This window comes from Pseudomonas sp. TWR1-1-3, from assembly GCF_049896805.1.
In the GTDB taxonomy this organism is placed as follows: Bacteria; Pseudomonadota; Gammaproteobacteria; order Pseudomonadales; family Pseudomonadaceae; genus Aquipseudomonas; species Aquipseudomonas bubulae.
The window spans coordinates 57,672-288,357 of the sequence record NZ_JAFCUZ010000005.1; the positions used below are offsets into that span (position 1 = coordinate 57,672).

Genomic DNA, 230,686 nt, shown 5'->3' on the forward strand with positions numbered 1-230,686 from the left:
ACGGGCTGTGGATAAGTTTCCTGCTGTTTATGGTGCTGCGCAGCCTGACCCTGGGCGTGTACGCATGGCGAATGCAACGCAAGAACCAGTGGTTCGGCGCCTGACACTGAGGCGAAAAAAAACGCCGGCCCGTGCAAAGCACAGGCCGGCGTTTTTCGGTCAGCTCTGAAGCCCGTGGGGATCAGTGGCTCGACAGGTACGACGAGCGGGTCAGGCCCAGGCGCAATGCGTCGAGGTACTGGGTACGCTCCTTGGCACTGATGCTGGCGCTGGCCACTTTGTCGCGGTAGTGGTTCATCAGCTCTTCAGGCGACAAGTGCACGTAGCGCAGCATGTCTTCGATGGTGTCATGGGTCTCGATACCGGCGTGGTACACGCTGCCGTCTTCGTTCTGGTAGATGTTCACCGAGTCGGTGTCACCGAACAGGTTGTGCATGTCACCGAGGATTTCCTGGTAAGCGCCCACCAGGAAGATCCCCAGCAGGTAGTCTTCACCTTCGTTCAGCCCGTGCACCGGCAGGCTGGTTTCGATGCTCTGCTCGTCGACGTATTGCTTGATCTTGCCGTCGGAGTCACAGGTCAGGTCTTGCAGCACGGCGCGACGCAGCGGCTCTTCGTTGAGACGATGCAGCGGCAGGATCGGCAGTACCTGGCCAATCGCCCAGGTGTCCGGCAGACTCTGGAACACCGAGAAGTTGCAGATGTACTTGTCGGCCAGCTTGTCGTTGAGCTCGTCCAGCACCTGACGGTGGGAACGCTGACGCGCTTTCAGCGAGTTGTGCAGGCGACGGCACACCGCGAAGTAGCACTGCTCGGCCAGGGCCTTTTCCGCCAGGGTGATTTTGCCATCAGCGTACTGGGCAGCGATATCGCTCATGTAGTGCGTGGCGCGCCAGTAGGTTTCGGTGACCATCTCAATGTCGGTCGGCCCCAGCAGGTCCACCAGCCATTGCACGGTTTCCGGCAGGCTTTCCTTGTTTTCGATCACCGGCACGTCGTCGTTGTGTTTCTCGACGTCGGTCACCTGCACCACCAGCATGGCGTGGTGCGCGGTCAGGGAACGGCCACTCTCGGAGAAGATGTGCGGGTGCGGCAGGCTCTGCGCATCGCAGAACTCTTTGAGCATACCCACGACCACACCGGCGTAATCGTCCATGTCGTAGTTGATCGAACTGGCGTTGCGCGAGTGGGTACCGTCGTAATCCACACCCAGACCGCCGCCCACGTCGATATGGTCAACCGGCAGGCCGAGGTTGCGCAGTTCGCCGTAATAGCGGATCGCCTCCTTGAAACCGTGCTGGTAGTCCGCCAGGTTGGCGATCTGCGAGCCCATATGGAAGTGCAGCAGGCGGATGCCCTGGTCCAGACCGGCCGCACGGAAGCGCTCAACCACCGACAGCAATTGCGCGGCAGAAAGACCGAATTTGGATTTTTCACCGCCGGTGTCGGCCCACTTGCTCGACGCCAGGGACGACAGGCGCACGCGCAGGCCAACCTGTGGCTTGACCTTGAGCGAGGCCGCTTCTTCGATCACCAGGTCTACTTCGGATTCTTTCTCGATCACGATAAAGACGTTGTGACCCAGCTTCTGGCCCATCAGCGCCAGGCGGATGAACTCACGGTCCTTGTAACCATTGCAGACGATGGTGCCGCCCTTGGGCGCCAGGGCCAGCACGGCCAGCAGCTCGGGCTTGGAGCCGGCTTCAAGACCGATCGACACGTTCTTGGTAGCGATGATGTTTTCGATCACCGCTTCCTGCTGGTTAACCTTGATCGGGTACAGCGCGGTGTATTCGCTCTGGTATTCCAGGCGCGCGATGTTGGCATCGAATGCGCCGGTCAGCTGGCGTACACGGTCTTGCAGGATATCCGGGAAACGCACCAGCAACGGCAAGGACAAACCGCTGGTCTTGCGCAGCTCGTCGACCTGCTCGTACAAATCGATGGGCGAGCTGTTCGGGCCGTTCGGACGGACTTCTACGCGACCGGCTTCATTGATCGCGAAATACCCGGCCCCCCAATGGCGAATCCCGTAAACACTGCGGCTGTCCGCAACTGTCCATTGGCTGCCATCGTCTTTGCGTGTGCGTCGTACGGACATCGAAGTCCCCTATAAATAAGTCAAATAGCCCAGCCTGAAAGCAGGCTGGCGCAGTCTAAAGTGTGAACGTGACGATTAGTCAGACCCTGACAATAGCGCCGAGTTTAGAAACCGGTGATAACAGGCTCTGTGAAAACCATGGCGAGCACGCTCTGACCAGCCTTCGAGGGGCGCCAGAACGGCTGTGCGGTGGCTTTCACAGAGGCTGCTAGCCGCCGGACTTCTTGGCTTTGAAACCGTGCTTGACCAGCTCGGCCAGCAGCAGTTCGACGTGGTCGCCCTGGATCTCGATGATGCCGTCTTTCAACGCGCCACCGGTGCCGCAGCGTTTTTTCAACGTCGTGGCCAGTTCCTTGAGTGCGTCTTCAGCCAACGGCACGCCGGTGATGGTGGTCACCGTCTTGCCGCCGCGGCCTTTGCTTTCGCGGCGCACGCGAGCGATACCGTCACCTTCGGGGATCAGGGTTTGTTTGCAGGTACAGGCGTCCACCGGCTGACGGCAGTCCGGACAGTGACGACCTGCGTCGGTGGAAAATACCAGGCCACCCAGGGCGGCGAAGGATGCGGCTTTTTTGGCCACCGGCAATCCTCATTCGGAGGACAAATAATTGGCCGGTGCCTGGCGCTGTTGCGCCAGGGTGTACCGACCGCGAAGCCCCACTCTGGCAGGGGCAGCGCAACTCAGGAGGGAAAACCGCCTGAGCCTGAAAAAGGTCGCGCAGTGTAACGACAAAATCGCTGCATCCCAATAGCCAATCGGCGGCATTTTTTAAAGCGCCAGCCACGAACTTGTGGGAGCGGGCTTGCTCGCGATGGGATCGCAGCGGTGCAACTGAAAAACCGGGTCGACTGAATCGCGAGCAAGCCCGCTCCCACAGGGGGAATCAACGTCAGCCCTGGGTCATATAACGCTTGAGCGCATCCAGTGAGTCAGGGCAGTAGTCCAGTTGCGTACTCAGGTGCAATGCCTCGGCCACCGGCATAAAGCACGCTTGCTGCACTTCCTCGGGCTGCACCTGCAACGGGCCGTCCCACACCGCTGAAAACACTGCGCACCACAGATGGTTTTGCGGAGCCTCGAAGTAAAAGCGCTCATGGGCCGTCAGCGGCACACCACTCACACCCAGTTCTTCGGCCAACTCACGGGCCGCCGATTCGGCGTAGGTTTCATTCACCCCGACCATGCCGCCCGCTGCCACATCCCAGAACCCCGGGTACAGCGCTTTGCTCAGGGTGCGTTGATGCACGCACAGCTCCCCGGCAGAGTTGAACAGCAAAATGAACGTACCTCGTCCAATCAGGCCGCGCTCGCGCAATTCATGACGGGGCAGACCACCCAGCAGGCGATCATCGCGATCCACCCAGGCAACTTGCTCGACATCAGAGGCCGCACGGTGTGCGGCCTCCAAGGCTGAAATGGCCATTGCTTAGCCTTGCGACAACAATTGACGCAAGTCCATGACCGCCGCGTTGGCGCGGGAAATATAGTTGGCCATGACCAGCGAATGGTTGGCCAGCACGCCATAGCCGCTGCCATTGAGGATCATCGGGCTCCAGACCGGTTCTTGCGCCGCTTCCAGCTCGCGAATGATCTGGCGCACGCTGACCGTGGCGTTCTTTTTCGCCAGCACATCGGCAAAGTCGACCTCAATGGCACGCAGCAAGTGTGACAGCGCCCAGGCCTGACCACGGGCTTCATAGAACACGTTGTCGATCTGCATCCACGGGGTTTCTACCACTTCTTCATCCACCACCGGCACCTGACCCGGTTGCAGGCTTTCGGTTTTCAGCGCGCTGTTGAGCTTGACCCGACCCACGCTGGCCGACAGGCGTTGCGACAACGAGCCCAGACGCGTGCCGACATCACCCAACCAGTTGTTGAGGTTGTCGGCGCGGGCATAGAACAGGGCGTTTTTCTGATTCGGGTCAGACAGGCGTGCCTGATAACGGCTCAGGGAATTGATGCCTTCCTGGTATTCGGATTCGCTGGACGGCAGCATCCAGCTTTTGTTGTCAAAGTTGAAACGCGGCTCGGCCTTGGCCAGATCGGCATCTTCCGCAGACTGCGACTGTGAACGGGCGAAGTCTTTGCGCAGGGCGCGGGTCAGGTCGCGCACCTGCACCAGAACGCCGTATTCCCAGCTAGGGATGTTGTCCAGAAAAATGCCCGGTGGAAAACGGTCATTGGACAGGTAACCGCCCGGCTTGCTCAGCAATGTGCCGGCCACGGTCTTGAGGGTTTCGACGGTGGTGAAGCCAGGCACCATCTGCTTGCCTTCTTTTTCGGCCGCCAATTGCGCGTTTTGCTGCACCGGGAACAGATCCGGCTCCTGGCTCCAGTACCAGCCCAGACCCAGGTTCACCAGCACAAAAATCCCTACCAGCACCGCGATGGAACGGCTCAGCAGGATGCTCTTGAAATAGCCACGCGACTGTATTTTGGGCTCTTTGACCGATTCGCGGGCTGTGCCCTCACGTTTTTTCCAGTCCAGCATGGCTATATCCTTTCATATGCTTGATTCAACGGTTCGACCACAACCCTAACCCATCGTGCCTTGCATGCACGCTTTTTATCTCAGGGGGCCACTACGCCCGGCACTATAGAACAAGCGCACAGGTGATGGGCAATATGGCTGCCCGACAGTTAATTTCAAGGAGAAACTCGTAGATTTGCAATGAGCTGCTAGCATAGAGCCATCATTCGATTTCAGCATGCCTCCCTACCCAGCAGCCAGGTTATGACCGAGCAAGAAGATCCCAGTCGCGAGCGTCTGAAAAACCACTTTGCCCAGCGTGTCACCCACCAGGCCCGCCAGATCCTTGAGATCTGGCAACGTCTGCAGGCCAATGAGTGGTCGCCTGCCGGCCTGGCCGAGCTCGACGACGCCAATTTGCGCCTGCTGCGCTTTGCCGAGCGCTTCGAGCAACCGGAGCATACCGCGCTGGCGCGGGCCATCGGCCTGGCGCTGCAGGACATGGCCGCCAACCAGAGCCGCCTGAGCAGCTCGATCATCACCAAACTCAATCGCCTTATGCAGCGCCTGTCACGCACCGGCCTGCGTCAGGGCGACTTGATGGGAAATATCAACCTGCCACCGCTGCGCAAGCCGGTGTATATCCTGCTGCAAGACCTGTCGCGCGCCGACCGACTAGCCAGGCAGCTGGAGTTTTTCGAGCTCAGCGCCCAGGCGATCAGCAGCCCGGCAGCATTTCGTCAGGCCATGGCCGAGCGTCATCCGGCCGCCATTGTGATGGACGTGGACTTTGCCAGCCCCGGTTTTGGCCTTGAACTGGCCGCCCAGGCCCAAGCCGGTCTTGAGCAAAAATTGCCGCTGCTGTTTTTCAGCCTGCATGAAACCGACACCCCGACCCGCCTTGCAGCGGTGCGCGCAGGCGGGCAGGCGTTTTTGACCGGCACCCTGGAAGCCTCCAGCCTGATGGAGAAAATCGAGGTGCTGACCTGTGTCGCCCAATATGAGCCCTACAAAGTGCTGATCATTGACGACTCCCGGGCCCAGGCGCTGCACACCGAGCGCCTGCTCAACAGCGCAGGCATTGTTACCCGCACCCTGATCGATCCGATCCAGGCGATGGCCGAGCTGGCAGACTTCCAGCCGGACCTGATCATCCTCGACATGTACATGCCCTCCTGTACCGGCACCGAGCTGGCCAAGGTCATCCGCCACAACGACCGCTACGTCAGCGTGCCGATCATTTATCTGTCGGCCGAAGACGATATGGACAAGCAGCTTGATGCCATGAGCGAGGGCGGCGATGACTTCCTGACCAAGCCGATCCAGCCGCGCCATCTGATCACCACCGTACGCAACCGTGCCGTGCGCGCCCGCCATCTCAAGGCGCGAATGGTGCGCGACAGCCTGACCGGGTTGTACAACCACACCCATATCCTGCAACTGCTCGAAGACTGCACCTTTCGCGCCCGCCGCGAGAACCGCCCCTTGAGCTTTGCCATGCTCGACCTCGATCACTTCAAGCACGTCAACGATGGCTACGGCCACCCCATGGGCGACCGGGTGATCAAGAGCCTGGCGCTGTTTCTCAAGCAGCGCCTGCGCAAAAGCGACTTTATTGGCCGCTACGGCGGCGAGGAATTCGCGATTGTGATGCCTGACACCGATCAAGAGTCGGCCTATAAGGTACTCAATCAGATTCGCCAGCGCTTTGCCGAAATCCACTACCCGGCCCAGCCCGCAGACCTGTCGTGCTCCTTCAGCGCAGGCGTGGTGCAGATGCAGGGCGAAGCCGACAGCCTGCAAATGGCCTCCCAGGCCGATGAGGCGCTGTACCGCGCCAAGAACAATGGGCGCAATCAGGTACAACCCTTTCACCAGACAAGGCCAATTGCCACTATTTGCCCCTGATCCCGAGTTTTCGTCACAACGCTGTAACTTAAGTGCAATAACTTTTGCCGCTTCTGACTGTGTAGTAGGCAAAATCCCACATGCGCCTCAAGCTGCTAACCAACCTCAACACGCTATTGCTGGTCGCCGTGTGCCTCGCGCTGGGTGCAACCTTGTGGTGGTCACAACAGGCCCTGGAACGCCCATTTTTGCTGATGGAACGCTACTTGAGCCTTTCGCAGCAGTTCCACAACACAGTGGCACGCAATATCGAGGACTACCTGGCCAGCGGTGACGCCCTGCGCCTGAGTGATGCCAACAGCGCCCTCGACACTCTCAAAAGCGAACTCACTCCTTTGCCGCCCGCACTGGCCGATGCACTGCGCCCCAGCCTGGAAAACCTCAGCACCTACAGCAATTCCGAACTGCTGGCCGCTGGCAAACTGGCCGGCGACCCCCAGGCCTTACTGCTACAGGCCGAACGCGAGCTGAGCGCCGGCCTGGAACAACTCGGCCAATATGCCAGTGACGCCACTTCCAACGAGGCCCGCGCTTATCTGCCCCTGCTATTTACTGCCTCGCAACACCTGGCCAAGCTGTCCCTCGCCCGCGAAAAACTGGTCAGTAGCGGACGCAGTGAACTGGCCGGCGATGTGGAACGTGAGCTAGACAGCATTGAGCTCCAGGCCAGGCAAATCGACGCCCTGCCCCTGCTGGGCGTGAGCAGTAAAAGTGCCTCGGGCACCGATGATTTTGCCGCGATGATGGGCCTTGATCCCACCGAAACAACCCAAGCCGAAGATGCAGGAATTGCTCTCAAGCGCGAACTTAACAGCCTGCTAAGCCGCTACCCCGCAGAACTCAAGCGCACCCGGGACCAGATCGAACAACGCAGCCAGCTCAGCGCCGCCACCCACCTCAAGCTCAACGCCGTACAGCAGGCCATTGCCGGGCTGGAGCCCGTTGTGCGCGCCGAACACGGGCAAATCCAGAATGAAGTGCGGCTGATCCAGGGCCTGATGATTGGCCTTATCCTGTTGATCGCACTCCTGATCGACACCTTGCAGCGCAAACTGGCGCGGGTACTGACCTACCTTGCACCGCTGCTGTCGACCTGGGCCGAAGGTGATTTCAGCCGCGACATTCAATTGGGTAAAACCAACCGGGAATTGCGTGATATCGAGGCGTCACTAAACCGCCTGCGCAGCTATCTGGTGAACCTGGTGGGCACCTTGCGCCTGAATGCCGAGCAAGTGGCCGGCAGCAGCCGGACCCTGGCCGAGCTGAGCTCCGGACTGCACAGCGGCGCTGAGCGCCAGGCCGGCGATAGCGCACAAATCCGCGACGCACTGGGTGAGCTGGAGGCCACCATTTCCCAGGTGGCGGGCGACGCCAGCCAGGCTGCCGATGCCAGCCGCAGTGCCGGCCTTGCGGTGGCCCAGGGGCAACGGGTGATTGGCCAGAGCCTGACCGGGCTGCATGCCCTGGTCGGTGAAGTACAAGGTAACGCGCAAACCATCGAACGCCTGGCCGAAGAGTCGGCCACCATCGGTGGCGTGTTGACGGTGATTCGATCGATTGCCGACCAGACCAACCTGCTGGCCCTGAATGCCGCTATCGAAGCGGCCCGCGCCGGTGAAATGGGCCGCGGCTTTGCCGTGGTCGCGGAAGAAGTGCGCTCGCTGGCACAGCGCACCGCAGGCGCGACCAACGAAATCCAGACCCTGATTGGCGGCCTGCAACTGGCCGCCCGCCAATCGGTTGAGGGCATCCGCGCACAAGTGACCCACGCGCAGGCGACTGCCCAGCAGGCACAGGATGCCGACGGTGCACTGGATGAAATTGTCGACGCGATAGCCACCATCTCCACTACCGCCGTACGCATCGCCGACGTCACCGCCCAGCAAACCGGGGCGGTGAGCGAGATTCGCGACCACAGCGAGCGCATTCACGTGCTGGGGGACGAAAACCTGCAACGCATCGGCATTGCCCGCGACCAGAGCCAGCAGCTACTGACGCTGGGGTCAGAACTCAACACCGCGGTGCAGGCGTTTCGGGTGTAACCCGCCCCCCTTGTGGGAGCGGGCTTGCTCGCGATACCGACGACTCGGTCTACCTGCATGACCACGGTGATGCAATCGCGAGCAAGCCCGCTCCCACACACCCACATACCCATGCACCGCGCTATCATGCCCGCACGTTTGCTTTGCGAGATTCCTATGCGCCGCCTGCTTTTGCTCCTGTGTCTGCTGTTTGCCGTGCCTGCCATGGGCGCGGGCTTGCTGGATAACCGCCCCAGCGCAACCCTGGGCGCCATCAACAACAGCAGCGACTTTCTGCCAGTACGCGAAGCCTTCAAGCTCAACCTCATCAGCAGCACACCCGAGTCGATCAAGCTGCGCTTCGTGCCCACCGAAGGCTATTACCTGTACCGGCACAAGTTCGCCTTCAAGACCGAACCCGCCGATATCGCCCTGGGCACCGCGCAACTGCCTCCCGGCGAAGCCAAACACGATGAGTACTTTGGCGATGTCGAGGTCTATCACGGCATTCTTGACGTCGATATCCCGCGCCCGGCCAAAGACCAGCGCCCCTTCACCCTGGTGGTCACCTACCAGGGCTGTGCCGACAAGGGCCTGTGCTACCCGCCGGAAACCGAGCGCCTGAGCATCGATGGCGGCACAGCCACCAGCACCGGCGAACCGGCAACCGCGTGGAACTGGCGCGAACTGGCGCTGTTTTTCCTGGCCGGCCTGGGCCTGACATTTACTCCCTGCGTACTGCCGATGCTGCCGATTCTGTCGGGCGTGGTGTTGCGCGGCCAGGTGGGCGGGCTGCGCGGTTTCAGCCTGTCGCTGGCCTACGTGCTGCCGATGGCGGCCTGCTTTGCCCTGCTGGGCGCCTTGATGGGCATGTTCGGTGCGCAACTCAATTTGCAGGCACGTTTGCAATCGGTGTGGGTGCTGGTGCCTTTCGCGCTGTTCTTCGCCATTTTCGCCCTCGCCATGTTCGGTGTATTTGAACTGAAACTGCCGCAAGCCATCAGCAATCGCCTCGACCGTGTCGCCAATCGCACCCAGGGTGGCTCGCTGTGGGGCGCGGCGGTGCTTGGCGTGGTCTCCAGCCTGCTGGTTTCTCCTTGTGTATCGGCGCCGCTGGCCGGGGCGCTGCTGTATATCAGTGCCAGTGGCGATGCGCTGGGCGGAGGCTTGAAACTGTTCGCCCTGGGCCTGGGGATGGGCGCACCGTTGCTGTTGGTCGCAACCGGTGGTGCGGCCTGGCTGCCAAAAAGCGGACCGTGGCTGGTCAGTGTGAAAAACGCGATTGGCGTACTGCTGCTCGGCCTGGCAATCGGCCTGCTCAGCCGCGTGCTGCCCGGGCCGGTCACGCTGCTGCTGATCGGCGCGCTGGCGGCGGGTGTCAGTTTGTTTCTTGGCACCCTCGAGTTCACCAGCAAAGCCCCGCGCCAGCGTCTGGCTCAACTGCTGGGCCTGTTTTTACTGATCTATGCCTTGGCCTGCTGGTTTGGCGCCCTGAGCGGTCAGAGCGATCCGCTCAACCCCATCGGCCATTCCCAACCGGTTGCCAGCGCCGCAAATGGTTCTGCAGTACCAGCAGGCCAATGGCTCACTGTCAGCACCCCGGCCGAACTGGACAGCGCACTGGCCCAGGCCAAAGCCGCTGGGCAACCACTGTTGCTGGACTGGTACGCCGACTGGTGCATCAGTTGCAAAGTGATCGAACATGAGGTGCTGAATAACCCCAGGGTGCTGGATCTGCTCAAGGGTTACCGACTGGTGCGTTTCGATATGACTGCCAGCAATGCCGAACAACGCGCCCTGCTCGATCACTACAAATTGTTCGGCCCTCCGGCACTGATGTTCTTCGGCAAGGAGGGAGCCGAAATAAGTGACCAACGGGTCATCGGCGAGATCAATGCCGCGGACTTCGCCGAACGTGTTGCGATCGCGAATGACCAGATCTAGAGCCTCAGTCACAAACTTTTCGCGAACATCGGTCATCGTGCTGGCTATTGCAGTTAACTGGACAGCGAATCCGCTTTTCGGCATAGTCGCCCGGCACTGACAACTGCACACAGATAATAAGGAACAGCAGATGGCGACTTTCCTGGTACTACACGGCCCCAACCTGAACCTGCTCGGCACCCGCGAGCCGGGCGTCTACGGCGCTACCACCCTGGCGCAAATCAATCAGGATCTGGAACAAAGGGCCCGTGATGCCGGCCACCATTTGCTCTACCTGCAAAGCAACGCCGAGTATGAATTGATCGACCGCGTACACGCTGCCCGCAACGAAGGCGTGGATTTTATTCTGATCAACCCGGCGGCTTTTACCCACACCAGCGTGGCATTACGTGACGCGCTGCTGGCGGTGAGCATCCCATTCATCGAAGTGCATTTGTCTAACGTGCACAAACGCGAACCTTTCCGCCATCACTCCTACTTCTCCGACGTTGCGGTAGGTGTGATCTGCGGCCTTGGCGCCAGCGGTTATCGACTGGCCTTGGAGGCCGCCCTGGAACAGCTTGAACTACAAGCTAAACGCCCCTGACCGACCCATTGGGAGTTGACGATTCATGGATATCCGTAAAGTTAAGAAACTGATCGAGCTGCTGGAAGAGTCCGGCATCGACGAGCTGGAAATCAAAGAAGGCGAAGAGTCCGTACGTATCAGCCGTCACAGCAAGACACCTGCCCAGCAGTACTACGCGCCAGCCCCAATGCAAGCGCCTGCTGCAGCGCCAGTGGCTGTTGCCCCGGTTGCCCCGGTTGCCACCGTGACCGAAGCGCCTGCTGCACCGAAACTGAACGGTTTTGTGGTCAAGTCGCCAATGGTCGGTACCTTCTACCGCACCCCGGCGCCTACCTCGCCTGCCTTCGTTGAAGTGGGCCAGACCGTCAAGGTCGGCGACACCATTTGCATCGTGGAAGCGATGAAAATGATGAACCACATCACCGCCGAAAAAGCCGGTGTTATCGAATCCATCCTGGTAGAAAACGGTCAGCCGGTTGAATTCGACCAACCGCTGTTCACCATCGTTTGAACCACGGGGAGCCAACGATGTTGAAGCCTCAGAAGCTGGAAAAAGTCCTGATCGCCAACCGTGGCGAGATTGCTTTGCGCATCCTGCGGGCGTGCAAGGAAATGGGGATCAAGACTGTCGCTGTGTACTCCACTGCCGACAAAGAGCTGATGCACCTGGGCCTGGCAGACGAAACCGTCTGCATCGGTCCGGCACCGGCCAACCTGTCTTACCTGCACATTCCGGCCATCATCGCGGCCGCGGAAGTGACCGGTGCCACGGCGATTCACCCGGGCTACGGCTTTTTGGCTGAAAACGCCGACTTCGCCGAACAGGTCGAGAAATCCGGTTTTGCCTTCATCGGCCCGAAAGCCGACACCATTCGCCTGATGGGCGACAAGGTATCGGCCAAGCACGCCATGATCGCAGCAGGCGTTCCGACCGTTCCAGGTTCTGACGGCCCGCTGCCGGAAGACCCTGAAACCGCATTGCGCATTGGCCGTGAAGTCGGCTATCCGGTAATCATCAAGGCCGCTGGCGGCGGTGGTGGTCGCGGTATGCGCGTTGTGCACCGTGAAGAAGACCTGATCGAAGCTGCCAAACAGACCCGCGAAGAAGCCGGCGCCTGGTTCAGCAACCCGATGGTCTATCTCGAGAAATACCTGACCAATCCGCGTCACGTGGAAGTTCAGGTCATTTCCGACGGCCAGGGCAATGCCATCCACCTGGGCGACCGCGATTGCTCGCTGCAACGTCGTCACCAGAAAGTGCTGGAAGAAGCTCCGGCACCGGGCATCGACGAAACCGCACGCGCCGAAGTTCTGGCACGTTGCGTTCAGGCCTGCGTGGACATCAACTACCGCGGCGCGGGTACTTTCGAGTTCCTGTACGAGAACGGTCGTTTCTACTTCATCGAGATGAACACTCGTGTGCAAGTAGAGCACCCGGTGTCCGAAATGGTCACTGGCATCGACATCCTCAAAGAGATGTTGAGCATCGCAGCCGGCAACAAGCTGTCCTTCACCCAGGCTGACGTGAACATTCACGGTCACTCGCTGGAGTGCCGGATCAACGCGGAAGACCCGGCGACGTTCATGCCGAGCCCTGGCATGGTCAAGCACTTCCACGCTCCGGGCGGCAACGGCGTTCGCGTCGATTCGCACCTGTACAGCGGCTACAAGGTTCCGTCCAACTACGACTCCCTGATCGGCAAGCTGATCACCTGGGGCTCGACCCGTGACGAAGCCATGGCGCGCATGCGCAATGCCCTGGACGAAATCGTGGTCGACGGGATCAAAACCAACATCCCGTTGCACCGTGATCTGGTGAATGACGAAGGCTTCTGCAAAGGCGGCGTCAACATTCACTACCTGGAACACAAACTGGCTAACCAGTAAGTTTGTATTCTGATCAACAAAGCCGCTTTCGAGCGGCTTTGTTGTTTCTGCAAGGCAGGCAACTGCCCTTGTGGAAGCGGGCTTGCTCGCGGTGGCCTCACACGGGCCAACCTGCCAGACCAGGTCGCCTGTATCGCGAGCAAGCCCGCTCCCACCAGGGATCCGTTGCATTCATCGTTTTTTGATTACCCCCCATGCCTACGCTCGCGTAAACTTGCGCGCTTCTCGCGGCCCGACCGGCTGCACACTCCAATTTTTCAAAGGTGCCCGCCATGCCTTGGCTGCAAGTACGCCTCGCCATCAGCCCGGAACAAGCCGAAACCTACGAAGACGCGTTCCTCGAAGTCGGTGCCGTTTCGGTTACGTTCATGGACGCCGAAGACCAACCGATCTTCGAACCTGAGCTCAACACCACCCCGCTGTGGTCGCACACCCATTTGCTGGCACTGTTCGAAGGCGGCACCGAAGCCGAACTCGTACTCTCCCATCTGGAACTGCTGACCGGTTCGCCACTGCCTGAGCATCACGCCGAAGTGATCGAAGACCAGGACTGGGAACGCAGCTGGATGGACAATTTCCACCCGATGCGTTTTGGCCAGCGCCTGTGGATCGTGCCAAGCTGGCACGCGGCTCCCGAGCCGGATGCCGTCAACCTGCTGCTCGATCCGGGCCTGGCTTTCGGCACCGGCACCCACCCGACCACCGCCCTGTGCCTGGAATGGCTGGACGGTCAGGACCTGAAAGACTGCAACGTACTGGACTTCGGCTGCGGCTCGGGCATCCTCGCCATCGCAGCCCTGTTGCTGGGAGCCAAGGAAGCCGTCGGCACCGATATCGACGTGCAGGCGCTGGAAGCCTCACGCGACAACGCCAACCGCAACGGCATCGACCCGGCCCTGTTCCCGCTGTACCTGCCGCAAGACATGCCACAAGTGCAGGCCGATGTCGTGGTCGCCAACATCCTCGCCGGCCCACTGGTTGCTTTGGCCCCGCAACTGTCGAGCCTGGTCAAACCGGGTGGTCGCCTGGCACTGTCGGGCATCCTCGCCGAACAGGGCGAAGAAGTGGCCGCCGCTTACGCCCAGGACTTCGATCTGGACCCGATTGCCAATCGCGATGGCTGGGTGCGCATCAGCGGCCGTCGGCGCTAGAATGAAACCATGCCCAATCCGGATGGCCGCATGAGCGATAGCTTCGTTACCCAGTGCCCACATTGCCAGACCAGTTTTCGCGTCAGCCACGCCCAGTTGGGCATGGCGCGCGGTGTGGTGCGCTGTGGCGCCTGCCTGCAAGTGTTCAATGCCGCGCAGCAGTTGCTGAACCAGAGCACTGAAACAGGGCAGCCGCCCGCCGTGGAGATGCCCGTCGTCGCCGCGCCCGAAGTGATCGAACCTGCCCCTGTCGAAGTACCTGCCCCAACCGTGCCGGTCAACCCGGCACCGTGGCAGACCAGCACGATCGATCTCGACCATCTGGATCTGGACGAAGAACTGGCCAAGCTCGAAGAGCGTGAAATCCAGCCCAGCAAAAGCTTTGGCCAACCGCACAAGCCCAAAACCACGTCGCTAAGCGCTCGTCGCGAAACCTCTGACGCAGAAGAAGGTGAGTGGTCAGACAGCCTGTTCAGCGAATCTGCGGCAGACCGCGCCGAATCCGCCAAGGTTGCCGGGCAAGCCGCCGAGATTGCGCAAACCGGACGCACCGAGCCGTCATTGTCACTGGACCTCGATGAACCCGACGATACCCCGCCGCTTCAGCTTTCCCTGGACGACGACCTCGAACCGCCGCTGACAGGCGAACGACTGTCTGCCACCGAGGACGAGGACGACGCACTCCCTGAGCCTGCGCCCGTCAGCAAGGACAGACGCAAACGCAATGAACCGGCCATGGGCGAAGACCCGCTGATGGATCTGGTGGACGATCCGCTGCAGCTGGACTGGCAAAAACGCCGTACGCCCTGGGGCAAACGCCTGCTCTGGAGCTTGCTGGTACTCCTGGCCGCAGCCGCACTGGCCGGGCAGTACATTGCCAACCACTTCGACGAACTGGCACGCCAGGACCAGTACCGCCCGATCTTCCAGCAGCTGTGCCCGCAGATCGGCTGTACGGTGCCCTCCAAGGTCGATATCGACCGGATCAAGAGCAGCAATCTGGTGGTACGCAGCCATCCGGAATTCGCCGGTGCGCTGGTGGTGGATGCAATCCTCTACAATCGCGCACCGTTCTCTCAGCCCTTCCCGCTGCTGGAACTGCGATTTGCCGATCTCAACGGCAAAATGATCGCCAGTCGTCGGTTTAAACCTGGCGAATACCTCAGCGGTGACTTGGCCAAAGCCGAAATGCCACCGCAAACCCCTATCCACATTGCTCTGGACATCCTCGACCCGGGCCCCAAGGCCGTGAACTACAGCCTGAGTTTTCACTCGCCCGAATGAGCGGGTTTCGCACAAGTTGCTAGCTTTAAGCTGTAACCGACACGTTTAAAGCGCACCGGCTTGCCGCTTGACCCTTGAAACTTGCTGCTTATTGTTCAAAATTCACTCAATTGCAGCTTTAACCAGTCATCGAGAGCGGGTATCATGCCAACCCTTTTTCGAACTCCCAAGATCCGGCCCCACAACAGGGAAGTCCTATGTCGGCGGTACGCATCGGCCCATATACATTGAACAACGGTTTGATTCTCGCCCCCATGGCGGGTGTCACCGACCAGCCCTTTCGTCAGCTTTGCCGACGCATGGGTGCAGGCCTGGTTGTTTCGGAAATGGTCACCAGTGACATGAGTCTCTGGAACAGTCGCAAATCGCGCCTGCGCATGATTCACGACGGTGATCCCGAGCCACGCTCGGTACAGATCGCCGGCGGTGATGCGCAAATGCTGGCAGACGCCGCCAGAGCCAATGTGGAGCTGGGCGCACAGATTATTGATATCAACATGGGTTGCCCGGCAAAGAAGGTCTGCAACAAGGCCGCCGGCTCCGCGTTGCTGAAAGACGAAGCACTGGTAAACGAGATCCTGCAGGCCGTCGTGGCTGCGGTTGATGTGCCGGTTACCCTGAAGATCCGCACCGGCTGGGACCGGGACAACAAGAACGGCATCACGGTGGCAAAGATCGCCGAACAAGCCGGGATCAGCGCACTGGCGGTGCACGGCAGAACCCGTGCCGACCTGTACACCGGTGATGCCGAGTACGACACCATTGCCGCGATCAAGCAGGCCGTGTCGATACCGGTGTTTGCCAACGGCGATATCGATTCACCCCAAAAGGCCCTGCACGTGCTGAGCGCGACCGGGGCTGACGGACTGTTGATTGGCAGGGCGGCCCAGGGGCGGCCCTGGATTTTCCGCGAAGTCGATCACTTTCTGCGTACCGGGCAACTGCTGCCGGCACCGGAGATGATCGAAGTGGAACGTATTCTGCTAGAGCACCTGGCTGCATTGCACACCTTCTATGGGGAGGTGCTGGGCGTACGTATCGCCCGTAAGCATGTCGGGTGGTATCTGGCAACCTTGCCGGGCGCCAAGGAGTTTCGCGCCCACTTCAATCGTTTGGAAGATACGGAAGCACAATGCGCCAACGTTCAGGCGTTTTTCGCCGAACGACACAAGAGCCTGGTGACAGGGGACGAAGGATGGGTGGCCGCATGACGATGATGACCGAGACATTAGTGAGTGGAACAACGCCCGTGAGCGACAACGTCAACTTGAAACAGCACCTCAATACACCGAGCGAAGAAGGCCAGACCCTTCGCGGGAGTGTCGAGAAGGCGCTGCACAATTATTTCGCCCATCTGGAGGGCGCTGAAGTCACGGACGTCTACAACCTGGTACTTTCCGAAGTCGAGGCTCCCCTTCTCGAGTGCGTCATGAACTACGTCAAGGGCAACCAGACCAAGGCCTCCGAGCTGCTGGGCCTCAATCGCGGCACCTTGCGCAAAAAGCTCAAACAGTACGATCTGCTGTAAGCATTCAATCAAACCTGAAAGGCGTCCTGATAAAACAGGCCGCCTTTTTTGCTGACTCCTTTGCTTTTGATGGAAATCGAGATGACCGATCAGACTACCCGCCTGCCGATCCGCCGCGCTCTAATCAGCGTTTCCGACAAAACCGGAATCCTTGATTTCGCCCGTGAACTGGAAGCCCTCGGCGTCGAGATCCTGTCCACTGGCGGTACCTTCAAGCTGCTGCAAGACAACGGTGTGGCCGCTGTTGAAGTCGCGGACTACACCGGCTTTGCAGAAATGATGGACGGTCGGGTGAAAACCCTGCATCCGAAAATCCACGGCGGCATCCTGGGCCGTCGCGGCATCGACGACGACATCATGAACGAGCACGGCATCAAGCCGATCGACCTGGTCGCGGTCAACCTCTACCCGTTCGAAGCCACCATCTCCAAACCAGGTTGCGACCTGCCGACTGCCATCGAGAACATCGATATCGGTGGCCCGACCATGGTTCGCTCGGCAGCGAAAAACCACAAAGACGTGGCCATCGTGGTCAATGCCAGCGACTACGCCAATGTTCTGGAAAACCTCAAGGCCGGCGGCCTGACCTACGCGCAGCGTTTCGACCTGATGCTCAAGGCCTTCGAACACACTGCCGCCTACGACGGCATGATCGCCAACTACCTGGGCACCGTGAACCAGGCCGCTGAAACACTGAGCACCGAAGACCGCGGCCTGTTCCCGCGCACCTTCAACAGCCAGTTCATCAAGGCCCAGGAAATGCGCTACGGCGAGAACCCGCACCAGAAAGCGGCGTTCTACGTTGAAGCCAAGCCGACCGAAGTCAGCATTGCCACTGCAACCCAGCTGCAAGGCAAGGAACTGTCGTTCAACAACGTGGCCGATACCGATGCCGCGCTGGAATGTGTAAAAAGCTTTGTCAAACCGGCATGCGTCATCGTCAAGCACGCCAACCCGTGCGGCGTTGCCGTCAGCCCGGACGCCGAAGGCGGCATTCGCCAGGCCTACGAGCTGGCATACGCCACGGATACCGAGTCGGCTTTCGGCGGCATTATCGCTTTCAACCGTGAGCTGGACGCCGAAACGGCCAAGGCCATTGTCGAGCGTCAGTTCGTTGAAGTGATCATTGCCCCGTCCGTGAGCGAAGAAGCCCGCGCCATCGTGGCCGCCAAAGCCAACGTGCGCCTGCTGGCCTGCGGCCAGTGGAGCGAAGATCGCGCCCCGGCCTGGGACTTCAAACGCGTTAACGGCGGTTTGCTGGTACAGAGCCGCGACATCGAGATGATCGGCAGCGAAGACCTGAAAGTCGTGACCAAGCGCGCCCCGAGCGAGCAAGAGATCAACGACCTGATCTTTGCCTGGAAAGTGGCCAAGTACGTGAAGTCCAACGCCATTGTTTACGCCAAGGGTCGTCAGACCATCGGTGTCGGCGCAGGCCAGATGAGCCGCGTAAACTCGGCCCGTATCGCTGCGATCAAGGCTGAACACGCCGGCCTGCAAGTGCAGGGCGCGGTCATGGCATCGGACGCATTCTTCCCGTTCCGTGACGGCATCGACAACGCAGCCAAAGCCGGTATCACTGCCGTGATCCAGCCAGGCGGCTCGATGCGTGACAACGAAGTGATTGCAGCCGCTGACGAAGCGGGCATTGCCATGGTGTTCACCGGCATGCGCCACTTCCGTCACTAACAGCACGATCCCATGTAGGCACCGGCTTTTGTGGGAGCTGGCTTGCCTGCGACAGCAACACCTCGGTAGTGTCTGAAACACCGAGGTGCCTGTATCGCGGGCAAGCCCGGCTCCCACAAAAGCCCGGCCTTCAGGCACCTCAGCGGTGCTCATCAGAATTCAGCGTCATCCGAGGTTTTTGAAATGAATGTTTTGATCATTGGCAGCGGTGGCCGCGAACACGCACTGGCCTGGAAAGTAGCTCAGGACCCACGTGTCGCCAAAGTATTCGTTGCCCCGGGCAACGCCGGCACCGCCATTGAAGCCAAATGCGAGAACGTCGCCATCGACGTGCTGGCCCTTGAGCAACTGGCAGACTTTGCCGAGAAAAACGTTTCCCTGACCATCGTGGGCCCGGAAGTCCCGCTGGTTGCCGGTGTGGTTGACCTGTTCCGCTCCCGTGGCCTGGACTGCTTCGGCCCGACCGCTGGCGCCGCTCAGCTGGAAGGCTCCAAGGCGTTCACCAAAGACTTCCTGGCGCGTCACAAGATCCCGACCGCCGACTACCAGAACTTCACCGAAATCGAACCGGCTCTGGCTTACCTGCAGAAAGTCGGCGCGCCGATCGTGATCAAGGCTGATGGCCTGGCTGCCGGCAAAGGCGTTATCGTCGCCATGACCCTGGCCGAAGCCGAAGACGCCGTGCGTGACATGCTCGCAGGCAACGCCTTTGGCGAAGCCGGTTCGCGCGTGGTGATCGAAGAGTTCCTCGACGGCGAAGAAGCCAGCTTTATCGTGATGGTCGACGGCAAGAACGTATTGCCGATGGCCACCAGCCAGGACCACAAGCGTGTCGGCGACGGCGACACCGGCCCGAACACCGGAGGCATGGGCGCTTACTCCCCTGCCCCGGTGGTCACCGCTGACGTTCATCAGCGCGTCATGGACCTGGTCATCTGGCCAACCGTGCGTGGCATGGCCGAAGAAGGCAACGTCTACACCGGTTTCCTGTACGCAGGGCTGATGATCGACAAGGCCGGTAACCCGAAAGTGATCGAGTTCAACTGCCGCTTCGGCGATCCGGAAACCCAACCGGTGATGCTGCGCCTGCAATCGAGCCTGGTACTGCTGGTTGAAGCGGCTCTGGCTCAAGCGCTGGACAAGGTTGAAGCGCAATGGGATCCGCGCCCGAGCCTGGGTATCGTGCTGGCCGCCGGCGGCTACCCTGGCGATTACGCAAAAGGTACTGTCATCCAGGGTCTGGACGCAGCCGCCAAGCTGGAAGGCAAAGTGTTCCATGCCGGTACTGCACTCAATCAAGCCGGTGAGGTGGTGACCTCGGGGGGTCGCGTGTTGTGCGCAACCGCCATGGGCGACACCGTAGAAGCGGCACAGCACAAGGCTTACGAGCTGGCCAAGGCCATCGAGTGGGAGGGTTGCTTCTACCGTAACGATATCGGCTACCGTGCCATTGCTCGCGAACGTGGTGAACCTCAGGAGTAAACACTCCATACGGATAGGCGGGGCGTCTGCGCCCTTGCCTAACCGTTCCAGGCCCGCGCATAGTTACCGTCTAGCTTCAATCCATGAAGGGATTTCGCCGTGCGCTGGCTCAGGATCGCCATAGCTTTTACCGCCGCCCTACTGGCCACTGTGCTTGGCATGATGCCTGCGCAAGCCGCTACAGCGACCAGTTGGTCTGTTCTGTCAGACCCGCAGGCCAGCCTGCAACTGAGCGATGTACGCTCCCCTCGCCTGTCCAGCCAGTTCAGCCCTGTCGACCTTGACCGCATTGGTGCTGCTGAACCCGGCGAAGCCTTGTGGCTGCGCGTACGCCTGCAACCCGACAAGCACGAGCAGATCCTGCGGCTGTTTGCCCCTGACCTGGCGCGCCTGGACATGTATGTATTCGATGATCAAAAACTGATCAGCGAAATCAACACCGGCTCGGCATTGCCCACCAACCGCAAACCGGTGCCCAGCAGTGACTACCTGCTGCCCCTGCCGCAAAGCGCCGAACCGCTGGATGTTTACCTGCGCATGGTCTCTGACCACCAGCTGCGCCCCCACATTACTCTCGACACTGCCGTGATGCTGGCCGCCAGCCAGAGCAAGCCCCTGCTCTATGGCCTGTTGCTGGGCTGCATGACGATGCTGTTGCTGCACAACATTGTGCGCTTTGCCTTCAGCCGCTCGCCCAGCAGCCTGTGGCTGGCGATCTGCGAAGCATTGCTCATGGCCAGTTCAGTGTTGTTCCTGAACCTGCTCGACCCCTGGCTGGGGCAGTGGCACAGCCTGCAAACCCCGGGCGCCTACCTGACACTGCTGCTGACCGCCCCGTGCGGGCTGATGTTCACCTATAGTTTTTTCGCGAGTCGCGGTGCCCATCGGCTGCTCAAACTGCTGCTGCTGGACATTCTTATTATCGCCCTCGGTGGCCTGTTGCTGCTGTTTATCGACAACCTGCCGCTGAACCTCATTACCTATGCCCTGGTCGGACTGGCAAGTGTCAGCATTCTGGCCGTATCGGTTTACCACTGGCAAAAGGGCTACAAACCGGCACGCATGTTTGCCATGGCGATGGTGATTTTCAATATCGGCACCCTGGTGATTCTCCCGGCGCTACTGGGCCTGACCCTCATCGCACCGCAGGAGCTGGTGCTGGCGCTGATGTGCGTGGTGTGCATCAGCGGCTTGCTGATGAGCTTCGCCCTGAGCGAACGCAACCGCAGCATCACCCAGGCCCAGTTCAGCATCAGCCGCGAACTGGCGGCCAGCACGGCCGAAGTCAATGCCAAGGCCGAGTTCCTGTCCAAGATCAGCCATGAAATCCGCACCCCCATGAACGGCGTGCTGGGCATGACCGAGCTGCTGCTGGGCACACCGCTTTCGGTCAAGCAGCGCGACTACGTACAGACCATCCACAGCGCCGGTAATGAGCTGCTGACGCTGATCAACGAAATCCTCGACATCTCCAAGCTTGAGTCAGGGCAGATCGAACTGGATGACGTGCAGTTCGACCTCAATGCCCTGATCGAGGATTGCCTGAGCATCTTCCGCACCAAGGCCGAACAGCAGAACGTCGAACTCATCAGCTTTATCCAGCCACAAGTGCCACGGGTGATCAGCGGCGACCCCACACGCTTGCGCCAGACCCTGCTCAGCCTGCTCGAAAGCTCCCTGAAAAAGACCGACGAGGGTGAGATCCTGATCGTCGTGGCCCTTGAGGAGCGCAATGGCCCGCCACGCTTGCGCATTGCCATCCAGGACTCCGGCCAGCCGATGGATGAGCAGGAGCGTGACGCCCTGTTGCACGCCGAACTGCACAGCAAGAACTTCCTTGCCGCCACCCGCCTGGGCGGCCACCTGGGGCTGGTGATCGCCCGCCAGCTGATCATGCTGATGGGCGGCGAATTCGGCATAAAGTCCGGTCAAACCACCGGCAGCAACCTGTGGCTGACCCTGCCCCTGGACCCGCAACACCTGGAACACCCCACCTCGGACCTCGACAGCCCGCTCAAAGGCGCGCGGGTACTGGTGGTGGACGACAACGACACCTGCCGCAAAGTGCTGGTGCAGCAATGCTCCGCCTGGGGCTTGAATGTCAGCGCCGCCGCCTCGGGCAAGGAAGCCCTGGCCTTGCTGCGCACCAAGGCGCACTTGCGTGACTACTTCGACATTGTCCTGCTGGACCAGAACATGCCCGGCATGACCGGCATGCAACTGGCCGCCAAGATCAAGGAAGACCCGAGCCTCAATCACGACATCCTGCTGGTCATGCTCACCGGTATCAGTAATGCCCCTAGCAAGATCATTGCGCGTAACTGCGGGATCAAGCGCATCCTCGCCAAGCCGGTGGCCGGCTACACCCTCAAGACCACCCTGGCGGACGAACTGACCCAGCGCAACAAAGGCCATGCCGCCGCACAAACCACCGCCAATGGCCCCGCTGCCGTTGCGGTCTCCGTGCCCGGCGACTTCCGCATTCTGGTGGCCGAAGACAACAACATCTCGACCAAGGTTATCCGCGGCATGCTGGGCAAGCTCAACCTGAACCCGGACACGGCCTGCAATGGTGCCGAAGCGCTCAAGGCGATGAAGACCCAGCGCTATGACCTGGTGCTGATGGACTGTGAAATGCCGGTACTCGACGGATTTTCCGCCACCGAGCAGTTGCGCGCCTGGGAAGTCAGCCACCAGCGGGTACGAACTCCGGTTGTCGCCCTGACCGCCCACATCCTTACCGAACACAAGGAACGCGCCCGGCAGGCCGGTATGGACGGGCATATGTCCAAACCCGTGGAGCTGTCGCAACTGCGCGAACTGGTGGAGTTTTGGGTCGAACAACGTGAGCTGCGTCAATCCCGTACGCAACTGTCCTAACAGACAGCCAATCCCCCTGATAGACTTTCGGCGCCCCCTATCGATGTGAGCTCAGACCATGCTCCATGTGCTGTTCAGTGTGTACTTGAAGATGCTGGTGCTTTACAGCCCGTTTTTCGTGCTGTCGTGCTTTATCAGCCTGACCCGGGGTTACTCGAACAAGGAACGCCGCCGGCTGGCCTGGAAAGTGGCCCTGGCCACGCTGATCTCCAGCGTATTGCTGTACCTGTTCGGGCGCACGATCTTCAGCGTCTTCGGCATCACCGTCGATGCATTCCGCATCGGTGCCGGCAGCGTGCTGTTTATCTCGGCGCTGGGCATGGCCCAAGGCAAGTCTGCGGTGCAAACAGACAATGTGCAGCAGGACGTGACGATTGTGCCCTTGACCATCCCGCTCACTGTCGGGCCCGGCACGATCGGTGCGTTGCTGGTCATGGGCGTCAGCCAGCCCCACTGGGATGACAAGCTGATGGCGATTGTCAGTATTGCCCTGGCCAGCCTGACGGTGGGCGTGGTGCTTTACCTGTCCAACCGAATCGAACGGATTCTCGGTGAGCAGGGTTTGCAGATCGTCAGCCGCCTGATGGGCCTGTTTGTCTGCGCCCTTGCAGCGCAGATCATCTTTACCGGGATCAGGGGCTATATGGTCCCCTGAAAACACACAGAACTGTGGGAGCGAGCCTGCTCGCGAAAGGCTCTGACAGCCGCTTCGCGAGCAGGCTCGCCCCCACAGGGCTCAGGGTTTTTCGCCATACCAGCGCGGCGTGTACACCCACTGCGTGCCATCGGCCCGGGGAAAGGTGCACGTCGTCGACGAGCCCACCAGCACCATGGTGCGCATATCCACCTGCTCCGGGGTCAACTCGCCCAGGGTCAAGGTGCGCAGGGTCTGGCCCGGACGGCCAATGTCACGACCTAGCACCACCGGTGTTTGCGCCGTGCGATGGCGCCTGACGATATCCAGCGCAACGCCCAATTGCCACGGCCGCGAACGGGAAATCGGGTTATAGAACGCCAACGCCAGATCCGCCTCGCAAGCCAGGTCCAGACGCTTCTCAATAATGCTCCACGGCTTGAGGTTGTCCGACAGCGACATCACACAGAAGTCATGCCCCAGCGGCGCCCCGGCCTGCGCGGCCGTTGCCAGTGAAGCTGACACACCCGGCAGGATCTCCAGATCGACGCTGTGCCACTGCGGGTCCACAGACTCATGCAAGGCTTCGAGCACGGCTGCGGCCATGGCAAAAACCCCAGGATCCCCCGAAGACACCACCACCACCGAACGCCCCTGCGCCGCCAGCTCGAAGGCGTGGCGGGCGCGCTGCATCTCTTCGCGGTTATCGGTGCAATGCATCACCTGATCGTCGCGGAACGGGCCGGCCATACGCACATAGGTTTCATAACCCAGCACATCATTGGCCCGTGCCAGCTCGGCCTTGACCGCAGGCACCATCAGTTCGGCAGCGCCGGGGCCCAGGCCAATTACAGCCAGACGGCCACGGGCCCGGCCAATCGTTTCAGGTTCCAGCGGCGCCGCGGCAACACCCAGCACCACGCCATTGCCCGGTTCACGCCAGGCAACAGGCAGCAACGCTGCATCGCTGCCCACAAACCGCAACGGCACCGCCAGCTCAAGGGCCGTTTCACGCAGCGCTGCACTGGCCATCAAGGTTTCCGGTGCGACGATGCACGCCAGCGACGGACGTGCCAGCCCGGCCTGGTACAACGATTCGAGGATTGACTGTGGCGAAACCTCGGCACACACCTGCGCCAGTATATTGCGCGAATAAATCAGCAACTCGTCTGCCACTGGCAGGCGCTCGGCGCTGCCCACATGGATCGCCAGACGCGCCTGCCCGCTTTCGGGCAGTTGCGCCCGCGCCAGCCACGGCGCATCGCCTTCGATACGCACTGATTCGCCGGCCAGCAGGTCCGAAACAAAGCGTTTGCCCAGCTCCAGATCGGCCAGCACATAGCCCGCAGGCGGATTGAGCAGACAGGTGCCAAAGCGCAGTTCGCCGCTGGTGGTGATCGCCGGAGCAATGCCCAGACCCGCCGCAATGACCCGCGCCAGATCATTCACCCCGCCCAGCCCGCCCAGCAACGGCACCACCGCGCTGGCGTCTTCGGCAACCGCCAGTACCGGTGGCTCGGCGCCTTTTTCCAGCAGCAACGGCGCCAGCGTGCGGATCACAATACCCGCAGCGCATAGCGCAATAATCGGCGTGTCCTGCTGATAAAGCTGACGCAGGGTGTCGCCGAAATCGCTGTAACTGCGATCACCGCCGGCTACCCGCCCTGCAAGCCCGAGGACAGAAGCGCCGGGCAGCAACTGCTGGATACGGCGTGCAGTGTCCAGGCTGCCATTGCCCAGAATGACAATGGCCGGTGCCGGGCGACTCAACCCTGCCACCTTTCGCCTGGGACGATAATCAGCGAGAAATACGGCGAAGACATCGGTTCCACTTCATTGAGCGGCACGATCTTCTGATTGCTCATGGTGGCGCGCTCGACATACAACGCCCGCTCGGCCAGCCCCAGCTCGCCCAGCACTTCGCGCACTTTATGAAAGTTGCGCCCCAGCTTCATGATCACTGCCGCATCGGCAACCGCCAGCCGCGACTTGAGTTCTTCGTGGGGCAGCACACCCGAGAGCACCGACAGGCTCTGGTTGCGATACACCAACGGCACGCCCAATACCGAAGCGCCGCCCAGCATCGAGCACACGCCCGGTACCACTTGTGCTTCAAAACGCTGGGCCAGACGGTCGTGCAGGTACATATAGGAGCCGTAGAAGAACGGATCACCTTCGCAGATCACTGCCACATCACGGCCGGCATCCAGATGCACGGCCACTTCAACCGCGGCCTGATCGTAGAAATCACTGATCACCTGCTCGTAGGACAACGGCTCCGGCAACACCTCGGTGGTCACCGGGTACACCAGCGGCATCTGGGTTTGCGCGTCTTGCAGATGGGCTTCGATGATGCCGAACGCATTGCCCTTCTTGCCCTTGGCCACGAAATACGCCACCACCGGCGATTCGCGCAGCAGGCGCAAGGCTTTAACCGTGATCAGCTCAGGGTCGCCGGGGCCTACGCCCAAACCGATCAAACGTCCTGGTTGCGCCATTATTCGATCTCCGTGGCCAGGGCGTTGACGGCCGCAGCCGCCATCGCACTACCGCCACGGCGGCCTTGCATGATCACAAACGGCACGCCACGGCTGTCTGCCGCAAGCATGGCCTTGGATTCCGCGGCGCCGACAAAGCCCACCGGGAAGCCCAGGATCAGTGCCGGCTTGGGAGCGCCGGCATCGATCATTTCCAGCAGGTAAAACAGCGCGGTGGGCGCGTTTCCGATCACCACCACACTGCCTTCCAGGTACGGGCGCCAATGCTCAAGGGCCACCGCCGAACGGGTGTTGCCCTTCTCCAGCGCCAGCTCAGGTACGCCTTCTTCGCGCAGGGTGCAGATTACCGGGTTGTTGGCCGGCAAACGGGTACGGGTGACGCCTTCGGAAACCATGCGCGCATCGCACAGAATGGCAGCACCTGCCGCCAGCGCATCACGCCCGGCCTTGCCGGCACCCGGCGAAAAACGCAGGTCTTCAATGGCATCGACCATGCCGCAGGCGTGGATCACACGCACGGCCAGTTTTTCGAGATCCGCCGGGATGCTGTCGAGGTTGGCCTCGGCACGAATAATGGCGAACGAATTGCGATAGATCTCTTGACCATCGCGGATGTAATCAATCATCGGTGTTGCTCCATTGGCGGGCCTCAAGCCAGGCGCCCGCCGCTTCAATTGTAAGATTGCGCTCGCGCAGAACACCGAAACCGGCGTGCTCCGGGGTGCGTAAATAGAGGTCGTAATGACCGGGCGCCACGGCCAGTAAAGTGACCGGCGCGACGTGGGCTGCCGCGCAGGAGCGCTGGCAGCCGGTCAGGTGAATATTCAAAGGCTTTGGCAGCAACGCGGCCAACTGACGGGCATCCTGCTTCGTGTCGGCCAGCCCTTTGGCACAGGCACTGGAGCCGGTACAGGCCACCAGATGCGCCAGCGGGTTGCCAGCCTCTACGATCAAGCCGAGCACCATCAACTGGCTCATCACCGCAGCGGCCTGAGCGGCCGCTATGTTGGGCAACAAGACGCTCTGCCATGGCGTGAACCGTAAAGTGCCATCGCCGTAGCGCTCGGCCAGCTCGGCCAACCCCGTGAGCATCGCCGCATCCAGCCGCCCCAGTGCCGGCGCCCCGCCGATATAGACCCGACCAGGCGCTTGCTGTGGCCAAGAGCCAAGGTGCATGGACGCCGAGATGGCCCTGCACTGCCAGTCGCCAGCAGGCAACAGTGCCACGCTGATTCGCTGTGCCAGCTGCCCGACAAATGACTCAGTGGTGACCTCCTCCAGCAGATGACGCATGCGGGTTTGCTCAGGTCGCGCCAGATCCAGAAACTGCATCAGCACGGCCAACACCAGCTCATGCCCGTACTCCACGGGTACGGCTGCCAACGCGCAATCGTGCGCCGGGCACCCGGCCAGGCCAAAAGCCAACAGCGTCTGGCCATTACGCACAAATGCCGACAACCACAGATCATGCGGATGCTCCAGCATGGCCAGGGCCTCGCCGCCATCCAGTTGCACGGCGAACTTGGCCGACAGCTCGGTGAACCTTGGCGTGCTTTGCAGGCTGGCCAGTATCTGCCGGGCCAGCGGCCACGTATCGATATGCATCTGCAGATCAATGCCGGCACTCGGGCTGAGCATCAAGTTGCGCACGTCGTCACTGGCGGCAGTAGCAGGCCCAAGCCCGGCCGCCAGCAAGGGCGCAATCAATGCACTGTGCTGCGGCCCCACACCACGGATTTGCAAATTGCCACGGTTGGTCGCTTCGATCACACCACTGGCATACCGCTGAGCCACATCTGCCACCGTGCGAGCCTGATCGGCGTTAATCGCGCCGCCATCCAGCTTGACCCGACAGATACCGCCATCCATTGCCTGGACGATACGCAGTAACCCCGGGCAAGCCGAAGGGCGCACAGGCGTCGTGACAGAAAGTTCAGGTGGCAAGTTCAAGGAGCTATCCAGAGCAGGCAATACGCTATTGCAGGTCGCGCATTATGCCTGCTTTGGGCGAGTGCATGAAAAGCCTGCCGGACGGAATGACTACTCCCGTGTATTAACCTCGGGCAGTTGTGGATGATCCCGGCCCAGACGGGTGATCAACAACACCACGGAATCGGCATTGGCCAGCATGAGGTCAATGCGTTTACGAGCATCGTGTTTAAAGATCGGCCGCGCTTGCTCAAGGGTCCTGACACCGCTAAGCGCCTTGATTTTGGCCTTGCCCGGGTTAGCGGGTATATCCGCCCAGGTGCGCTCTTCAGGATCAAATTGCTGAAACAGGTGCTCGGTCGAGATATAGGGTGAATGGCAACTCTGGACGATCTGGTTAAACGACTTGATCTGGCTGCCCAGGGGGGTTGATTCATCCAGCAGGTCCTCGTAAGGAAAGCCGGGATTCAGATAGTTGATGTCCTCGGTATCAAGCGCCTGATGGCTGATCTCATGCAGCATAAAGGCCGCCCGATAATGCACGTTGGTCCTGAAAGGTGGCTGGGTGGCTTTCACAAACGCCTGGCTCAAGGCGTAGGGTGTTTCAAATAGAGTGCTGAAAAAATGCTCACTCAAGTACAGGCGCTTGTGCAAATCCCAGCGGTGTATCCAGGCGACGGCCTTGTCGTTGAACCGGGAGCGGCAGACCACGTATTTACTGGAAGTCAGCGGCGACAGATCGGGATGCAAAAACCTCGCAAGCAGGGGCCCGACCGTTTCATTGAGTCGGTCAAGCAACGGCTGATCAACGTGTTCCACATCAAAGAACGTCTGTATCAACGCTCGGTTCCGGGCATTCTGCGTCCCCGGTTCGAGCAAGGTGTGCAGGGCGCTTTGACTGCGCTGCAGGTAGGTGACGGCCTGGGCATGGGCCTCGCGAATGGCCTGTGCCTTGTCAGGAAAACGCCGCTCAATGCTGGCCATGCCGATGGCCTGCATCTCATGGGTCAGGCGGTCGGATATCGAAGCCGTGGTCGACAGCACAGGGCCGCCCCCCAGTAGCGGTTCCTTGAGATCAAGCTCCCAATGCTCACGTTCGTTGATTTTTACCAGCGGCCCTTCGCGGCCTTCTCCGATAAAAATGCGCCAGCGCTCGCGCCAGGCCTGCACCTGAAAAACATGCCCGCCCAGCAGCACATAGTGAAGACCTGTGCCCGGGTGACGGTACAACCGGGTCAGGCTGTCCTGCTTGAGGTCCAGCAATGCCACATCATTGGCCTGAAAAGGTTGCAGGCCGATCTCCTGCTCAGGCGTGAGTTGCACCGCCACTTCGGACTGCGGCTGACGCAAGACTGTCGGAGTCACTGTTTTCAGTTGGCGCAGTGTCAGATAACCACTGCCTATCTGTGCCAGCGACGAGGCAAAATCAGCCACGGCTTCACCCCACTCGCCTTTTTGCGCGGCCTCGAAACCCTGCTGCACAAAACCCGCCGTTTGCCAGACCACCATGGGAATACTCAGCCTGGCAGGCAAAAACATCAACGCAGTCGATGCAATCAACGAAAACAGGTATTTGAATGACTCCCAGTCGGCTTCGGCGGAGGTCTTCGACTGGGCGGCGGCCATGTCCAGCAACAGGTGGTAGTTGTCGACATACAACTGTTCAAACAGATTGCCCGCGATGGGCCTTGGCGCCAGGGTCGGGGGGGCCGGCCTGAGCATGAAACTGCCGAGGGACGCGTCCACATACTGCGGGATATGGGGCTCCACAAAACCGCCATAGTTGTAGGTTTTACGGGCCTCGGGCTCAAGACGCTGGAGCACCAGCGCCTGCAGGTCCGTGTTGATACGCAGGTCGTCGAGCAAGGCGGCTTCGTTGTTGTACGCTTTGAATGTAAAGCGCTCGCTGTAGTTGACCCACAGGATCTGCGGCCCGGCGCCTGACTCCACAGGCCCAATGATGTAGAGCCCCCTGGCCCGATCAGGATCGGCTTCGGGCTCGGCTACCAGCTCAAATGGCCGGACGATGATCGGCATTCTGTCCAACGTCAGGCGGGCCGCTCCATCTGGCATGTTGATGACCTGCTGTATGTACCGATACGCCATCTCCTGGCCAGGGTCGATCAGTTTTTCCCGCAGGGCCTGTTCCATCACCTGCAGCGAGAGCTGCTCGGAGAATTGTTGTTGGCGCAAGGTCACCCCCGGTTTTCCGGGCGCCAGCTTGTCTTGCAACAAAGCACGGTAATGCGCGCCGATTTCCAGTTGTCGGGTCAGTCGTTTTACATACGTCGCATTCAAGGCCGTCGGCAACGCACTGCCATTAGGGGCTCGCAAGGAAATCGCGCCTGCATTGAGCCGGTAAAAACCGTTAAGCGAAAATTGCGTGAGGGTCTGAACAGTGCGCGTCGTCGCCGCTGGCAAAAAAGAGGGCGTGCTACCAACCGGTACCGGGGAAGGCACATAGGTGTCGATCACCACCTCGATCGCATCCGGGTCTGGCGCCTGCCCCGCGAAGTCGAGCTCCAGACGCAGTTTCAGTAACGCGCGGGCGTACTCGGCAAGCGGCGGGATATCATGCAGGTAGTTTTGCTGTTCCTGCCCTGCCCCTGGATAGCGCTGCAACAACCCGGCATAAGCCAACTTGTCTGCCTTCGAGGCGTTTTTCAACCACTGCGGTATTGCCGCCTCAAACGCTTGCAGGCGCGCTATTTCAACCACAGGCTCCAACACCAGCCCTGCCCGACCTTGTACCAGTTCACTGTGGATAAGATTTTCAAAGGCTTGCGCCGACAAGGGGATGGCTTGAGCCGTACGGCAGGCAAAGCCGGCGTCCGCCAGCACCTTGGCAATAGCCCGTAGCTGGGTCTCTCGGACAAAGTCGTGTTCAACACGTTCGAATTGAAGCCCGCCAATTTTCCCGTTCGCGGTGCTGTCCAGCCAGGCCGTAACCTGCGGCTGCGTGCCCGTGCTGACATGGCTCAGCAGTTCCCAGCGCCGTGCCTTGTCCGCCAGGCGGGCTTGCAGTTGGATGGTGCACTCGCCCACCGACGCAAAGCCTTCGAACCCCGAATCCGGGCTCCAGAATATGGCCCGGCCGGCAGTTGCAGGCTGCTGACCACCGCGTTCGGTGAACAACAGACAGTTGACGATATCCAGCCCGGCCTGTGCGCCATTGATTGATAGTGCAATGGCAAACACATCGGGAACAAACCCTGCCAATGCTGGACGCCGGGCGCTCACCGGCTGGCTCAGCACCGCGCCCAGCACCGCCAGGTCCGCCGCTGAAAGCCGGTTGCCCGATTGCATCAGCTGCAATTCGGCCCGTAGCATCGCCAACCTCAGGGTACACAGCCTGTCGATCAACGTATCGGCCCTCGGCGGTGGGGCCGGGGTATAGAAAAACGCACGGAGCTGATTGACATACCCCTGGAAAAACCCCGCTGCGGCCTGATCCATGACGTTGATTAGTTCACTGCCTGAAAGTGGCTTGGGCGGATTGAGATCCGGGGTATCCAGCAAGTGCAGGCCCGCCTCTATTCTTTCGGGATCACGCGGCAGCGGCTGTAGTCCGGTGACCTGTTGCAACAATGCTTCCATCAGCGACACCGGCTCACGCAAGCCAGCGACCCGTAACCGCATACGGTCGAGCTCCAGCACGTCATGCCTCGCGCGGGCCAGCGCTTTCACCAGCCTTGAATACGCATACGAAAACGGTGCAGGCCATGGCCGCAACAATTCATCAACCTGGGAAGCGATGTTCATTAACTGCATCACCAGCCCCTCGGCCTGCCCGCCGTTGCCAGCAGCCATCGGGCGGACATTGAAGGTTTCGTTCGATGCAGAGCCGGAATTAAATGTGGAAGTGATTGCCTTCATGGGTGATCTCTCTTCGCTTGCGGACAATGCACAACACGCTATCGCGCCCCCGGACGACAACGGCACTACATAGATACCCGGGCACTTTCCGGGGGATCAAACGACAGCGACAGTTGCCGGTTTGAAGTACCCGAGCCAGGTAATCAACAACGTCTGAGAGTCGGCATTCATCAGGATCACCCTCTCGCGAAACACCGGGTCACTGAAAAACCGGTCACGCACCTCTTCGATGTTTTTGCTGCGGGTCTTGTGGATCAAGCTGTGTGCCAGCTTGAAAGGGAGGGGCAGGTAACTGCGCCGGTTGCTGTACTTCTCCTTGAAAAGATCTGCCTTGCGAATTTCGGTGGTCAGTTGACGATAACGGTGATCCTGCATCTGCCTTTTAAGCGTACGTATCTGACCATCCCAGTCACGCTCGGGAACCAGCAACTCTTCGAAGGGATGGCTTACACCCAGATAATTGATATCAATGGTGCCCATGACCAGGTGGCTGAATTCATGGAGCAGAATGGTGGCCGTCGAATGCTTGACCCGGTCGAACTCGCGGCCGTCCACCCCCATCACTGACAGGCTGAAAATCTCGTCGGCCGAGGCGAAGTAACCCTGAGAAAAAAGCACGGTCTTGCGTTTGATCACGCTGCCCAGCGAAGAAACCCGCGCCACTTCTCGCGGGTTGGGCGGTGAGTACAAGCCGTAGCGGCTGGAGTGCTGTGGTGAAAACTCGGTGGATTGCAGGGCCGTCAGCAGTTTGTCGACGATGCGTTTGAGCTTGTCGAGCAAGGGGTCGTCGACTTGGCTCACACTGAACACCCTGGCAAGAAAGCGCCGGGTCTGGGCATTCAGCTGGCTGGCGGAGCCGACTGATTGCAGATGCTCCCTGCAATCAGTCAGATAGCGAATAGCCTGTTCGTGCGCCTCCCGAATCACCTGGGCCTTGCGTGGCTGCAGACGTTCGATGGCAGGCATGCCCAGGACCGTAACTGTGTGCTCCCGGCCAAACGAAACGCTCCCCGATGTACCCGACCGCGTGCCCAGTGCCTGACCACCGCCTGGCAACGGTTCCTTGAGATCGAGTACCCAGCGCTGATGGGGGCTGCGTTTGACCAGAGGGCCATCGCGGTCTTCACCAATATGAATACGCCATCGATCCTGCCAGGCTGCGACTTGAAACACCTGCCCGTCCAGAACGATAAAGCGGTGGCCTGACTCGGGGTCAGTAAACAACCCGGAGCCAGTGTCTTCATGCAGATTATCCAACGACACATGATTGGCCGCATAGGGCCGCAAGCTGGCCTGCTGTTCACGGGTCATGGTCTCCAGAGGGGCCTCGAAGGCAGCAACGACGTGAGGTTCCCCGGTTGTGCGCCTCAGTGCGCCATGGCTACCCGCGATCATCAACAACGCCGTGGCAAAATCAAACACGGCCTGCCCCCAGCGATCATCTGCCACGGCCTGAGCAGCTGACTGTGCACTGGTCTGGGCCTGCCAGATCATCAAGGGCACACTCAGCTTGCCCGGCAGAATCAGCAAAGCAGTGTCCGCCAGCAGCGACAGCAGATACACAAGGGAAGCCCAGTCCGCCTGCGCTGCGCTGCGGGCCTGGGTACGAGCCAGGGCCAGCCGCACATTGAGGGTGTCGACGTACAACCTGTTCAGGCAGTTACCGGTCAACTGGCCGGGATCGAGGCTGGCGGGAGGATTGGCCACCTGCGGCGAGCTCAAGGTCGGATCGACATAGCCGATATGCGGCTCGCGAAATCCCCCATATTCATAAATTTTACGAACCCGGGGTTCCAGCCGCTCCAGCACCTCGTCCTGCAAGGCTCCAGAACCGTGCAACCGATGCAGAAAATCGAACTGGCTGCTGTACTCTCGAAGCGCAGGCCCCTTGCCGTAGAGCACATACAACACCTGCGGCCCGCTATCCAGAGCAGCCGGACCAATCAGGTACATGCCCTGCGCCCGGTCGGGATGACGACCGGTTACGGCGCGAAAAGCCAGTGGCCGCACGACCAGCTCGATGCCCTTGAAGCGTTCGCGGGCTTTGGCGTCCGGGCTGTTCAGTACATGCTCAACGAAATCATGGGCCGTCAGGCTCAATGCGCCCTTGATTCGGGCTTGCAGCGCGTCTTCGAGCACCTGCGCAGGCAGCTGCTGACAGAACAAGCCCTGACGCCGTGCAGCCCCCTCATGGCCCGGGGTGAGCTTTTCGACCAGCAGGGCCTGATAGCTTTCGCCAAGATCCAGCGAACGCACCAGCTCACTCACATAGTGGTCATCCAGCCCCGCAGGCAAAGGTTCTTCGCCCAGTGAGCGATAGCTGCGCACGCCAGAGTGCACATTGAAAAAATGACTCAGGGCAAAGTACGTCAGCGATCGCCTCAGCCTGGAGACTGCCGCGCCTCCGGCGATCTCTCCGCCAGCCGGTCCGCTGTATTGCACCACACTGATTTCGACCTTGTCCGGGTCAATTGCCACGCCCGGAAAGTCAGCCCTCAAGCGTGCCAACAACCGCTCGCGGGCATAGTCGAGCAGCTCGGGCACGTCTTGCGAATACCCCTCGCTCCCGGCCTGTTGAATTCGCAGCAGGATCCGACCGTAGGCTTGCTGGTCACTGGCCGCAGCGTGCTTGAGCCAGTCAGGCAAACCCTCACGGAACTGCCATTGGCGGGCGGCGGCGAGCATTGCGTCAACATTGAACTGCGCCTGCTCCGACCAGTAGCAATCCACCTGGTTGACCAGTTCCGATGCCGACACCTGCTGCACCACACCTCGCTCCAGCAGGAAGCCGATATCACTGAGGTGTTTTTCTGTCTCCCGGCGCTGGCAGGCTTCAAGCCAGTCGGTGTCGATCACGCTGGCAGTCCATTTCACATCAACGGCGGCCTGCACCCTTTCGCGCTCACGCAAGCTGATACAGCGCAACAGATGCCATTGTTCAACACGATCCCGCAAGCGGGCCTGCAAGGTCTCAAGGCATGATGCCAGTGAATCGAAACATTCCAGGCTCCAGGCTGCCGTCCACAAGACGGCTTGCCCGGAGTTGACGCTGTCAGTGCCACCGCGCCCGGTCATCACAAGGCAGTTGCGCAGCGTGATGCTTGGGCGTCTGCCGGGTAGGGTTAACGCCAGCTCGCAGACATCGGGAATAAACCCGTTGAGCGCCCGTCGTGCAAGGTAAGTCGAATGCTCCAGCACAGCCCTGACAATGGCACTCCCGTTACTGTCCAGGCGCCCGTCCATCTGCCTGAAGAATGCCTCGTAACGCAGCGCCGAGCCCCGGAACCGGGCCAATCGGCTAATCACGGCCGAACCCGCCAATGCGGCCATCCCCATATAGTAAAACCCGTGCAGTTGCTGCATGAATTGCGCAACGAGGCCCTCAGAAGCGCGGTCGAGCAAGGCCAGGACGGCTGCGCCATCGGGGTAATCGATCGGCTTGATGTCCGGGCTGTTTTTTTGCACGCCAAGACGTATTCGCGCGCCATCGACCGGGAGCGGACTCCAGCCTGTGACCCGATCCAGCAACGCATCGACCAGCGGGATAACCCGCAACGGCTCCAACTGCTTGCGCAAGGTCGCGGTGCCATAAATACGCAGCACCAGATCCCCGGGGATCAAATGGCTCAAACCAGGCGACGCCAGATGCTGCTTGAGCCGTCGGTGGGCAAAGCCCCTGAGCTCGGGCCGGCCCAGCAGCATCAGGGCTACCTGCCCGTTGAGCACCTGCAGTTTGCTTTGGATCAAAGGTAACGTAGCGCTGTCACCTGCCGTAGCCGCAGCTGTCGCCGGGCCATCAAGCGCCAGCCGGGTACTCCAGCGCCCTTGCTGGTTGGGCTCCGTCAAGCGTGGGTCGAGCAGCGCACGCACATCCAGCCCGTGATCCACCACGGCATTCACATTACAGTCCTTGCCACGTATGGCACCGAGCAGAAAGGTAAAATCCCGCGCCTGCTTGTCGATGATGGAGCGCACACGGTTTTCGAACAGATCACCCTCGATGGTCTCGACACTCAGGACCGGGTCAAGCATAAGGCGCAATACCGGCCGCTGATCGCGTGACACATGACCGAGCAGGTTGTCTCTGTCGCGGGGCTCCTTGAGCCGTGCGAGCACCTGGCCCTTGAGCGTCTCGTCATTGTCAAAGCGCTCAAGTGCAGCCTGTTCGCTGAACAAAAACAGCTCGGGAGTGGAGACCGGTACATACACACTGAACAGCCCGGCCAGTTCTACCCTGGCGCCCCCCTGCCCCAGCAATGACAGGCGGGCGGGCCGCCATTGCCCATGGGGATATCGATCATCATTCAGGCGCGAGCGCCCCACAGCCAGCAGTGCATCGAACTGCACGGGATCAATCCGCCCCTCGTGACGAGCCTGTAACAACTCATTGAAAAACCGGTCGCCCATAAACTGAACAGCCAGCACCCTCAGGCTCAACCCTTTTATGTCGAGATACCACCAGGCTTCCAGTTGCTGCTGCATCACGGCCTGAATGCCCCCGACAATTTCCCTGACCAACTGGTACATGCGCACATCCAGCGTGGGTGATCGTGCTTGAGCTGCATCGAAGGCTACGGTCGAGCTCAGATACTCGCGGATGTGATTGCCCGGCCACTCGCCTTTGCCCAGGTACGCCAGTGCCAGATCCAGAAGGCTCATGCTCGACAACGGTGGCTGGCTGCCAGCCGTCGCCATCGCATAGCTGTTGACCTGCAGCGTCTGACCAGACAGGCCCAACCCCTGGAACTCGTGCTCCAGGGCCAGCGTGAGCTGTGCATTGAGCACCCCGCGCAGGGACGGAAGATCGAGCAGGCGCGCCCTCAACAACTCAAGGTTGTGCAAACGCAGATCCTGCAACGAGCGTGTGCGATGCTCAAATACCAGACCTTCAATCAAGCACCGCCTGATCCTCAGGGAGCGCAGTTTTTTCAGGTCTTCACGCACCTCGATCGGCATAAAGCGCAGCAAGGTGTCACGTACCAGCGGGTCGGCCAGACGCCGCTTGAGGGTTGTGCGCAGCGCGGTTGAATTGGCGATGCGCTCCAATCCACCGAGAGGGGAATACAGGAATGCGCCCGGCGGGTTGCTGTCTGCCCGGGTTACGATGAAATGGCCGGCAAGATCGGCGGCCGGGCCGTTGTCCGCGCCAAGCTCAAGGGCATAGACATGCTGCGGTTGCACCGCAATGACCTGCTGCAGACAGATAAACTCTTGCGCCGTGAGTTGCCCCGCGGCATCGAGCCGCTCCAGGTTGTCCAGATACCCTGTTTGCATGGCGGCGAGCCAGTCATCCGGCTCAAGCTGATCATCTGTCACTGGCGACTGCCTCAGAACCCACGGAAGGCAAATCTTGGCCCGAATCTCCGGTACAACGGCACTAACCGGCTACCACCTGTAAAGATGAACTCTGGTGCAGGGCAAGGCGCGTTATCATGCGCACCTGTTTCCGCAGGGCCTTCGCCCGGTAGCGGAGGAACAACCCGGCGTTTATCAAGAGGATCGGCATGTCGCCCTGGCTAACAGTTGTGGGAATCGGTGAGGACGGCTTTGCCGGGCTGGGCAAAAATGCGCGCCGCGCCTTGTTGGGCGCGACCCGCGTAATCGGCAGCCAGCGCCAGCTCGACCTGTTGCCCGCCTGCATTCGCGCCGAGCGCCAGACCTGGCCGAGCCCGTTTTCACTGGCCCCAGTGCTGGCCCTGCGCAACACGCCGACCTGCGTACTGGCCAGCGGCGACCCCATGCTGTTTGGTGTCGGCGCCAGCCTGGCGCGACGGGTAGCGCGGGATGAAATGCAGGTGCTGCCAGCGCCATCGTCCTTTTCCCTGGCCGCAGCACGCATGGGCTGGGCCCTGCAGGACGTAGTCACGCTGTCGGTAGTGGCACGTCCCGTCGTCGCCCTCAATGCCCACCTGCACAGCGGTGTACGTCTGCTGGTACTGAGTAACGATGGCAGCAGCCCGTCCATCATCGCCCGTCTGCTGAGCGCGCAGGGATTTGGTCCCAGCCGCATGACGGTGCTGGAACACCTGGGCGGCCAGGCTGAACGCAGGATCGACACCCGCGCCTGCGACTGGAGTGACCCGCCCGTCGCGGCGCTTAACCTGGTCGCCATCGATTGCCTGGCCGACGCCAGCGCCCGGCCGCTGTCACGTATCGGTGGGCTGCCCGACAGCGCGTTCGAGCATGATGGCCAGTTGACCAAGCGCGATGTGCGCGCCGTAACCCTCGCCCGCCTCGCGCCACTGCCAGGCCAATTGCTGTGGGACGTAGGCGCGGGCAGCGGCTCGATCGGCATCGAGTGGATGCGTACCTGGCCGAGTTGCCGCACCTTGGCGATTGAAGCCGACGAAGGCCGCCAGCAACTGATCGAACGTAACCGCGATACCCTTGGTGTGCCCGGCCTGCAACTGATTCGCGGCAAGGCACCCCAGGCTCTTGACGGTCTGGAGCCCCCGGACGCGATTTTTATCGGTGGCGGCGTAACCCGCGAAGGCGTGCTCGACACGTGCTGGCAGCGACTCAAGCCCGGCGGGCGGCTGGTGGCCAATGCCGTCACCCTGCAAAGCGAAATGCTGCTGATGAGCTGGCGCGAGCGCCACGGCGGCGAACTGACCCGCATCCATATTGCCCAGGCCCAGCCCCTGGGTGAATTCGACACCTGGCGTCAGGCGTTGCCGATTACCCTTCTGGACATGACCAAGCCTCTCGATGCGTGACGAAACTGCCGAACAACCCGCCCCCCTGCGCAGCGGCCTGACCACCGGCAGCTGCGCCACCGCCACCAGCCTGGCCGCTGCCCGCCTGCTGCTGGGCGGCGTGTGTAACGACGCCGTGCAAATCACTTTGCCCAAGGGTAAACAGGTGCAAATGCGCCTGGAGTTCTGCCGTCTGTGGGAAGACGGCGCCGAAGCGGGCACCATCAAGGACGCCGGCGACGATCCCGACGTGACCCACGGCGCACTGCTGTATTCACGGGTGCGCTTGCGACCGGAACCGGGTATTGGCTTTGTTGCCGGGCAAGGTGTCGGCACCGTAACCCGCCCGGGTCTGGTATTGAACGTAGGCGAGCCGGCGATCAACCCGGTGCCACGCAAAATGATCACCGAGCACCTGCAGCAACTGGCAACCGAACTGGGTTACGGCGGTGGCTTTGAAGTGACTGTCAACGTACAGGACGGCGAAGCCCTGGCCCTGAAAACCATGAACCCGCGCCTGGGGATTCTCGGCGGGCTGTCGATCCTGGGCACCAGCGGCATCGTGCGGCCGTTTTCCTGCGCGGCTTATATCGCCTCTATCCACCAGGGCATAGACGTCGCCAAGACCAACGGTTACCTGCATATTGCCGCCTGCACCGGCAATGCCAGCGAAGACACCATGCGCCGGGTCTACAACTTGCCGGAAATCGCCCTGATCGAAATGGGCGACTTTGTCGGCGCAGTGCTCAAGCATCTGCGCAAAGTGCCTGTGGATAAACTGAGCATTTGCGGCGGTTTCGGCAAGATCAGCAAACTGGCCGCCGGGCATATGGACCTGCACAGTCGCCATTCCAGCATCGACCTGCCGCAACTGGCCCAATGGGCAGCGGATATCGGGGCCGACCATCCACTCCAGGAGGCCATCCGCCAGGCCAACACCAGCCAGCAAGCCCTGGCGATGGCCAGTGCGGCCGGTATCGCGTTGGGCGATGCGGTGTGCCAGCACGCTCTGGACTTTGCCCGCAGCGTGGTGCCGGCCCAGGTACAGGTCGAAGTGTTTGCCATCGACCGCCAGGGCGGGATTGTCGGTCACGCCGGAGCCTTTGCATGAAACGTATTTTGTTATTGGGCGGCGTCACCGAGGCGCTGGCCATTGCCCGTACCCTGGGCCCGCAGCATGTCTACAGCCTGGCCGGGGTTGGCCGGGTACCGACGGACCTGACCTGCGAGGTACGGGTGGGCGGATATGGCGGCGCTGAAGGTTTGGCGCAGTACATCCGCGAACAGCGCATCGACATCCTGCTGGACGCCACCCACCCCTACGCGGCGAAAATCAGCCATAACGCGGCCCTCGCTGCTGCTGCCAGTGGCATCCCGTGCTGGGCGCTGCGCCGCCCGGCCTGGGTGGCGCAGACGGGTGATGACTGGCGTGAAGTGGCAGATTGGAGCGAACTGGTCGAAGCGCTCGCCACCTTCCAGCGCCCCTTGTTCACCTTGGGCCGTGAGCCGCTGGAGCACCTGCACGAAATTCCGCCAGAGCAGTTCTGGACCCTGCGCGCCCTCGACGCTTACCCCGGCACTGCACGCTGCGACGTGATCGGCGCACGCGGGCCGTTCCTCATCGATGACGAACGCCTGTTGTTTGCACAACGGCGCATCGACGTATTGATCAGCAAAAACAGCGGCAGCAGCGCCACCGAACCCAAACTGCAAGTTGCCCGCGAGCGCGCAGTGCCGGTGTTGATCCTCAAGCGGCCGACGCTGGCGCAGGTGGATCGGGAGTTTTTGACGGCCAAGGACGTGCTGGATGCGTTGGCGCAGGAACGTTATTTGTTATGAACAGCACCCAACCGGTGGGAGCAGGCTTGCCTGCGATGCAAACGACGCGGTCTGCTTGGTAAAACCAGCAGATGCTATCGCGAGCAAGCCCGCTCCCACAGATTGGCCCGAGGAGGAGCACAAAACCCGCATCCGCTATACTTGCGCGACACTTCGCCACACCCGCACTTTTTACTTACGCCGAGCATTCAGGCTAAATAGCCCCTTGATCGCTCCACTCACGGAATTCGTCATGTCCCGACAACGGTTTGCATTTGCCTGGATCGCCTGCTTTGCAGTGCTGTTCAACATGCTCGCCATGTCGATGGCCGGGGCGACCCAATCCGTTGAGCGAGGGCCCACCGAGCAGTTCATGTGGAGCAGCTTCTGCTCCTCCACCGGCACCAAGATGGTCGCCGTATCGCTGGGCACGTTCGAGCCCGCCGACAACCAGCATGACGATCATTCCACCATGCAGCATTGCTGGTGCTGCTCGGGCGCCGCGCCGGTGGTGGCGCTGCCCGCGCATATTCCCAAGCTCTACTTTGCCGCCATCGAGCGGGGCCACAGCCTGGTCCCGGATCACCTCAAGCGCCCCACCCCGCGCCAGCAATGGCCGAGCCTCAACCCCCGCGCATCGCCCCTGGTCTGATTCTTCCTCGCAACCCCTTTGCGTTTTGAATCATTCCGGAGAATTGCCATGTTGAACCTTTCCCTGTTCAAGCACGTCGTGATTGCGGCGGCTGTGTTGCTGCCTGCCTGTTTTGCCAACGCCCACGAATACAAAAGCGGCGACCTCGAAATCGCCCACCCGTGGTCCCAGGAGCTGCCGCCCAATGCGCCCACCGTGGCCGCGTATTTCATCATTCACAACACCGGCAGCACGGCCGATCGGCTGGTCAGTGTCGACACGCCGATTGCCGATAAGGCCGAACTGCACCAGCACATCATGGAAGGCGACTTGATGAAGATGCTGCCCGTGGCCAGCGTCGAAGTGCCGCCCGGCGGCACCGTCACTTTTGCACCCATGGCGTACCACGTGATGATGTTCGGTCTCAAGGACCGCAGCCTGCTGCAGGACGGCAAGCACTTCCCGCTGACCCTGCATTTTGAAAAAGCCGGCGCCGTGCCGGTTGAGGTCAATGTGCAGAAGCAGGCACCTGAAGACAGCATGGAACACATGCACGCCCACTAACGGCCAAGGTTGCTGACCCCCGTGCGCGAACCTCGCGCCAGGCACTCCATGTCGCATATTCGCGGCAGTTGGCTGAGCCTGTTTGCCATGTTGATGATTTTTATCGGCCCGCTGATTTCCCAGGCGATGCCGATGGATCATCACGCCTCCATGCCCATGTCGATGGATATGAGCATGGACATGTCTGCGCACGCCGAACATGAACAGCCTTCAGCCGACCACCATGCCATCTGGGAAAAGTGCGGCTACTGCACCCTGCTGTTCAGTTGCCCGGCCTTGCCCGGCACCCCGGGCCTGACCCTCTATAACTCACCAGAACCCCGTAGTTACCTGGCCGCCAATCCCCGCCTGGGCCATGCCCGGCAACCGGTCTTCCCCGGCTCCCGATCCCGCGCGCCTCCCGTATTCCTTTAGCTACCGACACCACAACACATCATCTGGCCGACCTGCATGCACTGTTTCAGACAGTCGCAGGTGCGTGGCCGAGTTGTATTCGTCTGACTATTGGAATGTCTATGTCCCGCTTTACTGCTGCCTCCCGTTTGCCCTTTACCCTTAGCACCCTGTGCTGTGCGATTCTGGCAACCACCGCTGTGGCCGACGAACATGCCGGGCACAGCAATGAGCTGAGCCCGCTGGTGATCACCGCCATCGCCCCCAGCTCACCGCTGACCATCGTCACCAACCCCAAGGACCCGCGCCAGCCCGTGCCTGCCAGTGACGGCGGCGACTACCTCAAGACCATCCCCGGCTTCGCCCTGATCCGCAACGGCGGCACCAACGGCGACCCGGTGCTGCGCGGCATGTTCGGCTCGCGCCTGAATATCCTTACCAACGGCGGCATGATGCTCGGCGCCTGTCCCGGGCGCATGGACGCACCCACCTCCTACATCTCGCCGGAAACCTACGACCAGCTCACGGTGATCAAAGGCCCGCAAACCGTGCTCTGGGGCCCGGGCGCCTCGGCGGGCACCATCCTCTTCGAACGCGAGCCCGAGCACTTCGGCGAACTGGGCACACGGGTCAATGCCAGCCTGCTGGCGGGTTCCAACGGGCGCTTCGACAAAACCATCGATGCCGCCGCCGGTGGCCCGCTGGGCTATGTGCGGGTCATCGGCAACACCGCCCATGCCGATGACTACAAGGACGGCAACGGCGACACCGTGCCGTCGCGTTACGACAAATGGAACGGCGACATTGCCCTGGGCTGGACCCCGGACGCCGACACCCTGCTGGAACTCACCGCCGGCAAGGGCGACGGTGAAGCGCGCTCGGCCGGACGCGGCATGGACGGCAGCCAGTACAAGCGCGAAAGCCTGGGACTGCGCTTTGAAAAGTCCAATATCGGCGACGTTCTCGACAAGATCGAAGCCCAGGTCTACTACAACTACGCCGACCATGTGATGGACAACTACACACTGCGTACCCCCTCGGGCACCGGCATGATGGCAGGGCCGATGGCGTCCAACGTCGACCGCCGTACCCTCGGTGCGCGGATCAAGGCCACCTGGCGTTGGGCCGATTACCAGCTAATCAGCGGCATCGATGCGCAGACCAACGAACACCGCAAACGCATGGGCATGGGCATCGATACCTACAAGGACCAGAACTGGAGCAAGGACGCCGATTTCCACAACTACGGCGCCTTTGGCGAGTTGACCTGGTACGCCGCCGAGCGTGACCGGCTGATTACCGGTGCTCGTCTTGACCGCGCATCCGCCAAGGATTACCGCGCCCGACTCGGCTCGGGGATGATGAGCAAGCCCAACCCGACCCTGGACAAGACCCGCGCCGACACCCTGCCCAGCGGTTTTGTGCGTTACGAGCATGACCTGAGCGACAGCCCGACCACCCTGTACGCCGGGCTGGGCCACACTCAGCGCTTCCCCGATTACTGGGAGCTGTTTTCGCCGAGCTCCGGCCCGACCGGTTCGGTGAATGCATTCGACGCCATCAAGCCCGAGAAAACCACGCAGCTCGATGCGGGCCTGCAATACAAGACCGACACCCTGGAGGCCTGGGCCTCGGTGTACGCCGGCGAGATTCGCGACTACATCCTGTTCGACTACACCAAGGGCTCATCCCAAGCGCAAAACATCAACGCCCGGGTCATGGGCGGCGAGCTGGGCGCGGCGTATCAGTTGACGTCAAACTGGAAAGCCGACGCCACCCTGGCCTACGCCTGGGGCAAGAACACCAGCGATGGCAAGGCTCTGCCGCAAATGCCGCCGCTGGACACCCGCCTGGGCCTGACCTACAGCGAGGACGACTGGAGTGCCGGCGCCCTGTGGCGCGTCGTGGCGCGCCAGGACCGCATAGACCGCAACGCGGGCAATGTGGTCGGCAAGGATTTCGGCAAAAGTGCCGGCTTTGGCGTGTTCTCGTTGAACGGTGCATACCGCATCAACAAAAACCTCAAGGTCAGCGCCGGGGTCGACAACCTGCTGGACAAAAACTACAGCGAGCACCTGAACATGGCGGGCAACGCCGGTTACGGCTACCCGGCCAATGACCCGCGCGCCATCAATGAACCGGGCCGCACGCTGTGGACCAAGGTGGATGTGAGTTTCTGACAAACCGCCAGCCCTCACCCCAACCCTCTCCGGAGGGAGAGGGAGCTGATTTGCGCCGTGCTTGAACCCGCAGCGGTCAGTCCCCTCTCCCTCTGGGAGAGGGCTAGGGTGAGGGTCTTTGCTGACGACAACAATTTCAACCTTGCGGAGCCGCTCACATGAGCCGACCAACACCGTCTTTCTACAACCTGGCCTGGCGCTGGCATTTCTACGCCGGGTTGTTTGTCGCCCCGTTTATGATCCTGCTTGCCCTGACCGGGATCATTTACCTGTTCAAACCCCAGCTTGATCCACTGCTGTACGACCATCTGCTCAACGTCACCCCGGCCCATCACAGCCTCAGCGCCGATGAGCAACTCAGCCGTGTGCAGGCCACTTATCCACAGGGCCATATCAGCCAGTACCTGCCGCCGATCAATCCGCAACGCAGCGGCCAGTTCGTGGTTCACAACGACGGGCACGAGCTCAATGTGTTTATCAACCCCTACACCGGCCAGGTGCTGGGCGAGCAGGATGCCAAGCTCAACCTGCAAGCCGTGGCGCGCGCCCTGCACGGCGAATTGATGATCGGCACCCTCGGCGACCGGCTGGTGGAACTGGCCGCTGGCTGGGGCGTGGTGCTGGTGGTGTCCGGCCTGTTCCTGTGGTGGCCGCGGGGGCAATCGGCTGCCGGAATTCTATGGCCGCGCCTGAGCAGGCGCGGGCGCGTGCTATGGCGCGACCTTCACGTTGTCACAGGGTTCTGGGGGGCCGCCTTGCTGCTGTTCATGTTGATCAGCGGCATGACCTGGACCGGCTTCTGGGGCAAGCAATATGCCGACCTGTGGAACCGTTTCCCGGTAGCCATGTGGAACGACGTGCCGAAGTCTGATATCGAGGCCCGCAGCCTCAATACCGCCAATCGCCAGACCGTGCCCTGGGCAATGGAAAACACACCGATGCCGGTCTCCGGCGCCCACGCCGAACATATGGCCCACGCCGCGCACACCTCAGGCCCCGCCGCCCCCGGCATCACCCTGCAAGCGGTGGTCGACACCGCCACGGCCCGCCAGGTCGAGGCCGGCTACAGCATCACCCTGCCGACCACCGCCACCGGCGTATTCACCATTGCCGTATTCGCCGACGACCCGCGTAACGACGCCACCCTGCATGTCGATCAATACACCGGCACGGTACTGGCCGACGTGCGTTGGCAGCATTACAGCAATGTCGCCCGCGCCACCGAAATGGGCGTGATGCTGCACGAAGGCAAGCTGTTCGGCCCGCTCAACCAGATCGTGATGCTGCTGGTGTGCCTGATGATCCTGCTCAGTTCCGTAAGCGGCCTGGTGATCTGGTGGAAGCGCCGCCCGCAAGGCGGTTTGGGGGTTCCGCCGCTGCGTCACGACCTGCCGACCTGGAAGGCCGGCGTTGCCATCATGCTCGCTCTGGCTATCGCATTCCCGCTGGTGGGCGCCTCGTTGATCGCAGTGTGGGGGCTCGACCGGTTATGGCTGATGGTGCGCAAACTACGGCCGGATGAGCGCCTTTCATAACCAGCATGAACCATCCGAGAGGCGCATTGCAGAGCCACCCCTATAATGGCACGCCAATATCATGCGCGAAATAAGTGTTACTGTATAACAAAACCATTTAAGCTCCATCACCCGCCGCCAGGAGGCAGCGGGGACACCCTCTGAAATAAGCGACTCACTGCCCTGATGAACAAGTACTTTTTGTCCAGTCTCTGCCTGCTGGCGCTGAACAGCGCCCAGGCCGATGACGCCGCCCCCTCTCTGATGCTGCCTGCCGCGAGCGTTACCGCGCCTGAAGTCGAGATTGAAAGCATCGACCTCAAGACCGCCACCAGCGCCGGTTCACGCCTGAACCTTACCGGCCTCGAAACGCCTGCCAGCGTTGAAAGCCTGACCGGCGCGCAAATCCGCGCCCGTGGCGACCGCAGCGTGCAGGACGCCGTGACCCGCACCACCGGCATCAGCAACACCGGCACACCGGGCAACGGCGGCTCCGCCTATTCGGCCCGGGGCTTTGTCGGCGAAGGCTCGGTGATGCAGCTCTATGACGGCGTACGCATGTACAGCGGCGCGGGCACCGTGACCTTCCCGGTGGACGACTGGTCGGTGGAACGCATCGACGTGCTGCGCGGCCCGGCCTCGGTGCTGTATGGCGAAGGCGCTACCGGCGCAGTGATTAACGTAATCCCGAAAAAACCCTTCTCCGGTGCCATAGAAAACCATGTCCGTGTGGGCTACGGCTCGTACGATACCCGCCAGCAGGCACTCGACAGCGGCGGCTCGCTGACCGATACCCTGAGCTATCGGTTGAATATCAACCACGTCCAGAGCAATGGCTGGATCGACCACGGCGACTCCGAAAACACCTTTGTCAGCGCCGCTCTGCGCTGGCAGGCCAGCGATGACCTGGCGTTTACCCTGAGCCACGACTATGGCGATCAGGAGCCGCAAAACGATTTCGGCGTACCGCTGATCAATGGCCGGTATCACCAGAGCCTGCGGGACAAGAACTACAACGTGCGCGATGCAAAACTGCATTACAACGACCAGTGGACGCGCCTCAATACTGAATGGCAGATCAACGACGCCCTCAGTGCCAACAACGAGCTGTATTACCTCAAGGCCCAACGCCGCTGGCAGAACGCCGAAAACCACGCCTGGAATGAAAGTCAGCAGACCTTGCTGCGCAGGGGCTACTTCAGCATCAAGCACGAGCAGGAACAAGTCGGCGACCGCCAGACCTTCACCCTCAACCACGACCTGTTCGGCCTTGAAAGCAGAACCCTGGTGGGCGCGGATTACAACCGCATCCACTTCAACCTGCACAGCAACTCGCCGTATAAAGACGTGAATGAAAACGGTCAGCCGATTGACCTGTACCACCCGGATCGTGGCGAATTTGAAAGTGACTCGCCGTACCGCGATCAATACACCACCACCACGCAACAGGTTTCGCTGTTTGCCGAAAACCGCACCGAGTTGACCGATCAACTGTCCCTGGTCACCGGCGTGCGCCGCGATATCGTGCATCTGGACCGCGATGACTTCGCGGTCAATGGCGACGCCACTCGAACTGACCGCAGCCTGTCGGCCAACAGCTGGAAAGTCGGGTTGGTATACGAACTGACACCGGACATGTCGATCTATGCCCAGCAAGCCACCAGCGTTGATGGCGTGGGCGGCTTGATCAGCCTGAGCGAGAAGCAGCAAAACTTCGAACTGGCCCATGCGCGCCAGACCGAAATCGGCTTCAAGCAGATGTTCTGGAATCAGCGCGGCGAATGGACCCTGGCGGCCTATCACATCGTCAAAAAAGACCTGCTGACCTCCGACCCGAATATCCCGGGCAATACGCTGCAAGTGGGCGAGCAGTCCTCCAGCGGCCTGGAAGCCAGCCTTGACCTGCAACTGCCGCAGCGCTGGGCGTTGCAAGCCAACGCCTCGGTGGTGCGCGCGCAGTACGACAAGTTCGACGATGAAGGCGTATCGCGCAAAGGCAACCGCCCCACCGACGTACCCCGTCGCACCGCCAATCTGTGGTTGAGCAAGGCCATCAACGATGATGTAAGTGCCGGTGCCGGCGTGCGCTATGTCGACTCGCGTTATGCCGACATGGCCAACAACGTCGAGCTGCCGAGCTACACCGTGGTAGACGCCAGCGTGAGCTGGAAAGCGATGCCCAAAACCACCCTGGGTTTGCGTTTGAACAATTTGTTCGACCGCCAGTACGCCGTAACCCAATACAATGGCGGCCAGCAATGGATCATGGGCGAACCGCGTTCGTTTTTCGTGACGGCTGATTACACCTTTTAACCGCTGGCCCTCACCCCAACCCTCTCCCGGAGGGAGAGGGCTAGGGTGAGGGGCTTTTGACTTTAAAGAACAACCGGACTTTTATGACCCGCCTCACCCTCACCCAGCTCGCCTGGAGCCCTCTGGGCCACGGCCATTGCCATCACCAGTTCCAGCTGCGTGATGCCAACCTGCATGTCGCGGCGGGTGAGTTTGTGGGGCTGATCGGGCCCAACGGCAGCGGCAAGACCAGCCTGTTGCGCTGCGCCTACCGTTTCAGCAAGCCGCAATCGGGCACTGTCCAGCTCGACCGCCACAATCTCTGGCAGCAATCACCCCGCTGGTGCGCGCAACGCATCGCCGTGGTGTTGCAAGAATTCCCCGACACTTTCGGCCTGACCGTCGATGAAGTGGTCGCCATGGGCCGTACCCCGCACAAAGGCCTGTTCGATGGCGACACCCAAGCTGATCGCCAACTGGCCACAAACGCCCTCGCATCCGTCGGCCTGCAGGGTTTTGAAGACCACGCTTTCGCTACCCTCTCGGGCGGCGAAAAACAACGGGTGATCCTGGCCCGTGCCCTGACCCAGCAACCCGAACTGCTGATCCTCGACGAGCCCACCAATCACCTCGACCCGCGCTATCAGCTGGAGTTGCTGCAACTGGTCAAGCGCCTGAACATCGGCACCCTGGCCAGCATCCACGACCTCAATCTGGCCGCTGCCTTTTGTGACCGGCTGTACGTCATTGACCACGGCAAGATCATCGCCAGCGGCACGCCCCGTGAAGTCTTGACTGTGGAGCTGTTGCGCGACGTGTTTGGCGTGGCGGCCCTGATCGACGACCATCCGCTGTCCGGCTACCCGCGCATAACCTGGATAACCCACGCATGAACCTGATTCGTTTCGCCCTCTGCCTGGGCGCAGTGCTCGCCTCGCCCCTGGCCTTTGCCGAGGCCACGCAGTACCCGCTGACTATCAAGAGTTGCAATCGCGACGTGACCTTCGACCAGGCCCCCAAACACGCGGTCAGCCATGACATCAACATGACCCAGATGATGCTCGCCCTCGGTCTCAAGCCACACATGGCCGGCTACAGCGGGATCAGCGGGTGGAAGGCCGTGACCCCGCAGATGAAAGTGATCCTCGATGGTCTGCCGGAACTGGCGAGCAAATACCCGTCAGTGGAAACCCTGCTCAATGCCAACGTCGATTTCTTCTTCGCCGGCTGGGACTACGGCATGCGCGTGGGCGGCGACCTCACGCCGCAAACCCTGACCCCGCTGGGCATCAATGTGTATGAGCTGACCGAGTCCTGCGCATTTGTGATGAAGCGCCCGCCCGCCAGCATGGAAGACACCTATAACGACCTGCGCAACCTGGGCAGGATCTTCGACGTGCAGGATCGCGCCAGTGCGTTGATCGCCCAGATGCAGGCAAAAATTGCAGACGTCCAAAACACCCTGCCCACCTCGAAGCCCCGGGTTTTCCTGTATGACAGCGGTGAAGACCGGGCCATGACTTCGGGCAAACTGGGTATCCCCCACGCATTGATCGAAGCCGCCGGTGGCAACGATATCCTCAGCGATATCGACGCCAGCTGGACCCGTATCAATTGGGAAACCGTGGTCGAGCGCAACCCCGAAGTCATCGTGATCGTTGATTACAGCGAGGTCACCGCCGAGCAGAAACAACGCTTCCTGGAAACCAACCCGGCGCTGCAATCGGTAGACGCGATCCGTAACAAGCGCTTTATCGTTATCCCTTATGTGCAGGCCACGCCGGGCATCGACAACGTGCTCGCCATCGAAACCCTGGCTAAAGGCTTTCACCCGCAATGATGGCCAGCCGCTACGCCCTGTTGCTGACTGGTCTTGGCGCATTGCTGCTGGTGTCGTGTGTGGTTTCGCTGGGTTTTGGCCCGGCGCGGGTGCCAGTGGACGTGGTGTGGCAGATTCTGCTGCACAAGCTGTTTGGCATCGGCGACGTTAACTGGAGCGCGGGCCAGGAACATATCGTGTGGCTGATCCGCGTGCCGCGCATGTTGCTGGGGGCGCTGGTGGGCGCAGGGCTGGCACTGATCGGCGCGGTGTTGCAGGCCGTGACCCGCAACCCCCTGGCCGACCCGCACCTGCTGGGTGTGACCAGCGGCGCCACGCTGGGTGCGGTGATTGTGGTGCTGCATGTGGGCGAAATCGTCGGGCTGCTGACCCTGCCCATTGCCGCATTTATCGGGGCGCTGTTGAGCATGGCTCTGGTACTGGCCATCGCCAGCCGACACGGCCGGCTCGACAGCGACCGTTTGCTGTTGTGCGGCGTGGCCGTATCCTTTGTGATGATGGCCGTGGCCAATACCCTGCTGTTTCTGGGCGACCACCGGGCCAGTTCCGCGGTGCTGTTCTGGATGCTCGGCGGGCTGGGACTGGCGCGCTGGGAGCTGCTGGCCATCCCCAGCGCTAGCGTGCTGCTGGGGCTGGTGTTGCTGCTGGGTATGGCACGCCCGCTGAATGCCCTGATGGCCGGCGAACAAACCGCCGTGACCCTGGGCTTGAATGCGCGCAATGTGCGCCTGCGGGTATTTTTGATCGCCTCGCTGATGACCGGCGTGCTGGTGGCCATCAGTGGCTCCATTGGTTTTGTCGGGCTGATGATTCCGCATATCGCCCGCCGCCTGGTGGGCGCGGAGCATCGACGTCTGCTGCCGGTATCCGCCTTGCTGGGCAGTGTGTTCCTGGTCTGGGTCGACGTGGCGGCACGCACCCTGATCGCCCCCGAAGACCTGCCCATAGGCGTGGCCACGGCGGCGATTGGCGGGCTGTTTTTTATCGGGTTGATGCGCAAACGCTAACACCGCCTGACAGGGCGGTAGTGAGTCAAACCCGCAAAGCACCAAGGTGAAGCATAACCCCGCACCACGCCTTCCCGGCGGCACCAAACGGGTGCGTCGTCGCGCCCACTCTTCGCGCAAAATACTGTTCCAGAGCCCTTTTCAGGTATAGGCACAGCCTTTGCTAAAGACCTCTCCAGTCATTGAATTCATCACTAAAAATCAGAGACCTGGAGATCGCACCATGAAGCGTCGTAGCTTGATCAAGGCTTTCACCCTGAGCGCCTCCATCGCAGCCATGGGCATGACCTGGACGGTGCAAGCCGCCGAGACCATCAAAGTAGGGATTTTGCATTCGTTGTCCGGAACCATGGCGATCTCCGAAACCTCGCTCAAAGACATGGCGCTGATGACCATTGACGAGATCAACGCCAAGGGCGGTGTCAACGGCAAGATGCTCGAACCCGTAGTGGTCGACCCGGCCTCCAACTGGCCACTGTTTGCCGAAAAGGGCCGTCAGTTGCTGACTCAGGACAAGGTTGCGGTGGTGTTCGGCTGCTGGACATCGGTGTCGCGCAAATCGGTACTGCCGGTGTTTGAAGAACTCAACGGCCTGCTGTTCTACCCGGTGCAATACGAAGGCGAAGAGATGTCGCCCAACGTCTTCTACACCGGCGCGGCGCCGAACCAGCAAGCGATTCCAGCGGTGGAATACCTGATGAGCGAAGACGGCGGCAGCGCCAAACGTTTTGTGCTGCTGGGCACCGACTACGTGTACCCGCGCACCACCAACAAGATCCTGCGCGCATTCCTGCATTCCAAAGGCGTGGCCGACAAGGACATCGAAGAGGTCTACACCCCGTTTGGCCACAGCGACTACCAGACCATCGTGGCCAATATCAAAAAGTTCTCGGCGGGCGGCAAGACAGCGGTGATCTCCACGGTCAACGGTGACTCCAACGTGCCCTTCTATAAAGAGCTGGCCAACCAGGGCCTGAAAGCGACCGACGTGCCGGTGATCGCGTTCTCGGTGGGTGAAGAGGAGCTGCGCGGCATCGACACCAAACCGCTGGTGGGTAACCTGGCGGCGTGGAACTACTTCCAGTCGGTAGAGAACCCGGTCAACGCCAAATTCGTGGCTGACTGGAAAGCCTACGCCAAAAAACACAACCTGCCGGGCGCCGACAAGGCCGTGACCAACGACCCGATGGAAGCCACCTACGTGGGCATTCACATGTGGGCCCAGGCGGCCGAAAAAGCCAAGTCCACCGATGTCGACAAGGTGCGCGAAGCCCTGGCGGGCCAGACCTTTGCCGCGCCTTCGGGCTACACCCTGACCATGGACAAGACCAACCATCACCTGCACAAGCCGGTAATGATCGGCGAGATCCAGCCGGACGGGCAGTTCAGCGTGGTATGGCAGACCGAAGGGCCGATCCGCGCCCAGCCGTGGAGCCCTTACATCCCGGGCAATGACAAGAAGCCGGATTACGCGGTGAAGAGTAACTGAGGCCAGCCTCATCGTTGTGCTTTTGTGGGAGCGGGCTTGCTCGCGATGCAGTCAACACGGTTTGACTGAAAGACCGCGTTGCCTGCATCGCGAGCAAGCCCGCTCCCACAGGTGTGTTGAATTGCTTCTATCTGTGCAAGGCCATAACTATGCCCACTGCCCTTTACCGCGTTATCGTCGCGCTACTGCTGTTGCTGCCCCTGGCCGCCCACGCCGACGACGCCAGCGACTTCGCCGCCGCCACTAACTCACAGCAAGCCACGCTACTCGAAAGCTGGGCGGCACAACCGGCACCCGCCCGTGTAGAGCTGATCAATAGCCTGCAACAAGGCCAGATCAGCGTAGACGGCCAGGTTAAAACCCTGCGCCTGAACAACCGCTTGCGCGGCTTGATCGATACCGCACTGGCCAGCCATCAACTGCTGGCAGCCGACCCCAAGCTGCGCTTGAGCGCAGCGCAACAATTGCAGAAATCCGCCAAACCGGCGCAACTCAATTTCCTCGACCAACAACTGGCCGCTGAAAAGGACAGCGATGTGCACAGCGCATTAAGCCTGGCGCTGGCCAATCTGCAATTGGTCGACCCCAACCCTGCCGTGCGTCTGGCCGCCGTGCGCCTGCTGGGCGAAACTGGCGAACCGCTGGCCCGGACCCGCCTCGAAAACCTGCTGCAACCAGGGGTAGAAACCGATGCCAGCGTGCACACCGCCGCCGAAACCAGCCTGGTGCAAATCAAACGCAAGCTGCTGATCGGCGACCTGCTGGGGCAGGCGTTCAGCGGTTTGTCCCTCGGATCGATCCTGCTGCTGGCTGCACTCGGCCTGGCCATCACCTTTGGCCTGCTGGGGGTGATCAATATGGCCCACGGCGAAATGCTGATGCTCGGCGCCTATTCCACCTACTGCGTGCAGTTGCTGTTCCAGCGCTTTGCTCCCGGCGCCATCGAGTTCTACCCGCTGCTGGCCCTGCCCGTGGCGTTCTTCGTTACCGCAGCCGTGGGCATGCTGCTGGAGCGCACCATCATCCGTCACCTCTACGGCCGCCCGCTGGAGACATTGCTTGCCACCTGGGGCATCAGCCTGATTTTGATCCAGCTGGTACGTGTGCTGTTCGGCGCGCAAAACGTCGAAGTGGCCAACCCGGCCTGGCTGTCGGGCGGGCTGCAAGTGCTGCCCAACCTGGTGTTGCCGTATAACCGTCTGGTGATCATCGTCTTCGCCCTGGCCGTGGTGGTACTGACCTGGCTGCTGCTGAACAAGACCCGTTTGGGCCTCAACGTGCGCGCCGTTACCCAGAACCGCAACATGGCTGCCTGCTGCGGTGTACCCACCGGGCGCGTGGACATGCTCGCCTTCGGCCTGGGCTCGGGGATTGCCGGACTTGGCGGCGTGGCCTTGAGCCAGGTCGGCAACGTGGGCCCGGATCTGGGACAGGGCTACATCATCGACTCGTTTCTGGTGGTGGTGCTGGGCGGCGTCGGCCAATTGGCCGGTACTGTGTATGCGGCCTTTGGCCTGGGTATCGCCAACAAGATCCTCGAACCGCAGATCGGTGCCGTGCTGGGCAAAATCCTGATCCTGGGACTGATCATTCTGTTTATCCAGAAGCGTCCGCAGGGGCTCTTCGCGCTTAAAGGACGGGTGATCGACTGATGAATCAGCCTCTGATGGTCACTGCTGCACAAAAGGCCGGACCTGCGGTCACTACACTGGTGGGCGTTCTGGTCCTGCTGGTATTGCTGGCCCTGCCGCTGCTCTCGCTGTTGCCCGCCGACAGCCCGTTGCAGGTCTCGGCCTACACGCTGACGCTGGTGGGCAAGATTCTCTGCTACGCCATTGTCGCCCTGGCCCTGGATCTGGTCTGGGGCTACGCCGGGCTGCTGTCGCTCGGCCATGGCCTGTTCTTCGCCCTGGGCGGTTACGCAATGGGTATGTACCTGATGCGCCAGGCCTCGGGCGACGAGCTGCCGGCCTTTATGACCTTTTTGTCGTGGACCGAGCTGCCATGGTACTGGGTCGGTACCGAGCATTTCTGGTGGGCAATGTGTCTGGTGGTATTGGCCCCCGGCCTGCTGGCCCTGGTGTTCGGCTTTTTCGCCTTTCGCTCGCGGATCAAGGGCGTGTACTTCTCGATCATGACCCAGGCCCTGACCTTCGCCGGAATGCTGCTGTTTTTCCGCAACGAAACCGGCTTTGGCGGCAACAACGGCTTCACCAATTTTCGCAGTATTCTGGGCTTTGGCATCACCGAGCCGGGCACACGCGCGGCGCTGTTTTTGGCCACCGTGCTGCTGCTGGTGACCAGCCTGTTCCTTGGCTGGCGACTGGCGCGCAGCAAGTTCGGCCGGGTATTGACCGCACTGCGCGACGCGGAAAACCGCCTGATGTTCTGCGGCTACGACCCGCGCGGTTTCAAGCTGTTCGTCTGGGTACTGAGCGCCGTGCTGTGCGGCCTGGCCGGGGCCTTGTATGTGCCCCAGGTGGGCATTATCAACCCGGGTGAAATGTCGCCGACCAACTCCATCGAAGCCGCCGTATGGGTCGCCCTCGGCGGGCGCGGCACCCTGATCGGCCCGCTGCTGGGGGCAGGCGTGGTCAATGGCATGAAAAGCTGGTTTACCGTGGCCTTCCCCGAATACTGGCTGTTCTTTCTCGGGGCGCTGTTTATCGTCGTGACCCTGTACCTGCCAAAAGGCGTGATCGGCCTGCTGAAGAAGAGGGGCGAACAATGAGAATCACACCGACCGCCGAATTCATGCTCGAACCGGTGCTGGACGCTGGCAGCAGTCGCGACGCCATCGGCCTGGGACAAGCCGCCGGGCCGGGCCTGAACACCCGCCACGGCACCCTCCTGACCCTGGAAGACATCAGCGTCAGCTTCGATGGCTTCAAGGCCCTGAACAACCTCAACCTGTATATCGGCGTCGGTGAACTGCGCTGCATCATCGGCCCCAATGGTGCGGGCAAGACCACCATGATGGATGTGATCACCGGCAAGACCCGGCCCAGCGAAGGCCAGGCCTGGTTTGGCGAAACCCTCGACCTGCGCCAGATGAGCGAAGTACAGATCGCCCAGGCCGGGATTGGCCGAAAGTTCCAGAAGCCCACGGTATTCGAGGCCCTGAGCGTGTTCGAGAACCTGGAGCTGGCGCAGAAGACCGACAAGTCGGTGTGGGCCAGCCTGCGCGCGAAACTGACAGGAGAGCAAAAGGACCGTATCGGCGAAGTGCTGCATACCATCCGCCTGACCGGCTCGGCCCTGCGGCCTGCGGGGCTGTTGTCCCACGGGCAGAAACAGTTTCTGGAAATCGGCATGTTGTTGATGCAGGACCCGCAACTGCTGTTGCTCGACGAGCCGGTGGCGGGCATGACCGATGCCGAAACCGAATTCACCGCCGAGCTGTTCAAGAGCCTGGCGGGCAAACATTCGCTGATGGTGGTGGAGCATGACATGGGCTTTGTCGGCTCGATTGCCGACCACGTCACCGTGCTGCACCAGGGCAGCGTATTGGCCGAAGGCTCGCTGGAGCAGGTGCAGGCGGATGAACGGGTGATCGAAGTCTACCTGGGTCGCTGAAAACTGCCCGCTCCCACAGGGGGCATGGAGAGAACTGAACATGCTTAACGTCGAAAAACTGCACCAATACTACGGCGGCAGTCATATCCTTCGCGGCCTGTCCTTCGAGCTCAAAGTCGGTGAAGTCACCTGCCTGCTCGGCCGTAATGGCGTGGGCAAGACCACCCTGCTCAAATGCCTGATGGGCCTGTTGCCGGTCAAGGAAGGCAGCGTGCAGTGGGAGGGCCAGCCCATCACCACGCTCAAGCCTCATCAGCGGGTCCACGCCGGGATCGCCTATGTGCCCCAGGGCCGGGAGATTTTCGGGCGCCTGACGGTGGAAGAAAACCTGCTGATGGGCCTGTCGCGCTTTCCCGGCGCCGAGGCCAGGGAAGTGCCGGCGTTTATCTACGAACTGTTCCCGGTGCTGCTGCAAATGAAACACCGGCGCGGCGGCGATTTGTCCGGTGGCCAGCAGCAACAGCTGGCCATTGGTCGCGCCCTGGCCAGCCGCCCGCGCCTGTTGATCCTCGACGAACCCACCGAAGGCATCCAGCCCTCGGTGATCAAGGAGATCGGCGCAGTGATCAAAATGCTCGCCGCCCGCGGCGATATGGCGATTTTGCTGGTGGAGCAGTTTTATGACTTTGCCGAGGAGCTCGCCGATCAGTATCTGGTGATGTCGCGAGGTGAAATCGTGCAGCAGGGGCGTGGTGAAAATATGCAAACAGAGGGTGTGCGCGGGCTGGTGACGATTTAATCTGCCCCTCTTTCCTGGTGCTTTTCTTACAAAGAAGTCCTACATATGAACCTGCCGGCCAATACCGCATTGTTCACCCCCAGCTGGCTCGCCGAGCTGGAGCTGGGCTATGGCCGTTTTGGCGACAGCACCCGCCCTACCCTGCGGCGCCACCTCGGCCCGTTGCGGGTGCAAAAGCATTTGTACGCCGAAGGCCCCGAGGTGTGCCAGCACATCATCGTCCACCCGCCGGGGGGGATTGCCGGGGGTGACCAACTGAATATCAGCGCCAGCGTCGGCCCCGATGCCTGGGCGCAATTGACCAGCCCCGGCGCGGCCAAGTGGTATCGCGCGGCGGGCCCGGCTTACCAGACAGTCGAATTGAACGTGGCTGCCGGCGCGACCCTGGAATGGCTACCGCAAGAAACCATCGTGTTCAGCGCAGCCCAGGCCGAACTCACCACCCGTATCGAACTTGCAGGCGATGCACGGCTGTTTTACTGGGACATGGTGGCGTTGGGGCGGCTGGCCAGCGGCGAGCGTTTTGAGCACGGGCATTTTCAGTCACGCCTGGATATCCGCCGCGACGGCCAGTTGCTCTGGCATGAACGCCAGCGCATTGCAGGCGGCGACGGGCTGCTGGATTCGCCCATCGGCCTGGATGGCAACCCGGTGTTTGCCACCTTGCTGGTAACGGGTGAAGTCAGTGCCGAGCTGCTGGAACGCTGCCGCGCGCTGGCCAACCCGGTGCGCGGTGATTTGACTCAATTACCGGGTCTACTGGTAGCGCGCTGCCTGGCCAGTGAAGCCTTGCAGGCGCGCAGCTGGCTGATCGATTTATGGCGCTTGCTGCGCCCGGCATTGCTGGGGCGCGAGGCGTTGGCGCCACGCATCTGGAGTACCTGAAGAGCCCCTCTCCCTCTGGGAGAGGGTGAGGGCCAAGGCCCGACTCATTTTTAACTGCCGAACACGGACCCGACCATGGACCTGACTCCACGCGAAAAAGACAAGATGCTGATCTTCACCGCCGGCCTGCTGGCCGAGCGTCGGTTGGCCCGCGGTGTGATTCTCAACTACCCGGAAACCATCGCCTATATCTCCGCAGCCCTGCTCGAAGGTGCCCGCGATGGCCGCACCGTCGCCGAGCTGATGCACTACGGCACCACCCTGCTGACCCGCGACCAGGTGATGGAAGGCATTCCGGAAATGATCCCCGATATCCAGGTCGAAGCCACCTTCCCGGATGGCACCAAGCTGGTCACCGTCCACCAACCCATCGCCTGAGGCCGAGCATGTCTTATGTCATTCGTGATGCAGTCGCGGCGGATCTGCCGGCGATTCGCGACATCTACAACGATGCGGTGCTCAACACCCTGGCCATATGGAACGAAAACACCGTAGACCTGGACAACCGCCAGCGGTGGTTCGACGCACGACAGGCCCAGGGTTACCCGATTCTGGTGATCGTCGACGACACCAATATCGCCCTGGGCTATGCCTCGTTCGGCGACTGGCGGCCGTTCGAGGGCTTTCGCCATACCGTTGAGCACTCGGTGTATATCCACCCCGAGCAGCGCGGCAAAAAACTCGGGCCACAGTTGCTGGCCGAGTTGATCAAGCGCGCCCGTGCCTGCGACAAGCATGTGATGGTCGCCGCCATCGAAGGCGCCAACGCGGCCTCGATCCATGTCCACAGGCAACTGGGCTTTGTCACCAGCGGGCGCATGCCGCAAGTGGGGATCAAGTTCGGCCGCTGGCTAGACCTGACTTTTATGCAACTGATGCTTAACCCCGGCGCCCTGCCGCCCAAGGAGCTCGCACAATGAACGCCGAACAGGTGGTACGCGTGACGGCGCAGAGCTTTGCTCAATACCGCGATGACTTGATTGTGCTGCTGCTCGATGCGGTCGGGCACGGTGCATCGGTGGGTTTCATGAACGACCTGGATCAGCCTCAGGCCAGCCGTTACTTCAACGAAGTTCACGGGCAACTGGAACAAGGCAATCTGCTGCTGTGGGTACTGGTCGAAGACCAGCGCGTGCTGGCCAGCGTGCAACTGGTGCTGTGCCAGAAGGCCAACGGCCTGAACCGTGCCGAGGTGCAAAAACTGCTGGTGCTCAATGAAGTGCGTCGCCGCGGCCTGGGCCAGGTACTGATCCACGCCCTGGAGCAAGGCGCCCGCGAGCAAAAGCGCGGCCTGTTGCACCTGGACACCGAAGCCGGCTCCCCGGCGGAGAACTTCTACAGTGCCCTGGGCTACACCCGCGTGGGCGAGTTGCCCAACTACTGCCAAAGCCCCGACGGCCACTACAGCCCCACGGCCATCTACTTCAAGACCCTGAGTGAGCCGCAATGATCCCGGGCGAATACCGCATTGAGTCGGGCGAGATCGAACTGAACGTCGGCCGCCGCACCCTGGTCCTGAGCGTAGCCAATCGTGGCGACCGCCCGATCCAGGTCGGCTCGCATTATCACTTTTTTGAAACCAACGACGCCCTGATGTTTGACCGTGGCGACAGTCGCGGCATGCGCCTGAACATTCCGGCCGGCACCGCCGTGCGCTTCGAGCCGGGGCAAACCCGTGAAGTGGAACTGGTGGAACTGGCCGGTCTGCGCCGGGTGTTCGGCTTCGCCGGGCGGGTGATGGGCAATCTGGATTGACCCACAGGGTCCGAACCAATTTTTAGGAACTCACCATGAAAATCTCCCGTCAGGCTTACGCCGACATGTTCGGCCCCACCGTCGGCGACAAGATCCGCCTGGCCGACACCGAGTTGTGGATTGAGGTCGAGCACGACTTCACCACCTACGGCGAAGAAGTGAAGTTCGGCGGTGGCAAGGTGATTCGTGACGGCATGGGGCAGAGCCAACTGCTCGCCAGTGAAGTGGTCGACACGCTGATCACCAATGCGCTGATTATCGATCACTGGGGCATCGTCAAAGCCGATGTGGGCCTCAAGAACGGGCGCATCCACGCCATCGGCAAGGCCGGCAACCCGGATATCCAGCCCAACGTCACCATCGCCATCGGCGCCAGCACCGAAGTGATCGCCGGCGAAGGCATGATCCTCACCGCAGGCGGCATCGACACCCATATCCACTTTATCTGCCCGCAACAGATCGAAGAAGCGCTCAACAGCGGCGTGACCACCATGATCGGCGGCGGTACCGGCCCGGCCACCGGCACCAATGCCACCACCTGCACTTCGGGGCCGTGGCACATGGCGCGCATGCTTCAAGCCGCCGATTCGTTCCCGATGAACATGGGCTTTACCGGCAAGGGCAACGCCAGCCTGCCGCAACCGCTGATCGAACAGGTCGAAGCCGGAGCCATCGGCCTCAAGCTGCACGAAGACTGGGGCACCACCCCGGCGTCCATCGACAACTGCCTGACCGTTGCCGACCTCTATGACGTGCAAGTGGCGATCCACAGCGACACCCTGAACGAATCGGGCTTTGTCGAAACCACCCTCGCCGCCTTCAAGGGCCGCACCATCCACACCTATCACACCGAGGGTGCCGGTGGCGGGCATGCGCCGGACATCATCAAGGCCTGCGGCCTGACCAACGTGCTGCCCAGCTCAACCAACCCGACGCGGCCCTTTACCCGCAACACCATCGACGAACACCTCGACATGCTGATGGTCTGCCATCACCTCGACCCGAGCATCGCCGAGGACGTGGCTTTCGCCGAAAGCCGGATCCGCCGCGAGACCATCGCCGCCGAAGACATCCTCCATGACCTGGGCGCGTTCTCGATGATCAGCTCCGACAGCCAGGCCATGGGCCGGGTGGGTGAAGTGATCACGCGCACCTGGCAAACTGCCGACAAGATGAAAAAACAGCGCGGGCCGCTGCCTGAAGATGCACCGGGCAACGATAACTTCCGCGCCAAGCGCTATATCGCCAAATACACCATCAACCCGGCGATCACCCATGGCGTAAGCCATGAAGTGGGCTCGATCGAAGTCGGCAAGTGGGCCGACCTGGTGCTGTGGCGCCCGGCGTTTTTCGGCGTCAAACCGACGTTGATCATCAAGGGCGGGGCCATTGCGGCAAGCCTGATGGGCGATGCCAACGCCTCGATCCCCACGCCGCAACCGGTTCACTATCGCCCGATGTTCGCCAGCTACGGCGGCTCGCGCCACGCCACCTGCCTGACCTTTATCAGCCAGGCCGCGTTTGACGCGGGCGTCCCCGCAGCGCTGGGTTTGCAAAAGCAAATCGCGGTGGTAAAGGGCTGCCGGGATGTGCAGAAAAAGGATCTGATCCACAACGGCTATCTGCCCGCGATCGAAGTCGACCCGCAGACCTATCAGGTCAAGGCCGACGGTGTATTGCTGTGGTGTGAACCGGCCGAGGTCCTGCCGATGGCACAGCGCTACTTCCTGTTCTGACACCCCGTATTTGCAGGGGGATTGGCGGTTGTACTGGAACGCTGCATTTGGCGTTAAGATGCGGCTCCATTTTTTACAACCGCTCTTGCAGCAAGGCGTGTGGCCATGGGCCTATCTGAATTCATCGTGCTCAATGTAGATCGCATCGTCGATGAATGGGAGCAGTTTGCCGAAACCATCACCCCGGCAGCCGAATCCATGAACAGCGTCGCGCTGCGCGACCATGCCAGGGAAATCCTGCTGGCTGCTTCGCGGGACATGAACACCGCGCAAACGGCCAGCGAGCAGCAGGCCAAGGCCGAGGGTGAAGGCCCCGAAACGAGCCCTGCGCTGGATGAAGCAGCTGCCAGCCACGGCGAACTGCGCCATACCGTGGGTTTTGATCTGGTGCAGATGACTTCGGAGTTCCGCCACCTGCGCGCCTGCGTCATCCGCCTGTGGGTCGCCAGCATCCAGGCCCCGGCCCACGAGCACCTGCGCGACATGATCCGCTTCAACGAAGCCATTGACCAGGCCCTGGCCGAGTCCACCGCGGCCTATGCCGAACAGGTCAATCGCTCACGCGACATCTTCCTTGCCATCCTGGGTCATGACCTGCGCGCACCGTTGCAGGCAGTGAGCATGTCCAGTGAAATGCTGGAGCGCAAAACCAGCCTTGACCCTGCGGCGCAGCCTTATCTGCTGGCCATCAGAAACGGCACGCGGCATATGGGCGCGATGGTCAATGACCTGCTGGAGTTTGTGCGCAGCCGTCTAGGCACCAGCCTGCCGATCGAGCCCGAGCCGATGGACCTTGCCCAGGCCTGCCAGGCGGCGCTGGATGAAGCCTGCGCCGGGCAACCGGATTGCGCGCCGGCACTGCAGGTCGAAGGTGATGTGCAAGGGCACTGGGATCCGCGCCGGTTGGGGCAACTGCTGCAAAACCTGATCGGCAATGCCCTGCAGCACGGTGCGCGCCGGGGCAAGGTGACATTGCACCTGAGCGGGGACAGCGAAGCGGTGACCTTGCGCGTGCACAACCTGGGCATGCCCATCGCCGAAGACGCCCTGGGCACCCTGTTCGACCCGCTGGTGCGCAGCCCGAGCGAAGACCTGACCCAGCCGGGTACATCCACCAGCCTGGGCCTGGGGTTGTTTATCATCAAGGAAGTGGTGGACGCCCACCAGGGCAGCATCGACGTGACCTCGACCGAAGCCGAGGGCACGACGTTTACGGTGGTGTTGCCCAAAAACGCCTGAGCCCTGGGCAAACACAATCTGTGGGAGCGGGCTTGCTCGCGATGCAGCGGTCTATCAGGAACACCGCGCCGGGGCCATCGCAGGCAAGCCAGCTCCCACAGAGCCTTTAGGCAGGCTTCATCTATTGCGTCACAAACCGCCCCAACTGCTGCTTCAATCGCTGATTTTCAGCACGCAACTGCTGCACTTCCTCGAGCAGGTCCAGCGCCAGCGCCACACCCTCCCATTCCATCTGCAGATCATCACGCAGCTTGGCCGCGCGTCTGGCGATGACCAGTTCGTAGTCTTCAAAACGCCACACGTCAGGCGTGCGGCCCTGAGGTTCGATAATTCCGTGTTCGACAATCTCTATCACGTAAGTGGCCGGGATATTGGCCTCTTCGCAGAACCTTTCCATGTCCAGCTGAACGATCAGGGTGCTGCTCATGATCAGTTACTCCATTGGGCTCTCGGATCAAATGCTGCTTTGTCGGCAAGTTCTTGCCACAGGGCCTTGGTGGCCTCGTCGCCATGGGTCGGCATGACCACTTTCAGTTGCGCATACAAATCACCACGCTGGCCTTGCTTGTCCACCAGGCCGTGGCCCTTGATGCGCATGCGCTGACCGCTCTGGCTGTCAGGGCGAATGGTCATCATCACCTTGCTGGTCAGGGTCGGTATCGCCACCTTGGTGCCCAGCGCAGCTTCCCACGGCGCCAGAGGAACCGTGATAACCAGGTCATGGCCTTCAACATCGAACTTCGGATGCGGTGCAAAACGGATGATCAGGTACAGATCACCGTTGGCCCCGCCACCCACGCCCGGGCCACCCTGGCCTTTAAGGCGGATGCGCTCACCGTCGGTCACACCGGCCGGGATCTTCACGTTCAGGGTCTTGCTGACCCCGCCTATCTGAAAGCTGATGGGCTTGGACTCACCCGACAGGGTTTCTTCAAGGAAAATCGGCAATTCCATTTCAACATCCTGCCCGCGACGGCCCGCACTGCGGCCTGATTGCCCACCAAAACCGCCACCACGCGAACCGAAGATCGAGCTGAAGAAGTCCGAAAAATCGCCATTGTCTTCGAAACCGCCGCTGGAACGGCCTTGCCAGCCCGGCGGCCCCTGGAACGGCTGGCCATGCTGGCCGTATTTGCGAATTTCGTCGTATTCAGCGCGTTTTTCGGCGCTTTTAAGGGCTTCATACGCCTCGTTGACATCCTTGAACTTGCTCTCGGCGTCCTTTTCCTTGCTCACATCCGGGTGATACTTGCGCGCCAGCTTGCGATAGGCGGTCTTGATCGCCTTATCGTCCGCCGTGGGCTCGACACCCAGGATCTTGTAATAGTCTTTGAAGTCCATGTAAGGATCACCATCCGTTATCAATATCGCGCAGCTCAGGTCACCAGAATGCTCCGGTTGCCCGGCCTGTCATTTGACCGGCCTCAAGAACAGCGCTGCCAATGTTTATCGGCAGCCTAAAGACTGCCACGCCAATGACTGGAAGTTTGGGGATCAAGGATAGTCTTTCAAGTGGATTAAAACCTGCGATTTAACGATTAGTCGTGCTTCGATTCTGCGGCGGTCTGACATACACTGCGCGGCCGTTTTTTGACCGGAACACGAAAGACATGAAAAGCGCCTCTCCAGCACGTGCCTGCGGTATCGACTTCGGCACGTCAAACTCCACCGTCGGCTGGCTGCGTCCAGGCGTGGAAACCCTCATTGCGCTGGAGGACGACAAGATCACCCTGCCCTCGGTGGTGTTCTTCAATATGGAAGAACGCCGCCCGGTGTATGGTCGTCTGGCGCTGCATGAGTACCTGGAAGGCTACGAAGGCCGCCTGATGCGCTCGCTCAAAAGCCTGCTGGGTTCCAAGCTGATCAAGCACGACACCAGCGTTCTGGGCACGGCGATGCCGTTCAAGGACTTGCTGGGGCTGTTTATCGCCCAGCTGAAAAAGCGCGCCGAAGCGACCGCCGGTCGTGAATTCGAAGAAGTGGTACTCGGTCGCCCGGTATTTTTCGTCGACGACGACCCCCTGGCCGACCAGGAAGCCGAAAACACCCTGACCGACGTGGCACGCGCCATCGGCTTCAAGGAAGTGTCCTTCCAGTACGAACCGATCGCCGCGGCATTTGACTACGAGTCCACCATCGCGCGCGAAGAGCTGGTGCTGATTGTCGATATCGGCGGTGGTACGTCCGACTTCTCCCTGGTGCGCCTGTCGCCCGAGCGCCGTGGCCTGGACAACCGCCAGGACGATATTCTGGCCACCGGCGGCGTACACGTGGGCGGTACCGATTTCGACAAACAGCTGAGCCTGCAAGGCGTGATGCCATTGTTCGGCTACGGCAGCCGCATGAAAAGCGGCGCCTACATGCCTACCAGCCATCATATGAACCTGGCGACCTGGCACACCATCAACTCCGTGTACTCGCAAAAATCCCAGCTGTCGCTGGGCAGCATGCGTTACGACATTGAGGATACCGGCGGTATCGACCGTCTGTTCAAACTGATCGAGCAGCGTGCCGGACACTGGCTGGCGATGGAAATCGAGCAGACCAAGATCGAACTGACCCACAACGACAGCCGCCATGTGCCGCTGGACCGGGTTGAAGCGGGGTTGAGCGTGAACCTGAGCCGGGCGATGTTTGAAGAGTCCATCGACAACCAGCTGGAACGCATCCGCAACAGCGTGACGCAATTGCTGGGCAATGCCGGCGTGGGTGTCGAGCAGGTGGATACGGTGTTCTTCACCGGTGGTTCAAGCGGGATTCCGGCCTTGCGCCAGAGCGTCGCGGCCATGTTGCCGAATGCGCAGCATGTTGAAGGCAACATCTTCGGCAGCATCGGCAGCGGTCTGGCGATTGAGGCCAAAAAGCGTTACGGCTAAAACCCTCGCCCCAACCCTCTCCGTCCGGGAGAGGATTGGGGCAAGCCGTTACACCAACCCCACCTGCTTCAACTCACTCTTCAAATACGCATAGTAGATCGGCCCCGCCACCACGCCCGGCAGGCCGAAGGCTGCTTCAAATACCAGCATCGCCAGCAGCAATTCCCACGACTTGGCACTGATTTGCCCGCCGACGATCTTGGCGTTGAGGAAGTATTCCAGCTTGTGGATAACAATCAGATAACCCAGCGCCCCGATCGCCACCCAGATCGATAGCGACAAACCGACGATAGTGATCAGGGTGTTGGAAATCAGGTTGCCAATCACCGGCAGCAAACCCAGCAGGAAGGTCAGCACGATCAGGGTTTTGGTCAGCGGCAGATGCACGCCCAGCAGCGGCAGGACTACAGCCAGAAAGATCCCGGTAAATACCGTGTTGAGCAGCGCGATCTTGATTTGCGCAAAAACGATATTGCGAAAGGCTTGTACCAGCAGGTGCAGACGCTCGAACAGCGCAGCCGACAGCGGCTTGCGGCGGCTGATATCAGGAATGGTCTGCAAGGCCATGATGGCCCCCAGCACCATGCCGATCAGCAGGGTCACGAACATATGCGCGGCGTCTTTGCCCACCAGTTGCAGATCGCTGAGGTGCTTGTTCATCCATTGCCCGATGGCAATCCGGAACTCGGCAGCACTGGCTGGCAGGTAGCTGTCCAGGAACGGCGGCAACTGGCCGCGGGCCCGATCGACTACGGCCATGAATTTATTCAGTGAAGCGCCGGGGTTTTCCGCCTCATGCAACAGAAAACTGATGGCACCGGCAAAGATCAGCGCCAGTACGCTGACAATCACCGTACCCAGCAAAGCCACCGCCAGCCAGCGCGCACGGCGCCCGGCAATCAGACGCTGCAATTGCGGGGTGAGCATATTGACCAGTTCGAACACCAACAAGCCCGCCAGCAGGCTGGGCAACAAACGCAACGGGAAAACCAATAGCAGGCCGCCAGCAATAATGATGTAACTGGCCAAGACGATGTGACGCTGAGAAAACGATGGCATACAGCCTCAAAACTGACAGCGTGAAAGGACAAGCAGTCTGCCAGCCTTCAGCTGCGAGCACTAGAATTTGTGACTGGCGGGAGGGCATACACCCTGTGGGAGCGGGCTTGCTCGCGAATCAGGCGCTGCGGTATGTCAGTTAAACCGCAGTGAGGCCATCGCGAGCAAGCCCGCTCCCACAGTGCCGATCATTTTTTCTTCAGGCAATCACTCATAAAGGCTTTGCGCGCATCGCCCTTGAGGGCCTGGGTGCCGGCGGTGGCATTGCAGGTTTTCATCTTGTCCTGCTGCGTCGCGGGCTTGGCTTTGAGGCAGGTACTCATAAAGGCTTTGCGCTCATCGCCCTTGAGGGCCTTGGCACTGGCGTCAGCGTTACAGGTGGTCATTTTGTTTTGTTGGGCCGTGGCCGCAAAGCCCTGGGAACACAGGAGCAGACCTATCATCAGCAAAGGAACACGCAGCATCTTCATGGAGTTTTCTCCTTGTTGGCGCGCCAACGGGCAGCGCGATTCCTGAAGTGTAGACAAACTCTGTTACAGCACTCGTGCCTGACGTCGATACTGCTCCGGGGTACATCCGGCCTGGCGCTGGAACATTGCGATAAACGCCGACGAGGTGCTGTAACCCAGGTCGAAGCCCACGTCCTGCACGCTGCGCGCAGACTCCAGCGCCTCAATCGCGGCCAGAAACCGCAGACGCTGACGCCACTCGCCAAAGCTCATGCCCAGTTCCCGCACAAACACCCGCGCCAATGTACGTTCGCTGACATGCACCTGCTGCGCCCACTGGCCCAACGGGCGGTTGTCGCCTGGGCTCTGTTGCAGCGCTTCCAACACCAGCAACAGGCCCGGATGGCTGGCATAAGGCAAGAAGCACTGATGCACCGGTGCCTGGCGCAATTGATCGACCAGCACCCGGGCCAGTCTTACATCGGCTTCGCTTTGCGGGATATTGATATCGCGGCGGGCAAAGTCGCTGAGGATGGCCTTGAGAATATCGCTGATAGCCAGGGTGACCGGGGTGGTCGGCAAGTGCTGGCAATGCACGGCATCCAGATACACAGAGCGATAAACAATCGCCTGGGCGTTGTAGGCACTGTGCTCGGTGTTGGGCGGCACCCAGACCGCGTATTGCGGCGGCGACATAAAGCGCCGGCCATCGACTTCAAAGCGCATCACACCGTGGGCCACATAATCCAGTGAGCCCCAGGCATGGGTATGGGGCACGGCATGGCTGTGGGCCTCAATCTCGGCATAGCGAAAGTAAACCGGCGCTGGCAGACCGTCGAACTCGGGGACGTTGATCAGATTCTTGTGCATGCTGTCTGGATACGGGGTGAGGTTGGCTGGATCGCAGTATAGGCTCGCAGACAGACAAGCGGATAATCACCGCTCATTAACCCTGTGGTTGTCACCGATGCAATACGCTTACCCGCTACTGGCCATTTTGATCTGGGCCGGCAATACCGTTATCAACAAGCTTGCGGTGGGAGCGATCTTCCCGTCCGAGATCGGCTTTTATCGCTGGCTGCTGGCTGGCCTGCTGTTTACCCCCTTTATGCTCAAGCCGGTGATGAGCAACTGGCCGATCATCCGCCCCAACCTGGGCAAGATTTTCATCCTCGGCGTGCTCGGCATGGCGGTGTACCAGAGCCTGGCCTACTACGCGGCGGCCCGTACGTCGGCGACCAATATGGGCATTATCCTGTCATTGATGCCGCTGATGGTGCTGAGCATGTCGATTATCAGCCTGGGGCAGCGCCTGACTGCCGGGGCCTTGGTGGGCGCGGTCGTATCGTTTGTCGGGGTACTGGTGGTGGTGTCGAGCGGCAGCCTGGCGGCCTTGCTTGATCATGGCCTCAACCTGGGTGACGCGATGATGCTGGTCGCCACCCTGGCCTATGCGGTTTACAGCACCCTGCTGAAAAAATGGCAACTGCGCCTGCCGCCGCTGCAGATGCTGTATATGCAGGTGCTGGTGGCGATTGTGGTGTTGTTTCCGCTGTATCTGGCCTCACCTAAGGTCGGGCCAACGGTGCATAACATGGGGCTGGTGCTTTACGCCTGCGTGCTGGCGTCGATGATCGCACCGCTGGCCTGGATGAAAGCCGTGGCCAGCCTTGGCCCAAGCCGTACCACGCTGTTCTTCAACCTGCTGCCGTTGATTACCGCGCTGATCGCAGCGGTGGTGCTCAAAGAGCAACTACATGCCTATCACCTGATTGGCGGGGCGCTGACCTTGGGCGGAGTGATTCTGTCGGAGCGCTGGACTACGCCGTTGCGGGCGGCGTGATTTAGCCCTCACCCCAGCCCTCTCCCTGCCCGCTTTCGATGTCCGGCTCAAGCCTTCGCAGAGAGAGGGAGTCAACTGGTGGCGTTGCCCGGATCCACTTTTGCCTTTAGTCCCCTCACCCTCTCCCTCCGGGAGAGGGTGAGGGACTTTTGATCTACTTCACCGTCTTCGGCACCTTGCCCTGCTGCATTTGTTGCAGCAGCGGCGCGCACTGGTTGGGTTCGCCACCGCTTGGGGCGACCAACGCCAGTAATCCCGCCGCCGGCCCTGCAATCACACCCAATGCCACCATGCCCGCACCACGCAACAGCAGCGGCACGGCTTGCACACCCGCTGACGGGTTGGCAAAGGTACCGCGTACATACAGCGGTGAACGCAACGAAAACAGACGCAAACCCTTGGACTCTGGAGTGATCTTCAAGTCCAGCTGCTCGGTAGCAAGGTTGATCGTGCCATCGATATAGATAATCGCGTTCTCGGTATCGAAAACAAACAATCGGGTACTGGCCAGCCCGTTCTTGATCCCCAGGTCCGCTGCCGCGCAGTTGATCTTCACGTCCTCGTCGCCAAAAATCTTGCCCACTACATAGTTCCCTACGTTCAGGCCGGCAATTTCCATAAGGCTGCGACTGATAGCGCCGTCATTGATGATCATCTTCAGATCACCGTTGGCGGTGCCCAACAACTTGGCCACCGAATTGCCGGTACCGGTAATCGTGGCATCACCATTGAGTTCGCCGAAGCTGGTTTTCATCGGCTCAAAGGTGGGAAACAGTTGCTTGAGTTTAAAGTTGCGCGCGGTCAGCCTGGCGCTGCCTTTCAGGGGCGCAGCACGGCCGTTGAGACGAATCTGCGCATCCAGCTTGCCACCTGCCACGCCAAAACGCAGCGGCTCAAGACTCAGTTCGCCATCATTGAGCACCACATGGGTGTAGAGGTCGGTAAACGGCAGCTCGGCGCTTTGCACGATACGTTTGCCGGTGAGTTCTACGTCTGCGTCCATATCGCGCCAGCGCTCGGTGCGAAACTCTTCCACCGGCAGCACCTTGCCCGCAGGCTGCTTGCTCTCGCTGCCCCGGGCTTTTTGCTGGGTGTTGGAGTCGGCACCGATCAACGGCCCCAGGTCAGCCATCAGCAACTGGTTGGACACCAGCTTGCCGGACAGCTTGGGCCGCGGCTGGCTGGCCACGTATTTCAGATCGCCATGGATATCACTGCTGCCGATTTTGCCGTTGAAATTTTCATAGCTGAAGGTCGCGCCATTGGCTTCACGCAGTTTGGCGGTCAAATGGCCGTCGGTGGAGTACGGCGGCGAATCCGGCAAGGTCACGCCGGTCAACGGATAGAGGTTACTCAGGCTGGTACCGGCCAATTTCAGGCGCAGGTCCAGGGCACCCAGATTGAGCGGGTCGGTCAAGGTCCCGGCCAGCTCGACATGGCTGTCGGCAATGCTGACCCGGGCTTGCAACGGGAAAGGCTGAGTCGCGTCCTGCAATGCCAGCAGACCGCCAATTTTACCGCTGCCGTTGAGCTGCTGACCGTGGTACTGGCCTTTGACCTTGAGGGCGAACGCATAGTCCTGCGGTTTGCCGCCCTTCTCCAGGGCCTTTTTCGCGTCTTTTTCGCCGACGATCTCGCTAAACGGGATGGGTTTGCCCAGCGAGTCGATCAGCACGTCCAGTCGGGTTTTCAGGGTCTGGTCATTGAGGGTCACATGCCCCTTGTCGAAGCCGATAGCACCGATGTCCAACGTCCAGGCTGAAGGCTCGGCATCCGGGTCCTTGGGGTCGAAGGTAAAGGTCCAGTTCGCCCGGCCATCAGCCAGGCGCTCAAGACTGGCGCTGGGCTCTGTCAGATTGATGCGCGGGATATCCACGGTTTGGGTCAACAGCGCCAGCGGCGACAGGCGCAGCTCGACTTTCTTCAGGCTGGCCATTTGCGCAGTTTTCGCCCACTCGGGGTTGCCCAGGGTCAGGTCCTGAGCAATCACATGGGGCCACGGCACCCAGGCCCGCCAGCCGCCCTGATCCTCTTCGCGCTGCCAGCGCACAGCCAGGTCACCGTTAATAGCAAACGGGCGGTGGAGGATTTCAGACACTTTGCTGTTGATGGTCGGCTTGATGCGGTTCCAGTCGAAGGTAGCGAGGATCACCACCAGCACGGCCACCAGCAGAACGAAAATACCGCCTGCCCAGGCAAGGGTCTTACGGGTGCGCGTCATGTCACGGCTCCTTGAATTCCACAGAACGTCCCAGTTACGACGCCATAAATGTACGACTGGCAAAGACGCCGGAAGGTTTAACCCCGGTACGGCTTTCGTATAAAAAATTTCAAAAGCCCCGGGCTAGAGCCTCCCAGCCTGAACAATCAATTTTGTCGATTATCACCATTGGCCGTATGAACTTTGATATCCGGCAGCCAAGCGTAGCATTGCCATCACACCTACTTAGTTGCATTGCTACGGAGCACACACCATGAAACGCCCAGTCCTGTTTGGTCTTTCCCTTTCACTGATGGCCTTCAACGCCTTCGCCATGCCTGCCGATGAAGAGCCGACCCCAATGGCCCAACCAGCATCGAGCTCCTTGAGCCAGCCGCTCAACCCGGTTGCCGAAGACGGCGCACAACGTACCCTGGACCAACAAAACAGCTATGCCGAAGATGGCTACGATCGCACTCCGGGCAGCCAGTTTGTCGCCGAAGGTGGCGCCGATCGTCTGGCAGAACGCAACAAGCATGCGAGCTAAGCCTTTCGCAGGTGTGGGAGCGGGCTTGCTCGCCAATGCATCCCTGCCGCTGATCCGCTAGCCCGCGTAACCTGCATCGCGAGCAAGCCCGCCCCCACACTTTGTGCAGTACACCGTTCGACGTCATCAAAGCCGATTTGCTAGAGTGCGCCGCTGTACTTGTCTGGAATACCAGCCCCGATGCTGCCTCGTGCCGAACAGAAGCAACAAACCCGCCTTGCGCTGATGGATGCTGCCCGCCACTTGATGGAGTCGGGTCGCGGCTTTGGCAGCCTGAGCCTGCGCGAAGTCGCAAAGACCGCTGGCATCGTGCCGACCGGTTTTTATCGCCACTTCAGCGACATGGACCAACTGGGCCTGGCCCTGGTCAGTGAAGTCGGCCAGACCTTTCGTGAAACCATTCGTCTGGTGCGTCACAACGAACTGTTTATGGGCGGTGTGATCAACGCCTCGGTACGAATTTTTCTCGACGTGGTAGAAGCCAACCGCTCGCAGTTTCTGTTTCTGGCCCGCGAGCAATACGGCGGCTCGCAACCGGTTCGCCAGGCCATTGGCGCCCTGCGCGAAGACATCACTTCGGATCTGGCGGCCGACCTTGGCTCCAAGCCCAAGTTAGCGCACCTGAATCATGCCGGCCTTACCGTGATCGCCGATCTGGTGGTCAAAAGCGTATTTGCCGCCTTGCCCGACGTGATCGACCCGCCTGCAGATTCACTGCCCGATCACCTGCAGCCCCAGGCCAAGATCAGTCAGCAACTGCGCTTTATTTTTATCGGGCTCAAGCACTGGAAAGGCCTGGGCAGTACCGAATAATCGCAAGCGCACCCCATTGGTGCGCCGATGCGCAGATTGCGCACTTATATAGAACATCTTCATCTTTCTGCACCCTTTTTGGGCCTGCATTTGCAGCCTCCGACCGGGTTGGCAAGCCCCTTGCTGTGGTTGGAGTAATGTCCATTGCAGGAAGCCTTCCGATGCTGGTGATTCATCGCAGAGTCCAGTCCCACCCCGTGTGGAGCGCCGAGTTACACCTGAACTTCGAAGCCCGCAGCAAAAGTCGCCTGCGTTGTTTCAGCAGCAGCGGCGAAGATGTCGGCCTGTTCCTTGACCGTGGCCAGTCACCGCTGGTCGATGGCGAATTTCTGCAGGCTCAGGACGGACGCATCGTGCGCGTCTGTGCCAGCCCCGAAAAGCTCCTGCATGTCACCTGCTGCAATGCTTTTGAACTGACCCGCGCCGCTTATCACCTGGGCAACCGCCACGTCGCCCTGCAAGTGGGTGATGGCTGGTTACGCCTGCTTGACGACTACGTGCTCAAGGCCATGCTGGAGCAACTGGGTGCCCATATCGAGGCCATCGAAGCACCGTTTCAGCCCGAACACGGCGCCTATGGCGGTGGCCATCACCACTCCCGTGCGGGCGAAGAGGACTTCAACTACGCCCCGCGGTTGCATCAGTTTGGTGTGCGCTTGTGAACCCGGCCTGGGCGCTCTTGCGCCTGGCCAGCCCGCAGCTGCCCATTGGCGGCTACAGCTATTCCCAGGGGCTGGAAATGGCCGTTGAAAACGGCCGCGTGGCTGACCCGGCCACGGCAGAGCGCTGGATCCGCGATCAATTGCTGCTCAACCTCGCCCGCTTCGAGGCGCCCTTGTTGCTCGCCCACTGTCAGGCCGCAGCGGATCAAGACTGGAACGCTTTGCAGCGTTTGTGTGACGAGCATCGCGCCAGCCGTGAAACCCGCGAACTGCATCAGGAAAGCCGGCAAATGGGGTATTCCCTGCAACAGTTACTCACCGGCTTACCGGAGCTGGACGAGCCCGCACGCGAATTTCTCGCACAACAGGCCGAGCCCCATCTGGCGCTGGGCTGGGCATTGGCCGCCCGCGCCTGGGGCATCGACCCACAGGACGCACTGGCCGCCTGGCTCTGGAGCTGGCTGGAAAACCAGTTGGCCGTGCTGATGAAAACCCTGCCCCTGGGCCAGCAAGCGGCCCAGCGCATGACCAGCGAACTGTCGGCTGCGTTGCAGCAGGCCCAGCAACACGCCAGTAGCCTCCACTTATCCCACATTGGCAGTGCCGCTTTCGGCCTGTCTTTGGCGAGCATGGCCCACGAGCGCCAGTACAGCCGCCTGTTTCGTTCCTAGGAGAAAGCAATGAACACACAGCCTTTGCGTGTTGGCATCGGTGGCCCGGTAGGCTCCGGCAAAACTGCGCTCACCCTGGCCCTGTGCCTGGCCCTGCGGGAAAAGTACAACCTGGCCGTCGTCACCAACGATATCTACACCCGTGAAGATGCTGACTTTCTGGTGCGCAATGAGGCGCTGGCGCCAGAGCGGATCATCGGTGTAGAAACCGGCGGCTGCCCGCACACAGCGATTCGTGAAGATGCTTCGATCAACCTGGAGGCTGTGGATCAGTTGAACCGACGCTTTCCCGGCCTTGACCTGATTCTGGTGGAATCGGGTGGGGATAACTTGTCGGCCACCTTCAGCCCGGAGCTGTCCGACCTGACCATTTACGTGATCGACGTGTCCGCCGGGGACAAGTTGCCGCGCAAGGGCGGGCCGGGGATCTGCAAATCGGACCTGCTGGTGATCAACAAAATCGACCTTGCGCCGCTGGTGGGCGCATCGCTGGAACTGATGGACAGCGACACCAAGCGCATGCGCGGTGCAAAACCCTTTGTGTTCAGCAACCAGAAGACCGGACATGGCCTGGACACCATCGTGGCGTTTATTGAGCGTCAGGGATTGTTGATCCAATAGCGGTGAAATCATCTGTGGGAGCGAGCCTGCTCGCGATGGCCGCGACGGGGTACATCAGAAAAACGCAGCGATGCCATCGCGAGCAGGCTCGCTCCCACAGAGTTGAGATCATCCGGGGAATCACGGTGTATCATGTCGCGCAATCGCCCCAGCCGTGACGACACCCACCGATGCCTGATGTAGCCAGCTCCGACTTCCCGCTTGAACTGACCGCCCAATTTGCGGCAGTACAGCAGCATTTTCGCCAGGTCATCGTGCCGCTCTGGCAAGGCCCCGGCTGGAATGCCGAACTCGCACTGCCCTTCGAGGCCTTGAGCCCCACGCACCAGCCGCTGCCACCCCAGCGCTACCGGGCCATGGCTTGCGCACGGCAGCTGTACCTGTTCGCCAGCCTGATCGACGACCCGGCGTTCCCCGGTGCCGCCGAACGCGCTGCTGAACTGTTCCGCTCGCTGCACCTGCATTTTCATGACGCCGAGCACGGTGGCTGGTTCTACAGCATCGGCCCCGATGGCGCGCCGCTGGATCAACGCAAAGACCTCTACACCCACGCCTTTATCATCTTTGCTTGTGCCCATTACTGGGCGAAAGTGCGCGAACCACAAGTGGCGTCGGCGTTCAATGGCGCACTGGCAGTGGTGGCTGAACGTTTCAATGACGGCAACGGCCTGTATGAAGCCAGCCTGGAGCGGGATTGGTCGCCACTGGGCAGCGGCCCGCTGCAAAACCCGTTGATGCACCTGGCCGAAGCGTTCCTGGCCACTTTGTCGGTACGTGACGATAAGCCAGTGCAGACGGCCTTGCTGGCCCTGGCCGAGGGTATGCAACAGCGCTTTATCGAGCCTGTGCATAACGTCATGCTGGAAAAGCCGCTCGGAGCTGTGGATAACTGGTTTGAACCGGGGCATCAATTCGAGTGGTTCTTTTTGCTGGAGTCTTCGCCACTGCTGCGCCAGACGCCGTTGCACGGTTCGCTGGAGCGGGCGTTCGGGTTTGCCGAGCAGGTGGGGGTCGATCCGCAGAGCGGCGCGGTGTGCGGCATGCTGGCCCCTGATGGCAGCCTGCGCGATGGTACCCAGCGTATCTGGGCACAGGCCGAGTACCTGCGCGCCCTGACCTTGCGCCCGAACAGCCAGGCACAGGTGCAGCGTCAATTGCTGGCGCTGCAGCAGAAGTTTCTACATGCCGGTGGCTGGTACGAATGCCGCGATGGCGCGGGCAAGGTCAGCCGCGAGGATATGCCGTCGACCACGCCTTATCATCTGGCCACCTGTTACAGCGGTTTGGCGCAATACCTCGGCTAACACCAACAGCTGTGGGAGCGGGCTTGCTCGCGATGGCATCACCGAAATAGTCCTGACAAACCGCGCCGCCTGAATCGCGAGCAAGCCCGCTCCCACCACTCAAGGCTGGCTCAGGCAATCCACTTACGATCACCGGTAAAGCTGATGGTCAGCCAGCGCGCACTGTCCGCGGCACCCAGCAACCCGGAGATCTCTTCGCGCAGTGCATCAAGGGTCTTCACGCTGGTCAGTGGATAACCTGCCGGCAACACGATATGAATCTCTATAAATCGTGCCCGCCCGTGCTTCTGCACATAGGTTTTGTAGCCTTCAAAACCATGCCGCGCCGACATTTCCTCGAGCACATCCCGCACCTTGTCATCCAGCGCATCCGGGACAATCCCGAGCACATCACGCAAGGCCGGCTTGAGGATCTTGAACGCCGGCGCAAGCATGCTCAGCGCCAGCAAAATCAGGATCGCCGGGTCAACATAAGCGGCCCACTGTGCATAACCCTGCTGCTTCAACAGCAACGCCGTGACAAAACTTATCAACAGCCCCACCGACAACATGGCATCCACCAGCCAGCTGACATTATCGAACTGGATCAGGGTTGACTTGAGCTTGCGATTTTTGCGCTTTACCCAGAAGTAGTAGGCAAATTCAACAACGGTGAACACCGCCGCATAGACGATCACCAGCCCCAGCTCGATATCGCGCCCGCCATTGATAATGCCGAACACGCCATTGAGAAAGGCGTAGATCGCAATCAACAACAGGAAGCTGCCTTCAATCAGCAGCACCATGGGCTCAAGGTGCCAAAAACCGAACTGGAAACGCTGGTTGCTTTCCTTGGCGATCAGTTGCGCCGTAATCAGCATCAGCACTTTGATAAAAGTCGCGATCAGAGAGAAAAACCCATCGAACATGATGGATTCGGAACCCGAAATAAAACCCGTCACGATGCCGGCAATGGCCACCGCGAACATTAGAACGGTCGATTGCTTGAGCAGTTTCTGCTCACCACGGTTACTCACACAAACTCCTTTTCAGCCCGATTGAATGCGACCCCCTCAGGAGGTCGCAGGTGGGCTGCCAGGGGTGAGTTTACTCCTTGGCGTGGCGCTCGATGGCAAAACCGCTCCAGGACTGCGTGACGGGCATCAGCTCAAGGCGGTTGATGTTGACGTGGGCCGGAGTATTGAGCACCCAGAAAATGGTCTCGGCGATGTCTTCTGGCTGAATCGGTTCGGCGCCCTGATAGGTCGCGTCGTAGCGAGCCTTGTCGCCGCCAAAGCGCACCATCGAGAACTCGCTCTCGCACAGGCCCGGCTCAACGTTGCTGACCCGCACGCCCGTGCCCTGCAAATCGCAGCGCAGGTTCAGGGAGAACTGTTTTACAAACGCCTTGGTACCGCCATACACATGGCTGCCGGGGTAAGGATAACTACCCGCGATGGAACCCAGGTTAACGATCCCGGCACCACGGCCGTAGGCAATCAGTCGTGGCAACAGCAGGCGGGTGGTATAGAGCAGGCCCTTGATATTGGTGTCGACCATGGTCTCCCAATCGTCGAGGTCGCATTTGGGCGCAGGGTCGGTGCCCAGGGCCAGGCCCGCGTTGTTGATAAGCCCACGCAATGTGCTGAACGAAGGTGGCAAACCGGCAATCGCCGCTTCCATCGCGGCACGGTCGCGCACATCCACCACCAGGCCGTGTACTTCGGTTTGCTTGGATAACTCTTCGCACAATGCTTTCAAACGGTCTTCGCGTCGCCCCGTCAACACCAGTTTCCAGCCTGCCTGTGCAAACTTGCGTGCACATGCTTCACCAAATCCGGAAGTCGCGCCCGTAATAAACAGGGTGGAAGTCATCATGTTCTCCTTGGCTGGCGGGCATCGGCCGCCGTTGAATTGGACGTTGAGCAGAATGCCCCGGCTAGCGTTCAGCGGCAACCTGCGGTGTTTTCGCAACAAGTCTGTACAAAAAACAATCCGCACGCGACAAGCCACGACGAACAAGGGCTGGAGCCAGATGCGCTCACCTTATCCACAGGCCCGTCCACAGTCTTTGGGGGCAACTCCAAAAAGCGCAAAGCCCCGATCCACAAGGGATAGAGAGCATCGGTAAGACTTTTTTACTTGACCCGGGCACACCCCGCATGCAGACGCCCCAAAAAGGTGCAACCGTGGAAAATCCGCCAGATAGCCAGAGGCCAGTAATTACGCTGCCTGGAGCATTCTTTCCAGAGTTTAACCACAGACTTATCCACAGGTTAGTCATTATTTCCAGACACTCTTTACACCCGTACAAACCTGTTGACAAATCGGCGCAACGGCTGCGCAAAAGCCGCTGGTCGAAAAATAACCACCCAGCTGGACACCTTGTAAATAAAGGGCTACAGCCAACTACTCCCACGTTACCCACAGCCACCTCCACAGCAAACGGGGACAAGTCAAAATGATGACAAAACAGGTAATTGCAGCGGCTTTATGTCGCGCTTTCACAGCGTTGTAATATTGTTTTCCACAATTTGCGGCGAGGGCGGGCGGGGTGGAATTGTCTGACAAAAAGACATGTGGGAGCGAGCCTGCTCGCGATGGGATCGACGCGGTGATTCAAACAAACCGCAGTGATGCCATCGCGAGCAGGCTCGCTCCCACACAGAGAGGTGTGAAATGCCTGTTAATGCCCGCCCAAATAAGCGTTACGCACCTCCTCGTTACTCAGCAGTTCCTTGCCGGTGCCGGTCAGACGGATTTCACCGTTGACCATCACATAGGCCCGGTCCGACAACCGCAGGGCATGGTTGGCGTTCTGCTCCACCAGAAAGATGGTCATGCCAGTGCCTGCCAGCTCCCGCAGCGTGGCAAAAATCTGCTTCACCACAATCGGTGCCAACCCCAGGCTGGGCTCATCCAGCAACAGCAGCTTGGGCCGGCTCATCAGCGCTCGGGCAATGGCGAGCATTTGCTGTTCGCCACCCGACATGGTCATGGCCCGCTGATTGCGCCGTTCCAGGAGCCTGGGGAACAACTCGAACATGCGCTGCATGTCTTCGTCGGCATATTTGTCGCCAATGGGGATGGTGCCCATCAGCAGGTTTTCTTCCACCGACATGTCCGGAAACACGCGACGGCCTTCCGGCGACTGGGCGATACCGTTGGAGGCGATGTAGTGCGAGGACTTGTGGGTAATGTCCACACCCTGGTAGATAATTTGCCCGCCGCTGGCCCGGGGCTGGCCAAAAATCGACATCAGCAACGTGGATTTACCCGCGCCGTTGGAGCCGATCAGGCTTACCGTTTCGCCCTCCTCAATATGCATCGAGACTTTTTTCAGGGCCTGGATCGGCCCGTAGTGAACGTCCAGTTCCTTGAGCTCGAGGATCGTGCCCGTCATATCAGCTCCTCTTCGTCTGCGCCAAGGTAGGCCGCAATCACTTTGGGGTCGTTGCGGATGGCCTCAGGCCCGCCTTCGGCAATCACGTTGCCGTGGTCGAGCACCACGATGTGATCGGAAATGCTCATGACCATGCCCATGTCGTGCTCGATCAACACCACCGTCAGGTCGTGTTCGTCGCGCAGCAGGCGGATCATCCCGCTCAACGCTTCGGTTTCCTGCGGGTTGAGGCCTGCCGCCGGTTCGTCCAGGCAGATGATTTGCGGCCGCGTACACATGGCCCGGGCAATCTCCAGGCGTCGCTGCTGGCCATAGGACAACTCACCGGCCAGGCGATTGGCACAGTCCACCAGGTCAACCACCTCCAGCCAGTAGAAGGCATGATCCAGCGCATCGCTTTCAGCCTTGCGATAGCCCTTGGTATTGAGGATGCCGGCGAGCATGTTGCGGTTGACCCACATATGCTGGGCCACCAGCAGGTTTTCCAATACCGACATTTCCTTGAACAGGCGGATATTCTGGAACGTGCGCGCCAGCCCCGAGCGGTTGACCAGATGTGTTCCGCCGAACATTTTGTAATACAGCCGGCTGGCAAACGCCTTGGGCGATACAAAGTCGCTCAGCCTGAACGGCTCCCCCAGTAGCTTGATCACGTTGGTACGAGTACCGCGGGCATTGAGTTCGATCCTGCCGCCGCTGGCTTTGTAAAAGCCGGTCAAGCAGTTGAACACTGTAGTTTTACCGGCACCGTTGGGGCCGATCAGGGCAAAGATCGAGTTGCGTTTGACCTTGAGGCTGACATCGCTCAGGGCCTTGATCCCGCCAAAGTGCATCATCAGTTTGTCGACCGAAAGCACCACGTCGTCTTTTGACAATTCGCTCATGGCGCAACCCCCTTGCGTGGCGCAACTCCGACACGGCTGATGCGGATCAGGCCTCGCGGTCGCCAGATCATCATCAACACCATCAACACACCAAACAGCAGCACCCGGTACTCGGCAAAGCTGCGCAACAGTTCAGGAGCCACCGTCAGCACGAATGCGGCGATCACCACGCCCACTGTCGAGCCCATGCCGCCGAGCACCACAATGGCGAGGATCAGCGCCGACTCGAAGAAGGTGAACGAGGAAGGGTTAACAAAACCCTGGTAGCTGGCAAAGAACACCCCGGCCAGGCCAGCCGTGGAGGCACCAATGGTGAACGCCGACAGCTTGACCAGCACATGGTTGAGGCCCATGGAACGGCAGGCAATTTCGTCTTCGCGCAGCGCTTCCCAGGCGCGGCCGATCGGCATGCGGGTCAGGCGGTGCTTGATGTACAACACCAGCAACACCACCAGAAACAGCACGATATAGATAAACAGGAACTTGATATTGGGGTTGTATTCCAGGCCGAAGAACTCATGAAATGGCACCCCGCCATCTTTCGCGCGCCGGCCGAACTCCAGGCCGAAAAAGGTCGGCGATGGCACCGGCATGCCATTTGGCCCGCCGGTAAACGACAGCCAGTTGTTGAGGATCAGACGGATGATTTCACCAAAGCCCAGGGTCACGATGGCCAGGTAGTCACCGTGCATGCGCAACACCGGAAACCCCAGAATGCATCCCGCCATCGCCGCCGCAATGGCCGCCAGCGGCAGCACCGTCCAGAAACCCAGCCCCAGGTATTGATAGCCCAGCGCCAGACCATAAGCGCCGATGGCATAGAACGCCACATACCCCAGGTCGAGCAACCCCGCCAGGCCAACCACGATATTCAGCCCCAGGCCCAGCAGCACGTAAATCAGCCCAAGGATGACCACGGTCAGAATGTATTTATTGGCGAAAAACGGAAACACGATGGCAATCACGATCAGCAACGGCACGATCCAGCGCAGCCGCGACTTGTAGTCCGGTGCCAGCACATGCACGCCCGAGCCTGTGGACTCAAAGCCCTGCAGGATTTTCAGCCCTTTGGCGGTTTGTAAAAACAGGCTCAGGGCAAAGCGCCCGACCATCACGATAGCCACCAGCCAGCCTACCCGGGCCGGTTGCAGGTTGAAGCTGTAACCGTCGAGCACCACCCCTACGATGGGCCCGAACACAATCAATGAAATCAACCCGGCCAGGATCGAGTCGACTACGCTTTTTTTGATATCAATCGGTTTATTAATGGCTACAGACATACTTACACCTTCGCCACGAGAGGACGACCCAGCAGGCCTTGAGGACGGAAAATCAGAATCAGCACCAGCAGTGAGAAACTGAATACATCCTTGTAATCCGAGTTAATCAACCCGGCAAAAAGCGACTCGGAAATACCCAGGATGATCCCGCCGAGCATGGCCCCCGGCAGTGAACCGATGCCGCCGAGCACCGCTGCGGTGAAGGCCTTGATCCCGATGATGAAACCGGCATAGAAGTCGAACGTGCCGTAGTTCATGGTAATCAGCACACCGGCCAGCGCGGCCATGGCGGCACCGATCACGAACACGTAGGAAATCACCCGGTCGGTATTGATCCCCAGGATCGACGCCATCTTGCGATCCTGCTGGGTGGCGCGGCACATGCGGCCCAGCTTGGTGTACTTGATGATGTAAGTAAGCAGGCCCATGCCCACAAAGGCGGCGAGCAGAATAAAGACTTTGGTGTAGGTCAGCTGTACGAAGCCTGAGCCGATATCGACCCGCCACGCCCCGCTAAGTAACGTCGGTACGCCCTGCTGACGTGAGCCTTGGGCGATTTGCACATAGTTCTGCAGGATAAGGGAGATACCAATGGCGCTAATCAGCGGCGCCAACCGTGTGGAATTGCGCAGCGGCTTGTAGGCCACGCGCTCGATCACCCAGCCATATACGCCCGTGACCACCACCGTGAAAATAAGGGTGCCCAACATCAACAACGGGAAGGATTCGATACCGAAGTATGCCAACAGAGCCAGACTGATCGCCGCGAGGTAAGCAGAGATCATGTACACCTCGCCGTGGGCGAAGTTGATCATGCCGATGATGCCGTAGACCATTGTGTAGCCGATGGCGATCAGACCGTAGACAGACCCGAGGGTCAGGCCGTTCAGCAGTTGCTGTAGGAAAATACCATCCATAACGCAATCTCACGCACTGGAGCCTTTGCGCAGACGCAAGCCATCCACGCCGTCACAGGACAGCTTGGCTGGCAGGGTGTGCGCGACTCCTGGAAAAGAAGACAGGTGGTGCAGATCCATCCCTACCTGATGCCCGCCGAAGCTGGCATCAGGTAGGTGACTCATCTCACTTCTGTTTTTCCAGTTGGTGATATTTACCGTCTTTGTCCCACTGGTACATAACGTAGTCGGAGACTTTAAGGTCACCTTTGCTGTCCCAGGCTTTCTCACCCATCACGGTTTTAACCGGGTTGGCCTTGAGCCACTTGGCAGCATCTTCACCCTTGTTGGATTTGGCGCCGGCAAAGGCGTCAGCCAGGGCCTGGACCGAAGCATAGGCGTACAGGGTGTAGCCCTCTGGTTCGGTGCCAGCCTTACGGAACTCTTCAACCACCACCTTGCTGTCTGGCAACAGGCGCGGGTCGGCACCGAAGGTCATATAAACGCCATCAACGTACTGCGGGCCGCCTGCGGTGGTAACCAGTTCGTCGGTGACCACACCATCATCGGACATGAACTTCACATCCTTGAGGCCTTGCTCACGCAGTTGGCGTACCAGCGGGCCGGCTTCCGGGTGCAGGCCACCGAAATACACGACGTCGGCCCCGTTGGAGCGGATTTTGGTCACCACGGCACTGAAGTCTTTTTCGCCTCGGGTCAGGCCTTCGTACAGCACAGGGGTCACGCCGCGCTTGATCAGTTGCGCCTTGGTAGCGTCCGCCAGACCCTGGCCATAGGTGTCCTTGTCGTGCAGAACGGCCACTTTCTTGCCTTTGAGCACATCAACTATGTAATCCGCCGCCACAATACCCTGCTGGTCATCACGACCACACATGCGGAACATCGCGCTCAGGCCACGCTCGGTCACCGCCGGGTTGGTGGAGCCAGGAGTGATCGCAATCACACCGGCATCGGCGTACACCTCAGACGCCGGAATGGTCGATGAAGAACAGAAGTGCCCTACTACACCGGCCACTTTGTCCTGGTCGACCAAACGGTTGGCGACGGCTACGGCCTGTTTCGGCTCGCAGGCATCGTCCCCGGCCACCAGAACGATCTTCTCGCCGTTGACCCCACCGGCGGCGTTGATCTTGTCTGCCGCTGCCTTGGCACCCTTCATGTACTGCTCGCCAAAAGCTGCGTTGGCGCCAGTCATCGGGCCGGCAACACCAATTTTCAGATCAGCCTGAACAAACGAAGAAACGCCCAATGCAGCTGCTACGGCGAGGGCCAGAAAACCTTTCTTGTAGAACGTCTGCGACATGAGGTGGTGCTCCTGAGGTTTTATTAAATGGCACTTCGACTTCACCTAAAGCGCTGAGCAAGCCGCGTGCCATTGGCTTTTTATTCTTAAAAAAGTCGTTCTATTGTTGTTATATCGACTGTTTCGAGCCCATTTTCATTGGGCGTGCAACCGTCTAAACCGAGGAAGGTAAAACCGCTATGTTTCTACAGGCGCCACCTGCCGCAGCCGGTATTGCAACCAGGTTGCCCCGGGTTGCGCAAACGTCCAGTAACCACTTGCGTCACCGAACTGCACACTCTCGGTGCAGGACTGCTACAGGCCGCACCACTTAAGGCTAGCCGCTGCCAGGCAAAACGTCGGGGCGCCCAGGAAAAAACCGCGTCAGATCACAATTCTTAAACATTGGCCGGCGTGATACAGCGAAAAACCGGCTTCGTATAAACAACTGCGCAACCCCGTGCCAGACAGCGGCCGCATCGGTGCAAAGGGGATTGGCAAGGCCTTGGCATCGCCACTGCACAAATAGTCGGCAAAGGCCTTGCCGACCACGCTGCCTGTGGTTACACCGCGACCGTTATAGCCGGTGACTGCCACCAACCCGGGCGCCGGTTCAAATAAGCGCATCAGATGATCGGGCGTAAATGCGATGCAGCCCGTCCAGGTGCATTCCCATTCCACGCCCTTGAGGTACGGGAAATAATGCTGCTGCACGCGGTCGGCCCAGGCCTTGAGAAACCACGCAGGCTTCTGATTGCCGTTGCCCAGGCTGCCGAGCAGTAAACGGCCATCGGCATCGCGACGGATACTGCTCAATACCTGGCGGGTGTCCCACGACCCTTGGCCGCCTGGCAAGATTCGCGCTGCGCTGGCGTCGGTCAGAGGTTTGGAGGCGACCTGGTAGTAATAACCAGGGAAAAAGTTACGTCGTAAATCAGTCCATTCGCCTTCAGTGTAGGCATTGGACGCCAGCACCACCTGCTCTGCACTTACCGCACCGTGGGCCGTTTGCACTGACCAGCGTGGGCCTTGGCGTTCAAGTCCGGTGACCGGGGAATGATCGAACAGCTGCCCGCCCAGATCACAGGCTGCCTTGGCCAGGCCCGAGGTGTAGGCCATAGGGTTGAGGGTGCCGGCGCGACGGTCGAGCAAGGCGGCGGCGATTTTTGTGGTGCCGGTAGCGGCTTCGCAGGCGGCGCCGGTGAGCAGTTCAACCGGGGCGCCACGGCGCTTCCATTGTTCTTCACGGCTGCGCAAATCGGCTTCGCCACGGGCATTATGGGCCATGTGCAGGGTGCCTTCACGGCGCAACTGGCAGTCGATGCGGTATTTGTCGATCAGGCTGAACACCAGTCCCGGGGCGGCACCGAGCATGCGGTTGAGCTGGCTGCCGACAGCCTCGCCGAAACCGGCTTCGATATCGTCGGGCGGTATCCACATCCCGGCATTAACCAATCCTACGTTGCGGCCTGAGCCGCCATGACCGGTGCGATGAGCTTCGAGCACACAGACACTTTTGCCCTGCTCGAGCAAATGGATGGCGGCGGACAAACCGGTGATGCCGGCACCGATCACACACACATCAACGCTCAACTCGCCCTTGAAGGTTGGCGCTTGGGGGCGTTGGGGGGTAAGGGTTTCCCACAGACATTGTTCTTGTAAAGGCATTGCCAAGCTCCAGAAATGAAACCCAACCAAAATCAAAGCCCCTCACCCTGGCCCTCTCCCGGAGGGAGAGGGGACTAAAGGCAAAAGCAGATCAGCTCCCTCTCCCTCCGGGAGAGGGTTGGGGGTGAGGGCTTGCATCACCTCAATCGAACGTAATCCCTTGCGCCAACGGCAATTCCAGCGAGTAGTTGACGGTATTGGTCTGCCGGCGCATATATCCACGCCATGCATCTGACCCCGACTCGCGACCGCCCCCGGTTTCTTTCTCACCACCAAAGGCACCCCCGATTTCCGCACCGCTGGGCCCGATATTGACGTTGGCAATCCCGCAATCACTGCCAGTGGCCGACATGAATTGCTCGGCCTCGCGCACATCGGTGGTGAAGATGCATGACGACAGCCCCTGAGGGACCGCGTTGTTCAGGCGCAAGGCCTCGGCAAAGTCGCTGTAACCGACCACATACAAAATCGGCGCGAAGGTCTCGCTGCACACCACGTCGCTTTGCTCGGGCATTTCCACAATCGCCGGGGCCACGTAGTAAGCGCCAGGGTACTGGCCTGCCAATTGCCGCTCGCCACCAAATACCCGCCCGCCTTCGCTAAGGGCCTGCTCCAGCGCATCACGCATGTTTTCAAAGCTGCTTTTGTCGATCAGCGGCCCCACCAGATTGCCTTCCAGCGGATGACCGATACGCACTTTGGAATAGGCCGCCTTGAGCCGGGTGACAATTTCTTCCTTAACCGAGTCATGGGCAATCAGCCGGCGCAGGCTGGTGCAGCGCTGCCCGGCAGTACCGACAGCACTGAACAGGATGGCACGCACGGCCATGTCCAGGTCGGCACTCGGCGCCAAAATCATCGCATTGTTGCCGCCCAGCTCCAGAATACTGCGGGCAAAGCGTGCGGCGATTTTAGGCGCCACTTCGCGGCCCATGCGCGTGCTGCCGGTGGCACTGATCAGCGCGACTCGCGGATCGTCAACCAGGGCTTCGCCCGCTTCACGACCACCAATCACCACCTGAGCCAGGTACTTGGGCGCGCCCTCAAACGAGCTCAACACACGATCAAACAAGGCCTGACAGGCCAGCGCCGTCAGCGGGGTTTTTTCCGATGGTTTCCAGATCACCGCGTTGCCGCATACCAGCGCCAACGCGGTATTCCACGCCCACACGGCCACCGGAAAGTTGAATGCGCTGATCACACCCACCACACCCAGCGGGTGCCAGGTTTCACGCATATGGTGGCCTGGTCGCTCCGAGGCGATGGTCAAGCCGTAGAGCTGACGCGACAGGCCAACTGCAAAGTCGCAGATGTCGATCATTTCCTGCACTTCGCCCAACCCTTCCTGGGTGATCTTGCCCGCTTCCCATGACACCAGCTCGCCCAGATCGGCCTTGTACTCACGCAGCAAATCGCCGAACTGGCGCACCAGTTCCCCACGACGCGGGGCAGGCACCTTGCGCCATGCCTCGAATGCGTGTTCGGCGCGGGTCACGTGCTGCTCGGCCTCGGCAGCCCCTTCCCAGTGCACCGCACCGATCTGGCTACCGTCAATCGGCGTATACACCGGCTGATTGCCCTGCTGGTACAGCGCGGGGTTCACACCAAGACGATCCAGTAATGCAGCAACCATTGAAGGCACTCCTTGAGCTTTAAAAAATGATTCACAGGCCTTTAGTTGTAGCTGGCTGGCATGGCAGCAACAAACGACCTTTAAGCGAGATATCATTCCGAAAATTCATGCTGCACTGGTAACGTTGCCTGACAACAACAATCAGAGGCCTTCTATGCTCAACAAGCGCCATCTACCTTCGATCACGGCGTTGCAGTGTTTTGAAGCGGTGACCCGTCATCTGAGTTTCACCCGCGCGGCCGAAGAGCTGAATCTGACCCAGAGCGCGGTCAGCAAACAGGTCGCACAGCTCGAGGAGCTGTTGCAGCACTTGCTGTTTCGCCGGGTGCGCCGCCGTTTGCAACTGACGCCTGCAGGGGATTTGTATCTGGTAGAAGTCCGAAAAATCCTGACCCAGGTAGAGATGTCGACCCACACCCTGCGTTCCTATGGGGGCGAAACAGAAGTGCTACGGGTCTCCACCCCTTCCACTTTTGGCGCCCGCTGGCTGGTGCCGCGCCTCAAAGGTTGGGGCATACGCCATCCGCATATTCATCTGGATCTGTGCAATGAGCAGCAAGGCGACGATTTGCTGCAAGGGCGCAGCGATCTGGCGTTTTACTTCGGCCAGGGCTCACGGCCCGGCACCGAGAGCCTGAAGCTGTTCAGTGAAGAACTGGTCGCCGTATGTTCGCCAGCAAGCTTGCCGGGCACGGCACTGACCGACCCGACCCAACTCACAGGTCTGGTGTTGCTGCAGAACGCTTCGCGGCCACAGGCCTGGCACGAGTGGTTTGAGCATCAGGGGTTTCATACCGATCACAGCTACCATGGGCCGCGCTTCGACACCTTCTACATGTGCATCCGCGCAGCCCAGGTTGGCTGTGGCGTGGCACTGCTACCGAGGTTCCTGGTGGAAGAGGAATTGGCCGACGGCAAACTGGTCATCGCCTGGCAGCACTTGATGCCGAGCCGCGATGCCTACTACCTGGCCTATCCTGAACATACGGCAGGCGTACCCAAGGTAAAGGCATTCGTGAGCTGGTTCATGGAGCAGCTGGATGCGCGATAACACCTGTGGGAGCGGGCAGAAACAGGCTACGACCACAAAAACCGCTGGCAAAACCGCCTGCAGATATGCGCCACTAGCGCCATTCATTGAAAAAGCTGAACGCCGTGGCTATCAGGCACGGGCAGCATGGAGATTGCCGCTATGAGCGAGAGTGTATTTGCCGATCGCATCGTGCAGAACCTGCTCGACACCGACTTCTACAAATTGACCATGATGCAGGCGGTGCTGCACAACTACCCCAACGTCGAAGTCGAATGGGAATTCCGCTGCCGCAACAGTGAGGATCTGCGCCCATACCTCAACGAAATTCGTCACCAGATCGAACGCCTGTGCGAACTGAGCATGACTCAGGACCAGCTGGGGTTTCTGGAACGCATCACCTTTATGAAGCCCGACTTCATCCGCTTTTTGGGGCTGTTTCGCTTCAATATGCGCTATGTACACACCGGCATCGAAAACGGCGAACTGGTTATCCGCCTGCGCGGGCCGTGGCTGCATGTGATCCTGTTTGAAGTGCCGTTACTGGCGATTGTCAGCGAAGTACGCAACCGTTCGCGCTATGCCGATACCGTGCTGTCACAGGCTCGGGAGCAGCTGTATCGCAAGTTTGACTGGCTGCAGGCCAATGCCAGCGCTGAAGAGTTGTCTGAACTGCAAGTCGCCGATTTCGGCACTCGTCGACGGTTTTCGTACCGCGTGCAAGAAGAAGTCGTCAGTGTGCTCAAGCACGACTTCCCCGGGCGCTTTGTCGGCACCAGCAACGTCAACCTGTCCCGCGAGCTGGACATGAAGCCGCTGGGGACCATGGCCCACGAATGGATCATGGCCCACCAGCAACTGGGCCCACGGCTGATCGACAGCCAGAGTGCCGCGCTCGACTGCTGGGTGCGCGAGTACCGCGGCTTGCTGGGCATCGCGCTGACGGACTGCATTACTACCGATGCCTTCCTGAAAGATTTCGATCTGTACTTTGCCAAGCTGTTCGACGGCCTGCGCCACGACTCAGGCGACCCTGTGGTGTGGGCCGAAAAATGCATAGCTCATTACCACAAGCTGGGCATCGACCCCATGAGCAAGACTCTGGTGTTCTCCGACAGCCTGACCCTGCCCCGGGCGCTGGAGATTTTCCGGTCACTGCGCGGCCGGATCAACGTCAGCTTCGGTATCGGGACTAACCTGACCTGCGACATTCCGGGGGTTGAGCCAATGAGCATCGTGCTTAAAATGAACGCCTGCAATGGCTCGCCGGTGGCCAAGATTTCCGATGAACCGGGCAAAACCCATTGCTCCGACCCCAATTTCGCCGCCTATTTACGCCACGTTTTCCAAGTTCCTGAACATTCTCCCAAGGAGTGAATCATGCAGGCCGTACAGCGTCAGATTGCTGCAGACCTCAAGGTCCAGCCGCCGTTCAAAGACACCGCAGCCCTTGAGGCCGAGATTGCCCGGCGTATCACTTTCATTCAGTGCTGCCTGCACAACGCCAGGCTCAAGACCTTGGTACTGGGCATCAGCGGCGGGGTCGACTCCCTGACCGCAGGCCTGATGGCCCAACGTGCGGTGCAGCAATTGCGCGAACAGACCGGTGACCAGGCCTATCGCTTTATTGCCGTGCGCCTGCCTTACGGTGTGCAGCATGACGAAGCAGACGCCACGGCTGCGGTCGACTTTATCAACCCGGACGAGCGCCAGACCGTGAACATCGGCCCTGCGGTCAAGGCCCTGGCGGCTGAAGTGACCGCGTTTGAAGGCAAGCCTGCCGCCACCGTGGACTTTGTACTGGGTAACACCAAGGCGCGTATGCGCATGGTGGCGCAATACACCATTGCCGGGGCGACTGGCGGGCTGGTGATCGGCACCGACCATGCGGCGGAAGCGGTGATGGGCTTCTTCACCAAGTTCGGTGATGGTTCCTGCGACCTGGCACCGCTCAGCGGGCTGGTGAAAAATCAGGTGCGGGCCATTGCTCGGCATTTTGGTGCGCCGGAATCGCTGGTGGAGAAAGTCCCGACTGCCGACCTCGAAGACCTGGAGCCCGGCAAACCGGACGAAGCGTCCCACGGCGTAACCTATGCCGAGATCGATGCCTTCTTGCATGGCGAGCCGGTGAGCGAAGAAGCGTTCAATATCATCTGCAAGACGTACGAAAAGACCCACCACAAGCGTGAGATGCCGTTCGCGCCTTGAGCCCGTGCGTACCTCTCCCGGAGGGAGAGGGAGCAGACCGCACGCGGTTTCAAGAACACCATCAATTCGTCCCCTCTCCCTCCGGGAGAGGGCTATGGTGAGGGGCTTTTTCCTACCCGGAAAAAACGGAATGAACCCCGCAATTTTTTTCGCTTGTGGCCACAACGGCCAAAGGCTTTGATAGACGTCTATTTCGTCGCCAGAGCCCTGCCCCATGCCTGCTTTCGATGGTTTGTTCTCCCTTGTCGATTCCGTGCTCGGCCAACCGGCCACCGCCTGGTTGCGTGAGCATGTCGAAGTGCCTGAAGGGCTGCTGCGCTTCAACTGGCATGAACAGGCACTGCACCGGGTGTGGCTCGCCGAAGCACTGAACCTGTGCCTGCTGCACAAACTGGTGGAAGCCGTGCCTGAAGGCCGACGCTATGTACAGGAACAGGCACAGCATGGCCGCAAGGTAGTGTTCGACCATGGCGCCCTCCGTACGGTGGACTGGCCTGCCAACGGCGAACTGCCCCGCGGCCGCCAGGCATTTGCCCGTTTGCTGGAGCCACTGGGCTTTACCGATGTGCGAACCTACCCGCTGACCAAGCTGAACATGACCGGCTGGGGATACCGACAAATGGATCTGCCCGAAGACATCGCCCAGTTCTTTGTCTCGGAACTGCATCCCGGCCGCTTCAGCGAGGCTTTTCAACAGGCCGTCAGCCGCGTGGTCGGTTCCAGCCTTGACCCGCTGCAGGCCCAACACCACAGCATCCTCAAGACCCTGAGCCTCACCCGCCACTGCAGCCTGAGCCAGGCGCAGGCCCTGTTGCCAGGGCTGTATCAAGCATTCGGCCGGCAGCATGGCGTGGTACAGGAAACGGACTACCACTGCCTGCTCGCTGAAAGCGCCGAGATGGCCTGGATCGCAACCGAGGGCAACAGCTTCAACCATCTGACCGATCGCGTGCCGGACCTCGAAGCCTGTGTGGCGCAACAACGTGACTTGCAACGGCCCATGAAAGACAGCATCGAAGTGTCCGCCTCGGGGCGGGTGATGCAAACCGCCTATCGCGCCAGCACGGTCAGCCGCGGCCTGGTCGATGCTGCCGGGGTGTACAGCGAGCACGCAGTGCCGGGGTCATTTGTGGAGTTCATCCAACGCAAGATCGACCCCGATACCGGCCGCATCGATCTGAACTTCGACAGCAGCAACGCCCAGGGCATTTTCAAGATGACCGACTCCAGGGCCTGAACGCAAACAGCCCTGACGGCGCAGGGCACGTCAGGGCTGTTAAGGGCTTGCGTGGTGTTATTTAAGAACCACAGCGCCTTTCATCATCGAGTTGTGGCCCGGGAAGGTGCAGAAGAATTCATATTCTTCGCCCGCTTTCAGTTTGGCCACATCGAAGGTCACGGAGTCTTTCTCACCGGCGCCAATCACTTTGGTGTGGGCGATGATGCGCTCATCACCGTCCTTGAGATAGTTTTTGTCTAGGCCAGCGGCAATGCCGTCGGTAGAAACTGCCTGCATGTCTGCCTTTTTGCTCAAGACCCAGTTATGACCCATGACGTTTTTCGGCAGATTGCCGGAGTGCGTCAGGTTAACGGTGAAGGTCTTGCAGGATTTGTCGATGACGATCTCTTTGGTGTTGTAAGACATTTGGTCAGTCGAATCGACAGTTACAGCGCACTCAGCCGCCAGCAAATGGCCGCTGGCCAGAGTCAAAAGGGATACCGCAACAACTTTGGCAAACATGGTGTATCTCCAAGGCAGGGTATGGGGAAGCAAAAATCTGTATACAGATTGCCTGAAAATTGTATCGATTCATATGATCTGCGTCATGGTCTATCGCCACAATCGACACAATCCATCCCAGAATGGACTTCAGGCTTATAACCTTAGGCCATCATTTTGAATTTTGGGGGAATAAGTAACTAGATTTAATCCACAACCGGCTTTTGCGTGGGTGTAGAGTCGTATTTTTAGCGCAATGTGCAACCTTGCAAAAACCCAGCTAACGGCTAAGCACTAATACAGGGCAGAATACGCGCCGCTCAACCTCACCTTCGACCCCAAGAGGATCGCCCATGGCCAAACCAAACTATAACTTCGCTAAGCGTCAAAGAGACTTGGCTAAAGAGCAGAAGAAAGAGGAAAAGGCTGCCCGCAAGAAAGCGGCTGCTGAAGGCGGTACTGTTGATACCGAACTGGACCACGAAGTCGACAGCGAAAGTGAAGACGCCGCAGAAGATACCGGCGCGCCAGAAGACAAAGCTCCAACTGCTTGACCCCCTCGGCCCGGTTATCCACAACCCGGCCCACAGGATCTGTGATCAGGATCAGCAGCCCGCCTGCTGATCCTCGCAGTTAGCCTGAACGCCCTCAGACGCTTCCAACCTCATTCCCTTACTTCCGCGACAGCAAACAGCCTACAAACCCGTGGCAGGCCTCTCAGCGCGCAGAAAGCACAACGCCAGCCCTAAGGCTGGCGTTGATTTACTGCAATTTACGCAAAACCGTAGCAGCTGCCGAAGGAACACTGCAACTGTGGGAGCGAGCCTGCTCGCGAAGGTCGTTCGCGAGCAGGCTCGCTCCCACAATAGGGCTTGACCTGCAACAGAGTATCTACAAGGGCAGGCTTAGCGCGGCACTACCGGCTTGCGGGCCGGGCGCTGGCTCTTGCCGCCCTTGGCTGCTTCCTGGCGCTCCTTGGCGGCCTGCTTGTTGCGGGCAAACGCAGCAGCCTTGGCCTGTTCACGCTTGTCCCACGGGTTGCCACCATCACTGGCACGCGGCGGCAGGCCAGTGTGCTGGGTCAGGATCTTGGTGGTCTTCTCACCCGCGACCTTGTGGCTACCGGCAGGCGTCGAGTTTTTGCGACGGGCACTCTGGTAACTGTCGGTCGCCGGCTGATGCAACGGGATCAACTGGTCCTTGCCCGAACCGATCAGGTCGGCACGGCCCATGCGGGTCAGCGCCTCACGCAGCATCGGCCAGCCTTTCGGGTCGTGATAGCGCAGGAACGCCTTGTGCAGGCGGCGCTGCTCCTCGCTCTTGACGATGGTCACCGAGTCGCTCTTGTACGTGACCTTGCGCAGCGGGTTCTTGCCCGAGTGGTACATCGCGGTGGCGGTAGCCATCGGCGACGGGTAGAACGCCTGCACCTGGTCGGCACGGAAACCGTTGGTCTTGAGCCAGATGGCCAGGTTCATCATGTCTTCGTCTTTAGTGCCGGGGTGAGCGGCAATGAAGTACGGGATCAGGTACTGCTCTTTGCCTGCTTCCTTGGTGTACTTCTCGAACATGCGCTTGAACTTGTCATAGCTGCCAATGCCCGGCTTCATCATCTGGTTGAGCGGACCTTCCTCGGTGTGTTCCGGGGCGATCTTCAGGTAACCACCGACGTGGTGGGTGACCAGTTCCTTCACGTATTCCGGCGACTCGACGGCAAGGTCGTAACGCAGACCGGAAGCGATCAGGATTTTCTTCACGCCCGGCAAGGCACGGGCGCTGCGGTAAAGCTGAATCAGCGACGAGTGGTCGGTGTTCAGGTTCGGGCAGATGCCCGGGAAAACGCAGGACGGCTTGCGGCACGCGGATTCGATTTCTGGCGTTTTGCAGGCGATGCGGTACATGTTCGCGGTCGGGCCGCCAAGGTCGGAAATAACCCCGGTAAAGCCTGGCACCTTGTCGCGGATCTCTTCGATCTCGCGAATGATCGATTCTTCGGAACGGTTCTGGATGATGCGCCCTTCGTGCTCGGTGATCGAGCAGAAGGTGCAGCCACCAAAGCAGCCACGCATGATGTTCACCGAGAAGCGGATCATGTCGTAGGCCGGGATTTTTTCCTTGCCGTACGCAGGATGGGGAATACGTGCGTAAGGCATGCCAAACACGTAGTCCATTTCTTCAGTGGTCATCGGGATCGGTGGCGGGTTAAACCATACATCCACTTCGCCGTGCTTTTGCACCAGCGCACGGGCGTTGCCCGGGTTGGTTTCAAGGTGCAGCACGCGGTTGGCGTGGGCATACAGCACCGCATCAGCACGTACTTTCTCGACCGATGGCAGACGGATGACCGTCTTGTCACGGGTCATGCGCGGGCTGGCCAGGATCTGCACGACCTTGGCTTCGTTCGGGTCTTCAACCGGGCCCTTTTCCTGCTCGATGGCGCAGGCCTGGGTGTCCTGGGTGTTGACGTACGGGTTGATGATCTTGTCGATCTTGCCCGGACGGTCAATACGCGTGGAGTCGACTTCATACCAGTCTTTTGGCGTATCGCGACGAATGAATGCGGTGCCGCGCACATCGGTGATATCTTCGACTTTGTGGCCGTAGGACAGACGCTGGGCCACTTCGACGATGGCGCGCTCGGCGTTGCCGTACAACAGGATATCGGCACAGGCGTCGATCAGGATCGAATTGCGTACGCGGTCCTGCCAGTAGTCGTAATGCGCGATACGGCGCAACGAAGCTTCGATACCGCCGAGTACGATCGGTACGTTTTTGTAGGCTTCCTTACAGCGCTGGCTGTACACCAGACTGGCGCGATCCGGACGTTTGCCTGCCATGCCACCGGGGGTGTAGGCGTCATCGGAACGGATCTTTTTGTCAGCGGTGTAGCGGTTGATCATCGAGTCCATGTTGCCGGCGGCAACGCCGAAGAACAGGTTCGGCTCGCCCAGCTTCATAAAGTCGTCTTTGGACTGCCAGTTCGGCTGGGCAATGATGCCCACACGGAAACCCTGGGACTCCAGCAAACGGCCAATGATGGCCATGCCAAATGACGGGTGATCGACATAGGCATCACCCGTCACGATGATGATGTCGCATGAATCCCAGCCAAGCTGATCCATCTCCTCCCTGCTCATGGGCAGGAATGGTGCTGGGCCGAAACATTCGGCCCAGTACTTCGGATAGTCAAATAGAGGCTTGGCTGATTGCATGTCGATGACCGGTGTTGAGTGCAAAAAAGGGGGCGCGGCATTTACTAAGAAATTCGCGGGCGCGGAATATAGCACAAAAAATGACCAATTCCGACGGCAATGGTCGGAATTGATTGGCGCAGGCATATTGTCTGTGGGAGCGAGCTTGCTCGCGATTCAGGCGGCGCGATCTATCTGATTGACCGCGTCGATGCTATCGCTGGCAGGCCAGCTCCCACAGAAGCCGGACAGGTTAATCGTCGTCGAAGTTGTAACTGCCTGGCGCCAGGTTTTCGAAGCGCGTGTATTTGCCGATAAACGCCAGGCGCGTGGTGCCGATCGGACCGTTACGCTGCTTGCCGATGATGATCTCGGCAATGCCCTTGTGCTCGGTCTCAGGGTGGTACACCTCGTCCCGGTACACGAACATGATGACGTCGGCGTCCTGCTCGATGGCTCCGGACTCACGCAAGTCGGAGTTGATCGGGCGCTTGTTGGGCCGCTGCTCCAGGGAACGGTTGAGCTGTGACAGCGCGACTACCGGGCAGTTGAATTCCTTGGCCAGCGCCTTGAGGGAGCGGGAAATCTCGGAGATTTCGTTGGTACGGTTGTCACCGCCGGAACCCGGGATCTGCATCAATTGCAGGTAGTCGATCATGATCAGGCCGATATCGCCGTGCTCACGCACCAGGCGCCGGGTACGGGCGCGCATTTCCGAGGGGCTGATGCCCGCGGTATCGTCGATAAACAGTTTACGGTCATTGAGCAGGTTGACCGCCGAGGTCAGGCGCGGCCAATCGTCGTCTTCGAGGCGACCGGCCCGGACCTTGGTCTGGTCGATGCGACCCAGCGATGACAGCATACGCATGATCAGCGATTCACCTGGCATCTCGAGAGAGTAAACCAGTACCGCTTTCTCGCTGCGCAATACGGCGTTTTCAACCAGGTTCATCGCAAAGGTGGTTTTACCCATCGATGGACGACCGGCGACGATAATCAAGTCCGCAGGCTGCAAGCCGCTGGTCATGCCATCGAGGTCGGTGTAACCGGTGGACAGGCCGGTGATGGCGTTGTCGGTGTTGAACAGCGTGTCGATACGATCGATGGCTTTGGTCAACAGATCATTGACGCTCACCGGGCCACCGGTTTTTGGCCGGGCCTCGGCAATGGCAAAGATCTGGCGCTCGGCCTCATCGAGGATTTCTTCGGCGCTGCGCCCTTCCGGGTTGAATGCACTGTCGGCGATTTCGGTGCTGATACCGATAAGCTGACGCAACGTCGCACGCTGACGCACGATCTGGGCGTAGGCCTTGATGTTGGCGACCGACGGCGTATTTTTTGCCAGTTCACCGAGGTAGCCCAGGCCGCCCACCTGCGAAGTCTGACCTTCCTTGTCCAGTTGCTCGGCAAGGGTCACGACGTCAATCGGGGAGTTCTGGTCTGCCAGCTTGGCAATGGCGCGGAAGATCAGGCGGTGGTCATGTCGATAAAAATCACCGTCCGAAACCTGATCCAGCACGCGTTCCCAGGCGTTGTTGTCCAGCATCAAACCACCGAGCACAGCCTGTTCGGCCTCGATGGAATGCGGAGGCACCTTCAGGGCTGCGGTTTGTAGATCGTATTGCTCAGGAGCGGAGATATCGTTCATGGCCACTTGGAATTAGTTTGAAAATCAGGATCTGCAGAAAGACAAAGGGCACGACCTGTAAACAGGATCGTGCCCGATGTTAACCGTCCGGCACACAAGGTGCCAGTCAGTTAAGACTGCTTAAGCAGCTACCACAACAACGCGTACGGTTGCTTCAACTTCGGCGTGCAGGTGCACAGCCACGTCGAATTCGCCAACGTTGCGGATAGTGCCGTTCGGCAGACGAACTTCGCTTTTTGCAACTTCAACGCCGGAGGCGGTCAGTGCATCAGCGATGTCGTGAGTGCCGATCGAGCCGAACAGCTTGCCTTCGTCGCCAGCGGTGGCAGTGATAGTCACTTCCAGCTCAGCCAGTTGGGCAGCGCGTGTTTCAGCCGAAGCTTTTTTGTCTGCAGCAGCTTGTTCCAGCTCAGCACGACGCTCTTCAAACGCAGCCAGGTTGGCAGCGGTTGCAGCGGTAGCTTTGCCGTACGGCAGCAGGTAGTTACGACCGTAACCGGCCTTAACATTTACTTTGTCGCCCAGGTTGCCCAGGTTCGCGACTTTTTCCAGAAGGATCAGTTGCATGTGAAAATCCTCTTAACTTTTAACCTTCACCGTCCGCAGAGTCTTTATCGGTGCCTTTCGGCGCCAGACGTCCGCGAAAATCAATCAGGCTGTCGACAATGGCCAAGACCACGAGCAACGGATAGATCAGCTGCATAAACAGCAACAGCGTGACGTACAACCCCACCAGCCAGAACTTGGCCAGTCGCTTTTGCGCCACCAGCCCATGAATCAGGGCCAGCCCGGCGAAGAACAACGCTACGCTGCACAACGGCGTAAGCATGGCCATTTCGGGACCGAAGTTCGGCCCTACAAGCATGCACGCCAGCAATACGAGCGCTGGTCCCAGCGGTAGGCGGATGCTGCGAAATTCGCTGGCAAAACCACCCGGGTTATACAACAACGCCTGCCAATAACGCCCAAGTATCAGGCTCAGCACGCTGACGACCTGCATCAAAGCTGCAATCAAACCGGTGAGGACGGGTGCAATCAGTGCTCCAAGGCGCGCTCGCTCTACGTCAGATAACTTGTCGTAGAGACCATTGAGGACCTGCGGCAGAAGTTTTTCCAACTCCTGCGCCATCGCACCAATGGGTTCGCGGAAAACCGTACCCAGGACCACGCCATACACCACACCCAACGCTACGCTGACCAGCAGCACGCGATTCCAGGACTGACCGGCGCGTAACATCAACGCCAGCCCCAGAGTTCCCAGCAGCACCATAAGGGTGCGGGGCTCTCCGATAAACCACCAGACCAAGGCCGGCAGTAACGCCCATGAGAGAATGCTCAAGGCATCTCTCGGACCGCGCCGCAGAAGCACCAGGCTACCTGCAGCAGCACTCAACCAGAACAAGAACGGCAATGCCGCACATCCGGCCACGATTAACGTGGCCTGCACACGGCCTCGCATGATGAACTCAGCTAAGGCGCGCATGCTTTCAATCCTTTACTACTTGTCGACTGCCCGGTCTCAGCGGCCGTGGCTGTCGGTGTAGGCCAGCAGGGCCAGGAAGCGGGCGCGCTTGATAGCGGTGGCCAGCTGACGCTGATAACGAGCTTTAGTACCGGTGATACGGCTTGGAACAATTTTGCCGGTCTCGGATACGTAAGCTTTCAGAGTGTTGAGATCCTTGTAATCGATCTCTTTCACTTCTTCTGCGGTGAAGCGGCAGAATTTACGACGACGGAAGAAACGTGCCATGTAATTGGCTCCTCAAAAGGTCCGTGGATTACTCGTCAGCGTTATCGCTGGCGTCGCTGTTATCGCTGTCATCGCCATCGGCGCTGTCAGAATGCTCAGGACGGTCACGACGCTCACGGCGCTCACTGCGGTTCTCTTCAGCCTTGAGCATCTCGGACTGGCCAGTTACGGCTTCGTCGCGACGGATGACCAGGTTACGGATCACAGCATCGTTGTAACGGAAGTTGTCTTCCAGCTCAGCCAGGGCTTTGCCAGTGCACTCAACGTTCAGCATCACGTAGTGAGCCTTGTGAACATTGTTGATTGCGTAGGCCAGTTGACGACGGCCCCAATCTTCCAGACGGTGGATTTTGCCGCCGTCTTCTTCGATCAGCTTGGTGTAACGCTCTACCATGCCGCCGACTTGTTCGCTTTGATCCGGGTGGACCAAAAAGATGATTTCGTAATGACGCATGAATGCTCCTTACGGGTTGTAGCCTGCCGCTAACTAAAAAGCGGTCAGACAAGGAGTGAATGACACTTGTGTGTCTTGCCTAGAGAGGCACATATGCGCCCGCCATGACGGCAAGGGGCGCAATTGTAGAGAAGGGACAACGGAGGCGCAAGGCAATTGGTGATTATTTGAACAATCTTTACTTGTATACGCCACAAACCAATGTGGGAGCGGGCTGGCTCGCGATGGCATCGCTGCGGTCATCCAGAGACACCGCGTGATACGCATCGCGAGCAAGCCCGCTCCCACATTTAACAGCCAGCCAGCTTACTTCTTCTTCGAAGAAGTCTTGGCCTTGGCGCCGCGCTGACGCTGGGCTTCGAACAGGCAAACACCTGTCGCCACCGAAACGTTCAGGCTGCTGACGCTGCCGGCCATCGGCAGCTTGACCAGGTAATCACAGTGCTCACGGGTCAGGCGACGCATGCCCTTGCCTTCTGCACCCATGATCAGGATGGTCGGGCCGGTCAGGTCCTGGTCATAGATACTGACTTCAGCCTCACCGGCCGTACCGACAACCCACAAGCCGCGCTGCTGGAGCTTCTCCAGAGTACGCGCCAGGTTGGTCACGGCAACCAACGGAATAACTTCCGCTGCACCGCAGGCTACTTTTCGTACCGTCGGCGTCAGCGTTGCAGATTTGTCCTTGGGCACGATAACAGCCAGCGCACCGGCAGCATCCGCCGAACGCAGGCAAGCACCCAGGTTGTGGGGATCGGTCACGCCGTCCAGTACCAGCAACAACGGGGCACCTTCAGTGCGATCGAGCAGCTCGTCGAGCATGGCTTCGCCCCAGACCTGGCTCGGACTCACGTCCGCCACCACACCCTGGTGCACGCCTTCGACCCAGACGTCCATTTCACGACGCTCGGCCTGGCCGACAGCCACACGGTTTTCGTTGGCCAGCTCGATCAGCGTTTGTACACGCGGATCACTGCGACCTTCTGCCAGCCATACCTGCTTGACGCGCTTGGGATGGTGACGCAGCAATGCTTCTACGGCATGCACGCCATAGATTTTTTCCAGACTCATGACTTGGCCTTAGGTTTGCGCGCCCCGCCGCTTTTGGCGGCTGGAGCGGTGCCCGATTTTGGCGGGCCTTTACGATGTTTGCTCGGCTTGGAAGGCTTGCCCGCATCTTTTGCAGGCGCCCCCCTACCCGACTTTCCCGGCTCCGATGTCCGACCGCCGCTTTTCGATTCGGCCAGCAGCGCCTGTTTCAGTTCACGGCTTTTGCGCAGCTCGGCGTTTTTTGCCGCAGCATCGCTTGGGCGATAAGCATCATCCGAGGATTTTTTAGCGGGCTTGGCCGGCGCACTGCGACGTGCAGCCGGGGCTGGCTCAACCGGCTTTTCAGTCGGCTTGGTACCGGCCTTGCCTGCATTCCTGGTTTTAGGCGCATCAGCAGTACGATTTTTACGACCAATCGGCGCACTGAGGGTTTTTTCCGCCATTTCGAAGTCGATCTTGCGCTCGTCGAGATCGACGCGCATGACCCGCACTTCAACGGTATCACCCAAGCGGAAGCTGCGACCGGTGCGCTCGCCCGCCAGGCGGTGATGCACAGGGTCGAAGTGGTAGTAGTCGCCCGGCAAGGCAGTTACGTGAACCAGACCTTCAACATAGATATCGGTCAGTTCCACGAACAGGCCAAAACCGGTCACTGCCGTTACCACGCCAGGGAACGACTCGCCTACGCGATCCTTCATGAACTCGCACTTGAGCCAGTTGGTCACATCGCGGGTGGCTTCGTCGGCACGGCGCTCGCTCATGGAGCACTGCTCGCCGAGCTGCTCCAGGATCGCTTCATCGTACGGATAGATGCGCGCTTTCGGAATGGTCATCGCACCAGCACGGCGAACGTGCGGGGTATCCATCTTGGAATGGATCACGCTGCGGATCGCACGGTGGGTCAACAGGTCAGGGTAGCGACGAATCGGCGAGGTGAAGTGGGTATAGGCTTCATAATTCAGGCCGAAGTGGCCCTGGTTATCGGAGCTGTATACCGCCTGGCTCAACGAACGCAGCATTACGGTCTGGATCAGGTGGAAATCCGGACGGTCCTTGATGCTGGCCAGCAATGCCTGGTAATCCTTCGGCGACGGACCATCTTTACCTTTGTGCAGGCTCAGGCCCAGCTCACCGAGGAACGCACGCAGTTTTTCCAGACGCTCCGGCGGCGGACCATCGTGGACACGATACAGCGCAGGAATCTCGTGCTTCTTGAGGAACTCGGCGGTGGCCACGTTGGCCGCCAGCATGCACTCTTCAATCAGCTTGTGCGCATCGTTACGGGTGGTCGGGCGAATATCGGCAATTTTGCGATCGGAACCGAAGATGATCCGGGTTTCCTGGGTTTCAAAATCAATCGCGCCACGGGTATGACGAGCTGCCAGCAACACCTTGTACAACGAGTACAACTGCTTGAGGTGCGGCACTACATCAGCGTATTCGCTGCGCAGTTGCTTGGCTTCGCTGGTTTTCGGCTGCTCCAGAATAGTGCTGACCTTGTTGTAGGTCAGACGTGCCTGGGAATGGATCACCGCTTCGTAGAACTGATAGTCGGTCATTTCGCCGGTTTTGGAGATGGTCATCTCGCAAACCATGGCCAAACGGTCGACTTTCGGGTTCAGCGAGCACAGGCCGTTGGACAGCTGCTCAGGCAGCATCGGGATCACGCGCTCAGGGAAGTACACCGAGTTGCCGCGAACCTGGGCTTCGGCATCCAGGGCCGAACCGATTTTCACGTAGCTGGAGACGTCGGCAATTGCCACGTACAACTTCCAGCCGCCGGAGAACAGGCGCAGCTTGCCAGGCTTGGCTTCGCAGAATACGGCGTCATCGAAGTCGCGAGCATCTTCGCCGTCAATGGTGACGAACGGCAGATGACGCAGGTCGATGCGCTTCTCTTTGTCTTTCTCTTCGACTTCCGGCTTCAGACGGCTTGCTTCCTTAAGCACAGCTTCCGGCCATACGTGAGGAATGTCGTAAGTACGCAGGGCAATATCGATTTCCATGCCCGGAGCCATGTAGTTGCCTACAACCTCCAGTACATCGCCTTGCGGCTGGAAACGCGGCGTAGGCCAGTGAGTAATCTTCACTTCGACGAACTGACCGATTTTTGCGCCAGCGTTGCGACCCGGGGTTACCAGCACTTCTTGCTGGATCTTCGGGTTGTCGGCCACTACGAAGCCAATACCACCTTCTTCAAAGTAGCGACCCACGATGGTTTCGTGAGCACGGGAAACCACTTCGACGATCACGCCTTCACGACGACCACGACGGTCCAGCCCCGAAACACGGGCCAGCGCACGGTCGCCATCGAACACCAGGCGCATTTGCGCAGGGCTCATGAACAGGTCGTCGCTGCCGTCGTCCGGAACCAGGAAGCCGAAGCCATCGCGGTGGCCACTGATACGGCCGAGAATCAGGTCGAGCTTGTCCACCGGCGCGTAAGTGCCACGGCGGGTGTAAATCAGTTGGGCATCGCGCTCCATCGCACGCAGGCGACGGCGCAAGGCCTCGATTTGGTCTTCTGTGGTCAGACCGAACTCTTCCACCAACTGTTCACGAGCAGCAGGCGAGCCACGCTCGGCCAGGTGCTGAAGGATCAGTTCGCGGCTAGGGATAGGGTTTTCGTATTTTTCCGCTTCACGTGCGGCCTCGGGATCGAGGGTCTGCCAATCGGCCATTAGATAGTTTTCACCTTGTCTATATGCGGGTTAGTTTGGCATACGCGTATTGAAACGGGAAATTTCAGGCACACACTGGGCCTTATTAGTCCTTTCTGACGCGCTTTGCTGCTGTCGACCAACCGTTCGCGAAATATTTTCACTATTTTTAAACACAACGCTTTACAGGTCAAAGGTTCGTCCGTAAGATGCGCGCCATCAACAACGGCAACAGCGTTGAAGATACTGCCCAGATGGTGAAATTGGTAGACACGCCAGCTTCAGGTGCTGGTGATCGCAAGGTCGTGGAAGTTCGAGTCTTCTTCTGGGCACCAATTCGAGATTGCAGAGTAGTACACTCTTCAGCCTCACACAAAAACCCGCGAAAGCGGGTTTTTGCATTCCGGGTCAGCTAAGCCCCTGATTTAATAAAATTAAAACAGGGGTTTACAGATCGAAAAGCTGTCCGTATTATGCGCCACATCAACAGCGGCAACGTTGCTGATACTGCCCAGATGGTGAAATTGGTAGACACGCCAGCTTCAGGTGCTGGTGACCGCAAGGTCGTGGAAGTTCGAGTCTTCTTCTGGGCACCAATTCAGGTTTACAGGTTCACCCTGTGCAACCACTCAAAAAGCCCGCGAAAGCGGGCTTTTTAGTTTCCGGGATTCCTTCCTACCCTCTTCGATACCTTTTATCTGCGGCCTAAAGGTCGTATTTGATAATCTATCTCATCCGCATTAATATCCGGCCAACTTCAGATCCCTGGCTCATCCTCCTGGATACCCGTGCCCGACACCAATGACAGGCTCCAGCTTTACCTGACGCATCGTATCGCCCTGGTCGACTATGCCGCCCCCATCGTGGGCTGCCGGGCCAAGGCAGAAGATGTGGTTCAAGACGCCTGGCTGCGCTTCAGCCAGGGCGCGGACAACCTCGCCCCGCTGACACAACCGGTGGGCTATCTTTACCGTATCGTGCGCAACCTGGCCTTTGACCTCAATCGCCGGGCAACCCTGGAAAACCGCCACACCACCCATAGCGAATCATTGGACGAACACATTTCCAACGCGCCTTCGCCCGAGCAGCAAGCCTTGCATGTGGACGAATTGCGCAAATTGCAACATGCTTTGTCCCGCCTGCCGGAGCGCACGCGCCAGGCATTCGTATTGCATCGCCTGCAAGGCCTGACGTTTCAGCAAATCGGCACGCAACTTGGCATATCCGTGAGCCTGGCCCACCAATTGGTCCGCGACGCCCTGACCTACTGCGCGGAACAACTGAGTGATGACTGAAAAACCGCCCCCGAACCCGATCTGGGAAACCGCACTGGACTGGCTGCTGCTGATCCAGGAGAACCCTCACGACTCCGAACTGACCGAACGCCTGAACCACTGGCGCGCCAGCGCCCCTGAGCACGACGCGGCTTATCGCAAGGCGCTCAAGGTCTGGAGCCTGAGCGGCGAGGCGCTCACCCTGCCGGTGACAACAGCACCGGCCCCGCCGATGGCACGCCCACCCCAGCGCCTGAGCCGGCGCAAACGCGCACTGGTCGGCGCCGCCGTGGCCGCCAGCGCCCTGCTGATGTGGGGCCCCGACTGGCAGGCGATGCAAGCCGACCACCGCAGCCCCACCGGCGAACACCGCACCGTGGCGCTCAGCGATGGCAGCCAGATGCTTCTCGACAGCAATACGCTTGCCGATGTGCAGTTCAACCCCGACCAGCGAGAAGTCACGCTATTGCGTGGCCAGGCCTTTTTCTCGGTGACCCACGATGCCAACCGCGCCTTCTACGTCAACGCCGGTGACGTGCGGGTTCGGGTGACCGGCACCGCGTTCGCGGTCAACCTGGACGACAACGGCGTCGACGTCAGCGTCGAGAGCGGCACGGTTGCGGTACAAACGCCGCAAGCATCGGTTTCGGCCACGCACCTGCTGGGCCATGGTGACCAACTGCACTTCACTGCAAACGGCCAGCGCACGCGCATCGTGCAATTGCCCCAGGAGCAAATCGCGCCCTGGCGTCGCTGGCAGCTGGTGGCGGTCGATCAATCGATCGATGACGTGATCACCCAGTTGCGCCGCTATCAGCCGGGCCTGATTCTGCTGACGGACAAGGCGCTGGGGCAACGACGCATCACCGCAGCCCTGAACCTGCGCGACCCCAAACGCGCACTGCAAACCGCCATTGCCCCATTGGGCGGACGCCTGCAGGACAGCGTGCCCTACACCCTGATCGTCTCGACCAAGCCCTGAGCCTCCCTGCGGGCGCGGGCTTGTGCTAACGAAACTATTTTCACTTATTTCTGGAAATCCTGAAGGCCCGGGAGTCTTTACCTACGAACGTCACTGATAAAGATTCGCATTAGTGACTATGGCGTTTCATTTCGTAGGTCACCTCATGCCTTCTTCGCGTTTGCGTTGTGTCAGTGTTGCTCGCTATCGATCGTTGTCCCTGGCCCTGTTGCTCGGCCTGCCCGCACTGGCCATCGCTGCCAGCCCGGCAGCCGACACGCCAATCAGCCGTCAACAACTGCACTTCCAGATCCCGGCCCAGCCTTTGGCCAGCGCCCTGATTGCGTTTTCCCAGCAGTCAGGCTGGCAGGTCAGCGCGGAAAGCACCGTGCTCAACGGCCTGACCAGCTCGCCAGTCGATGCCAGCACCAGCCCCGAAAAAGCCCTGGCCCACCTGTTGCGCGGCACGGGCATGCAATGGGAAGTGACCTCGTCTGACAGCGCCTCAATCCTGCCGCCCGCCCAAAGCGATGTGCTACAAATCAAAAGCACCCCCATCACGGCGATGGAGCCGGTGTTCCAGGGCGAACAGGTGATCGACCGGCAGATGATCGAGGACCTGCCCTCGGGCAACGGTGATATCACCAGCCTGCTGCGCACCAACCCCAACGTGCAGTTCGACAACAGCCAGTTGAGCAGCAAAAACCCGGGGGAAATCGCCCCCGCCGATATCAGCATCAACGGCGCACGGCCCTGGCAGAACCTGTTTATCGTTGACGGCATGAGCATGAACAACGACCTGGACCCGGGCAACAGCAACGACGACTTCGATGAGATACCGGGGCGCAGCCAGGGCCTGGCGCTGGACACCGACCTGCTGGAAAACATCAAGGTCTACGACAGTAACGTGCCGGTAGAATTTGGCGGCTTCAATGGCGGTGTAGTCGAAGCCAATACCCGCGACCCCCGCAAGGAACTGCACGGCAAGGTGTCGGTACAAATGACCCGCTCCGAGTGGACCCGCTATCACCTGAACAAAGACGACCCGGACCTGGAAAATTTCAAGGCCGGCTTTGGCAACAACTACCAGCCCGACTTCGAAAAAGTCATCACCCGCGCCACCCTCGAAGGCCACCTGACCGACAACTTCGGCTTGCTGGGCACCTTCTCGCGTAAAGAATCCACCATGCCGACCCGCCTGTTTTCCGTGGCCAACCAGACCGAAACGGCAATGGAGACCGAAGAACAATCGCGGCGCATCGACAACTACTTCCTCAAGGCCACCTGGCAGATCAACGAAGACTGGAAGCTCGATACCACCCTGACCCACGCGCCGGAAACCGCCCGCACCTACGGCCCCAACTCGCTGGTGTCCGGCCGCGATATGGATGCCGGTGGCGACAGCATCAGCACGCGCCTGGTGTGGAACGCGCCCCTGGCCCGGGTTGAGCAGAACCTGAGCTGGAGCGAGCTGAATACCTCACGCTATTCCGACCGCGACTACATGATCCTCTGGCGAACTTCGGCCAGTCGCGACTGGAGCACCTCGGCATTCGCCACCGAAGGCGGTTTTGGCGATATCGAAGAAACCCAAAAAACCCTGGCCTACAAACTCAAGGCCGACTGGAACAGCTTCAAATGGCTGGGTGTGGATCATTCGCTGCAAACTGGCCTGGAGCTGTCGCAGAACTCGGCCAGCTATGAGCGCGGCACACCCTACAGCAGCTACGCGGTGGACAAGGCCACGTCATGCACCGGCAATGACCCGCTGTGCTCAATGGCGCCAACAATCAATGGCTGGCCTGGCCAGTATGCGAACAAGATGACCGTTACCCAGGGCAAAATTGCCTTCGACACGCGTTCATGGGCGCTGTATCTGCAAGACGAAATGCACTATAAGCGCCTCACCGTCAGGCCCGGCATCCGGGTGGACGGCGACAACTATATGAATCAGATCACCTTCGCCCCGCGCCTGGCCACCGAGCTGGACGTGTTTGGCGATGGCAAGACCCGCCTCACTGCCGGCGCCAACCGTTACTACGGACGCAACCTTTACGCCTATCGCCTGCGCGACGGTATTGCCTCGATGAGCACCGAATACACCCGCAAGACGCAGACGTCTGACTGGGAGCTGAGCAAGCACATCGCCAATGACAGCAAATTCAACCAGCTCAAAGTGCCTTACGACGACGAACTGACCCTGGGCCTGAGCCACGTGCAGTGGAACACCGAGTTCGCCGTCAAGTACGTCAACCGTAAGGGGCGCGACCAGATCAGCCGCGCCTGGGGCGCGCAAATCGGCGAACCGTCCGAAGACACCTCGACCCTGGCTGCCAACTACTACACCTACTACAACGGCGGCAAAAGCGACGCCGACATCTACACCCTGAGCATCACCCCCCTGCAACCCTTCAATCTGGGCAGCACCCGCACCACTGCGCAGTTTGCGATGGACTGGAGCAAGATCAACAACACCGGGCTGTCCAGCTACAGCGCCAGCATCGGCGCGATTTATGTGGAAGACCCGACGATCCAGTACGACGGCAAGTTCATGAAGTATTCCGATATGCCCGCCAGCAACTACAACCGCCCCTGGACCGCGCGCCTGACCACCGTGACCGAAGTCGAGCCCCTGCACCTGACCTGGACCAACTTCCTGCGTTACCGCGACGGCTACCGGCGCATTGCCTCCACCAACAAAAAGGTCGAGCACGAAGGCAGCAGTGTCTATGTCTGGGAAGAAACTCCGTTCTCCGGGGCACTGACATGGGACACCCGTGTGGCCTGGGAGATGCCCACCGCCAAGGATCAGGCCGTTTTCGTAAATCTCGACGTCAGCAACCTGCTGGACAAGACCATCGTCAGCTCCACCGACACCAACGGCGTACTCAACTATGAAGTCGGCCGCCAGTTCATGCTGGAAGTGGGGTATAAATTTTGAAGACCCTGTTCCTCGGCCTGACCCTCGGCACCCTGACCCTGAACGCAGTCGCCTGCGACGAACAGGCCGCCGACTACAAAACCTGCATCGCCCAACAATACCGCCAGCCCGTCGCCCAATGGCCTTCACCCCAGGTAGATGCCGATGTGCAATGGCAGGAAATGACCGCCCTGCCCGCCCACGCCCCCGCACCGCCGGATAACCCGTTCAGCGAAGCCAAGGCCGAGTTGGGCAAAAAACTGTTCAACGACCCCAAGCTCTCGCGCTCCGGGCAAATCGCCTGCGCTTCGTGCCATGAAGCCGATATGGCCTTTGCCGATGGCCGCCGCGTCTCGTTCGGGCATGACCGCCAGAGCGGCCGACGCAATGCCCCCAGCCTGGTAATGAGCGGCTACAGCCCGGCGCTGTTCTGGGACGGGCGCGGTGGCACTCTGGAACAGCAAGCCATGCACCCCATCGTCGACCCGGTGGAAATGGCCTTTGATATCCCGCAACTGCTGCAACGGCTCAATACCGATAGCGCTTACCGGGAGGAGTTTGCACAAGTTTTCGGGCCAGGCCCGATCACCCCACAGCAAACCGCCCAGGCCCTGGCCACCTTTCAGCGCACGCTGGTCAGCGCCACGCGCAACACCGCCTTCGAGCAACTGCTGCGCGGGCGCCCGCAACGCATGAGCGATGAGCAGCTCTATGGCCTGCATCTGTTTCGCACCAAGGCACGCTGCATGAACTGCCACTTCGGCCCGGCGCTGAGCGACGAGCAGTTTCATAACGTCGGCCTGAGTTACTACGGGCGTAAATACGAAGACCTCGGGCGCTACGAAGTAACGCGCAAACCAGAAGACGTGGGGGCATTTCGTACGCCGTCATTGCGCCTGGTGATGAAAACCGCACCGTGGATGCACAACGGCCTGTTTGTGAACATGGAAGGCACGCTGGCGTTCTACAACATGGGCATGCCCCGCCCGCGCCCCAACGCGCAACAGGTCAACGACCCGTTGTTCCCACGCACCAGCGACCGGCTCAAGGCGCTGAACATGGACAAGGACGAACTGCGGGCCTTGCGCAGCTTTCTCGACACACTGTAGGCAGCGCCTGACTTTGTGGGAGCGGGCTTGCTCGCGATGCAGGCGACACGGTGTACCGGTAAAACGGCAGCATACCCATCGCGGGTAAGCCCGCTCCCACAAAAGCAGAACAGGCCGGCAGCATCACATTTCGTCGCACTGGTGCAATTGGACGCTGGGTCAAGCGCACTTGAGAAACGATATCGTTTATTATTGTTACAAGTTTTGTAGTACCCAAGCGAGGAAACCAGCGAATGATGCTCCGAAATACCCAGCTTGCGACATTTCTACTGCGAAGTTTGTCCATCGCAACACTTGGCCTGACCCTGCTTGCTCCCGCCGCCTACGCTGCCGATCCTGTGACGCTGACCCTGTACAACGGCCAGCACAAAGAGGTCGGCGACAACCTCGCTGCCGCCTTTGAAGCCAAGACCGGCATTCACGTCAATGTGCGCAAAGGCAGCAGCAACCAGCTGGCCAGCCAGATCATGGAAGAAGGCGATCGCTCGCCTGCGGACGTGTTCTACGCCGAAGAGTCGCCGCCTCTGAACAGCCTGGGCGAACAGGGCTTTCTGGCCAAGGCCGATGACAGCACCCTGCAAGCGCTGCCCAAAGAGTACGTGGCCGCCAATGGCACCTGGATCGGCGTGACTGCGCGTACCCGCGTTGTCGCCTTCAACCCGAAAAAGATCAGCGAAGACCAGTTGCCCAAGTCGGTTCTGGATTTCGCTGACCCGCAATGGCAAGGCAAGATCGGCTTTGTACCCACCAGCGGTGCCTTCCAGGAACAGGCCGTAGCAATCATCAAGCTGCACGGGCGCGATGCCGCCGAAGAATGGCTGACCGGTCTGCGTGCGTTCGGCAAGACCTACACCAACAACATGGTGGCACTCAAAGCCGTAGAAAACGGTGAAGTCGCCGCAGTACTGGTCAACAACTACTACTGGTTTGCCCTGCAACGCGAAAAAGGCCAGCTGGATTCCAAACTGCACTACTTCACCGATGGTGATGCGGGCGGTTTGATCACCGTGTCCAGCGCCGGCGTGATCAAGGCCAGCAAACACCCCAAGGAAGCCCAGCAACTGCTGGCTTACATGGCCAGTGAAGAAGGTCAGCGCGTTATCACCAACACCACCGCTGAATACCCGATGCGCAAAGGCATGGTCTCGGAACGCGGCCTCAAACCGTTTGAAGAGCTGCAACCGCCGAAAGTGACGCCTGCCGACCTGGGTAACGCTGAAGAAGCACTGGACCTTGAACGTGATGTAGGCCTGCTCTGATGTTGTCAGCCGCTCAACCTGCACGCTTTACGCCCACTCGCAAAAAGCCTTCGATCTGGCTGTTGTTGCCCGTACTGCTACTGGTGGGCCTGAGCCTGTTGCCGCTGTTGTATGTCGGCACAAAGGCCTGGCAAGCCGGGTGGTCTGAAGCCCTGCACCTGTTGTGGCGGCCTTATGTCTTTGGCCTGATGCGCAACACCTTGCTGCTGATGGTCGGCGTCACACTGACCTGCGCCCTGGTCGGCCTGAGCCTGGCCTGGCTGCTCGAGCGCAGCAACCTGGCGGGGCGGCGCCTGTGGGGCGTGATCCTGTGCCTGCCATTTGCCGTGCCGGCGTTTGTCAGCAGCTTTACCTGGGTATCGCTCAGCGCCAGTTTCGAGGGCCTGGGCGGTGCCATTCTGGTGATGAGCCTGTCCAAGTACCCGCTGATCTTTCTGCCGGTGGCGGCGACCCTGCGCAACCTCGACCCAGCCCTTGAAGAGTCGGCTCGAACCCTGGGGCAGAACCGCTGGGGGGTGTTTTTCAAGATCACCCTGCCACTGCTCTGGCCTTCGCTGCTGGCCGGCTCGTTGCTGATTGCCCTGCATATGCTGGTGGAATTCGGCGCGCTGTCGATCATCGGCCTGCAGACCTTTACCACAGCCATTTATCAGCAGTTCGAACTGGAGTTCAGCAATGCCAATGCGGCGATGCTGTCTGCGGTGCTGCTGGTGATGTGCCTGAGCCTGTTATGGCTGGAACTTAAGGTTCGTGGCAAAGGCCGGCATATTCGTATCGGCCAGGGCGCTGCACGGCATGCGGAACAAGTGAACCTGGGCAAGTGGTCGCTACCGGGGCAACTGTATTGCCTGGCGCTGGCGGTGATTGGCAGCGGCATCCCGCTGGGCATGCTGGCGTACTGGCTGATCAAGGGCAGCTCGGCAGCATTCCCGCTGGCCGAGATTGGCGAGGCTCTGTTCTCGTCGCTGTCACTGGCCCTGGGCGGTGCGGCGCTGTGCCTGGTGCTGGCTGTGCCGGTCGGATTGCTGGTGGTGCGTTACAAAGGCCCGCTGGCCATCTGGGCGGAGCGTTTGCCATATCTGTTACATGCACTGCCCGGGCTGGTGATTGCCTTGGCGCTGGTCTACTTCGCCCTGCATTATGTGCCGGCGCTGTACCAGACTTCGGCATTGCTGCTGATTGCCTATGCGCTGCTGTTTTTGCCACTGGCACAGGCACCCATCCGCACGGCGCTGAACAAGGCGGCTCCGCAACTGGAAGAAGCAGCACGGACCCTGGGCGCCACTTCGTTTACGGCATTTTGCCGGGTGACCCTGCCGATTATCTTCCCCGCGCTGGGGGCGGCCTTTGCCCTGGTGTTTCTGGATGCGATGAAGGAATTGACCGCCACCTTGCTACTGAGTCCGACCGGGCTGAACACCCTGGCAACACAAGTGTGGTCGCATACTTCGAATATCGAGTTTGCGGCAGCGGCGCCTTATGCGGCGTTGTTGATTCTGGTGTCGGGGCTGCCGGTGTACTTGCTCACCACCAGGATGTATTTGAGCCGCTGACCCTCAGGCCTTCCCTTGTGGGATCTGGCTTGCCTGCGATGGCATCGACGGGGGCATGCAGATAAACCGCGCTGCCCGCATCGCGAGCAAGCCCGCTCCCACAGGGGCAGCCCCGCTTCTCTACGCCCGGAACTGCCCAAGACTCGCCTTGAGCTGCGCCGCCAACCCGTCCAGCACCTTGCCGCTGGCCGTGGTCTGGGTCACCGCCTCGGCCGCACGCTCGGCCTGGGCATGGATCACTTCCACCCGCCCACGCACCGCATACGCTCCTTGCGCCTGATGCTCGGCAGCTTTGGTCGCATCACCAATCGCGCTATGCACCTGCTCGACCGATACCTGCATGGTCTTTTGCAACTGCACGCTGCCGCGCAGCACCGCCAGGCCCTCATCGGCCTGACGCCCCGCCAAGCCAATGGCCGCCACGGCTTCCCTGGCTCCCTGCTGCAAGGCCACGATATGCGCCTGAATATCACCGGTAGAGCTTTGGGTTTTGCTGGCCAGAGCCCGCACTTCATCGGCTACCACAGCAAAACCACGCCCAGTCTCCCCCGCCCTCGCGGCTTCAATGGCCGCGTTCAAAGCCAGCAGATTGGTTTGCTCGGCGATGCCGTGAATCACCGTCAGCACCACTTCAATCTGCTCACTTTGCTGCGCCAGACGCTCGATCACCTTGGCTCCCTCGCCCACCTGTCCGGCCAGCGCCTCGATCAGCCCCCCGACCTTGGCCGAGGTGCGAGTGTTTTCATCAGTAGCCTGACGAATATCAACCACCTGCCGGAGCGCCGCCTGCATCGCCTGGCTTTCCGACTGGGCTGCATCTGCCATGGTCGACAGTGCATGCAGGCTCTGAGCTACTTCATCGCGCTGTAACTGCGCGGCAGCATCGGCCCCGGCATTGCGCAAGGTCATCACACCGATCTCCACCCCGGTGCGCTGCGCCACATCACCCGCCTCACGCACGATGGGCTGCAGCTTGTCGACAAAGCGGTTAACCGCCGCCGCCATATCGCCGATTTCATCCTTGCTGTTCAGGCCTACACGCTTGGTCAAATCGCCTTCGCCTGCGGCCAGGTCATCCAGCGCGGCAATCAGCAGCAGCAACTTGTTGACCACCCGCCGCCCCAGCACCACCGCCAGTAACAGCAACACACCAAATCCGACAATCGCCAGCCCCATGCCAATACGCCAGCGCAAGGTGTCCGCCGCCTCGCGCACGGTCTGCGCGGTATTGGCCTGCATCTGCGCCGCCGCTGCCTGCGCCGACTCCAGACGCGCGCCCAGTGCTGCCGAACTGTCGCTGGCAGCACCTTGCAAGCTTTCGCCGACCAGTTGCCCGCTATTGGCTATCAACGTCGAAAAGCGCTGGTCGAGGGCCGCCAGGTCCTGCTCAACCGAGGCGGTGGAAACCCCCATCAGCACTTTGCCGATCTCGACGCCATTGGGGTTGATAGAGGCTTCGAGGTAGTACACCGACGGATCATGGCGGGCCGCATCGAGCACTTTATCCAGCGCCCGCTCGCCATTGCCCTTGGCCAAAAGCGCCTGGTTGATCGGGTTATCACGATTGAGATAGCGGGTCAGATGCTGCCCCGTGGCATCGTCGTACACCACGAATAACACATTAGGATTACGTTGAGCGCGTCGGGCGAAATCGGACAGCGTGGGCACGTCGCTATCCCATATGGCACGCGGCGCTACAGCTGCCAGCAGTTGCGCCATGTCGTTTGCCGAGTCCTGCAGGTTCTTCTCCAGCGATTGCCTGAGCTGCATTTGCTCGTCTTTCAAGCGTGGCTCCAGGCCCGCGGTCAAACGCTGCCGGGTGCTGGCAGACAACGCGTCAAGGCTGCTTTTAACTTCACGCCCGGCCTGCTCCAGTTCCGCGGTGAGCTTTTGGCTGTCTGCCCCCAGACGCGCATCCAGATCAGACTCCAACGCCGTCACCGTGCTCCGTGTCAGTGCAACAGCCACCAAAACCTGCACCAAAAGAGCGATACCTAGGGTAACGAATACAGGCCGCAGCAGACGGCTTTGTAACAGTGAGAGAACGGCAGACACGGAAAACCCTCCACTTAGGTGCCATTATTTTGATAGCACGCTTATTGACGGTTTTCACAGCAAGGGTCGTGCCGCACAACAGGCAGAAACGACAAAAGGCCCCGAAGGGCCTTTTGTTTTACATCAACAGCGACTTAAGCGAACGGGTGACGCAGAACGATGGTCTCGTTGCGGTCCGGGCCAGTCGAAATGATGTCGATCGGAGCGCCGATCAGCTCTTCTACGCGCGTGATGTAAGCGCGAGCGTTGGCTGGCAGCTCTTCCAGGGTTTTGGCACCCACGGTCGATTCAGTCCAGCCCGGCACTTCTTCGTACACAGGCTGCAGGCCTACGTAGCTGTCAGCGTCGGTCGGTGCAACATCAACACCGTTTGCGTCTTTGTAGCCAACGCAAATGTTGATGGTTTCCAGACCGTCGAGTACGTCCAGCTTGGTCAGGCAGATGCCCGAGATGCTGTTCACATCGATAGCGCGACGCAGGATAACGGCGTCGAACCAGCCGCAACGACGGGCACGGCCGGTGGTAGCACCGAACTCGTGACCTTGCTTGGCCAGGTGAGCGCCAACGTCGTCGAACAGCTCAGTCGGGAACGGGCCCGAACCTACGCGAGTGGTGTAAGCCTTGGTGATGCCCAGGATGTAGTCCAGGAACATCGGGCCAACGCCCGAACCGGTCGCAACGCCGCCAGCGGTGGTGTTGGAGCTGGTCACGTACGGGTAGGTACCGTGGTCGATGTCCAGCAACGAACCCTGGGCGCCTTCGAACATGATGTCCTTGCCAGCGCGACGCAGGTCGTGCAGCTCGGCTGTCACGTCCAGCATCAACGGCTTGAGCAGCTCGGCGTATTCCTTGCACTCGGCCAGGGTCTTGTCGAAGTCGATAGCCGGCTCTTTGTAGTAACCAACCAGCATGAAGTTGTGGTAATCCACCAGTTCACGCAGTTTGGCTTCAAAGCGCGGCATGTTCAGCAGGTCGCCAACACGCAGGCCACGACGGGCAACTTTGTCTTCGTAAGCCGGGCCGATACCGCGACCGGTCGTACCGATCTTCAGCTCGCCACGGGCTTTTTCACGGGCCTGGTCCAGCGCCACGTGGAACGACAGGATCAGCGGGCAGGACGGGCTGATACGCAGGCGCTCGCGCACCGGTACGCCTTTCTCTTCCAGCTTGATGATTTCACGCAGCAGGGCGTCGGGAGCAACCACGACACCGTTGCCGATCAGGCATTGCACGCCTTCGCGCAACACGCCCGACGGAATCAGGTGCAATACGGTTTTTTCGCCGTCGATTACCAGCGTGTGGCCAGCGTTGTGGCCACCTTGGTAACGCACTACAGCGGCAGCATGTTCGGTCAGCAGATCAACGATCTTGCCTTTGCCCTCATCACCCCATTGGGTGCCCAGGACTACGACATTCTTACCCATAACACTTGTCCTCATTCGCGCAAACTTGGTGCCGGCAGCCGCCGGCAGGAAAACTCAAGAAACCAGCGGCACTACTTGCCACAGGCCATTCTGCTGAATCAATTGGCGGTCGCAGTCTGCCTCCAGGGCACCAGCCTGCTGTTGCCCAGGCAACGCCTGAACCACACGCTGGCCTTCACTGCGAAGCTGGCAAACCTGCTGCCAGAGTGCCGCATCGGTGCTGTCTGGCATCCAGATACCACCAGACGGCAACTTGACTTCCGCACGCCCCAGGGTCACCAGGGTTTTCAAATCGGTCGAAAAGCCGGTTGCCGGCCGGGCACGCCCGAAAACAGCACCAATGTCGTCATAACGACCGCCTTGGGCGATGGAGTCCCCAACGCCCGGTACAAATACCGCAAACACTACACCTGTGTGGTAGTGATACCCACGCAACTCGCCCAGGTCAAAGTACAACGGCAACTGCGGGAAACGCACAGACAACCCTTCGGCAATCGCCACCAGGTCGTCCAGAGCTGCCAGCACTTGAGCCGGAGCCTTGGCCAGACGCTCGCGCGCAGCAGCCAGAACTTCGTGACCGCCACACAAACCAACCAAGGCCTGCAGCATGCCCGCCAAATCGGCCGGCAAGCCTTGGGTCAAGGCCGTTACTTCGTCGATCGCCTTGCGTTGCAGGGCGTCGAACAATTGTTGTTCCACTTCAACCGACAGGTTGGCCGCACGGGCCAGACCACGGTAAATACCAACATGCCCCAGGTCCATGTGCACATCCGGCACATCGGCCAGTTGCAGCATGGCCAGCATCAGGCTGATCACTTCAACATCGCTGCTCGGGCTTGCATCGCCATACAACTCGGCGCCCAGCTGGATCGGGCTGCGCGAGGATGACAGTGCACGCGGTTGAGCATGCAGCACGCTGCCGGCGTAGCACAGACGGCTCGGGCCTTCACGACGCAGGGTATGCGCATCGATACGCGCCACTTGCGGCGTGATGTCGGCACGAAAACCCATCTGGCGACCCGTTTGCGGGTCAATCACCTTGAAGGTACGCAAGTCGAGGTCCTGGCCAGCCCCTGTCAGCAGGGACTCCAGGTATTCGATATGCGGGGTCACGACGAACTCATAGCCCCAGCTCTGGAACAGATCCAACACCTGACGGCGCGCCACTTCAATGCGGGCAGCTTCAGGTGGAAGTACTTCTTCGATGCCATCTGGCAAAAGCCAGCGGTCTACCGTTGCCATTACGCCATTCCCCTGTGATCCGGGCGGCCAGCCAGCAGGCGAGCCTTGAGTAAAGCAGAACGTGGCTGCGTCTTGAACGCGCACAGCAAAAAAGCCTGAACGACAGGCTCGCACATTCCTCGAAAATTCTGCCGATGCTGTAACAGCCATTCGGACAATCAAACATGCAGACGCAAAAAAGCCGGGAATTTCCCGGCTGCCGCATCATACACCCGTTTTCTAAAAGGATCACCCTGCGAGGCCATTTGACCGCCAAGCGGAGTGAATCAGGGCCTGTGATGAACATGCCAACCCTTCTGAAAACAGTGTGGGAGCGGGCTTGCTCGCGATGGCATCAACTCGATTTAGCAGACAGACCGAGTTGCTTGCATCGCGAGCAAGCCTGCTCCCACAGGCTTGAAGCGCTTTTACTGCTGCGAAGGCTTGGATTTTTCCAGGTAGCGGAAGAAATCGCTGCTTGGGTCCAGAACCAGCACATCGTTCTTGCTCGCGAAGCTTTCGCGGTAAGCGCGCAGGCTGCGATAGAACTTGTAGAACTCCTGATCCTGGCCATAAGCCTTGGAGTAGATCGAAGCTGCCTGGGCATCGCCATCACCGCGTGCTTCTTCGGACTGACGATAAGCTTCAGCCAGCAGAACACGACGTTGACGGTCGGCGTCAGCACGAATGCCTTCTGCCAGTTCGTTACCCTTGGCCCGATGCTCGCGTGCTTCACGCTCACGTTCGGTGCTCATACGTTCGAAAACGCTGCGGTTTACTTCTTTTGGCAGGTCGATGGCCTTGACGCGAACGTCGACCACTTCAATGCCCAGCTCTTTTTCAGCCATTTTGTTCAACGATGCAGTGATGTCAGCCATCAACGCATCACGCTCACCCGACACTACTTCGTGCAGGGTGCGCTTGCCGAACTGGTCACGCAGACCGGATTCCAGACGACGCGACAGACGTTCGTCAGCAATCTGTTTCATGCCCGAAGTTGCGGTGTAGAAGCGCTCGGCATCTTTCACACGCCACTTGGCGAAGGCATCAACCATGACCGCTTTCTTTTCCAGCGTCAGGAAACGCTGAGTCGGCGCGTCCAGCGTCATCAGGCGGGCGTCGAACTTGCGCACCTGGTTGACGTAAGGAATCTTCACATGCAGGCCCGGCTGAACGTCAGCCTGGACCACACGGCCAAAGCGCAGCAGTACAGCACGCTCGGTTTGCGAGACGATGTAGAAGCTGTTCCAGGCAACGATCCCCACGACAACAGCAACAATAAGGGCAACCAGCGATTTATTGCTCATCAGCGGCTCTCCCTGGTGCGCGGTTGTGGCGGCAGATCCGTGCTGACGTGCGAGCCGGAATCAGTATTGCTCGCTGCGGCTGCCGAACCCGTTGCCGGGGCGCTGCCATTACGGCCTTCGATCATTTTGTCCAACGGCAAGTAAAGCAGGTTGCTCTGGCCGTTTTTGTTACCGGTCACGAGTACCTTGCTGGTGTTGCTGAAGACTTCCTGCATGGTGTCCAGATACAGACGGTCGCGGGTCACTTCAGGATTTTTGCGGTACTCGGCAACCAGTTTGGTAAAGCGGTCAGCCTCACCCTTGGCGCGGGAAACCACTTCATCACGGTAGCCGTTGGCATCTTCGATGATGCGCTGGGCCTGACCACGTGCTTCCGGTACAACGCCGTTGGCATAGCTTTCGGCCTGGTTGCGGGCACGCTGCTCGTCTTCTCGGGCACGGATCACGTCATCGAAGGCTTCCTGTACTTCACGCGGTGCGGCTGCGTTCTGTACGTTGACCTGGGTCACGGTGATACCGGTCTTGTAGGTATCGAGGAAACGCTGCAGGCGTTCCTTGATTTCCACGGCCATTTGCTCACGGCCTTCGGTCAGCACCTGATCCATCGACGTGGAACCCACGACGTGACGCAAGGCGCTGTCGGTAGCCTGCTGCAAGCTGACTTCCGGTTGATCAACATTCAGCACGAAGTCGCGCAGGTTGCTGATCTTGTACTGCACGGTCAGCGGCACTTCGACGATGTTTTCGTCTTCAGTCAGCATTTGACCCTGCTTGGTGTACGCACGCTCACGCGTCACGTTCTCCATGTACTTTTTGTCGAACGGCGGGAAGTAGATATTCAGGCCCGGCCCAACGGTGTCGTAGTACTTGCCCAGGCGCAGCACCACGGCTTGCTCCTGCTCATCGACTACATACACGGCGCTGTAAAGCCAGGCAGCCGCCAGCACGACGAGGCCGATGCCGAGCAGACCGTAGCCGGTGCCCTTGCCATTCGAACCACCCTCACTGCCGCTGCCGCCAGTACGTTTTTTCCCACCACCGAACAACCCATTCAGGCTTTCCTGCAGCTTTCGGAAGGCCTCGTCGAGATCTGGTGGCCCCTTGCGGTCGCCATTTTTAGGGCGTTTGCCACCCCAAGGATCTTGATTGTTCGAGTTGCCACCCGGCTCATTCCAAGCCATAGCGCTCTCCATCTGATAAAGCAAAGACGCGCCCACGGCGCGCCGACCAATGCTACAGAATGCCTATCACAGCGGCACGACCGCTTTGCGAGGCTTTTATTGCAAAGTGTGTTCTTCGATGAATTCCAGCGGCTGCATCCCTTCGCGGCTGACCAAGCGATTGAGCTCGGATCGCGGCAGGCGTACGTCCAACAGACTGGAGCCCTCATCGTCATGCTGTTCTTTTTGCACAACCCCCAGTTCGAAGAACTGTGCACGCAGTCGAGCAAAACGTTGCGGCAAGCGCAAGGTGCCCACGAACAAATCATTGCCCAGCAACTCGGCGATGGCCTGCTCAAGCAACTCCAGCCCTTGACCATCACGGGCCGACAACCAGACCCGCTGCGGCTTGCCATCGGCATCACGCTGGATCTGCGGCTCGACACCTTCAAGCAAATCGATTTTGTTGTAGACCTCGAGAATCGGCAAGTCCTGCGCACCGATTTCGCCCAGTACCACCATCACCTGCTCGATCTGCGCCATGCGCTCAGGCTCGTGCGCATCGATCACATGCAGCAGCAGATCGGAATTGCTCGACTCTTCGAGCGTAGACCGGAATGCTTCAACTAGCTTGTGCGGAAGATGACGAATAAAGCCCACGGTGTCGGCCAGCACGATCGGCCCCAGGTCGCCCAGATCAAGGCGGCGCAGGGTCGGGTCTAGCGTGGCGAACAACTGGTCGGCGGCAAAGACGTCAGAGCCGGTGACCTTGTTGAACAGCGTGGATTTACCGGCGTTGGTATAGCCCACCAGCGACACTGTAGGAATATCGGCGCGTTGGCGCCCTCTACGGGACTGCTCGCGTTGACTGCGGACTTTTTTCAGACGGGCTTTGATCTGGCTGATGCGCACACGCAACAGTCGGCGGTCGGTTTCGAGCTGGGTTTCACCCGGCCCGCGCATGCCAATGCCGCCACCTTGACGCTCAAGGTGAGTCCAGCCGCGTACAAGACGCGTGCTCATGTGGTCAAGCTGAGCCAGTTCGACTTGCAGCTTACCCTCATGGGTACGGGCGCGTTGAGCGAAGATATCGAGAATCAGCCCGGTACGGTCAAGCACGCGACACTCGAAAACACGTTCGAGGTTACGTTCCTGACTGGGCGTGAGTACGTGATTGAAAATCACGATGTCGACCTTCTCGGCCTTGACCAGATCGCGCAACTCCTCGACCTTGCCACTGCCAATCAGGTATTTGGCCGATGGCCGATGACGCGGCACGTTAAAAAACGCGACGGTATCGGCGCCAGCCGACACAGCTAACTCCTGGAACTCCTGCGGATCTTCGCGCGCCTCAGGGTCCTGTCCTTCCAAGTGAACGAGGATCGCTCGCTCACCACCACCGTGGCGCTCAAAGAACAAAGGATGCTCCTATTTAGGCATTACCTGGTTCAGCGTCTGCCAGATCCGATTCGGTTGCGCTAGGCAGACGAATTGGACGTACTGGTACGACTGTCGAAATTGCGTGCTTGTAAACCATTTGGCTGACGGTGTTTTTCAGCAGGATCACGAACTGGTCGAAAGACTCGATGGTCCCCTGCAGCTTGATCCCGTTGACCAGATAGATGGAAACGCCAACCTTCTCTTTACGCAAAGTATTCAAGTAAGGGTCTTGTAGCGAATGCCCTTTTGACATATGCCGCACTCCTGTAAGGATAAAAAATAGAAACAAAAATTAGATGACCGCTGTCGCCACATCCATAGGATAGACGGCATTTGCCAAGACTCAGCTCAATATGGAGACCGATTCCAGGTATTTCAAGGCTCGTGGCAGATTGTCGCAGTCCAGACTGTCAAGCCAATGCAAATCATTCCAGCTGCGCAACCAGGTGAACTGGCGCTTGGCCAACTGGCGCGTGGCTATGATGCCGCGCTCCTGCATCTCGGCCGCTGTCAGCTTGCCGTCGAGGTAGTCCCAGACTTGGCGGTAACCCACTGCACGTATAGACGGCAACCCGGCATGCAGGTCACTTCTGTTGCGCAGGTTTATGACCTCGTCAATGAACCCCTGTTCCAGCATCTGCCCGAATCTTAGTGCAATTCGCTCATGCAGCACCTGACGGTTCGCCGGAGCGATGGCCAGATTCGCGACAGTATAGGGCAATTGGCTGTGCCCAGAAGCCGCTGCTTTAGTCGTTTGTTCAGATTGTTTTTGCCGATGGGCCGTCACGCTCATGCCGCTGACCCGATAAACCTCAAGCGCCCGGGTCAGACGCTGCGGATCATTGGGGTGAATTCGCGCGGCAGACTCCGGATCTATGGCTGCCAACTGATCGTGCAGGGCCTGCCAGCCAAGGCGCTGCGCCTCTTCTTCAAGCTGCGCGCGCACCTCGGGGTCCGCCGGAGGCATGTCGGCCAGGCCGTCAATCAGTGCCTTGTAATAGAGCATGGTGCCGCCCACCAGCAGCGGGATATTGCCTCGCGCCGTGATCTCGGCCATGGCCTTGAGCGCATCGCGACGAAAATCGGCCGCCGAATAGCTCTCGGCCGGGTCGAGAATGTCGATCAACTGATGCGGGTGAGCCGCCAGAATTTCTTTCGACGGCTTGGCAGTGCCGATGTCCATGCCGCGATAGACCAGCGCCGAGTCGACACTGATCAGCTCGCACGGCAGCACCTTGCTCAGCTCGATGGCCAGGTCGGTCTTGCCGGCGGCCGTCGGCCCCATCAGGAAAATAGCCGGGGGTAAAGCGTTGGAACCTGTCATCAGCGACCGCGCAAAAAGAGTTTGTCCAAGTCGTCCAGGCCCATTTGGGTCCAGGTGGGACGACCATGATTGCACTGACCGCTGCGCTCGGTGTTTTCCATATCACGCAACAGACCGTTCATTTCCGGGATCGCCAAACGGCGATTGGCGCGGATCGCACCGTGGCAGGCCATGGTGCCGAGCAGCTCGTTGAGGTGCGCCTGGATCCGGTCACTGGTGCCGTATTCCATCAGGTCGGCCAGTACGTCGTGAACCAGTCGCTGGGCCTCGGCCTGCTTGAGCAGGGCCGGAATCTGGCGGATGGCCAGGGTTTCCGGGCCAAGGCGTTGCAACTCGAAGCCCAGGCGCTGGAACCACTCGGCGTGTTCTTCGGCGCAATCGGCTTCCCGCTGGCTGACCGCAATCGATTCCGGCACCAGCAGCGGCTGACCACTCAGGCCTTCACTGGCCATGGCGATTTTCAGACGCTCATACATGATCCGCTCATGGGCCGCGTGCATATCCACCAGCACCAACCCCTGGGCGTTTTCCGCGAGGATATAAATGCCCTTGAGCTGGGCCAGAGCAAAGCCGAGCGGCGGAATATCACCTTGCCCGTCCGGCAGAGGCGCGGCATTGGCCTCAGGCAATGGTGCGAAAAACTCGCGATAGGCATTGCGCGCTTCTTCAACGGGCACCGGGGGCGCGGAGGACTGCGGACGGTATTGGTACTGATAGCCCGCACCAGCGCCCGAACCTGCCACATGCGGTGACGGGGCCGACTGCGGCTGCTCCAGCACATTGGCCGCCAGACGCATTTCACCCTGCGGGCCGAATTCGCCAGCATCCAGCCCCGTCGGGCGCTCGGCCCCGGGCACCGGCGCTGGTGCGGCCAGTTGGTCTTCGGGACGAACGTCACCCAGAGCACGGTGCAAAGTGCCATAGAGGAAATCATGCACCATGCGCCCGTCACGGAAGCGTACTTCGTGCTTGGTCGGGTGTACGTTGACGTCGACCACCGAGGGGTCGACCTCAAAGAACAGCACAAAGGTCGGGTGGCGACCATTGAACAGCACATCGCGATACGCCTGGCGCACCGCATGGGCCACCAGTTTGTCGCGTACTGCGCGGCCATTGACATAGAAGTACTGCAAGTCCGCCTGACTGCGGGAAAAAGTCGGCAAACCGACCCAGCCCCACAGGTGCAAACCATTGCGTTCAACCTCGATGGGCATTGCCTGTTCCAGGAACGCGGAGCCGCACACGGCCGCCACACGCCGGGCGCGGGCAGTATCGTCGCGGGCTTCGTGCAGGTTGAGGATGGACTTGCCGTTGTGGCGCAAATTGAACGCCACATCAAAACGTGCCAGCGCCAGGCGCTTGATCACTTCCTGCAGGTGATCGAATTCGGTCTTTTCGGTTTTGAGAAATTTGCGCCGTGCCGGGGTGTTGAAAAACAGGTCGCGCACTTCAACCGAGGTGCCCACCGGATGCGCAGCCGGCTGAACCCGGGGCGCCATGTCGCGGCCTTCGGTCTCGACCTGCCAGGCCTGATCGGCACCACGGGTGCGCGAGGTCAGGGTCAGGCGCGCCACGGAACTGATGGAAGCCAGCGCCTCACCGCGAAAGCCCAGGCTCATCACCCGCTCAAGGTCTTCCAGATCACGAATCTTGCTGGTGGCGTGACGGGCCAGCGCCAACGGCAAGTCGTCGCTGGAAATACCGCTGCCATCGTCACGTACCCGCAGCAGCTTGATCCCGGCCTGCTCCACGTCCACATCAATGCGCTTGGCACCCGAATCGAGGCTGTTTTCCAGCAGTTCCTTGATCACCGAAGCCGGGCGTTCAACTACTTCGCCCGCAGCGATCTGGTTGGCCAGGCGCGGGCTGAGCAATTCAATCCGCGCGCTGCTGCTCAATGCTTCATCACTCATTACTGTGCCGCCAGGGCAGTTGCCGGAATATTCAGGTTCTGGCCGACCTTCAACTCATCGGTTTTCAGGCTGTTGCTCGAGCGCAATGTCGCCACGCCCACTTGATAGCGTACAGCGATCATCGCCAGGGTTTCGCCGGGACGAACCGTGTGTTCGCGGGCACCCTGGGCGATTTTGCCGGTGTCACGCAGCCAGGCGATATAAGTGCCCGGCGGCGGATTTTGCTGGAAGAACTGGCGTACGCCGCTGCTGATCGAACGGGCCAGCGCTTGCTGGTGACTGCTCGAAGCCAGCTTGGACGCTTCGTTGGAGTTCGAGATAAACCCGGTCTCGACGAGAATCGACGGAATGTCCGGCGACTTCAGCACCATAAACCCGGCCTGCTCCACGCGCTGCTTGTGCAGCGGGGTGACCCGACCTATGTTGCTCAGCACTTTTTGCCCGACGTTGAGGCTGGAGGTCAGCGACGCGGTCATCGACAGGTCAAGCAATACACCCGCCAGCATGCGGTCCTTGTCATCGAGGCTGACGTTGCCTGCGCCACCGATCAGGTCGGAGCGGTTTTCGCTGTCGGCCAGCCAGCGCGCCGTCTCGGAAGTCGCGCCGCGTTCAGACAGGGCAAACACCGAAGCACCAAAGGCAGCTTTGGACGGGGCCGCATCGGCATGGATCGAGACAAACAGGTCGGCGCCTTTCTTGCGGGCGATTTCGGTGCGGCCACGCAGCGGGATAAAGTAGTCGCCGGTACGCGTCAGCTCGGCCCTGAAGCCTTTCATGCCGTTGATCTGGCGCTGCAGTTCTTTGGCAATCGCCAACACCACGTCTTTTTCACGCTGGCCAGCCGAGCCCGAGGCCCCCGGGTCTTCACCGCCGTGGCCGGCATCGATCACCACCACCACGCTGCGTTTACCGCTCGGGATCGGCGGCAATTTAACGTCGGGTTGCGCGGGCGTCACCGGCACCACCGGCACCGTTGCCACGTTGGTGGCCGGCAGGCTTGGCGCCAGATCGGCGCCCTGGTCATACAGGTCGACCACCAGGCGGTTGCCGTACTGGGCATTGGGCGCCAGAACGAAACTTTTCGGGGTCACGGCCTTTTTCAGGTCGATAACCACGCGCAGGTCGGTGGGGGTACGCTGCGCCGAGCGCATGCTGGTGATTGGCGTATTGGCTGTTTGCACATTCAGCGGCCCGCCCAGGGTCGCGCCATTGATGTCGATGACCAGACGATCAGGTGCAGTCAGCGTAAACACACTGTGCTGCACCGGCCCGGTAAGATCAAAAACCAGTCGAGTGTTGTCCGGCGCCCGCCATAGACGCACGCTCTTGACCTGGGTTGCGGCCACAGCATTGAATGCCATGACACTGAGCAACACACCCACCACACTTGCTAACGCGCGAAAGCGCATACCAAACCCCATCATTATTTGTATTCCGGCGCCAATGCGGCACACCAAGACTCGCCACGAGAACCTTGGGGCGTCAGCGTCAGCAAACGCCCGGTGTTATGCGGCCTAATGGTAATGGTCAGGTCAGGCTTTGGCAAAAAGCCTGCACCTTTATCGGGCCACTCGATCAAGCATAGGGCGTCTTCGTCGAAATAATCGCGAATCCCCATATATTCCAGCTCTTCCGGGTCGACCAGCCGATACAGGTCAAAGTGGAAGGCCCGAATATCGCCAATCTCGTAGGGCTCGACCAATGTGAAGGTCGGGCTTTTGACCGAACCCGTGTGACCAAGGCCGCGAATCAGGCCACGTGACAGGGTGGTTTTACCCATACCCAGGTCGCCGTCGAGAAAAATCAGGCCGTGACCTTGAGTGACAGTGGCCAGGCGCGCGCCAAATGCGGTCATGGCCTCTTCGTCGGCCAGTTGTAGTGTTATTTCGTGCACGGTGCGTGTTCCTCCAACAACTGACGAATGACTGGAATCAAATCACTGGCCGCCAGCCCACGGCCCAATTGTCCTTGTTGCTCACCGGCGCGGGCATGCAGCCACACCGCCAGGCATGCGGCGTCATAAGCGCCCAACCCCTGAGCCAGCAGCGCGCCGATCACGCCTGCCAGCACATCCCCAAGACCGGCCGTAGCCATTGCCGGATGGCCGTGACTGCAAATGGCCAATTCACCATTGAGCCCTGCAATCAGACTGCCTGCACCTTTAAGGACGCACACTGCTGAGTATTTTTTAACCAACGCCCTGGCCGCAGCCGGTCGATCGGCCTGTACCTGCCCGGTGCTGATACCCAGCAAGCGTGCGGCTTCACCCGGGTGCGGGGTCATCACCGACCCTGGTGCCAGCGTGATGACTGCGTTGGACAACAAATTAAGCGCATCGGCATCCCACACCTGCGGCATTTTTGCCTGTGCCGCGGCCGACAACAGACTGCGCCCCCAGGGCGCCTGCCCCAAACCCGGTCCCACCACGACCACCGAAGCCTGCGCCAGTACGCCCATCAACTGGTTGGCCGACGATACGCCGAGCACCATCACCTCGGGCACCCGCACCAGCGCAGCAGGCACGTGTTCGGGGCGCGTGGCCAGTGATACCAGGCCAGCGCCACAGCGTAGTGCAGCCTGGGCGCTGAGGGTAATCGAGCCGCCAAATCCGCGATCGCCACCCACCAGCAGCACATGCCCGAACTGGCCTTTATGGGCGCTCGGGGCTCGTCGAGGTAGTGGCGCCAGATTGTCTGCGCTAAGGCCTTGGGGGTCGGCTAACAGGTGTTTGGTCTGCGGCATGCGTGTTTGGCTCCGATGTCTGGCAGAATTATACGCATCTCAGCTCCGGTTTCTCTTGTCCCATGCCTGCTATTACTGCCGACCTCCCCGCTCTCGCCCGGTCCATCAAGGAATGGGGCCGCGAGTTGGGCTTTCAACAAGTCGCCATTGCCGGCCTCGACCTGGGAGAACACGAACACCATCTGCAACGCTGGCTGGAAGCCGGCTACCACGGCGACATGGACTATATGGCCGCCCACGGCAGCAAGCGTTCACACCCGCAAGAGCTGGTGCCCGGCACAGTGCGCGTGATTTCCCTGCGCATGGACTACCTGCCCGGTGACACTCATATGGCGCAGCTGCTGGCCCAACCGGAAAAAGCCTACGTTTCACGTTATGCCCTGGGCCGCGATTATCACAAGCTGATCCGCAAGCGCGTGCAACAACTGGCCGACCGCATCCAGAAGGACATTGGCCCGTTTGGCTTCCGCGCCTTTGTCGACAGCGCCCCGGTACTGGAAAAGGCCATCGCGCAACAGGCGGGTCTGGGCTGGATCGGCAAGAACACCCTGGTGCTCAATCGCAAGGCGGGCAGCTACTTCTTCCTGAGCGAGCTGTTTGTCGATTTGCCGCTACCGGTCGACGCCCCCCACGAAACCGAACACTGCGGGCGCTGCACCGCCTGCCTGGACATCTGCCCCACCAATGCCTTTGTCGGGCCTTATGTGCTGGATGCGCGCAAATGCATTTCGTACCTGACCATCGAGCTGAAAACCGCGATCCCTGAAGAATTGCGCTCGATGATCGGCAACCGGGTATTCGGTTGCGATGACTGCCAGATCGTCTGCCCCTGGAACCGTTTTGCCCGCACCACCGCAGAAGGGGACTTCAAGCCACGGCATAACCTGGACAATGCTGGCTTGGCCGAGCTGTTTATGTGGGATGAAGACAAATTCCTGAGCAGCACCGAAGGCTCGCCGCTGCGCCGGGCCGGGTACGAACGCTGGCTGCGCAACCTGGCGGTAGGCCTGGGCAATGCGCCGTCGACGATCCCGGTGCTGGAAGCCCTGAATGCGCGGCGTGATTACCCGTCGGAGCTGGTGCGCGAGCATGTGGAGTGGGCGCTGACACAACACGCCAAGCGGGCCTGAGCCAAGGGCGCGGCCACAGTTGCTTAATGCTCGTCGTTATAAACGAACTTGGGCATTTCCCAGTTAAAGCGGATCGCCAGCAAACGCAGCAGCAGCCCGCCGAACAAGGTGACGAAAATCGCCTGTTCGTTGGGCATTTCCAGATAAGTACACAACAAGAAACACCACGCCGCAGCAAACGAAACGCTGGCATACAGCTCACGACGGAAGATCAGCGGGATGTCATTGCAGAAGATGTCACGAAGGATGCCGCCGAAGACCCCGGTAATCACTCCGCTCACCGAAGCCACCAGCATGCCCTGACCCATCTCCAACGCGGTCATGCAGCCGATCAGGGTAAACGCTACCAGCCCCAGGGCATCAAGCACCAGAAACAGCGAGCGCAGATGACGCATCAAGGGCGCGATAAAGATCGTCACCAATGCAGCGAACGTGGTCAGTACCAGGTATTCCGGGTGTTTGACCCACGTCAGCGGGTAGTGCCCCAACAGGACGTCACGCACCGAACCGCCCCCTAGCGCGGTGACGCAGGCGATCAGCACCACACCGAACCAGTCCATGCCCCGACGCCCGGCAGACAGCGCGCCGGTCATGGCTTCGGCAGTAATGGCAACTAAATAAAGCATCAGCAACATGGCAGCGATCCTTGCAAGAAGGCGCGCAGTCTACTCTCAGTTGGCATTGGCACCAAAAGCGGGCAACAAATACTGTTCTTTGTGGGAGCGGGCTTGCTCGCGACGGCTTCGCTGCGGTTCGGTAGATGTACCGAGTCGCTTGCATCGCGAGCAAGCCCGCTGCCACAGGGGGATCAACGGCAGCTTAGAATTTGATGAAATGCTTGCGGTAGTGTTGCAGCTCGGCAATCGACTCGCGAATGTCGTCCAGCGCCAGATGCGTACCCTTTTTCACCAGGCTGTCGCGTACTTCCGGCGCCCAGCGTGCAACCAGCTCCTTGAGCGTCGAAACGTCCAGGTTGCGATAGTGGAAGTAGCTTTCCAGCGCTTTCATATGGGTGTACAGGAAGCGGCGGTCCTGGCAGATACTGTTGCCGCAGATCGGCGATTTGCCTTTGGGTACCCACTGCTCAAGAAACGCGATGGTCTGCGCTTCGGCTTCGGCCATAGTAGTGGTGCTGTCCTTGACCCGCTGGGTCAGGCCGCTGCCGCCATGAGTACGGGTATTCCACTCGTCCATGCGCGCCAGCACGGCATCACTATGGTGGATGGCGATGACCGGGCCTTCAGCCAGGGTATTGAGGTTGCTGTCGGTAACGATGGTGGCCATTTCAATAATGACGTCGTTGTCAGGGTCCAGACCGGTCATTTCCAGGTCGATCCAGATCAGGTTCTGCGCGTTTTGCATAATGGCCTCCAGTGCTTAGGTGCGCAGTTTAGCTTAGGCACGCGGCCCTCGTGCTAAACTCCCCGGCGTTTTACCCTTCTTATCGTTTTATCAACACGGAACACCCATGGCCAAACGCCAGCTCAACCGTCGTCAGAATTGGCGCATCGAAAAGATCCAGGGCGAGCGCGCTGCCCGCGCCGCCAAACGCGAATCCAGTGCCGTCGAAGCGCTTGAAGGCGGCGATTTAGGCCCCGAGCAACTTGGCCTGGTGATCGCGCACTTTGGTGTGCAGGTCGAAGTCGAAGCCCAGGAAGGTGAGCTCAAAGGCCAGATGTTCCGTTGCCACCTGCGCGCCAACCTGCCCGCCCTGGTAACCGGTGACACGGTTGTGTGGCGCGCCGGCAATCAGGGCATCGGCGTTATCGTCGCCCAGTTGCCGCGCAAGACCGAGCTATGCCGCCCGGACAGCCGTGGTCAGCTCAAGCCGGTTGCAGCCAACGTCGACATGATCGTGATTGTGTTCGCGCCCATGCCCGAGCCGCACGCCAACCTGATCGACCGCTATCTCGTCGCCGCCGAGCACGCCGGGATTCGCCCGCTGTTGCTGCTCAACAAGGCTGACCTGATCGACGAGCAGAACGCACCGGCGCTGAATGCGTTGCTGGGGGTTTATCGTCAACTGGGTTATCCGGTGCTGGAAGTGTCGGCCCATCACGGCGATGGCATGCAGCAGTTGCAAGCGCAACTGGACGGCCATATCAGTGTGTTTGTGGGTCAGTCGGGCGTTGGCAAGTCGTCCCTGGTCAACAGCCTGCTGCCTGAGGTCAACCTTCGGGTCGGGCCGCTCTCGGAGATTTCCGGCCAGGGTACGCACACCACGACCACGGCGCGCTTGTTCCACTTCCCGGGCGGCGGCGATCTGATCGACTCCCCGGGTATTCGTGAGTTCGGCCTGGGCCACGTCAGCCGTGCCGATGTCGAGGCGGGGTTCATCGAGTTCAACGACCTGATCGGCCGTTGCCGCTTCCGCGACTGCAAGCATGACCGCGAGCCGGGCTGTGCATTGCTGATGGCCCTGGAAGATGGCCGCGTGCAGCAACAGCGCATGAACAGCTATCGCTCGATCATTGCCAGCTTGCCTGAGTCGAGTTACTGATTCAGGCCAGAAGCCCCCTCACCCCAACCCTCTCCCGGAGGGAGAGGGGGCAAATTTTCAGTGTTCTTGAAGCCGCGTGCGCTCAGTCCCCTCTCCCTCTGGGAGAGGGTTAGGGTGAGGGCGGCGGGTCGTCAAACAGATTCAGCTTCTGCCGTTCTTCATGCATCGGCAGTGGCTGTTTGTCGGCGGGCAGCTTGATCGGGTCAACTGGCGCCTTGGGCAGTTCCTGGGGCTTGACTGACTCCGCACCCTGCTCGCCTTCAATCGCCTGCTGGGCCTTTTTGTTCAGCACCACAATGTCGATACGACGGTTGACCGGATTATTGGGGTTAGCCGTGTCGAACAGCACTGACGAGGCATAACCCACCACCCGCGCAATCTGCCCTTCCGGGTAGCTGCCCGCCACCAGTGCACGCCGCGCAGCATTGGCACGGTTGGCCGACAACTCCCAATTGCCGTAATCACCGCCCCCCGCATAAGGCATGGCATCGGTGTGGCCGCTGATGCTGACCTTGTTGGGTACTGCCTTGATGGTGTCGGCCATGGCCAGCAAAATATCTTCGAAGTACGGTTTGAGCCGTGCACTGCCCACGTCAAACATCGGCCGGTTTGCGGCATCCATGATCTGGATACGCAGGCCGTCCGGGGTGATTTCAAACAGCAACTGATCCTTGAACTTGCGCAGCTGCGGGTTTTCTTCGACCTTGTTCTGCAACTCCTGCAACAGCAGTTCGAGGCGCTCTTTCTCGACCTGCTCGGCCATGCTTTCAACCTGCTCGGCATCTACCTTGATCTTGTCGGGCTGGGGCTGCAGTTTTTCTTCAGGGTTGAGGGTGTTGTCCGGCGCCAAGGCCGGAGTGCCGCCCAGGTCGATGACGTAGGGCGTGCCGCTTTCGCTGAATCCGATCGGATCTTTGAAATAACCACCAATGGCGATCTTTTGCTCGGGCGTGGCCGCCGTCATCAGCCACATCACCAGAAAGAACGCCATCATCGCCGTGGCGAAGTCGGCAAAGGCGATTTTCCAGGCGCCACCGTGATGGCCTGCGGCGTAGCGCTTGACGCGCTTGATGATTATGGGCTGGTTGTTTTCCATAAATCAGCGACCACGAACCACTTGTTCCAGCTCGGAAAAACTGGGCCGGTGCTTGGGGTACAGGACCTTGCGACCAAACTCGACCGCCAGCGACGGCGGCATGCCTGAGGCCGAAGCCACCAGCGAGGCCTTGATCGATTCATACACGTTGAGTTCTTCCTTGGCATCGTGAGCCAAAGACGTCGCCAACGGACCGAAGAAACCATAGGCCGCCAAAATACCGAAGAAGGTACCTACCAGCGCGGCGCCAACGTGCATGCCGATGGCCGCCTGATCACCTTCGCCCAGCGAGGCCATGGTCACCACAATACCCAGTACCGCGGCGACGATACCGAAACCCGGCATGCCGTCGGCGATACCGGTAACGGCGTGGGAAGGATGCTCCAGCTCTTCCTTGAGGTTATACAGCTCCATGTCAAACAACCCCTCAAGCTCGTGGGGGGCCATGTTGCCCGAGGACATGATGCGCAGGTAATCGCAGATAAACGCGGTCATGCGCTCATCTTTAAGGACAGTGGGGTATTTGGCGAAGATAGGGCTGGCGGCCGCGTCTTCAATGTCGCTCTCGATGGCCATCATGCCTTCGCGACGACTTTTGTTGAGAATCTCGTAAACCAGGCCCAACACTTCGAGATAAAAAGCGTGGGAGAAACGCGAACCAAACATGCCCAGTGATTTTTTGATCACATGCATGGTCATGTAACCGGGGTTGGCTTGCAGGAACGCACCGAAGGCCGCACCGCCGATGATCAAAACCTCGAACGGCTGGATCAGCGCCCCGATTTTGCCGTGGGAAAGTACGTATCCGCCGAGCACGCTCGCGAACACGACGATGATGCCGATAATTTTAGCCATAGATATAAAAGTACTTCTTGGGTCGGTTCAAGGTCATATTCCAGCGTAGCTAAAACTCTTCTTCTCCTTATCGGCGAATCTGCGCCAGACTATAGCCGGTAGAGCCGAAAAGCCATTCGACCCCCAGATTGGATGATCATCGCGTCCTCATTATGGCCAACGAAACCCGCGCACCGATATCAACACCCACCACCCTGGATGCCTGGGTTGCACACCTGGACGCCGTCGATCTGCCGATCCCGCAAACCAGCCATGCGCGGGTCTTCAAGACCCTCAACGACAGTCGCCGCTCGTTACGCGAAATTGCCGAGGTTATGCAGGACAGCCCGGCGCTGGCCCTCAGACTGATCCGCGAGGCCAACCAGCAAGCCCAAAGCAGCCTGAGCGAGCCGGCCGAGAGCCTTGAAGTGGCGATCAACCGCCTGGGCCTCAAACGCACCCAGATGCTGCTTGAACATGTGCCGGCGCTGGCGATCGAGGATATCCCGCTGGCCTACCGACAAATCCAGCTGATCAGCCAGCACGCCGCACAACAGGCCATTGGCCTGTTCGGCAATCGCCTGGCGCGGCTCTGGCAGGAAATCTACTGGAGCAGCCTGCTGTTTCTGTCACCGCTATGGGCCCTGGCACTGACCCACCCACTGCTGCTCGAAACCTGGGAACGGCGGGTGGTCGGGCACAATGAGTGCGCCAGTAAAGTCGAGCGCCAGCTTTTTGGTGTGCCACTGTTTGATATCTGCCGCAGCCTGGCCGAGCTGTGGCGTCTGCCGGGGTGGGTGATGCAAGGTTATACGGTGATCACCGAAGAGCGCCGCACCCTGGTCAGGGTGCTGCATATCGCCCGCGACACCCATCACCCCCTGCGTCAGCAACAACTGCTGGACGCCGACCCGGCCCTGCGGCGCTGGCTCAACCAGCCTGCCAACAGTGTGTTGCTGGCCAACTGCCTGGCGCTGTCAGCCCAGCAGGGCTGGGACACACCGCACAACCTGCGCTGGCAGTACGTCACCAGCCTTTACCTGCAAATGCCCCTGGACGAAGTTCAGCAGCAGGCACACCAGCAGGCCGCGAGCAGCGCGCGCTATCACTCCAGCCCCGACCTTTGGCATCCGGCCCAGGCATTGCTCTGGCCGTGGGACTCACGCCGCAACGGGGACAATTCGCAGGCAGCCCCGCCTCCCTCGGCCGAGGCACTCGTCGCCTGGCGCAAACATTGCGGGCAGCTGCTGGAGCAACCCAGCGCATTCAGCAACCCGATGCATCTGAGCACCTGTGCCCGCGAAGCCTTGCAGGCGTGCGGCATGCGCCGGGTGATGATACTCACCCCCGACAAGACCTCGACCAGCCTGAGCGTCAACCAGATTGCCGGCCTGGGCAGAACCGCCTTCGACCTGACCGTCAACATCAGTGACAGCACCGCGCTGCAACGCCTGATGATGCAACCTGCACAAGTGCGCCTGACGCCCGAAAACAACGCGGTGATCTCCGCAGTCTTGCCCTACAGCCTGCGCAGCCTGTTCCCCGGCGAGCATCTGCTGCTACGCTCGCTGAGCAATAACGGTCGCGTGGTCATGCTCATACTGGCAGACCAGGGCGGCGGGCCATTTTCCGAAACCAGCGTGCAAGCCTTTGGCAAAACGGCCCAATGCATCGAGAAAGCCTTGAATACCTTTAGTAGTCGCGGGCGCTAGCGCTACAATCCCCCCTTTTTGCTCTGGAGGCTTCCTATGCCTGGCTTCTCTGGCTTGCCATTAGTGATCGAGCCCGGCGACCTGCTCGCCCGGCTCGACGCACCCGAACTGATCCTGGTTGACCTGACCAGTGTTGCACGCTACGAGGCCGGGCATATTCCGGGCGCCCGTTTTGTCGACCCGAAACGCACGCAACTGGGCTTGCCACCGGCACCCGGCCTGCTGCCGTCGCAAGCGTCACTCGAAACCCTGTTCGGCGAGCTGGGGCACAATCCCGACGCGGTCTATGTGGTCTATGACGACGAAGGCGGCGGCTGGGCCGGGCGGTTTATCTGGCTGCTTGATGTAATCGGGCACAAGGCATACCACTATCTGGACGGGGGCATTCACGCCTGGATTGGCGAAGGCTATGCCCTCAGTCAGGACGTGCCTGCCGCCGTCAATGGCCCGGTGGCGCTGACCTTGCACGATGAACCTACTGCCACCCGCGAGTACCTGCAAAGCCGCCTGGGCGCCGCCGACCTGGCGATCTGGGATGCACGCAGTGCCGCCGAATACAGCGGCGAAAAAGTGCTGGCGGCCAAGGGCGGGCATATCCCCGGGGCCAAGCATCTTGAGTGGACCACCGGCATGGATAAAACCCGTAACCTGCGTATCCGCCCGGACATGGCGCAGATCCTCAAGGATCTGGGCATCACGCCAGACAAAGAAGTGATTACCCACTGCCAGACCCACCACCGTTCCGGCTTTACCTATCTCGTCGCCAAGGCGCTCGGTTACCCGCGCGTCAAAGGCTACGCCGGCTCCTGGGGCGAATGGGGCAACCACCCCGACACCCCCGTCGAGCTACCTGTAAAAAATTAAGGACCTTGAATGAAAAAGCGTTTGTTCCTCCTCAGTCAGTACCTGTTGCCGCATCACCTGCTGTCACGCCTGGCCGGCTGTATTGCCGAATGCCGCGTACGCTGGTTCAAGAATGCGTTCACCAGCTGGTTCGCCAAGCGTTATCAGGTAGACATGTCCCAGGCCCTGGTTGAAGACGTGACCGCCTACGAGCACTTCAACGCCTTCTTTACCCGCGCCCTGAAAGACGGCGCCCGCCCGCTGGATCAAACTCCAGGTGCGGTGCTAAGCCCTGCCGATGGCGCGGTCAGCCAGCTGGGCCCGATCGAACACGGCCGCGTGTTCCAGGCCAAGGGCCACAGCTACAGCGTGCTGGAGCTGGTGGGTGGCGATGCTGCAGTAGCAGCCCAGTTTATGGGCGGCGAATTTGCCACCATCTACCTGTCGCCCAAGGACTACCACCGCGTGCACATGCCACTGGCGGGCACCCTGCGTGAAATGATCTACGTGCCGGGGCGCCTGTTCTCGGTCAACCAGACCACCGCCGAAAACGTGCCGGAGCTTTTTGCCCGCAACGAGCGTGCGGTGTGCATTTTTGACACCGAGCGCGGCCCTATGGCCGTGGTATTGGTCGGTGCCATGATCGTGGCATCCATTGAAACCGTGTTTGCCGGTCTGGTTACCCCGCCGAAACGCGAGCTGAAAACCTTCCGTTACGACGAAGCTGCCCGTGCGCCGATCCACCTGGAAAAAGGTGCCGAGCTGGGTCGTTTCAAACTGGGTTCGACGGCGATCGTGCTGTTTGGCGCGGATCAGGTGAAATGGGCCGAAGGCCTGACGGCAGGAACGCCGGTGATGATGGGTCAGAAAATGGGTGCACCGGCGCACGCCGAATAACCCATAACCCTGTGGGAGCGGGCTTGCTCGCGATGCTGGCAACTCGGTGCATCTGATTCACCGAGGTGATGCAATCGCGGGCAAGCTCGCTCCCACAGGTCATTTACAGGGGGGCTCAGCCCTGGCTGTTACGGTCACGCTGACCGAGCAGGTACAGCACGCCATCCAGGCCCAAAGTCGAAATTGCGTGCTTGGCCGATTTCTTGACCAGCGGCTTGGCACGGAATGCCACACCCAGCCCGGCAATCGCCAGCATCGGCAAATCATTGGCGCCATCACCGACCGCAATGGTCTGCTCCAGGCTCAAGCCTTCCTTTTGTGCCAGTTCGCGCAGCAAATCTGCCTTGCGCTGGGCATCAACAATCGGTTCGACCGCAACACCGGTAACCTTGCCGTCCACCACTTCCAGTTCGTTGGCAAAGACATAGTCGATGCCCAGTCTGGCCTGCACTTGTTTGGCAAAGTAGGTGAAACCGCCTGACAGGATCGCAGTTTTGTAACCCAGACGCTTGAGCTCGGCGAACAGCACTTCAGCGCCCTCGGTCAGGCGCAACGAAGCACCGATGGCATCCAGCACGCCCACGTCCAGGCCCTTGAGCAGCGCCATGCGCTCCTTGAAACTGGCCTTGAAATCCAGTTCGCCAGCCATCGCGCGCTCGGTGATGGCCGCCACTTGATCCCCCACGCCTGCCGCCTTGGCCAGCTCGTCGATCACTTCAGCTTCGATCAGCGTCGAGTCCATGTCGAACACCGCCAGGCGGCGATTGCGACGGAACAGGGTGTCTTCCTGCAGGGCGATATCCACGCCCAGCTCCTGGGCCAGGTTGAAGAAATCGGCACGCAGCGCGTCAACATCCACAGGCTCGCCACACACACGCAGCTCGATGCAGCTTTTGCTCGACTCGGTCGACGCATCCAGCGGCACGCGACCGGACAGGCGATCCGTCTGCTCAATGTTCAAACCGTGCTGGCTGATCACCGATGTCACGCGCTGCAGCTCATGGGCGGTCACCTGGCGGCTCATCAGCGTGACCACATGCCGGGTCTGGCTTTGTTCGTGGACCCAGCGCTGGTAATGCTCTTCGCTGATCGGGTCGAAACGCAGCTGCAAACCTTCCTTCGCGATTAAGGGCTGCAGGTCCTTGAGCACTGCCGAAACCAGCTCGGCTTGTGGAATTTCGACCAGAAAACCCAATGACAAAACGCCATGGATGGCGGCCTGACCGATGTCGAGAATATTCACACCATTGCTGGCCAGTACACCGGTAATGGCCGCAGTGAGACCCGGACGGTCCTCACCTGTGATGTTTATCAGGACGATTTCGCGCAAGGCACACCCCCATTCGCTAAAAAAAACGCATTCTACCCACTTTCAGTGACCATCGGGCACCGCCAAGGCTTTGCCGCCCTCAGGCCGCTCGCTATACTGCGCACCAACTTAACGGACTAAGAGCCGCGCTCAGTGAACCGGCCATCGCCTGTCAAAACCGATAACTTCTTCCTGCTGATCTTCCGGGCCCTGCGCGATCGCCGCGTTCCGCTTGCTCTGCGTATCGCCAGCCATAACGTGATCCTGGTCGCCCTGGCACTGGTCATCTATGCCGTGGTCATGGGCCTGCAATTCAAGCAGGCCATGCACGAACAGGCCGACGCCCTGGGGCAAAGCCTGACCACGCAAACCGCCACCTCGGCGACCGAGCTGCTGGTGTCAAACGACATCCTCAGCCTCAACGTGCTGCTCAACAACCTGACCAAAAACCCGCTGGTGGCTCACGCGGCCATTTATAGCGTGGACAACCGTATCCTCGCCGAAGCCGGGCAACGTCCCAAAAATGGCCTGCTGGGCGAAACCGAAGGTGTGTATCAAACCAAGATCACCTTTCAGGATGTGACCGCCGGGCATCTGCGCATCAGCCTGGACATGCACCAGTTCGAGCAGCCGATGACCATCAGCCTGCAAAGCATGGGCATTTTGAGTGCTATCCTGCTGGCCCTTGCCCTGGCCTTAAGCTTGCGTCTGGGCCGTCATATCACCACGCCCCTGCTGCAACTGCGGGTATGGCTGCGCGAACCCGATCCTTACACCCCGGCCATCCAGCGCCAGGATGAGATCGGCGACCTGGCTCGTCAGCTCCACACCCGCCTGGCCCCTCCGGCACCAGAGCCTGAGCCGGAACCAGAAGAAGACGACTACGACGACAGCGACTACGAAGAGGCCGAAGACAACGAGCCGAGCTTTGAAGTGCGCAACCTGAGTGACCCGACGTTCGATGAGACTGCAGCGGCACCTGCGCCCAAGGCTGCACCTCGACAGTTGGTGAGCACTGAAGAAGACGAGAACGACGACGAAGACCCGTTTGCCGACCTGCGCGACACCAGCACGGCGAGTGCCGCGCCGGTTGCCCTGGCCAAACCAAAACCGGTCGCATCTGCGGCGCCGCAACCGAGTGCCGTACTCGCGGTGCAACTGGGGGCACAAGAGCAATTGCGCCGCCTGCCCCGCGCCCGATTGATGGAACTGCTGGAACGCTATCGTGATTGTCTGAACCAGGCAGCCTCGCTGTACCAAAGCGAACTGCATACGCTGAACGATGGCAGCACACTGATGCTGTTCCACAGTGAAGACAGCGGCGACGACTACCTGACCAACGCCATTTGCTGCGGCGAGCTGCTGCGTGCATTGGGTCACGCCCTGCAAATCGAAGTGGCAGACAGCGGCATTACCCTGCAATTGCAGTTGGGCCTGGTGCTGGGTGAAGGCCTGAGCGGCATGAGTCAGATTGACCTGCTGCTGACCGAAACGGCGCAGGATGCACTGGCCTTGTCGCAACACAGCCGCAACCTGTTGCTGGTAGAGCGCAAGATCAGCGATGACCCGCTGATCCGCCAGCGCGCCCGAATCCGCCCGATTGCCAGCCCGGAAGGCGCCTGCTGCGTAGAGCGCCTGATGGAGCCCTACCCTTCGATGCTGGAGCGCCAGCTGGCGCGGATGCATGAGAGTCGCGGGTAGCCAAAGCCAAGAGCACCATCACCCTGGCCCTCTCCCTCCGGGAGAGGCGTGGTGAGGGGCTTTTGACCTGCCATAAAAAATCCCGCACATGTGCGGGATTTTTTTGTTTCTGGCTACAGCCTCAGAAGCGGAAGATTTCCATATCCGTGCGTATCGGTGAGGCCATTGGGATACGAGGTTTATCCGCACCCTGCTTGGGGGCTGCCTTGGACGGCGCCTTGGGCGCTTCCACCAGAGGCGGCTGGTTGGCCAGAGGCTTGAGTGCCACCGCCAATTGCTCGCTCAACTGTTGCAACAACTTGCCCTGAGCCTTGACCTGGTCCGCCGTACTGCCCCCGTGCGGCTGCTCCAGGTGCACGATGCGGTTGTCACGCACTTGCCCGCGACGGTCAATCAAGCGCCATTGTGCGTCCAGCACTGCAGGCAGATCCTTGCCCGAGTCCAGCCGAGTGATCGACAACAACACTTGCACATCCGGGCTGAAGCCCGCAGGTGCCGGGGCCTGGACCACACGCTGGCTGTCCAGGCGCCATGCCAGTTGGCGCACCAGCAGTTGGTCGATATCTGCCGACAGGCTACCCGCCCATCGTCCGTCAGTCGCAGCGCTCAAACTGCCATCAGGCTGGCGTTGCAGCAGGGTTTCACGTTGCAGGTAGTCGGCCACGCTGATCGGGCCAAGTACCACAGCCATGCCGGCGCTTTGCGCGGGCTGGCCGGGGGTGCCGCTGTCCAGTTGGTACAAGGCCGCCGGCTGGTGCGTGCTGCACCCCGCCAGACCCAACACACCGGTCAGCAACGCAATTATAGGAAGGCGTAGAACGTTCATCATTCCATCCAGGTGGCCGCCTCAGGGCGAGCCGCAGTGTAATTCTCGAAAGGCTCGCAAAGCACATTGCCATAAGCCGTGCCGCTAACGCGGCATATCATCCGCGAATATTGGGCATGACTCCAGCGCTGTCGCGCCGATCTGCGCTTAAAAACGCAGGCCGGGCGCACTAAACAGGCTTAATTGGGGGTTTCTACCAACAAGGCATCTACACGCTGGAACCCACGAGGCAGTTTGTTGCCACGACGGCCACGCTCACCTTTGTAGTGTTCCAGGTCATCCGCCTTGAGCGTCAAGGTACGCTTGCCCGCCTGCAATACCAATGCGGCATTGTCTGGAAGTACCGCGATGTCGGTCACGTACTCTTCGCGGCTGGCCACGCGATCGCCGGGGATGCCGATGATCTTGTTGCCCTTGCCCTTGCCCAGCTGCGGCAGGTCGCTGACTTTGAAGATCAACAGGCGCCCTTCAGTGGTTACCGCCGCCAGCCAGTTGTGCTCGCGATCGGACACCGGCCGCGGCTGCATCACCTGCGCGCCTTTGGGCAGGCTGAGCAATGCCTTACCTGCCTTGTTCTTGGCCTGCAGGTCCTCTCCCTTGACCACAAACCCGTAACCGGCGTCGGAAGCAATCACATACAGCGCATCGTCTTCTGGCAACAGCACGCACTCGAATGTCGCCCCCGGCGGCGGCGTCAGACGACCGGTCAGCGGTTCGCCCTGACCACGGGCCGACGGCAAGGTGTGCGCAGCCACTGAGTAGCTGCGCCCCGTGGAGTCGATAAACACCGCAAACTGGTTGGAACGCCCGGCAGCGGCGGTTTTGTAACCATCCCCCGCTTTATAGGACAGGCCGGTAGCGTCCAGGTCGTGGCCTTTACCGCAACGTACCCAGCCTTTCTCCGAGAGCACCACCGTGACCGCTTCAGTCGGCACCAGCTCGTTTTCCGATAGGGCTTTGGCTTCTGCGCGGGCCACGATTGGCGAACGACGATCATCGCCGTAGGTTTTGGCGTCTTCCAGCAGTTCAGTGCGCACCAGCTTTTTCAGCTTGGCTTCGCTGCCCAGCAGGGCTTGCAGCTTGGCTTGCTCTTTACGCAGTGCATCCTGCTCGTCGCGCAGCTTCATCTCTTCCAGACGGGCCAGTTGGCGCAGGCGCGTATCAAGGATGTAATCAGCCTGGGTTTCACTCAGGGCAAAGCGTGCAATCAGCTCGGCCTTGGGGTGTTCCTCGGTGCGAATGATATGGATCACTTCATCGAGGTTCAGGTAAGCGGTGAGCAAACCGTCCAGCAGGTGCAGGCGGCGCTCGACTTTATCGAGACGGAACTGCAGGCGGCGGCGCACGGTGTTGACGCGGAACTCCAGCCATTCAACCAGCAGGGCACGCAGGTTTTTCAGCTGCGGCTTGCCGTCCAGGCCGATGATATTGATGTTGACCCGGAACGTGGACTCAAGCTCGGTGACAGCGAACAAGTGCTGCATCAGCTCGTCGAGATCGACCTTGTTGTTGCGCGGAATGATGACGATACGGCACGGGTTTTCATGGTCGGACTCATCGCGCAGGTCGGTTACCATCGCCAGCTTGGTCGGCTTGGCCTGCATCAGCGCGGCGATCTGCTCCAACACCTTGGCACCCGACACCTGATGCGGCAGTGCAGTGACCACGATGTCGCCGTCTTCGATGTGATACACCGCACGCATGCGCACCGAACCACGGCCGGTCTGATAGATCTTCAGCAGGTCGGCGCGCGGGGTGATGATTTCAGCTTCAGTCGGGTAGTCCGGGCCTTGAATGTGTTCGCACAATTGCTCAACCGTGGCTTTCGGCTCGTCGAGCAAACGCACGCACGCCGCCGCCACTTCACGCAGGTTGTGCGGCGGCACATCGGTGGCCATGCCGACGGCGATGCCGGTGGTGCCATTGAGCAGGATATTGGGCAAACGTGCCGGTAAAACCGCAGGTTCGTCGAGGGTACCGTCAAAGTTCGGTACCCAGTCCGCCGTGCCCTGGCCCAATTCGCTGAGCAGGACCTCGGAGTAACGCGACAGGCGAGCTTCGGTGTAACGCATGGCGGCGAACGACTTGGGATCGTCCGGCGCACCCCAGTTGCCCTGGCCGTCGACCAAGGTGTAGCGATAGCTGAACGGCTGTGCCATCAGCACCATCGCTTCGTAGCAGGCCGAGTCGCCGTGAGGGTGGAATTTACCGAGCACGTCACCGACGGTACGCGCCGATTTTTTGTGCTTGGAGTCAGCGTCCAGGCCCAACTCGCTCATGGCGTAAACAATACGCCGCTGTACGGGCTTGAGGCCGTCGCCGATATGCGGCAAGGCCCGATCCATGATGACGTACATGGAGTAGTTGAGGTAGGCCTGTTCGGTGAAGTCGGCCAGTGACCGGCGTTCTACGCCGTCCAGGCTGAGATCAAGGGAGTCGCTCATGCGGACCTCATTCAGTTCGTTGTCTGGCGCAGCAGCATGGTGCCGCCGCGCTGGGTAAATTCAAGTTTGTTCAGCGCACTCATGCCCAGCAGCACCTGCTCGCCGTCCAGCCCGGGGGCCGCTACAGCTCGCACATCGCGCAGCACAATGGCGCCCAGCTGCAGGCGATCGATGCGGGTCTGGTAGCCCTGGGTGCGGCCATTGGCGGTGCTCAGGGTCACCGGGAGGCCCTTGGGCAGTGCCAGTTGCCTGGCCAGATCCATCGGCACCGCCACATCGGTGGCACCGGTATCGAGTAAAAATTCCACCGGCACGTTGTTGATCCGGCCACTGGCGACGAAATGGCCCTGCACGTTGCCGAGCAGTTTGACTTCGATATAACCCTCGCCTTGCTGCGAGGTCACTTCGGTATTGGGGTTTTGCTGACGCTGTTCCCAGCGCCCGAAAAACTGCGTGGCCAGGTACAGGCCCGCGCACCAGGCCACGATCATGAAGATACGCCCCACGCCTTTGCCCGGTGCTTGCTGGCTCATTGCTTGGCACTCCAGCCACCTTGCGGTGCAGCAAAGCGCCAGACGATGGGGCGTTTTTCGCCATCGGCGCGTCTATGGCTGCCGTTGTCGACCCCGACCCAGGCACCCTTGGCATCCAGGCTCAGGGCCTCGGTGTTGCCATAGCCGGTGTTGTAACGCCGGGCATCGGTCAGGGCATCATTGGCAAACGACCAACAGCGTTCGATCTCGCCCGTATTCGGGGTACGCCGGCAAATGCGATAGGCCATGCGCTCAAGGGTAAACAGCTTGTCCTCGAACAGCGCCAGGTCGGCAAAGTCCTTTGCCTGGGCCTTGGCGTTGAGTTGCGGCGGCGGCTGTTCAAGACCGCCTTCGCTCATCAGCACGCAGCCGTTTTCGCAGTCCCATACACTCTGTTTTTTGCGAATCGTCAGCAAGCCACGGCGCTCACGCTCGGCCGCCAGCCATATCTGATTACCCTGCGAGTTGACGGCAATCCCCTCAAACAGCGCATTGAAATGCAGCAACATGCCGCTGGCACGGGCCTGACGCACCAGCGCCGGGTCGATTTTAAGCCATGAAGGCGCCCCGGCCTGAGGGATTTGCAGTACCGCTGCATGGGACTCACTGACCACGAACCGGTTGCCCGCCTCATCGCAACTGATCCCTTCAAAGTCCAGCTCGCCGCCGCGCAACGGGCTGATGGCCTTGCCCATCATGCGCACGCCCCACGGCAAGCCGCTTTCCGGCGCTGGCGGCACATCGACAGGCAAGGCTTCGGCCTGCCACAGAGACTCGCGGGTATCGAGGCGATAAATCTGATCATCATCACGATCAGACACCGCCCACAGCTCACCCGAACATAATGCCAGCCCGGACAGATTGCCACCGCGCATGCCTTCAACCGGATGCTCTGACTGCAACGCCAGTTCTGGCCAGGTATCGGCCATGACCGGCGCAGCACCCAAACAGAACAAGCCCAGCAAGGCACTGCGCATCAGGCCAGCACCTGCGCCAGGTTGCCTTTGGATTCGAGCCAGGACTTGCGGTCACCGGCGCGTTTCTTGGCCAGCAGCATGTCCATCATTTCTGACGTGGCGGCGAAGTCTTCAAGAGTGAGTTGCACCAGGCGACGGGTGTTCGGATCCATCGTGGTTTCGCGCAGCTGTGGCGGGTTCATCTCACCCAGCCCCTTGAATCGTGTGACTTGCGGCTTGCCGCGTTTTTTCTCGGCGACAAGACGGTCAAGAATGCCGTCGCGCTCGGCTTCGTCCAGGGCGTAGAAGATCTCCTTGCCCAGGTCGATGCGGTACAGCGGCGGCATCGCCACATAGACGTGACCGGCATCCACCAGCGGGCGGAAGTGCTGCACAAACAATGCACAGAGCAAGGTAGCAATGTGCAGGCCGTCGGAGTCGGCGTCGGCAAGGATGCAGATCTTGCCGTAACGCAACTGGCTCATATCGGCCGCGCCCGGATCGACACCGATGGCCACAGCGATATTGTGCACTTCCTGGCTCGCCAGCACTTCGCTGCCGTCGACTTCCCAGGTGTTGAGGATCTTGCCGCGCAACGGCAGGATCGCCTGGAACTCCTTGTCCCGCGCCTGCTTGGCCGAGCCGCCTGCAGAATCACCTTCCACCAGGAACAGCTCGGAGCGCATCGGGTCTTGCCCGGCGCAGTCCGCCAGCTTGCCCGGCAAGGCCGGCCCCTGGGTAATGCGCTTGCGTTCGACCTTTTTACTGGCCTTGAGCCTGCGCCCGGCGTTGTTGATCGCCAGTTCGGCCAGTTGCATGCCCAACTCGGGGTTGGCGTTGAGCCACAGGCTGAAGGAGTCCTTGATCACGCCCGAGACAAATGCCGCCGCCTCACGGGATGACAGACGCTCTTTGGTCTGACCCGAGAACTGGGGTTCCTGCATTTTCATCGACAGCACGAACGCAATGCGCTCCCACACATCTTCAGGCGCCAGCTTGACACCCCGCGGCAGCAGGCTGCGGAACTCGCAGAACTCGCGCATGGCATCGAGCAAGCCCTGGCGCAGGCCGTTGACGTGGGTACCGCCCTGGGCCGTAGGGATCAGGTTGACGTAGCTTTCCTGAACACTGTCGCCGCCCTCGGGCAGCCACAGCAAGGCCCAGTCGATGGCTTCCTTGTTACCGGCCAGGCTGCCGCAGAACGGCTCGTCGGGCAGGCGTTCAAATTCGCTGACTGCATCGACCAGATACGAGCGCAGGCCGTCTTCGTAATGCCACTCGACCTTTTCGTTGGTATTTTTGTCTTCGAACGTAACCAGCAGCCCCGGGCATAGCACGGCCTTGGCCTTGAGCACGTGCTTGAGGCGGCTGACGGAAAACTTGGGTGAATCGAAGTATTTCGGGTCCGGCGCGAAGTACACGCTGGTGCCGGTGTTGCGCTTGCCAACCGTACCGATAATTTCCAGATCGGTGGCTTTATAGCCATCGGCAAAGGTCATCTGGTACTCGTTGCCGTCACGCTTGACCTTGACCCGTACCAGCGTCGACAGCGCGTTGACCACCGAGATGCCCACGCCGTGCAGGCCGCCGGAGAACTGGTAGTTTTTGTTGGAGAACTTGCCGCCGGCGTGGAGCTTGGTGAGGATCAGCTCGACGCCCGGCACACCCTCTTCAGGGTGGATGTCCACCGGCATGCCGCGCCCGTCATCGCTGACTTCCAGCGAATGATCGGCGTGCAGGATGACGTTGACCGACTTGGCGTGACCGGCCAGGGCCTCGTCGACGCTGTTGTCGATGACTTCCTGGGCCAGGTGGTTGGGCCGGCTGGTGTCGGTATACATGCCGGGGCGTTTGCGCACCGGGTCGAGGCCCGAGAGGACTTCGATGGCGTCGGCGTTATAAGAGCTAGCGCTGGGAGTGACCATAGGGTCTCGTCGTTAGTCGTAAGTGAAAAAAAGGGCCATTCGACGGGCGCCTTAAAGGGCCGCGAAGTCGATGGTTTCAAACTGTTCGGCGCCGATCCCTGCAAAGTTCAGCAAGTCGGGCAGCTGCTGGGCAAAGCCCTGATAACTGTGATCACCGCCCGCCTCAATACGCAACGTACATGCCGCGTAGTACTGTTCAGCGTAGCGGTAGTCCAGGGTTTCATCGCCTGTCTGCAACCACACCTGACAACGCTGCGCGTCCTGAGGGGCTGGCACTTCAAGTTCTGCCAGCGCCTGCACGTGATCGAGGGTCAGTTCCCAGGTTTCGCCGCTGTAGTGATTGGTTTGCGTGCCCAGATAGCCGTCGAACATCCGGTGCGGGCTGACGGCCGGATTGATCAGCAAGGCCTTGAGGCCGTATTGGCGGGCCAGCCATGTCGCATAGTAGCCGCCGAGCGAGCTGCCGACCAGCAATGGGCTGCCAAGCTCACTGATTACGCCCTGCAATTGGGCAATGGCCTGGCGCGGATGATGGTGCAGGGCAGGCACCCGCAGTTGCCCGCCAAGGCCCATGCCGTGCATAGCCGACGTCAACTGCATGGCTTTCTTGGACTCGGGGGCACTGTTGAACCCGTGGATATACAAGATGGAACCTGACATGCGATGACCCCCGAAGACCCGTTAAGCTGAACACAGCAACAATAAAGGCGCGCAGTTTAGCCTGACTCAGGGGCAATGACTCGCTTCAAGATAATTCAGTAATTGTTGGCGCTGTAATCCGGCTCAAAGGTGAAATCCGCCAGGCGCGACACGCCGGTTTGCAGAGTGCCGTCCGGTTGCAAGCGCAGCCAGCGATAGCCCGGTGCCTCGCCGCTGACCTTGAAGTCTGGGCTGCCCACCGCGAACTGGATGCAGGTAGAGGGCGTGGCCAGCAATCGAACGTCGTTGCGCTGCTGGTCGAACGCCTGATGAACATGCCCCCACAGTACCGCCCGGGCCTGGGGATAACGGTCCATGACCGACCAGAATTCTTTGGCATTGCGCAGACCGATCGGCTCCAGCCACGGGCAGCCCACCGACACCGGGTGGTGATGCAGGCACACCAGGTGATGGCGATCGGGGGCTTCGCTCAAGGATTGGGCCAGCAATTGCAACTGATCGTCCTCCAGGTAACCGGGGGTGGAGTGGGGAACTGCCGAGTTGAGCAGCGTAATGCGCCAATTGCCAATATCGACCACCGGCTCCAGAAGACGGCTTTGCACGGCCGCTTCACGCATCTGCGCAACTTGATCGTGGTTGCCGGGGATCCAGCGGCCAAAGGGTGCCAACGGCGCGGTCAGTGTGCGAAAGCGTTGATAAGCCTCGACACTGCCGTCCTGGGTCAGATCACCAGTGGCCAGCAGGCCGTCAATATGCGGCTGCTCGGCCTGCACCAGATCAATCACTTGTTGCAGGCTTTGCGCGGTCTTGAGCCCCAGCAGCGAGCCATCCGCTTCTGCAAACAGGTGGCTGTCAGAGAGCTGCACCAGCAGCACCGGGTCTTCGGTGGTCAGCGTGGATACATTCGGCAAGGTGGCTCTCCCGGGGAGGGTCAGTGAATGGCGCGATTATGCCATTGAGTATGGCCATTATGGGAGTAAGCGCCTTGATCCAGAGGCCAGTTTTTTGGTGCGGTTGCCAGGATTTCAGCGCACTTCTGCGTACTCATGGCCACAGGCCAGGCAATGACTTAGCCACTCACCCAAAAACACATTGAGCTGGGCCTTTTCGTCGGGCTGGTGCATGGCGATATTGGGGTAGGGATAAATGCTGCGAAAGCGCCGCGCATGCTCGGCCGCGACCACTTCGGCCATGCGCGCATCGTGATACACCTGCACCTGCAATTGAGGCACCGGCAACCACGGCAAGCTGTGCTCCTGGCTGACACGCAAGGTGCTGGTGTACGGGCAATCGAGGATCACCTCCAGCGTCAGCACGCCCAGCATCTGATCGCCCTGGGTCACGGCAATCTGGCGCGGGCCGGGTTGCTCGCGCATTTCGGGCAACAAACGCATCAGACGCGCATAGTTGGCCTCGCAAGCGGCCTGCAGCCCGATCAGATCGACCCGATAACGATCGCGAACCCCATTTACGACCATAACCCCCTCACTTCAGCGCGATTAAGCGCCAGCCATTGCAGGGCAATAATGCTCGCTGCATTGGAAATACGCCCATCACGTACTGCTTGCAGCGCATCTTCGTACGCCCATACCGTTACACGAATATCTTCTGCCTCTTCCTCCAGACCATGCAAGCCCCCGACGCCCTCAGTGCTGCAACGCCCGAGATAGAGATGAACAAACTCGGTGCTGCCCCCCGGCGACGGGAAGTAGCGAGTGATCGGCCACAACGACGAGAACGTCAGCCCGGCCTCTTCTTCACCTTCACGGTGAGCCACTTCCTCGGGCACTTCAGCCTTGTCGATCAGCCCGGCAACCAGCTCGATCAGCCAGGGCGTGTCAGTCTTGCCCAGGGCGCCGACGCGGAACTGTTCGATCAGTACCACTTCATCACGCTGCGGGTCGTAGGGCAGCACACAGACTGCATCATGTCGTACAAACACCTCACGACTGATCTCGCGACTCATGCCTCCGGCAAAGAGTTCGTGTCGCAGATGCACCCGATCAAGCTTGTAAAAACCCTGATAACCGTTCTCGCGCTTTACGATCTCGACGGTGCTTGGCCTGGCCTTGGTGATGTCAGTCATTACAAACCCCTTGCTGGCGAATTTCACCGTGGGCGGACCCTCGGCATCGCGCATCCTAACGCGCCAGAGACTGCGGATGCAGCCTCTTTTCTAACACGGGGATAGACGGATCGCCTGCAAAACAACTCTAATTGGCTCTACATAAGCTTAGTGGCGAACCGATGCCCATGCTGGCAGTCGAACCACCATCACTCCCCCACTCTTCCGACGATGAAGGACGACCATGTCGCTTTTAAAGTTTGCTTCCATGACTTGCATCGCCCTGACCCTGGGCGCTTGCCAAAGCGTGTTCCAGCCTGCGGTGCAAAAGCCGTTGGCGTTTGCCAATGACGCTTCCGAGCAAGTCAAGGCAGGCTGCACCGGCCAGGAATGCCCGCTGGTGAACATCGATACACTGCATTTTCCCGACGCCCCCAAGCTCGATGCGCTGATCGAAAATCGCCTGTTGCGAATGACCGTCAATTCGCCTGAGGACAAACTGGCGCCCTCGCTCAACGCCTATCGCGAACACTTCCTGCGTACGGCCGACAGCCGTAACAGCACTTATTTGCAGGCCAAGGTACGCGAGCAGCATGACGGTCTGGTGATTGTCGAGCTTTCCAGCTACCTGGATACCGGGGGCGCCCATGGCATGCCGGGCCGCGGCTTTATCAACTACTCGCGCTCACAGCAAAAGGACGTGACCCTGCAGGACATGCTGCTGCCGGGCCAGGAACAGGCTTTCTGGGGTGCCGCCAAAGTGGCTCACAACAACTGGCTGATCAGCAGCCATTACGGCAGCGATCCGGAGTTCGTGAAAAACTGGCCGTTCGAGAAAACCCCGCATGTGGCGCTGCTCAAAGACAACGTAGTGCTCAAGTACGACGTGTACAGCATTGCGCCGTACTCTGAGGGCCATGTTGAGTTGAAGATTCCGTACTCGCGTTTGAACGGGATTTTAAAGCCAGAGTGGTTTCCGGGTCGCGGGTAACGCCAACCGCCCCTGTGGCAGCGGGCTAGCTCGCGATGGGATCGATACGGTTTCACTGGAAAACCGCGTCGCCAGCATCGCGAGCAAGCCCGCTCCCACAGTGTGCTAGGCCGTTTTTGACCCGCGCCCCAACAGCCACTGCAACCCGCCGGCCAGCAACAACGCGGGCAATGTTGCGCCTACATCCGGCAGCACGTTCGCCAGCAGGTGATAAGTCAGCACTCCGCCCAGCCAGGCCAGCAGCGTCGGCCAGCGCCACAACTCAGGCGCAACCCGGGCACTGCGCTGGCGCAGGATAAAGTGATCCACCAGCACCACGCCGAACAATGGCGCGAACACCGAACCAATCAGCAACAGAAAGTTCTGGTACTGCGCCAGCGGCGCAAAGCAGGCGATCAAGGTGCAGACCACGCCGATGGCCAGGGCCAGATGCTCGACTTTCAAACGCAACAGAATCCCGCCTGACACCGCCGCCGAGTGAATATCGGCAAATGCGTTTTCCGACTCATCGAGCAAAATCAGCAGCAGCGGAATCCCCAGCCCGGCCCCTGCCAGCGCCAGCAGCAGCGCATTCACTTCACCACTCGGGGCGAATGCCAGGGTGTAAGCCACGCCCAGGCTCATCAGCCAGAAGTTACCGATAAAGAAGCCCAAGGCCGTGCCGCCGAACACGTTTTGTGCACGCTTGCCGAAGCGTGAGTAATCCGCAATCAGCGGCAACCACGACAGCGGCATGGCAATGGCAATGTCAAAACCCACTGCGAACGGCAGCGAACCATCGCCTTTTTGCGCCCACAGCGCTGGCAGGTCAGCTTTGGCAAACAGGTTCCAGGTCAGCCATAGACAGGCCGCCAGCAGTAACCAGATACCCCATTTGCGCAGAATCTTGCGCACAAAGGTCAATGGCCCGCTCACCGCAAGCAAGGTGGCCAAGGCGCCGAACAGCAGCGTCAGCATCAGGGGGTTGCTCAACAGGCTGCCTTCGCCAAAAGCCTGGGCGCCAAGCAGGCTGGCCGCGTCGCGCATCACGATGATTTCAAACGAGCCCCAGCCGATCAATTGCAACACGTTGAGCATGGCCGGGAGCATGGCACCGCGACTGCCCAGGCTGAGCTTGAGCGCAGCCATGGACGAAAGGCCGGTATCGCTGCCAATCACACCGACCGAAGCCAATAGCGACACGCCTACCAGCGTGCCGAGAAAAATCGCCAGCAATGAACCCGACAGTCCCAGCCCCGGCGCAAGCAACGCGCCGGTCTGCAACACCATCAGGCCAATGCCGAGGGAGAACCACAGGGAGAACAAATCGCGACCACCGAATGCACGCCGGTCCAAAGGAACAGCAAGGTCGGGAGAGTAAGTACCGGGTGTGTTCAAGGAATGAATCCCACAAAGAGAAAACCGCCTAAAAAACCTGTGGGAGCGGGCTTGCTCGCGATGCAATCAACTCGGTGCATCTGAATCACCGAGGTGCTGCAATCGCGAGCAAGCCCGCTCCCACAAGGGGACTGCTTACATCACACTTTTTTGTACAGCTGACTGCCTTCCTGCTTGAAGCGCTCGGCCTGTTCGGCCAGGCCTTTGGCCACATCCACGTCGATGGCATCTATGCGCTGGTTGGCGGCGTAGATACGAACTTCCTGGGTGATTTTCATCGAGCAGAACTTCGGCCCGCACATGGAGCAGAAATGCGCGACCTTGGCCGAATCCTTGGGCAGCGTTTCGTCGTGATAGGAGCGCGCCGTGTCCGGATCCAGGCCCAGGTTGAACTGATCTTCCCAACGGAACTCAAAACGCGCCTTGCTCAGGGCGTTGTCGCGGATCTGAGCGCCTGGATGACCCTTGGCAAGGTCGGCAGCATGGGCCGCGATCTTGTAGGTGATGATCCCGGTCTTCACGTCATCCTTGTTCGGCAGGCCCAAGTGTTCCTTGGGCGTCACGTAGCAAAGCATGGCGCAACCGAACCAGCCGATCATCGCCGCACCAATGCCCGAGGTGATGTGGTCGTAACCCGGCGCAATGTCGGTGGTCAGCGGGCCGAGGGTGTAGAACGGCGCCTCGTCACAGCACTCCAGCTGCTTGTCCATGTTCTCCTTGATCAACTGCATCGGCACGTGGCCAGGGCCTTCGATCATGCACTGCACGTCGTGCTTCCAGGCGATCTTGGTCAGCTCGCCAAGGGTTTCCAGCTCGCCGAACTGCGCCGCGTCATTGGCGTCGGCAATCGATCCCGGACGCAAGCCATCGCCCAGCGAGAAGCTGACGTCGTAGGCTTTCATGATTTCGCAGATTTCGTCGAAGTGGGTGTAAAGGAAGTTTTCTTTGTGGTGCGCCAGGCACCACTTGGCCATGATCGAACCACCACGGGACACAATCCCGGTCACGCGCTTGGCGGTCAGCGGCACATAACGCAGCAGCACACCTGCGTGGATGGTGAAGTAGTCCACGCCCTGCTCGGCCTGCTCGATCAGGGTGTCGCGGAACAGCTCCCAGGTCAGGTCTTCGGCCACGCCGTTGACCTTTTCCAGCGCCTGGTAAATCGGCACCGTACCAATCGGCACCGGCGAGTTGCGGATGATCCACTCACGGGTTTCGTGAATGTGCTTGCCGGTGGACAGGTCCATGACCGTGTCCGATCCCCAGCGAATGCCCCAGGTCAGCTTGGCCACTTCTTCTTCAATAGAAGAGCCCAGCGCACTGTTGCCGATATTGCCGTTGATCTTCACCAGGAAGTTGCGACCGATGATCATCGGTTCCAGCTCAACGTGGTTGATGTTGGCCGGGATGATGGCGCGGCCGCGGGCGATTTCATCACGCACGAATTCGGCGGTGATTTCTTTCGGGATGCTCGCGCCAAAGCTGTGGCCCGGATGCTGCTGGTCAAGCAAACCGGCGGCGCGGGCTTCCTGCAGCTTCATGTTTTCGCGGATGGCGACGTATTCCATCTCGGCGGTGATGATGCCCTGACGCGCATAGTGCATCTGGCTGACGTTGGCACCGGCCTTGGCCCGACGCGGGTTCTTCACGTGGGCGAAGCGCAGTTTGGTCAACTCTGCATCTTCAAGGCGCATCTGCCCAAAGTTGGAGCTCAGGCCCGGCAGGCGCTCGGTGTCGTCACGGTCGTCAATCCACGCCGAGCGCACATCGTCCAGACCTTTGCGCACATCAATTTGCACCGACGGGTCGGTATACGGGCCCGAAGTGTCGTAGATCAATACCGGGGCGTTCACTTCACCGCCAAAATCGGTAGGTGTGACATCCAGGCTGACTTCACGCATCGGCACCAGAATGTCCGGGCGCGAACCCTGTACGTAGACTTTTTGCGAGCGGGTAAACGGCTTGACCGACTGCTCATCGACCTTGGCCGAATCACTGAGATTGATCGCGTTTTTTGGTTTTGTACTCATCACGGCTCTCCAGACTGCATCCAGGCGGATTGTCGGAGGGAGAACCTGAAAAATGTACGGATGCACCCAAGGACTGGGTGCTGAGTGACGGCCTCGAATGATTGATCATTTTTTGACCAATCAATCCCGGACAGCACTCAAGAGGACTCGCCGGGAGACGAGAAATCTTGTTCCCTACGCAGGCGTTAACCTGATCAGGTTCAACGGGATCCGAAATTATTCGATCTCAGCCTCATAGCAAGGCACCCCGACAAGAACGCGCCCAGTCTAGAGAAGAGTGAGGCAGAACGCCAACCCCTCAATCAATGGCGTGATAAAAGGCGCAAGAACGGCATTGTTGCAAGGTGCCACCACTACTACACTCGCTACTTCTTGAAACCGCGAGTCGGACTCGGGCTTTCATTTTTCGCATTCTTGAACTAGGGATCGCTCATGCTGCGCAAACTATCACTGGCTATCGCCGTGTCTTGGGCGTCCAGCGCAATGGCGCTGGAAACCACCGCCCCATTGTCCAGCCAAAACGGCCTGGTCAGCGTTTACCACGAAGCGGTCGACAACAACGCCGACCTGGCGGCGGCCCGCGCCGGTTACGAGGCGCAAAAGGAAGTGGTGCCCCAGGCCCGTGCTGGCTTGCTGCCCAACCTGTCAGGGGGGGCCGAGTCGAGCAACGTGCGCACGGCCATCGACCAGCCATCGTTGACCACCACCCGCAGCGCGATGGTCTACCAGGCCACGCTGGCACAGCCGATTTTCCGGATTGACCGCTGGTTCCAGTTGAAAGCCGCCGAATCGATCAACGAACAGGCTGCACTGCAACTCTCGGCCACCGAGCAAAACCTGATTCTGCAAAGCGCCAATGCCTACTTCTCGGTACTGCGCGCCCAGGACACACTGGCGGCGACCAAGGCCGAAGAGGCCGCGTTCAAGCGCCAGCTGGACCAGTCCCGCGAGCGTTTTGACGTGGGTCTGTCGGACAAGACTGACGTGCTGCAATCCCAGGCCAGCTACGATACGGCGCGGGCCAACCGGATGCTGGCCCAGCGTCAGGTCGAAGACGCTTTTGAATCGCTGATCACCCTGACCAACCGCCAGTACAATGCGATTGAAGGCATGCGTCACACCTTGCCGATCCTGCCGCCGATGCCCAATGACGCCAAGTCATGGGTAGACACCGCCGCGCAGCAGAACCTCAACCTGCTGGCCAGCAATTACGCAGTAAACGCCGCCGAAGAAACGCTCAAGCAGCGCAAGGCTGGCCATGCGCCAACCCTCGATGCCGTGGCACAGTACAAAACCGGCGACAACGACGCTTTCGGTTTGAGCAACCCCAACGCCCTGAACCAGCGTTACGGCGGCGACGTGTCCCAGCGCAGCATCGGCGTGCAGTTGAATATCCCGATCTATAGCGGCGGGCTGACCAGCTCCCAGGTGCGCGAGTCGTACTCGCGCCTGGACCAGACCGAACAACAGCGTGAAGCCTTGCGCCGCCAGGTGGTGGAAAACACCCGCAACCTGCACCGTGCGGTCAATACCGACGTTGAACAGGTGCAGGCACGCAAACAGTCGATCATCTCCAACCAGAGCGCACTGGAAGCCACGGAAATCGGCTACCAGGTGGGCACACGCAATATCGTCGACGTGCTCGACGCCCAGCGCCAGCTGTACAACTCGGTACGTGATTACAACAACAGTCGCTACGACTACATCCTCGACAACCTGCGCCTCAAGCAGGCTGCAGGAACGTTGAACCCGGGGGATCTGGAAGCGCTGTCACATTATTTGAAAGCCGACTACAACCCAGACAAGGACTTTCTGCCACCGGACCTGGCCAAGGCCGCCGAAGCCAATCTGCGCTCGCCGGGCAACTGACTTTCGCGCAATTTGATTGGCTGACATATCCAGCTAACACCGTTCCTTGAACGCTCCAGAAGTTAATACGGCATCGGTCGTATGACCTTCTGGAACGCAACACAGGAACGCTCATGCCTACAGTCCCCTCGCCCTCCCTCGCCCTGCCCGAAAATGCCGTACGGGCACAGTTCGCCAACCCGCCCCCACTCACAACGGTCGCCCGGCAAATGCTCGCAGCGGCCATTGCACAGCGCTATCCCTCACTGCGAATCAGCCTCGAACGCACCCGCCTGGCCGTGCCCAGGCCCGGTGGAGGCTGGTCGCTGGAGCCGTTCATGCCCCGGGTGCTGGATTACCTGGGTAGCGGTGTCACGCTGGATTTAAGCCCCGTCAACACACAACCCTACTACCTGACCGATAACGCCCCCGACTGGCTCAAGCCCGATGACGGTGAGCTGGATATGCAGGTTATCGAAAGCCTGGTCAAGGAGCTCCCCTGGCGCCTGCCCGTCGGACTGCAGAATGCACTGCACCAGTGGTGGACAAAAAAAACCGATACCGGCACCAGCCGCTGGCGGTGGCTCAGCGATGTGATGCGGGACACCCTGACAATTGGTGCAATTCGGCAAACCGGTCTGAACCCGGCCGCCCTTGCTGCCATCAACCAGGTCATCACCACGCCTGACCTCGAAGAGCGTATCCGCCTGTATGGCGAGAACGCTGTGCGCGCCTATTGGCTCGAAGCCACCCTGCTGAATCCTGAGGTGGTTTACTCCGGGCTCAATACAAGGATTGCTCTGGTCACCCGAAACCAGGTGCTGATGTGCAAAGCTGACGGCGACACCCTCACCTTTAAAAGCATGGCCACACTGGGTCAGGCCTGGGCCAGGAAAATCATCAGCTCGTACACCGTAAAAGAAATTCGCATGAAGCAATTTGAGCTGGAGGGTAATTTTTTCGATGCCAGCGCCGCCGCCATTCTGAACCGGCAACTTGAACGCACAGCCACGCTAAAAGTGCCGTCCAGTATCGGCTGGCAGGCACTGCAAAGGGTTTACAGGTCCATCACGGATACCTCGGCATACTTTGCCGACGCGCCCAAAGCCACCTTGCAGAGCCTTACAACGGTCAAAAACCACTTGCCCGAATGGCTGAATAACGCGTCAGCGGCCAGCATCGCACGCTATCGCCATTACAGCCTTGCCCTGTATGCCGCCAAACAGGCCAGCGAAGGCAAGACCTACCTGTATGGCATCAGCGACATCCACACCTATGCCGCCGACGCGTTGCACTGGCAAATGCGCGCCGACCAGCGACAATTCGAGCAAGATATCCCCATGCAAGAGCGCATGGATCAGTTTGCACCCAATGATATCGAGCTGACTTTTCTGTCCGCCACCGGCCTGCCCGGGACCATCGGCATCGTGGAGAGCACCACCATGAGCCTGACCGAGCTGTCCCTGAAAAATCTGATCGGTCGGCCCGAAGGTGCACTCAGCCTGCGCCATCGCCTGGGCGGGCCACTGCCAGGATGGTTGACGCCCGACTACATCACCCGACGCGGCGGGCTGATCGAAAAGGTCGATATCGGCAGGGTGTACCCCAAGTATCTTGAAAACGCACTGTTGAGCAACACACCCGACGCCCTGGTGCGCGAAAGGTTTTTCGCCACTCAAACCAGCGTGCAACTGCCGATGGAAGCGCTGGAACTGAGCCTGAAAAAACAAAATGGCCTGACCCCGCTGGGCGCCCGCCATGTGGCCGCAGTGGTACATACCTGCGCCGCTGAGCAACAGGTCGAAGGACTGGCAGTGGTCATTCGTCATTTGGCCCTGCTACGCCACCCCGAAGCCCTGCCCGACATTGTGGGCAATATGTTTATCATCGAGCCGGCCAACGTCGAGTATGGGCCACATGTGCTGTACCGGCCTTTTTACTCGCCATCACTGCTGGAGTTCAGCACCCGCGACGCACTGCTGGACGCCATTGCCGAGCCCTCGCCTCTGCAAACCAGCGTACTGACCTGGTTGAGTGACATTGCCCGTCCGATCTACGACAACGGCGGCTTCAAGGAGCCACATTACCTGCGCTTCGGTTTGGGCAGTGAGTTCGCTCCGATTGAACGGCCGGGTCCTGCCAGGCTGGCCACCAACGGCAGCGACGAGTTACTGCAATTTCTACAAAACGGCCAGTTGATGCAGTACCTCTTTGGCTGTAATGCCAGGGCGCTGGTGGAGCAGGCGAACACAGATTCGGTGTCCAATACGGAAAGCCGCTGGGGGGTGCTACTGGAAGGTGGCAGCCTGATTTTCAACAGCCTGTTGCTGCTGCCGGGCTTGCCACCCCCCATCATGCTGACCGGCGGTTTGCTGAGTGTCGCGAAACTGGCCAGCCAGGACATCCCCGCTCTTGCCAGCAGTGACGCCGCGACTCGCGAGCTGGCAGCCGCCGATGTATTGCTTAACCTGGGCATGTTGCTGTTCCACCAGTCCCAGACGGCTCTGCAAAAACTCACACCACTTCCAGAAGGGTTAATGGGCAAGGCCTTGCGAGCGCAGGCGCCGGCCCGTATCGCCGAAATCTGGCCGGAGCCGGAGCCGCCCAAAATTGTCACGGGCATCGTGGCCCTGCCCGGCGAGTTGCCTGGTGCCCGCAGCACCGAGCTGGACTTGGGCATCGCCAGCGCCAGCGATCGCCTGACTGCCAGCAGACGCGAGCTGTTGGCCAGTTTCAAGGTGGCGCGACCCGAAACTTTACCGCCTCCGATACCCGACGGCCTGTTCAAGGGGCTTTATTTAATTGATCAGAAGTGGCACGCCTTGCTCGGTGAAGGGCTGTACCCCGTGCACATCGACAGCGAAGATAATGTCGCCATCTCTTCAAGCACCGATATCAATCGCATTGGCCCGAACCTGAGAACGGATGGTAAAGGTAATTGGTTTGTAGACACCCGCCTGCGTTTACAGGCTGGGGGCCTCTCCAGACGCATAGCGTCCCTGCAAGCGCAAAAAGCCCGGCGTAAAAGTGAACTGCAAACACAGCTGACTGATTTTTACCCCCTTGAAGCTCCGCGGCAGAAGGCCGTTGATATCACCCACAGCGCCCTGAGGAGTGCAATGGCAGACCCACGCTTCACTGCCGAGCAGCTCGCCGCTTTACGCGAGAGGCTCAAAACCGCACTGCACGCGGAGTTGAGCGGTTACCAGGCATTGCTGGCCACTGCCGAGGAACGCAGCAAGCTTGATATCCCCTTTCACGAAACGATCGTGATTTCCATGCTGGAGAAGTCCTTCGACAACCGGATCATCTCCCTGGTTGTCTCGGCAAACGAACAAAGAGCCCTGATCAACAAGTGGCCGCAGTTCAATGCAGAGGACGCTAATATCGAGGCCGCGGTACAGGCAGACCCCCAGGGGTATGCACAGTCAAACCGCGAGCAGGTGGCAATCAACGAGATCACGATAGAACGTATCGAGCAAAGAGACGGCTATCTGGAGCAGTTGTACAACTTCGGCGAAGCGGGCATCGCTGCCGCTACCGAACTGGCCCGCTCAATACCTGCGGCCGGACATACCAGCCTGACTCTCAAGGGTTTTCAGCTCGACTGCCTGAAACAGGCCAGCTCCACCCCCTCCGCAAGCAGTCTCACAGAAGAAAGCCTTGATAGCGCCATTGACCCGCTCAATGAGCACACCCACACCCATAACCAGCTCAATACTCTGGAAATCGACGCTGACAAACGCCTGGAGGTACTGGACAGCCTCGCGGAGAACTACGGCCAGGCGCTGGATGCCCTGGAAGGCATTGGCTTGATGTATGCCGATGAACTGGATCCCGAGTACTTCAAAAAGCTTCGTCTGTTGCTGACAGAGCTCTATCAGGATGTCACCCGCCAACTGGCGGCCGAGATCAAGCCGCCCCCGCAGCCCCCTGCACAAAGACCTGGAAAGCGCACTCCACCTACCGCTGGCAGTCGCTCCAAAAAAGTGATTCATGTCCGTGGCAAGGGCAAATTGATCGGCGAACTCCGGCCCGCAGACAACGAATGGCTGAGTGATGTCATTGAAATCCGCTCAGACTATGACGAGCAATTACTGTCGACTTATTTGCAGCACGAGGACGAATGGATCGAGATTAAAACCGTGCGCACTGAATCACCGCGCACACGGGCACTGAATATCATCAAGGGTGATGCGCGCAAACTTTACGCCTTGTCCGAATGGCATCTGCACAAGGCCACAGTGCACAGCATGAGTACCCGCTACCCGCAGGAAGTCGAAGAAGAACTCATTCGCGAAGCCAATAAGCTCGACAAGCTGGCCACTGAACTGCACTTGGCCCTGCAGACCCAAGCCGAGGATTCAAGGTCCCAGGACGATCAGACCCTGATCGACAGCATGCGCAGTGCTGCCCAAAAAATGATCAGGGAAGGCAGGGAGATGCGCATCAAGTTGAGCTTCGAACTGCCGCCGACCCATGGCAACCTGCAGTACCTGATTGATGAGAAACAGGTCCAGATAGCGGGGCTAGGCAAGCGCATCCCGTTAACCGGTGAGCGGCAGGACTATATGCAGGAGTACGCCGTCAACGACCGCCAGGGCAGCCCGCTGTGGTATGCCCATTTTCACTATGACGAGGCCCATACCCCGAAAGCGAACTACACGGCCGCTCACTTGAAGACAAAAGAGCAGCGAAAATTCAGCTACATCGTCCAGCTGGACAAGGCTAAAACTGCCCCTGCCATCGTAAACGTGCATCGCGGCCAGATTGGTAAAGACCTGGCCGAACGCTGGTTTCTGCCACTGGCCGACTAGCGCGACATCAACCGTCCCAGGCCATCGAGCAACCGCTGCAAGGCGCCCTGATTGCGCTGCATGACTTTAAGGCCCGCCTGGCCCATGCGCCGGGCGTCTTGCGGCAACTCGAACAAGCGCTGTACCGCCAGCGCCAGCCCTTGGGCGTCGTCCACTTCTTCCAGTGCTCCGGCGTCGCGCAGCATCGCGCTGATTTCCAGAAAGTTGAACAGATGTGGCCCGCTCAACACCGGTTTGGCCAGCGCCGCCGGTTCCAGCAGGTTGTGCCCGCCATTGGGAACCAGACTGCCCCCCACAAAAGCGGTGTCTGCCAGCGCGTACAAAAACAGCAATTCACCCATGGTATCACCCAGCATGACCTGGGTACTTGCGGTGACCGGCTCGCCACTGGAACGGCGCACCGTGGCAAACCCTTCGCGCTGGCACAGCTCGAATACCTGATTGAAGCGCTCCGGGTGCCGAGGCACCAGCATCAGCAACGCATTGGGGTAATGGCCAAGCAATTGCCGATGGGCCGCGAGCACAATCTCGTCCTCCCCCTCGTGGGTGCTGGCTGCAATCCATACCGGGCGAGCCAGAGCCTGCCACTGCTCACGCAGCTCCCGGGCATCGACCAGCAGCTGGGGGTCGATGGTCAGGTCAAACTTGATCGAGCCGGTGACCTCAACGCACTCAGGTCGTGCACCCAATTGACGAAAGCGCTCGGCTTCGGTTTCGGTCTGCACGGCAATCAGGCTCATTTCTTCCAACATGGGCCGGGTCAGGCGGGCGAAGCGGCCATAGCCCTTGGCCGAGCGTGCCGACAAGCGGGCATTGGCGAGCGCCACCGGTATGCCGCGCTTGGCACACTGATGGATATGATTGGGCCACAACTCGGTTTCCATGATGACCGCGAGTTTGGGTTGCACGCGATTCAAAAAGCGCGCGGCCGCCCACGGCAAGTCGTAAGGCAGGTAGCAATGCTGAATACGCGGCTCATTCGCGAACAGCGCCTGGATCCGCTCGGACCCGGTGGGTGTCATACACGTCACTGTGATTGGCAGCTGTGGGTAACGTTTTAGCAGCTCACGAATCATCGGCGCGGCAGCGATGCTCTCGCCCACCGAGACCGCATGCACCCAGATCCCCCCCGGCTGCAGGGTCGGCAGATTCACGGCGAAACGCTCACCAATACGCCGGGCATAAGCGGGCGCCTTGCGCGCCCGCAGCCACAATCGAATCGCCACCAGTGGCAGCCCCAGATGAAACAGCAAGGTGTAGAGAGTTCTATTCATGGGTGCGGAGTTTACTTGAAAAAGTATTCACGATGATGGCACCGAATACTCCCTACCCTGTCGCAACCAGAACGCACTACACACTTTCACAACTACTAGAATGCCTTGCTGCTAAATTGCCCCGCTCCACACTCAGGACTCCACCATGAACGCCTACTATTACCTGGCCATTGCCATTTGCGCCGAAGTCATCGCCACCGTCTCCATGAAAGCGATCAAGGGTTTCAGTACACCGCTGCCGCTGATCCTGGTGATTGCCGGTTACGCCACGGCATTCTGGATGCTGACCCTGGTGGTGCGCACCATTCCCGTGGGCGTGGCTTACGCGGTGTGGGCGGGTATGGGCATTGTGATGGTGAGTGTCGCAGCGCTGTTTATCTACGGGCAAAAACTCGACATCCCGGCCATGCTCGGCATGGGCCTGATTGTGCTGGGGGTGGTGGTGATTCAACTGTTCTCGAAAACAGCGGGGCATTGAATCCAGCAACGAAAACACCACACCTCGTTCCTTCGGCAGCTGCTACGCAGGTTTACAGGCTCAGGCCAGGTTGTGGATCAGGCTGTATACTTGCGGTCTTTGTCTTTAAACGCCGAGGTCGCCCATGCCATCTGTTATTTCCACCGACGTGCTGATTGTCGGCGCTGGGGTTGCCGGCCTTTGGCTCAATGCCCGCCTGCGTCGCCAGGGCTTCTCCACGATTGTGGTCGAGCGTGAAAGCCTGGGGGGCGGGCAGAGTGTGAAATCTCAAGGCATCATTCATGGCGGCGCCAAATATGCGCTGCACGGTGCCCTGACCGGGGCGTCCGAAGCCATCGCCGATATGCCGCGCCGCTGGCGCGAAGCCCTGGCCGGCGACGGCGAACTCGACCTGAGTGGTGTGCGCCTTCTTTCCGAAGCCCATTACCTGTGGTCGCCGGGCACCCTCGCGGGCAACCTCACCAGCTTTTTTGCCAGCAAGGCCGTGCGTGGCCGGGTCGATCAGGTCAAGGGCGACCAGTTGCCCCCGGCCCTGCAAGATCCACGTTTCAAAGGCAAGGTGTATCGCCTGGCGGAGCTGGTAGTCGACGTCCCGAGCCTGATCGAGCGTCTGGCGGAGTTGGCGGGGGATGGCCTGCTGGCCGGGCAGGTGATTGAACCGCTGTTTGACAACGACGAACTGATTGGCCTGCGGGTCGACGGTCTCGAGATTCACGCCCAGCGTATTGTGTTCAGTGCAGGTGGCGGCAATGCCGAGCTGCTGGCCAGTGTCGGCATCAGCGTTCCGGCCCAACAACTGCGCCCGCTGCATATGGTGCTGGTCAAGGGGCCCAGCCTCAAGCCGCTGTACGCCCACTGCCTGGGCGGTGGGCCCAAGCCACGCATTACGGTAACCACTCACCCCGCGGCCAATGGCGAGTGGGTGTGGTATCTGGGCGGTGATATCGCCGAAGCCGATGGCGTGGCTCGCGAACCTGCCGAGCAAATCGCCGTGGCGAAAAAAGAGCTGGGCAACCTGCTGCCCTGGGTTGACCTGAGCCAGGCGCAGTGGGCCACGTTGCGGGTCAACCGTGCCGAGCCTGCGCAGTCGGGGCTGGTACGCCCGGACAACGCTTTTCTCTCGGACCAGGGCCGTCTGCTGGTCGGCTGGCCGACCAAGCTGGCACTGGCACCGGACTTCTCTGACCGGGTGCTGCAAGCGCTGGAGCACGACGGAATCAAACCGGGCAATGCACCGGCCCTCCCTCCGCTGCCACGTCCACCCCTGGGAAAAACCGCGTGGGAGCAACTGTTGCCATGAGCCAGCCAACCCTGCACGACTTCCATCGCCCGCTGGGCAGTACCGGCCTGCTGGTTTCGCCACTGGGGCTGGGCACCGTCAAGCTGGGCCGCGACCAGGGGGTCAAGTACCCCAGCGGCTTCAAGATTCCGGATGATAACGAAGCGCAGATGCTGCTCAAGCTCAGCCGCGACCTGGGCATCAACCTGATCGACACCGCCCCCGCCTATGGCCGCAGTGAAGAACGCCTTGGCCCGCTATTGCGTGGTCAGCGCCAGGACTGGGTGATCGTCAGCAAGGTCGGCGAAGAGTTTGTCGACGGCCAGTCGAGTCACGACTTCAGCGCTGCGCATACCCGCCACTCCGTTGAGCGCAGCCTGCAACGTCTTGAAACGGACTTTATCGATCTGGTACTGGTGCACTCTGACGGCAATGACCTTGCGGTTCTCAATGAGTGCGAGGTCTACGAGACCCTGGCCGAACTCAAACGCGAGGGCAAGATTCGCGGTTTCGGCTTGTCGGGCAAAACCGTTGAAGGAGGGCTCAAGGCCTTGGAAACCGGTGATTGCGCGATGGTCACCTACAACCTCAATGAACAGGCCGAGCGGCCGGTGATCGATTACGCCGCGGCCCACGGCAAGGCCATTCTGGTTAAAAAGGCGCTGGCCAGCGGGCATGTGTGCTTGAGCCCTGGGGTCGATCCGGTGCGCGCCAGCTTCGAACTGGTGTTTGGCCATCACGGGGTTGCCAGTGCTATTGTCGGCACCATCAATCCGCTGCACTTGGCCCATAACGTGGCGACCGTTGCGCAGGTTCTGCGTAAAACCTGAAGCCGCCGACGCGGCCGACCCCGACGCAAGGAGGAGCCGACATGCCGCGCATGCTGATCCGCAAGAACCCCAGCGACTTCAAAACCCTGCCGTTATTTGTCGAAGCCACGCCAGAGGGCTTGAGCTATCAAAGCATCGGCATGCCGTTGAACTTCGCGCAGACCCTGCTAAAGCGCCGCCCGGTCAAGGTTGCCGATAATGAGCGTTTTTCGCTGGAGCTGGCCAACCTTGGCGTATCCGTGCGACTGACCATGAGTTGGCAAGGTCGCGACTACTGGGTGCTGGTACGTCAGCGTCGTCAGGATCGGGGCGATGTGGTGCTCAAGCTGATCTCTGGTTACGTGCCAGCCCACGAGGTCAGCCTGCCCCTGCACACAGCCATCCAGGAGATTGCCGAAGAGTGCCTGCTGGAAACCCCCGAAGGCTGGCTGAGCGGGCGGTTCAATGAAACATGGCTGCCTGCGCCCTACGCCGCCGCGCTGCATTACCGCGAGGCCATGCCCTTTCGCCTGACACCCCTGTCCGGTGCGACACGGCCTGTAAGCTGTGGCAGCCAGCCCTTGCTGGAGCGGCCACGGACCTACGTGCACTTGCCGACAGCATCGCTGCAACTGATTTACGACCTGCGTCTGGAAGTGCCCAAAGAGGCCAAGTCCCTGAGCCTTTTCCATGTCGAAGAGCGGCTTGAAGGGGATCAACTGGTAGCGCGGCTGGACCGCAAGCGCCCGGATCTGTACCTGATCCCGCTCACGGAAGGCCGGCCCTGCGCCGAGTTATACACCCTGAGCAAAGACCGTCTGCAGCCTGCCAGTACCCGTGGCGTGCGGCTGGCCGAGAGCTTTGCACCGCAGGACGGCTGGGTGGTCCATGACGAGCGGATTCGCTGGAAGGATTGGGTTCGGCAACAGGGTTTAACCCCGCCCAAACCCGAGTCACGGCTCAAGCGCCTGACCGGCAAGGCGCGGCAGATATTCAGGAAGGTGGTGAAAAAGTCTTAGATACACATGTGGGAGCGGGCTTGCTCGCGATTCAGACAACTCGGTTTTTCAGTTAGACCAAGTCGACCCGATCGCGAGCAAGCCCGCTCCCACAGGGGGTGTGCGGTCGATCACTGACCGCGAATTTTCTCGACAATAGCTGTGGTCGAGCTGTTTTCAACCAGCCCCAACACTTTAACCGTACCGCCATAGGCGGCCACGATATCGGCGCCAACCACCTGATCGATGCCGTAATCACCGCCTTTGACCAGCACGTCAGGCTTGACCTGAGCCAGCAGATTTTCCGGCGTGGCTTCAGGAAAGCTGATCACCCAGTCCACGGCGCCCAGACCGGCCAGTACAGCCATGCGACGGTCCACACTGTTGATCGGGCGACCCGGGCCTTTGAGGCGGCTCACCGAAGCATCATCGTTGACTGCAACGATCAAACGATCGCCCTGGGCCCGCGCTTGCTCCAGATAAGTCACATGCCCGGCATGCAAAATATCGAAACAACCATTGGTGAAGACGATTTTTTCGTTGTGCGCCCGCGCATCTTCGATGGCCAGCAACAGCTGATCGAGGCTCAGCACACCACGCTCCGACCCTTCTGAGCGCTGGATCGCCCGGCGCAGCTCCGGCGCGCTGATGGCTGCCGTACCCAGTTTGCCGACCACAATACCCGCCGCCAGATTGGCCAGGGCCACGGCGTGGGGCAGTTCCTCACCGGCAGCAATGGCTGCGGCCAGGGTTGAGATGACGGTATCGCCAGCCCCTGTTACGTCAAACACTTCTCGGGCACGGGCCGGCAGGTGCATGGCGGCAAAGCCCGGACGCAACAGGGTCATGCCATGTTCGCCACGGGTCACCAGCAAGGCACCCAGGTCCAGATCTGCCATCAGCTTGGCGCCCTTGGCCACCAGGTCGGCCTCGTCGGTGCAACCACCGACGATGGTTTCAAACTCACTGAGATTTGGCGTAATCAGGCTGGCGCCACGGTAGATCGAGAAATCCTTGCCCTTGGGATCGGCCAGCACCGGAATGCCCCTGGCACGTGCGGCCTGGATCAGCACCTGATGGTTTTTCAGGGCACCCTTGCCGTAGTCGGACAGCACCAGCACCTTGATGCCTTCAAGCAGGTTTTCAACTTCAGCACCCAACGCCAGGGCGTCGGTGGCAAACGGTTCTTCGAAATCGATACGCAGCAATTGCTGGTGACGGCTCATGACCCGCAGCTTGACGATGGTCGGCTGGTGCGCAATACGCTGGAACAGTGCACGAACACCCGCACCCTTGAGCCGGTTGGCCAGGCTGTCGGCGGCTTCGTCGTCGCCGGTCACCCCCACCAGCGAGGCAGGCGCGCCCAGTGCAGCGATGTTGAGCGCAACGTTGGCAGCGCCGCCCGGGCGGTCTTCGATTTGCTCGACCTTGACCACCGGCACCGGCGCCTCAGGGGAAATCCGTGAGGTCCCGCCATGCCAATAACGGTCGAGCATGACATCGCCTACCACCAAGACAGGGGCTTGATCGAATCGCGGCATGGACAACTTCATGGACAACCCACATACAAAATGAACAGGGGCGCGATATTAACACAGGGTGAACGCAGGTCAGTTCACGGTATTAATCGCAGCGAATGAGAATCAGACATGAGCTACAAGACTCAAGATGAAGATTCCCCGTGGAGGCAGGCCTGCCTCCACAGGTATCAGTATAGGCCTCAGGCGATATCGCCGGAGACCTCAGGCGCATCAAGCCCCATCGAGTGCAAGCGTGCGTAGTAACCGTTTTGCGCCATCAGCTCGGCATGGGTACCGCGCTCGACAATCTGGCCCTGATCCATCACCAGAATCAGATCGGCTTTCTCGATGGTGGTCAGCCGGTGAGCGATCACCAGCGTGGTGCGACCTTTCATGACGTGGTCGAGTGCCGCCTGGATATGGCGCTCGGACTCGGTATCCAGCGCCGAGGTGGCCTCATCCAGGATCAGCAGCGGTGCGTTTTTGAGTAACGCCCGGGCAATTGCCAGACGCTGACGCTGACCGCCGGAAAGCAGCACGCCGTTCTCACCGACCTGGGTGTCCAGGCCTTGTGGCAATTGCTCGATAAAGTCCATCGCGTAAGCATCACGCGCGGCTTTTTCGATGTCGGCACGCGGGGCACCCGCCAGGTCACCGTAGGCAATATTGTTGGCCACGGTATCGCTGAACAGGGTCACATGCTGGGTTACCTGGGCAATATGACGGCGCAGGTTGAGCAGACGGTAATCTTCGATTTCAACGCCATCGAGCAGAATTTCGCCCGCTGTGTGGTGATAGAAACGCGGGATCAGGTTCGCCAATGTCGACTTGCCACTGCCGGAACGCCCCACCAATGCCACCATTTGCCCCGGTTCGGCCGAAAAGCTCACGTCCCTGAGCACCTGACGGTCGGTGTCCGGGTAGGTGAAGCTCAGATTGCGCACTTCCAGACGGCCAGTGACGTGGTCGCGCTCAACAGTGCCGGTATCGACCTCCGGTTTCTCATCCAGCTGTTCAAAGATGCTTTCGGCACCCGCTACACCCTTCTGGATCGTCGAGCTGACTTCAGACAGCTGACGAATCGGCTTGGGTAACAGGCCGGCCAGGGTAATGTAGGCGATCATGTCGCCAGGCGACGAGTCACCACGAAGGTAAAGCACCAGGAACATCAGGATGCCCATAGCTACATAGATGACCAGTTGCAGCATCGGGGTATAGATAGCCCCGGTGCGGGTCATGCGCAGTTGCTTGTCGGTGTTGCTCTGGCTCGCCTGCAGGAAGCGCTTGCGCTCATACGCCTCACCGCCAAAGCTGCGCACAACGCGGTAGCCCTGGATGGTTTCCGAGGCAACGTGGGTTACGTCACCCATCGCAACCTGAATCTTCTTGCTTTGCTTGCGGAATTTTTTGCTGGCTGTGCTCACCATGACCGCAATCAGTGGCAAGATCGCGACCATAACCAGCGTCAGGCGCCAGTTCATCCACAGCAACGAGCCAAACAGGAACACGACTGTCATGCCTTCACGGATCACCACCTTGATCGCATCGGTGGCAGCACCGGTGACCATGGTCACGTTGAAGGTAATACGGGAGATCAGATGGCCCGAGTTGTGCTTGTCGAAATAGCGGTTGGGCAAGACCAGCAGGTTGTTGAACAGCTGAACCCGCAAGTCGTGTACCAGGCCCAGGGAGACCTTGGCCAGGAAGTAGTTGCCCAGGAAGGATCCCAGGCCCTGCCATGCGGCGATCAACACAATCAGGATCGGCACGACCTGCAACAGGCGCAGATCACGCAAATAGGGAACGGAAGGAAACAGCACTGCGTCCGGATTGGACAGGCCATCGACGAAATACTTGAGGATGTAACCAAGCATTGGCTGGGTCGAAGCGAAAATAAGAAACCCGACGATACTCAGCAGGAACAGGCCGACATAAGGCCGGACATAGCTGAGCAGGCGCAGATATATCTTCAAGCTCGATTCGCTTGTGCTGGGGCTGGATTCGGTCATATCACGCGGCGGTTAGTAAAAAAGGAAGCTGACTTTATCACAGCTTCTCTGGTGTACTGACTGCCGCTTGTAGCCCGGCCTCGTGGGGCAGTAAAAACGACACTACAGGGCCAGTGCGCTAGTATGGCCGTCCAAAATCTGGAACGAACCTTTCAGCATGCAATTGAGCTACTTAAATTATTCAAAACAACGGGTGTTTGATTTCATTTGCCTATGGCTGCTGCCTGTCGGCCTTTTATTACTTTTATCCGACCTTTATTTTCTGCCTGGACGAAGCCTGCATCACAAACTGTATTACGGGCTGTTCAGCATTCCGACCCTGATTGCCCTTGTCTTGCGGCCCAAAGAACTCCGGGACATCTTGCGTGAACCGTTGATCGCAGGCTTCCTGCTGTTTGCTGCCTGGGCCATGGTCAGCCTGATCTGGAGCAACACCGAGGAGAGCATTCTCGGCCTGTTCAAACCCCCGCTGCACCTGTTCATGCTGTTCGCGGGCGGTACATTGCTGGTCAAATACCGCAGTGACAGCCTGCAGCCGGTCATTTTTGGTGCCGCAGTCATTGCCCTGGTCGCGACCCTGTACAACCTGTACATGTTCTACCCCAACCATGATCCGCAACTGCGGATGATCGGAGCCGGTGCGTTCGACAATCCGCTGCTCAGCTCCCACGCATTCGGGTTCTTTTGCATCTACTGGCTAACCCTGGGCATGACCTGCAAGCGCCCGCCAGCCCTGTTTGTGGCCATTCCCGCCTTTGTCATCATGTTCGTCGCGCTGATCGCCACCGGTTCCAGAACTCCACTGGTGGCCATCGTGATGGCTATGGTCTGGCTCAGCTTCATCTGCTGGAACCGGCGCTCGCTGGCCCTGATCAGTATGCTGGCCATCGGCAGCGTGGTGGTGGCGGCACTGTTCTGGGACATGCTCGTCGGCCGTGGCAGCTCGTTCCGCTTTGAACTGTGGCAGATGGCGCTGGACTTGATCGGGCAAAGCCCGTGGATCGGCCATGGCTATGACGCGCACTTGTCCCTGACGCTGTCCGAGCACCCCGAGTACCCCCTGAGCGAGCCCCATAATTTTTTCCTGGGGGTACTTTTCTACGTCGGTTTGCTCGGCCTGCTGCCCTGGTTGTTCATGCAGGCCTGGGGCCTGTACAGCAGCTGGCGTCACCGCGTGCAGCCGTTGTTCATCCTGGCCTCCGCCTGGCTGGTATACGGTATCGGTGCCGGCCTGACCGAGGGTGGAGGGATCATCTCGCGCCCCAAGGAACACTGGTATCTGCTGTGGATCCCGCTGGCCCTGATCGCCGCACTGAATATCGGCCTGCGCCTCAAGACCCTGCGCGACAGGCCGGTTCACCGCCTGTCCGATGCCGCCTTCAATACCCTTGCCAGCCATGCCCAGGTGATTGAAGAAGATGGCTTGGGGCCCAAGGTGCTGCGCCTGCAAAACGGCAACTTCCTCAAGTTGTTCCGCGCACGCCGCTGCTATACCTCGGGCAGCTTCAACCCTTATTCGGAACGTTTTGCCGTCAACAGTGAGCGCTTGCAGGCGATGGGCATTCCCGCGCCGAAAATCCTCGACCTGTTTCAGTTGCGCAATGGCAGCACTGCCGTGCTGTACCAACCACTGCCCGGCCAGACCCTGCGCCAGGTCATGCAGTCGATGGGTTCGCCGGCCATGCGCCAGGCCCTGGTCGAGCGCTTCGGCAAGTTCCTGGCGATCCTGCATGACAAGGGCGTTTACTTCCGCTCACTGCACTTGGGCAATGTGTTGTTGATGGACGATGGCGAGTTCGCCCTGATCGATATCGCCGACATGCATCTTTATCCTTCGGCACTGCGCATAGCCCTGCGCCAGCGCAACTTGCGGCATATGCAACGCTACCCCGAAGACCGTCGCTGGCTGTTCGAAGAGCAACTGCCCGAACTGCTGCAAGGTTATGCCACCCTGGCTCCCGCCCCTGCCGTTACAAGCCTGCGCAACCAGGTTATGGCACTTGCTCAAACCAACGCGCCTTGAGCCTGGACAGCAGTAACCCCTTGTGGGCGGTGCTGGCCTATGGCCTGGCGATCATGACGTCAGCATTGCTGCTGCGGTGGTCGCCGACCATCCAGCGCAATCTGGAGCACTCAGCTCAAGGCCGCTATAGCAGTGTTGATGGCTTGCGCGGCTATTTGGCCTTTGGTGTGTTCATTCACCACACCGCCATTACCTGGGTGTTCCTGCATACCGGGGCATTTGAAATGCCCTCGACCCGGTTCTACGCCCAGATCGGCCTGGCCAGCGTGGCCTTGTTTTTCATGATCACGGCCTTTCTGTTTTGGGGGCGTTTGCTCGAGAAAGGCCGTGAATACGACTGGCTGGCCTTCGCCGTGTCCCGGGTTTTCCGCCTGTACCCGCTATATTTGCCGCTGATGCTGCTGGTGATTGTCAGCGTGTTCTACATCCAGGACTGGACACTCAAGGACACCCCGCTGGAGATTGCCGGCCAGATACTGGCCTGGCTGTTTTTTGATCGCCCGGACATCAATCAATTCCCGCAAACCGGCGGGCTGATTGCCAACGTCACCTGGACCCTGAGCTACGAAGTGTTCTTCTATATGGCGTTGCCGCTGTTCGGGATGGTGTTTCTGTACCGCAGCGACTGGCGACAGACTGCACTGTGCCTGATCGCCATCTATGCGCTGTATCAGGTGGTAGGTTGGGAGCACTCGCTGAAAAAGCACATTCTGATGAGCTTTCTCGGTGGCGTGGCCGCGGCGTACTGGGTACGCACGCCCAGGCTGCTGGCCTGGAGCCGGACGCCCGTTGCAGGGGTCATTGCATTGGTTGTGCTGATGGCCGTGCTGACCCTGTTCCGCAAGAGCTTTGCGTTCTTCCCGCTGCTGTTGCTTACCCTGGCGTTCTCGATCATCGCCTCCGGGCATACGCTGTTTGGCGCATTGGCCAAGCGCAGCATTCGCTGGATGGGTGAAATCAGCTACAGCACCTACCTGTTACACGGCTTCCTGATCTGGCTGATGTTGCAACGCCTGCCACTGGGGCTGCCACTGGATACCAGAGAGCCGCTGGTGTTCCTGCTGCTGGCGGCCCTGAGCAGCTGCCTGCTGATTGTGCTCAGCAGCCTGAGCTTCCTCTACATCGAGAAGCCGGGCATGGCCGCAGGCAAAAGGGTTGTGCGCCGACTGCGCCGGCGTACCCGGACAACCTCACAGGTCGAGCCGGAATAACCCCTCGCACGCCGTCAGTCTTTTTCCAGGGGTGAGAAATACAGCCGCCCCAGCCCACGCCAGGTTTTGCCCGTCCAGCGCTTGAACGGAATCTGCGCCAACAGCTCGCGAGCCAGGGCACGATTGCGGTTGGCCGTTTTCAGGAACATGGAATTGAGGAACTTGTAGCGCACCTCGTCGTACAGCGGGTGATCGCTGAACTGGGCATAAATGCGCAGAATGCTGTCGATCATGAACCGGTGGTTCTTGTACGAGTTGGTCGCGTGCTTGCGATAGCGCGCCATCACCACGTTCAGGCCGTCGATAAAGTACCCTGCATGGGTAATCTTCAGCTCGATATACAAGTCTTCCAGGCGAATGCTCGGGTCAAACCCCCCCACCTTGTCCAGTGCTTCACGGCGGATCATCAGGGTCGGCGCAGGCGGATACGGTTTGCGCTCCAGGAACATGTCATCGAAGTCCAGGCGCCGGAACGGTACATCACGGCGCTGGCGTTTTTCCGGGAACAGGTTGCCATTGGCATCGATCAACTCGATATTGCCCGCGCAAATCCCCACTTCCGGCTTGCCATCCATGTAGGCAACCTGCACCGCGATACGGTCCGGCATCATGATGTCATCGGAACCGAAGGGCACGATCAGGCTGCCCTTGGCCCGGGCAATCGCACCATTGAGGGTATTGGTCAGGCCCTGGTTCTGTTGCACTCGAAAGTCGAAACCATGTACCGCCTGCAAACGCTGGATACGCTCCACGCTGTCATCAGGCGAGCCGTCATCGATCACCAGCAATTCGATATTGGGATAAGTCTGATCCAGAACGCTCTGGATGCTTTGTTCTATGTAGGGCCCGTGGTTGTAGGAGGCGATGATCACCGTCACCAGGGGTTGCGAGTCAGTCATGGGTGTTCCTTACGGGCCTGGCGCAGGCCCGAGTCGATCAGGTCCAGATACTCCTGGCGGAATACCTCAATGTCGTGGTTTTGCTGCAAGTAGCGGAACGCCTGCTCGCCCTTGGTTCGCAAAGCGTCGTCCGACAGGGCCAGGTACTCGTCCAGCGCTGCGGTAAGCGTTGCCACGTCGCTGGGCTTCACCGCCAGGCCACCCGCCCCTTCAATCAGCGGCAGCATGGCCGGCACATTGCTGGCGATCACCGGCAAGTGCCCACTCATGCCTTCGAGCAGCGCCAGCCCCAGGCCTTCGGCCAGTGAAGGCATGGTCCAGATATCAAAAGCACGCACGTACTGCAGGGCGTTCTCCTGGAAGCCCAACAAATGCGCACGACCATCGAGCCCCAGTTGCCCGATCTGCTCGCGCAAACGCGACTCCTCGCGGCCGGCACCAATAATGGCCAATTGCGCGTTCGGGTATTTGTCTTTCAATGCCGCGAAGGCTTGCAGCAAAAAGCGGTGGCCCTTGATAGGCACCAGACGTCCCAGCGCGCCGATCATCCGCGCATCCTGATCGAGGCCGAGCTTTTCACGCGCCTGCTGGCGTGGCAGCTGCAGGGCTTCGGCCTGCTCGATATCGATGGCGTTGGTGATCGCGTAAGTATTGGCGTCGGTGAAACCGCACTGGCAGTCCAGCAGGTACTGTTTGACCGCAGGCGACACGCCGACAAAGCGCCAGTGCTTGTCGATCAGGCGCTTGGCCTGGCTGCGCCGGTAAAAACGGTCGTACTCGCCAAACCCGTGGGAAATACCCACGCACAGCGGGATTTTCAGCCAGCGGTTGAGCTGCAGCATCATGTTCACCGGCTTGAAGCGGTTGCAGATCACCACATCAAACTGCTCTTTGCGGCAGAACTTGTACAACGCCCACATGGCGCGCAACCGCATGCCCTTGAGCGACTTGTCGCTGAACTCGAAATACACCGAGTGGTCGGCCTTGCTCACTGGCTCGCCCGGCCCCGGGCGCCCACGCAAAAAGGCCGCCGTGATCTCGTAATGCTCACGGGGCAATGCGCGTACGATCTGCTCGGCGAGGTCGGCAAAGTCATGGGACTTGACGTTGTAGTCGGGCTGCAATTGCAAAACCTTGGAACGCTTCATAACTCTCCCCGGTGAAATCCGGTGGCATCAATAACCCAGGCAGGCTCTGCCGCCAGACGCTGGATTGCAACTGGATCGGGAGCAGGCAGCTTGGCCCACTCGTTACGCTTCCAGCACACGAAGTGAAAGTAAGGAAAGGTGTGATCGCCGTCACGATCGTTTTTCAATATGCCGTTTTTCCAGAACCACTTGCCCGGGAAATTTTCCGTGCCGTCATGCCACTTAATGCAGCCGCCGGGGGTACTGAAGGCCTCGGTAAACTCACTGGTGCGACGCAGCGGGTTGAACTTGCCCACCAGCTCGAACAGCGGTTTGGGCAGGTTCTTGCGCCACAGGAAGATCCGGCTGAAGGCACCTTCATCCAGCGCATGATGCTGATTGTCAGTAAAGCGCTGCTGCCAGTCCTTTATCCGCATGAACAGCTCGCGCTTGCATGACGTATTGCGCATCAGGCACAAATGCCCCGCGACCCGGCGTTCGTGGGTTGAAAACAGGTCATAGCGGGCCAGCCGCTCGGCGGTGAAATAACTGCGCAGGTCTCCGTACACCAGATCAATATCGCCGAAGGCCCAGAAATCATAGCCCTGCAGACGATCTTCGTGGATATAGCCCAACGCCGGCTTGATATCGCACAGTTTATAAGCCTCTTTGGGTGCGAAATTGATCTTCAGGCGCTCAGAAACCTTACGGCAATAGTCGGTAAAGCTGATCGATTCAACGGTCACATTGGCCGGCAGATTTTCAGGTACCCCACAGTCGCTGAAAAATAGCCAGTTAATATCGGGATTGTGCCGACAGCTTTCTAGGAAAAACGGCATCCAGAACGGCCACCGGCCGAAGTACGGGATCACAAATAAAATACGCGGTGATGGTTTTATCACAGGGAACTCAATGTAAAGGTCGAGATTAGGGTCAATGCTATGACCGCTTTTTATATGTGCTTATTATTTTAGTTGCCAAAACAGCTCATGACGCCTGACGGCCTTGCGGAAAAACTCATTCTCGCCATAAGGCGATGGCTTTCTGCCTGCCAGGAGTTGCTGTATCGATCGTCTAATCCTGCGCTTGAGCGCAGCCCGTGGCTGCAGGTCATGCATCATCCCCAGCGCCATGGCCTTGTCGCGTTGCTGTGCAAGGCTCAACGGCAGGCTGCAAGGGCGCAGGCAGAGCGTGGCATCGAACACCGGCGGCAAGGCAATGCCGTCACCGCTGTTACCCATCGGCCAGCGATCGTTGTCATGCAGGTGGTTGGCGTAGCCGAGCACCGTGGTCGGCTGCCACTCCAGGCCTTCAAGGGCCTCGATGACAGCGTCATGGGCACAGATATGGTCCGGGTGCGGGTCGATTGACGGGTGCGGAAGCACGATCACTTCAGGGCGCGCGCGCAGAATCAATGCACGCAAGTCGGCCAGCAGGTTATGCCAGGTCGGCGCGCCGTCCTGATCGGCGGGCAACGGGAACGGGTTGAATTGGCGGAATACGCGAATGTCGCTCAAATCGGCCTCGCGCGAGGCCATCGGCTGATCGGGAGCGCCCTGCATGGCGGGCAATTGCAGGCAAAAATAACCCAATTGCGCGCAATGGGCTTCAGGCACCCCGGCCCAGCGCGGTACGACCATGCTGTCCCAGGCGCGCAAACGGCCCTTGAGGCGGGCGGCCTCTGCCCGTGGCAGGCCCATTTGCTGATAATGCCCGGCTTCGATTTCGCCAGCGGTCAGGGTCACGATCCAGGCTTCTTTGGCCTGGCTGTACAGGCCAAACGCGGCCAGCTCAGCATCATCGGCGTGGGGTGCGACAACCATGATCCGCTGCTGGCGATAATCGGGTTGACGGAAAATCCGCAGTTCAGGTTGGCCCAAAACGCGGCAGTAGCGCCCGCGCACACGCAACTGCCCCGCGACCAGCGCCTGCGCACAACCACTCACGTTCAGGTAGCGCTGGCCATTCACGCCACGCTCGAAAGTTTGCCGGTCCGCCGACTCGCCACCCGACAGTTGCACATACGGGTCAACAAAGCGTCCCAGCCAGCCACTGTTAACCTTGACCTCCAGGATCAGGGTTTCATCTCCTGCCAGTTGCAGCGGCTGCTCCGCTACCAGCTTGTCGCCCTCAAGGCGCACCGCCGGCTGCTCGCTGCCGGCCGGGAAGCTGTACTGGTAATCGTCCTTGGGCGAATAGAACAGATGATCGGCAAACCATGCTTCATGGGCCACCCAGCCCAGCACCGCCAACACCGGCGGCAACCACCAGGCCAGCAACACGCCACTGGCAATCAGCACCAGCAGGCCGATCAGCAGGCCAATACGCTTGTTGCGCCGATGACGCTTGAGAAGTTGCTGTTTGCGCGAGGCGGGTTGGCTCATGGCTAGGCTCTTGTGATTGATCTCTCGTGGGAGCGAACCTGTTCGCGATGCAGGCACTGCGGGATGTTAAAAAACGCAGTGATACCATCGCGAGCAAGTCCGCACCTACAAGATTTGTGTTTCAGACTTTGAACACGGGCACCGGGTTGCACCAACGCTCTTTGTATTCACGGTCGGCGCGGCCGAACGAGAAGCGCAAAGGCTTGTTGAGACTGCGGGCCTGCTCCCAGGCAGATTGGGTATTGATAAAACTCAACACGCTGCCAGGGCTGAATTCACGGGTCTGAGGGTCAACACCGCCATTGACGTACTCGACACTGATCCACTCGGGCGACTCAGCGCGGTACACCAATTGAATCGCTATCGGCGCATCGTTGAGGAAAATCACCGAGCCGATCAACAGCTCGCGCAACAGCTCGATGACCTCGGCCATCCGCTCGGCCCCTGTGGCAACAAAGCCCCAGCGGCGCAAAAACAGATCGCAATAAATGCTTGCCAGCTCAACGCTGGAAAACTCCGAAACCGGGCGCACTACCCCACCCGCCTCCTCCAGCAAACGCAGTTCGCGGCGCTGGTTGTAGCGGAATTTTTTCGACAGTTCTTCCGGCGTGCGAGCCATCGCCAACTGCTCGGCTTGCGGCAGCAGATTGCTGAAACGGCCCTCATTGAGCTGCGACAGGTAGCGTGCTCGATGACGCAAAGGCGCCGCTGCATCCGCAGCTGCGGGCAGGATCAGCTCGGCGTTGCCCAGATCGAACAGACCTTTTTTGCCATGACGCTTGAGCACATCCTTGGACAAGGCCAGATCGCGCCCCCAGGTCGGGATCGCCGCCTTCAGCTTGCCGTCCTGCTCCCAGGCAAGATAACGCACAGGAATACCGGCCAACTGCGCCAGACGTTCAACGACCATCGGGTGGGTAGCGACGCTGCCGCCAAAACGCTGCCAGGCATCGGCATAAGTGCCGGAATCCACAACGCTCCAGCCGCGCTCACGCCAGCCTTGAAATCGATTGAGCATCAGGACTCCGCAATCAGGTCGGTGACTTGCGCCAAGTGCCAGAAGGTATTGCGCACCGCCCGATCACTAAAACGTTCGTGCAAACGCTCAAGCATCAGTTCGGCGCAAGCCATGCGCTGCTCATCATCGAGTTGAGCCAGGTGCTGCAGGCCCTGGGCCAGATGCTCGGCATCGCCCAGCGGGAACAAAATCCCCACGCCCTCGACCACTTCTTTGGCACCGCCACAGGCCGTTGCCAGCAACGGCACACCGGCAGCCATAGCCTCAAGCAGCACCATGCCAAACGGTTCGTGATCAGAGCTCAACGCAAACACGTCAAAGGCCCTGAAATAGCGGCGTGCATCAGGCACCTGGCCCAAAAACAGCACCTGATCGCCGATCCCCAGCTCATTGCTCAGCTCTTTGAGATCCTCCTCCAGACGCCCCTTGCCCATAATGACCAGTTGGCTGTCAGTCGGCAGATTGGGCAACGCCAGGGCAAAACCGCGAATCAGCGTGGCCTGGTCCTTGTCCGGATGCAGGCGACCGACGTTGCCGACAATAAAGCCATCGACCGACAGCCCCAACGCTTCGCGCGCCGGGGTGCCAGACAATTGCCCGGCCTGGACCGCATCGATGTCGATACGGTTATAGAGCGTGTTGATACGCCCTGCTGGCCACTTGGGCAGGCACTTGCGCATGTCGTCACGCACCGCGTCGGAAACACCGAGCAGGCTCAGGCGCTTGCGAAACAGGTGGGCAAACAGTTTGCGGCTGCGACGCTGATAATCGCCAAACGCATGATGCACGCCGATCACCGGCAAACCGGTGGCCAACAAGGCGATATAAATCGGCTTGAAGCGGTGGGCGATGCAAAAACTGAAATTGCGCGAGGCTGCGATCTTGCGCAGCCTGGCGATGGCACCCAGCTTCAGGCCACGAATGGCCCTGGAGCTGAATTCCATAAAGATCACTTCATCAGACGCACAGCCTGCTGCCACTTCAGGGTCGGTTGCTCCGGTCAGGAAGACCGTGGTGACCTTGTACCCGGTACCGGCAAACAGGCTCGCGTACTGGCGCGCACAGTCCAGGAACGGCCCGTCATAGCCGTGGCAGAACTGCAGCACATGACGCTCAGTCGAGCGATTCATAAGTCTCGGCGCCGTCTTTAACCACCAGGATGTCTTCCATGATCAGGTACTGCAGATCGGAACCGAAGAACATGTTCAGCGCGTCAGTCGGGGAGCAAACCATAGGCTCGCCACGACGGTTAAGCGAAGTGTTCAGCGAAACGCCGTTACCGGTCAGCACTTCCAGCGCCTTCATCATGTCGTAATAACGCGGGTTGTATTCGCGCTTGAGCACCTGGGCGCGGGAAGTACCATCTTCATGGACAACCTCCGGCACGCGGGTCTTCCACTCTTCAGCCACTTCGAAAGTGAAGGTCATGAAGGGTGCCGGGTGATCGACCTTGATCATCTGCGGGCCTACGGTGTCGAGCATCGACGGGCAGAAAGGCCTCCAGCGCTCGCGGAACTTGATCTGTTCGTTGATGCGGTCTGCCACGCCTTCGCTGCTCGGGCAACCGATGATCGAGCGACCGCCCAATGCACGCGGACCGAACTCCATGCGCCCCTGGAACCACGCTACCGGGTTGCCATCGACCATGATCTTGGCGATGCGCTCCGGGGTGTTTTCGATGCGGCGGTAGGCAGGTTTGCCAGGGTGACGGGCACAGGCCGCGATCACGTCTTCGTTGCTGTACGCAGGGCCGAGGTAGACGTGTTCCATCTTCTCGACCGGCACGCCGCGAGCGTGGGATACATACGCCGCTGCACCGACTGCGGTACCGGCATCACCGGACGCAGGCTGTACGAACAGTTCTTTGACTTCCGGGCGGGCAATGATTTTCTGGTTCAGCTTCACGTTCAACGCGCAGCCGCCCGCAAAGGCAATCTTGCCGGTTTCCTTGAGGATGTCGCCCAGGTAGTAGTCGATCATCTGCAGCGACAGTTTTTCAAACAGCGCCTGCATGCTGGCCGCGTAGTGGATGTACGGCTCGTCGGCGATATCGCCTTCGCGCTTGGGCCCCAGCCACTCGATCAGTTTTGGCGAGAAGTAGAAGCCCTTGCCGTTCTCTTTGTAGCGACGCAGACCGATCACGTTGGCGTATTCGGTGTTGATCACCAGTTCGCCGTTTTCGAACGAGGCCAGACGCGAGAAGTCGTATTTGCTGGCGTCGCCGTACGGCGCCATGCCCATGACCTTGAATTCGCCATCGAGCATCTCGAAACCGAGGAACTCGGTGATTGCACCGTACAGGCCACCCAGGGAGTCCGGGTCGAAGAACTCCTTGATCTTGGTGATCTTGCCATTTTCGCCGTAGCCGAAGAAGGTCGTGGCGTACTCACCCTTGCCATCGATGCCCAGGATCGCGGTTTTCTCTTTGAAACCCGAGCAGTGGTAGGCGCTGGATGCGTGAGCCAGGTGGTGCTCGACCGGTTCGATCTTGATTTTCTTCGGGTCGAAGCCCAGCTGCTCAAGGCAGAACACGATCTTGTTGCGGTAGCGCTTGTAGCGACGGTTGCCCATCAGGATCGCGTCAAGGGCGCGATCCGGGGCGTACCAGTAGCGCTTGGCGTAGTGCCAGCGAGCCTTGCCGAACAAGCTGATCGGAGCGAACGGGATCGCCACCACGTCAACGTCGGAAGGTTTGATACCCGCTTGTTCAAGACAGAATTTTGCGGACTCGTAGGGCATGCGGTTCTTTGCATGCTTATCGCGTACGAAGCGCTCTTCTTCAGCCGCCGCTACCAGCTTGCCGTCGATATAGAGGGCTGCGGAGGGATCATGGCTAAGGGCGCCGGACAGGCCAAGAATCGTCAATGCCACTGGATTAGCCTCTTTTGAATGCAGGCAGGCGGCGGGCGCCTGAAAAAATGATGCGTTCCTCGCAGTTCGAGAAACAGCTAAAGAGCGGGATTATAGCGTAAAGACGCCCGCAGTGACCCTGCACGATTTGCCACGCCCTATTGCGCGCCCTCATCTGCAAAAAAATCGCCGGGCCACATATATGTAGCCCTAGCACCCGAACGTTTTGGGATTTCCTGTGGATACACCGACGTACGCGTCAATAGACAGGAACGACACCATGCCCAGTGCACTCGCTAACCTCAAAGACGCAGAGCGTGAACTGCTCGTGCTGCGCAATGCCTTGCCCAACCTTGATCTGTCGCTGGATCACTGCCTGCGGGTATTTTTCCCGCGGTTGCCCGCTGACACCTGCACCGACTTTCTTTTCGTCAATGAAGAGATCGCAGCCCAGCCTGGCCAAACCCCCACTATTGCCAGCCAGACGGTGACCGCCCTGATAGACCAGTGCTACCTGACCGGCCAGATCCCGACCTTCGTACAGGGTGCCACCCGCGTCTACAACTACGCCTATACCCTTGACGAGGAGGATCGAACGGCCGGGGTATCCGCCCCTGAACTCGAAAAATACCTTGAGTTTGTCGTCCGCTCCCCGCAGTTGTGTGTGAGGGATGCCCTTAACGACTTCTGGCGCACACCCCATAAGGACCTCAATGGGCAAGCGCCCAAAGACTGGCTGTCGCAATTTGCCCACAGGCTGATCCGCGCAGAAGCCTCCGTGCGCCACGAGGACAGCACCTTCAGCCCCACCGCCCTGGACATGATCAATCAGGTACTCCCTGATGCCAGCCCATCTCCCGCGCCAAAAACGCCCGGCCCCTACGGCTTTTACACGCTGGCACTCAGCAGTCGTCTCATGCAAAGGGCTGCAGTGCTGCACGGCGCCTTCGTGATTACCACGAAACACCTGCCCCTGATCTCAGCCAGCGTGCAGGACAAGCGCACTGCCCTGGATCCCACCCCGCGGCCTTCAGTGCTTTACCTGCCGAACACTGGCCTGGAAGTGTTCGATTCACTCGCCGCCCTCAGCCAGGAACTGTCGACCCGGCTCAACGATCCTTACCAGCGTGAAACACTGCTCACGTGTGTACTCACCGAAGATCGGGAGCGCGCCCTGGCCCATGAGCAAGTCGACTACAGCCCGGTTGCAGATAGCGCCATAGCTACCGTCTTCAGCGATCAATTGATCAACAAACAAAAAAGCGACATGCACCATGCCTGGTCGGTGGCACGCAATCTCAAGCAAGACACATCCCTCGACCAGCTATCCGACTGCGTCGACCAATCCCTGGCTGCAAGCCTGCCCCTCAATCCCGCCAACATACTGCGAGGGCGCTATACCCGATTGCTGGAAAACCAATTGCCCGACTGGTTGAAGACTGCTTCAGACAGCCAAAAAACCCAGTGGCGGCTGGCCGTTGAGCGCCTGAATCACGAGCGCCTGGCGGCAGAATCCGACGACGCCCAACCCCTCAGTGAAATCGGCCGTAAACATACACTGCTGGGCTATGCCCGCCTTCAGTTACAGCAACAGATCAAAAAAGACCACGGCATAGACGTCGACCCGGACGAGATCTTCATCTCGACCACTGAAGCCCTGCGCACCGGCCCCTTGATCAACCCTGTCAGTGGTTCCGGGTTTCCTGCAGGCATGAGCCTGGGCAGAACCGGGCCGATCATCAGTTACCACACCACGCGCCGTAGCCTGAGTGAGCTGGCGCTGTCCAATGTCGGTATCTGGGACGTCACTTTCGCCCTCACAGCACAAGTCAAGGATGGAGCGGGGCAGAAACATGCCGTGCTGACCAGCAGCTATCTGAAAACGCTGGTGCGCCAGCTGGATATTGGCGAGCGCTACAAAAAAAATCTCAAGGAGCTACTGATCAACTCCAGCCAGGCCCAATGGCGCAAGGAGCGCTATGTCGCTTTTAAACAGGCACAACTGAACCTGGACTTGCTTGAAGCCACGCTGGCGGGCGCACTGACCACCCATCAGGCGTCATGGGTCAGGGCTGCGCTGGAACAGCCCGTAGAGAGCAACCGTGCACAAATCAACGGTGAGCAGGTCAAAGTCCATCTGCTGATGTTGCGCTATAAACCGCTACCGGGTTTGCTGGTGTTCAGCGCCACCGGCTCCGGGCAACTGCTGTGCTACACCCCCGGCGCGCCTGAGAGCCGCTGGTTCCTGGTTGCCAACTCACGCAACGAGCTGGGCCAGATCCTGTCACGCCCCATTTGGCGAGCCTATGTGATGCGCCACGTCACACCGGCGCAACAGCCGTATATCAAGCCGCTGCTGGAGCACGGATTGAGCGAGGCCAATCTGCAACTGCAGGGCATCAGCCATGACCTGTTCGAAGCGTCCTACGACACCGAGGCCTTGCACGCCATCCGCGATGCTGACGAGCAGTCGACTTCTACCTGGGAAAGCAACGTAAACACTGCCAAAGAGGCCGTACTGACGGCAATCGACATCCTGTCTTTCGCATTGCCCACCCGAGTGCTGCTGCCCATCGTACTGGCGCGGTTTATCGCTCAGATCATCAGAGGCCTGGATGCCCTGCAGCGCGACGAAAAACACGAAGCTCTGCTGCACTTTATGGAGTCCATCACCTACCTGACTGACGGTGCGTCGGACTTTACCGGCTCAGCCATATTCGGCAACTCGATACGTCAACGCGCAAAACAGCCCGTACCCTCGTTGAGTCCCGCAGCTGCCAGCCATTATCCCGGTGCCAGGCTCAGGCTGCGCACGGGGGATGAATACGGTGCAGGTGTGTATGAAGCGCCCACTGCCAATGGTCAGACCGCCTGCTACACCAAAAACAGAAACGGCAGGTTCTATCGCAGCCAGTACGACAACCTGGACAACACCTGGCGCGCACTGGATGAGCGCAAACCCAACGCGCCGTACAGCATCCCCTTGCGCGAACTCTCGGCCGGGCAATGGGATGTCGATCCAACAACCCCTTTGCTCAAACAAAAGCCCGGCATTGAAAGGGTAATCGACAACGCGCGCGTCAGAGGCGTCGATCTCAGCCGCTACACCCCTGACGAGCAGGGCATCTATCGCATAGACAACATGCGATATATCAAGCAGGACAGCGACGTGTTCGAAGTCTACAGCGGCTGGCTGGGCCGCAACTGGTACTTGCAACCGCAATCGAGTTCAAGCGCTGGCGCAAGCGCCAGCTTCAAGGTCCGGCGCACCGCAGGCCGTTGGCAAATCAAGCACAGGCTGGCGGACAACAGCAAACGCTGGGTACCTCTGACCGGGCATCTCACCGAGTTGCCTGGCGATGTGCCCCACCTCAAATACAGCGACTACGACATGCCCGCCGAGTACCAGGAAGCACTTCGGGACATCACCGAGAACCATCGTTCAGTACTCGATGGCATCACTGACTTTATGGATTTTGCGTCCGAGCGCAGCCTTGCCCACCGGGCATTCAAGGAGCTGCGGATCAGGCTGCTCGCGGATGCCAAGGCCTACTTCCTGACAAAACCTGCAAAACCCCGGGCCACCCGCCCGCAATTACCTGGCAACGTGCATGAACAAGCGTTGATCAACCACCTGTTCGAGCAGTCAGATGGCATCGTGTGGGGTGAAACCCACTCTCACCAATCGAGTAAAAAGATCCTGATCGACAACATGGCCGAGTTTGCCAGACACGACGTAAAGGTCCTCTACATGGAGCACCTGCAAAGCGACCTGCACCAAAGCCTTCTGGATGACTACTTCCAAAGCGGAAAAATGCCCCTCAGGTTGAACAAATACCTTGAGGATCAGGATTTTGGTCATCAGATCAACCCCTCCAGCCGCCATACCTTCAGCCAACTGGTGCGCGAGGCCAGACGGCATGGCATCAGGGTCATCGCCGTTGATTGCTCGGCCAGTTACTACCCTAAAAGCACACCGAGCGAAACGCCCTGGCTAAACCGTTATGAAATGTTCAGCTACTTTGCCTCCCGTACGATTCGCGCTCATCAGGCCCAAAACCCAGGAGGCAAATGGATAGCCCTGACGGGCAACTCACATGCCAACACCTTTGAGGGCATACCGGGGCTGGCCGAACTTGAAGGGGCGATATCCGTGCGGGTATCGGATTCAGCCCCGGGCACCAGCCGCGGCTTGCGTCAGGACATCGGTGAAATCATCCCCGCGGATAACAAACATGCTAACTACCGCTTTTTGAAAAACGATTACTGGCTGCAAATCGACATTCCAGGCACAAAGCCCCATTTACCAGCCCTCTCCCCATCGCAAACCAATAACAGGCTACCGGCTCCGGGGTTCTTCCGCCTGGACAGCGCATCCCCTCAAGGCGCCCAGTTGATACATCGCTCAAATAACCACGAAATTGTGCATACCCCTTTGAGAACCGACGCCAATGGTCAGATTTTTATCGAACGTGAAAGCTGGCCAACCATCCACCAAAAACGCTACGACACCCTCAAAGACCTGATCCATGGCTTACAAGACATCAACATGACCCAAGTGCAATAACCCCGCGCCCGACGCTCATCACGTTCAAGACAGGGACGGCTCAGCGCGTCCTTGTCACTTGTTTTGCTGGATATCCGCACCTCAGCCGCTAAACTGCGCGCCCTCTGCTAGCCTCCCCCCGTCGCCCTGGACGGGTCGCGTCACACGGAACCCGATTTGCCCATGAAATATTTCACACCTGCTCACCTTGCCCTGTTACTGCCAGGCCTGTGCCTGGCACCTGTCGTCTGCGCCGAAACCCTGGAGCTGGATCCCAGTGTCATCACCGGCTCGCGCAGCGCCAGCCCGAGTTTTGACCTGCCGTACTCGGTGGACAGTATCAATCAGGAGCAAATCCAGGATGGCCAACTGGGCATCAATGCATCCGAGGTGCTGTCCCGTGTACCGGGGCTGGTGGTGCAAAACCGTCAGAACTATGCCCAGGACCTGCAAATATCTTCCCGTGGCTTTGGTGCCCGCTCGGCGTTTGGGGTGCGCGGCATCAAGCTGATTGCCGACGGCATACCGGCCAGCACCCCCGACGGCCAGGGCCAGGCTGCAACCTTCAACCTCGATACCGCCGAGCGCATTGAAGTGCTGCGCGGCCCGGCGGCAACCCTGTATGGCAGTAACGCCGGTGGCGTGATTCAAATGTTCTCCCGCGACGGCGAGGGCCCGCCGCGCATTGGCGCCGAGACTCTGGTCGGCAGCGACGGCATGAGCAAGAACCACCTGACCGCCGAGGGCGCCACCGACGACGTCGGCTTTGTGCTTGATGCCTCACGCATGGACACCGACGGCTACCGCGACCACAGCGCCGCACGCCGGGACCAGACCTTCGCCAAGCTCAACCTCAAGCCCGACGAAGACAGCAAGCTGGCGCTGATCTACAGCAGCCTTGAGCAAAACGGCACACAGGATCCGCTGGGCCAAAGCTGGGAAGCCTACAAGGCCGACCCGCGCTCGGTAACGCCCAATGCCATTACCTACAACACCCGTAAGAGCATCGACCATCAGCAACTGGGCCTGAACTACGAGCGCTATATCGGTGACGCTACCCTGCAGGTCAATGCCTATACCGGTACGCGCAGCGTTATTCAGTATTTGGCGATTCCGCCCACAGCAGCCAGCAATAAACAGGGCGGCGGTGTCGTGCAATTCGATCGCAAGTTCTACGGCGGCAGCCTGCGCTGGATGCAACCGGTCTACGGTGTACCGGGCGATCTGACCCTGATTGGCGGCCTGGACTTCGATCAGAGCCAGGACAGCCGCCACGGTTATCAAAACTTTATCGGCAGTGAGCTGGGGGTCAAAGGCGCACTGGTGCGTGATGAAGTAGATACCGCCCGCAGTCTCGACCCGTATGTACAGGCCAACTGGGCGTTGGACAACTGGACGGTACAGGCCGGCTTGCGCTACAGCACCATGGAGATGGACGTCGATGATCAATTTTTGAGCAACGGCGACGCCAGTGGCACCAAGCGTTACGAAAAGGCCACGCCATCCGTCAGCGTGATGTATGCCTTTACCCCCGAGCTGCATGGTTATATCAGTGCAGGCAAAGGCTTTGAAACGCCGACTCAGGCCGAACTGGCATACTCGCCCAACGGCCAGGGCTTCAATTTCGGCCTCAAACCTTCCGAGAGCACCCAATATGAAATGGGCCTCAAGGCGCAGCTCAACAATACGCGGATCAATGCGGCCATATTCCAGATCACCACAGAAGATGAACTGGTGGTGCTGAGTAATACCGGTGGCCGTACGACCTACCAGAACGCCGGCCGCACCTTGCGCCGGGGCTTTGAACTGGGTGTAGAGAGCCAGCTCGCAGAACACTGGACCTCAACCCTCGCTTACACTCGCCTGCAAGCCACCTACGACAGCGACTTCGCCAGCACCAGCGGTACCGTAGACAAAGGCAACTACCTGCCGGGCGTACCGCAGACCACGCTGTTTGCCGAGGTGAACTGGAAGCCGGCCGACTGGGTCAGTACGGCTATTGAAGGCATGTACCGCAGCAAGGTATATGTGGAAGACACCAACACCGCCAAGGCAGCACCTGCTTATACCGTATTCAACTGGCGGGCGAAGTTTGAACAGAAGATCGAGCACTGGACCTTCCACCAGACCTTGCGTCTGGACAACCTGCTGGATCGTCAGTATGTGGGTTCTGTGATTGTCGGCGACTCCAATAGCCGCTACTACGAAGCTGCGCCGGGCCGCTCGTGGTATGCCGGAGCCGGGGCGCAGTACAGCTTCTGACAGCACGGGCACGCCCCTGTGGGAGCGGGCTTGCTCGCGATGGCATCAACGCGGTCAGCCTGACAGGCCGCAGCGCTTGCATCGCGAGCAAGCCCGCTCCCACAAAGTCTTAGCCAAGGTCTTTGGGCAATCGCCCGTCAATCACCTGATACAACGCACTGCCCACCGGCCAGTTGCGCATAAAGCGTGCACGATCGCGGGCGTACGCTGCAGCGAAGCTGCTCGATGAGCGATGCTGGCACATCGAATCCAGATCAATCAGCGCCCAGCGCCCGTCATCCCAGAACACGTTATGGCCCTTGAGGTCGCCGTGGCTGATACGCTCGCGGATCAAATCGGCAAACAACCGCTCCAAAGCCATCAATTCGGCTTCGGGTGCATTTCCGTGCTCAACATACGGCGCAAAACGCTCGATGATATCCGGCCCCGGCAAAAACTCCGTCACCAGATACGCCTTGCCCCGCAACCACATAAAACGGGTCTCCAGCATTGCCAACGGTTTAGGCGTGGCAATGCCCAAAAACGCCAGACGGTTGCCTTCACGCCATGAATGCCAGGCCCGGCTCGGGCGCCAGAAGCGTTTAAGCCAATGGGCGAAACCCTTGATGTTGTAGCGCTTGACCACCAGCATGCGGCCCGCTACTTCAACCTTGCCGACACTCGCCGCGCCACCGGTCTTGTACAGATGCCCCTGATCGAGCAACGCATCAGCCCTGGCCAAAACGGGCAACATCGCCGGCTCTTCTTCGCGCAGCACGACACGCAAGGCAAACGCCCCGCGGTGCACGCTGAACAACGAGCAATCACGGCCAACCTTGTTCAAAAAGTCATTCAGGCGCCAGGCACGGACTTTCTCGACCTGCTTGAGCAGCGCTTCAAGCGGCAAGGCATGCTCGCCGTTGCTCAGCAGGTAGTGCACGAGTAATTCTTCGATAAACGGCTCAAGGCTTTTGGGCAACTGGGCAAAAAACACGCCGAGGTTTTCCAGCACTTTTTGCCGCGACAGCGGTTTGCCTGCCTCTTCGACACAGATGCCTGCACCATCGATCAAATACAGCTTGCCGTCCTGACGCAACAGGTTGTCCAGGTGCAGGTCTTCCTGCCACAGACCCTTGCGGTGCATCTGCCCGATGGCAGTCAAAGCCTCGGCAAGTACGGCCACTTGTTCATCAGCCAGCACCGGCAACGACGCGACTGCATCCCAGGCATCGCCCAAGCTCTGAGCGCCCTCCAGGTACTCGAACAGCAACCAGCCCCCCTCACCTTCCTGCAAGCCATCGGCCAGCAGTTGCGGCGTGGTCAAGCCTTGTTCAGCCAGCAGACGCACCCCGGTCAGCTCGCGCTGAAAGTTGCGCGCAGCCTTGTTGCCGACCATCATCTTGGCCAGCACGGTACGCCCGCGCCACACCCCGGCACCGACATAACGCTGGCCCGGCAATACCCGCAGCAAGGTCAGCAGTTGCAATTGCGCAGGCCCTGCTGCGTCGGCCAGTTCGATACTCAGCGGCAAGCCTGGCGCACGGCCAGCCTTCAGCAGTTCGGACAAACGCATCAGCGCCCCCCTTTTTGATTGCGCCGCACATACAGTCGCGTCAGCCAGGCATCGACCAAGGAACTGTCGACGGGCTGTTCCAGATAAGCAGCGAGCAAGGCGCGCACCTCTGCTTCGCTCCAGACATCGGCCCGACGCAACAACGGCTCAATGTCCTTGACCCTGTCCCGCTGGCCCAGCAACAAGGGCCGGGTTTTTTCCAGATCGATCAATTGAGCGCGATACCCCCCCGCGCCATCGGCCTGCAGGAAGATATGCTTGGGGTAAAAACAACCATGCACCTGCCGCGCAGCGTGAAGCCGACGAGCCAATTGGCCGCATTCGCGCAAAATCGCCTGCTGCTGCTCTGTGGTCAGTTGCGGCCATTGCTCGAGCAGCGAGTCGAGGTCATTCCAACCGTCCAGCGCACGGGTCATCAGCACTGCACGACGCTCGCCCGGCACTTTTCGCTCACCAAAAAACACCGCTTCCAGCGCAGGAATACCTATGTGCTTATAGCGCTGAATATTACGGAATTCGCGGGCAAAACTCGGCTCGCCCAGCGGACTGTGCAGCGTGCGCGTAAGGTAATTGCTCTGACGCTTGAGGTAATAGCCCTGACCTTCAAGATCCATGCGAAACACGCTACTCCAGCCGCCACCACTGGTATTGGGCTCGTCCACCGCTTCCAGCTGCACGGCCCACAGGGCATCAAAGTCAGCCAGGCCATTGCGCTCAAGCAATGCCCGGTCGGCGTCTGCCATAAAGTCTGTCATTCCCGGCCCTCGAAAAAACGCACGATATGACGGACACGTTCCTTGTCCGCCGCATTGAGCGTCGTGCGCCCGGTGTATTGAAAATAGAAACGCAAACGCTGGGTGTAGGACAAATGGTACTTGGCCACTTTATCGAGGCACGCCAGGTCTTTGGTGATGCGGTATTTGAGCCAGAAGCCGCGCCAGAAATCGCCGTTGGGGCAATCGATCAAAAACAGCTTGGGCTGCTCATCGATCAGCAAATTGCGCCATTTCAGATCGTTATGGGTAAAGCGATGGTCATGCATGGTCTTGGTATAACGCGCTAACTGACGGCTGACACAATCTACCCAGGCACGATCCTTGAGCAGCGGATCATGGTTGTCCGCCAACTCTGACAAATCCCGGGTGTTGGGCAGTTCGCGGGTGATCATGGCGCCACGGGAGTAGGCGAACCCACTGCGTTCAAGGCCCCAGGCCACCACCTCGGCCGTGGGGATACCCCACTTGGCGAAGCGCTTGAGGTTCTGCCATTCGGACTTGACCCGCGGGCGGCCCAGATAACGGCGCAGGCCCTTGCCGGCCCCGGTGTAGCGCTTGACGTAATAATTCACGCCATCGCGCTGCACACGGATGACTTCCGATAGCGGATCGCGCGTCAGATGCTCCCCCTGCAAGGCAAATACTGCCTCCAGACTGCCAAAATCAGACGCCAACGCACTGTAAGCAGGTTCCAGATTCCAACCCGCCATTACAGTGCATCTCCATAACGCTGTTTGCGTTCGTAGAGTTTGTTCGCCTTGCCTTCGAGCCACGCCAGCAGGCGGGCTTCTTCGCGCAGGATCTGGCGCAGGGGCATCTGGAAGTAACCGCGCAGGAAGCGCAGTTTGTCCCGCTGGGTCAGGCCGATATCCAGGGCCGAAAAATACAGTGCCGCCAGATCCTTGTTGCGCCAGCGCTTACTGATCACGGCGCGAGTCTGGGCGCGGTGCAGATCGATCACCGACAGGCGGAAGTTGTCTGCGGTCACCGGTTTGTCGGTGTGCAGCAAGAAATGGCAGATATAGCAGTCACGGTGGTTGACCCCGGCACGGTGCATCATGCCGGTCATGCGTGCCACTTCAGCGATCAGCGCATGCTTGAGCCTGGGCTGCGGTGGCTGCTTGACCCAGTTGAGGCTGAAGTCTTCGAGGCTGACCGTCGGCGCCAGTTCTTCGGTGATGATGAAGGAATGCTGGGCTGCCGGGTTGTTGCCCTTTTCGCCGTAAGCCACGGCCGTCATGGTCGGCACACCCACTTCGTGCAGGCGCTTGATCGCCCGCCACTCCTGGCCGGCGCCAAGAACTGGCAGCTTGGCCGTCAGCAGGTTCTTGAACACTTCACCCCAGCCAATGCCACGGTGGATTTTCACAAAGAAACCGCGCCCGTCGACTTCGGTACGCAAGGTACGCCGGCCTTCCAGTTCGCGGTAAACCTCGCCTTCCAGACGCTCGACTTCGGTGAACGCATCGCGCCCTGCCCACAAGCTCTTGAACGGTTCGGCAAGAATCAGTTTCATCAGTGTTGCTCCGCCAGAATCACATCCGCAGCGTGCTGCGGCATGCTGTAGAGGTCGGCCGTCTGCGCGTAGGCCAGGCCGTTTCGGCTCCAGGCCGAGCGCGCAGTGTCGTCGGACAACATGTGTGTCAGGTATTCATTGAGTTGCGCCTGCTCGAACGGCTCGTCCAGGACCCGACCGCAATCGGCGTCGCTGATGTAATGGGCGTAGCCGCAAACAGCGCTGACCAGCACCGGCAAACCCGCTACCAGTGCCTCAAGCAATACAGTGCCGGTGTTTTCGTTATAGGCCGGATGAATCAGCAAATCGGCGCCCAGCAGGAAGCGCGGGATATCACTGCGCCCCTTGAGGAACTGCACATGATCGCCCAAACCCAAAGTGGCACTCTGCAATTGAAAGACTTTGGGGTCGTCCTGGCCGATTACAAACAATTTCGTACGTTTTTTGAGCTCACCCGGCAAGGCCGCCAGCGCTTTGAGGCTGCGATCCACACCCTTGGTCTTGAAGCCCGAGCCAATCTGCACCAGCAGCAAGTCGTCGTCTGCCAGATTGAATTCACGTCGGAACTCGGCGCGAATTTCGGCGGCATTGTCCGGCGCGCGGCGATCCAGGGCGATACCCGGTGGCAGCAGGTGGAAACGCTCCAGCGGGGTGTCGTAGTGTTTGATGAACAGCGGCTGCTGGACTTCGGAAATCATCAGGATTTCAGTCTTGGCGTCCTTGGCGAACACCGCGCGTTCGTACTCGGCAAAGTGCTTGTAGCGTTTGAAGAAGCGATAAAACGAATGACGCAGGTTTTGCGCCTTGTCTTCAAAGCAGCCGTCCGCCGCGTAGTACACGTCCAGCCCCGGCATCTTGTTGAAGCCGATGAGCCGGTCTACCGGGCGCTTGGCCAGATCGGCCTGCATCCAGGCGAGCATTTTTTCATTGCGGGTATGGTTGTGGAACGCCTTGACCGGCGCCACCAGCACTTCGAATCCGGGCGGAATATCGCCTTCCCAGATCATGGTGTAGACGCGGATTTGATGGCCGCGCTTCTGGCATTCCAGCGCAATGCGCATGAAATCCCGTTGCAGCCCACCAAACGGAAAGTATTTGTACAGCACAAAAGCCAGTTGCATCAGCGCAGTTCCTCAGCCAGTAACAACGTGCTTAATCGACTCGCGACACGCTCAGGGTTCAAACGGGTGAAGCACAGTGGCCACTCGTTTTTCAGATCAAACCGCTGCTGATCCTGTGCAGTCGGAGTGTAGGTGCATTTTTTCTGCAGGCATGGCGCACACGGAAAATCGCTGGCCAGGTGAATTTGCACCTTGCCATAGGCACCGGTCAGGCCCGGATTGGTAGGCCCGAACAAAGAAATGGTCGGCACATCCAGTGCAGCGGCCAAATGCCCTAACCCGGTGTCGACTGCCACGCAGGCACTGGCACTGGCCAGTACCTTGGCGACCCCGGCCAGATTCAATTTGGGCAGTACCACGGCATTATTCAAGCCATTGGCAATGCGTTCGGCCCGGGCTTTTTCAGCCGGATTGCCCCACGGCAGGCGCACTTCGACGCCCAGATGGCCCATGCGCTGGGCCAGATCGCGCCAATAGACTTCGGGCCAGTGCTTGGTGTCCCAGGTGGTGCCATGCAAAAACAGCACGAAGGGCTTTTTGCGCGGCAGCTCAACCAGTTTTTCGACATCCAGGCCGTAATCGCCCAGCCCTTTGGGCAGGTCGTAGCCCAGCGCGACCGCGAACAACTGACGCAGGCGCTCAACCGCGTGCTGCCCGCGGGCTACCGCCAGGCGGCGCTGGTAAAAGCGGCTGGCCAGCGGCTCACGGGCAGAGTCTTTATCCAGCCCGGCAACCGGAGCTTTTACATAACGGGTCAGCCAGGCACTCTTGACCAGGCCCTGTGCGTCGATCACCAGGTCGTATTTTTCGGCGCGCAGGCTTTGCTTGAAGCGGCTCCACTCGCCGCTCTTGAGGGTCTGCCAGATATTTTTGCGCCAGCGGCGAATCGCCACCGGAATCACCTTGCCCACCGCCGGGTGCCAGGTCGGGATTTCGGCAAAGCCTTCTTCCACTACCCAGTCAAAGGTGATGCCCGGAATCGCCCGCGCCGCATCGGTCAGCGCCGGCAAGGCATGGATCACATCCCCGAGGGATGAAGTTTTGACCAACAGAACGCGCACCTAGTTAACCTCGACCGGTGAACCCTGCAGGCGCTGCAAGGCTTCAATCACCGGCTGCGGCATCAGTTCGCGCAGGCAATTGTAGTGGCCAAAACGGCAGGTACGGTCAAAACAGGGGCTGCAATCGAGGCCCAGCCGCACAATTTCGACCTTATCCGCCAAGGGCGGGGTAAAACCTGGCGAAGTGGAGCCGTAGACCGCCACCAGCGGGCGGTTCAGCGCAGCGGCCACATGCATCAGCCCGGAATCGTTGGATACTACGGCATCTGCACAGGACAACAGGTCGATGGCTTCGGCCAGTGAGGTCTCGCCGCTGAGGTTGACCGACTCTTCGCGCAGCCCCGGGATCAGGCGCGAACGGATATCTTCGCCTACCCCGTGATCGTTTTTGGAGCCGAACAGCCACACTTGCCAACCTTCGCGGATCTTTTGTTCGGCAACTTTGGCGTAGTGCTCGGACGGCCAGCGCTTGGACTCGCCAAATTCAGCGCCCGGGCACAGCGCCAGCACCGGACGATCCAGCTCCAGGCCGAACTTGGCCAGTGCGCCGGCACGGCTTTGCGGGTCAATCTGCAAATCAGGGCGCGGGTACGGCTTGGGCAGGTCGGCCCCAGGCTCATAGGCCAGGGCCATAAAGCGCTCGATCATCAGCGGGTAGCGCTCTTTGTCGAGCTTGCGCACATCGTTGAGCAGGCCGTAGCGGAACTCGCCGCGCCAGCCGGTACGTTTGGGAATACCCGCAAAAAATGGCACCAGGGCCGATTTAAGCGAGTTGGGCAACAAGATTGCCTGATCGTATTGGCCCTTGAGGGACTTGCCGATCTTGCGTCGCGTGGCCAGTTCAAGCGCGCCGTGGCCGAGCGGGAAGCTCAAGGCCTTGCGAACTTCAGGCATGCGCTCAAGGATGGGCCGGCTCCACTCGGGAGCCAGCACATCGATTTCGCACTGCGGGTGGCGCTGCTTGAGGCACTGGAACAGTGTCTGCGCCATCACCATGTCACCGACCCAGCTGGGCCCAACGATCAAAATATTCATAAGTTTCCATAAACAAGCAAGGGAGGCATTCGCCTCCCTGCTGTGATGCTATGCCGACATTACTTGACCAGTGTACGCCACTCTGGATGGTCCGTAGTCTTGCCGGTCACCAGGTCAAAGTAAGCCTTTTGCAGTTTTTCGGTGATCGGGCCACGGCGGCCGATCCCGATTTGACGCCCGTCGACTTCGCGAATCGGCGTCACTTCAGCGGCAGTGCCGGTAAAGAACGCTTCGTCGGCGATATACACCTCGTCGCGGGTGATACGTTTTTCAACAAACTTGTACCCCAGCTCGGTGGCCAGGGTCAGGATCGTGCTGCGGGTAATGCCGTTCAGGCACGCAGTCACGTCCGGGGTGTAGATCACGCCATCCTTGACCAGGAATACGTTTTCGCCCGAGCCTTCAGCCACAAAGCCTTCCGGATCGAGCAACAGCGCTTCGTCGGCTCCACCGGAAATCGCTTCCTGCAGGGCCAGCATCGAGTTGATGTAATGGCCGTTGGCCTTGGCCCGGGTCATGGAGATGTTCACATGATGGCGGGTAAAGGAGCTGGTACGCACCTTGATTCCGACTTCCAGCGCTTCGGCGCCCATGTAGGCACCCCAGCTCCAGGGAGCGATGATCACGTGCACCTTGAGGCCGGTGGCGCGCAGGCCCATGGCTTCGGAACCGTAGAACACCATCGGGCGGATATAGGCGCTGTCGAGGTTGTTTTCACGCACCGCTACGCGGGTCGCTTCGTTGATTTCGTCTTTGCTGAACGGGATCTTCATGCCCATGATGTGGGCCGAATCGAACAGACGGTCAGTGTGCGCCTGCAAGCGGAAAATCGCCGCGCCCTGCGGGGTTTCGTAAGCGCGCACACCTTCAAACACGCCCATGCCGTAGTGCAATGTATGGGTCAGCACATGGGTCGTGGCATCACGCCACGGCACCAGCTTGCCGTCATACCAGATCACACCATCACGATCAGCCATCGACATCATTACGCTCCTCAAAGAATCCAGCACCCGCACCACGAGGCGGCAGGCAAATTGGACGGGCCTTATGGACCCGCCGGATACGTTCTTACAGCTTTAACTCTGTGTGTGAGCCAGCAAATCAGCTCAATCCTAGCTCGGACCAGATGCGCCGTACGTGTTGGCGTTCGACCACAAATTGATCCCCCGTGACCACCCCGGCTTCCTTCTGCAAGGCTTGCCGGTGGGCGACGGCGCGAAAGGCCTTGTAAGCCTCGCGCAACAGGCTGGCATCGGTGGCGGGCATCAGCCCGACCTGCTCCAGCCCTTCCAGAATGCGGATATTGTCGGTGTAGCGCAGTAACGCCGGGTGTTCCCTGGACCACGCCAGGGCCGCGTATTGCACCATAAATTCAATATCGACGATACCTCCGGCGTCCTGCTTGAGGTCGAACGGCACCGTTGCCTCGAAGGCGTTTTCTGCGGTTCCGGCAGCGGTAATACGGGTGCCCAGGTTGTCGCGCATCTTGGCCCGCATCTCGCTGACCTCCTGACGCAAGGTCGGCAAATCCCGCTCGCGGCCCAATACGCTCGCGCGCACCTGTTCAAAGGCCGCGCCCACCTGCTTGCAGCCCACCAGCACGCGGGCGCGCACCAGTGCCTGATGCTCCCAGGTCCAGGCTTCGTTTTCCTGATAGCGCTCAAAAGCACCTAGCGAGCTGACCAGCAACCCCGAAGCGCCTGACGGGCGCAGGCGCATGTCGACCTCATACAACTGCCCGGAGTTGGTCTGCGCCGTGAGCAAATGGATGATCCGCTGGCCCAGACGGGTGAAAAACTGCGCACCGTCGATGGGCTTGGCGCCATCGGTTTCAGCATTAGGGTCGCCATCGTGGATAAACACCAGGTCCAGATCCGAGCCATGCCCCAGCTCGATGCCACCGACCTTGCCGTAGCCGACAATAATAAAGCCGGGATCGCACAGGCTGCCGTCGGTGCGCTGTGGCGTGCCGTACTTGGCCACTGTCTGGCGCCAGGCCAGGGCCAGCACCTGCTCCAGAATGGCCTCGGCCAGCCAGGTCAGGTAATCGCTGACCTTCATTAAAGGCAGGCTGCCGGAGATTTCCGATGCCGCGACCCGCAAACGGTGGGCCAGCTTGAAGTTGCGCAAGGCTTCCATCTGCTGCTCAAGGTCGTCTTCGGGGATACGCGTCAGGCGTTCACGCAACTCGGCGGCCAGCTCAGGGGCCAGCGGCGGCTTGAACAAACGGCGCTCGTTGAGCAACTCGTCGAGCAGCAACGGGAAACGGGTGATCTGCTCGGCGATCCACGGGCTGGCCGCGCACAGCGTCAGCAAACGGCGCAAAGCATCAGGGTTTTCGGTGAGCAACACTAAATAAGCAGAACGACGGGCCACCGCCTCGACCAGCGGCAGCACCCGCTCCAGCACCAGATCGGGGTTGGCGTGCTCAACGGCTTGCGCCAGCAAGCGCGGGATAAAAGCATCCAGACGCTCGCGCCCCAAGCGCTGCATAGACCGCAGTTGCGGACTGGAACGCAGGGCCGCCAGTTGTTTCAGGGCTTTGGGCGCATCGACAAACCCGGCCTCTTCCAGCTGCGCGCAGGCTGCGGCATCGTCCTGGACCTCTTCCCACAGCGGCAACCACTCACCACCGACAATCAGCTCGCCTTCGTCGATGACCTCTTCTTCATCAGGGTCAGCAATAACCTGACGGAAGTGCCAGTCAATACGACCACGCCACGCCATCAGCTGTTCATGGAATACGGTCCAGCTGTCAAAACCCATCATAAAGGCAATGCGGGCCTGATCCTGCTGATTGTCGGGCAGCATTTGAGTCTGGCGGTCGGCAATGGCCTGGATTGCATGCTCGGTGTAACGCAGGAACTCATAACCTTCGCGCAGTTCGCCGACCACCTCTGCAGGCAGGTAGCCCTGGCCTTCCAGGATGGTCAGGACTTTGAGCAGCGGCCGTTGTTGCAGGCTCAGATCGCGGCCGCCGTGAATCAGCTGGAATGCCTGGGCGATAAATTCGACCTCGCGGATACCGCCCGCCCCCAGCTTGATATTGTCAGCCATGCCTTTGCGCCGCACTTCCTGCTGGATCAACTGTTTCATGGTGCGCAGCGCTTCAATCGCGGAAAAATCGAGGTAGCGACGATACACAAACGGGCGTAACAGACTGAGCAACTGCGCGCCCATCACCTGATCACCGGCCACGACCCGGGCCTTGATCATTGCATAACGCTCCCAGTCACGGCCCTGATCCTGGTAGTACTGCTCCAGCGCGTTGAAGCTCAACACCAGCGCACCGGATGAGCCATAAGGACGCAGGCGCATGTCGACGCGAAACACAAAGCCGTCGACCGTCATCGGATCCAGCGCCTTGATCAGGCGCTGGCCCAAGCGGATAAAGAACTCCTGATTGTCCAGCGCCCGCTTGGCCCCCACGGTTTCGCCGCCTTCAGGGTAGGCAAAGATCAGGTCGATGTCTGAAGACAGGTTCAGCTCCACGGCGCCGAGCTTGCCCATGCCCAGGATCACCATCGCCTGCGGCTCGCCACTGCGATTGCCAATGGGTGTGCCGAACTGCTGGCAATGACGTTGATACAGCCAGCGATAGGCCTGATCGATGCTGGCATCGGCCATGTCCGACAGATCGCGACAGGTTTCGATCAGGTCGGCCTGACGATTGATATCGCGCCAGATAATCCGCACTTGCTGGCGGGTGCGCTGACGACGCAGTGCGCGGCCCAGTTCGTCATCGCTGGTTGCGGCCTGCGCGGCAGCAGCAATCTGCCCGCACAACTCGCCGGGGGCGAAGGTGCGGTCCAGCTCACCCGAGCGCGCCAGTTCGAGCAACATCAAAGGGTCACGCAAAGACTGTTCTATAAAGAAGTCGCTGGCCGCACTGACCCGGCTGAACGCCGACCAGCGCTCTGGCGACCAGTCATCGAGCCCGTGCCCGCCCTCAAGCCCGGCGACTGCCGTGCGCCACGACTGCTCGGCACGGCTGGCCAGTGGCTGTAAAAGACCGGGAATTGGAGCAAGCGACGGGAGGCTCATGGTCTATCCTTGATCGGCTATGGTGTTGCCGAGTACGGTGACAGGAAGAAACAGCGGTTTAATCCGACTGTCGAACAAAGGTTATAAATAGCTGTAAGATCATTTTGTTTAGCATCAAGCCCGCAGATCACCGGCTTATTGCAGATAAAAGCACCAACAATATCGATTTTTCGCACAACGAAACAGGTGGCCATCAGGACCATTCCTGTAGTTTTACTACTGCATGACACACTCGAAAGGCTGAAATGGCCGACGATTTGTAGTAAAACTACACGCCGCTGGAATCAACCTCCGGCCATCCAAGAATTTATGTCGTCTGCCCACAAGGCCAGTCGCAAACTCAGGCAACCGATTCTGGAAGCCTATCCGCCCTGGAGCAAGCCATGCAAGACCTCGATCCCGTCGAAACCCAGGAATGGTTGGACGCCCTGGAATCGGTTCTCGACAAAGAAGGCGAAGACCGCGCTCACTATCTGATGACCCGTATGGGTGAGCTCGCTACCCGCACCGGTTCGCAGCTGCCGTATGCCATCACCACGCCTTATCGCAACACGATTCCCGTAACCCACGAAGCACGCATGCCTGGCGACCTGTTCATGGAACGCCGCATTCGCTCGCTGGTACGCTGGAACGCCATGGCCATGGTGATGCGCACGAACTTGAAAGATTCTGACCTGGGCGGTCATATCTCCAGCTTCGCTTCCAGCGCAACCCTGTATGACATCGGCTTCAACTACTTCTTCCAGGCCCCGACCGACGCACACGGCGGCGACCTGATCTACTTCCAGGGTCACACCTCGCCAGGCGTTTACGCCCGTGCGTTCATGGAAGGCCGCATCAGCGAAGAACAAATGAACAACTTCCGCCAGGAAGTGGACGGTCAGGGCCTGTCGTCCTACCCGCACCCTTGGCTGATGCCTGATTTCTGGCAGTTCCCGACCGTATCGATGGGCCTTGGCCCGATCCAGGCGATCTACCAGGCGCGCTTCATGAAGTACCTGGAAGCCCGTGGCTACATCCCTGCTGGCCAGAAAGTCTGGTGCTTCCTGGGCGACGGCGAGTGCGACGAGCCGGAATCCCTGGGCGCAATCTCCCTGGCAGGCCGTGAAAACCTCGACAACCTGATCTTCGTCATCAACTGCAACCTGCAGCGCCTCGACGGCCCGGTTCGCGGCAACGGCAAGATCATCCAAGAACTCGAAGGCGTGTTCCGCGGCGCTCAGTGGAACGTAACCAAAGTCATCTGGGGCCGTTTCTGGGACCCGCTGCTGGCCAAAGACGTCGACGGTATCCTGCAACGTCGCATGGACGAAGTCATCGACGGCGAGTACCAGAACTACAAAGCCAAAGACGGCGCGTTCGTACGTGAACACTTCTTCAACACGCCGGAACTCAAGGCGATGGTTGCCGATCTGTCCGATGACGAGATCTGGAAGCTCAACCGTGGCGGCCACGACCCGTACAAGGTCTACGCGGCGTACCACGAAGCGGTCAACCACAAAGACCAGCCAACCGTTATCCTGGCCAAGACCATCAAGGGTTATGGCACCGGCGCCGGCGAAGCGAAAAACACCGCGCACAACACCAAGAAGGTTGATGTTGAAAGCCTGAAGCTGTTCCGCGATCGTTTCGACATCCCGGTCAAAGACGACGAAATCGAAAACCTGCCGTTCTTCAAACCGGAAGCAGGCAGCGCCGAAGCCCGTTACCTGAGCGAGCGCCGTGCCGCACTGGGCGGTTTCGTACCTCAGCGCCGCGCACAGAGCATCAGCATTCCGACCCCGCCACTGGAAACCCTCAAGGCCATCCTTGACGGCTCCGGCGACCGTGAAATTTCCACCACCATGGCTTTCGTGCGGATCCTCGCGCAGCTGGTCAAGGACAAGGAAATCGGCCCGCGCATCGTTCCGATCATCCCGGACGAAGCCCGTACCTTCGGTATGGAAGGCATGTTCCGCCAGCTGGGCATCTACTCCTCTGTCGGCCAGCTCTACGAGCCAGTCGATAAAGACCAGGTGATGTTCTACCGCGAAGACAAAAAAGGTCAGATCCTCGAAGAAGGCATCAACGAAGCAGGCGCCATGAGCTCCTTCATCGCCGCCGGTACTTCGTACTCCAACCACAACCAGCCGATGCTGCCGTTCTACATCTTCTACTCGATGTTCGGCTTCCAGCGTATTGGCGACCTGGCCTGGGCCGCTGGCGACAGCCGCACCCGTGGCTTCCTGATCGGCGGCACCGCCGGGCGTACCACGCTCAACGGTGAAGGCCTGCAGCACGAAGACGGTCACAGCCACATCCTGGCCGGTACCATCCCGAACTGCCGCACCTTTGATCCGACCTACGGCTATGAGCTGGCGGTGATCATTCAGGACGGCATGAAGAAGATGACCGAAGAGCAACAGGACGTCTTCTACTACATCACCGTCATGAACGAGTCCTACCAGCAGCCAGCCATGCCGGCCGGTGTCGAGGAAGGCATCGTCAAGGGCATGTACCTGCTCGAGGAAGACACCAAGGAAGCGGCGCACCACGTTCAGCTGATGGGCTCCGGCACCATCCTGCGTGAAGTCCGTGAAGCGGCGATCATCCTGCGTGAACAGTTCAACATCGGCGCTGACGTATGGAGCGTTACCAGCTTCAACGAACTGCGTCGCGACGGCCTGGCCGTAGAGCGTCACAACCGCCTGCACCCTGGCCAGAAGCCTCAGCTGAGCTACGTTGAAGAGTGCCTGACCGGCCGTAAAGGTCCGGTGATTGCCTCTACCGACTACATGAAGCTGTTCGCCGAACAGATTCGCCAGTGGGTACCGGTCAAGGAATTCAAAGTGCTGGGCACTGACGGTTTCGGCCGCAGCGACAGCCGCAAAAAACTGCGTCACTTCTTTGAAGTAGACCGTCATTTCGTGGTGTTGGCAGCCCTGGAAGCACTGGCTGACCGTGGCGATATCGAACCTAAAGTGGTGGCAGAAGCCATCGTCAAGTTCGGCATCAACCCGGAAAAACGCAACCCACTGGACTGCTGAGGAGAATATTTGTGAGCGAACTCATTCGAGTACCTGACATCGGCAGCGGCGACGGTGAAGTCATCGAGCTGTTTGTAAAAGTCGGCGACCGTATCGAAGCCGATCAGAGCATCCTGACCCTGGAATCGGACAAGGCGAGCATGGAAATCCCTGCTCCCAAGGCCGGTATCGTCAAGAGCCTGAAGATCAAGCTGGGCGACCGCCTGAAAGAAGGCGACGAACTGCTGGAACTGGAAGCCGAGGGCGCCGCTGCGGCGCCTGAAGCACCGGCCCCTGCTGCAGCTCCTGCTGCGGCCGAAAAACCTGCTGCTCCTGCTGCCGAGGCCCCTGCGGCCCCGGCTGCACCTGCCGCTGCTACCATCCAGGACATTCATGTCCCGGATATCGGCTCGTCGGGCAAAGCTAAAATCATCGAAATCCTGGTCAAGGCCGGCGATACCGTCGAGGCTGATCAATCCTTGATCACTCTCGAGTCCGACAAGGCCAGCATGGAAATTCCATCGCCAGCCGCCGGTGTAGTTGAGAGTATTTCGGTCAAGCTGGATGACGAAGTCGGCACTGGCGACTTTATCCTCAAGCTCAAGGTTCAAGGCGCTGCGGCACCTGCTGCTCCTGCCCAGGCCGCTGCTGCTCCTGCACCGGCAAAAGCTGAAGCACCTGCTGCCCCGGCACCTGCTGCGAAAACCGAGGCTGCTCCTGCCCCGGCCGCCGCGCCTGCGCCAAAAGGTGGCAAGGTTCACGCCGGCCCTGCCGTGCGTCAACTGGCCCGCGAATTCGGCGTCGAGCTGAGTGCAGTCACTCCGAGCGGCCCGCACGGCCGTATCATCAAGGAAGACGTGCAGGCGCACGTCAAAGCCATGATGCAAAAAGCCAAGGAAGCACCGGCCGCCGGCGCAACCGGTGGTGCTGGCATTCCGCCGATCCCTGCTGTCGACTTCAGCCGTTTCGGTGAAGTGGAAGAAGTGGCCATGACCCGCCTGATGCAAATCGGCGCGTCGAGCCTGCACCGCAGCTGGCTGAACATTCCGCACGTGACTCAGTTCGACCAGGCTGACATCACCGAGCTGGAAGCCTTCCGCGTCGCGCAAAAAGCCGTCGCAGAAAAAGCCGGCGTGAAACTGACCGTACTGCCTCTGCTGCTCAAGTCCTGCGCGCACCTGCTCAAGGAAATGCCGGACTTCAACAGCTCGCTGGCGCCAAGCGGCAAAGCGATCATCCGCAAGAAGTACGTCAACATCGGCTTCGCCGTTGACACCCCGGATGGCCTGCTGGTGCCTGTGATCAAGAACGTTGATCAGAAGAGCCTGTTGCAACTGGCTGCTGAAGCCGCTGCACTGGCCGCCAAGGCCCGTGACAAGAAGCTCACCGCAGACGACATGCAAGGCGCGTGCTTCACCATTTCCAGCCTCGGTCACATTGGCGGCACCGGCTTCACGCCGATCGTCAACGCACCGGAAGTGGCGATCCTCGGCGTATCCAAGGCAACCATCCAGCCAGTCTGGGACGGTAAAGCCTTCCAGCCGAAGCTGATGCTGCCACTGTCGCTGTCCTACGATCACCGCGTGATCAACGGCGCTGCTGCTGCACGCTTCACCCAGCGTCTGAGCCAGTTGCTGGGCGACATCCGCACTATCCTGTTGTAAGCCACGCCCCGGCCTTCGTCACTGAAGGCCGGGGTAGCGCACTGTTTTCCGAGCGCCACGCTCGTACCTCAACCCCGCCATTTGGCGGGGCTTTTTTTTGCCTGCGATTTGAAGAGCCCCTCACCCCAACCCTCTCCCGGAGGGAGAGGGAGCTGATTGGCGGTGTTTTTGAAGTTGCGTGCGCTCAGTCCCCTCTCCCTTTGGGAGAGGGCTAGGGAGAGGGGCTTTTCTGACACTCACTGCCCTTCAAGCACTACACCCAGCGCTGAATCCATGAATGGGTCAACCACCCAACCTTTTCTACCGTTAACCAAAGGAATTGAACCACGCGATTGCCATCGCCCAAACATCAGAAAGGATTTCGATGTGATCCCACCCACCGTTGGCCCGATAGTGGGCTTTACCACTTCACAGCACGCGCGCATTTTTGTCCGCGGCGAACTCGACAAAAACAACGCCGTCTTCGCCGGTATCCGGCATCGCAAGGCTGGCGACAGCCAGTGGTCTGCCGGTGTGTTTTCAAGACTGAGCCCTGAGTTCGACATGTCCGATACGCTGGTCTTGAACACTCTGCACAGTGATACCCGCTACGAATACCAGGCTGGCTGGTTCGCCACCGCAAACCCCGGGCACACGACTGAAACCGTCAAGCAGATCCCGCTTCAATGGCCTGCCACGGTATACAGCTTCAAGACCGACTCAACTGCACGCAACCGTACTCGCCGATATGTCGTTGGCTCTTGCCGCTACCTCAGGCTCACGGCAGGCATCCCTTCTGCTCCGCACCTAGGGGACGAAATCTTCGGCAACATCCATGCACTGACCCGCCAGCAAAGCATTGATGCTGTGGTGATGGCCGGCGATCAGGTGTATGTCGATGACCTGAATATTGTGGCCCCGGACCGCGACTACTCCAGCATCACCCGAAAATACCGCGCCGCTTTCACACAACCCCATATCCGCAAGCTAATGGCAGGCACTGCGACCTACATGATCCTCGACGACCATGAAATCGAAGATAACTGGCCAGCCAATCGGGATACCGGAGATAAAACGCTCTACAACAACGCCATGAGAGCTTACGAGGCTTACCAGTGCAGCCATGGCCCGGCCCACGACCTGCTGCCCGACGGGCGCATCAACCGCAACCTGTCCCGCTACTGGTACAGGTTTGCCAACGCTGACATCGACTGGTTCGTCATGGATTGCCGCACCGAGCGCACCCTTACGGGGCGTGACAAACGCATGATCGGCGTCACTCAGGAACAGGCACTGCTCAAATGGCTGATCAACAGCAACGCCAGGGTCAAGTTCATCGTCAGCAGCGTCATGCTTATGCCCGACCAACGGCGCGACAATGACGGCTGGAAGGCCTTTGCGGCGCAGCGCAACCGCATCCTCGAATCCATTCGCAGCAACGCCATCAAGAACGTGGTGTTCGTGTCGGGCGATATTCATGGCTCGCTCTGCTGTCATCTGACCCACGACAAAAGCCCGGACTTTATCGTACACAGCGTGGTGTCCTCACCCCTGTGCAATACCAGACTGCTGCCGTACGCGAACGTCAGAGACCTGCTCGTCAACACCCCCCTGACCAGCGTGGGCACAGGCACTTACTCACTCAAGCTCAACAGTCGAGTGGTCAGCGAAGACAACTTCGTCTGCCTGAGCATTAGCGGCCAACAACTCAAGGTTGATTTTCACAATAAAAAGGGCCGGATTATCGAGTCCGCAACTGTTGAGCTTAAATAAGCTGCAAACCTTGCCGATCGGCCTGCAGGAAATCCCCGACCGGCCGATAAGCCCTTATAGCACTTAGCCTTTATGTTCACTTGTCAGCACGCCGAGCATGATGCAACCTTGCCGTCTACCACAGAGACAGGGTGACAGCCCGTGCGCAATCCGCATTTGTGAAGCGAGTGCCCCAATGAAAAGCCAGCCTGATGCTGCCCCGCGCCTGGCAGCCGAGGTCGTGACCCAGCTCCCCGTACCTTCCAGGCTCGGCATGCTGCGTTTCGAACGGCTTAATGAAGCCAGCTGGGCCATGCTCTATCTCGACCCGCACTGCGAGCGCCAATTCGGCATGCCCGCGGCAGACTTGTGCGCGCTGGTTGGCTCGCCCTACGCCAGTCTGATGGAACCCCGCGCCCGCTATCACCTGCACGATGCAATCGAGCATCAGCTCAGGACCAGCCACCACTACGTTGTGCATTACACCCTGCACACCGCCCTGGGCCCACTGAACCTGATGGAGCTGGGCGAGGCCTACAAACAGCACAATCGACATTTTTTACGCGGCTATCTGCTGGCCATTGAAGACAGCGCTGCCAGCCCTTCGCCCGCCCCGGTAGCCGAACTTGAAACACAAAACAGCCGCCTGCAGATCGCCCTGGCGCTCAACCAGCGTACCCAGGCGGATCAACTTCAGCATCTGGAGCGCGTGCGTGCCCAGCAGGACTTGATCCTGCGCCTCGCCCGTCATCGCTACAGCCAGCACAATTCGCTGCAAGAAGCCGCCGAGCTGATCACCCGCAGCGCCTGCGATATCTATCAAATCGATGGTGCCAGCCTGTGGAATCTTGAAGGCAACCGGTTGCTGCCTGTTTCGGCGTTCGAACGCGAGACCCAGGCCCATGTCGCGCAAGACATCTTCGATGCCAGCCACTTCCCCGACTACCTGGAAGCCTTGCACACCAGCCGTTCGATCGACGCGCCGAATGCCAGCCGCGACCCGCGCACCCGCGAACTGGTGGAAAGCCTGGGCCGGCACGAAGCCAATGCCATGCTCGATGCAGGTATCCGCATCGACGGTCAGGTGGTGGGCGTCCTGTGCCTGGAGCAGGTCGGCAGAACCCGCGCCTGGCAAGCGGACGAAATCGCCTTCGCCGGCGAACTGGCCGATCAGTTTGCCCAAGTCATCAACAACCACAACCGCCGCGCCGCCACCAACGCTCTGCACCTGTTCCAGCGCGCCGTCGAGCAAAGCGCCAATGCCTTTTTGCTGGTCAACTGCGACGGCGTGGTGGAGTACGTAAACCCCAGCTTTACCGCCATCACCCAATACAGCACCGAGGAAGTCCAGGGCCATAAGCTGTCCGAGCTGCCTGCCCTGGAAAACCTCAGCGAACTGCTCTTCGATGCTCACTCCAGCCTGAGCAAAGGCAACAGTTGGCAGGGCGAATTCAAGAGCCGGCGCAAAAACCTGGAACCCTACTGGGGCCAGATGTCGATTTCCAAGGTGTATGGCGACAACCGTGAATTAACCCACTACATCGGCATTTATGAAGACATCACCGAAGCCAAGCTGGCGCAGCAGCGCATTGAACGTCTGGCCTACACCGACAACCTGACCAACCTGGGCAACCGCCCGGCCTTTATCCGCAACCTCGACGAACGCTTCGCCCGCAACAGCAACACCCCTGTGTGTCTGTTGCTGGTGGACATCGACAATTTCAAGCGCATCAATGACAGCCTTGGCCACCAGACCGGCGACAAGCTGCTGATCAGCCTGGCCCGGCGCCTGCGCAACAGCCTGAGCGCCAGCGATGGGCTGGCGCGCTTTGCCAGCAACGAATTTGCGGTCTTGCTCGACGACACTGACCTGGCGACAGGGCAACAAATTGCCAGCCAGTTGTTGATGACCCTCGACAAACCAATGTTCGTCGACAACCAGTTGATCAGCGTCACCGGCTCGGTAGGAGTGGCCTGTGCGCCCTTGCATGGCCGGGATCCGCAAACCCTGATGCGCAACGCAGGCCTGGCGCTGCACAAGGCCAAGGCCTGCGGCAAGCACCAGGTGCAGGTGTTTACCGAGGCCCTGAATGCCGAAGCCAGCTACAAACTGTTTGTCGAAAACAACCTGCGCCGCGCCCTGACCCAGAACGAACTTGAGGTGTTCTACCAGCCCAAGCTGTGCCTGCGTACCGGACGACTGCTGGGCATGGAAGCCCTGCTGCGCTGGAACCACCCTAAAAACGGCATGATCCGCCCCGATCAGTTCATCAGCGTGGCCGAAGAAACCGGGCTGATCATCCCTATCGGCAAATGGGTCGCCCGCCAGGCGTGCCGGATGAGCCGGCAACTGAGCCTGGCCGGGCTGGGCAGTCTGCAAGTAGCGATCAACGTGTCGCCCAAGCAGTTTTCCGACCCGGACCTGGTTGCCTCGATTGCCAGTATCCTCAAGGAAGAACAGTTACCGGCTGCGCTGCTGGAGCTGGAGCTGACCGAAGGCTTGCTGCTGGAAGCCACCGACGACACCCGCCTGCAACTCGACCAACTGAAAAAACTGGGCCTGACCCTGGCCATGGACGATTTCGGCACCGGCTACTCATCGCTCAGCTACTTGAAAAAATTTCCGATCGACATCATCAAGATCGACCGCAGCTTTATCAAAGACATCCCCGACAACCAGAACGACATGGAAATCACCTCCGCCGTGATTGCCATGGCCCACAACCTCAAGCTCAAAGTGGTTGCCGAGGGCATTGAAACCGCTGCACAGTTGGCATTCCTGCGCCGCCATCGCTGTGATGTAGGCCAGGGTTATCTGTTCGACCGACCTATCCCCGGCAGCGAACTGATAGAAAAACTCAAACGCTACCCGCGTGGCCCACTGGCCTGACAGCGCCGTAACACTCGGGCACACTAGCAGCCTGACTTCCTACACTCTGACTGAGAGGACATGAAACATGGTCTTGCGCTCGGAAATCCTGGTGAATAAAAACGTGCTACCCACTAAAGAACAAGCCCTGCCCGGCCGTGACACTCACGTACAACTGCCGGAAACCCACTACGTCACCGGCCAGCCGCTACTGGGCCCGTTCCCGATGAACGTGGACTTCGCGATTTTTGGCCTGGGTTGCTTCTGGGGCGCAGAACGCAAGTTCTGGGAGCGCGAAGGCGTAGTCAGCACCGTAGTGGGCTATGCGGGCGGCTACACGCCGAACCCGACCTACGAAGAAGTCTGCTCGGGCCTGACCGGCCACACCGAAGTGGTGCTGGTGGTCTACGAACCGGAAGTGGTCAGCTACAAGCAATTGCTGGCCATGTTCTGGGAACTGCACAACCCCACCCAGGGCATGCGCCAGGGCAACGACATCGGCACCCAGTACCGCTCGGTGATCTACTGCACCACCCCTGAACAGCTTGAGCAGGCACTGGAAAGCAAGAAGGTGTTCCAGGCGGAACTGGACAAGGCCGGGCTGGGTACCATCACCACTGAAATCGACCAGGCACCAACGGTGTACTTCGCCGAGGCATACCACCAGCAGTACCTGGCGAAAAACCCGCAGGGTTATTGCGGTATCGGCGGCACCGGTGTGACCTGCCCGATTTGATGTAGCACAAAAAAAACGGTGGGAGCGGGCTTGCTCGCGATGCAAGCGACTCGGTGTTTCTGTTACATCGCCTCGCCTCGATCACGAGCAAGCCCGCTCTCACATTGGTGTTCAGCTATTTTCCGCAATCAACCATTCCATCTGCCAGCCACCCTGGGTTTGACCCAGTTTTTTGGCCAGCCACGGCAACAGTTCGCGCAGCTCTTCTTCGAGACCCCAAGGCGGGTTGGCGATCGCCAGGCCCGAACCATTGAGGCTGTTGGGCGTATCCAGCGGATGCACGAACAACTCCACCTGCAGCAACTTCGGTGCACCTGAACCTGCCAGGTCCTGATAGAAACGACGCAACTGGCGCTTGTCCTTGATCGGATACCAGATCGCTACAACGGTCTGGCGCATGCGACTGATCGCGTCTTTCAACGATTCGGCGCAGCGCTTCATTTCGTCGAGTTTCTCGAACGGCGGGTCGATCAGCATCAAGCCACGCTTCTCAGCCACCGGCAGCAAAGCACGCGGCACATGCCAGCCTTCGCCCAAATGCACCGCTACGCGGCGATCACCCTTCATGTTGTCTTTGAGCAATACACCGTCTTCGGGGTGTTTCTCGTTCAACAGCACACGGTCCTGGGAACGGGTCAGGCGTCGCGCCCACTCCGGCGAGCCCGGGTAATAGCGCAACTCGCCATCCGGGTTCATCTTGCGCAGTACTTGCATGTAGTCATCAGTCACTGCAGGCAGGTCTTTCTGCCCCCACAACCGTGCAATGCCTTCAAGGTACTCGCCCGTGCGGTTGGCCTGATCGCCCTTGAGGTCGTACAGACCAATACCGGCGTGGGTATCGAGATAGGCAAAAGGCTGCTCTTTGCGCGACATCAGGGCGATGAGGCGGGTCAAGACGATATGTTTGAAGACGTCGGCGTGGTTGCCGGCGTGGAAGGCGTGACGATAGTTCATGGTTGCTCCTGCGCAGGAGGCGAAGTTTACCTTGTACGCAACCTGACGTCAGGTCGCGGGCGTTTTTTCCGAGATACGGTGAGCAACGCCCAGGCAAAAAAAACGGCCCGTCTCACCTGGAGACGGGCCGTTTTTGAACACTTCAAGGTCAGCGCAAGCGCTTCTCTGATCAGCTGTTTTGCTGGAAGTCTTTTTCAGCAGCGTCGAAACGCTCGATCATGCCTTTGCTTGGGCCTTTGCCCGCAAGGCTTGCCAGCACAATGGCCAGGCTGCCCAGGATAAAGCCCGGGATGATTTCGTACAGGCCAAACAAGGCGAAATGCTTCCACACGATCACGGTAATGGCACCGACCAGAATACCGGCCAATGCACCATTACGGGTCATGCCTTTCCACAGTACAGAGATCAGTACTACTGGACCGAACGCAGCACCGAAACCTGCCCACGCGTAGCTCACCAGACCCAGCACACGGTTCTCCGGGTTGGAGGCCAGTGCAATGGCGATCAGTGCAACCACCAGCACCATGATCCGGCCAACCCATACCAGTTCCAGCTGGGAGGCATTTTTACGCAGGAAGGACTTGTAGAAGTCTTCGGTCAGGGCACTGGAGCACACCAGCAACTGGCAGCTCAGGGTACTCATGACCGCAGCCAGAATGGCCGACAGCAGCACACCGGCAATCCACGGGTTGAACAGCAGCTTGGCCAGTTCAATGAATACGCGCTCTGGGTTTTCGGTCACCGGCCCGGCCACTTCAGGGTGTGCCGAGAAGTAAGCGATACCGAAGAAGCCTACAGCGACCGTACCGGCCAGGCACAGGATCATCCAGGTCATGGAGATGCGACGCGCCTTGGCGATCGACTTGACCGAATCAGCGGCCATGAAACGCGCCAGAATGTGCGGTTGACCGAAGTAACCCAGACCCCAGCCCATCAGCGAGATGATGCCGATGAAGGACGTGCCCTTGAGCATGTCGAAGTTGCTTGGGTCGTTGGCCTCGATGGCCAGGAACGTGGTGTCTACGCCACCCGTGGCCAGCAGCACGATGATAGGCGTCAGGATCAGCGCGAAGATCATCAGGGTGGCTTGAACCGTGTCGGTCCAGCTCACTGCCAGGAACCCACCGATAAAGGTATAGGCGATGGTCGCCGCAGCACCGGCCCACAAGGCGGATTCGTAAGACATGCCGAAGGTGCTTTCGAACAGGCGGGCGCCGGCCACAATGCCGGAAGCGCAGTAGATGGTGAAGAACACCAGAATCACGATGGCCGAGATGATCCGCAGCAAACCGCTTTTGTCTTCAAAACGGCTGGAGAAGTAATCCGGCAAGGTCAGCGCATCACCGTTGTGCTCGGTCTGTACCCGCAGGCGACCGGCAACAAACAGCCAGTTCAGGTAAGCGCCGGTCACCAGACCGATGGCGATCCAGCTTTCCGACAAGCCGGACATGTAGATCGCACCCGGCAAACCCATCAACAACCAGCCGCTCATGTCGGAGGCACCGGCGGACAATGCAGTGACAACGCTGCCCAGGCTACGGCCACCGAGAATATAGTCAGAAAGGTTGTTGGTGGAGCGATAAGCCATCAGGCCAATCAGCACCATTGCCGCAATATAGATCACGAACGTGATCAGGGTTGGGTTACTAACACTCATTGATAAAGCCCTGGCATTGTTTTTATGTTTAGCGGCGGTCTGGCCGTACGCTCACAAACGTCCTGTTTGAGACGATTAACCCTGCCGCGCATTTATGACTGATGTTTCCCCAGGAAATCCATCAGCCGATGAACCAATCTTCTGTAGGAGGTTGCACCTTGGGCGCGAATGCTATGCAACAAAGCAAATCGGGTGCAACCAGTTTCTGCGAGCCAAGTTGCACCTTGTCGCCTTTTCGTCTCAATTCGGAGTTTTTGCGCCTTTTCGGAGCAAAGACCCTACCAAACCAAACAGAAAGCACCACACCAGGGCACTGATTTCACCCCGCCTGAATATTCCTGACGAAGCGTCGACCAATCCACAAAAAAACGGGTTGCACCTAGTTGCACCCGTTTCGGCGCAGCGCTAATCTTGCCGCCAGCTGCTGCCACGCAAATGTGGCACCCATGAGGATAAAAAAATGGCTACCACCACCCTTGGGGTCAAACTTGATGACCCGACCCGCGAGCGCCTCAAGGCCGCCGCGACCTCGATTGATCGCACGCCACATTGGCTGATCAAGCAGGCAATCTTCAATTACCTGGAAAAACTCGAGGGTGGTGCAACCCTGACCGAGTTGAGCGGTATCCCTGGTTCTGCCAGCGATGACGCCGACGAAGTACAAGCCGACCACGCGCATCAATGCTTCCTGGAGTTCGCAGAAAGCATCCTGCCGCAGTCCGTACTGCGCGCTGCCATTACTTCGGCGTACCGTCGCCCGGAACCTGAAGTAGTGCCCATGCTGCTGGAGCAGGCGCGACTGCCAGCCCCTATGGCCGAAGCCACGCAAACCCTGGCGGCCTCGATTGCCGAAAAATTGCGCAACCAGAAGAGCGCCGGCGGCCGTGCCGGTATCGTGCAGGGCTTGCTGCAGGAGTTTTCCCTGTCGTCCCAGGAGGGCGTGGCCCTGATGTGCCTGGCTGAGGCGCTGCTGCGTATCCCGGACAAAGGCACCCGCGACGCCCTTATTCGCGACAAGATCAGCACTGGCAACTGGCACCCGCACCTGGGCAACAGCCCGTCGCTGTTCGTCAACGCTGCGACCTGGGGTCTGTTGCTGACCGGCAAGCTGGTGTCGACGCACAACGAAGCAGGCCTGACCTCCTCCCTGAGCCGCATTATCGGCAAGAGCGGCGAGCCGATGATCCGCAAGGGCGTCGACATGGCCATGCGCCTGATGGGCGAGCAGTTTGTCACCGGCGAAACCATCGCCGAAGCCCTGGCCAACGCCACGCGCTTTGAAGCCAAGGGCTTCCGTTATTCCTACGACATGCTCGGCGAAGCCGCACTCACCGAACATGACGCACAAAAGTACCTCGCGTCCTACGAGCAAGCCATCCACTCGATTGGCAAAGCCTCCCACGGTCGCGGCATCTATGAAGGCCCGGGCATTTCCATCAAGCTGTCGGCCCTGCACCCGCGCTACAGCCGCGCCCAGTACGAACGCGTGATGGACGAGCTGTACCCGCGCCTGTTGTCGCTGACCTTGCTGGCCAAGAAGTATGACATCGGTCTCAATATCGACGCCGAAGAAGCAGACCGCCTGGAAATCTCTCTCGACCTGCTCGAGCGCCTGTGCTTCGAGCCGCAGCTGGCTGGCTGGAACGGCATCGGCTTCGTGATTCAGGCTTACCAGAAGCGCTGCCCGTATGTGATCGACTACGTGATCGACCTGGCTCGCCGCAGTCGTCATCGCCTGATGATCCGCCTGGTGAAGGGCGCGTACTGGGACAGTGAAATCAAACGCGCCCAAGTCGAAGGCCTGGAAGGCTATCCGGTCTACACCCGCAAGGTGTACACCGACGTGTCCTACCTCGCTTGTGCGAAAAAGCTGCTGGCCGTACCAGAAGCCATCTACCCGCAATTCGCCACCCACAACGCCCAAACGCTGTCGGCGATTTATCACATTGCCGGTCAAAACTACTACCCGGGTCAGTACGAGTTCCAGTGCCTGCACGGCATGGGTGAACCCCTCTACGAACAGGTTGTAGGCAAGGTTGCCGAAGGCAAGCTGAACCGTCCGTGCCGTGTGTACGCCCCAGTGGGTACCCACGAAACACTGCTGGCTTACCTGGTGCGACGCCTGCTGGAAAACGGCGCGAACACCTCGTTCGTTAACCGTATCGCCGACCACACTATCGCAATCCACGAGTTGGTGGCCGATCCGGTCAGCCAGATTGAACAAATGGCCACGACCGAAGGCGGCTTCGGCTTGCCGCACCCGCGCATCCCGTTGCCGCGTGATCTGTATGGCAGCGAACGCGCCAACTCCAGCGGCATCGACATGTCCAACGAACACCGCTTGGCGTCGTTGTCCTGCGCCTTGCTGGCCACGGCCCATAACGACTGGAAAGCCGCGCCGATGCTCGGTTGTGACTCCAGCAACGAAGCGCCGGCGGCGGTGCTCAACCCGGCCGACCTGCGTGACGTGGTGGGTCATGTACAAGAAGCCACCGTTGAAGACGCCGATAACGCTATCCAGTGTGCCCTGAGCGCCGCACCGATCTGGCAGGCCACCCCGCCCGCCGAGCGCGCTGCGATCCTGGAGCGCGCCGCCGACCTGATGGAAGGCGAGATCCAGCCACTGATGGGCCTGCTGGCCCGTGAAGCTGGCAAGACCTTCGCCAACGCTATCGCCGAAGTGCGCGAAGCAGTGGACTTCCTGCGCTACTACGCGGTGCAGGCCCGTAACGACTTCACCAACGATGCCCACCGCCCGCTGGGCCCGGTGGTCTGCATCAGCCCGTGGAACTTCCCGCTGGCCATCTTCAGCGGCCAGGTGGCTGCAGCATTGGCTGCCGGTAACCCGGTACTGGCCAAGCCTGCCGAGCAAACCCCGCTGGTTGCCGCACAAGCCGTACGCATCCTGCTCGAAGCTGGCATCCCGCAAGGCGTGCTGCAATTGCTGCCTGGCCGCGGCGAAACCGTCGGCGCACGCCTGGTGGGTGATGATCGCGTCAAAGGCGTAATGTTCACCGGCTCCACCGAAGTGGCCCGCCTGCTGCAACGCAATATTGCCGGTCGCCTGGATGCCCAGGGCCGCCCTATCCCGCTGATCGCCGAAACTGGCGGCCAGAACGCCATGATCGTCGACTCTTCGGCCCTGACCGAGCAAGTGGTTATCGACGTGGTGTCTTCGGCCTTCGACAGCGCCGGTCAACGTTGCTCGGCACTGCGGGTACTGTGCCTGCAAGAGGACTCGGCAGATCGCGTCATCGAAATGCTCAAAGGTGCCATGGCCGAATCGCGCATGGGCAACCCCGAGCGCTTGAACGTGGACATCGGCCCGGTGATCGACGCCGAAGCCAAGGCCGGGATCGAGCAGCATATCCAGGGCATGCGCGACAAGGGCCGCTCTGTGTACCAGATGGCCATCGCCGATAGCGAAGAATGCAAACGCGGCACCTTTGTCATGCCGACCCTGATTGAACTGGAAAGCTTTGACGAGCTGGAACGCGAGATCTTCGGGCCGGTGCTGCACGTGGTGCGCTACAAGCGCAAAGACATCGACCAGTTGATCGCACAGATCAACGCTTCGGGTTATGGCCTGACACTGGGCGTGCATACCCGTATCGACGAAACCATTGCCAAGGTGGTCAATAACGTCAACGCCGGTAACGTCTACGTCAACCGCAACATCGTTGGTGCGGTGGTCGGCGTGCAACCGTTCGGCGGTGAAGGCCTGTCGGGTACCGGCCCGAAAGCCGGTGGCCCGCTGTACCTGTACCGCCTGCTGTCGACCCGCCCGGGCAATGCAATCGAGCAATCGTTCGCCAAGGTCGATGCCGTGACCGCACCGGACACCCAGGCCCGCGAGGCCATGAGCAAACCGCTCAGCGCCCTGCAAGCCTGGGCAACCAGCAACCAGCAACCAGCACTGGCCGAGCTGTGCACCGAGTACGCTGCACACTCGCAAAGTGGCATCACGCGCCTGCTCAACGGCCCGACCGGCGAACGCAACAGCTACGCCATTCTGCCGCGTGAACATGTGCTGTGCCTGGCTGAAGTTGAAAGCGACCTGCTGACCCAACTGGCTGCCGTTCTGGCCGTGGGCAGCTCGGCGGTACTGCCGCAAAGTGAACTGGCCAAGGCCCTGCTGGCCCGCCTGCCTGCAGAGGTGCAGCCACGCATCACACTGGTCGCGGACTGGACCAAGGACGAAGTGATCTTCGACGCCGTCCTGCACCACGGCGACTGTGACCAGTTGCGTGACGTGTGCCAGCAAGTGGCACAACGCGCAGGCGCCATCGTTGGCGTACAGGGCCTGTCCCAGGGCGAAACCAATATCGCCCTGGAACGCCTGGTGATCGAGCGCGCACTGAGCGTCAACACCGCTGCTGCGGGTGGCAACGCAAGCCTGATGACCATCGGTTGAGGATGTGATCGGGCAATAAAAAACCGGGCACCCGAAAGGGTTGCCCGGTTTTTTTACGCCATGAAATCAACGTTGGCTCATGAATTCCATATAGCCAACGACGGCCATCAACAACGTGCCGGCCACCATCCAGGCAAAATTAGCGCAGCTCAGGGCCTTGTTGACGCTGCCCTGCGGGTCACCCGCCAGCATATTGATTGCGCGCTGGGCCGCCACCAGCATTGCACAACAACCGGTGATCAGTACTGCATTGGTGAACAACACATAGACCGCATCCGCGGGCCGGGTAAACAGCGTGGACACCAGCACCGAGAACATGACCAGCAGCATAATGAGCAGGCCTCTGGTCTCGGGTTGCCAAAAATAGCAGCGCCCTGTCCTGTCGAGGCCGTTCTGAACCACTTCAAACAGCGGCAGGATAAAAAATGGCCAGAGCGCAGCGCGCAGCAACGGCGCGATCGGCGCCCCGGTTTCCGCTTTGTAGGACGCCCAGTTGCGATATGACCAATAGACCATGTACCCGCCTGCCGTAAGCCCATACAGCAGCAGAAACTTGCTGACAGACACGACATAAAGGTTGATTCGTTTGTCGTCACACCACGGTGTTGTCTTCGATAGCCTGTTGCCAGCCTCAGTAGCAGGGTTCATGTCATGTCCGTGCGCAAGTGGGAGGCCGCAGTACACACAATTTACCTAATATAAAAATGCAGTGAAAATCCCATTTTTTTGTAAGAAAGGCCTTCAGTCCTACTCGGCAGGCCCAAACACCTCCAGGGTGTAATCCATTCAAAACCTTTTTTGACAGCCCGCCAATGGCGCAGGTTAGAATCGATGGCACGCAGGCTGCATGCCAGGTCTGCGCCCTGTCTTTTTTAGCTTTCTGGAGTACTGCCTTTGAATGCGACGACCATCAACAGCCTGTTCTTGATCGGCGCGTTGCTGGTAGGCGCAAGCATCCTGGTAAGTTCTCTGTCCTCGCGCCTGGGCATCCCGATACTGGTCATCATCCTTGCGGTGGGCATGACCGCAGGTGTCGATGGCGGCGGCATCATTTTTGACAACTACCCCACGGCCTATCTGGTGGGCAACCTCGCTCTGGCGGTGATTTTGCTCGACGGCGGCTTGCGCACCCGGGTTTCCAGTTTTCGCGTGGCGTTATGGCCCGCGTTATCGCTGGCCACGGTGGGGGTGATGATCACCACGGGGCTGACCGGGCTGATGGCCGCCTGGCTGTTTAATCTCAACTTGATCCAGGGTCTGCTGGTTGGCGCCATTGTCGGCTCCACCGATGCCGCCGCAGTGTTCTCGCTGCTGGGTGGCAAAGGCCTGAACGAGCGGGTTTCAGCCAGCCTCGAAATCGAGTCCGGCAGCAACGACCCGATGGCGGTATTCCTCACCGTCACCCTGATCGACATGCTCGCCAGCGGTGAAACAGGCCTGCACTGGAGCCTGTTGCTCAACCTGGTGCGTGAATTTGCCATCGGCGGCACGGTCGGTCTGGCAGGCGGCTGGCTAATGCTGCAAATGGTCAACCGTATCAACCTGGCCAACGGCCTGTACCCGATTCTGGTGATCGCAGGCGGGCTGGTGGTCTTTTCCCTGACCAACGCCCTGCACGGCAGCGGCTTTCTCGCGGTCTACCTGTGCGGCCTGGTGATTGGCAACAGTCCGATCCGCAGCCGTCATGGCATTTTGCATATGCTCGACGGCATGGCCTGGCTGGCCCAGATTGGCATGTTCCTGGTGCTGGGCTTGCTGGTCACGCCACACGATCTGTTGCCCATCGCCATTCCAGCACTGGCACTGGCCCTGTGGATGATTCTGTTTGCCCGCCCGCTGTCAGTGGTAGTGGGGCTGCTACCTTTCAAAGCCTTCCATGGACGCGAAAAAGCCTTTATCTCATGGGTAGGCCTGCGCGGTGCGGTGCCGATCATTCTGGCGGTGTTCCCGTTGATGGCCGGGCTGCCCAATGCGCAGCTGTATTTCAACCTGGCATTCTTTATCGTGCTGGTATCTCTTCTGGTGCAAGGCACCAGCCTGCCGTGGGTCGCCAAGCTGCTCAAGGTGACCGTACCGCCTGATCTGGCCCCCGTGTCCCGTTCAGCCCTTGAAGTGCATGTCACCAGCGAGTGGGAACTCTTTGTTTATCGCCTCGACGCACAAAACTGGTGCATCGGTGCGGCCCTGCGTGAACTGAAAATGCCCGACGGCACCCGTATCGCCGCCCTGTTTCGCGATAAAAAACTGCTCCATCCGTCGGGTAGTACCACGCTTGAAGTGGGTGACCTGCTCTGCGTCATCGGCCACGAACACGACTTGCCTGCCCTGGGCAAATTGTTCAGCCAGCCCCCGAGCCGTGGCCTGGACCTGCGTTTCTTCGGCGACTTCGTGCTCGAGGGCGACGCCCAGCTGGGCGCTGTGGCCGCCTTGTACGGCCTGAAGCTGGACGGCATCGACCCGAACACCTCACTGAGCAGCTTCATTGCCCACAAGGTCGGCGGCGCGCCGGTGGTCGGCGACCAGGTGGAGTGGAACAACACCATCTGGACGGTTGCGATGATGGAAGGGAACAAGATCGCCAAAGTGGGCGTCAGATTCCCCGAAGGAAGTGCACCGGGCCCGGGGCTGTTCCTCTAAACTCCAACTTTCCGCCCTTGTCTGACCGGTATCTATGCCAACTCTGCGCACGTTCATCGCCACCGTCCTGCTCGGCCTGAGCCTTTGTGTCGGCACGCTTCAGGCTGCCGACCCGCCTACCGCCGAAGCGGTGCAGCAAAGCCTGGACAAAATTGCCGAGCGCAAACTGCCGGACGCCGACCAAAAAGCCCTGCAGGCGGTGCTCCAGCAGACCCTGACCCTGCTCGACAGCAAAGCCGATTACGAACAGCGCCTGAACGACGTCAAACAACAGATCAACGATGCCCCTCGCCAGACTGCCGAAAACCAGCGCGAACTGGCCAAAATCAAGGCCAGCAAACCCATACCCGTAGCCCAGCGCTACAGCGAGCTGTCCGTGCAGCAGCTGGAACAACTGCTGGCGGAACGCACCACGCAACAGGGCGAGCTGCAAAAAGCCCTGGCTATCGCCAACAGCCAAAGCATTGCCGCGCAGACCCGACCCGAGCGGGCCCAGGCCGAGATCAGCAACAGCCAGACCCGTATCCAGCAGATCAACACCACCCTGAAAACAGGACGCGACAATGGCAAGTTGCTTACCCCCGATCAGCGCAACCAGCTCAACGCCGAAGCCGCCTCGCTTAACGCACTGATTGCCCTGCGCCGCCAGGAACTGGCTGGCAACAGCCTGTTGCAAGATCTGAGCGGCAGCCAGCACGACCTGCTGCTGGAAAAAACCACGCGCCAGGACCAGGAAATCCAGGACCTGCAAACCCTGATCAATCAAAAGCGCCTGGCCCAGTCGCAGCAGACCGTGACCGAGCAATCCATCGAGGCGAAAAAGTCCGGCAGCAGCAGCCTGCTGGCGACCGAAAGCGCGATCAACCTCAAGCTCTCCGACTACCTGTTGCGCAGCACCGATCGCCTCAACGAGGTGACCCAGCAGAATCTGCAAACAAAGCAACAACTGGACAACGTTACCCAGAGCGACCAGGCCCTGGATGAGCAGATCAACGTGCTCAAGGGCAGTTTGTTGCTGTCCAAGATACTTTATAAGCAGAAGCAAGCCCTGCCGCGCCTGCAAAAAATGGACAAGAATCTGGCAGACGAAATCGCCGATATCCGTCTGTACCAGTTTGAAATCAACCAGCAGCGCGAGTTGATCAGCAACCCCACGACTTACGTCGACAACCTGCTGTCCACCCAGCCTGCCGACCAGGTCACACCGCAACTGCGCAAAACCCTGCTCGAACTGGTCAACACCCGCAGCGATCTGCTGGACCGCCTGAACCGCGAACTAAGCTCGCTGCTCAACGAATCGATCACCCTGCAACTGAACCAGAAACAACTGCTCAGCACCGCCCAAAGCCTGCGCGCCACGCTGGATGAGCAAATGTTCTGGATCCCCAGCAACAAGCCGCTGGATCTGGAATGGCTGGAAACCGCACCGCGCCAGCTTGAGCAGCAAATCACCACCCTGCCCTGGGGTTCCAGCGTCAGTGAACTGGCAGAAGGCCTGGTGCAACGTCCCCTGCTGTTCTTGCCGTTTTTGCTGGTGGTCGTGGCGCTGCTGTGGAAACGTCGCTACCTCTACAGCAAATTGAACAAGATCCATCAGGACATCGGTCACTTCAAGCGTGACAGCCAATGGCACACGCCGCTGGCAATATTGATCAACATCTTGCTGGCGATGCCCATTTCATTGGCGCTGGCCTTGTGCGGCTACGCCTTGCAAACCGATGCCCGGGGCATGAATGCCAATACGGGCGCGGCGTTGATTCAGATGGCCGAGGCCTGGCTGGTGTTCTACACCGCTTACCGGATTCTGGCGCCGGGTGGCGTGGCCGAACTGCATTTTCGCTGGGAAAAACCGTTGGTCGCGTTCTTGCAGAACTGGATCCGCAAACTCGGTTTTGTGGTCCTGGCCCTGGTGGCCGTCGTCGCCTTTGCCGAGCAACAACCGGCTGCGCTGGCCGACGATGTCCTGGGTATTCTGGTGGTGCTCAGTTGCTATGCGGCCATGGCCTGGCTGCTCTGCCGCCTGTTGCTCAACGACTTTGAAACAGCAACAAAAGCCTATCGCCTGCGCAAGTTGCTCGGTTTTGCCTTCGCCCTGCTGCCGCTGGCGCTGTTTGTGGCGGTGTGTTTTGGCTACTACTACACCGCGCTCAAGCTCAGCGACCGCCTGATCAATACCCTCTATCTGCTGATGCTCTGGCTGGTGGTCGAAGCGGCGTTTGTCCGTGGCCTGGCAGTAGCGGCACGGCGCCTGGCCTACCAGCGTGCACTGGCCAAACGCCAGGCCGCCAAGGAAGCAGGCGAAGGCAACGATACGATTATCGAAGAGCCGACCCTGGACATCGAACAGGTCAACCAACAGTCCCTGCGCCTGATCCGCCTGGCCCTGCTGGCTGGCTTTATCGGCATTCTGTACTGGGTGTGGGCTGACTTGATCTCGGTTTTTTCCTACCTGGACAACATCACCCTCTACGAATATACCAGCGGTACCGGCGCCAATATGAGCATGGTGCCCATCAGCATCGGCGACGTGATAGGTGCGCTGGTCATCATCGGCATCAGCATCGCGCTGGCGCGTAACTTGCCCGGCCTGCTGGAGGTGCTGGTGCTGTCGCGCCTTGATCTGGGCCAGGGCAGTGCTTACGCAACTACGACCCTGCTGACCTACGTGATCATCGGCGTAGGCTTTGTCTCCACCCTGTCGACACTGGGCGTGAGCTGGGACAAGTTGCAATGGCTGGTTGCGGCACTGTCGGTAGGCCTGGGCTTCGGCATGCAGGAAATCTTCGCCAACTTTATTTCCGGGATCATGATCCTGTTCGAACGCCCGGTACGGATCGGCGACACCATCACCATCGGCAATCTGTCAGGTACCGTGAGCAAGATCCGCATCCGGGCCACCACCATCACCGACTTCGACCGCAAAGACATCATCGTCCCGAACAAGACCTTTATTACCGGGCAACTGATCAACTGGTCGCTGACGGACACCATCACCCGTGTGACCCTGAAGCTGGGCGTCGATTACGGCTCCGATCTCGACCTGGTCAAGCAGTTGCTGCTCAAGGCTGCGCAAGAGAACCCGCGGGTGCTCAAAGACCCGGAGCCCCACGTGTACTTCCTCAACTTCGGCCAAAGCACTCTCGACCACGAACTGCGCATGCACGTACGCGACCTGGGCGACCGCAACCCGGTGATCGACGAGGTCAACCGCTTTATCAACCGCGAGTTCAAGAACCACCACATCAACATCTCCTTCCAGCAGATGGAGGTGTACCTCAAGAACCTGCAGGGGCAAGAATACAAACTGGTGCCCGTTGGGCCGGAAGTCCCGCCCGAGCCGACACCACCACCGCAAAAGCCGCAGTTGGGCAAGCTCGACTGACGCAAGTCCGATGCAACCTCTGTGGGAGCTGGCTTGTCTGCGATGCAAACGAATCGGTTTAACCAACCAAGCCCGTTGATGCCGTCGCGGGCAAGCCCGCTGCCACGATCCGCCACTGTTCACTGGAGACGGTCATTGAAAGCCCTCGACGAACTGACTTTTGATAACCGCTTTGCCCGCCTGGGTGATGCCTTCTCGACCCATGTGCTGCCTGAGCCCATCGACGCACCGCGTGTCGTGGTCGCCAGCGACGCCGCCCTGGCACTGCTCGACCTCGACCCCGCTGTCACCCAAGACCCTGTATTTGCGCAACTGTTTGGTGGCCATACCCTGTGGGCCAACGCCGAGCCTCGGGCGATGGTCTATTCCGGTCATCAGTTCGGTTCTTACAATCCGCAACTGGGCGATGGCCGCGGGTTACTGCTGGGTGAGGTGTATAACGACGCGGGCGAGCACTGGGACCTGCACCTCAAGGGCGCCGGCATGACCCCTTATTCGCGCATGGGTGATGGCCGCGCCGTACTGCGCTCCTCGATCCGCGAGTTTCTCGCCAGCGAGGCACTGCATGCACTGGGCATCCCCAGCAGCCGAGCCCTGTGTGTGATCGCCTCCGACACCCCGGTGTGGCGCGAAACCCAGGAGCGCGCCGCCATGGTGCTGCGCCTGGCACCCAGCCATATACGCTTCGGGCACTTCGAGTATTTCTACTACACCAAGCGCCCCGAGCAGCAAAAGCTATTGGGTGAGCATGTGCTGGCGATGCACTTCCCCGAGTGCCTGGAGCAACCCGAACCCTATCTGGCCATGTTTCGCGAAATCGTCGAACGCAACGCTGAACTGATCGCCAAGTGGCAGGCCTACGGGTTTTGTCACGGTGTAATGAACACCGACAACATGTCGATCCTGGGCATCACCTTTGACTTCGGTCCGTTCGCCTTCCTCGACGACTTCGACGCCAACTTCATCTGCAACCATTCCGACCATGAAGGGCGTTACTCCTTCAGCAACCAGGTGCCGATCGGCCAGTGGAATCTGAGTGCCCTGGCCCAGGCATTGACGCCGTTTATCAGCGTTGAAGCCTTGCGCGAAACCCTGGGGCTTTTCTTGCCGCTGTACCAGGCCCACTACCTCGACCTGATGCGCCGTCGATTGGGTCTGACCAGTGCCGAAGACACCGATCAACACCTGGTCGAAACCTTGCTGCAAAAGATGCAAGGCAGCAGCGTCGACTACAACCTGTTTTTCCGGCGCCTGGGGGACCTCCCGGCAGAACAGGCAGTAGCACGGCTGCGAGACGAATTTGTCGATCTCAAGGGTTTTGACGAATGGGCCGCGCAGTACGTGGCCCGGGTTGCCCGAGACGGCGCAAGCGATGAAAGCGTCCGGCGTGAGCGCATGCACGCGGTCAACCCGCTGTATATCCTGCGCAACTACCTGGCACAAAAGGCCATCGATGCGGCTGAGGCCGGGGATTACAGCGAAGTGCAACGCTTGCACACGGTATTGACCCAACCGTTCACCGAACAACCGGGCATGGAAGGCTACGCCGAACGCCCGCCGGAGTGGGGCAAGCATCTGGAAATCAGCTGCTCGTCGTGATGCAAAACCGGTAAATATACTGTTGCCGGTTTTGCCCGCTCCCACAGAACCGAGGCTGGTCGCCAGTCGTCGGCCCACATACCAGCCACAGCGTGGCGCACGCCGTCAGCCTCAGATAAACATATCCACAGGCACTTTGAAGTAATCGGCCAGCCAGCGAATCTGCCGTACGTTGAGCTGGCGTTTACCGCTGAGGATTTCGGACACCACAGACTGGGTGCCGACACCTGGCAAATCGCTTTGCGTCAGCCCGTGTTCCTGCATCACCGAGCGCAGCACATCGACGCCGCTGACCTTGGGCATCGGTCGATGCTCTAGGTCGTAAGCCTCAACCCAGTCACCGATGATGTCCACCAGGCTCATCAAGGGGTTGGTCTCATCATCGCCTATCAAGTCGGTCAACGTATCAAGGGCGGCGACCAGCCCGTCGTAATCGGCTTCGTTTTTCGGTTTGCGCAGCAGCGGCGCCACGAATTGCCAATGCTCTGCTGCCTGTTCGACCAATGCGTACATGGTGCTGATTCCTTCCATTTGCCCTTGTCATAGTCACGGTGATCCAGCACATGACGGATGTAGAGGCGCTGTACCCGGTAACGCACCACGGCGATCAACCGCAGTTTGTTACCACCTATATTGAAAACATGAAACGAACCCACCTTGTCGGTGGCGGGGAAAAACGACCTCAACGCGGCGAAGTCTTCAGGGCTGAGGACTTTGATCTTGCGATACCACTCATCCAGTGCGCTCGCCGATTGCGGCCATTGTGCTTTGGCTTCCCAAATTCGTTTTGCTGCAATCACTCGCATGCAATGTCCTTATCGCATCTTGCTATGAAGGCTAAACCCGAACCCTGGCAATCGCAACTTGCGATAACTATTGCCAGACCAGCGGTGCAAAGCCCGGGGGGTTTTTACAGCCTAGATAGAGACCTGGTGGCCGGCTTGAGCACATTGTGAGCAGATACGTCATGGGGGGTGGCGGCCCAGGTGTTCATCTGCTGAACTGCACGCCATCAATCTGGAGTCGCTGCGACAGGCGGCACCAATGGCCACTTCCAAGGAGCTCTCCATGACCGAACCGCTGCTGATCCCCTGCCCCCACTGCAACGGCCTGAACCGCATCCCCGGCGATCGCCTGGGTGAGCACCCCAAATGCGGGCGCTGCAAAAATGAAGTATTGCTGGCCAGGCCCTTCGATTTGCAGCAAACCGATTACGCCAGCCAGATCAAGGGCGACCTGCCGCTACTGATAGATGTATGGGCCGAGTGGTGCGGGCCCTGCAAGGCCTTTGCTCCGGTATTTGAGCAGGCCGCCCGCCAACTGCTGGGCAAGTGTCGGCTTGCCAAGCTCGACAGCGAGGCCAACCAGCACCTGGCGGGGCAACTGGGCATCCGTTCGATACCCAGCCTGATCCTGTTTAAAAATGGCCGCGAAATCGCACGCCAGAGCGGTGCGTTGCCATTGCAGCAACTTGGCGCCTGGCTGCGCAGCCAAGGCATCAGCGCTTAAGCGTTCTGATCCAGGTAATCGTGCAACTCCACAAACTGCTGGGTCAGCTTGTGCCTCGGGTCGAAGTGAATCAAAGGCTGGCAGGCCTGATGCGACTCACGCATGCGTACTGAGCTGCTCAGGTACATGGGCAGCACCGGCAGCCCCTCGGCAATCAGCTCATCAAGCATTTGCTGGGGTAGGCTGGCCCGGGCCTGAAACTGGTTGACCACGATGCCCTCGACCAGCAGGTCTTCATTGTGGTCTTCCTTTAGCTCAGCGATTTCAGCCAGCAGGCCATAGAGCGCCTGACGTGAAAAACTGTCGCAATCGAACGGAATCAGCACACGATCACAGGCAATCAACGCCGATACCGCGTAAAAATTCAGCGCGGGTGGAGTGTCGACATAAATGCGGTCATAGTCTTCAGCAAGCTCGTCCAGCAACTTACGCAACTTGTTGATCTTGTGCTTGGCCTCAAGCTTGGGCTGCAAATCGGCCAATTCACCCGTAGCCGTCACTACGTGCAAGTTTTCAAAGGGTGTTTCGTAAATATCGACCCGGTTTTTCTTCGAGCCCACGCCCGCTGACAAGGTGTGTTTAAAGAACTCGGCAATCCCCATAGGGATATCATCGCCGGTCAGTCCGGTCAGGTATTGAGTAGAGTTGGCCTGGGCATCCAGATCCACCAACAACGTGCGATACCCTTCGCTGGCGCTAACCGCAGCCAGGTTACACGCGATGCTGGATTTACCCACACCGCCTTTCTGGTTAAACACCACGCGACGCATTTCAAAACCTCCGTGTACCTATGAGTGTCCGAGTGTAGATGCCCTTTGCGCGGCTTAGCTACCTTGCTAAGAAATGCCCTACATCAATCAAGAATATCTCCACAAAAACAAACGAATAAATCTCTCAAATAAAATCCATTGATCCTATTTTTCTAAATTCCCAGAAAAACCACACTGGGGCTGTAAGCAATATTTGCTACGAACCAACTGCACCGGGATAATATCGCCCCTCTGTATCAAGTGCGGCGTCGATCGGTGTCCACTTTCGCATCAAGGAAGCCTGCAAGGGCGGGATGAACTCCAGTGATCAATTTCAATATCGCCGCGTGGCGCGCCTGGGCTCCAGGCCTCGACACCGTGGCCGATTGGCAAGCCTGGAGCCAGCACCCCTGTGTACTTGCTGCCAACAGCGCAGCACCCGATGTCTCATTTTTACCCGCCATGCAACGGCGCCGCCTCAGCCGCCTGGCTCGCATGGCATTCTGCGTCGGCTGGCCATTGGCCGAAGGCCGTGAAGCATTACCGCTGGTCTTTGCCTCGCGTCACGGTGAAACCCCGCGCACATTCGACATACTCAGCGACCTCGCGGCTGATCAGCCCTTGTCCCCCACGCAGTTCAGCCTCTCGGTGCATAACGCCGTGATTGGCCTGTGGTCGATCATGCGCGGCGAAACCAGCGAAATGACCGCTATTGCTGCCGCCGGAGACGGCCTGGAGCACGGCCTGATCGAAGCCTGCGCCCTGCTCAATGAAGGCGCGCCCGCCGTGTTGCTGATCATCACCGAAGAGCAGCCACCCGAGGCCTATGCACGCTGTATCGATGACGTGCCCTTCCCTTATGCCGTGGGCCTGCTGCTGACCCCGGGCGAGCAATGGCAGGTTTCACTCGCCAGTGGTACCGCAGGCATAGAACAAGCTCAATGGCCCCATGCCCTGAATCTGTTGCGCCAACTGCTCGATAAGCAGCAGAGATCATTCCAGCACACCTGGAAAAACCGCGTGTGGAACTGGCAGCACAGCCTGTGAGCGCCCGCCGTGATGCTTATGCCTGGCGCTTGATCGCCACTGCCATCAGCTTTGCACTGTTCGGTATCGGTTGCCTGTGCCTGCGTCTGGTGATTTTTCCGGTGCTGAGTTGCCTGCCGGGCGATGCCACGCGTCAGCGCGAGCGTGCCCGTTTTACCGTCAGCCGCCTGTTCTGGCTGTTTATTCGCACCATGGCGCGCATGGGCGTGCTGACCTATGACGTCCAGGGTGCCGAGCTGCTAGGCCGCCCCGGGCAGATGATCATCGCCAACCACCCGTCGCTAATCGATGTGGTTTTTTTGATCGGCCTGGTGAGAAACGCCAATTGCGTGGTCAAACAGAGCCTTTGGCAAAACCCGTTTACCCGTAGCCCTGTGCGTGCGGCGCAATACATCAGCAATGATGGCAGCGTAGACATGCTCGATAACGCTGCGGGGGCGTTGCAGCAAGGCCAGACCCTGGTGATTTTCCCGGAAGGCACGCGTACCCGGCCAGGCCATGCGCCATCCTTTCATCGCGGGGCCGCCGCGATTGCACTGCGGGGTGCGAAGATCCTTACGCCGGTGGTGATCAAGGTCAGCCCCACCACGCTGACCAAGGCCGAGCCCTGGTATCGCATACCCGAGCGTCGCGTGCACTTCAGCTTTCGGGTCGGTGCCGATATAGATCCACATACATTTTCCGCGCTTGGCCCGCCGCCCAAAGCCTCGCGCCTGCTCAACGACTTCGTGCATGACTATTTTATTAAGGAGCTCGCCACAGATGAGCGATCTGAAAAACGATATTAAACAGCTGATCATCGATGCCCTGGGCCTCGAAGACATCAGTGTCAGCGACATTGGCGACGATCAAACCTTGTTTGGCGACGGCCTGGGGCTGGACTCGGTCGACGCACTGGAGCTGGGCCTGGCGATTCAAAAGACCTACGGCATCAAAATAGACGCCGACGCCAAAGATACACGCAATCATTTTTCCAACGTGGCCAGCCTTGCGGCTTTTGTCACCGCCAAACAGGCAGCCTGAGACCGAACCATGCAAAACCGTGACGACATTTTCAACACCCTGCGCGACGCTCTGGTCGAACTTTTCGAACTGGAACCCGAACGCATCACCCTGGACGCCAACCTGTATCAGGATCTGGAAATCGACAGCATTGACGCTGTCGACCTGATTGACCATATCAAGCGTAAAACCGGCAAACGAATCGCCGCTGAAGAATTCAAATCGGTGCGTACCGTCAATGACGTGGTCGAGGCGGTTTACCGCCTGGTTCACGCTGACGCATGAACCGCCTGATTGGCCTCGGCCTGTTGCTGGCCGGACTGATGTACCCCTTTGCGGTGTACTTCGGCATGGCCCATTTCGCCCCGTGGCAATTCGCGCTGCTGCTGGGCAGCCTGTGGCTGGCCCGCGCCCTGACCGGCGAACGCCGCCCGGGCAGTCTGTTGATGGCGGTGGTTGCATTGATGTTCTGCGCCCTGCTGGGGCTGTTCAACAGCCCGGCACTGTTGCGCTGGTACCCGGTGCTGGTCAGCACGTTCATGCTTTGCCTGTTCGGCCTGAGCCTGAAGTACGGGCCGCCAATGATCGAGCGGCTGGCGCGGTTGCGCGAGCCCGTGCTGCCCGATATTGCAATTGATTACACGCGGCAGGTGACCAAGGTCTGGTGCCTGTTCTTCATGCTAAACGGATTAGTCGCAGCCTCCCTGACGCTGTGGGCGCCGTTGAGCTGGTGGACGTTGTACAACGGCCTGATCGCCTACGCGCTGATGGGGCTGCTGTTTTTCATTGAATGGCTGATACGACAAAAGGTAAGAGGCCGGGCATGAATTGGATAAATCTTGAGCACCTGTTGCTCAAGGGGCACGCAGATCGCCGGGTCAGCGTTGACCCCGAGCTGAACCACGACACCCTGCGTGAACGGGCCCTGCGCCTGGCGGGCGGCCTGCAACAGCGCGGCGTGCGGCGCGTTGCCGTACACCTTGAAGATGCCGCCGAGCTGGCGCAGGCCTTGCTCGGTGCCTGGCAGGCCGGAGTCAGCGTGCTCTTGCCCGCCGACCTGCAAGCGCAAACCCGCCTTCGATGGGACAGCCAGGTTGACCTGTGGATAACTCAAAGCGAAGAGTTGCAGGACCTGTACGCCGATCCTCTGCCTGCAGCGCAACTGGATCTGGACCAGTGCCAGCTCAGTTTGTGCACCTCGGGCTCCAGCGGCGAACCCAAACGGATCGACAAAAGCCTGCGCCAGATGGCCAACGAGGTTCAGGCACTGGAGCAACTGTGGGGTGCTGATCTGGGTGATGCATGCATTATTGCCAGTGTGGCGGCGCAGCACATCTACGGGCTGTTGTTCCGTGTGTTGTGGCCTCTGTGCGCAGGCCGCAGCTTTGTACGCAAACAACTGGCCTTCCCTGAAGACATGCAACGCGCCAGCCGTGAGCACGCTGCTTTTGCCTGGATCGCCAGCCCGGCCTTGCTCAAGCGCATGGCCGACAACCTCGACTGGCCGGCGTTAAGCTCGGTCCGCCGAGTATTTTCTTCTGGCGGTGCCCTGCCCGAAGAAGCAGCCCGGACGCTGTTCGAACGCCTGGGCCAGTGGCCGACCGAGATCCTCGGCAGCTCCGAAACCGGCGGTATCGCCTGGCGTCAGGGGCAACACCTGTGGCAGCCCTTTGCCGATGTGCAATTGAGCCAGAGCAGTGACGGCGCCTTGATCATCGCCTCTAGCTACTTGCCCAAGGGCCATGTCGAACACACGGCTGATGCCGCCCGTATTGAAGCCGACGGGCGATTTGAGTTGCTCGGGCGACTGGATCGCATCGTCAAACTCGAAGAGAAACGTATTTCCCTGCCAATGCTGGAGCAGGCGCTGGTCTCCCATGACTGGGTAGCCGAAGCCCGCCTGGGCGTGGTGCATGACAAACGCGCCTCACTGGGCGCCCTGCTGGTGCTCAGCGCCAGTGGCCTGTTTGCCCTGCGCGAACAGGGGCGCCGAGCCCTGACCCACACCCTGCGCCAGCACTTGAGTCAGCACTGCGAAGCCGTGGCCTTGCCGCGCCGCTGGCGTTTGCTGCGCCAGTTACCACTCAACAGCCAGGGCAAGCTGCCACAGGCCCGAGTCGATGCATTGTTACTCGCACCCCGGCCCAAGCTGCCGGAAGTGTTGAGCCAAAGCGAAGACGCCGGTCAGTGGACGCTGAAACTGTCGATCCCGCCGGACCTGGCGTTCTTCAGCGGCCATTTCCCCAAAACACCGGTGTTGCCGGGTGTGGTGCAAGTGGACTGGGCAATGGTGTTGGGCCAGCAACTGCTCGATCTGCCGCCGCGTTTTGCCGGGATGGAAGTACTCAAGTTCCAGCAACTGGTGCGCCCCGGGGACGCCATTGAATTAACCCTGCGCTTTGACAGCGAACGCGCAAAATTGCACTTCGCCTACCGCAACGCCACTGCACCCTGTTCCAGTGGTCGCATCGTGCTGGAGGCCCCCTGTGGATAACAGTGATAGTCCCGTGCATAACCCCTGCGCCGTGATCCCGGTGTACAACCACGAAACCGCCGTGCCTGGCGTGGTCGCGGCCCTGCGCGCCGCCGGTTTGCCCTGTGTGCTGGTCGACGACGCCAGCAGCCCCGCTTGCGCCGCTGTTCTTGGTGAGCTTGCCCGTGGCGAAAACATCTTCCTCATTCGTCTGGCCGTCAATCAGGGCAAAGGCGGCGCAGTCATGGCCGGTCTTCGTGAAGCCATGCAACTGGGCTTTACCCATGCCCTGCAAGTGGATGCAGATGGCCAGCACGATCTGCGCAACGTCGCTACTTTCATGCGGGTTTCACAGCAAAACCCTGCAGCGCTGGTTTGCGGTTACCCACAGTACGATGCCAGCGTGCCCAAGGGCCGCCTGTATGCGCGTTACCTGACCCATGTGTGGGTGTGGATCAACAGCCTTTCATTGCAGATTCCCGACTCGATGTGCGGTTTTCGGGTCTACCCGCTGGCGCCGACCCTCGCACTGATCAACTCGGTAACGCTGGGCAAGCGCATGGATTTCGACCCCGAGATCCTGGTGCGCCTGGCGTGGCGCAACCAGCCGATGTGCTGGCTGCCGACCCGGGTCCACTACCCGCAGGACGGTCTCTCGCACTTTCGCCTGTTCCATGACAATGCGCTGATTTCGAGCATGCACGCCAAGCTGTTTTTCGGCATGTTGATACGCTTGCCGGGCATCCTCTGGAGGCGCTGCAAAGCATGAACGAACCTCAACAGCATTGGGCTGCCCACAAAGAGCGCGGCAGTTTCCGGCTGATGAAGCTCACCGCCCTGGGCGTCAGGTTGCTGGGCCGACGTGTGCTCAGCCCGGTGCTTTACGCCATTGTGCTGTACTTCTTTGTGTTCGGCGGCCGCGCACGACGCAGCATCTGGCAATACCAGCAGCACCTGGCCGACTGGAGCGAGCAAAGCGAGTTGCGCCCTACCCGCTGGCGGGTATTCGGGCAGTTCATGGCGTTTGCCGACGCCCTGCTCGACAAGCTCGATGTATGGAATGGCCGTCTCAAGATCGAAGACATCGAAATCGTTGACCCCGCGCTGCTGCGCAATCAACTGCGCGGCGAACGCGGGCAGATGCTGGTAGGCGCCCACTTGGGGAACCTTGAAGTCTGCCGTGCGCTCGCCGAACTGGGCGAGCAGGTGACCATGAATGTGCTGGTTCACACCCGGCATGCCGAACACTTCAACCGCCTGCTGGGCGAAGCCGGGGCCAGCCATTTACGGTTGATTCAGGTCAGTGAACTCAACCCGGCGGTGATGCTGCAACTCAACCAGCGCCTGGAAAACGGCGAATGGCTGGCCATCGCCGGTGACCGCGTACCACTCAATGGCGGGCGCCATATAGAGGTCGGTTTCCTCGGCTATACGGCAGCATTCCCCCAAGGCCCGTGGTTGCTGGCAGGACTGCTCAAATGCCCGGTCAATCTGATGTTCTGCCTGAAACACAAAGGCCGTTATCGAGTCATCCTCGAACCCTTTGCCCGCGAAGTGGTGTGGCGACGCAATAACCGCGAGCAGGTGATCGACGACTGGGCCACGCTCTACGCCGACCGCCTGGGCTACTACTGCCTGCAGGCACCGCAACAATGGTTCAACTTTTACCCTTTCTGGAAGACCGATGACGACGCATCCGCATGAGCCAGTAACCTTCGGCCAAACCCCGTTGCGCATTGAAGACGTGCTGGCCCTGGCCAATCGTCAGGCGCCAACGCGGCTGCAGGACGACCCCGACTACCGCGAGCGCATCGCCAAGGGCGCGCGCTTTCTCGACTCGCTGCTGGACAAGGAAGGCGTGATCTATGGCGTAACCACCGGCTACGGCGACTCCTGCGTGGTTGCGGTGCCGCTGGAGCACGTCGAAGCCTTGCCCCGCCACCTCTATACCTTCCACGGTTGCGGCCTGGGCAAATTGCTCGATGCGCAAGCCACCCGCGCGGTGCTTGCGGCACGCTTGCAGTCGCTGTGCCACGGCGTGTCGGGGGTGCGCATAGAGTTGCTGGAACGATTGCAGGCCTTTATTGCCCACGACATCCTGCCACTGATCCCCGAAGAAGGCTCGGTGGGGGCCAGTGGCGACCTGACGCCACTGTCTTACGTGGCCGCAACCCTGTCGGGCGAACGCGAAGTCCTGTTCAAGGGCGAGCGCCGCCTTGCCGCAGATGTGCACCGGGAACTGGGCTGGACACCGCTGATACTTCGGCCCAAGGAAGCGCTGGCACTGATGAACGGTACCGCCGTGATGACCGGCCTCGCCTGCCTGGCCTATGCCCGCGCCGACTACCTGCTCAAACTGGCCACGCGCATCACCGCCCTCAACGTGGTGGCGCTGCAAGGCAACCCCGAGCACTTTGACGAACGCCTGTTTGCCACCAAGCCGCACCCGGGACAAATGCAGGTCGCTGCCTGGATCCGTCAGGACCTCGCCATCGATGCCCCCACCGCACCGTTGCATCGCCTGCAAGACCGCTACTCGCTGCGTTGCGCGCCCCATGTGCTGGGCGTGCTGGCAGACAGCCTGAGCTGGCTGCGCGGGTTTATCGAGACCGAACTCAACAGCGCCAACGACAACCCGATCATTGACGCCGAAGAGGAGCGCGTACTGCACGGCGGGCACTTCTACGGCGGCCATATCGCCTTTGCGATGGACAGCCTCAAGACCTTGGTGGCCAACGTCGCCGACCTGCTCGACCGCCAGCTCGCCCTGTTGGTGGACGTGCGCTACAACCACGGCCTGCCGAGCAACCTGTCGGGCGCCAGCGCAGAACGGGCAATGCTCAACCACGGCTTTAAAGCGGTGCAGATAGGTACCAGCGCCTGGACAGCCGAGGCATTGAAAAACACCATGCCGGCCAGCGTCTTCTCCCGCTCCACGGAATGCCATAACCAGGACAAGGTGAGCATGGGCACCATCGCCGCTCGTGATGCGATCCGCGTACTGGAGTTGACCGAGCAGGTGGCAGCGGCCACCTTGCTGGCTGCCCATCAGGGCGTTTGGCTGCGCAGCCGTGCCGAAGACGCTCGCCCGTTGCCGCCGGCGCTGGCGCAGATGCATGCCGAACTGGCCAAGGATTTTGCCCCCGTGGTTGAAGACCGCGCCCTGGAAGCCGAACTGCGTTTGTGCCTGAGCCGCATCGCCCAACAACACTGGAGGCTGCATGCGTAGTAAAGGGGTTTTTCACGTTGATACCGAAGTGTTGGTGCCGTTTTTCGACATCGATACCATGCACGTGGTGTG

General features: G+C 59.9%; 182 protein-coding genes, 2 tRNA genes, 2 pseudogenes and 1 riboswitch (2 of these 187 only partly in view). Of the genes and pseudogenes, 97 read left to right on the forward strand and 89 right to left on the reverse strand.

Going from position 1 to position 230,686, the window contains the following annotated elements:
- Window positions 1-104, forward strand: partial view of an MATE family efflux transporter gene (locus ACP7BE_RS18760; RefSeq protein WP_426106849.1) — the final stretch only. Its footprint begins 1,240 nt before the window's first position; the window shows 104 of its 1,344 coding nt (coding positions 1,241-1,344); the start codon falls outside the window, past its left edge; the stop codon is at window positions 102-104.
- Between the two features lie 77 nt (window positions 105-181).
- Here the strand turns inward: ACP7BE_RS18760 and speA are convergent, their stop codons facing one another.
- From speA to ACP7BE_RS18780, 4 genes are all read right to left on the reverse strand, one after another.
- On the reverse strand, window positions 182-2,101 hold the full coding sequence (gene speA, locus ACP7BE_RS18765) for an arginine decarboxylase (protein WP_095001036.1): 1,920 nt from the start codon (window positions 2,099-2,101) through the stop codon (window positions 182-184).
- Between the two features lie 208 nt (window positions 2,102-2,309).
- Window positions 2,310-2,681, reverse strand: coding sequence for a translation initiation factor Sui1 (locus ACP7BE_RS18770; RefSeq protein WP_016783399.1), 372 nt, complete (start codon window positions 2,679-2,681; stop codon window positions 2,310-2,312).
- Between the two features lie 310 nt (window positions 2,682-2,991).
- Window positions 2,992-3,525, reverse strand: coding sequence for an NUDIX hydrolase (locus ACP7BE_RS18775; RefSeq protein WP_095026017.1), 534 nt, complete (start codon window positions 3,523-3,525; stop codon window positions 2,992-2,994).
- Window positions 3,526-3,528: 3 nt separating this feature from the next.
- Window positions 3,529-4,596, reverse strand: coding sequence for a DUF2333 family protein (locus tag ACP7BE_RS18780; RefSeq protein WP_095001034.1), 1,068 nt, complete (start codon window positions 4,594-4,596; stop codon window positions 3,529-3,531).
- A gap of 243 nt (window positions 4,597-4,839) precedes the next feature.
- On the opposite strand from ACP7BE_RS18780, the gene ACP7BE_RS18785 reads away from it, so the two are divergent.
- From ACP7BE_RS18785 to ACP7BE_RS18850, 14 genes are all read left to right on the forward strand, one after another.
- The gene (locus ACP7BE_RS18785; RefSeq protein ID WP_426106853.1) at window positions 4,840-6,483 is read left to right on the forward strand and encodes a diguanylate cyclase; all 1,644 of its coding nucleotides are present in this window, start codon (window positions 4,840-4,842) and stop codon (window positions 6,481-6,483) included.
- Between the two features lie 998 nt (window positions 6,484-7,481).
- A complete protein-coding gene (locus tag ACP7BE_RS18790) occupies window positions 7,482-8,525 on the forward strand; it encodes a methyl-accepting chemotaxis protein (RefSeq protein WP_411567437.1) in 1,044 nt (347 codons plus the stop codon).
- Window positions 8,526-8,681: 156 nt separating this feature from the next.
- Entirely contained in the window at window positions 8,682-10,448 is a 1,767-nt protein-coding gene (locus ACP7BE_RS18795; protein ID WP_095024468.1) for a protein-disulfide reductase DsbD, read from the forward strand.
- 130 nt (window positions 10,449-10,578) lie between these two features.
- Window positions 10,579-11,034: a type II 3-dehydroquinate dehydratase gene (gene aroQ, locus ACP7BE_RS18800; RefSeq protein ID WP_048360251.1), complete on the forward strand. Its 456-nt coding sequence runs from the start codon at window positions 10,579-10,581 to the stop codon at window positions 11,032-11,034.
- Between the two features lie 25 nt (window positions 11,035-11,059).
- Entirely contained in the window at window positions 11,060-11,527 is a 468-nt protein-coding gene (gene accB, locus ACP7BE_RS18805) for an acetyl-CoA carboxylase biotin carboxyl carrier protein (RefSeq protein WP_426106855.1), read from the forward strand.
- Window positions 11,528-11,544: 17 nt separating this feature from the next.
- Entirely contained in the window at window positions 11,545-12,903 is a 1,359-nt protein-coding gene (accC, locus tag ACP7BE_RS18810) for an acetyl-CoA carboxylase biotin carboxylase subunit (RefSeq protein WP_095001029.1), read from the forward strand.
- 272 nt (window positions 12,904-13,175) lie between these two features.
- On the forward strand, window positions 13,176-14,054 hold the full coding sequence (prmA, locus tag ACP7BE_RS18815; RefSeq protein ID WP_095019748.1) for a 50S ribosomal protein L11 methyltransferase: 879 nt from the start codon (window positions 13,176-13,178) through the stop codon (window positions 14,052-14,054).
- Between the two features lie 30 nt (window positions 14,055-14,084).
- Window positions 14,085-15,338 (forward strand): DUF3426 domain-containing protein, encoded by a 1,254-nt coding sequence (locus ACP7BE_RS18820; protein WP_095020836.1) that lies wholly within the window; start codon window positions 14,085-14,087, stop codon window positions 15,336-15,338.
- 197 nt (window positions 15,339-15,535) lie between these two features.
- Complete coding sequence (gene dusB / locus ACP7BE_RS18825; RefSeq protein ID WP_095020812.1) at window positions 15,536-16,549, forward strand: tRNA dihydrouridine synthase DusB; 1,014 nt, start codon at window positions 15,536-15,538, stop codon at window positions 16,547-16,549.
- A complete protein-coding gene (fis, locus tag ACP7BE_RS18830) occupies window positions 16,546-16,866 on the forward strand; it encodes a DNA-binding transcriptional regulator Fis (protein ID WP_003439210.1) in 321 nt (106 codons plus the stop codon). The genes dusB and fis overlap by 4 nt, the downstream gene beginning before the upstream one ends.
- Before the next feature lie 81 nt (window positions 16,867-16,947).
- Window positions 16,948-18,555 carry a bifunctional phosphoribosylaminoimidazolecarboxamide formyltransferase/IMP cyclohydrolase gene (gene purH, locus ACP7BE_RS18835; RefSeq protein WP_095019746.1) on the forward strand — a complete coding sequence of 536 codons (1,608 nt, stop codon included), beginning with the start codon at window positions 16,948-16,950 and terminating at the stop codon, window positions 18,553-18,555.
- 183 nt (window positions 18,556-18,738) lie between these two features.
- Window positions 18,739-20,037: a phosphoribosylamine--glycine ligase gene (gene purD / locus ACP7BE_RS18840; RefSeq protein ID WP_095001025.1), complete on the forward strand. Its 1,299-nt coding sequence runs from the start codon at window positions 18,739-18,741 to the stop codon at window positions 20,035-20,037.
- Between the two features lie 99 nt (window positions 20,038-20,136).
- Window positions 20,137-22,917, forward strand: coding sequence for a hybrid sensor histidine kinase/response regulator (locus tag ACP7BE_RS18845; RefSeq protein WP_095001024.1), 2,781 nt, complete (start codon window positions 20,137-20,139; stop codon window positions 22,915-22,917).
- Window positions 22,918-22,975: 58 nt separating this feature from the next.
- Window positions 22,976-23,572, forward strand: a complete 597-nt coding sequence (locus ACP7BE_RS18850; RefSeq protein WP_095001023.1) for a MarC family protein — start codon at window positions 22,976-22,978, stop codon at window positions 23,570-23,572.
- An 81-nt stretch (window positions 23,573-23,653) separates the two neighbouring features.
- Here ACP7BE_RS18850 and cobJ read toward each other — a convergent pair whose 3' ends face one another.
- From cobJ to ACP7BE_RS18880, 6 genes are all read right to left on the reverse strand, one after another.
- A complete protein-coding gene (cobJ, locus tag ACP7BE_RS18855; RefSeq protein ID WP_150629002.1) occupies window positions 23,654-25,321 on the reverse strand; it encodes a precorrin-3B C(17)-methyltransferase in 1,668 nt (555 codons plus the stop codon).
- Window positions 25,318-26,049, reverse strand: a complete 732-nt coding sequence (locus ACP7BE_RS18860; protein ID WP_086798974.1) for a precorrin-2 C(20)-methyltransferase — start codon at window positions 26,047-26,049, stop codon at window positions 25,318-25,320. Before ACP7BE_RS18860 ends, cobJ begins: the two co-directional genes overlap by 4 nt.
- A complete protein-coding gene (locus ACP7BE_RS18865) occupies window positions 26,049-26,675 on the reverse strand; it encodes a precorrin-8X methylmutase (RefSeq protein ID WP_016783380.1) in 627 nt (208 codons plus the stop codon). The genes ACP7BE_RS18860 and ACP7BE_RS18865 overlap by 1 nt, the downstream gene beginning before the upstream one ends.
- Entirely contained in the window at window positions 26,668-27,999 is a 1,332-nt protein-coding gene (cobG, locus tag ACP7BE_RS18870) for a precorrin-3B synthase (protein WP_288143080.1), read from the reverse strand. Before cobG ends, ACP7BE_RS18865 begins: the two co-directional genes overlap by 8 nt.
- A gap of 90 nt (window positions 28,000-28,089) precedes the next feature.
- Entirely contained in the window at window positions 28,090-31,854 is a 3,765-nt protein-coding gene (locus tag ACP7BE_RS18875; protein WP_426106862.1) for a dermonecrotic toxin domain-containing protein, read from the reverse strand.
- A 96-nt stretch (window positions 31,855-31,950) separates the two neighbouring features.
- Window positions 31,951-37,170, reverse strand: a complete 5,220-nt coding sequence (locus ACP7BE_RS18880) for a dermonecrotic toxin domain-containing protein (RefSeq protein WP_426106864.1) — start codon at window positions 37,168-37,170, stop codon at window positions 31,951-31,953.
- Window positions 37,171-37,358: 188 nt separating this feature from the next.
- Here ACP7BE_RS18880 and cbiE point away from each other — a divergent pair, with 188 nt between their 5' ends.
- The 24 genes from cbiE to ACP7BE_RS19000 all read left to right on the forward strand — a co-directional run bounded on the left by cbiE (window position 37,359) and on the right by ACP7BE_RS19000 (window position 62,207).
- Window positions 37,359-38,570, forward strand: coding sequence for a precorrin-6y C5,15-methyltransferase (decarboxylating) subunit CbiE (cbiE, locus tag ACP7BE_RS18885; RefSeq protein WP_095017649.1), 1,212 nt, complete (start codon window positions 37,359-37,361; stop codon window positions 38,568-38,570).
- Entirely contained in the window at window positions 38,563-39,660 is a 1,098-nt protein-coding gene (locus ACP7BE_RS18890; RefSeq protein ID WP_095024322.1) for a cobalt-precorrin-5B (C(1))-methyltransferase, read from the forward strand. The genes cbiE and ACP7BE_RS18890 overlap by 8 nt, the downstream gene beginning before the upstream one ends.
- Window positions 39,657-40,388: a cobalt-precorrin-6A reductase gene (locus ACP7BE_RS18895; RefSeq protein ID WP_426106867.1), complete on the forward strand. Its 732-nt coding sequence runs from the start codon at window positions 39,657-39,659 to the stop codon at window positions 40,386-40,388. The genes ACP7BE_RS18890 and ACP7BE_RS18895 overlap by 4 nt, the downstream gene beginning before the upstream one ends.
- Window positions 40,389-40,620: 232 nt before the next feature.
- Window positions 40,621-41,019, forward strand: a complete 399-nt coding sequence (locus tag ACP7BE_RS18900; RefSeq protein ID WP_095001016.1) for a DUF2946 domain-containing protein — start codon at window positions 40,621-40,623, stop codon at window positions 41,017-41,019.
- 48 nt (window positions 41,020-41,067) lie between these two features.
- On the forward strand, window positions 41,068-41,562 hold the full coding sequence (locus ACP7BE_RS18905) for a copper chaperone PCu(A)C (RefSeq protein WP_095025270.1): 495 nt from the start codon (window positions 41,068-41,070) through the stop codon (window positions 41,560-41,562).
- Between the two features lie 48 nt (window positions 41,563-41,610).
- Window positions 41,611-41,976, forward strand: coding sequence for a DUF2946 domain-containing protein (locus ACP7BE_RS18910; RefSeq protein ID WP_095020802.1), 366 nt, complete (start codon window positions 41,611-41,613; stop codon window positions 41,974-41,976).
- Between the two features lie 101 nt (window positions 41,977-42,077).
- Entirely contained in the window at window positions 42,078-44,135 is a 2,058-nt protein-coding gene (locus ACP7BE_RS18915) for a TonB-dependent copper receptor (RefSeq protein WP_095001013.1), read from the forward strand.
- 158 nt (window positions 44,136-44,293) lie between these two features.
- Window positions 44,294-45,670, forward strand: coding sequence for a PepSY-associated TM helix domain-containing protein (locus ACP7BE_RS18920; protein WP_095025269.1), 1,377 nt, complete (start codon window positions 44,294-44,296; stop codon window positions 45,668-45,670).
- 165 nt (window positions 45,671-45,835) lie between these two features.
- Window positions 45,836-47,962, forward strand: a complete 2,127-nt coding sequence (locus ACP7BE_RS18925) for a TonB-dependent receptor (RefSeq protein ID WP_426106871.1) — start codon at window positions 45,836-45,838, stop codon at window positions 47,960-47,962.
- An 83-nt stretch (window positions 47,963-48,045) separates the two neighbouring features.
- Window positions 48,046-48,834: an ABC transporter ATP-binding protein gene (locus tag ACP7BE_RS18930; protein ID WP_095001010.1), complete on the forward strand. Its 789-nt coding sequence runs from the start codon at window positions 48,046-48,048 to the stop codon at window positions 48,832-48,834.
- Window positions 48,831-49,781 carry an ABC transporter substrate-binding protein gene (locus ACP7BE_RS18935; RefSeq protein WP_095001009.1) on the forward strand — a complete coding sequence of 317 codons (951 nt, stop codon included), beginning with the start codon at window positions 48,831-48,833 and terminating at the stop codon, window positions 49,779-49,781. The genes ACP7BE_RS18930 and ACP7BE_RS18935 overlap by 4 nt, the downstream gene beginning before the upstream one ends.
- Window positions 49,778-50,788, forward strand: coding sequence for a FecCD family ABC transporter permease (locus tag ACP7BE_RS18940; protein ID WP_095001008.1), 1,011 nt, complete (start codon window positions 49,778-49,780; stop codon window positions 50,786-50,788). Before ACP7BE_RS18935 ends, ACP7BE_RS18940 begins: the two co-directional genes overlap by 4 nt.
- A gap of 223 nt (window positions 50,789-51,011) precedes the next feature.
- Window positions 51,012-52,277 carry an urea ABC transporter substrate-binding protein gene (gene urtA, locus ACP7BE_RS18945; RefSeq protein WP_095017659.1) on the forward strand — a complete coding sequence of 422 codons (1,266 nt, stop codon included), beginning with the start codon at window positions 51,012-51,014 and terminating at the stop codon, window positions 52,275-52,277.
- 149 nt (window positions 52,278-52,426) lie between these two features.
- A complete protein-coding gene (gene urtB, locus ACP7BE_RS18950) occupies window positions 52,427-53,929 on the forward strand; it encodes an urea ABC transporter permease subunit UrtB (RefSeq protein WP_095017660.1) in 1,503 nt (500 codons plus the stop codon).
- Entirely contained in the window at window positions 53,929-55,008 is a 1,080-nt protein-coding gene (gene urtC, locus ACP7BE_RS18955) for an urea ABC transporter permease subunit UrtC (RefSeq protein WP_095020797.1), read from the forward strand. The genes urtB and urtC overlap by 1 nt, the downstream gene beginning before the upstream one ends.
- Window positions 55,005-55,853, forward strand: coding sequence for an urea ABC transporter ATP-binding protein UrtD (gene urtD / locus ACP7BE_RS18960; protein WP_095001004.1), 849 nt, complete (start codon window positions 55,005-55,007; stop codon window positions 55,851-55,853). Before urtC ends, urtD begins: the two co-directional genes overlap by 4 nt.
- A 40-nt stretch (window positions 55,854-55,893) precedes the next feature.
- Entirely contained in the window at window positions 55,894-56,592 is a 699-nt protein-coding gene (urtE, locus tag ACP7BE_RS18965; RefSeq protein ID WP_095017661.1) for an urea ABC transporter ATP-binding subunit UrtE, read from the forward strand.
- A gap of 45 nt (window positions 56,593-56,637) precedes the next feature.
- Window positions 56,638-57,477 (forward strand): urease accessory protein UreD, encoded by an 840-nt coding sequence (locus ACP7BE_RS18970; protein WP_095017662.1) that lies wholly within the window; start codon window positions 56,638-56,640, stop codon window positions 57,475-57,477.
- Between the two features lie 75 nt (window positions 57,478-57,552).
- Window positions 57,553-57,855 carry an urease subunit gamma gene (ureA, locus tag ACP7BE_RS18975; protein ID WP_016783355.1) on the forward strand — a complete coding sequence of 101 codons (303 nt, stop codon included), beginning with the start codon at window positions 57,553-57,555 and terminating at the stop codon, window positions 57,853-57,855.
- A gap of 8 nt (window positions 57,856-57,863) precedes the next feature.
- Window positions 57,864-58,397 (forward strand): GNAT family N-acetyltransferase, encoded by a 534-nt coding sequence (locus ACP7BE_RS18980; protein WP_095038947.1) that lies wholly within the window; start codon window positions 57,864-57,866, stop codon window positions 58,395-58,397.
- Entirely contained in the window at window positions 58,394-58,927 is a 534-nt protein-coding gene (locus ACP7BE_RS18985; protein ID WP_095017663.1) for a GNAT family N-acetyltransferase, read from the forward strand. Before ACP7BE_RS18980 ends, ACP7BE_RS18985 begins: the two co-directional genes overlap by 4 nt.
- Window positions 58,924-59,232 carry an urease subunit beta gene (locus ACP7BE_RS18990; RefSeq protein ID WP_095000999.1) on the forward strand — a complete coding sequence of 103 codons (309 nt, stop codon included), beginning with the start codon at window positions 58,924-58,926 and terminating at the stop codon, window positions 59,230-59,232. Before ACP7BE_RS18985 ends, ACP7BE_RS18990 begins: the two co-directional genes overlap by 4 nt.
- Window positions 59,233-59,267: 35 nt before the next feature.
- Window positions 59,268-60,968, forward strand: a complete 1,701-nt coding sequence (ureC, locus tag ACP7BE_RS18995) for an urease subunit alpha (RefSeq protein ID WP_095025263.1) — start codon at window positions 59,268-59,270, stop codon at window positions 60,966-60,968.
- A 105-nt stretch (window positions 60,969-61,073) separates the two neighbouring features.
- Complete coding sequence (locus tag ACP7BE_RS19000) at window positions 61,074-62,207, forward strand: sensor histidine kinase (RefSeq protein ID WP_426106878.1); 1,134 nt, start codon at window positions 61,074-61,076, stop codon at window positions 62,205-62,207.
- Between the two features lie 121 nt (window positions 62,208-62,328).
- On the opposite strand, the gene ACP7BE_RS19005 is transcribed toward ACP7BE_RS19000, so the two are convergent.
- Together ACP7BE_RS19005 and cbpA are read right to left on the reverse strand one after the other, a co-directional pair.
- On the reverse strand, window positions 62,329-62,634 hold the full coding sequence (locus ACP7BE_RS19005) for a chaperone modulator CbpM (RefSeq protein ID WP_095000996.1): 306 nt from the start codon (window positions 62,632-62,634) through the stop codon (window positions 62,329-62,331).
- A gap of 2 nt (window positions 62,635-62,636) precedes the next feature.
- Window positions 62,637-63,548: a curved DNA-binding protein gene (gene cbpA, locus ACP7BE_RS19010; protein WP_095000995.1), complete on the reverse strand. Its 912-nt coding sequence runs from the start codon at window positions 63,546-63,548 to the stop codon at window positions 62,637-62,639.
- A 269-nt stretch (window positions 63,549-63,817) separates the two neighbouring features.
- Here cbpA and ACP7BE_RS19015 point away from each other — a divergent pair, with 269 nt between their 5' ends.
- Window positions 63,818-65,083 (forward strand): Hsp70 family protein, encoded by a 1,266-nt coding sequence (locus ACP7BE_RS19015; protein ID WP_426106881.1) that lies wholly within the window; start codon window positions 63,818-63,820, stop codon window positions 65,081-65,083.
- A 48-nt stretch (window positions 65,084-65,131) separates the two neighbouring features.
- Here the strand turns inward: ACP7BE_RS19015 and ACP7BE_RS19020 are convergent, their stop codons facing one another.
- The 3 genes from ACP7BE_RS19020 to ACP7BE_RS19030 all read right to left on the reverse strand — a co-directional run bounded on the left by ACP7BE_RS19020 (window position 65,132) and on the right by ACP7BE_RS19030 (window position 67,461).
- A complete protein-coding gene (locus ACP7BE_RS19020; RefSeq protein ID WP_095000993.1) occupies window positions 65,132-66,142 on the reverse strand; it encodes an AI-2E family transporter in 1,011 nt (336 codons plus the stop codon).
- A 188-nt stretch (window positions 66,143-66,330) separates the two neighbouring features.
- Window positions 66,331-66,612 carry a PsiF family protein gene (locus tag ACP7BE_RS19025; protein WP_095000992.1) on the reverse strand — a complete coding sequence of 94 codons (282 nt, stop codon included), beginning with the start codon at window positions 66,610-66,612 and terminating at the stop codon, window positions 66,331-66,333.
- Window positions 66,613-66,675: 63 nt separating this feature from the next.
- Window positions 66,676-67,461, reverse strand: a complete 786-nt coding sequence (locus ACP7BE_RS19030) for an AraC family transcriptional regulator (RefSeq protein ID WP_095000991.1) — start codon at window positions 67,459-67,461, stop codon at window positions 66,676-66,678.
- 97 nt (window positions 67,462-67,558) lie between these two features.
- Between ACP7BE_RS19030 and ACP7BE_RS19035 the strand changes: the two genes are divergently transcribed.
- Window positions 67,559-68,434 (forward strand): DMT family transporter, encoded by an 876-nt coding sequence (locus ACP7BE_RS19035; protein ID WP_095017667.1) that lies wholly within the window; start codon window positions 67,559-67,561, stop codon window positions 68,432-68,434.
- Window positions 68,435-68,588: 154 nt separating this feature from the next.
- Here the strand turns inward: ACP7BE_RS19035 and ACP7BE_RS19040 are convergent, their stop codons facing one another.
- Complete coding sequence (locus ACP7BE_RS19040) at window positions 68,589-70,655, reverse strand: AsmA family protein (RefSeq protein WP_095017668.1); 2,067 nt, start codon at window positions 70,653-70,655, stop codon at window positions 68,589-68,591.
- 253 nt (window positions 70,656-70,908) lie between these two features.
- Here ACP7BE_RS19040 and ACP7BE_RS19045 point away from each other — a divergent pair, with 253 nt between their 5' ends.
- From ACP7BE_RS19045 to ACP7BE_RS19070, 6 genes are all read left to right on the forward strand, one after another.
- A complete protein-coding gene (locus ACP7BE_RS19045) occupies window positions 70,909-71,181 on the forward strand; it encodes a hypothetical protein (RefSeq protein ID WP_095000988.1) in 273 nt (90 codons plus the stop codon).
- 180 nt (window positions 71,182-71,361) lie between these two features.
- The gene (locus ACP7BE_RS19050) at window positions 71,362-71,994 is read left to right on the forward strand and encodes a TetR family transcriptional regulator (protein WP_095000987.1); all 633 of its coding nucleotides are present in this window, start codon (window positions 71,362-71,364) and stop codon (window positions 71,992-71,994) included.
- Window positions 71,995-72,155: 161 nt separating this feature from the next.
- Entirely contained in the window at window positions 72,156-72,656 is a 501-nt protein-coding gene (gene ureE, locus ACP7BE_RS19055; RefSeq protein ID WP_095017669.1) for an urease accessory protein UreE, read from the forward strand.
- Entirely contained in the window at window positions 72,653-73,327 is a 675-nt protein-coding gene (locus ACP7BE_RS19060; RefSeq protein WP_426106886.1) for an urease accessory protein UreF, read from the forward strand. Before ureE ends, ACP7BE_RS19060 begins: the two co-directional genes overlap by 4 nt.
- A gap of 9 nt (window positions 73,328-73,336) precedes the next feature.
- Complete coding sequence (gene ureG / locus ACP7BE_RS19065) at window positions 73,337-73,948, forward strand: urease accessory protein UreG (RefSeq protein ID WP_095000984.1); 612 nt, start codon at window positions 73,337-73,339, stop codon at window positions 73,946-73,948.
- 170 nt (window positions 73,949-74,118) lie between these two features.
- Entirely contained in the window at window positions 74,119-75,252 is a 1,134-nt protein-coding gene (locus ACP7BE_RS19070) for an AGE family epimerase/isomerase (RefSeq protein ID WP_426106889.1), read from the forward strand.
- Between the two features lie 110 nt (window positions 75,253-75,362).
- On the opposite strand, the gene ACP7BE_RS19075 is transcribed toward ACP7BE_RS19070, so the two are convergent.
- From ACP7BE_RS19075 to ACP7BE_RS19120, 10 genes are all read right to left on the reverse strand, one after another.
- Complete coding sequence (locus tag ACP7BE_RS19075; protein ID WP_095000982.1) at window positions 75,363-76,268, reverse strand: cation diffusion facilitator family transporter; 906 nt, start codon at window positions 76,266-76,268, stop codon at window positions 75,363-75,365.
- A 70-nt stretch (window positions 76,269-76,338) separates the two neighbouring features.
- Window positions 76,339-77,106 (reverse strand): SDR family oxidoreductase, encoded by a 768-nt coding sequence (locus tag ACP7BE_RS19080; RefSeq protein ID WP_095017672.1) that lies wholly within the window; start codon window positions 77,104-77,106, stop codon window positions 76,339-76,341.
- A gap of 811 nt (window positions 77,107-77,917) precedes the next feature.
- Window positions 77,918-78,634: an ABC transporter ATP-binding protein gene (locus ACP7BE_RS19085; protein ID WP_095000980.1), complete on the reverse strand. Its 717-nt coding sequence runs from the start codon at window positions 78,632-78,634 to the stop codon at window positions 77,918-77,920.
- Entirely contained in the window at window positions 78,631-79,518 is an 888-nt protein-coding gene (locus ACP7BE_RS19090; RefSeq protein ID WP_095017673.1) for an ABC transporter ATP-binding protein, read from the reverse strand. Before ACP7BE_RS19090 ends, ACP7BE_RS19085 begins: the two co-directional genes overlap by 4 nt.
- Window positions 79,515-80,798, reverse strand: coding sequence for a high-affinity branched-chain amino acid ABC transporter permease LivM (gene livM / locus ACP7BE_RS19095; RefSeq protein ID WP_095000978.1), 1,284 nt, complete (start codon window positions 80,796-80,798; stop codon window positions 79,515-79,517). Before livM ends, ACP7BE_RS19090 begins: the two co-directional genes overlap by 4 nt.
- A 2-nt stretch (window positions 80,799-80,800) precedes the next feature.
- A complete protein-coding gene (locus tag ACP7BE_RS19100) occupies window positions 80,801-81,715 on the reverse strand; it encodes an ABC transporter permease subunit (protein ID WP_095000977.1) in 915 nt (304 codons plus the stop codon).
- A 9-nt stretch (window positions 81,716-81,724) separates the two neighbouring features.
- On the reverse strand, window positions 81,725-81,880 hold the full coding sequence (locus ACP7BE_RS19105; RefSeq protein WP_153327708.1) for a hypothetical protein: 156 nt from the start codon (window positions 81,878-81,880) through the stop codon (window positions 81,725-81,727).
- A 1-nt stretch (window position 81,881) separates the two neighbouring features.
- A complete protein-coding gene (locus ACP7BE_RS19110; protein WP_095000976.1) occupies window positions 81,882-83,018 on the reverse strand; it encodes a branched-chain amino acid ABC transporter substrate-binding protein in 1,137 nt (378 codons plus the stop codon).
- A 363-nt stretch (window positions 83,019-83,381) separates the two neighbouring features.
- A complete protein-coding gene (locus tag ACP7BE_RS19115; protein ID WP_317757280.1) occupies window positions 83,382-84,665 on the reverse strand; it encodes an L-pipecolate oxidase in 1,284 nt (427 codons plus the stop codon).
- Between the two features lie 142 nt (window positions 84,666-84,807).
- On the reverse strand, window positions 84,808-86,298 hold the full coding sequence (locus tag ACP7BE_RS19120; RefSeq protein ID WP_095000974.1) for an L-piperidine-6-carboxylate dehydrogenase: 1,491 nt from the start codon (window positions 86,296-86,298) through the stop codon (window positions 84,808-84,810).
- Window positions 86,299-86,452: 154 nt separating this feature from the next.
- Between ACP7BE_RS19120 and ACP7BE_RS19125 the strand changes: the two genes are divergently transcribed.
- The 4 genes from ACP7BE_RS19125 (at window position 86,453) to ACP7BE_RS19140 (ending at window position 90,773) form a co-directional block, all read left to right on the forward strand.
- A complete protein-coding gene (locus ACP7BE_RS19125) occupies window positions 86,453-87,349 on the forward strand; it encodes a LysR family transcriptional regulator (RefSeq protein ID WP_095017674.1) in 897 nt (298 codons plus the stop codon).
- A 141-nt stretch (window positions 87,350-87,490) separates the two neighbouring features.
- Entirely contained in the window at window positions 87,491-88,705 is a 1,215-nt protein-coding gene (gene pncB, locus ACP7BE_RS19130; protein WP_095000972.1) for a nicotinate phosphoribosyltransferase, read from the forward strand.
- 3 nt (window positions 88,706-88,708) lie between these two features.
- Complete coding sequence (gene nadE / locus ACP7BE_RS19135) at window positions 88,709-89,536, forward strand: ammonia-dependent NAD(+) synthetase (RefSeq protein WP_095000971.1); 828 nt, start codon at window positions 88,709-88,711, stop codon at window positions 89,534-89,536.
- A gap of 214 nt (window positions 89,537-89,750) precedes the next feature.
- Window positions 89,751-90,773 (forward strand): DUF1338 domain-containing protein, encoded by a 1,023-nt coding sequence (locus tag ACP7BE_RS19140; RefSeq protein WP_426106895.1) that lies wholly within the window; start codon window positions 89,751-89,753, stop codon window positions 90,771-90,773.
- A gap of 57 nt (window positions 90,774-90,830) precedes the next feature.
- Here the strand turns inward: ACP7BE_RS19140 and azu are convergent, their stop codons facing one another.
- Window positions 90,831-91,277, reverse strand: coding sequence for an azurin (gene azu, locus ACP7BE_RS19145; protein ID WP_095000969.1), 447 nt, complete (start codon window positions 91,275-91,277; stop codon window positions 90,831-90,833).
- Between the two features lie 332 nt (window positions 91,278-91,609).
- Between azu and ACP7BE_RS19150 the strand changes: the two genes are divergently transcribed.
- Window positions 91,610-91,810 (forward strand): hypothetical protein, encoded by a 201-nt coding sequence (locus ACP7BE_RS19150; protein WP_095000968.1) that lies wholly within the window; start codon window positions 91,610-91,612, stop codon window positions 91,808-91,810.
- Window positions 91,811-92,161: 351 nt separating this feature from the next.
- On the opposite strand, the gene ACP7BE_RS19155 is transcribed toward ACP7BE_RS19150, so the two are convergent.
- From ACP7BE_RS19155 to rnr, 8 genes are all read right to left on the reverse strand, one after another.
- Window positions 92,162-94,468: a YgiQ family radical SAM protein gene (locus ACP7BE_RS19155; RefSeq protein WP_095000967.1), complete on the reverse strand. Its 2,307-nt coding sequence runs from the start codon at window positions 94,466-94,468 to the stop codon at window positions 92,162-92,164.
- A gap of 232 nt (window positions 94,469-94,700) precedes the next feature.
- On the reverse strand, window positions 94,701-96,095 hold the full coding sequence (dnaB, locus tag ACP7BE_RS19160) for a replicative DNA helicase (protein ID WP_016783319.1): 1,395 nt from the start codon (window positions 96,093-96,095) through the stop codon (window positions 94,701-94,703).
- 120 nt (window positions 96,096-96,215) lie between these two features.
- Window positions 96,216-96,662, reverse strand: a complete 447-nt coding sequence (gene rplI, locus ACP7BE_RS19165; protein ID WP_003439047.1) for a 50S ribosomal protein L9 — start codon at window positions 96,660-96,662, stop codon at window positions 96,216-96,218.
- A gap of 19 nt (window positions 96,663-96,681) precedes the next feature.
- Window positions 96,682-97,578: a hypothetical protein gene (locus tag ACP7BE_RS19170; protein ID WP_095000965.1), complete on the reverse strand. Its 897-nt coding sequence runs from the start codon at window positions 97,576-97,578 to the stop codon at window positions 96,682-96,684.
- A gap of 36 nt (window positions 97,579-97,614) precedes the next feature.
- Window positions 97,615-97,845 carry a 30S ribosomal protein S18 gene (rpsR, locus tag ACP7BE_RS19175; protein WP_003171373.1) on the reverse strand — a complete coding sequence of 77 codons (231 nt, stop codon included), beginning with the start codon at window positions 97,843-97,845 and terminating at the stop codon, window positions 97,615-97,617.
- A 28-nt stretch (window positions 97,846-97,873) separates the two neighbouring features.
- Window positions 97,874-98,299: a 30S ribosomal protein S6 gene (gene rpsF / locus ACP7BE_RS19180; protein WP_003439045.1), complete on the reverse strand. Its 426-nt coding sequence runs from the start codon at window positions 98,297-98,299 to the stop codon at window positions 97,874-97,876.
- Window positions 98,300-98,605: 306 nt separating this feature from the next.
- On the reverse strand, window positions 98,606-99,370 hold the full coding sequence (rlmB, locus tag ACP7BE_RS19185) for a 23S rRNA (guanosine(2251)-2'-O)-methyltransferase RlmB (RefSeq protein ID WP_095000964.1): 765 nt from the start codon (window positions 99,368-99,370) through the stop codon (window positions 98,606-98,608).
- On the reverse strand, window positions 99,367-102,030 hold the full coding sequence (rnr, locus tag ACP7BE_RS19190) for a ribonuclease R (RefSeq protein WP_095000963.1): 2,664 nt from the start codon (window positions 102,028-102,030) through the stop codon (window positions 99,367-99,369). Before rnr ends, rlmB begins: the two co-directional genes overlap by 4 nt.
- Before the next feature lie 227 nt (window positions 102,031-102,257).
- Between rnr and ACP7BE_RS19195 the strand changes: the two genes are divergently transcribed.
- The 8 genes from ACP7BE_RS19195 to ACP7BE_RS19230 all read left to right on the forward strand — a co-directional run bounded on the left by ACP7BE_RS19195 (window position 102,258) and on the right by ACP7BE_RS19230 (window position 111,085).
- Window positions 102,258-102,344: transfer RNA gene (locus ACP7BE_RS19195), tRNA-Leu, on the forward strand.
- 174 nt (window positions 102,345-102,518) lie between these two features.
- Window positions 102,519-102,605, forward strand: a tRNA-Leu gene (locus tag ACP7BE_RS19200).
- Between the two features lie 192 nt (window positions 102,606-102,797).
- Entirely contained in the window at window positions 102,798-103,304 is a 507-nt protein-coding gene (locus tag ACP7BE_RS19205; protein ID WP_095017676.1) for a sigma-70 family RNA polymerase sigma factor, read from the forward strand.
- Window positions 103,297-104,265: a FecR family protein gene (locus ACP7BE_RS19210; protein WP_095000962.1), complete on the forward strand. Its 969-nt coding sequence runs from the start codon at window positions 103,297-103,299 to the stop codon at window positions 104,263-104,265. Before ACP7BE_RS19205 ends, ACP7BE_RS19210 begins: the two co-directional genes overlap by 8 nt.
- 145 nt (window positions 104,266-104,410) lie before the next feature.
- Window positions 104,411-107,185, forward strand: coding sequence for a TonB-dependent receptor (locus ACP7BE_RS19215; protein ID WP_240882244.1), 2,775 nt, complete (start codon window positions 104,411-104,413; stop codon window positions 107,183-107,185).
- Window positions 107,182-108,273, forward strand: coding sequence for a cytochrome-c peroxidase (locus ACP7BE_RS19220; protein WP_426106902.1), 1,092 nt, complete (start codon window positions 107,182-107,184; stop codon window positions 108,271-108,273). The genes ACP7BE_RS19215 and ACP7BE_RS19220 overlap by 4 nt, the downstream gene beginning before the upstream one ends.
- Before the next feature lie 233 nt (window positions 108,274-108,506).
- Window positions 108,507-109,532: an iron ABC transporter substrate-binding protein gene (locus tag ACP7BE_RS19225; RefSeq protein ID WP_095000959.1), complete on the forward strand. Its 1,026-nt coding sequence runs from the start codon at window positions 108,507-108,509 to the stop codon at window positions 109,530-109,532.
- Window positions 109,532-111,085, forward strand: coding sequence for an ABC transporter permease (locus tag ACP7BE_RS19230; protein WP_413052645.1), 1,554 nt, complete (start codon window positions 109,532-109,534; stop codon window positions 111,083-111,085). The genes ACP7BE_RS19225 and ACP7BE_RS19230 overlap by 1 nt, the downstream gene beginning before the upstream one ends.
- A gap of 120 nt (window positions 111,086-111,205) precedes the next feature.
- Here the strand turns inward: ACP7BE_RS19230 and ACP7BE_RS19235 are convergent, their stop codons facing one another.
- The 13 genes and pseudogenes from ACP7BE_RS19235 to ACP7BE_RS19295 form a co-directional block, all read right to left on the reverse strand.
- Complete coding sequence (locus ACP7BE_RS19235) at window positions 111,206-112,090, reverse strand: methyl-accepting chemotaxis protein (protein WP_370688628.1); 885 nt, start codon at window positions 112,088-112,090, stop codon at window positions 111,206-111,208.
- Between the two features lie 21 nt (window positions 112,091-112,111).
- Window positions 112,112-112,855, reverse strand: a pseudogene (locus ACP7BE_RS19240) (methyl-accepting chemotaxis protein); the annotation flags it as partial.
- Window positions 112,856-113,274: 419 nt separating this feature from the next.
- Window positions 113,275-114,564: an adenylosuccinate synthase gene (locus ACP7BE_RS19245; protein ID WP_016783309.1), complete on the reverse strand. Its 1,290-nt coding sequence runs from the start codon at window positions 114,562-114,564 to the stop codon at window positions 113,275-113,277.
- Window positions 114,565-114,618: 54 nt separating this feature from the next.
- Window positions 114,619-115,806: an ATP phosphoribosyltransferase regulatory subunit gene (locus ACP7BE_RS19250; protein ID WP_095000956.1), complete on the reverse strand. Its 1,188-nt coding sequence runs from the start codon at window positions 115,804-115,806 to the stop codon at window positions 114,619-114,621.
- 407 nt (window positions 115,807-116,213) lie between these two features.
- Window positions 116,214-117,092, reverse strand: a complete 879-nt coding sequence (hflC, locus tag ACP7BE_RS19255) for a protease modulator HflC (RefSeq protein ID WP_095000955.1) — start codon at window positions 117,090-117,092, stop codon at window positions 116,214-116,216.
- Complete coding sequence (gene hflK / locus ACP7BE_RS19260) at window positions 117,092-118,273, reverse strand: FtsH protease activity modulator HflK (RefSeq protein WP_426106906.1); 1,182 nt, start codon at window positions 118,271-118,273, stop codon at window positions 117,092-117,094. The genes hflC and hflK overlap by 1 nt, the downstream gene beginning before the upstream one ends.
- A 96-nt stretch (window positions 118,274-118,369) precedes the next feature.
- On the reverse strand, window positions 118,370-119,671 hold the full coding sequence (gene hflX / locus ACP7BE_RS19265; protein ID WP_095000953.1) for a ribosome rescue GTPase HflX: 1,302 nt from the start codon (window positions 119,669-119,671) through the stop codon (window positions 118,370-118,372).
- A 13-nt stretch (window positions 119,672-119,684) separates the two neighbouring features.
- Window positions 119,685-119,945, reverse strand: a complete 261-nt coding sequence (gene hfq, locus ACP7BE_RS19270; protein WP_016783304.1) for an RNA chaperone Hfq — start codon at window positions 119,943-119,945, stop codon at window positions 119,685-119,687.
- A gap of 90 nt (window positions 119,946-120,035) precedes the next feature.
- Entirely contained in the window at window positions 120,036-121,016 is a 981-nt protein-coding gene (gene miaA, locus ACP7BE_RS19275) for a tRNA (adenosine(37)-N6)-dimethylallyltransferase MiaA (protein ID WP_095000952.1), read from the reverse strand.
- Complete coding sequence (gene mutL / locus ACP7BE_RS19280; RefSeq protein WP_165446536.1) at window positions 121,016-122,914, reverse strand: DNA mismatch repair endonuclease MutL; 1,899 nt, start codon at window positions 122,912-122,914, stop codon at window positions 121,016-121,018. Before mutL ends, miaA begins: the two co-directional genes overlap by 1 nt.
- Before the next feature lie 14 nt (window positions 122,915-122,928).
- Window positions 122,929-124,350, reverse strand: a complete 1,422-nt coding sequence (locus tag ACP7BE_RS19285; protein WP_198417412.1) for an N-acetylmuramoyl-L-alanine amidase — start codon at window positions 124,348-124,350, stop codon at window positions 122,929-122,931.
- 2 nt (window positions 124,351-124,352) lie between these two features.
- On the reverse strand, window positions 124,353-124,823 hold the full coding sequence (tsaE, locus tag ACP7BE_RS19290; protein ID WP_016783300.1) for a tRNA (adenosine(37)-N6)-threonylcarbamoyltransferase complex ATPase subunit type 1 TsaE: 471 nt from the start codon (window positions 124,821-124,823) through the stop codon (window positions 124,353-124,355).
- Window positions 124,811-125,671 (reverse strand): NAD(P)H-hydrate dehydratase, encoded by an 861-nt coding sequence (locus tag ACP7BE_RS19295; RefSeq protein ID WP_218723335.1) that lies wholly within the window; start codon window positions 125,669-125,671, stop codon window positions 124,811-124,813. The genes tsaE and ACP7BE_RS19295 overlap by 13 nt, the downstream gene beginning before the upstream one ends.
- Before the next feature lie 62 nt (window positions 125,672-125,733).
- Here ACP7BE_RS19295 and queG point away from each other — a divergent pair, with 62 nt between their 5' ends.
- On the forward strand, window positions 125,734-126,801 hold the full coding sequence (queG, locus tag ACP7BE_RS19300; RefSeq protein WP_095000949.1) for a tRNA epoxyqueuosine(34) reductase QueG: 1,068 nt from the start codon (window positions 125,734-125,736) through the stop codon (window positions 126,799-126,801).
- Between the two features lie 23 nt (window positions 126,802-126,824).
- Here the strand turns inward: queG and ACP7BE_RS19305 are convergent, their stop codons facing one another.
- Both ACP7BE_RS19305 and orn read right to left on the reverse strand, forming a co-directional pair.
- Window positions 126,825-127,436 (reverse strand): trimeric intracellular cation channel family protein, encoded by a 612-nt coding sequence (locus ACP7BE_RS19305; RefSeq protein WP_019826256.1) that lies wholly within the window; start codon window positions 127,434-127,436, stop codon window positions 126,825-126,827.
- A 184-nt stretch (window positions 127,437-127,620) separates the two neighbouring features.
- Entirely contained in the window at window positions 127,621-128,163 is a 543-nt protein-coding gene (gene orn, locus ACP7BE_RS19310; RefSeq protein WP_086799078.1) for an oligoribonuclease, read from the reverse strand.
- 106 nt (window positions 128,164-128,269) lie between these two features.
- Here orn and rsgA point away from each other — a divergent pair, with 106 nt between their 5' ends.
- The gene (gene rsgA, locus ACP7BE_RS19315; RefSeq protein ID WP_095000948.1) at window positions 128,270-129,301 is read left to right on the forward strand and encodes a small ribosomal subunit biogenesis GTPase RsgA; all 1,032 of its coding nucleotides are present in this window, start codon (window positions 128,270-128,272) and stop codon (window positions 129,299-129,301) included.
- A gap of 109 nt (window positions 129,302-129,410) precedes the next feature.
- Here rsgA and motB read toward each other — a convergent pair whose 3' ends face one another.
- On the reverse strand, window positions 129,411-130,397 hold the full coding sequence (gene motB / locus ACP7BE_RS19320; RefSeq protein WP_095000947.1) for a flagellar motor protein MotB: 987 nt from the start codon (window positions 130,395-130,397) through the stop codon (window positions 129,411-129,413).
- Window positions 130,398-130,400: 3 nt separating this feature from the next.
- Entirely contained in the window at window positions 130,401-131,252 is an 852-nt protein-coding gene (motA, locus tag ACP7BE_RS19325; RefSeq protein WP_095000946.1) for a flagellar motor stator protein MotA, read from the reverse strand.
- Window positions 131,253-131,404: 152 nt separating this feature from the next.
- Here motA and ACP7BE_RS19330 point away from each other — a divergent pair, with 152 nt between their 5' ends.
- Genes ACP7BE_RS19330 through asd form a run of 3 tightly spaced genes read left to right on the forward strand, consistent with a single transcriptional unit; the run spans window position 131,405 to window position 134,683 of the window.
- Window positions 131,405-132,943, forward strand: a complete 1,539-nt coding sequence (locus tag ACP7BE_RS19330; protein ID WP_095000945.1) for an HDOD domain-containing protein — start codon at window positions 131,405-131,407, stop codon at window positions 132,941-132,943.
- 36 nt (window positions 132,944-132,979) lie between these two features.
- The gene (locus ACP7BE_RS19335; protein ID WP_095017684.1) at window positions 132,980-133,807 is read left to right on the forward strand and encodes a rhodanese-like domain-containing protein; all 828 of its coding nucleotides are present in this window, start codon (window positions 132,980-132,982) and stop codon (window positions 133,805-133,807) included.
- Between the two features lie 9 nt (window positions 133,808-133,816).
- Complete coding sequence (asd, locus tag ACP7BE_RS19340; RefSeq protein ID WP_095017685.1) at window positions 133,817-134,683, forward strand: archaetidylserine decarboxylase; 867 nt, start codon at window positions 133,817-133,819, stop codon at window positions 134,681-134,683.
- 115 nt (window positions 134,684-134,798) lie between these two features.
- Here asd and serB read toward each other — a convergent pair whose 3' ends face one another.
- A complete protein-coding gene (serB, locus tag ACP7BE_RS19345; RefSeq protein WP_095000944.1) occupies window positions 134,799-136,013 on the reverse strand; it encodes a phosphoserine phosphatase SerB in 1,215 nt (404 codons plus the stop codon).
- A 132-nt stretch (window positions 136,014-136,145) separates the two neighbouring features.
- Between serB and ACP7BE_RS19350 the strand changes: the two genes are divergently transcribed.
- Complete coding sequence (locus tag ACP7BE_RS19350) at window positions 136,146-137,693, forward strand: AhpA/YtjB family protein (RefSeq protein WP_095000943.1); 1,548 nt, start codon at window positions 136,146-136,148, stop codon at window positions 137,691-137,693.
- A gap of 121 nt (window positions 137,694-137,814) precedes the next feature.
- On the opposite strand, the gene ACP7BE_RS19355 is transcribed toward ACP7BE_RS19350, so the two are convergent.
- From ACP7BE_RS19355 to ACP7BE_RS19395, 9 genes are all read right to left on the reverse strand, one after another.
- Window positions 137,815-138,519 carry a PqiC family protein gene (locus ACP7BE_RS19355; RefSeq protein WP_170943716.1) on the reverse strand — a complete coding sequence of 235 codons (705 nt, stop codon included), beginning with the start codon at window positions 138,517-138,519 and terminating at the stop codon, window positions 137,815-137,817.
- Window positions 138,520-138,698: 179 nt separating this feature from the next.
- Window positions 138,699-140,963: a DNA topoisomerase IV subunit A gene (gene parC / locus ACP7BE_RS19360; protein WP_095000941.1), complete on the reverse strand. Its 2,265-nt coding sequence runs from the start codon at window positions 140,961-140,963 to the stop codon at window positions 138,699-138,701.
- A gap of 11 nt (window positions 140,964-140,974) precedes the next feature.
- Window positions 140,975-141,496, reverse strand: a complete 522-nt coding sequence (locus tag ACP7BE_RS19365) for a retropepsin-like aspartic protease family protein (RefSeq protein ID WP_426106915.1) — start codon at window positions 141,494-141,496, stop codon at window positions 140,975-140,977.
- A complete protein-coding gene (locus ACP7BE_RS19370) occupies window positions 141,493-142,473 on the reverse strand; it encodes an esterase-like activity of phytase family protein (protein WP_426106917.1) in 981 nt (326 codons plus the stop codon). Before ACP7BE_RS19370 ends, ACP7BE_RS19365 begins: the two co-directional genes overlap by 4 nt.
- A complete protein-coding gene (parE, locus tag ACP7BE_RS19375; protein WP_426106919.1) occupies window positions 142,473-144,377 on the reverse strand; it encodes a DNA topoisomerase IV subunit B in 1,905 nt (634 codons plus the stop codon). The genes ACP7BE_RS19370 and parE overlap by 1 nt, the downstream gene beginning before the upstream one ends.
- A gap of 51 nt (window positions 144,378-144,428) precedes the next feature.
- Entirely contained in the window at window positions 144,429-145,037 is a 609-nt protein-coding gene (locus tag ACP7BE_RS19380) for a YqiA/YcfP family alpha/beta fold hydrolase (protein WP_095000937.1), read from the reverse strand.
- Between the two features lie 95 nt (window positions 145,038-145,132).
- Window positions 145,133-145,948, reverse strand: a complete 816-nt coding sequence (gene cpdA / locus ACP7BE_RS19385; protein WP_095000936.1) for a 3',5'-cyclic-AMP phosphodiesterase — start codon at window positions 145,946-145,948, stop codon at window positions 145,133-145,135.
- Window positions 145,949-146,062: 114 nt separating this feature from the next.
- The gene (locus tag ACP7BE_RS19390) at window positions 146,063-146,515 is read right to left on the reverse strand and encodes a DUF1249 domain-containing protein (protein WP_095000935.1); all 453 of its coding nucleotides are present in this window, start codon (window positions 146,513-146,515) and stop codon (window positions 146,063-146,065) included.
- Complete coding sequence (locus tag ACP7BE_RS19395; protein ID WP_095001096.1) at window positions 146,506-147,123, reverse strand: NUDIX domain-containing protein; 618 nt, start codon at window positions 147,121-147,123, stop codon at window positions 146,506-146,508. The genes ACP7BE_RS19390 and ACP7BE_RS19395 overlap by 10 nt, the downstream gene beginning before the upstream one ends.
- 223 nt (window positions 147,124-147,346) lie before the next feature.
- Here ACP7BE_RS19395 and ACP7BE_RS19400 point away from each other — a divergent pair, with 223 nt between their 5' ends.
- Entirely contained in the window at window positions 147,347-148,093 is a 747-nt protein-coding gene (locus ACP7BE_RS19400; protein WP_095023821.1) for an RsiV family protein, read from the forward strand.
- A 105-nt stretch (window positions 148,094-148,198) separates the two neighbouring features.
- Here the strand turns inward: ACP7BE_RS19400 and cytX are convergent, their stop codons facing one another.
- Both cytX and thiC read right to left on the reverse strand, forming a co-directional pair.
- Window positions 148,199-149,470 carry a putative hydroxymethylpyrimidine transporter CytX gene (gene cytX / locus ACP7BE_RS19405; protein ID WP_426106923.1) on the reverse strand — a complete coding sequence of 424 codons (1,272 nt, stop codon included), beginning with the start codon at window positions 149,468-149,470 and terminating at the stop codon, window positions 148,199-148,201.
- Between the two features lie 140 nt (window positions 149,471-149,610).
- Entirely contained in the window at window positions 149,611-151,500 is a 1,890-nt protein-coding gene (gene thiC, locus ACP7BE_RS19410) for a phosphomethylpyrimidine synthase ThiC (protein WP_133144743.1), read from the reverse strand.
- Between the two features lie 154 nt (window positions 151,501-151,654).
- A riboswitch (TPP riboswitch) is annotated at window positions 151,655-151,760 on the reverse strand.
- Window positions 151,761-151,932: 172 nt separating this feature from the next.
- On the opposite strand from thiC, the gene ACP7BE_RS19415 reads away from it, so the two are divergent.
- The gene (locus ACP7BE_RS19415) at window positions 151,933-153,369 is read left to right on the forward strand and encodes a TolC family outer membrane protein (protein ID WP_095000932.1); all 1,437 of its coding nucleotides are present in this window, start codon (window positions 151,933-151,935) and stop codon (window positions 153,367-153,369) included.
- A gap of 113 nt (window positions 153,370-153,482) precedes the next feature.
- A complete protein-coding gene (locus ACP7BE_RS19420; RefSeq protein WP_426106926.1) occupies window positions 153,483-158,165 on the forward strand; it encodes a dermonecrotic toxin domain-containing protein in 4,683 nt (1,560 codons plus the stop codon).
- Here ACP7BE_RS19420 and waaA read toward each other — a convergent pair.
- Window positions 158,162-159,439 carry a lipid IV(A) 3-deoxy-D-manno-octulosonic acid transferase gene (gene waaA / locus ACP7BE_RS19425; RefSeq protein WP_095020188.1) on the reverse strand — a complete coding sequence of 426 codons (1,278 nt, stop codon included), beginning with the start codon at window positions 159,437-159,439 and terminating at the stop codon, window positions 158,162-158,164. The genes ACP7BE_RS19420 and waaA overlap by 4 nt on opposite strands.
- A 145-nt stretch (window positions 159,440-159,584) precedes the next feature.
- Between waaA and ACP7BE_RS19430 the strand changes: the two genes are divergently transcribed.
- The 4 genes from ACP7BE_RS19430 to ACP7BE_RS19445 all read left to right on the forward strand — a co-directional run bounded on the left by ACP7BE_RS19430 (window position 159,585) and on the right by ACP7BE_RS19445 (window position 163,024).
- A complete protein-coding gene (locus tag ACP7BE_RS19430; RefSeq protein WP_095000929.1) occupies window positions 159,585-159,917 on the forward strand; it encodes a DMT family transporter in 333 nt (110 codons plus the stop codon).
- A 124-nt stretch (window positions 159,918-160,041) separates the two neighbouring features.
- Window positions 160,042-161,217 (forward strand): NAD(P)/FAD-dependent oxidoreductase, encoded by a 1,176-nt coding sequence (locus ACP7BE_RS19435; RefSeq protein WP_095017691.1) that lies wholly within the window; start codon window positions 160,042-160,044, stop codon window positions 161,215-161,217.
- Window positions 161,214-162,026, forward strand: coding sequence for an aldo/keto reductase (locus ACP7BE_RS19440; protein ID WP_095000927.1), 813 nt, complete (start codon window positions 161,214-161,216; stop codon window positions 162,024-162,026). The genes ACP7BE_RS19435 and ACP7BE_RS19440 overlap by 4 nt, the downstream gene beginning before the upstream one ends.
- Before the next feature lie 41 nt (window positions 162,027-162,067).
- Window positions 162,068-163,024, forward strand: a complete 957-nt coding sequence (locus tag ACP7BE_RS19445) for a metal ABC transporter ATPase (protein ID WP_095000926.1) — start codon at window positions 162,068-162,070, stop codon at window positions 163,022-163,024.
- A gap of 110 nt (window positions 163,025-163,134) precedes the next feature.
- On the opposite strand, the gene hldE is transcribed toward ACP7BE_RS19445, so the two are convergent.
- Window positions 163,135-164,556 (reverse strand): bifunctional D-glycero-beta-D-manno-heptose-7-phosphate kinase/D-glycero-beta-D-manno-heptose 1-phosphate adenylyltransferase HldE, encoded by a 1,422-nt coding sequence (hldE, locus tag ACP7BE_RS19450; RefSeq protein WP_095000925.1) that lies wholly within the window; start codon window positions 164,554-164,556, stop codon window positions 163,135-163,137.
- Between the two features lie 167 nt (window positions 164,557-164,723).
- Complete coding sequence (gene msbA / locus ACP7BE_RS19455) at window positions 164,724-166,532, reverse strand: lipid A export permease/ATP-binding protein MsbA (protein WP_095000924.1); 1,809 nt, start codon at window positions 166,530-166,532, stop codon at window positions 164,724-164,726.
- Window positions 166,533-166,689: 157 nt separating this feature from the next.
- On the opposite strand from msbA, the gene ACP7BE_RS19460 reads away from it, so the two are divergent.
- Both ACP7BE_RS19460 and ACP7BE_RS19465 read left to right on the forward strand, forming a co-directional pair.
- The gene (locus ACP7BE_RS19460) at window positions 166,690-168,555 is read left to right on the forward strand and encodes a bifunctional O-antigen ligase/aminoglycoside phosphotransferase family protein (protein ID WP_095025245.1); all 1,866 of its coding nucleotides are present in this window, start codon (window positions 166,690-166,692) and stop codon (window positions 168,553-168,555) included.
- A gap of 2 nt (window positions 168,556-168,557) precedes the next feature.
- A complete protein-coding gene (locus ACP7BE_RS19465; RefSeq protein ID WP_232527670.1) occupies window positions 168,558-169,766 on the forward strand; it encodes an acyltransferase family protein in 1,209 nt (402 codons plus the stop codon).
- A 14-nt stretch (window positions 169,767-169,780) separates the two neighbouring features.
- On the opposite strand, the gene ACP7BE_RS19470 is transcribed toward ACP7BE_RS19465, so the two are convergent.
- The 7 genes from ACP7BE_RS19470 to ACP7BE_RS19500 form a co-directional block, all read right to left on the reverse strand.
- Complete coding sequence (locus ACP7BE_RS19470; protein WP_095017695.1) at window positions 169,781-170,665, reverse strand: glycosyltransferase; 885 nt, start codon at window positions 170,663-170,665, stop codon at window positions 169,781-169,783.
- Window positions 170,662-171,813: a glycosyltransferase family 4 protein gene (locus ACP7BE_RS19475; RefSeq protein ID WP_426106931.1), complete on the reverse strand. Its 1,152-nt coding sequence runs from the start codon at window positions 171,811-171,813 to the stop codon at window positions 170,662-170,664. Before ACP7BE_RS19475 ends, ACP7BE_RS19470 begins: the two co-directional genes overlap by 4 nt.
- The gene (locus tag ACP7BE_RS19480; protein WP_170943714.1) at window positions 171,810-172,694 is read right to left on the reverse strand and encodes a DUF6625 family protein; all 885 of its coding nucleotides are present in this window, start codon (window positions 172,692-172,694) and stop codon (window positions 171,810-171,812) included. The genes ACP7BE_RS19475 and ACP7BE_RS19480 overlap by 4 nt, the downstream gene beginning before the upstream one ends.
- Before the next feature lie 63 nt (window positions 172,695-172,757).
- Window positions 172,758-174,176, reverse strand: coding sequence for a PIG-L deacetylase family protein (locus ACP7BE_RS19485; protein ID WP_095026319.1), 1,419 nt, complete (start codon window positions 174,174-174,176; stop codon window positions 172,758-172,760).
- Window positions 174,177-174,297: 121 nt separating this feature from the next.
- Window positions 174,298-175,194 carry an antimicrobial resistance protein Mig-14 gene (locus tag ACP7BE_RS19490; protein ID WP_095020182.1) on the reverse strand — a complete coding sequence of 299 codons (897 nt, stop codon included), beginning with the start codon at window positions 175,192-175,194 and terminating at the stop codon, window positions 174,298-174,300.
- Window positions 175,194-176,324: a glycosyltransferase gene (locus ACP7BE_RS19495; protein WP_095000916.1), complete on the reverse strand. Its 1,131-nt coding sequence runs from the start codon at window positions 176,322-176,324 to the stop codon at window positions 175,194-175,196. Before ACP7BE_RS19495 ends, ACP7BE_RS19490 begins: the two co-directional genes overlap by 1 nt.
- Window positions 176,308-178,065 carry a carbamoyltransferase family protein gene (locus ACP7BE_RS19500; RefSeq protein WP_095000915.1) on the reverse strand — a complete coding sequence of 586 codons (1,758 nt, stop codon included), beginning with the start codon at window positions 178,063-178,065 and terminating at the stop codon, window positions 176,308-176,310. The genes ACP7BE_RS19495 and ACP7BE_RS19500 overlap by 17 nt, the downstream gene beginning before the upstream one ends.
- A gap of 259 nt (window positions 178,066-178,324) precedes the next feature.
- Between ACP7BE_RS19500 and ACP7BE_RS19505 the strand changes: the two genes are divergently transcribed.
- A complete protein-coding gene (locus ACP7BE_RS19505; protein WP_426106935.1) occupies window positions 178,325-182,611 on the forward strand; it encodes a dermonecrotic toxin domain-containing protein in 4,287 nt (1,428 codons plus the stop codon).
- A gap of 162 nt (window positions 182,612-182,773) precedes the next feature.
- Entirely contained in the window at window positions 182,774-184,852 is a 2,079-nt protein-coding gene (locus ACP7BE_RS19510; protein WP_095000913.1) for a TonB-dependent receptor family protein, read from the forward strand.
- 109 nt (window positions 184,853-184,961) lie between these two features.
- Here ACP7BE_RS19510 and ACP7BE_RS19515 read toward each other — a convergent pair whose 3' ends face one another.
- The 9 genes from ACP7BE_RS19515 to glnE all read right to left on the reverse strand — a co-directional run bounded on the left by ACP7BE_RS19515 (window position 184,962) and on the right by glnE (window position 195,957).
- Window positions 184,962-186,404, reverse strand: coding sequence for a lipopolysaccharide kinase InaA family protein (locus ACP7BE_RS19515; RefSeq protein WP_426106937.1), 1,443 nt, complete (start codon window positions 186,402-186,404; stop codon window positions 184,962-184,964).
- A complete protein-coding gene (locus ACP7BE_RS19520; protein ID WP_095000911.1) occupies window positions 186,404-187,159 on the reverse strand; it encodes a lipopolysaccharide kinase InaA family protein in 756 nt (251 codons plus the stop codon). The genes ACP7BE_RS19515 and ACP7BE_RS19520 overlap by 1 nt, the downstream gene beginning before the upstream one ends.
- Complete coding sequence (locus ACP7BE_RS19525) at window positions 187,156-187,890, reverse strand: lipopolysaccharide kinase InaA family protein (RefSeq protein ID WP_095000910.1); 735 nt, start codon at window positions 187,888-187,890, stop codon at window positions 187,156-187,158. Before ACP7BE_RS19525 ends, ACP7BE_RS19520 begins: the two co-directional genes overlap by 4 nt.
- Window positions 187,890-188,696 carry a lipopolysaccharide core heptose(I) kinase RfaP gene (gene rfaP / locus ACP7BE_RS19530; protein WP_095000909.1) on the reverse strand — a complete coding sequence of 269 codons (807 nt, stop codon included), beginning with the start codon at window positions 188,694-188,696 and terminating at the stop codon, window positions 187,890-187,892. The genes ACP7BE_RS19525 and rfaP overlap by 1 nt, the downstream gene beginning before the upstream one ends.
- Window positions 188,696-189,817: a glycosyltransferase family 4 protein gene (locus ACP7BE_RS19535; protein WP_426106940.1), complete on the reverse strand. Its 1,122-nt coding sequence runs from the start codon at window positions 189,815-189,817 to the stop codon at window positions 188,696-188,698. The genes rfaP and ACP7BE_RS19535 overlap by 1 nt, the downstream gene beginning before the upstream one ends.
- A complete protein-coding gene (gene waaC, locus ACP7BE_RS19540) occupies window positions 189,817-190,878 on the reverse strand; it encodes a lipopolysaccharide heptosyltransferase I (RefSeq protein ID WP_095000907.1) in 1,062 nt (353 codons plus the stop codon). Before waaC ends, ACP7BE_RS19535 begins: the two co-directional genes overlap by 1 nt.
- Entirely contained in the window at window positions 190,879-191,913 is a 1,035-nt protein-coding gene (waaF, locus tag ACP7BE_RS19545) for a lipopolysaccharide heptosyltransferase II (RefSeq protein WP_095000906.1), read from the reverse strand.
- A gap of 59 nt (window positions 191,914-191,972) precedes the next feature.
- Complete coding sequence (locus ACP7BE_RS19550) at window positions 191,973-192,896, reverse strand: branched-chain amino acid transaminase (RefSeq protein ID WP_095000905.1); 924 nt, start codon at window positions 192,894-192,896, stop codon at window positions 191,973-191,975.
- A 118-nt stretch (window positions 192,897-193,014) separates the two neighbouring features.
- Entirely contained in the window at window positions 193,015-195,957 is a 2,943-nt protein-coding gene (glnE, locus tag ACP7BE_RS19555; RefSeq protein WP_426106943.1) for a bifunctional [glutamate--ammonia ligase]-adenylyl-L-tyrosine phosphorylase/[glutamate--ammonia-ligase] adenylyltransferase, read from the reverse strand.
- Between the two features lie 383 nt (window positions 195,958-196,340).
- On the opposite strand from glnE, the gene aceE reads away from it, so the two are divergent.
- The 5 genes from aceE to msrA all read left to right on the forward strand — a co-directional run bounded on the left by aceE (window position 196,341) and on the right by msrA (window position 205,962).
- Window positions 196,341-198,983, forward strand: coding sequence for a pyruvate dehydrogenase (acetyl-transferring), homodimeric type (gene aceE / locus ACP7BE_RS19560; protein ID WP_095000903.1), 2,643 nt, complete (start codon window positions 196,341-196,343; stop codon window positions 198,981-198,983).
- 11 nt (window positions 198,984-198,994) lie between these two features.
- Window positions 198,995-200,626 (forward strand): dihydrolipoyllysine-residue acetyltransferase, encoded by a 1,632-nt coding sequence (gene aceF / locus ACP7BE_RS19565; protein ID WP_095000902.1) that lies wholly within the window; start codon window positions 198,995-198,997, stop codon window positions 200,624-200,626.
- Between the two features lie 366 nt (window positions 200,627-200,992).
- Window positions 200,993-202,378: an alkaline phosphatase D family protein gene (locus ACP7BE_RS19570; RefSeq protein ID WP_095025240.1), complete on the forward strand. Its 1,386-nt coding sequence runs from the start codon at window positions 200,993-200,995 to the stop codon at window positions 202,376-202,378.
- A 175-nt stretch (window positions 202,379-202,553) separates the two neighbouring features.
- Window positions 202,554-205,247 carry a sensor domain-containing phosphodiesterase gene (locus ACP7BE_RS19575; protein WP_426106946.1) on the forward strand — a complete coding sequence of 898 codons (2,694 nt, stop codon included), beginning with the start codon at window positions 202,554-202,556 and terminating at the stop codon, window positions 205,245-205,247.
- A gap of 67 nt (window positions 205,248-205,314) precedes the next feature.
- Window positions 205,315-205,962 carry a peptide-methionine (S)-S-oxide reductase MsrA gene (gene msrA / locus ACP7BE_RS19580; RefSeq protein WP_095000899.1) on the forward strand — a complete coding sequence of 216 codons (648 nt, stop codon included), beginning with the start codon at window positions 205,315-205,317 and terminating at the stop codon, window positions 205,960-205,962.
- Between the two features lie 111 nt (window positions 205,963-206,073).
- Here the strand turns inward: msrA and ACP7BE_RS19585 are convergent, their stop codons facing one another.
- Window positions 206,074-206,916 (reverse strand): 23S rRNA (adenine(2030)-N(6))-methyltransferase RlmJ, encoded by an 843-nt coding sequence (locus ACP7BE_RS19585; RefSeq protein ID WP_095017705.1) that lies wholly within the window; start codon window positions 206,914-206,916, stop codon window positions 206,074-206,076.
- A gap of 169 nt (window positions 206,917-207,085) precedes the next feature.
- Window positions 207,086-208,573: a sodium/proline symporter PutP gene (gene putP / locus ACP7BE_RS19590; protein WP_095000897.1), complete on the reverse strand. Its 1,488-nt coding sequence runs from the start codon at window positions 208,571-208,573 to the stop codon at window positions 207,086-207,088.
- A 460-nt stretch (window positions 208,574-209,033) separates the two neighbouring features.
- On the opposite strand from putP, the gene putA reads away from it, so the two are divergent.
- Window positions 209,034-212,987, forward strand: a complete 3,954-nt coding sequence (gene putA / locus ACP7BE_RS19595) for a trifunctional transcriptional regulator/proline dehydrogenase/L-glutamate gamma-semialdehyde dehydrogenase (protein WP_095017706.1) — start codon at window positions 209,034-209,036, stop codon at window positions 212,985-212,987.
- A gap of 66 nt (window positions 212,988-213,053) precedes the next feature.
- On the opposite strand, the gene ACP7BE_RS19600 is transcribed toward putA, so the two are convergent.
- The gene (locus ACP7BE_RS19600; RefSeq protein ID WP_426106950.1) at window positions 213,054-213,635 is read right to left on the reverse strand and encodes a hypothetical protein; all 582 of its coding nucleotides are present in this window, start codon (window positions 213,633-213,635) and stop codon (window positions 213,054-213,056) included.
- Window positions 213,636-213,881: 246 nt separating this feature from the next.
- On the opposite strand from ACP7BE_RS19600, the gene ACP7BE_RS19605 reads away from it, so the two are divergent.
- From ACP7BE_RS19605 to selO, 3 genes are all read left to right on the forward strand, one after another.
- Window positions 213,882-215,624 carry a potassium/proton antiporter gene (locus tag ACP7BE_RS19605; RefSeq protein WP_095000894.1) on the forward strand — a complete coding sequence of 581 codons (1,743 nt, stop codon included), beginning with the start codon at window positions 213,882-213,884 and terminating at the stop codon, window positions 215,622-215,624.
- A 34-nt stretch (window positions 215,625-215,658) separates the two neighbouring features.
- On the forward strand, window positions 215,659-219,006 hold the full coding sequence (gene mscK / locus ACP7BE_RS19610; protein WP_095017708.1) for a mechanosensitive channel MscK: 3,348 nt from the start codon (window positions 215,659-215,661) through the stop codon (window positions 219,004-219,006).
- Window positions 219,007-219,141: 135 nt separating this feature from the next.
- Window positions 219,142-220,605: a protein adenylyltransferase SelO gene (gene selO, locus ACP7BE_RS19615; protein WP_095017709.1), complete on the forward strand. Its 1,464-nt coding sequence runs from the start codon at window positions 219,142-219,144 to the stop codon at window positions 220,603-220,605.
- A 111-nt stretch (window positions 220,606-220,716) separates the two neighbouring features.
- Here the strand turns inward: selO and ACP7BE_RS19620 are convergent, their stop codons facing one another.
- On the reverse strand, window positions 220,717-221,118 hold the full coding sequence (locus tag ACP7BE_RS19620) for a helix-turn-helix domain-containing protein (protein ID WP_426107110.1): 402 nt from the start codon (window positions 221,116-221,118) through the stop codon (window positions 220,717-220,719).
- Window positions 221,119-221,126: 8 nt separating this feature from the next.
- Window positions 221,127-221,411 (reverse strand): annotated as a pseudogene (locus ACP7BE_RS19625) (type II toxin-antitoxin system HigB family toxin); the annotation flags it as partial.
- A 262-nt stretch (window positions 221,412-221,673) separates the two neighbouring features.
- Here ACP7BE_RS19625 and trxC point away from each other — a divergent pair.
- The gene (gene trxC / locus ACP7BE_RS19630) at window positions 221,674-222,114 is read left to right on the forward strand and encodes a thioredoxin TrxC (RefSeq protein ID WP_095000889.1); all 441 of its coding nucleotides are present in this window, start codon (window positions 221,674-221,676) and stop codon (window positions 222,112-222,114) included.
- Here trxC and ACP7BE_RS19635 read toward each other — a convergent pair.
- The gene (locus ACP7BE_RS19635; protein WP_095000888.1) at window positions 222,111-222,884 is read right to left on the reverse strand and encodes a ParA family protein; all 774 of its coding nucleotides are present in this window, start codon (window positions 222,882-222,884) and stop codon (window positions 222,111-222,113) included. The two genes, trxC and ACP7BE_RS19635, sit on opposite strands and share 4 nt — an antisense overlap.
- Before the next feature lie 303 nt (window positions 222,885-223,187).
- Here ACP7BE_RS19635 and ACP7BE_RS19640 point away from each other — a divergent pair, with 303 nt between their 5' ends.
- The 10 genes in view from ACP7BE_RS19640 to ACP7BE_RS19685 are tightly spaced (at most 13 nt apart) and all read left to right on the forward strand, a layout consistent with a single transcriptional unit that may run on beyond the window.
- The gene (locus ACP7BE_RS19640) at window positions 223,188-223,910 is read left to right on the forward strand and encodes a beta-ketoacyl synthase chain length factor (RefSeq protein WP_426106953.1); all 723 of its coding nucleotides are present in this window, start codon (window positions 223,188-223,190) and stop codon (window positions 223,908-223,910) included.
- Window positions 223,886-224,698 carry a lysophospholipid acyltransferase family protein gene (locus ACP7BE_RS19645; protein WP_426106955.1) on the forward strand — a complete coding sequence of 271 codons (813 nt, stop codon included), beginning with the start codon at window positions 223,886-223,888 and terminating at the stop codon, window positions 224,696-224,698. Before ACP7BE_RS19640 ends, ACP7BE_RS19645 begins: the two co-directional genes overlap by 25 nt.
- Window positions 224,673-224,933 (forward strand): phosphopantetheine-binding protein, encoded by a 261-nt coding sequence (locus ACP7BE_RS19650; protein WP_095000885.1) that lies wholly within the window; start codon window positions 224,673-224,675, stop codon window positions 224,931-224,933. The genes ACP7BE_RS19645 and ACP7BE_RS19650 overlap by 26 nt, the downstream gene beginning before the upstream one ends.
- 9 nt (window positions 224,934-224,942) lie before the next feature.
- Window positions 224,943-225,197, forward strand: coding sequence for an acyl carrier protein (locus ACP7BE_RS19655; RefSeq protein WP_095000884.1), 255 nt, complete (start codon window positions 224,943-224,945; stop codon window positions 225,195-225,197).
- On the forward strand, window positions 225,194-225,739 hold the full coding sequence (locus tag ACP7BE_RS19660; protein ID WP_095000883.1) for a hypothetical protein: 546 nt from the start codon (window positions 225,194-225,196) through the stop codon (window positions 225,737-225,739). Before ACP7BE_RS19655 ends, ACP7BE_RS19660 begins: the two co-directional genes overlap by 4 nt.
- On the forward strand, window positions 225,736-227,406 hold the full coding sequence (locus ACP7BE_RS19665; RefSeq protein WP_095020171.1) for an acyl-CoA synthetase family protein: 1,671 nt from the start codon (window positions 225,736-225,738) through the stop codon (window positions 227,404-227,406). The genes ACP7BE_RS19660 and ACP7BE_RS19665 overlap by 4 nt, the downstream gene beginning before the upstream one ends.
- A 13-nt stretch (window positions 227,407-227,419) precedes the next feature.
- Window positions 227,420-228,154 carry a glycosyltransferase family 2 protein gene (locus ACP7BE_RS19670; protein WP_307987386.1) on the forward strand — a complete coding sequence of 245 codons (735 nt, stop codon included), beginning with the start codon at window positions 227,420-227,422 and terminating at the stop codon, window positions 228,152-228,154.
- Complete coding sequence (locus ACP7BE_RS19675; RefSeq protein WP_426106959.1) at window positions 228,151-229,089, forward strand: glycosyl transferase; 939 nt, start codon at window positions 228,151-228,153, stop codon at window positions 229,087-229,089. Before ACP7BE_RS19670 ends, ACP7BE_RS19675 begins: the two co-directional genes overlap by 4 nt.
- Window positions 229,070-230,614: an HAL/PAL/TAL family ammonia-lyase gene (locus ACP7BE_RS19680; protein ID WP_095000879.1), complete on the forward strand. Its 1,545-nt coding sequence runs from the start codon at window positions 229,070-229,072 to the stop codon at window positions 230,612-230,614. Before ACP7BE_RS19675 ends, ACP7BE_RS19680 begins: the two co-directional genes overlap by 20 nt.
- Window positions 230,607-230,686, forward strand: partial view of an acyl-CoA thioesterase gene (locus ACP7BE_RS19685; RefSeq protein WP_095000878.1) — the 5' portion only. 346 nt of this gene lie beyond the right edge of the window; only the first 80 of its 426 coding nucleotides appear in the window; its start codon is at window positions 230,607-230,609; its stop codon lies beyond the right edge, outside the window. Before ACP7BE_RS19680 ends, ACP7BE_RS19685 begins: the two co-directional genes overlap by 8 nt.

Excerpts from the sequence above, each read along its gene's own strand:
- speA (WP_095001036.1), bottom strand. The coding sequence starts at position 2,101 with ATGTCCGTACGACGCACACGCAAAGACGATGGCAGCCAATGGACAGTT.
- ACP7BE_RS18775 (WP_095026017.1), bottom strand. The coding sequence starts at position 3,525 with ATGGCCATTTCAGCCTTGGAGGCCGCACACCGTGCGGCCTCTGATGTC.
- ACP7BE_RS18780 (WP_095001034.1), bottom strand. The coding sequence starts at position 4,596 with ATGCTGGACTGGAAAAAACGTGAGGGCACAGCCCGCGAATCGGTCAAA.
- ACP7BE_RS18785 (WP_426106853.1), top strand. The coding sequence starts at position 4,840 with ATGACCGAGCAAGAAGATCCCAGTCGCGAGCGTCTGAAAAACCACTTT.
- ACP7BE_RS18790 (WP_411567437.1), top strand. The coding sequence starts at position 7,482 with ATGATTGGCCTTATCCTGTTGATCGCACTCCTGATCGACACCTTGCAG.
- ACP7BE_RS18795 (WP_095024468.1), top strand. The coding sequence starts at position 8,682 with ATGCGCCGCCTGCTTTTGCTCCTGTGTCTGCTGTTTGCCGTGCCTGCC.
- aroQ (WP_048360251.1), top strand. The coding sequence starts at position 10,579 with ATGGCGACTTTCCTGGTACTACACGGCCCCAACCTGAACCTGCTCGGC.
- accB (WP_426106855.1), top strand. The coding sequence starts at position 11,060 with ATGGATATCCGTAAAGTTAAGAAACTGATCGAGCTGCTGGAAGAGTCC.
- accC (WP_095001029.1), top strand. The coding sequence starts at position 11,545 with ATGTTGAAGCCTCAGAAGCTGGAAAAAGTCCTGATCGCCAACCGTGGC.
- prmA (WP_095019748.1), top strand. The coding sequence starts at position 13,176 with ATGCCTTGGCTGCAAGTACGCCTCGCCATCAGCCCGGAACAAGCCGAA.
- ACP7BE_RS18820 (WP_095020836.1), top strand. The coding sequence starts at position 14,085 with ATGAGCGATAGCTTCGTTACCCAGTGCCCACATTGCCAGACCAGTTTT.
- dusB (WP_095020812.1), top strand. The coding sequence starts at position 15,536 with ATGTCGGCGGTACGCATCGGCCCATATACATTGAACAACGGTTTGATT.
- fis (WP_003439210.1), top strand. The coding sequence starts at position 16,546 with ATGACGATGATGACCGAGACATTAGTGAGTGGAACAACGCCCGTGAGC.
- purH (WP_095019746.1), top strand. The coding sequence starts at position 16,948 with ATGACCGATCAGACTACCCGCCTGCCGATCCGCCGCGCTCTAATCAGC.
- purD (WP_095001025.1), top strand. The coding sequence starts at position 18,739 with ATGAATGTTTTGATCATTGGCAGCGGTGGCCGCGAACACGCACTGGCC.
- ACP7BE_RS18850 (WP_095001023.1), top strand. The coding sequence starts at position 22,976 with ATGCTCCATGTGCTGTTCAGTGTGTACTTGAAGATGCTGGTGCTTTAC.
- ACP7BE_RS18860 (WP_086798974.1), bottom strand. The coding sequence starts at position 26,049 with ATGGCGCAACCAGGACGTTTGATCGGTTTGGGCGTAGGCCCCGGCGAC.
- ACP7BE_RS18865 (WP_016783380.1), bottom strand. The coding sequence starts at position 26,675 with ATGATTGATTACATCCGCGATGGTCAAGAGATCTATCGCAATTCGTTC.
- ACP7BE_RS18875 (WP_426106862.1), bottom strand. The coding sequence starts at position 31,854 with ATGAAGGCAATCACTTCCACATTTAATTCCGGCTCTGCATCGAACGAA.
- cbiE (WP_095017649.1), top strand. The coding sequence starts at position 37,359 with ATGTCGCCCTGGCTAACAGTTGTGGGAATCGGTGAGGACGGCTTTGCC.
- ACP7BE_RS18890 (WP_095024322.1), top strand. The coding sequence starts at position 38,563 with ATGCGTGACGAAACTGCCGAACAACCCGCCCCCCTGCGCAGCGGCCTG.
- ACP7BE_RS18895 (WP_426106867.1), top strand. The coding sequence starts at position 39,657 with ATGAAACGTATTTTGTTATTGGGCGGCGTCACCGAGGCGCTGGCCATT.
- ACP7BE_RS18900 (WP_095001016.1), top strand. The coding sequence starts at position 40,621 with ATGTCCCGACAACGGTTTGCATTTGCCTGGATCGCCTGCTTTGCAGTG.
- ACP7BE_RS18905 (WP_095025270.1), top strand. The coding sequence starts at position 41,068 with ATGTTGAACCTTTCCCTGTTCAAGCACGTCGTGATTGCGGCGGCTGTG.
- ACP7BE_RS18910 (WP_095020802.1), top strand. The coding sequence starts at position 41,611 with ATGTCGCATATTCGCGGCAGTTGGCTGAGCCTGTTTGCCATGTTGATG.
- ACP7BE_RS18915 (WP_095001013.1), top strand. The coding sequence starts at position 42,078 with ATGTCCCGCTTTACTGCTGCCTCCCGTTTGCCCTTTACCCTTAGCACC.
- ACP7BE_RS18920 (WP_095025269.1), top strand. The coding sequence starts at position 44,294 with ATGAGCCGACCAACACCGTCTTTCTACAACCTGGCCTGGCGCTGGCAT.
- ACP7BE_RS18925 (WP_426106871.1), top strand. The coding sequence starts at position 45,836 with ATGAACAAGTACTTTTTGTCCAGTCTCTGCCTGCTGGCGCTGAACAGC.
- ACP7BE_RS18930 (WP_095001010.1), top strand. The coding sequence starts at position 48,046 with ATGACCCGCCTCACCCTCACCCAGCTCGCCTGGAGCCCTCTGGGCCAC.
- ACP7BE_RS18935 (WP_095001009.1), top strand. The coding sequence starts at position 48,831 with ATGAACCTGATTCGTTTCGCCCTCTGCCTGGGCGCAGTGCTCGCCTCG.
- ACP7BE_RS18940 (WP_095001008.1), top strand. The coding sequence starts at position 49,778 with ATGATGGCCAGCCGCTACGCCCTGTTGCTGACTGGTCTTGGCGCATTG.
- urtA (WP_095017659.1), top strand. The coding sequence starts at position 51,012 with ATGAAGCGTCGTAGCTTGATCAAGGCTTTCACCCTGAGCGCCTCCATC.
- urtB (WP_095017660.1), top strand. The coding sequence starts at position 52,427 with ATGCCCACTGCCCTTTACCGCGTTATCGTCGCGCTACTGCTGTTGCTG.
- urtC (WP_095020797.1), top strand. The coding sequence starts at position 53,929 with ATGAATCAGCCTCTGATGGTCACTGCTGCACAAAAGGCCGGACCTGCG.
- urtD (WP_095001004.1), top strand. The coding sequence starts at position 55,005 with ATGAGAATCACACCGACCGCCGAATTCATGCTCGAACCGGTGCTGGAC.
- urtE (WP_095017661.1), top strand. The coding sequence starts at position 55,894 with ATGCTTAACGTCGAAAAACTGCACCAATACTACGGCGGCAGTCATATC.
- ACP7BE_RS18970 (WP_095017662.1), top strand. The coding sequence starts at position 56,638 with ATGAACCTGCCGGCCAATACCGCATTGTTCACCCCCAGCTGGCTCGCC.
- ureA (WP_016783355.1), top strand. The coding sequence starts at position 57,553 with ATGGACCTGACTCCACGCGAAAAAGACAAGATGCTGATCTTCACCGCC.
- ACP7BE_RS18980 (WP_095038947.1), top strand. The coding sequence starts at position 57,864 with ATGTCTTATGTCATTCGTGATGCAGTCGCGGCGGATCTGCCGGCGATT.
- ACP7BE_RS18985 (WP_095017663.1), top strand. The coding sequence starts at position 58,394 with ATGAACGCCGAACAGGTGGTACGCGTGACGGCGCAGAGCTTTGCTCAA.
- ACP7BE_RS18990 (WP_095000999.1), top strand. The coding sequence starts at position 58,924 with ATGATCCCGGGCGAATACCGCATTGAGTCGGGCGAGATCGAACTGAAC.
- ureC (WP_095025263.1), top strand. The coding sequence starts at position 59,268 with ATGAAAATCTCCCGTCAGGCTTACGCCGACATGTTCGGCCCCACCGTC.
- ACP7BE_RS19000 (WP_426106878.1), top strand. The coding sequence starts at position 61,074 with ATGGGCCTATCTGAATTCATCGTGCTCAATGTAGATCGCATCGTCGAT.
- ACP7BE_RS19005 (WP_095000996.1), bottom strand. The coding sequence starts at position 62,634 with ATGAGCAGCACCCTGATCGTTCAGCTGGACATGGAAAGGTTCTGCGAA.
- cbpA (WP_095000995.1), bottom strand. The coding sequence starts at position 63,548 with ATGGACTTCAAAGACTATTACAAGATCCTGGGTGTCGAGCCCACGGCG.
- ACP7BE_RS19015 (WP_426106881.1), top strand. The coding sequence starts at position 63,818 with ATGAAAAGCGCCTCTCCAGCACGTGCCTGCGGTATCGACTTCGGCACG.
- ACP7BE_RS19020 (WP_095000993.1), bottom strand. The coding sequence starts at position 66,142 with ATGCCATCGTTTTCTCAGCGTCACATCGTCTTGGCCAGTTACATCATT.
- ACP7BE_RS19025 (WP_095000992.1), bottom strand. The coding sequence starts at position 66,612 with ATGAAGATGCTGCGTGTTCCTTTGCTGATGATAGGTCTGCTCCTGTGT.
- ACP7BE_RS19030 (WP_095000991.1), bottom strand. The coding sequence starts at position 67,461 with ATGCACAAGAATCTGATCAACGTCCCCGAGTTCGACGGTCTGCCAGCG.
- ACP7BE_RS19035 (WP_095017667.1), top strand. The coding sequence starts at position 67,559 with ATGCAATACGCTTACCCGCTACTGGCCATTTTGATCTGGGCCGGCAAT.
- ACP7BE_RS19040 (WP_095017668.1), bottom strand. The coding sequence starts at position 70,655 with ATGACGCGCACCCGTAAGACCCTTGCCTGGGCAGGCGGTATTTTCGTT.
- ACP7BE_RS19045 (WP_095000988.1), top strand. The coding sequence starts at position 70,909 with ATGAAACGCCCAGTCCTGTTTGGTCTTTCCCTTTCACTGATGGCCTTC.
- ACP7BE_RS19050 (WP_095000987.1), top strand. The coding sequence starts at position 71,362 with ATGCTGCCTCGTGCCGAACAGAAGCAACAAACCCGCCTTGCGCTGATG.
- ureE (WP_095017669.1), top strand. The coding sequence starts at position 72,156 with ATGCTGGTGATTCATCGCAGAGTCCAGTCCCACCCCGTGTGGAGCGCC.
- ureG (WP_095000984.1), top strand. The coding sequence starts at position 73,337 with ATGAACACACAGCCTTTGCGTGTTGGCATCGGTGGCCCGGTAGGCTCC.
- ACP7BE_RS19070 (WP_426106889.1), top strand. The coding sequence starts at position 74,119 with ATGCCTGATGTAGCCAGCTCCGACTTCCCGCTTGAACTGACCGCCCAA.
- ACP7BE_RS19080 (WP_095017672.1), bottom strand. The coding sequence starts at position 77,106 with ATGACTTCCACCCTGTTTATTACGGGCGCGACTTCCGGATTTGGTGAA.
- ACP7BE_RS19085 (WP_095000980.1), bottom strand. The coding sequence starts at position 78,634 with ATGACGGGCACGATCCTCGAGCTCAAGGAACTGGACGTTCACTACGGG.
- ACP7BE_RS19090 (WP_095017673.1), bottom strand. The coding sequence starts at position 79,518 with ATGAGCGAATTGTCAAAAGACGACGTGGTGCTTTCGGTCGACAAACTG.
- livM (WP_095000978.1), bottom strand. The coding sequence starts at position 80,798 with ATGTCTGTAGCCATTAATAAACCGATTGATATCAAAAAAAGCGTAGTC.
- ACP7BE_RS19100 (WP_095000977.1), bottom strand. The coding sequence starts at position 81,715 with ATGGATGGTATTTTCCTACAGCAACTGCTGAACGGCCTGACCCTCGGG.
- ACP7BE_RS19105 (WP_153327708.1), bottom strand. The coding sequence starts at position 81,880 with ATGAGTCACCTACCTGATGCCAGCTTCGGCGGGCATCAGGTAGGGATG.
- ACP7BE_RS19110 (WP_095000976.1), bottom strand. The coding sequence starts at position 83,018 with ATGTCGCAGACGTTCTACAAGAAAGGTTTTCTGGCCCTCGCCGTAGCA.
- ACP7BE_RS19115 (WP_317757280.1), bottom strand. The coding sequence starts at position 84,665 with ATGCCTTTACAAGAACAATGTCTGTGGGAAACCCTTACCCCCCAACGC.
- ACP7BE_RS19120 (WP_095000974.1), bottom strand. The coding sequence starts at position 86,298 with ATGGTTGCTGCATTACTGGATCGTCTTGGTGTGAACCCCGCGCTGTAC.
- ACP7BE_RS19125 (WP_095017674.1), top strand. The coding sequence starts at position 86,453 with ATGCTCAACAAGCGCCATCTACCTTCGATCACGGCGTTGCAGTGTTTT.
- pncB (WP_095000972.1), top strand. The coding sequence starts at position 87,491 with ATGAGCGAGAGTGTATTTGCCGATCGCATCGTGCAGAACCTGCTCGAC.
- nadE (WP_095000971.1), top strand. The coding sequence starts at position 88,709 with ATGCAGGCCGTACAGCGTCAGATTGCTGCAGACCTCAAGGTCCAGCCG.
- ACP7BE_RS19140 (WP_426106895.1), top strand. The coding sequence starts at position 89,751 with ATGCCTGCTTTCGATGGTTTGTTCTCCCTTGTCGATTCCGTGCTCGGC.
- azu (WP_095000969.1), bottom strand. The coding sequence starts at position 91,277 with ATGTTTGCCAAAGTTGTTGCGGTATCCCTTTTGACTCTGGCCAGCGGC.
- ACP7BE_RS19150 (WP_095000968.1), top strand. The coding sequence starts at position 91,610 with ATGGCCAAACCAAACTATAACTTCGCTAAGCGTCAAAGAGACTTGGCT.
- ACP7BE_RS19155 (WP_095000967.1), bottom strand. The coding sequence starts at position 94,468 with ATGCAATCAGCCAAGCCTCTATTTGACTATCCGAAGTACTGGGCCGAA.
- dnaB (WP_016783319.1), bottom strand. The coding sequence starts at position 96,095 with ATGAACGATATCTCCGCTCCTGAGCAATACGATCTACAAACCGCAGCC.
- rplI (WP_003439047.1), bottom strand. The coding sequence starts at position 96,662 with ATGCAACTGATCCTTCTGGAAAAAGTCGCGAACCTGGGCAACCTGGGC.
- ACP7BE_RS19170 (WP_095000965.1), bottom strand. The coding sequence starts at position 97,578 with ATGCGCGCCTTAGCTGAGTTCATCATGCGAGGCCGTGTGCAGGCCACG.
- rpsR (WP_003171373.1), bottom strand. The coding sequence starts at position 97,845 with ATGGCACGTTTCTTCCGTCGTCGTAAATTCTGCCGCTTCACCGCAGAA.
- rpsF (WP_003439045.1), bottom strand. The coding sequence starts at position 98,299 with ATGCGTCATTACGAAATCATCTTTTTGGTCCACCCGGATCAAAGCGAA.
- rlmB (WP_095000964.1), bottom strand. The coding sequence starts at position 99,370 with ATGAGTCTGGAAAAAATCTATGGCGTGCATGCCGTAGAAGCATTGCTG.
- rnr (WP_095000963.1), bottom strand. The coding sequence starts at position 102,030 with ATGGCCGATTGGCAGACCCTCGATCCCGAGGCCGCACGTGAAGCGGAA.
- ACP7BE_RS19210 (WP_095000962.1), top strand. The coding sequence starts at position 103,297 with ATGACTGAAAAACCGCCCCCGAACCCGATCTGGGAAACCGCACTGGAC.
- ACP7BE_RS19215 (WP_240882244.1), top strand. The coding sequence starts at position 104,411 with ATGCCTTCTTCGCGTTTGCGTTGTGTCAGTGTTGCTCGCTATCGATCG.
- ACP7BE_RS19225 (WP_095000959.1), top strand. The coding sequence starts at position 108,507 with ATGATGCTCCGAAATACCCAGCTTGCGACATTTCTACTGCGAAGTTTG.
- ACP7BE_RS19230 (WP_413052645.1), top strand. The coding sequence starts at position 109,532 with ATGTTGTCAGCCGCTCAACCTGCACGCTTTACGCCCACTCGCAAAAAG.
- ACP7BE_RS19235 (WP_370688628.1), bottom strand. The coding sequence starts at position 112,090 with ATGGCGGCGGCGGTTAACCGCTTTGTCGACAAGCTGCAGCCCATCGTG.
- ACP7BE_RS19245 (WP_016783309.1), bottom strand. The coding sequence starts at position 114,564 with ATGGGTAAGAATGTCGTAGTCCTGGGCACCCAATGGGGTGATGAGGGC.
- ACP7BE_RS19250 (WP_095000956.1), bottom strand. The coding sequence starts at position 115,806 with ATGGCAACGGTAGACCGCTGGCTTTTGCCAGATGGCATCGAAGAAGTA.
- hflC (WP_095000955.1), bottom strand. The coding sequence starts at position 117,092 with ATGAGCAATAAATCGCTGGTTGCCCTTATTGTTGCTGTTGTCGTGGGG.
- hflK (WP_426106906.1), bottom strand. The coding sequence starts at position 118,273 with ATGGCTTGGAATGAGCCGGGTGGCAACTCGAACAATCAAGATCCTTGG.
- hfq (WP_016783304.1), bottom strand. The coding sequence starts at position 119,945 with ATGTCAAAAGGGCATTCGCTACAAGACCCTTACTTGAATACTTTGCGT.
- miaA (WP_095000952.1), bottom strand. The coding sequence starts at position 121,016 with ATGACAGGTTCCAACGCTTTACCCCCGGCTATTTTCCTGATGGGGCCG.
- ACP7BE_RS19285 (WP_198417412.1), bottom strand. The coding sequence starts at position 124,350 with ATGGGGTTTGGTATGCGCTTTCGCGCGTTAGCAAGTGTGGTGGGTGTG.
- ACP7BE_RS19295 (WP_218723335.1), bottom strand. The coding sequence starts at position 125,671 with ATGCCGCAGACCAAACACCTGTTAGCCGACCCCCAAGGCCTTAGCGCA.
- queG (WP_095000949.1), top strand. The coding sequence starts at position 125,734 with ATGCCTGCTATTACTGCCGACCTCCCCGCTCTCGCCCGGTCCATCAAG.
- ACP7BE_RS19305 (WP_019826256.1), bottom strand. The coding sequence starts at position 127,436 with ATGTTGCTGATGCTTTATTTAGTTGCCATTACTGCCGAAGCCATGACC.
- orn (WP_086799078.1), bottom strand. The coding sequence starts at position 128,163 with ATGCAAAACGCGCAGAACCTGATCTGGATCGACCTGGAAATGACCGGT.
- rsgA (WP_095000948.1), top strand. The coding sequence starts at position 128,270 with ATGGCCAAACGCCAGCTCAACCGTCGTCAGAATTGGCGCATCGAAAAG.
- motB (WP_095000947.1), bottom strand. The coding sequence starts at position 130,397 with ATGGAAAACAACCAGCCCATAATCATCAAGCGCGTCAAGCGCTACGCC.
- motA (WP_095000946.1), bottom strand. The coding sequence starts at position 131,252 with ATGGCTAAAATTATCGGCATCATCGTCGTGTTCGCGAGCGTGCTCGGC.
- ACP7BE_RS19330 (WP_095000945.1), top strand. The coding sequence starts at position 131,405 with ATGGCCAACGAAACCCGCGCACCGATATCAACACCCACCACCCTGGAT.
- ACP7BE_RS19335 (WP_095017684.1), top strand. The coding sequence starts at position 132,980 with ATGCCTGGCTTCTCTGGCTTGCCATTAGTGATCGAGCCCGGCGACCTG.
- asd (WP_095017685.1), top strand. The coding sequence starts at position 133,817 with ATGAAAAAGCGTTTGTTCCTCCTCAGTCAGTACCTGTTGCCGCATCAC.
- ACP7BE_RS19355 (WP_170943716.1), bottom strand. The coding sequence starts at position 138,519 with ATGAACGTTCTACGCCTTCCTATAATTGCGTTGCTGACCGGTGTGTTG.
- parC (WP_095000941.1), bottom strand. The coding sequence starts at position 140,963 with ATGAGCGACTCCCTTGATCTCAGCCTGGACGGCGTAGAACGCCGGTCA.
- ACP7BE_RS19365 (WP_426106915.1), bottom strand. The coding sequence starts at position 141,496 with ATGAGCCAGCAAGCACCGGGCAAAGGCGTGGGGCGTATCTTCATGATC.
- ACP7BE_RS19370 (WP_426106917.1), bottom strand. The coding sequence starts at position 142,473 with ATGCGCAGTGCCTTGCTGGGCTTGTTCTGTTTGGGTGCTGCGCCGGTC.
- parE (WP_426106919.1), bottom strand. The coding sequence starts at position 144,377 with ATGGTCACTCCCAGCGCTAGCTCTTATAACGCCGACGCCATCGAAGTC.
- ACP7BE_RS19380 (WP_095000937.1), bottom strand. The coding sequence starts at position 145,037 with ATGTCAGGTTCCATCTTGTATATCCACGGGTTCAACAGTGCCCCCGAG.
- ACP7BE_RS19390 (WP_095000935.1), bottom strand. The coding sequence starts at position 146,515 with ATGGTCGTAAATGGGGTTCGCGATCGTTATCGGGTCGATCTGATCGGG.
- ACP7BE_RS19395 (WP_095001096.1), bottom strand. The coding sequence starts at position 147,123 with ATGACTGACATCACCAAGGCCAGGCCAAGCACCGTCGAGATCGTAAAG.
- ACP7BE_RS19400 (WP_095023821.1), top strand. The coding sequence starts at position 147,347 with ATGTCGCTTTTAAAGTTTGCTTCCATGACTTGCATCGCCCTGACCCTG.
- thiC (WP_133144743.1), bottom strand. The coding sequence starts at position 151,500 with ATGAGTACAAAACCAAAAAACGCGATCAATCTCAGTGATTCGGCCAAG.
- ACP7BE_RS19415 (WP_095000932.1), top strand. The coding sequence starts at position 151,933 with ATGCTGCGCAAACTATCACTGGCTATCGCCGTGTCTTGGGCGTCCAGC.
- ACP7BE_RS19420 (WP_426106926.1), top strand. The coding sequence starts at position 153,483 with ATGCCTACAGTCCCCTCGCCCTCCCTCGCCCTGCCCGAAAATGCCGTA.
- waaA (WP_095020188.1), bottom strand. The coding sequence starts at position 159,439 with ATGAATAGAACTCTCTACACCTTGCTGTTTCATCTGGGGCTGCCACTG.
- ACP7BE_RS19430 (WP_095000929.1), top strand. The coding sequence starts at position 159,585 with ATGAACGCCTACTATTACCTGGCCATTGCCATTTGCGCCGAAGTCATC.
- ACP7BE_RS19435 (WP_095017691.1), top strand. The coding sequence starts at position 160,042 with ATGCCATCTGTTATTTCCACCGACGTGCTGATTGTCGGCGCTGGGGTT.
- ACP7BE_RS19440 (WP_095000927.1), top strand. The coding sequence starts at position 161,214 with ATGAGCCAGCCAACCCTGCACGACTTCCATCGCCCGCTGGGCAGTACC.
- ACP7BE_RS19445 (WP_095000926.1), top strand. The coding sequence starts at position 162,068 with ATGCCGCGCATGCTGATCCGCAAGAACCCCAGCGACTTCAAAACCCTG.
- hldE (WP_095000925.1), bottom strand. The coding sequence starts at position 164,556 with ATGAAGTTGTCCATGCCGCGATTCGATCAAGCCCCTGTCTTGGTGGTA.
- msbA (WP_095000924.1), bottom strand. The coding sequence starts at position 166,532 with ATGACCGAATCCAGCCCCAGCACAAGCGAATCGAGCTTGAAGATATAT.
- ACP7BE_RS19460 (WP_095025245.1), top strand. The coding sequence starts at position 166,690 with ATGCAATTGAGCTACTTAAATTATTCAAAACAACGGGTGTTTGATTTC.
- ACP7BE_RS19470 (WP_095017695.1), bottom strand. The coding sequence starts at position 170,665 with ATGACTGACTCGCAACCCCTGGTGACGGTGATCATCGCCTCCTACAAC.
- ACP7BE_RS19475 (WP_426106931.1), bottom strand. The coding sequence starts at position 171,813 with ATGAAGCGTTCCAAGGTTTTGCAATTGCAGCCCGACTACAACGTCAAG.
- ACP7BE_RS19485 (WP_095026319.1), bottom strand. The coding sequence starts at position 174,176 with ATGAGCCAACCCGCCTCGCGCAAACAGCAACTTCTCAAGCGTCATCGG.
- ACP7BE_RS19490 (WP_095020182.1), bottom strand. The coding sequence starts at position 175,194 with ATGCTCAATCGATTTCAAGGCTGGCGTGAGCGCGGCTGGAGCGTTGTG.
- ACP7BE_RS19495 (WP_095000916.1), bottom strand. The coding sequence starts at position 176,324 with ATGAATCGCTCGACTGAGCGTCATGTGCTGCAGTTCTGCCACGGCTAT.
- ACP7BE_RS19505 (WP_426106935.1), top strand. The coding sequence starts at position 178,325 with ATGCCCAGTGCACTCGCTAACCTCAAAGACGCAGAGCGTGAACTGCTC.
- ACP7BE_RS19510 (WP_095000913.1), top strand. The coding sequence starts at position 182,774 with ATGAAATATTTCACACCTGCTCACCTTGCCCTGTTACTGCCAGGCCTG.
- ACP7BE_RS19515 (WP_426106937.1), bottom strand. The coding sequence starts at position 186,404 with ATGCGTTTGTCCGAACTGCTGAAGGCTGGCCGTGCGCCAGGCTTGCCG.
- ACP7BE_RS19520 (WP_095000911.1), bottom strand. The coding sequence starts at position 187,159 with ATGACAGACTTTATGGCAGACGCCGACCGGGCATTGCTTGAGCGCAAT.
- ACP7BE_RS19525 (WP_095000910.1), bottom strand. The coding sequence starts at position 187,890 with ATGGCGGGTTGGAATCTGGAACCTGCTTACAGTGCGTTGGCGTCTGAT.
- rfaP (WP_095000909.1), bottom strand. The coding sequence starts at position 188,696 with ATGAAACTGATTCTTGCCGAACCGTTCAAGAGCTTGTGGGCAGGGCGC.
- ACP7BE_RS19535 (WP_426106940.1), bottom strand. The coding sequence starts at position 189,817 with ATGCAACTGGCTTTTGTGCTGTACAAATACTTTCCGTTTGGTGGGCTG.
- waaF (WP_095000906.1), bottom strand. The coding sequence starts at position 191,913 with ATGAATATTTTGATCGTTGGGCCCAGCTGGGTCGGTGACATGGTGATG.
- ACP7BE_RS19550 (WP_095000905.1), bottom strand. The coding sequence starts at position 192,896 with ATGTCGATGGCTGATCGTGATGGTGTGATCTGGTATGACGGCAAGCTG.
- glnE (WP_426106943.1), bottom strand. The coding sequence starts at position 195,957 with ATGAGCCTCCCGTCGCTTGCTCCAATTCCCGGTCTTTTACAGCCACTG.
- aceE (WP_095000903.1), top strand. The coding sequence starts at position 196,341 with ATGCAAGACCTCGATCCCGTCGAAACCCAGGAATGGTTGGACGCCCTG.
- ACP7BE_RS19575 (WP_426106946.1), top strand. The coding sequence starts at position 202,554 with ATGAAAAGCCAGCCTGATGCTGCCCCGCGCCTGGCAGCCGAGGTCGTG.
- msrA (WP_095000899.1), top strand. The coding sequence starts at position 205,315 with ATGGTCTTGCGCTCGGAAATCCTGGTGAATAAAAACGTGCTACCCACT.
- ACP7BE_RS19585 (WP_095017705.1), bottom strand. The coding sequence starts at position 206,916 with ATGAACTATCGTCACGCCTTCCACGCCGGCAACCACGCCGACGTCTTC.
- putP (WP_095000897.1), bottom strand. The coding sequence starts at position 208,573 with ATGAGTGTTAGTAACCCAACCCTGATCACGTTCGTGATCTATATTGCG.
- putA (WP_095017706.1), top strand. The coding sequence starts at position 209,034 with ATGGCTACCACCACCCTTGGGGTCAAACTTGATGACCCGACCCGCGAG.
- ACP7BE_RS19600 (WP_426106950.1), bottom strand. The coding sequence starts at position 213,635 with ATGAACCCTGCTACTGAGGCTGGCAACAGGCTATCGAAGACAACACCG.
- mscK (WP_095017708.1), top strand. The coding sequence starts at position 215,659 with ATGCCAACTCTGCGCACGTTCATCGCCACCGTCCTGCTCGGCCTGAGC.
- ACP7BE_RS19620 (WP_426107110.1), bottom strand. The coding sequence starts at position 221,118 with ATGTACGCATTGGTCGAACAGGCAGCAGAGCATTGGCAATTCGTGGCG.
- trxC (WP_095000889.1), top strand. The coding sequence starts at position 221,674 with ATGACCGAACCGCTGCTGATCCCCTGCCCCCACTGCAACGGCCTGAAC.
- ACP7BE_RS19635 (WP_095000888.1), bottom strand. The coding sequence starts at position 222,884 with ATGCGTCGCGTGGTGTTTAACCAGAAAGGCGGTGTGGGTAAATCCAGC.
- ACP7BE_RS19650 (WP_095000885.1), top strand. The coding sequence starts at position 224,673 with ATGAGCGATCTGAAAAACGATATTAAACAGCTGATCATCGATGCCCTG.
- ACP7BE_RS19655 (WP_095000884.1), top strand. The coding sequence starts at position 224,943 with ATGCAAAACCGTGACGACATTTTCAACACCCTGCGCGACGCTCTGGTC.
- ACP7BE_RS19660 (WP_095000883.1), top strand. The coding sequence starts at position 225,194 with ATGAACCGCCTGATTGGCCTCGGCCTGTTGCTGGCCGGACTGATGTAC.
- ACP7BE_RS19665 (WP_095020171.1), top strand. The coding sequence starts at position 225,736 with ATGAATTGGATAAATCTTGAGCACCTGTTGCTCAAGGGGCACGCAGAT.
- ACP7BE_RS19675 (WP_426106959.1), top strand. The coding sequence starts at position 228,151 with ATGAACGAACCTCAACAGCATTGGGCTGCCCACAAAGAGCGCGGCAGT.
- ACP7BE_RS19680 (WP_095000879.1), top strand. The coding sequence starts at position 229,070 with ATGACGACGCATCCGCATGAGCCAGTAACCTTCGGCCAAACCCCGTTG.